Here is a 224,645-nt window from a genome sequence, read left to right on the forward strand (position 1 = left end):
AGCTGACACCAATATCATCGGGAAACTTTCGAAACCCTAACTGGCTAGACATACAAACAGTCCATTGTCGCATCGACAACCAAACCGCCCGCATATCCCTTCAATATACTTTCAATTTTTAAAGAGCACCGCCGTCCTAAGTCTCTGTTTCCAGTGGCCTATTTGGCGCCCCGGTCAGTGTGGAGTGTGTCTCCCCGCTGCCGGTGAAAGGGCTTATGAGGGATTCTCCGGGGGGCTGCAACAGCCTTTTTCAGCTTTTTTGCATTTTTTTGACGAAAGCCAATTCCTGTCTCAAATGACCGTTCAAACGACACATTCGCTTGCGTGACGTGGCCGTCATCCGCAAGAAATGTACCGACCCCAGATCAGGAGACCTGAAGGTGCCCATCGTCCGCTCTGCCCGCAAACGTATCCTTAGAAAATTCGGCAAATCTCGGGTGGAAACCCGCTTCGGACTGCAATGGGAACTGGACCCTACGGATTGGATCGACCTTCGTATGATCGTGGGGCAGCCATTTGAGGTGGACCAATATGCCTTTATGTCCGCACTCATTGCCAAACAGGGCTGCAGTCGGTTTCTGGATTGCGGCTGTAATATAGGATTCTATTCCGTCCGGCTCGGCGACCAGTTTCCAGATCTTCAGATTGACGCTTTCGAGCCTGTGGGCACCACCCGTGCGAAGCTGACGAGGAATGTCGAACTCAATGGGTTCGAAGACCGGATCACGGTGCATGGGATCGCCCTGTCAGACAGTGAAGGAGTGGCGGAGATCGCGATTGATCCAGAATCCTCTGGCCTGTCGACCCTCGCCGCTGATGAACCAGATCAAGCACGGAGGGATTTCAAGCGCGTCGAGCAGGTGCCCACGCGACGGCTCGACGATCTGGTTTCCTTTGAAGGCGAGAACATCGCGCTCAAAATCGACGTCGAAGGCTTCGAATTGACGGCCCTCGCCGGGATGGAGCAGACCTTGAAGAACAATAAAGCCGTGCTTCAGATCGAAACACGGCCCTCAAATGTCGCGGCGCTGGATGTTTTGATGGCATCCTATGGCTATCGCGGTTTTCACATCATCGGCGAAGACCACTACTATATGCGCGCCGAATGATGCCGTGATCAGCCTTTCAAGCTGGCCTCAAATTCCCGCCACTCCCCTTTTGACATGCCAGAGCTTTCCTGGGTGACGGTTTCGCCTGCCAGCATCTTGCGAAGCGCATCCATTCCGCGCGCAGAAAACTGTGCGCCGCCCATGCGATAGTCTTCAAAGGCGGCATAGGCCGCCGGAACCCAATCTTTGACGACCTCACAGATCGCATCCGCATAGACTCGAATTTCGTATTGCGCGTGACTGTCCGCGCGCAAACGCAGGAAGTGAAACAGGTTGTGCAGATCAACCTTCCAGTACCACTGGGTATAGACATTTGCCGGCAGGTTCATACGCGCAAGCTCTCGCGCCAAACCGTCCTGGCCATCCTGGCTGAGCATTGCTTCGTAATGGTCGTAGGCCCGCATCGAGTCGCCGCGCAACATATCGAGGACACGCGCCGCTTCCTCACCTTGCAGGACGGCCCCCCTGCCCTGATTGTTCACGGTGGACTGGGCCGCCAAATGCTCTGCCTGCGGAATATAAAACTCGCGATCGAGGATCGAATATCGCGCGGAGTACTCGTTCACATTTGCAGTCCGGTGCCTGATCCACTGTCGGGCGACGAAAACCGGTAGTTTTACATGCAGCTTGATCTCGCACATTTCGAATGGCGTCGAGTGCCAATGCCGCATCAGATATCGGATCAGGCCTTCATCATTCTGAACGGCCTTGGTGCCCTTGCCATAAGAAACACGCGCTGCCTGCGTGATAGCACTGTCGTCACCCATGTAGTCGATAACCCGGACGAACCCATGATCCAGCACCTCATGTGCCTTGTAGAGATGTGCTTCCATCCCCGGAACGGTCGCGCGCAAGGTTTGCTGGCTCTCTCCACGTGCGGCATCAATCTCGGCCTGCTGGTCAGGGGTGAGCGGCATCGTGGTCTCCTCTTAGATTCGCGGAATACCTTATCTGGTGTCGCCTCCCGATTGAACCGCTAGGACAGCGGCTTCCTGGCAATTTTGCATCGACTTTCAGCTGGCGAAGGCTTCACACCCGCCTATCTTGCTCGCAAGGTGTCGACGACAGGTCGGCTTGACCCGGAAATAGTGAGGAGTCCCAATGGGCATCGAATATCTGCACGTCATGGTCCGCGTGCGCGACATTGAGGAAAGCAAGAAATTCTACTGCGACCTGCTCGGCCTGAAAGAGCGGCGGCGGTATGACAGTGAGGGCGGGCGGTTCACGCTGGTATACCTCTGTCCCGAAGGGCAGGAGGATGGCCGTGCGGACCTGGAACTGACCTATAATTGGGATGGCGATGATGCCCTGCCCGATGACAGCCGCCACTTCGGACATCTGGCCTACCGTGTCGACAATATCTACGACACTTGTCAGAAACTGATGGATGCTGGCGTCACGATCAATCGACCGCCTCGCGACGGCCACATGGCTTTCGTCCGCTCTCCCGACAATATCTCTGTCGAGCTTTTGCAGCGCGGCGATGCACTTCCAAAGCAAGAACCGTGGGCATCCATGGAAAACATCGGCCACTGGTAGGATGTGGTTGGTTCTGATCCTTTGCGTGGCCGGGATTGCGGGAACTCTCGCAAATTCGGCCGTGCAGCATTTGGCCGGTGGAAAACCCTTTACCGACACGGCTCGCAACTGGGGCAGATATGGCGTTGCTATTGCATGCGCCGTCTTCATCCCGGTTTCGTACGCAAGCTATCCTCAGCCCGCAGCCGACATCGTTGCGTTACTCGCCCTCACCATCACACCCTCGGTGCTGTCAAAGAAGGTGTTTCATGTCGAGGCACCGTGGCACCTCGTCCTTGCGCTCAATCTCGTCTACGCTCTCGTGACATGGTCCGTCTTTACGCTCTTACTCTAACGGCTTTGCTTGCACTTCCCGCGCAGGCGCAGTCCTGCCGTTTGGCACTGCAACTCGCACTGGACGTCAGTTCCTCCGTCGATGCAGATGAATATCGCCTTCAGATGCTCGGGAATGTGGCGGCGCTGCGCGATCCAGATGTGCGCGCGGCATTCCTTGCCCCCGGAATTGGCACTGTGGCCTTGAGCATATTTGAATGGTCGGGCCGCTGGGATCAGCAGCAAATCGCACCATGGCGGATGATTAAAAGTGAAGATGACCTCGACGCGGTCATCGCCATGATTGAGGCGAACTCCCGCTCAACAAATGAGGCGCCAACGTCGCTGGGACATGCCCTCAGCTACGCGGCGAGACAATTTCTGGAAGGCCCCCAATGTGCGCAGCGCACTGTGGATGTCTCTGCCGACGGACCGAACAATGACGGTTTTCCAGCGTCCTCTGCCTATATCGCGTATGATTGGCGCGGGATAACTGTAAATGCACTTGTCGTCGGCGGCGACCGGCAGCCGGAACTAACCGCATATTACCTGTCGGATGTGATCCGCGGACCGGGAGCATTCGTTGAAGTGGCCTCGGACTATGCTGACTACACCCGTGCCCTCCGCCGGAAGCTCTTGAGAGAATTGCAGCCCGTCCTGCTATTGGGAGAGCTTCGATGAAAGCTGCGATTATCGCCTTGTGCCTCGCCGCCGCGCCGGCATCCGCAAGCTGTCGTCTGGCTCTCGCGCTCGGGATGGATATCTCGTCATCCGTCAACGCTGCGGAGTATGAGCTGCAACTGCGCGGCATGGCCCGCGCTTTTCGCGAACCGGACATCATTGACGCTGTTCTTGCGATCCCGGACCAATATGTCCTCGTCCTTCCCTATGAGTGGAGCGGCCGCCTGCAGCAGGAAGCCATTGGCGAGTGGGCGCGGCTTGAAACCGCCGCGGATGTTGTGGCGCTTGCGGATCGGCTCGATGCACACACCCGCCGATACGAGAACTTCTCAACAGGTATCGGACAATCCCTTATCTGGGTTCAGCAGCAGTTTGACGCGCTGCCCGTGTCGTGCGACCGCCTGGTCGTGGATCTATCCGGCGACGGTATCACCAATGACGGTCCTGATGCGATCGACCAGTGGCCAGACCTGGCCGCCCGCGGCATCACCGTGAACGCCTTGGCAATCGTCGAGCCGACACAGATTGATCACGCCGACCAAGACGTTGCCACGCATTACCGAAATGAGGTGATTACGGGTCCGGGTGCCTTCATGCTCGTCGCCCGTATTGGGTTTGAAGATTATCCGGAGTTGATACGGGGCAAGCTGCTTCGCGAACTCGCCCCGCAAATGCTGATTGGAGCCGTTGAACCGTGAGCTCGGCCTCATGTTCGTCTTGGGCGGCCCGGCGGGTACTTGCCGACAGCGCCCAGAAACACTACTTACGACATGTTCCTTTGGGGACTATGGCGATAAACGCGCATGTAATAAGCGGCTCGGACCCGGGGGCGGTACCCGGCGGCTCCACCAATCACGGCTATGCTGTGATCACCCCGGTCATTTGGCGGGCGGATGGGGCCGAAACAGGATCGACGGACGTCTAAAGATGTTGCTTTCGCTCGGTGAGATACCACCGTTATCGGTTCAAACAGTATAGTTGCAAATGACAACCATGCTCCGGTCGCAGTCGCCGCGTAAGCGGTGCCTAAGATCGAAACTTAAGTCTTAGCGCCTAGCAGCGTTAAGCGGGGTTCGCAGGCACCTGGCAACAGAAGCCTGCACTTCCCTTCCGTTAAATTGGTCTTGGATCAGGGCGGCATGCCCCCTGTTCACCCGGTAAGAATCGGGTAAGGTTGAGCCGTTCCAGACGGGAGATCGGACGAAAATGCCTCAGACCATCGACTACGCTCAGATGATGCAGACCGCCCTGCGCGGACTTCTGCGCGATGTTTTGGAGCGTGTGGCCGTTGACGGTCTGCCTGGTGAGCATCACTTCTTCATCACCTTCGACACATCTCATCCCGGCGTCGACCTCGCGGATTGGTTGCGAGAGCGCTATCCCGACGAAATGACGATTGTGATGCAAGAATGGTTCGACAATCTGTCTGTGATGGAAGATCGGTTCGCGATCACCTTGAATTTCGGGAATTCGCCCGAACCGATGGTCATCCCATTCGCAGCGGTTCAAACCTTTGTCGATCCTTCTGTAGAGTTCGGCCTGCGTTTTGAGAGCGTCGAGGCGGAAGACACCCCGGACGAGGCGGATCCGATTGCCGCGTTGAAAGAGGCTGCCGCCCAGCCCGACGAGGCAGAGGCGGAACCGGAACAGTCCGGCTCAGCTGATGTCGTCAGCCTGGATGCATTCCGCAAGTCCTGACCCCTGCAATCATTGCCTGTACGTGCACCGCTCGTTAAGAGGTGGGGCGAGTTTGTAGCAGAGCAGGGATTGCACCCACATGACGACCACTCGCACCGAGACCGACAGCTTCGGCCCGCTTGAAGTTCCTTCAGATAAGTATTGGGGCGCGCAAACCCAGCGCAGCCTGATGAACTTCCCGATCGGATGGGAAAAGCAGCCCGTAGCATTGGTGCGCGCACTTGGCACCATCAAACAGGCGGCAGCGCAGGCCAATATGGCGCTCGACAATCTTGAACCGGAAATCGGCAACGCGATCGTTCAAGCGGCCAACGAAGTGGTGACCGGTAAGCTGGACGACCACTTCCCTCTCGTAGTTTGGCAGACCGGCTCGGGCACCCAGTCGAACATGAATGCCAATGAGGTTATCGCCAACCGCGCGATTGAAATCCTCGGCGGTGAGATCGGCTCGAAAACCCCAGTTCACCCCAACGATCACTGCAATCGTTCACAGAGTTCCAACGATACATTCCCAACCGCAATGCACATCGCATCCGCTCGCGTGGCGCATGATGTTTTGCTGCCGGGGCTGGAAAAAATGCATGCAGCACTGGCGGCGAAGGCCGAGGCGTTCAAGGACATCATCAAGATCGGGCGCACCCATACGCAGGACGCGACCCCGCTGACGCTGGGCCAGGAATTCGGCGGCTATGCTTATCAGGTCGAGCAAGGCATCGCGCGTGTTCGCCACGCGCTCACCAATATCTACCCGCTTGCACAGGGCGGCACCGCGGTGGGGACCGGCCTCAACGCCAAGATCGGCTTTGCCGAGAAGGTCGCAGAGAACATTGCTGAAATCGAAGGCCTGCCCTTCATCACAGCACCAAACAAGTTTGAGGCTCTGGCTGCTCACGACGCCATCGTTGAGATGTCCGGCGCGCTCAAGACCGTCGCGGCCTCCCTCTTCAAGATCGCCAACGACATCCGCCTGCTCGGTTCCGGTCCGCGCTGCGGTCTGGGTGAGTTGATGCTGCCAGAGAACGAGCCGGGCTCCTCCATCATGCCGGGCAAGGTGAACCCGACGCAGTGTGAGGCGCTGACGCAGGTTTGTGCGCATGTCATGGGCAACGATGCGGCCATCGGTTTTGCCGGCTCTCAGGGCCATTTCGAGCTCAACGTCTACAAACCAATGATGGTCTATAACCTTTTGCAGTCCATGCAGCTCTTGGGCGATGCGGCCTCCGCCTTCACCGATAACTGTGTCGACGGGATCGAGGCAGATGAGGAGCGTATCTCGAAGCTGATGTGGGAGAGCCTGATGCTCGTCACCGCGCTCGCGCCTGAGATCGGCTACGACAATGCGACGAAGGTGGCAAAGACCGCACACAAGAACCGCACGACGTTGAAGGAAGAAGCAATCGCACTCGGCTTTGTCGATGCAGAGACCTTCGACCGCGTTGTCCAGCCAAAGGACATGCTCGGACCCAAGTGAACCGTGCATCTGAACCAATCGAAAGCCCCGGACTTGATCCGGGGCTTTTTTCGTTGAAGATCATCGCCATGACCCAACCCATCAGCCTCTCAAAGGCCCGCAAGGCCCGACAGCGCGCCGAGAAAAAGGCGCAAGCGGACCGGAACGCCGCATTCCATGGGCTGACCAAGGCCCAGAAAGCTGTCGCGCGGTCCGAAGAAGCCCGGCGCCAGCACGATCTCGACGGCAAAAAGACGTGAGCAGACCGGAAAAACACTCCGTCACGCTGAAGGGCCATCGCACTTCGATCAGCCTTGAGCCGGAGTTCTGGTCAGCGTTCCGCGCCATCGCGCGACGTCGCGGCGTACCCCTTAACGCTTTGGTCAGTGAGATTGACGAGGCCCGCGAAACGGAAATCGGGCTTGCATCTGCAATTCGTGTTTTTGTTTTGCGGGATGCTCAGGCCGCAACTGCGCCCGAAGACTCAAACCCTCTCTGAAAAGCGAAGCCAAATCCCGTCATCTGCCCGCACTGTGAGATGGGCAACCGGGCGCGGAAGGCGGTCTTCGACCGGCCGCAATTCGAACTGCCGCAGGATCGCAGCCAGCATCAGCACGCCTTCGGTTGTGGCAAATCCGGCACCCGGGCAAATGCGCGGTCCAGCTGAGTAGGGATAGTAGGCGCCTTGCGGAACCTCCCCCCTCCACCGATCGGGGTCAAAAACATGTGCTCGCTCCCAAAGCCGTTCATGGCGACCCGAATGCCAGGGCGACAGGATGAGCGGCGATCCGGCTGGCAGACGACGCTTGCGGAACGTAACGCCATCACGTGTCTCGCGGGGCAGCATCGGCACAGGGGGATAGAGGCGCAGCACCTCTCGCCAGATGTCGCGAAGAAAGGGCATTTCGCGAAGGCCAGCAAACCCTTCAGGGGCGTCTCTCACCTCCGCAACCGCGCGGTCCTGCACTTCGGGATCGAGAGCTAGGCATAGCAACGCCCAACTCAGCGCGGAGGCAGATGTCTCATGCCCCGCGAGCAAAAACATAACGGCCTGATCAAGCAGTTCGTCGTCGGAAAACCCTGTCGTTCCATCAGAGTGCTGCATTTCGCGAAGCCGTCCGATCAGATGGTTCCCCTCGCCGCTTTGCGCAACAAGCCGCGCAACCAATGCCCGAAGGCTCTGTGCCGCCGCGCGTGACCGACGGCGGCCAAGGCGCGGGATCCATCGGGGAAGACGCATCAAGTCAGCCGGTGAGGCAAGCGGTTGAGCACGTTGGTACGCGCGAAAGGCATGGAAGACTGCATCTGCTTCCGCGTCCTCGATCGGGCGATCAAACATGACCCGCAAGATGACGTCTGCGGTTGCGCGTGCTGTGACCTCCTCCACTTCCACCGTGCCGGGTGAAAGCCGTGCGCACATCGTCTGCGATGCAGCCTCGATTTGGGGGGCCATCTCTCGCACCCTGCCGCCGGAAAAGGCCGGATCGATCAACGTGCGTGCCCGCTTCCAAGCTGCGCCGTTCGCAACGAAAACCGAAGCTCCAAGCAAATCACCCAATGTTTGTCCGAGCACACGGCTTTTCGGGAAGGCGTCCGCATCGCCCAGCACGATCTGGGCAAGCTCCGGCTGCAGGACGGTCGCGGAGCGATAGAACGGTGTCCGCAACTCGGCCATCCAAGCGCGGTAGAGCCGTTCGGGCTGGGACGAGAATATGTCCGTGCGAAACGCAAGCCACGTTCGCACCGGGCCATAGCCGCGCGGTCGGGATGCCGGACGCGGGGGCTCTACGGGCATGGATCCATGTCCTGATGCGGTGACAATGGGGTCGCAATCCGGCTGGCTGTTGATCCACGTCCACCAAACCGCGCCCGCAAACTCTGCGAACCCGCTGTGATCTGAAAATAATCGTAGATGCCCGGTCGTCCAAAAGCGCAGAGATACTGAACGTGCTTGCGGAAATAGCGCCGCTTGTGCTGACGCACCTGTTCCTTGGACATGTGCCGCAGAAACGTTCCTGAAATCACAACGGGATTGGCGGCATCCTCAACTGCCACGCCAGACACAGCAACGGGATCGGCCAACGCGAAGCAGGCACCATCACTGGGCGCGGTAACGTCCAGCCAATACACATCCTCACGCTGTGACAGGGCATGAAGATCGCGCCGCAAGTCGCCGGCCGTCGGCAGGAAGCTGACCATCGGCACCACATGGCCCAGTGTCAGCACCGAGAGTGGACGCCACCCTTTCAGGGCGACTGCCAAATGAACCGCAAGGGCCGCCCCGGACGAATGCCCAACAATCAGGACTTCATCCGCAGATGCACCGCGTTCGCGCACCAGCGCAGCCCATGCGTTCACCCTTTCAGCCAAGGCCACAGGCATGCGCCCCCTCTCGCGCGCAGCAAAGGCATAGTCGCTCATCAAGTAGAAAGCATAGAGATTGCGCTGGTCGAACCTGTGCAACAGCCGGATTGCCAGCAGGAATGTCGCCGTCCCCGTCACATAGTCGATGATCGGTGGGCTCCACCAATGCACCAAGACACCTGCCCAAAAAGCGATGTTGAAATAGAGCGATAGCATGAAAATCGGGTAAAGCGCGATGATCATGGGAATAGGGCGCAGCCGGATAAGCCGGGTCAGTGCACCGCTGCTGAGATAGATCCATGCCGTGCGCAGCATCTGCCCATAGGCCAACAGGATCGAGTCGGTCATCGCAGCGCGGATCAGATCGGTCCACCCAAGAAAAAAGATGTCTGCCCGGCTCTCTTCCACTCCGTCAGTCAGGCTCGCCCGCCAATGGTACGGGCCGTCCCCTGCGCGGCACCCTTTCACATCAAGCGAATAGCCGGAGATATCGGCCTGCTCAGCCCCTTGCGTGCGGTATAGTTCGCGATAGCGCCGGGCCCCGATCGGATCGAAGCCGGGGATGAAAAAGACGGCGCGATGCCGGACGGGTTCAGGCGCTTCCATGCAGACGTTGATAGCCGCTGGAACACCCGCCCGCACCTACGAACTTCTGTTTGGAAGTGTCAGGAGAGTTAAACGCGCCTATCCAATGGCGCCGAGTGCCGGAAATTGTTCAAGGAGCCAGAAGCTGAGATCTGTAAAGGCCCCCGTCAACATCATAACGCCAACGATGATGAGCAGGACACCCATCACCTTCTCAATGGTGCCCATCCAGGGGCGGATGCGCACCATCGCGCCCATGAAACGCTGCAGGAAAAAGGCCGCGATCAGGAACGGAATGCCCAGACCTGCGGCATAGATCGCCATCAGCGCAATGCCGCGTCCGATGCTGGCCTCCTGCGCTGCGAGGCTGAGGATCGCGCCAAGAATGGGGCCGATGCAGGGAGTCCAGCCAAACGCGAAGGCAAGGCCCAGGATGTAGGCCCCCACAGAACTTCCTCCACGGTCGCCAGCATCGATGCGTGCCTCACGGTACAAAAAGCCAATGCGGAAGATGCCCAAAAAGTGCAGGCCAAAAATTGTCACGACAGCACCAGCCAGCATTGCGAATTCGCGCTGATAGGTCAGGAAGAGCCGCCCGATAGAGCTGGCTGCCGCCCCCATGATCAGAAACACAGTCGAGAGGCCAAGAACGAAGAACAGCGCCGCGATCACCACCTTGCGGCGCGCCTCTGGCGTCGGCGTATCGGATAGATCATCCATCGACGCCCCGGCCATATAGGCAAGATAGGGGGGCACAATTGGCAGCACGCAGGGGCTGAGGAAGCTTAGCATGCCTGCCGTCAGTGATATGCCAAGCGCCGCCAACAACGACGCATCCATGATGTCGAGTCCGAACATGGCTTTCCCCTTCTCTCCTCGTTACCTAGCCAATGCATCGTCGCAGCGCCATTCAGAGATTTTCACGATTCCGTTGCCCGCCCCATCCAGCAGGGATAAATCATTGCCATGACACAGATTGATGCCGAACTCGACGCGACAGGGCTGCTTTGCCCACTTCCCGTGCTCAAAGCCCGAAAGAGACTGCAGCCCTTGCGGCCCGGCGCGATTCTAAGGGTTCTGACGGACGACCCTGCAGCGTTGGTGGACATTCCGCATTTCTGCACTGAACAGGGGCACATTTGCCACGACGATGGCGCCAATGGCAGCGCCCACATTTGGCGCATCGAAAAAGGTCCGCGCTGATGCCGTCCATGCTGATTACAGGGGCGAGCGCCGGGATCGGCGCAGAGATCGCAATCTACGCCGCGCGTGCAGGTTACGATATCGGTGTCGGCTTTCGGTCGGACGATGACGGCGCAGAGGCGACCGCAGAGCAAATTCGCAAGGCTGGCCAGCGGGCAGAACTGCTGCGCGGCGATTGCGCGATAGCCGCCGATGTGGCGGGCATCTTTGCCGCTCACATCTCGGCATTCGGTCTACCGGATGTCGTCGTCAACAATGCCGGCATCGTGCCACCACGCGGACGATCTCTGGTCGATGCGACGGTCGAGGAAATTGACAGGGTTCTCGCTGTCAACACGAACGGCGCCGTCTATGTTGCGCGGGAAGCCGCACGTCATATGTCGACCTCCCGCGGGGGCAAAGGCGGCGTGATCGTGAATATTTCATCTGCTGCGGCGCGTCTCGGCAGTGCTGGCGAATATGTCGACTATGCGGCCTCAAAGGCAGCGGTCGATACTCTGACAATTGGGTTGGGGCATGAATTGGCCACTGAAGGGGTGCGTGTGGTCGGGGTCCGACCGGGAATCATCGAGACCGGTATTCACGCCAAGGGCGGACGACCAGACCGTATTGAGGCCATCGCGCCGCGCGTCCCACTACGTCGGGCAGGCACGACATCCGAAATTGCAGCAACGGTCCTGTTCCTCGCATCCGAAGCTGGAAGCTATATCACAGCCACCAGCATCGACGTGTCGGGCGGTCGCTAGCCAACATCCTCTTGCCGCCCCTGCCCGGCCCGCGTAGAACCGCGTGCGATAGGCATTTGAGCGGATTGACGAGACATGAGCGAGCTGAGCTACGAAACCCCGAAGCCAAAAGTCATTGCAGGCGCAACGGGTGATTGGGAACTCGTGATCGGGATGGAAGTGCACGCCCAGGTCAAATCCAACTCAAAGCTGTTCTCGGGCGCATCGACAGAGTTCGGTGCCGAGCCTAACTCAAACGTTGCCCTCGTTGATGCGGCGATGCCGGGCATGTTGCCCGTGATCAACCAGTATTGTGTTGAGCAGGCGATCCGCACCGGTCTTGGGTTGAAGGCAGACATCAACCTGTTCAGCCAGTTTGACCGCAAAAACTATTTCTATCCTGATCTGCCTCAGGGTTATCAGATCAGCCAGCTCTACCACCCGATCGTGGGTGAAGGTGAGATCCTTGTGGACATGGCGCCGGGCATCGCGCGCAACGTGCGCGTTGAACGCATTCACCTTGAGCAAGATGCTGGCAAGTCGATCCACGACATGGATCCGACCATGTCCTTCGTCGATTTCAACCGGACCGGTGTCGCGCTGATGGAAATCGTCTCTCGCCCCGACATTCGCGGGCCTGAGGAGGCGGCGGAATATGTGCGCAAGTTGCGCCAGATCCTGCGCTATCTCGGCACATGCGATGGCAATATGCAGAACGGCAATCTGCGGGCCGATGTGAACGTTTCCGTCTGCCGTCCGGGGCAGTATGAGAAATATCAGGAAACGCAGGACTTCTCCCATCTTGGCACTCGCTGTGAGATCAAGAACATGAACTCCATGCGCTTCATTCAGCAAGCGATTGAGGTTGAGGCAAAACGCCAGATCGCAATCCTTGAGGATGGCGGAGAGGTTGATCAGGAAACCCGCCTATACGATCCCAACAAGGGCGAAACGCGGTCCATGCGCTCCAAGGAAGAGGCGCATGACTACCGCTATTTTCCCGATCCCGACCTGCTGCCGCTGATCGTGGAGCAGAGCCTGATTGACGAAATCGCAGCCTCACTGCCCGAATTGCCGGATGAAAAGCGTACACGTTTCGTAACCGAATTCGGCATGACGGAGTATGATGCGAGCGTGTTGACCGCAGACACCGAAAACGCGGCCTTCTTCGAGGAAGTCGCGGCCGGGAATGACGGCAAGCTGGCGGCAAACTGGGTGATCAACGAACTGTTCGGTCGTCTGAACAAGGAAGATACGGCGCTGGCCGACAGCCCGGTCTCGGCAAAACAGCTCGGCGGTATCGTCGGTCTGATCACGAAGGGCGACATCTCGGGCAAGATCGCAAAGGATCTCTTCGAGATTGTTTGGACAGAAGGCGGCGACCCGGCGGAAATAGTTGAGTCGCGCGGTATGAAGCAAGTTACCGACACCGGAGCGATCGAAGCCGCTGTGGATGAGGTCATTGCTGCAAACCCTGCGCAGGTTGAGAAGGCACAAGCCAATCCAAAACTTGCAGGATGGTTTGTCGGTCAGGTAATGAAAGCAACGGGTGGCAAGGCTGCCCCGCAGGCCGTCCAGGCCATCGTACGCGCAAAGCTGGGACTGGAGTAAGGCATGGCCGAGTTCGAATATAAGACAATCGTCGCGCCGACAGCGCCCCGGAAATATAAGGGTGTGAAGTCAGCCGATGAACGCTTTGCCCGGACAGTTGCTGATGCCATGAACGAAGCCGCAGCGGGTGGCTGGCAATTCGTGCGAACAGAAACGCTGAGCGTTCTGGTAAAAAAAGGCGCGCTGCGCGGCAAGGACTACGAAGACCGTACAGTCATGGTGTTCTCCCGCGAAAAAACGATGCGTTCACCCGCACTGGCCGGGTACGCGACTGACCGGGCTGAGCCGACGCTCTGATCTTTCGCACCTTCATTCTGACGTTCCAACACCCGGCCTTCGCGCCGGGTGTTCGTCTAATTGGGAACCGCTGCGGCCCATGCCTCGTTTCTTCTCCATTAGATCAATGGATTTGAAAGGAGAGCTATTATGGACGGCAAGACCCCGGCCAATGCCCCCGAAAGCAAGGGTGAGCGCGAACGGCGCCGCGATCTTGAAACCGAGCTGACTGCGAAGGGCGCTGTGAGCCAAGGCGGACGCGATGGCGGGCGCCTGGCCCGCGAGATCGGCACCGAGGACGAGCTGAAACGTGCTAAGGAACGCCCCGCCAGCGCCACGCGCGTCACGAAAGCGAATGAGCAGGAGGACGCATGATGAAAGACCTCAAGCTTAAACCGCAAACCTGGGTCGTTGTCGCAGACGGCGAAAAGGCACTCTTTCTGATCAATCGCGGCGATGCGGAGTACCCGAACCTCGACGTGTTTCGGGAAGAAGAACACGATAATCCGCCCGCCCGCGAGTGGGCCGCGAACCGGCCCGGACGCTTCAATGACGGGCCGAGCGTCCATCGATCCGCAGTTCAGGACACGGATTGGCATCAATTGGAAAAGGAACGCTTTGCCAAAGACCTCGCCGATATCCTCTATAAAAAAGCCCATGCCGGTGCATTTGATCGTCTCGTCATTGCGGCAGATCCCTCAACCTTGGGCGAGCTTCGCAAAGAACTTCATCAGGAAGTTACTGCGCGCATCGTGGCCGAGTTGGACAAAGATCTGACCAACCATCCGGTCGATGAAATCGAGAAAATGCTCACGTGGCAAAAGCCCGATACATTCGACAAGGACCTTTGACATGGCTGATCTGAAACTCGCTAAGACTGACCCGGAAAAGCAGTTCTGGGATCAGCTTGATGGCCATACGGCAGGTATGCTGGGTGTCAGCGATAGCGGCCAGCACATGCAGCCGATGTCCCATTTCATCGACCGTGATGAGAAGCGTCTTTATTTCTTTACCAGCAGGGACACCGATTTGGTGCGGGCGCTGCGTCCCGGTGCCACTGCGCATTACACCTTCGTCAATGATGGTCATGACTATCATTGCTGCATGAAAGGTGCGCTTACCATCTCGAACGATCGCGCCAAGATCGACGAGTATTGGAGCGCCGTGGTCGATGCCTGGTTCGACGGGCCAAGGGATCCACAATTGACGCTGTTGGCGCTTGATCTGCACGACGCAGCGATCTGGGCTTCAACAGGCTCAGCTGTGAAGTTCGGATGGGAAATCGCCAAGGCGAATTACAAGGACGGTCACACGCCCGATCTGGGCGAGACCAACCATATCGACTTCCTGAGGGCTGCTTAAGAGCGGCGGGGGCGATGGCCTGCAGTCATCGCCCCCTCTTTATGCGACAGGACGTCCCGCAGCCTCTGAAACCCGCTGTTTCGCTCGTTCAAGATCGCTCAGGAAAAGCTTCCACTCCTCGATTTTTTGCGACCTATCCTGCAATCGCAGCAGGTAAGACGGGTGAACTGTGACATGCACCAAGGTCTTATCATCCAAAACAAATTCCTGCCCACGGGCGGTACCAATGCGAACGGAGTGTCCCATCACGGCCCTTGCAGCACTTGCACCCAATGCAAGGATAAGGCGCGGTCGCACTAACCCGCGTTCGTTATCAAGCCACCATCGACAAGCTTCAATCTCAGACACAGACGGCGATTTATGAATGCGCCGCTTTCCCCGAACCTCGAATTTGAAATGTTTGACAGCATTGGTCAGGTAGACTGCATCCCGCTGGATGCCGACACGCGCAAAGGCCTGATCAAGCAATTGTCCCGCAGGTCCGACAAATGGTCGGCCGTCCAGATCCTCCTGATCACCGGGTTGCTCACCCACAATCATCATTGCGGCCTCTAGCGGACCGTCGCCGGCAACCGCCTGAGTTGCGTGACAATGCAACGAACACCGGTCGCATGTGCTCAACGCGCGGATCAGCCCGTCTCGCGAGGTCAGATCATCGATCCCATCGCCCCGGCCTGCGATGCGTTTACTGAGCGCAGTCGGCGCGGTCGGTGCGGCCACTTGCATGTCCTTGGCCCGACGTTCCGCACCGGCGATCATCTCGGGGATTAGCGCAGCCTCTGGCAGGTTCTTCCAATATTTCTTCGGCATCTCAGCTTGCATTGCCTTCGGCATGAGCCGGGCAGGATTGAAGATTGCTTGAAAGTAACTCTTCCATTGTTCTTCGATCACGTCTTCTTCCGGCACTTCAGAGCGCGTCCCGCCCGGCCCAAAACTCAGTTGACCATCCTCCCAGACGATCCGGGCCTCTGGCGTCACAATCGCCCAATCCATGCCCGTGAAACGATCTACAAAAAACTGCGCGGTGCGCTGTTCGATGCGATGGTAGGGTTCGAACCAAGCCGCGAAAACCTCGCGCGAACCCCGGTCCCCCAATTTTCGAAAGCGCACGAAGGCATGCATCTTGTGAAGATCGCGGCGGATCTCCTTGTCGACTTTCTTCAGCCACCGCACCTCGTCATCGACATCATTGGCCAAAAGATCCGCTTTCGTCTGTAGCCGGAACAGCAGCGCATAAAGGCGCGAGAACCTTTGCGGATCACGATGACAGACAGCGTTTCTGGCCAGATTGACGAAGCCGCGCGGCACGCGGATTTCGCCGCGCGGTGGTGGAAGCGGGTCGGACAAAGTGTCGAACAGCCCCCCCTCCCCGATCTGCCAGTTTACATCCGATGGTGCGATCGCATTGGACGCAAGCGCGCGCGCCGCCTCGCGCCATCCTGCAAAATCGACCTCGGAGCCGAGCGAAACGCGGATCAAAACAGGCTCAACTGCTGAGGTTTGGGCGCGAGTTGTGCGCGAAGGTGAAGGCTGTCCGTCAGGCCGCGCGGCTGCCAGTCCGTACAGGTAATGAATGGCTGAATCTTTCGAACGCTCTGCACAATCTTTCCCAGATCACCGAGCCTAAGCGCGCCGTGACGGCGCGCGCGGATGATCCGGTCGACGCCCCTGCTGCCCAATCCCGGAACTCGCAAAAGCATCTCACGATCTGCGCGATTGATGTCGACCGGAAACTTCTCACGCCGCTGCAACGCCCAGGCCAGCTTAGGGTCTACATCCAGATCGAGCATTCCGTTCCGCGCGCCCTCCATGATCTCCGACCGCTCGAAGCCATAGAAGCGCAACAACCAATCGGCCTGATAGAGCCGGTGTTCCCGCATCAAAGGAGGCCGGATCAACGGCAAATCCTTTGAGGCATCCGGGATAGGTGAAAAGGCGGAGTAATAGACCCGTTTCAACTTATAGCCAGAATAGAGGGTCGTCGACGTCTTGAGGATCGCACCGTCATCCGTATCGTCAGCGCCCACAATCATCTGAGTGGACTGACCGCCCGGTGCGAAACGCGGGGGACGCTTGCGATTGCGCCGCACATCCTGGCGGCTGGGTCGGGCGGCCTCCAAATGTCCTTTGACATCCGCCATCGCCTTGCGAATGCGATTTCCCGATTTTTCGGGGGCGTAGTCTTCAATCGACCGGTCTGTCGGCAACTCGATATTGATGCTCATTCGGTCGGCATAGCGTCCGGCGGCCTCGATCAATTCAGGAGAAGCCTCAGGGATGGTCTTCAGGTGGATATAGCCGCCAAAGCGATGCTCAACACGCAATCTGCGCGCAATCTCTACCATCTGTTCCATCGTGTAGTCGGAATTGCGGATAATGCCGGACGACAGAAACAAACCTTCGATATAGTTCCGCTTATAGAAGTCGAGCGTCAGCTTCACGACCTCATCCACACTGAACCGCGCACGCGCAACATTGGAACTGACGCGGTTCACGCAATACCGACAATCATAGATGCAGAAATTCGTCATCAGGATCTTCAACAGGCTGATACAGCGCCCGTCCGGCGCGTAGCTGTGACAAATTCCCGACCCTGTGGTCGATCCAATCCCGCCGGTTGCGCGTGAGTTTCGCTTGACCGAGCCCGAGGACGCGCACGATGCGTCGTATTTCGCCGCATCCGCAAGAATCTCCAGTTTTTCAATCGTATCTCGCTTAGCCATGATTGGAACATTAATAGAACATTCTGATGTATGCCAGTGGTGAGAGTGCGACAAACCGACGGGCACGGTGTAGTTTGCAACTGTCAATCAAACAGTCACTTTGACGTCGTCCCATCGATAGGCCACTGTGAAAGAAACAAAATCGGGGAAGATCATGAAGCTGGCGACGCTGCGCGACGGAACACGGGATGGGCGTCTGGTCGTCGTCTCAAATGATCTGACCCGCTGCACGGACGCAACACGAATTGCGCCCTCGCTGCAAGCGGCGCTGGACGAGTGGGATCGGATAGCACCCGATCTTGCCGCCTTGGGCAGATCCGTCGAAACAGGATCTGTCCCGGTTGAGCGTTTTCATGAGCGGAGTGCGATGGCACCCCTACCCCGCGCCTATCAATGGCTTGATGGGTCAGCTTATCTCAATCATGTCGAATTGGTGCGCAAGGCCCGTGGGGCAGAGATGCCGCAAAGCTTCTACACTGATCCTCTGATGTATCAGGGTATGTCTGATGGCTTCCTTGGCGCCCGTGATGCGCTGACCGGGCATGAAGACTGGGGCATTGACTTCGAGGGGGAAGTCGCCGTCATCACCGGTGACGTGCCCATGGGCTGCTCGCAGGCGGATGCATTGCGCCACATTCGCCTCGTGGTTCTCATCAATGATGTCAGCCTGCGCAATCTGATCCCAGCTGAATTGGGCAAGGGCTTCGGCTTTGTTCAGTCAAAGCCAGCATGCGCCGTCAGCCCGGTTGCGGTAACGCCAGAGGCACTCGGTGACGCCTGGACCGATGGGAAACTTTCAGGACCATTGCTCTGTGACCTGAATGGGGAACCGTTCGGCCGTGCCGATGCCGGGCAAGAAATGAGTTTCCACTTCGGTGAATTGATTGCCCATGCGGCAAAGACACGCAGTCTGTCTGCCGGGACGATCATCGGGTCCGGCACTGTCTCCAACAAACTCAACGGCGGACCGGGAAAGCCAGTTGCACAGGGCGGCGCAGGCTATTCCTGCATCGCTGAAATGCGCATGATCGAACAAATCGCTGATGGCAAAGCTGCCACACCCTTTCTCAGCGATGGTGACATCGTGCGCATCGAAATGAAGGATGACGAAGGCCATTCCATCTTCGGTGCCATCGAGCAGGTCGTGGAAGCCGAAAGCAGCGAAGACTAAAGGCGCAGCACTCCGCTCATCAGGACGTGTGCCTGACCTGCCACGCGAACACCCTTTATCACATCTCTCGTTCCGATCAGGCCGACCTTCGCACGCCCCGGGCGTCCCATATCGTCGCCCTGTGCCGCAACATAATCTGGGCCGTCAAGATGCCCGCGCGCCCACAGATAGGATGCGGCGCATCCTGTCGCGGACCCGGTGAACGCATCCGCAGGCGGGCCCGGCGGCGGTAGGAGCAGCCGAGCCATCGTGCCCTCGGTCGTCAAGGAAACGAGGTATGGTTCAATCATATTACCCGCTTCGCCCAGCTTTTCTTGCCATGCACGAAGCTTGCGCACATCGAGTTCAGCCTGTCCGAGAGCGTCTTGCGAAACCAGCGTGATACAAAAGCTGGACCCTGTTGAGACCATCTGAGGCTCATCCAGCAGATCAGAGGCTCTCAGCCCAAAGATCGCTGCGATCTCAGCCCTATCATGCTCTTCCATAAATGAAGGCGCGGCTTGAACCATTTCGATCCACCCAGCCTCATCAATGCTGATCGGCAATACGCCTGAGCCGACTTCGAGCGTGAACTCACAGGCTCCTTCAGGAATCATACCTCGATGCCGCAAGGATGCCACTGTGGCCACGGTCGGATGGCCTGCCATCAAGATTTCGCGATGATGCAGATAATAACGGGCCCCGAAATCCGCCTGTGTCGACGGGACAACGAAGGCGCATTCGGTCAGGCCGGTTTCTTTGGTGAAGGCCAATCGCGTTTCAACGTCGAGGGCAGCTGCATCATGCACGACAGCACAACCATTCCCGCTCAATGGACGATCGGTAAACGCATCAACCCAATCACACCGATGTTCGGACATTTCACCCTCCTCAAACTGTGTCCAAGATGACGAAGAATGCGAGCCGGGCACAACAGCTCCATTGTGCCCGGATCAATTTCAGCGGGACTGACGCCACTCCGCGATCACCGCATTTGGTTCAATGATCCCGGTCGCGTCTGGGGGGTCTGCTGCCTGTGGTTGGCTCATCGCGCGCACGCTGGCTGCAACCTGGGCAACCGCTGCGGCGCTTGGCGGCGCGGCGCGGCGGTGATGCAACTCCCGCGCCCCAAAATAGAAGCCCACCACAGCACCCATCAACCACCATAGCTGTTCAGGGATCAGGGCCAGCCCCTGCATCCGTGCCGCAAACGCCACCGGCTGCCACATCGCAAAGCCAAACAGACCCATCGTTGCGAATGCCATCGCCGGTCGCGGAATCCTGTTAATGGCATCAACAATCGCATCAAACCGGGTTCGGTTCGATTGACCAAACTCGCTCTGATATTGGGCAAGAGCAGCTACATGTTCTGCGTGCTGATGAGCCGCCTCTGCGGTGCTGTTGGCGCGAAACACTTCCGCGACACCTGCAACGGCGGTGCCAATTCCACGGGCGGCAGACCCAACTCCGATCAGCCCCATGCCGCCACCCGCGCCCTGTGTTGTGCGTCAGAAAGGTGCCAACGCGGTGCAATGAACTCCTCAGCACGGCGGATCCACCCGCCCTTGGAGCCATCGCGTGCGCGCGCAAATCGGCGACTGGCCGGCCTGCGATCCGCGAGGCGGTAATAGTAATTGCGACGCTCGACCCCATAGGCGTCAACGAGGCGAGCAACACCAACGTCATCGGCAATGCGATGTGTCGCAGCAAGGGTTAGGGGACCGAGCGCACCATCTACCGCGAGATCAGCACCAAACCCATTCAGCACCCGTTGAAGCAGCCGTATCGACTGCCCGCCCGCATTCACGTTCATATCAAAAACAGTCGGTTGCAGGGGCGTTGGTAAGCGCCCCAAACCGGATCGTTCAAAATATTCAGCCCGGAAGATGGCGCTGGCCCGCTCCATGCTGAGCGCGCGCACGTCCTCCTCATCCACATGGCCATCCGCATTCAAATCAAGGCCGAGGCGGCGCATCGTGTGTATGGTGACACCGTAATTGGTTGCGCCGCCTGGATCAGCAGGGTCGTTCACAAACCCACCTTCGCGGCGCAAAACATCCACAATCATTTCGTCGATTCTGTCCATGAATCGCCCTTCCATTAACTTTATTGAAAGGGCTCAGAATCGGCCGATCATATTGAGATGTCGTTAACTATTGGTCAGTTTGTCAGCTCGATCCCGCGTTCCGCGAATGCATCCGTAAGTTCCGCGGGCCGATACTCTTCGTCATGCTTTGCCAAAACCTCATCTGCGACGAACAGATCGCCCTCCAGATGGCCTGTCACGATTGTATCAGCGCCCTCATCGAACAGATCGGGGACGATTCCGGTGTAGGTCACGCGGATATCGTGCTGGGTGTCTGTAACGGTAAAGAAATGAACGTCGCCACGCTCCCACGACCCTTCCTTGACCAAACCACCCAATCGGATTGTCTGGCCCGCGCGTGGAGGTGTTTCGACAATCTCTGATGGCAGCCGGAAGAACTGTCCACCCTGGCCAATGCCGATAATGATGAAGACCGTTGATGCGGCGAGCAGCACCAGCCCCAAGATGACGAGGCGAACTCTGCGCGCCTTGCGCGGTGTCATGCTCATGGGAACATCGGAGCCATCATCAAGCCCTCCGTCTCTGGCAGTCCAAGCATCAGGTTGGCGTTTTGCAATGCTTGCCCCGACGATCCCTTGTTCAGATTGTCGAGTGCCGAGAACACGCGCACGCGTCCGGGCTTGCGATCAGCCACAACGCCCAGATGCACGAAGTTGGACCCCCTGACGTGACGCGTTGCAGGTGCCTCGCCCATTGGCAGGACCACGCAGAACGGCTCGTCTGCATAGCGTTCAACCAACGCGGCATGGATTGCATCTGCATCACCGCGCACATGACCTGTGCACAGGATTCCGCGATTGGCGGGCATAAGATGCGGGGTGAAGACGACCTCTACCTTTTGCCCGGCCGCCTTCGAGAATTCCTGATCAAATTCCGATGTGTGCCGGTGCACCGGCAATCCGTATGGGTGCGTCCCCTCGCTTACTTCTGAGTGCAGCATCGCTTCCTTCGCCGCACGCCCGGCACCAGAAACACCGCAAACCATGTCGAGAATGATCTCATCAGGATCAATGACGCCGGCGCTCAACAAAGGCAGCATTCCGAACATACCCGTCGCGGCGTTGCAGCCAGTTCCGGCAACCAGCCGCGCGTTCTTGATCTCATCTCGATAAAACTCGCTCAGCCCGTAGACCGCCTCATCTTGCAGATGCAGAGCGCGATGCGCATCGCCGTACCATTTTTCATAGACAGCGGGATCGCGCAGCCGAAACCCGGCGGACAGGTCGATCACCTTCACATGGTCGGGCAGCGCCGCCACAACTTCCTGCGAGGTGCCGTGCGGCAGAGCCGCAAAGGCGAGGTCGATCCCGCTCCAATCTACCTCGTCGACCTTAACCAGCGTCGGCAGGTCGAGGTGGCGCAGATGCGGGAAAACAGAAGCAATCGTTTGACCGGCCTTTCGGTCTGCGCAAAGCGCACCAATTCGGAGGCCCGGATGCGTCGCGATCAGGCGGATCAATTCCGCTCCCGTATATCCGCTTGCACCGATAATGGCGACCGAATGGGTCATTGCTCCATCTCCTTTGATCAATGGGGTTGATCTAGGCGATGAAACGGCTCGTTGCAATCAGCGCTTATGCTGTTCTTCGAACTCGTATCCGTAAGCGTAGGGATCAATCGGATCCGGGGAGAGCGAATAGGTTTGGGCGCGCAACCACTCCATCAGCACCGTGGGATCGTTCGCATAGGGTCTGATCTGGTCAGGCAGGATCGGTTGGCCAAGTGCGATCGGAACTTTTCGACCAACCCGCGCCTTGAACTCAGAGATCAGCAGCGCCATTCGCAAGGTATAGTGCAGCCTGCTCGCCCGCTGAAAGCGCCGTGAATTGGCCCCATGAAAATAAAGCGGCACAACCGTGGCCCCACTCTTCACAATCATCTTTGCCGTGAAGTTTCGCCAACGCGGATCAAGCGGCATCGCATCATCGTCGGTCGATGTTGAGACCGTGCCCCCCGGGAAAATCCCGATACATCCGCCCTGCTTGAGGTAGGAAATCGCCGCCTTGCGCGTGTCCATATTGAGCCGCTGCGCTTCTTTTGTGGGATCAAAGCTGATGGGCAATATGATGCGATTAATCTCTTCTGCTTTGTTGAAAACCTTGTGAGCCACGATGCGGAAATCCTGCCGCGTTTCACGCAGAACATGACCCAGGACCAATCCGTCCAAAATGCCGAACGGATGGTTCGAGACCACGACCAGTGGCCCGTCGCGGGGAATATCGGCCAGATCACCTGCCAAAATGTCGAGGTCCAACCCATAGCGCTGCAACATCACCGCCCAGAAGTCATGACCCTGGGCGACTTGTTGTTCATAGTCACGGGCAAGCCGGATCAGGCGCGGACGACCGGTCAGATTCTCTACTGTTCGAATGACCGCGCGACCCGCGCGCGTCTGCGCTGAGTGAGCATAGGTGATTTCGCGTGCAACCTGCCTGGCTTGGCGTCTTGCGCCCATGTCCCGAACCCTCCCGATCCACGTTGCAGATATAGACTGACGAAATTCGCCTGCTCAAGCTACCAGTTGCCGCTGCGGCAACTCTGTACATCTCTGTGGCATCTTGGGCCCGCCGCCACCGTTGAACAAAAAAAGAGCCGCACCCAGTAGGGTACGGCTCTTCCCGAAAATCTGTAAGACTGCGATCAGCGCTTGGAGAACTGGAAGCTCCGGCGTGCCTTGCGCTTACCGTATTTCTTACGCTCAACAACACGGCTGTCACGTGTCAGGAAGCCTGCCGCTTTCAGCGCGGGGCGCAGGGACGGCTCGTAAAGCGACAGCGCCTTGGAGACACCGTGGCGCACAGCACCGGCCTGACCTGAGAGACCACCGCCTTTGACAGTTGCCATCACGTCAAACTCACCTTCGACGCCCGCAACGGAGAAAGGCTGACCCAGCAGCATTTGCAGCACGGGGCGCGCGAAATACTCGTTCATCGGCTTGCCGTTGACGACGACGTTGCCTTTGCCCGGCTTCACCCAGACGCGTGCGATCGCGTCTTTACGCTTACCCGTCGCGTAGGAGCGGCCATGCTCATCACGCACAGGCTCTTTCGGGGTTGCGGATTCGGTGATCGCGTCCTGCTCGGATGCGTCCAGACCCAGCGCGGTGGTCTCACCGGCGACGGCGTCTTTCAGGCCGTCGAGCGATTTGATTTCATCAGCCATCTTCATGCGCTCCGGGTGTTTTTCTTGTTCATGGACTTCACATCCAAAACAGTCGGGTTCTGTGCTTCATGTGGGTGCTCGGCACCAGCATAGACGCGAAGGTTTGTCATCTGCTGGCGGGACAGCGGACCGCCGGGCAGCATGCGCTGCACTGCTTTGGTCACAACACGCTCAGGGAACTGACCCTCGAGCAGCTGCTCAGCCGTGCGGGACTTGATGCCGCCCGGATGGCCGGTGTGCCAGTAATAGGTCTTGTCCGCGCGCTTGTTGCCGGTCAACTGAACCTTGTCCGCATTGATGATGATGACATTGTCACCCATGTCCATGTGCGGTGTGAAAGACGCCTTGTGCTTGCCGCGCAGACGCATGGCCACGAGAGAGGCAAGACGGCCCAGAACAACGCCTTCAGCGTCGATCAGGATCCAGCTCTTCTCGATATCGGCCGGTTTGGCAGAGTAGGTTTTCATCTCTTGCAATCCGTATATCGGTTACCGTTGCCCCCAAAACGCAGGGCGCTCGGGTGGATGGCGTGGTTATACGGATAATTACGACCACTTCAATCGCATTTCATCCCAATTTACCACATTATAACAGCAGCTTAGAATTAAGGTATTATAATACCTCATCTATGACGCCTGTTTTGGAGGGATAGAATAGGTCAGCGATGCGCGCGCGACCGGTGCATCCATGCCGTCCGAGTAAAGCAACACGTCCCCAACCGCGAGCACACGACCAAGCTTATGGATCGTGACTTCAGCGATCAGATCTCCGGGCAAAGGTTTGCGCATAAAATCTATGGAGCAGTTCGTGGTGACAGTCAGCGCCTCGGGACCGATCATACCCAAAACACCAACATAAAAGGCACAGTCCACAGCGGTAAACATGGACGGCCCCGACACTGTACCACCGGGCCGTAAGTTATGCTCACCAATAAGCATCCGCACCCGCGCTCCCATCGGTCGCATCTCCTCAACCTGAAAGGCGCCATCAATCTGTGGAAAGACTTTGGCGAGAAAGCCGGAGACCTCTTCCACATCCATCTTGAGTTCCATGCGCCCTCCCGTGCAGTGTTGATCGCGAGACTGACAAAGGACCGGCCGCATGTCGATATTGATCCGCGAAGATGAACGTGGCGTCGCGACCCTGACGCTCAATCATCCTGAAAAGCTCAATCCGCTCAGCGATGCAATGCTCGCAGCGCTGCAGTCGGAATTCGACAGTTTGCAGGAAGACCGCAGCATTCGCGCGATCATTCTCAAAGGCGCCGGCAAGGCATTTTGCGCAGGTCATGACCTGAGAGAAATGACAGCCGCGCGGCAAAGCGAAGACGGCGGAGCGGCGGCTTTTCGGGACCTGTTTGATCGCTGTGCGCGCATGATGACCACCATCTCGCGCCTTCCCCAACCTGTGATTGCCCAAGTCCACGGCATCGCAACAGCAGCAGGGTGCCAACTCGTCGCATCCTGCGATATGGCACTTGCAGCAGATGGAACAAAGTTCGGTGTGAACGGCGTGAATATTGGCTTGTTCTGTTCGACCCCGATGGTTGCCCTCAGCCGGAACATTCCGCGCAAGCAGGCCTTTGAAATGCTGACAACCGGTCAGTTCATCGACGCAGGCCGGGCGGTCGAGCTTGGCTTGATCAACAGGTCTGTACCAGCTGACCAACTGACCGATGCAACCAGAGAACTCGCCGACACCGTCGCCGCCAAACTCTCCAGCGCGGTCCGAGTTGGAAAGCGCGCATTTTACGATCAGATCGACCTACCCTTGGATCAGGCCTATGCCCTGACCGGTGAAGTGATGGCACTGAACATGGCGGATCGCGATACCGAGGAAGGCATTGCAGCCTTCCTCGAAAAACGTGAGCCGGGGTGGAAAAACCCTTAAACTTCTCGCACGCTTTGAGCCTGAGGATATGCGCTTGAAAACCGCGCCCGGATGACGGCCACCCATAGCAGCACAGCGACGAACTGATGCGCGATGGCCAGTTGCCACGGCGCTGCATAGAGCACCGTGATGATGCCGAGCACGACCTGAACTGCCAATGCCAGCATCATCCAGCCATGGGCCAGCCGAACCCGGCCCAGCGCAGACTTGCGCGCGCGCAACCACAGCACGACACCAAATATCAGCACGATATAGGCAAGGATGCGGTGGTTGAACTGAACCAATCCTGCGTTCTCGAAAAAGTTCGAAAGGAAAGGCTCCATAACAAAGGAGTTGTCAGGAATGATCTGCCCGGCCATCAGCGGCCAATCCGTGAACGAGCGTCCAGCATCGATACCGGCAACCAAAGCTCCCATCAGAATTTGCAGGAACACCAAAGCAATCATGATCGCGCCAAGCCGGGCAAGGCCATGTTCGCGCACGCGGCGCGCTTGCAGCAGATCAACCTCGCTGCGCCCAAGGCGCATGACATACCATGCGATGAGGCCGAGTATCACAAAGGCCAGCCCCAGATGCGTGGCAAGTCGGTAAGAGGCAACATCCAGCATTGTGCCCTCAAGACCGCTCGACACCATCCACCAGCCGATGGCCCCCTGAAGACCGCCGAGCGCACCCAGACCCAGCAAACGGGGTGTCCAACCGGCTGGGATCTGACGGCGAAGGGCGAACCAGACGAAACCTATCGCCCAGACGAGGCCAATAAACCGTCCAAGCTGCCTGTGACCCCATTCCCACCAATAGATGAACTTGAATTCCTCCAGGCTCATTCCCCGGTTCTGCAACTGGTACTCGGGAATTTGACGGTAGAGTTCGAATTCCGCCTGCCATTGTTCCGCGTTCAGTGGCGGCACCGCCCCCGTCACCAAGTCCCACTCCGTGATGGACAGCCCGCTATCGGTCAGCCGGGTCAATCCACCAACAGCGATCATAACAACGACAAGTGCAAAGAGGATCTTTAGCCAGGCTGCAATCGCGCTGCGCGCTGCGGCCGATGCCCGCTCAGCGGCGCCGGGCTTCGCGCGCGCCGGGGTTGCAGCCTCCTGCTGGCTGACATCTTCAAAGATCGAACGGGGTTTGGTGGCCATGCGGCGCCTCCGACTTTCATGTTGGGCATGAGATAGCGGTGTGTCGGTCCCGCTGCAAGAAACTGCGCCCGCGCCCGGTTGCCGCGTCTAGTGCGGCGCAAGCAGCCAACGATGGAGATGCTGAGCCGCCGGTGACGTGACACCTTCCCGCCGGTAGCCCAGATAGTACCCGAAACCGGACGTCTCTATGCGCAAGCCGAGCGGCACCAAATGACCCGCGCGGATCTGCGGCTGCAAAAGATCCAAAGATCCCAGTAACACACCCTCTCCCGCCAAAGCGGCCTCAACCGCCAAGACATAGCTCGTGAAGACACGCTGCATTTGCGGCACATCCCGAAGCCCTGCCCGGCGAAGCCAGGCAGAAAGCGTAATCCACTGCGGCCGAACCTGACGGTAGTCGAGCAATGGCAGGCGTGCGATGTCCTCAAGTGTCATTGCTTCTCGATCTGGCCTAGCCAGTGTTGGAGCTGCCACGGGGATCAATCGCTCTTCAAACAATGGTGTCAGCACCCAATCGGGATGCTCGCCCTGCGAGTAGATAATCGTAAGGTCGTTGTTGGTGTGCGCCACCTCCGCCAGACTGTCCGTGCTCAGCACATGAACCGGCCCTGCGCCCTCTTCTTGCGCAAAGCTGCGCAGACGCGGCGCCAACCAGAGATGAGACACCGAAACACTGGCGGCTATACTGACCGGAGCAGCCCTCGTTACACCGCGCAGCTCAGAAAGGTCTGCCTCAAGGTAATCCAGCGCCGCCCCCACCTGAAGCGAGAGCCGCCGCCCTGCCCCCGTCAGCGACACACGACGACCAGCGCGCTCGAACAGCGCCATGCCCAGATCATGCTCAAGCGCCTGTATGCGCCTGGACACGGCAGCCTGTGTCACAAGCAGTTCGCGTGCTGCGTCTGAGAAGCTGCCATGCCGTGCCGCCGCCTCAAACACGCGAAGCGCATCCAGTGACTTGGGAAGGGAGGGTCGGAATTGCATGAGAAAAACGTATGATTAAGCCGAAGAATTTGTGGAGTTTATCGTCCCTGCGCCACACTGCAATGTTCTGATGTCATAAGCAGGAGCGCGATATGAGTTACGATATGGGCTTTGTTCCCCCTGCGCTGTTCGGGCCCGGACGTCTGGTCGAAGTGCCGTCGCGGGCAAAAACGCTCGGAGCACGTACCGCACTCATAATCGCCGATCCGTTTTTGGCCGATGCCGGATTGCTGGATCCACTGACCGCGGGGCTCAAAGCCGAGGGGCTCGACGTTGACCTGTTCACCGAGTTCAGTGGAGAGCCCAAGACAACCCACGTCACAGCGGCCGCCCGCCGCGCGGATTCGGTCGATCTGGTGATCGGCATAGGGGGCGGATCAGCTCTAGATATCGCGAAGTCGGCAGCCTCAATCGCTGCGCCAGATGCGGACGCCCTCGACTACGCGGTTGGAGGCAAGCCATTGGCAGCCCGCCGTCCACGACTGGCAATCATGATCCCAACGACAGCGGGAACTGGATCGGAGAGCTCTGCCACCAACATACTCAGCGATCCGGACGGGAATAAGCGCTGGATCTGGGGGCACGTCACAAAACCCGATCTTATCGTGCTGGATCCCGAATTGACGGTCAGCCTGCCGCCCGCGCTGACGGCATGGACAGGGATGGACGCGCTGGTCCATGCCTTCGAGGCCTCGACAAATCGTCGTACAAATCCCGGCGGACAGCTACATGGTCATCACGCGCTGCAATTGGTTGCCCGCGCGCTTCCACAAGCTGTCGCAACGCCGACGGATATCGAGGCGCGCGGCGCACTGATGCTCGGATCTTTCCACGCCGGAATTGCCATCGACAACTGCAACTGCGCCATTGCTCACAATATCAGCCATGCGATGGCAAGTTTTGGCCCAGTCCACCATGGCCTCGCGACAGCGCTGGCGTTTGAGGCCACGTTGCCCTGGCTGGTCACGCAGGACACGGCTGAGCTTCGTGCAGCCGCTACAGCGCTGGATTGTTCGCTGACGAATCTTCCTCAGCGCATCACCGCGCTGATGGATGCCTGCAATATTGTTCGGGCGCTGCCCGAGACCTGTCAGATCCCTGGGTCGCAGGCCCTCGCGGCTGCCATGACACGCGAACCCAATCTGGGCATCCTCGAGGTCACGGTTGGAGCCCCGGATGCGCAGGCAATGGCCCGCGCCGTGTTCGAGCTTTTGGGCGAAACCGCCTAAACCGGGATCTGCACCATCTCGTCAAAGGACCGCCGCAGGGCGGCAGACCATGCATCCGAAAGGGCCGCGAAATTCTCGTCCCCCTCTTCGATGCGTCGCAGTTGATCGAAGCTCACATCATCCGTGCGCATCACTGCAAGATCGAGCGGCATGCCCACAGACAGGTTAGAGCGCAGGGTGGAATCCATCGACAGGAAGCATGCCGTCAGCCCCATCTGAAGTGGGGTCGAAGGATCGATCACCCGGTCTAGGATCGGCTTGCCGTATTTATGCTCCCCAATCTGGAAATACGGCGTGTCTGCGGTCGCCTCGATAAAGTTGCCCGCGGAATAGACCATGAACAGGCGCATATCACCGCCCGCCCGCTGCCCCGCCACAACGATTGAGCTTGCCGAGCTTTCACCCGCGGCGGTCAATCCGGGACCATAACGACCCATCACGATGCGCATTGCATCACCGACGATCTCTGCCACGCGGAACATCGTCGGCGCGGTGAACAACGTTTCGATTCCATCCTCGGGATGTTCGATGTTCTCTTCGAGTAGACTTACAACGGCCTGTGTGATCGCAAGGTTGCCCGCCGTCATCAATGTGATGACCCGATCGCCCGGTGCCTGCCACGTAAACATCTTCTTGTATTTAGAGATTGAGTCGATGCCCGCATTTGTGCGGGTGTCCGACAGGCAGATAATGCCCTCATTCAATTTCAGGGCGACGCAGTAAGTCACAGCAAAAGCTCCATTTCAGGCTTGGCTGGACCTGATGTGTTTTTCGTCGAGATCGCAAGGCCAATTTGCGCAGATCACGAACTCCGCGCGGTCCCGCACAGTTCCGCTGCAGAACGGACAACGCAGCCCAACGTTGTGGCGCATGGAAAACGGGCGCGTGTTACTGGGCCTGCATTTCCTGCATCATCGGTTCAGGACCGTTAAAGCCGTAAGCGTCGCCAATTTGCATGCCCAGCGCATTGGTTTGCTCGATCATCATGGTGAGCCATTCGTGCAAGCCATGGGCGATGATCGTCTCAACCGTGGCGTTTTCCAGTTGTGTTCCCAGGTGCTCCGCCTGACGCCGCGCGTCATCCTGAAGTGCCGTCTGACCACCAATATCATGCAAGCTCGCCACAATCTGCTGATAGCAACACATAAGTGAACGCGGGCTTGCTGCATTGAGGACGAGGAAGTGGACAACAGCCTGAGGCGTCACGGTCTCACGATAGGTCCATCGGAAGGCCCGCAGGGAATTGGCCGCCCGCAGCAACTGCACCCATTGCATGTGGTCGAGACCGCCGCCCACATCCTGTGCCGAGGGCAGCAAGACGTGGAACTTCACATCGACAAGACGGGCGGTCGCATCGGCCCGCTCAATGTTCTGTCCCAACTGGATGAAACTGTAGCCGCAATCGCGAAGCATTGAGGCCTCGACTGCTCCGGTAAACAGAAAGCCCTGCTCCTTCACCCACTCCAGAAAGGCCGCAAGCTTGCCACCGGTTACCATGCGCATGTCTTTTCGCTTCATTTCGGACCATGCACCATTCAGCACGTCCCAGACCTCACGCGTGATCGCGATACGCATGGCACGGGCATTTTCCCGCGCGGCTTTAAGGCAGCAGTGGATCGACGATGGATTCTCGGGATCGAAGATCAGGTGTTCGGCCACCTGCTCCATTGTCGCGGATTGCAGGTCATGCGGAAATGTCTCCCGACAGCCGCTTGCGATGACGATGCTTTCCCATTCCGACGCGCGCCCCTGATCCGAGTTCGGGATGGAGTCCATCCTGCGACCTGCATCCAGAAGACGGGCGATATTTCCAGCGCGTTCGATATAGCGCGACATCCAGAACAGGCCATTTGCGGTTCTACTCAGCATCTTACACGCCCCCCGCATTCAGGACCCAGGTGTCCTTTACCCCACCACCCTGAGAGGAGTTCACGACGAGCGATCCCTCCTTCAGCGCAACACGGGTCAACCCGCCCGGGATCAGCCTGGTCTCGGTCCCCGAAATCACAAAGGGCCGCAAATCGACGTGCCGCGGCGCCAGCCCCTGCTCCACAAGAACGGGCGATGTTGACAGGGCAAGCGTGGGCTGCGCGATGAAACCTGCCGGATCAGCCTCGATCCGCTTGCGATAATCCTCAATCTCCTGCGCGGTGGCTTTCGGACCGATCAACATCCCATAGCCGCCCGATCCGTGAACTTCCTTGGCGACCAGATCACCCAGATTTTCAAGGACATATTTCAGCTCATCCTCCCGACCGCAGCGCCAGGTGGGCACATTTGGCAGGATCGCTTTCTCGCCCAGATAGAATTCCACCATCTCGGGCACATAGGTATAAATCGCCTTGTCATCCGCCACGCCCGACCCCGGCGCATTCACAATCGTGACGCCACCCGCCTTGTAGGCATCAATGATCCCCGGCACCCCCAGCATGGATTCCGGATTGAAGACCTTGGGATCGAGGAAAGCATCATCAATGCGGCGATAAAGCACGTCGATCCGCTTCGGCCCGTACACCGTCCGCATGTAGAGCCGATCGCCCTCAACAAACAAATCCTGCCCCTCGACGAGTTCGACACCCATAAGGTCGGCGAGGAACGTGTGTTCGTAGTAGGCAGAGTTGAAATGGCCCGGCGTCATGATCGCCATTGTCGGCTCATCTTCGCACATAGGTGGCGCGACACTGGCCATCGCCTCGGCCAGCATATCCCCATAGTGATCGACGGGGCGGACCCGGCCCGACCGGAACAACTCCGGGAACATGCGGCTCATCACCTCCCGGTTCTCAAGAACGTAAGAGATGCCGGAGGGCGTACGGCAATTATCTTCAAGCACGAAGGCCTCATCCGGCGCGGTCCGCACAAGATCAACGCCGCAAATGTGAGAGAATATGCCCCCGGGCGGTGTGAAGCCCTTCATTACGGGCTCATAGGCCTCGTTCTGATCGACCATTTCGGCAGGAACGATGCCGGCCTTGATGATTTCCCGATCATTGTAGACGTCTGTCAGAAAAGCGTTGAGCGCGCGCGTGCGCTGGATTGATCCGGCCTCTATCCGCTCCCACTCATCCGCCCCGAAGATGCGGGGCACCATGTCGAAGGGGATCAGGCGCTCTGGATCGCCCCCCTCGCCATAAACGGCAAAGGTGATTCCAATCCGCTTGAACAGCGCCTCGGCTTCTTCGCGTTTTTCATTCAGAGCATCAGGTCCGTTCGCCGCAAGCCAGTCAGCGACGATGCGATATTCTGGTCGCACCTCGTCGCCATCATACATTTCGTTGAACATGATACCCTTTCCGGTGGATTTTTCCGTCGGTTGCGTCAGCATTGGGTTTCAAGACTGATACATTTTGTCCAAATGTGAAGGGCAATTGCCGAAAAAACTGCCCATTGGGCAGAATTGGAGAAAAAATGAGCATCAAGATCGCACTGACCCACCGGACGAGCTATCGCTATGACCGGCCGATCCAGCTCAACCCGCATGTGGTCCGGCTTCGACCCGCACCGCACGCCAGAACGCCGGTGCTGAGCTACAGCTTGAAGATCACTCCGGAAGATCACTTTCTGAACTGGCAGCAGGACGCGTTTTCCAATTGGCAGGCCCGGCTCGTTTTCCCCGAAAAGACACGTGAATTCACGGTAGAGGTGCAGGTCATCGCGGACATGATCGCGATCAACCCGTTCGACTTCTTCCTCGAAGAATACGCCAGCGATGTGCCGTTCACCTATCCCGCAACTTTGCGCAAGGAATTGTCGATCTTCCGGCGCCAGCCACGCCAAACCAAGACGTTCCACCGCTATCTTGAAGCCGCCCCACAACCCGTGGACATGGCCACCAATGATTGGCTGGTCGCGCTCAACCAATACGTTCAGGAAACCATCGACTATACCGTCCGGATGGAGCCGGGAGTTCAGGATCCCAAGACCACAATCGTGAAAGCGCTGGGGTCCTGCCGGGACAGCGCCTGGCTGCTGGTCAACATGCTGCGTGAGTTCGGGTACGCGGCGCGATTTGTCTCTGGCTACCTCGTCCAGCTCAAATCGGATCAAAAGGCGATTGATGGCCCAAGTGGACCGGAAGAGGATTTCACCGATCTGCACGCATGGTGTGAGGTTTATCTGCCCGGGGCTGGCTGGGTTGGCCTAGATCCGACCTCTGGCCTCTTTGCGGGAGAAGGCCATATCCCGCTGGCCTGCACGCCGCTGCCCTCTTCTGCCGCACCCATCTCTGGCAGTCTGGAGAAAGCCGAGGTCGACTTTGACTTTGACATGCGCGTCGACCGGATTGAAGAACCCCCACGCGTCACCGCCCCGATCGCAGATCCGCAATGGGCCGCGCTCAATCGCGCGGGTCAGGCTGTAGATGCGAAGATGAAGGCCGCGGATATGCGTCTGACGATGGGAGGTGAGCCCACCTTTGTCAGCGCTTACGACCGCGACGCAGATGAATGGACGACAGGGGCGGTCGGTCCGACCAAGCGGGCAAAGGCCGATGAGCTGATCCGCCGTTTCCGCGACCGCTTCGCTCCGGGCGGTATGCTGCACTACGGTCAGGGCAAATGGTATCCGGGTGAGCAGCTCCCCCGCTGGGCCTTCTCGCTCTATTGGCGGGGTGATGGTGCACCGCTGTGGAAAAACGAAGCGCTGGTCGCGAAAGAAGGCGCGCAAGGGGCCTCCATCGAAGACGCCGAAGCCTTCATGTCGACCCTCTGTGACACTTTAGAGGTGGAACAAGACCTCGCCGCACCAACATTCGAAGATCCCGTCGCCTTCGCAATGCGAGAACAAGACCTGCCCGACAACGTGACGGCAGTTGAGAACAAGCTCGACGATCCGCAGGAACGACAGCGCCTTGCCAAAGTGTTCGAGCGTGGCTTGAACAAGCCAACAGCCTACGTGCTGCCGCTGCAATTGGCGCAAGCAGGCGACCGCCGGCGCTTCCGCTGGCGCTCCGAGAAGTGGAAAACCCGGCGTGGCAAGCTGTTCCTCGCCCCCGGCGACAGCCCGGCGGGGTTCCGTCTGCCCCTTGGTGCGTTAGAGCATATCGACAAGGCTCAACGTGTCATGCAGACGCCCTTCCAGCGCGATCCTATGGCCCGGCCCGGACCGCTTCCGCAAACAGCGGGCGGGCGGGCTGTGAGCGCGGCATCAGAAGAGCCGTCGGATGATTGGATGGCCGCCCATGTCTGGTTCACCGAAAATGACCAACCGGTTCGCACGGCTCTGACCGTTGAGCCGCGCGACGGAAAAATCTGTGTCTTCCTGCCGCCAACCGGGTCGGCAGATGAATATATCGACCTGATCACTGCGGTTGAGGAAGCCGCAGAGGCGCTGGAACAACCTGTCCATATCGAAGGGTACGAGCCACCCCGAGACCCGCGGGTCAACATGATCGGTGTCACACCCGATCCCGGCGTGATCGAGATCAACATACACCCCACCACCGACTGGGACACGCAAACCGCCGTGTTCGACACGCTCTATGAAGAGGCACGGGCCATTGGTCTCGATGCGTCTTCCTTCATGGTCGATGGACGACCGACCGGATCAGGTGGCGGAAATCATATCGTTGTGGGCGGCGCATCGCCTTCTGACAGTCCATTCCTGCGCAGGCCCGATCTGCTCGGATCAGTGGTGCGGTACTGGCAGCGGCATCCGTCGCTCAGTTATCTGTTCTCCGGCATGTTCATCGGGCCGACCTCGCAGGCACCACGTCTGGATGAAGCGCGTCACGACAGCCTTTACGAGATGGAGATTGCCCTTAAGGAGGTCGAACGGGCCGGGCAGCATGTGCCCCCATGGCTGGTAGACAGGATTTTCCGCCACCTCCTCACCGACCTTACCGGCAACACCCACCGGGCCGAGATCTGCATTGATAAGCTCTTCTCCCCGGACGGACCGACGGGGCGGCTGGGCCTTGTAGAGTTTCGGGGCTTCGAAATGCCGCCTCATCAGCGGATGGCATCGGCACAGGCCCTGATTATTCGCGCATTGCTCGCCTGGTTCTGGGAGACGCCCTACAAGCAACCTTTGAAACCATGGGGGACCCATCTGCATGATAGGTTCCTATTGCCGCACCATTGCGCGGCGGATTTCCACAAAGTGCTTGAAGATCTTTCCCAAGCGCACGGCCAATTCTTTGATCCCGCCTGGTTTGCGGCACAGATCGACTTCCGTTTTCCCATCGCGGGCGTGACCCGGATCGAAGGGCAAACCCTCGAACTACGCTCCGCCATCGAACCCTGGAATGTCCTGGGTGAGGAAAGCACTGGCGGCGGCACGGCACGTTTTGTCGACAGCTCCGTCGAGCGGCTTCAGGTCAAAGTCACCGATGCGGACCCGCGCTACACCCTGACCTGCAACGGCTATGCGCTGCCGATGGAGCAGGTTGAGGATGGTGTACAGGTGGCAGGCGTCCGCTTCCGCTCCTGGCAACCGTGGAGCGCGCTGCACCCGACCATTCCAGCCCATGGGCCGCTGGTGTTCGATATGTGGGATGCGGTCGCAGGTCGTTCTGTTGGGGGCTGTACCTATCACGTGCACCATCCGGGGGGTCGTGCCCACGAAACCCGTCCGATCAACGCGTTGGAGGCCGAAGGGCGCCGCATTGCCCGCTTCGAGGCTGGTGGTCATTCCCAAAATCTGACTGCGCCGAAATATCTGGGCGTGCATCCAGCCTTTCCGCGCACTCTGGATTTCAGGCGCATTTAAGCCGCGATCCTACCCGAAGGTGAAATATGCCCTCTGACCAGACGTTCTGCCCAGCACCTCGCCGTAAGTTCGTCTTGTTCAGCGCCATTCTGGCGAGCGCAATGGGGTTCATTGACGGCTCTGTCGTGTCCATCGCCATCCCGGCGATCCGAACGGACCTCTCAGCCAGCCTGGTCGAGGTCCAGTGGATCAACAATGCTTATATGCTGGCGCTCTCCGCGCTGATCCTCGTCGGAGGCGCTGCGGGCGACCGGTTTGGCGTCGTTCGGGTGTTCATCTGGGGAATAGGCTTGTTTGTCGCCGCATCGCTGCTCTGCGCTGTTGCTCCCGGTGCAGACAGTCTGATCATAGCGCGCGGTCTTCAGGGGATAGGTGCGGCCATTATGGTGCCCGGCAGTCTCGCCCTGATTTCCAAAAGCTACCCACGGGCGGAACGCGGCAAGGCGATCGGAATTTGGGCGGCAGCCTCTGCCATCACGACAGCGGCCGGTCCGATCATCGGAGGCATCCTTCTGAGCATCGGCGATGCGAGCATCTGGCGCGTGATCTTCTTCATCAACCTGCCATTGGGCGCACTATGCCTTTGGATGCTGATCACCCGAGTGCCGCGTGACACGCCGCGCGCAGGCGGCAGGCTGGATTGGCCGGGCGCGATTCTGGCAACGCTGGCGCTTGGTGCGGTCGCATGGGGCTTCACCGGTGCAGGGGGTGAGCATGGCGGCGGCGCGACGTTCGCGCACATCGCACTCTGGGCGGGCGGCGGGCTCGCCATCCTGCTGGCATTCATCTGGTGGGAAACACGTGCACCCCACCCCATGATGCCACTCCATCTCTTTGCGATGCCGGGATTTGGAGCAGCCAATCTGGTGACGTTCGCGGTCTATTTTGCCCTCGCCGCGACCATGTTCTACGTCCCAATGATCCTGATCGCGGTTTGGGAAATCCCGGAATGGCAGGTCACGTTGCTGTTCGTTCCACTGACACTCTTCATCGCTCCGCTATCAGGACCAGTTGGCGCGCTCGCCGACCGAATTGGAACAGCTCCGCCCATCGGACTTGGATGTTTTTGTGTCGCGTGCGCCTATGCCAGCCTCGCCCTAGGTCTGGATTGGATGCAGTTCTGGGGCCACGTGCTTCCATCCATGGGACTGATGGGCTTTGGGATGGCGCTGATTGTGGCGCCCCTTTCCGCTGCGGTCATGGGCGCTGTGGAAGATCAGGACAGTGGCGCTGCATCTGGCGTTAACAATGCGATCAGCCGCGTGGCAGGGCTGATCGCTGTGGCTGCGATGGGCGGTGTTGGCGCCACACTCTTCGTGAACGCAGGCGGTACGCAGGGGGCCTTTGGCGAAGCAGGCGCAAATCTTGCTGCAAGCAACGCCGGATTGGCTGGCATTGTATGGGTTACCGCCGCCCTCAGTGCTATTGCAGCAGCGATCGCACTCACCCGCCTGCGTTGGGGACCTGCCGCACCATAGGCTCTGGTCCTTGCCCTCGGCCCCCGCTATATCGCCCCACATGTTAGATCGCGCTCACAACAAAATGGATTTGCCTGCCGAGATTGCCCGGCGGCGCACATTCGCCATCATCTCGCACCCCGATGCGGGCAAGACGACACTGACCGAGAAATTCCTCCTCTATGGTGGTGCGATCCAGATGGCGGGACAGGTGCGCGCCAAAGGGGAGGCGCGGCGCACACGCTCGGACTTCATGCAGATGGAAAAAGATCGCGGCATCTCTGTCTCGGCCTCTGCCATGTCGTTCGAGTTCGCGGACTACTGGTTCAATCTGGTGGACACGCCGGGCCACTCCGATTTCTCCGAAGATACCTATCGCACGCTGACGGCCGTTGATGCAGCTGTGATGGTGATTGATGGTGCCAAGGGTGTGGAAAGCCAGACACAGAAGCTCTTTGAAGTCTGCCGGATGCGCGACCTGCCGATCCTGACCTTCTGTAACAAGATGGACCGCGAAAGCCGTGACACGTTCGAGATCATCGACGAAATCCAGGAAAACCTTGCCATCGACGTGACGCCAGCAAGCTGGCCCATCGGTGTTGGGCGCGACTTCTTGGGCTGTTACGACATGCTCAACGATCGGCTCGAACTGATGGACCGTGCAGACCGGAACACTGTTGCCGAAAGCGTTTCCATCAACGGTCTCGACGATCCCAAATTGGCCGAGCACATTCCCGCCGACCTGCTGGAGAAGCTCGTGGAAGAGGTCGAGATGGTGCGAGAGCTCATGCCCGCCTTCGACCAGCAGGCCTTCCTTGACGGCACCCTGACGCCAATCTGGTTCGGCTCGGCCATCAACTCCTTCGGCGTTCAGGAACTGATGCGCGGCATTGGCGATTTCGGACCTGAGCCGCAGGTGCGTCCGGCGGAACCGCGCCAGGTCTCCCCGGATGAAAAGAAGGTCGCAGGCTTCGTGTTCAAGGTGCAGGCCAATATGGACCCAAAGCACCGCGACCGCGTGGCTTTCGTGCGGCTCTGCTCGGGTCACTTCAAGCGCGGCATGAAGGTTCATCATGTCCGTACAAAAAAACCGATGGCGGTCAGCAACCCGGTACTCTTCCTCGCCTCCGACCGTGAGTTGGCAGAGGAGGCATGGGCCGGTGATATCATCGGTATCCCAAACCACGGGCAATTGCGCATCGGCGACGCCCTGACAGAAGGCGAAGATCTGCGCTTCACCGGCATCCCGTCCTTCGCGCCAGAGCTATTGCAATCCGTACGCGCTGGCGACCCGATGAAGGCCAAGCATCTCGACAAGGCCCTTCAGCAATTTGCCGAAGAGGGTGCAGCGAAGATCTTCAAGCCGATGATCGGCTCAGGTGCGATTGTTGGCGTCGTCGGTCAGTTGCAATTCGAGGTATTGGCCAGCCGGATCGAGATGGAATATGGCCTGCCGGTTCGTTTCGAGCCGACACAGTTTACATCTGCTCGCTGGGTCTCAGGCCCGCAAGGTGAGATTGATCGGTTCGCAAACACCAACAAGGGACACATGGCCACCGATCATGATGGTGACCATGTGTTCTTGACCCGTTTGCAGTGGGACATCGACCGCGTGGCGCGGGATTGGCCGGAGCTGAAACTCACCTCTACCAAAGAAATGCTGTCCTGATCAACTTCCGTGGCGACCTTGTGCAACTTGCGAGACAAGGTCGCTGCGCGCCATCTCCATACGGCGTAAGGAACGCCACTTGAGGAAGGCAATAAGGATCGCACCCAACATAATGCCGACGCCGCCCCCGGGGCTGAGCAGAAGCAGCAAAAACTCCCGCATCAACGTCGGTTCTTGGTCCAGGCCGAGCCATTCGACATAGCCGGACGTGCCTGCCAATCCGTTTGCTTCACCGCTCATGCTGCACCCCCGCTGCTGCGATCCCGGCGTTGAGCACGCACCGCGCGCAGCTCTGCCGCTGAGAGTTTCACTCGCTTGGACGACGCGGATCCCTTTCGAGTCCCTCGTTCCTTAGGTTTGTTCGATTTCGGCAACGCCAAGAGCCCGAATATCACCAGTGATACGACCAGCCCCGTCACAAATTGGAACGGGAATGTGTCGGGCACCGCAATCGCAAATTCAAGCGCGCGCTCGCCAAATGTGAGGGGGACTTCGTCTTCCATGTGTCAGCCTGTCAATCTTCTACCATCGGTAGAATTGCTTGAGATCAAGGCGACATTACGTCGAAGCTGCGCCAAAACTTTGTGCGGATTAATCCACAAATGCCTTTTCAATGACAAAATCACCGGGGGCGGAGTTGGATCCCTCCTCCATGCCCGCATCCTCGCAAATCTGCTTATGCTCCTGAAGCATCGCCATGGATCCGCAAATCATCACCCGGTCATCTTCTGGGGTAAGCGCGCGCCCGGTTGCGTCCGCAAACCGGCCGTCACGAAGCCAATCGGTCATACGGCCCATCTGCTCGGACGTTTCGCGGGTGGTGGTTCCGATAAAACGCAACTTGCCGTTGACCACTTCGGACAGCATCTCATCCGCCTCAATCTCGGCCACCAACGCCTTGCCGTAGTCCAATTCATGCAAATCGCGGCATGTCTGCGTCAAAATGACTTCATCATATTTTTCATAGGTCTCCGGATCCCGGATCACACTTGCGAATGGTGCGATGCCGGTGCCCGTCGAAAATAGGATCAAGCGCTTGCCAGGGGTCAGCGCATCATGGACGAGCGTCCCAACGGGCTTTGCCCGCATGACAATCTCATCACCGACCGCAATATGCTGCAGGCGCGATGTCAGCGGGCCATCATCGACCTTGATCGAATAGAATTCGAGCTCTTCCGCCCAATTCGGGCTTGCAATGGAATAGGCCCGCAAGAGTGGCCGCTCCCCGTCCACCCGTCCAATCATCGCAAATTCACCGGACCGAAAGCGCAGACTCGCCGGTCTTTCACACGTGAAAGAGAACGTCCGGTCCGTCCAGTGACGTACGCCGGTAACTTTCAAAAACGCAACGCCACGCAGACCCTTTGGCAATTCATCGAGGGGCGTTTGGGAACTGAAGGTCATCTGATGCGTCTCTCTTCTATATCGATGTGATGCATATACGGCCCAAGTCAGCCGGCTAACAGGGGCAAACGTATAGGGTCCAGGCCCGTTTAATTGACTCAGAGCCATAATACGGGCATAGGCACAGCAGTCATGAAACGCGACCATTTCGGGTCGCGTCGGTCGCTGAGGATGAGAGCGGCCCACACCGCAGATACTCCCAGAAGACAAAGGGTCACTATGACGAAATTTGCCGATCTCGAACTAGACGAGAAGGTTCTCAAGGCCGTAACCGAGGCCGGGTATGAAAGCCCGACGCCAATTCAGGAACAGGCCATCCCGCACGCCCTCATGGGCAAGGACGTTCTGGGCATCGCGCAGACGGGAACCGGCAAAACGGCGAGCTTTACGCTCCCCATGATTTCAATTCTTGCCCAAGGCCGCGCGCGCGCACGGATGCCCCGGTCGCTGATCCTGTGCCCCACGCGCGAACTCGCCGCACAGGTGGCTGAGAATTTCGAGATCTATGGCAAATACCACAAACTCTCGATGGCCCTGCTGATCGGTGGCGTAAGCTTCAAGGATCAGGACAAGCTGATTGATCGTGGCGTCGACGTGCTGATCGCAACGCCGGGTCGTCTGCTCGACCATTTCGAGCGTGGCAAACTGATGCTGACCGGCGTGCAGGTGATGGTGGTCGACGAGGCTGACCGCATGCTGGATATGGGATTCATCCCCGATATCGAACGCATTTTCGGACTTACGCCATTCACCCGGCAAACCTTGTTCTTCTCGGCCACTATGGCGCCAGAGATTACGCGGATCACCGAGACGTTCCTGCACAATCCGGTTCGGGTCGAGGTTGCCCGACAGGCTACGACGTCCGAGACGATCACGCAGTCGGTCGTTTTGCATCGCCCCTCCGGCAAGAAGGGCGCGGATGGAGAGAAGCGCGAGGTTTTGCGTCGCCTGGTCGAAGCGGAAGACAATTTGACCAACGGCATCATCTTCTGCAATCGCAAGCGCGACGTGGATATCGTCGCGAAATCGCTTAAAAAGCACGGTCTGGATGCCGCCGCGATCCACGGGGATCTTGATCAGTCGCTTCGAATGAAAACGCTGGACGGGTTCCGGAACGGTGATCTTAAACTTCTGATTGCATCCGATGTCGCCGCGCGCGGCCTGGATGTGCCGAATGTAAGCCACGTCTTCAACTATGACGTTCCAATCCACTCCGAGGATTATGTACACCGCATTGGCCGGACCGGTCGCGCGGGGCGGGACGGTAAGGCGATCATGATCTGCTTCCCGCATGAGGAGAAGTATCTCGACAAGATCGAAGAGCTGGTGAAGAAGGCGATCCCGCGTCAGGACAGTCCGCTGGACAGCGCACCTGCGGCAGACGCCAAATCCGATGCTCCGGCGGAAGAGGATGCGAAACCGCGCCGCTCCCGCTCACGCAGCCGCAAGCAGGATAAACCTGCCGAGGCCGAGGCACAGTCGAACGATCAGTCAGAAACGCCGGCGGTTGATGCAAAGACCAAAGCGCGTGAGGAAAAACCGCAGGCCGAGCGCAATCGCGATGACAGCCGCTCTGGCAACAATCGCAATCGCGGGCGCGGCGGCCGTGGCAACCGGAACGACGACAATCGCGTTGTTGGAATGGGCGATCATGTCCCCGCCTTCATGTTGCGGGAAATCAAGATCCCAAAGGCGACGCGCCGCAAAAAGGCAGAGCCAGAGGCAGACGCACCGACTGCTGATGATGGGCAAGACGGCTCCACCGGCGCCGCAGCCTAAAACTTCAACTCCCCGGCCAATGTGCCGGGGTTTTTCGTTGGACGAACAGCATGCGCCTACGCCCTCAATATCACTTCCGGCCGGGTCCGAATGGTTTACGCGCCTGGGACGTGCGAAAGCTGATCACGCTGGCAGAGGCGCTGCCCATTGAAGCGGTTAACATTGAGGAAATCACCGAGCTCGACGCGCCATATTGGTACGCGCATGGAGAACAGCCGACGACGCGCTCAATCGTCGGCCATATGCGACTTATGAACGATGCGGACACCGCTTTTCCGATCCTGCTGTGCGAAGATGGGCACATCATGGACGGAATGCACCGCGTCGCGAAGCGCGTGCTTGATGGACACAAAGATGTTCTCGCCCGCCGTTTCCTGAAGACGCCGCCTCCCGATTTTGAGGGCGTGTCGCCGGGCGAGCTGCCTTACGACACCTAGTCACAAAATGAGAAGGCCCCGCGCAAGCGCCGGGGCCTTTTCCGCATTCAGATAGGGTGCGCGATGTCGCCCTTAATCCTCTAGGCGATTGATCATCACCGTGACTTCCGGCTTTTTACCGATCAGACGGTTCGCCTTGTTGATTGCCGTCTGTTTGACAAGTTTCTCAACCGCTTCATCATCTGCCCGGACCTTGGCTTTCGCCTTGGCCAGATCGCGGGTGATCACCTCTTCCAGCTCGGATTGTAGCCCGGCTTCGACGCCGCCTACTTCTGTAAACAGGCCACGCGCCTCAACCCAGGCATCGCCAACAAGACGGTTCTTTTCGTCGAGAACGATGTTCACGACGAGGAAGCCACGGATTGCCATCCGAATTCTGTCCCGCACGATACCATCCATAGCGCCATAGATGACCGAGCCATCGACGTAGCGACGGCCTGTATCAATCATTTCAGCCACTTTTGGCTGATTGCCGCTCAGGTCGATCATCGTACCATTGGGAGCCACAACAGCCGAGAACCCGCCTTGCTCGGCAAGTTTCGCGTGTTCGCGCAAATGGCGGTATTCACCATGCATCGGAATAACAAATTGCGGTTTGGTAAGCCGGTGCATTTCTTCCAGGTCAGGCCGGTTTGCATGGCCGGACACGTGGTAAAGGCCGCCCTCCTCACCCACAACGTCGACACCCTGCATTGCCAGGGCATTTTCGATGCGGGCAACTGCGACTTCGTTGCCGGGAATGACTTTAGAGGAGAACAGGAACGTATCGCCGTCCTTCAGGCTCAGCTTGCCATATCCCCCCCGCGACAGTTGGGCCGATGCTGCGCGTCCCTCCCCCTGACTGCCGGACGCGAGGACGAGCACGTTTTCAGCAGGCAATTGGGCCGCATCATTGATGTCGATCATGTCAGGGAAATCGGTCAGCAATCCGGTTTTCCGCGCTGTGCCGATCATCTTGTGCATGGCACGACCGATGACTGCAATCGAACGGCCAGCCGCCTGCCCTGCAAGCGCCAGCGTGCGCAGTCGCGCCACATTGGACGCGAAGGTTGTTGCCACGACGAGGCCCGGCTGATTCTTCAACAACTCCGTAACCGGCCCGACCAGCTCGGCCTCCGAACGACCGGGGTTCTTAGAGAACACGTTCGTTGAATCGCAAACGAGCGCCAGGATGCCGTCCTTGGACACCTCGGCAATCGCATCGGGATCAAAAGGCTCACCAACTTGCGGATCGGGATCACGTTTCCAATCTCCGGTGTGGAAGACGCGACCGGCCGGGCTGTCGATGATCATGGCGGAGCTTTCGGGAACCGAATGGCTGATCGGCAGGAAGCCGACCTTGAAAGGGCCCACTTCGACCTGCTCGGGCCACGCGCCGACCGTTACAACCTCGGACGGGTCCTGCCCCGCCTCCTCCATCTTACCGCGCGCAATTTCGGCGGTGAATTCGCGCGCATAGATCGGTGCCTTGAGCTGTGGGAAGAGCCGGCCAATGGCGCCCACGTGGTCCTCATGCGCATGGGTGATGAAAATCGCGTCGAGCGCATGCGCCTTCGACGTGATGAATTCCGGGTCGGCAGTGATCAGATCCACACCTGGGGAGCTGTCCATATCCGGAAAGGCAACACCGGCATCCACCATGATCCAGCGCCGCTTCTTCTCTGCGCCATATCCATAGAGATACATGTTCATGCCGATCTCGCCTGCGCCACCCAATGCGACGTAGACGAGGCTTTCAGTCTTACTCATGTGTTAAACTTGCTTTCTATTATACTCGTGTATGAGGACGAGCCCGTGCATCGTCAGCTCGGTATCGATCGTGTCGATCTCATCCGTCCCCTGATTGAAAAGGGTCGAAAGACCCCCGGTCGCGATCACTTTCATGGGCCGGTCGCGTTCAGCCTTAATCTGTTTGCAGATCCCCTCGATGAGGCCGACATAGCCCCAGAAGACACCTGATTGCATGCAGGCCACCGTATTCGTGCCAACCACCTGCTGAGGTTTGGTGACGTCGATATTCGGCAATGCCGCTGCCGCTTCATGTAGGGCCTTCACGCTGAGATTCACCCCCGGCGCAATGACACCCCCAATATAGGCACCGTCGCTATCCACGACGTCAAAAGTGGTTGCCGTCCCAAAGTCCAGCACGATCAAATCCCCACCGAACCGGTCAAAGCCAGCGACTGTGTTCACCAGGCGATCTGCACCGACGAGCGTGCCCTCATCCACCCGAACCGCCACAGGCAGTGCACAATCCGGTTTGCCAACGACCAACGGACGGCAATCGAAATAGCGATCCGACAGCAGGCGAAGGTTGAACACGACCTGCGGCACAACCGACGAGATAACCACCTGATCGACGTCAAAGGGCAGTTCATTGAACTCAACCAGTTGACGAAGCCAGACATAGTATTGGTCCGCCGTGCGCTGAGCATAAGTAGAGCATCGCCATTCCCCGATGAATTTCGATCCATCATGAAGGGCAAAAACCGTATTCGTGTTGCCTACGTCAATGGCCAGCAGCATGGGCCGCCTCCCTACTCGAAATACACGTCAGCCGCATGCAGGCGCGTAATGCCCTTTGGCGTCGAAAGCAACAGCGCGCCCTCGGAATCAATTCCGTCAAAGCGGCCTGTTGTTACAGTCTCGCCAGCCCTCGCATATATCGTCTCGCCCAGTCGCGCGGCATGGGCCAGCCAGTCCTGTCGCAACCGGTCAAAGCCCTCGGTCGTGAACCGTTCCTCGCGACGCGCGAAATGCAGTGCGAGACTCTCAAGAAACGCCTCCGGTAGAACGTGCTGACCACTGGCTGACTTTAGGTCAACCGGCGGCAGAGCACGATCCTCAAGCAACTCGACCGGCGGGGTCGCGACTAGGTTGACCCCAACCCCAATCAGCAAAGTGTCGCCACGGCTTTCAAGCAGAATACCCGCCAGCTTTTGCCCTCGGCACAGAACGTCATTGGGCCACTTGAGCGAAAAAAGCGCGGGCTTTGCTGTCATCTCCACCAGGGCATCGTGCAGGGCCATGGCCATGACGAAAGAGCGAAGCGCCCAGCGAGCCTGCGATCCGGATGGTTTCAGCGCGAGCGTTGCCGCGAAATTGCCCAGTGGCATCTGCCAGGCCCGTCCTCGGCGGCCGGTGCCCGCCGATTGACGCTTCGCCAAGACCCAGATCGGGGCATCAGATGCGCGGGAGGCGGCTTCCACCATCGTGGTCGCCGCCTCCTCCAATATGATGCGTCCGTAGTCGGACGGCCAATTCATCATCAATTAAACAGCGTCGCCGCAGCATCCAGCGCGATCACATCGACACCGAACAGGTTGATGCCGGGCAGCCAGGCCAGAACCATGACGAGCGCGGCGAAGGCGAGCGCCACACCATGCGTGACCGGCATGGACCCCGTCAGCGGGTCTACCTCTTCACCGAAATACATCAGATAGATGATGCGAAGGTAATAATAGGCCCCGATCACCGACGCCACGACACCCAACACCGCGAGCGGCACCAGACCCGCGGCAACCGCTGCGGTGAAGACATAGTACTTCGCAAAGAAGCCCACCAATGGCGGAATACCTGCGAGTGAGAACATCAGGATCGCAACAGCCATCGCCTTTGCAGGTGCCACAACGGAATACCCGCCCAAAGCGTAGATATCCGTCACGGGGCGGCCATCACGCTCCATATTCAGAATGAATGCGAAAGTCCCGATATTCATCACGACATAGACAGCCATGTAGAGCAACAGCGCGCCCACACCCTCTTCCGTGCCCGCTGCAAGACCAACAAGCGCAAAGCCCATGTGGCCGATAGAGGAGTAAGCCATCAGGCGCTTGATATTCGTCTGCCCAATCGCCGCGATTGAACCAATGAACATCGAAAGGATCGCAAGGAATGTCAGGATTTGCTGCCAGTCCGCGGTGGCATTGCCGAACCCGTCAATCATCACCCGGGCAAACAGGCCCGCAGCAGCGACCTTCGGTGCAGTGGCGAAGAATGCCGTAACGGGGGTTGGAGAGCCCTCATAAACATCCGGCGTCCACATATGGAACGGTGCGGCGCTGATCTTGAAGGCAAGGCCCGTGGTCAGGAAGACAAGACCGAACAGCAGGCCAAGACCCATACCCTCATCCGCAATCACGGCGGCGATGCCCTCGAAATCTGTCGTGCCCGTGTAACCGTAGACGAGGCTGGCACCATAGAGGAGCAGACCTGACGACAGCGCACCCAGAACGAAATATTTCAGGCCGGCCTCGGTCGAGCGCAGGCTATCGCGGCGGAACGACGCCACGACGTAGAGCGACAGCGACTGCAATTCAAGGCCCATATAGAGCGCCATCAGGTCACCGGCACTCACCATCATCATCATGCCGACAACGGCCAGAGCGATCAGGACCGGAAACTCGAACTTCATCATATCGGTGCGCCGCAAATATTCGCGGCTCAGCAGCAGCATGACGGCAGCACCAAGCAACAAGGTGACCTTTGCGAAGCGCGCGAACCCATCATTGATGAATGCGCCTTCGAAAGCGACGCGTGTACCAGGCTCTTGCGTGGCAACCATGATGGCCACGACGCCCAATACAGCAACGGTCGCAAGCAGGATGACTTCAGCCTGCTTGTCCTTGCCCATGTAGACGCCAAACATCAGCGCCGCCATGGCAAAGCCTGCAAGGATCAGTTCGGGAAGAACGATGGAGAGGTCTTGAGCCAGCATCTCAGTGTCCCGTTTCGGTATCGTGGGCCTCAGCCATCAGCGTCTCCGCCTCGGCCAATGCCAGTTCATAATTGCCAAGCAGCGCCTCAACAGCCGGACCTGTGATGTCAGTCACGAGGCTGGGATAAACGCCAAGCAGCAGGGTCATCGCAACGAAGGGCGCAAACAGCCACTTCTCACGCGCATTCATGTCCTGAATGGTCTTGAGGCCGTCCTTGACCAGTTCACCAAACACAACACGGCGATAGAGCCAAAGCGCATAGCCTGCTGAGAGGATCACGCCGGTGGTCGCAAAAATCGCAACCCAGGCATTCGCCTTGAACGCACCCGACAGCGTCAGGAATTCGCCCACAAACCCGGACGTGCCCGGCAGACCGACATTGCCCATGGTGAACAGCATGAACACCAGCGCGAAGGCAGGCATGCGGTTCACAAGCCCGCCATAGGCCGCGATCTCACGCGTGTGCATCCTGTCATAGATCACACCGACAGCGAGGAAGAGCGCGCCGGAGATGAAGCCGTGGCTAATCATCTGGAACACAGCACCATCTACGCCTTGCTGGTTCGCCGCAAAGATCCCCATGGTGACAAAGCCCATATGCGCCACAGACGAATAGGCGATCAGCTTCTTCATATCTTCCTGCATCAGTGCCACCAGCGACGTGTAGATGATCGCGATGACGGACAGGGTGAATACGAAGTTCGCCATCAGGTCAGAGGCCACAGGGAACATCGGAAGGGAGAAGCGCAGGAAGCCATAGCCCCCCATCTTCAGCAGGATCGCCGCCAGAACAATCGAGCCCGCCGTGGGCGCCTGCACGTGTGCGTCGGGCAGCCACGTGTGGACCGGCCACATCGGCATCTTAACCGCGAAGGACGCGAAGAACGCGAGCCAGAGCAGCGTCTGCACTCCGCCCACGATCTGAATGCCCGCAACCGAGAATGTGCCATAGGCAAACTCGTGCCGCAGCAGATTCGCAATATCCGTCGTGCCCGCATCTGCGATCATGTACATCATCGCGATCAGCATGAGCACCGATCCGAGCAGCGTGTAGAGGAAGAACTTGAACGCTGCATAGATGCGGTTCGCCCCACCCCAGATCCCTACGATGATGAACATCGGGATCAGGCCTGCCTCGAAGAATAGGTAGAACAAAATGATGTCGAGGGCGCAGAACACGCCGATCATCAGCGTTTCCAGCAGCAAGAAGGCGATCATGTATTCCTTGACGCGGTGGGTCACGCCCCAGCTCGCGCCGATCACCAGCGGCATAAGGAATGTCGTGAGCATGACGAACAGCACGCTCAACCCGTCGACACCCATCTTGTAGGTCAGGCCACCGATCCACTCCGCCTCTTCCACAAACTGGAAGTCGGTATTCTCTGGATCGAATCCAGTCAGGATGAACAATGACAGCAGGAACGTTGCCACTGTGACAACCAGGGCCACCCGCTTTGCGTTGAGCTGCGCCGCCTCATCATCGCCGCGCAGCAGCACAGCCAGAACGACAGCACCGATCAGCGGCAGGAAGGTGACGATGGAAAGAAGATATCCGTCCATGACTTAGGCAGCCCCTCGAATGGCAAACCAGGTGATGATCGCGGCCAGGCCAAGGATCATCGCAAAGGCGTAGTGGAAGACGTAGCCGGACTGTGCCCGGCCCGCGAGGCGGGTAAGGAAAGGCACGATGCCCATCGCCAGCCCGTTGATCCCGCCATCAATCGTGGCGCCGTCGCCCTTTTTCCAAAGGAACGAGCCCAGCCACATCGTGGGTCGCACGAAGAGGACGTTATAGACCTCATCAATGTACCACTTGTTGAGCAGGAAGTTATAGGCACTCGGGAATGCCGCAGCCATGTTCGCGGGCATCTCAGGCCGACGAATATACATGATCCATGCGCCAAGCAGACCGAAGAGCATCGCGAAGAACGGCGCCAGCTTCACCCAACCAGGCACGTAGGTGTAGTTGTCGGCTACATCAGGGCCATGGCCAAACGGCTCGTACTCTTCTTTGGCGTATTCATCGCCATGGGCGTCGTCCGAATGATCATCGGAATGATCGTCTCCGTGATCATCGCCGTAAGCGGACTCACCGTAAGACGTCTCTTGCTGAGCAATGGAAGACGCCCAGAAGGCATCAGCGCCATAGCTCACGAACGGCTTGTAGTAGACCATGCCCGCGAAGATCGCGCCCACCATCAATACCATCAGTGGGATGGTCATGACCTTCGGGCTCTCATGCGCATGCTCATGTGTGTGATGGTCGCCGCGCGCCTCGCCATAGAAGGTGAGGAACATCAGTCGCCACGAATAGAAGCTGGTGAACAGTGCCGCGATCACCAGCGCCCAGAAGGCAAAGTAAGCTTCACCCGCGAACGCACCCTCGATGATCGCATCCTTGGATACAAAGCCAGCAAGGCCGAGCGGAATGCCGACAGCATCATAGTACAGGAAGGTCGGAATGCCGACACCAGTGATGGCCAACGTTCCGATCATCATCGCCCAGAATGTCACAGGCAGTTTGTTCTTAAGCCCGCCATAGTTCCGCATGTCCTGCTCATGATGCATCCCGTGGATCACGGACCCTGCACCAAGGAACAGCATCGCCTTGAAGGCAGCATGTGTGAACAGGTGGAACATCGCGGCCTGATAGAAACCGGTACCCGCAGCCACGAACATATAGCCGAGTTGCGAGCAGGTCGAATAGGCAATCACACGCTTGATGTCGTTCTGGACCAGACCCACGGTCGCCGCGAAGAACGCCGTCACCGCGCCGAGGCCGATGATGAACGCATTCACCGCATCGGTCATCTCATAGAGCGGCGACATCCGGCAGACGAGGAATACACCCGCCGTCACCATGGTCGCAGCGTGGATCAATGCAGAAACCGGCGTCGGGCCTTCCATCGCGTCGGGCAACCAAGTGTGCAGGATGAACTGTGCCGATTTGCCCATCGCGCCGATGAACAACAGGAACCCGATGGTCTCCAGCGCGGGCAGATCCATGCCCAGGAACCAGATCGTCTGGCCCTCAAGCGCGGGCAGCGCATCGAAGACTGCGTCAAAGGTGACGCTGTCTGTAACCATGAAGAGCGCAAAGATCCCCAGGGCAAACCCGAAATCCCCGACCCTGTTGACGATGAATGCTTTCATCGCCGCAGCACCGGCGGATTGCTTGCGATAATAGAACCCGATCAGAAGGTAGGAGGCGACACCTACACCTTCCCAACCAAAGAACATCTGGACGAGGTTATCCGCCGTCACCAGCATCAGCATCGCAAAGGTGAAGAAGCTCAGATAGGCAAAGAAGCGGGGGCGATAGCTCTCACCCTCGTTGAAATGCTCATCATGGGCCATGTAGCCAAAGCTGTAGAGATGCACGAGGGCAGAGACCGTCGTGACAACGACGAGCATCACACGCGTCAGCGTGTCAACGCGGATCGCCCAATCTGCCTCCATCAAACCGACGTCCAGCCAGCGTGCGATGGTAACGATCTGCGTGCCTTCGCCTGTCAGGAAGACAATCCAGCTCAGCGCCGCCGACAGGAACAATGCACCTGTCGTGACGTATTGCGCACCCGTCTCTGAGATGTAGCGCCAACCAAAACCGGCGATCAGCGCGGCAATGAGCGGAGCAAATAGGATGATTTGATAGATCATTGGCCTTCATCCCCTTCGGAATTCGCCGATTGGAACGTAAAAACGCCAGTCGCAAACAGGACGCCGACAGTGCCAGCGATCAATGATGTCGCAACGCCGATCATGCCGAGAACACTCATCAGATCAGCCCTTCATCACGTTGACATCTTCGACAGCGATAGTTCCGCGGTTGCGGAAGAAGCAGACGAGAATTGCGAGACCGATGGCCGCTTCTGCAGCGGCGACCGTCAGGATGAACAGGGTAAAGACCTGCCCCACCAAATCACCCATATGCGTCGAGAACGCGACCATGTTGATATTCACGGCCAGCAACATCAGTTCGATGGACATCAGGATGACGATGATGTTCTTGCGGTTGATGAAGATCCCGAAGATCCCCGTCACGAACAGCAGCGCAGCGACGGTGAGATAATGCTCCAACCCGATCACTTGTCTTCTCCTTGGCTGCTCTTGCGGCCGATTGCATAGCCAACCACGAGGGCGGCAACGATCAGAGCGTAGTAGATGTACGGTTCCATGATCAGATCCCCTGTCCCGGCTTGACGTCTTTCATGACGACGGCCTGAGCCGGGTCACGATGCATTTGAGTGATCACGTTCTGGCGCTTCACGTCGACCCGGTGGCGCAGGGTCAGCACAATCGCGCCAACCATTGCGACAAACAGGATCAGACCCGACGCCTGGAACAGATAGATGTAGCGGGTGTAGATGATCTGTCCCAGGGCGACAGTGTTCTCAACACCTTCCGGCGTCGGGGACAAACCCTCGCGGACAACCTCCGTCTGACCCGCCCAAAGCCCTGAACCGATGATCAGCATCAGCTCCATAACGAGGACCACACCAACAAGCAGCGCGATCGGCATGTGCTTGGCAATGCCCTGTTTCAGCTCAGCGAAATCAACATCGAGCATCATGACGACGAACAGGAACAGAACCGCGACGGCCCCCACATAGACGATGACCAGAAGCAGTGCGACGAACTCTGCCCCCATCATGATGAACAGTCCTGCAGACGTGAAGAATGTCAGGATCAGCCACAAGACGGAGTGAACAGGATTGCGGGCCAGAACAACCAGCAGGCCAGAAGCCACTGCCGTACAGGCGAAGAGGTAGAAAATAACGGCTGCTACGGTCATGGCAGTCCCTTGGTGTTGCGCCGGTGCGGCGTCTCTCTATCGGTTGGGTTGCCCCGGCTCAAGCCCGGGCACCATGTCTTTCGGGCTCAGCGATACGGTGCGTCGAGTTCCAGGTTGCGGGCGATCTCCGCTTCCCAACGCTCCCCATTATCCAGAAGCTTTTCCTTGGTGTAGAAGAGTTCCTCACGGCTCTCGGTCGAGAACTCGAAATTCGGCCCTTCCACGATGGCATCCACAGGGCAGGCTTCCTGACAGAAGCCGCAATAGATGCACTTGGTCATATCAATGTCATAGCGCGTCGTGCGGCGAGAGCCGTCTTCGCGGGGTTCAGCCTCGATGGTGATCGCCTGCGCGGGGCAAACGGCCTCACACAATTTGCAAGCGATGCAACGCTCCTCACCATTGGCGTAGCGGCGCAGCGCGTGCTCCCCCCGGAAACGGGGCGATAGCGGCCCCTTCTCGTGGGGATAGTTGATCGTCACCTTCGGCGCGAAGAAGTAGCGCAGACCCAGCTTGAAGCTGCCGAAAAAGTCAGCCAGCAGAAAATACCGCCCGGCGCGTGCGTAATCGAATGCCATCTACTCAGCCTCCCACGGCCCAGCGGGCATAGGCGCCGCCAAACCAACCATATTGCGCGAACAATGCCACCAGCACGACCCAGCCCAGCGACAGCGGGAGGAAGACTTTCCAACCGATGCGCATCAGCTGATCGTAGCGGTAGCGCGGCACCAATGCCTTCACCATGGCGAACATGAAGAAGCACATCAGGACCTTGATGATGAACCAGTGAATGCCGTCTGGCAGGAACGGGATCGGTGACAGCCAGCCTCCGAAGAAAAGGATGGTGATCAAGGCGCACATCAGCACCACCGCCATCAATTCACCGATCATGAACAGAAGGAACGGGGTAGAGGAGTACTCAACCTGATAGCCTGCAACCAGCTCGGCCTCCGCCTCGGGCAAGTCGAACGGCGGACGGTTCGTTTCTGCCAAAGCGGAAATGAAGAACAGCACAACCATCGGCAGATGCGGCAACCAATACCAGCTCAGCAGCCCCCAATCGCCGTCCTGCGCCATGACGATCGCCGTCAGGTTCAACGAACCGGTCGAAATCAGGACCCCCACGATAATGAACCCGATGGACACTTCGTAAGAGATCATCTGAGCCGCAGACCGCAGCGAGCCAAGGAACGGGTATTTCGAGTTGGACGCCCACCCCCCCATGATCACGCCATAGACCTCAAGCGACGAGATCGCGAAGATGTAGAGGATACCGATATTCAGATTTGCGACGACCCAGCCATTGTCAAACGGGATCACGGCCCAGGAGATCACGGCCAGCACAAAGGCGATCATCGGCGCGATGAAAAAGACCGGTTTGTCTGCCCCTGCCGGGACCACCACCTCTTTCACGATGTATTTCAGGAAGTCTGCAAAGCTCTGCATCAGGCCGAACACGCCGACCACGTTGGGTCCGCGGCGCATCATCACGGCAGCCCAGACCTTCCGATCCGCGTACATCAGGAAGGCGAGCGAGATAAGCACGCCGACCGTCACCGCGAGACATTTCGCGAGGATGATCAGGAAGATGCCGAAATTGCTGTCCCAAAATTCCATAGTCTTGTCTTTCTCGCTTCGTCAGACGCAGCTGCGCCCGGCTTCATCGACACTCTCGACGACGAAGGTATCTCCGGCACGGCGGCCAAAGAGGGTGTAAGTGCAGGTTCCCGTGCTCACGGTATCCCGGCCTAGATTGACGCCGACCCCAACCCCACTTGAGGTGGATGCGGTCAGCGTGGTGTTTTGAATGCGCGTCGGGCCGACTTGGGCAAACTGCTCAATCTCCCACGAGAATGAGCGGGTGCCATCGGGCAAATCCCGAATGGTTTCCGGCCGCCCCAGATCGCGTGCCGCCCGCTCAATCGGCTCACCCACATAGTCACGCGATTGCGGACCATTGCAGGCCGCAAGTGCGAGGGTCAGCATGATGATTGCGGTCACACGCATCCGGTTCACTCTGCCGCGACGGGCAGCTCCCTGTCCTGTGCTAGCTTGGTCAGATCAGCCATCACCTCGGACGCCCGCAAAATGGGGTTCGTGCGATAGTGATCGCTCACCGAGCTGGTGAAGTCCGCGTCACCCATAGACCCGGCAGGCTCGGCTTTCCAGTCGTTTTCGGGCACCATGTCGATCGTCGCCAGATGCGGCACCGCCTCGAACAGCGCCGAGCGCAAACCACCAAGATCATCATAGCCAAGCGTCTGACCCAAATGCGCAGACGCTGCACGGATGATCGCCCAGTTATCCTTGGCCTCACCCGGCGCAAAACCGGCACGCATGGCCAATTGCGGGCGACCTTCAGTGTTGACGAAAATCCCGTTCTCTTCAGTCCACGCAGCAGCGGGCAGGATCACATCAGCGCGGTGCGCACCGCGGTCGCCGTGGCTGCCCTGATAGATCACGAACGGACCCGCTTCGACATCGACTTCATCTGCACCCAAGTTCCAGATCACGTCCGCTTCGTTCAGTGCGCCCAATCCATTCGGGTTGGTAAAGTCAATGTCCATCGCGCCGACACGGCTGGCAGCATTGTGAAGAACCAGCAACTTAGAGCCGGACACCTCACACATCCGCATCGCCTCAGCCAACACAGCAGGGCCATCCTCACGCATCAGCGCGCCGGTCCCCAGCACCACGACCGTCGGCTTCTCGCGCGTTTCATCCGAAACACCCTTGTCCGCCATGGCGGTCAGCGCTGCCGGACCAGTTCCGGCATGATAGTAGTCATAGGTCAGGTCAGCATTCTCGCCGATCACGGCGACTTCAGCGCCGCGCAACCACGCCTTGCGGATCCGCGCGTTCAGCACGGGCGCTTCCGCACGCGGGTTTGATCCCACAATCAGGATCATCTCCGCGGTATCGAGGTCCTCGATGCTGGCCGTACCGGCATAGGCTGAGCGATTCCCGGCCGGCAACATTGCCCCATCAGTCCGGCACTCAACCGCGCCGCCAAGACCCTCAACCAGTTGCTTAAGTGCGAACATCGCTTCAACAGGCGCCAGATCACCGGCGATGCCCGCGATTTTCTTGCCTTCCGCTGCGGCTTTGATCGCGGCAAATGCCTCATTCCAGCTGGCGGGCTTCAGCTTGCCATCCACGCGCACATAGGGTCGGTCAAGCCGTTGGCGACGCAGGCCATCCCACATGAAGCGTGACTTATCAGCCAGCCATTCCTCATTCACACCATCATGATTGCGCGGCATGACGCGCATGACTTCGCGTCCGCGTGTATCAATGCGAATGTTGGAGCCGAGCGCATCCATCACGTCGATGCTCTCAGTTTTCTTCAGCTCCCAGGGTCGCGCGGTGAAGGCATAAGGCTTCGACGTCAGCGCGCCCACCGGGCAAAGGTCAATCACGTTGCCCTGCAATTCTGAGGTCAGCATCTGACCCAGATAGGACGTGATCTCACTGTCCTCTCCACGCCCCGTCTGTCCCATCTCGGACACGCCAGCCACTTCGGTCGTGAAGCGCACACAGCGCGTGCAGGAGATACAGCGCGTCATCTTCGTGCCCACGAGCGGACCCAGATCGGGATCGACCGCCGCGCGCTTTTCCTCGCGGAAGCGGGAGAAGTCGACGCCATACGCCATCGCCTGATCCTGAAGGTCGCATTCGCCGCCTTGGTCGCAGATCGGGCAGTCGAGCGGGTGATTGATGAGCAGGAACTCCATCACCCCCTCGCGGGCCTTCTTGACCATCGGGCTCTTGGTCTTGACCTCCGGCGGCTCCCCGTTCGGGCCACCGCGCAGGTCGCGCACCTGCATTGCGCAGGACGCCGCAGGCTTCGGCGGGCCGCCGACGACCTCCACCAAACACATCCGGCAATTGCCCGCGATGCTCAGCCGCTCATGATAGCAGAAGCGCGGCACTTCCACGCCCGCCTGCTCACAGGCCTGAAGAATGGTCAGCGCCGGATCAACTTCGATCTCGGCCCCGTCAATGATCATCTTGCGAAGGTCAGACATCGTGCCCCTACCCCGTTATTTCGAGCGCGGAACTGCCCGCGCGCAGTCACTTTCGTGACAAATTACTCCGCCGCCATCGCGCCCATGCGCCCGGTGCGCTTGGCTTTGATGCGGTCCTCAATCTCTTCGCGGTAATGCTGGATCAGGCCCTGGATTGGCCAGGCCGCCGCGTCGCCAAGGGCGCATATCGTGTGGCCCTCGACCTGCTTGGTCACGTCGAGCAGCATGTCGATCTCTTCGGGTTCCGCATCGCCCGTCACCAGACGGTCCATCACGCGCATCATCCAGCCCGTACCCTCACGGCACGGCGTACACTGGCCGCAGCTCTCGTGCTTGTAGAACTTCGAGAGGCGCCAGATCGCCTTGATGATGTCAGTGGACTGATCCATCACGATCACGGCTGCCGTGCCAAGGCCAGATCCCTGCCCGCGCAGCCAGTCGAAATCCATGATCGCATCATCACAAACCGTATGCGGCAGACAGCGGACGGAGGAGCCACCTGGGATGACGGTCTTGAGGTTCTTCCAGCCGCCGCGCACGCCGCCGCAATGCTTCTCAAGCAGCTCCTGCAGCGGGATCGACATGGCCTCTTCAACCACGCAGGGGTTTTCGACGTGACCGGAAATTGCGAAAAGCTTCGTGCCCGCATTGTTTTCCCGCCCGAAGGAGGAGAACCAGCCCGCACCGCGGCGCAGGATCGTCGGTACGACTGCAATGGACTCAACATTGTTCACCGTTGTCGGTGCACCATAGAGACCCGTATTCGCCGGGAAGGGCGGCTTTAGGCGCGGCATACCCTTGCGGCCCTCAAGGCTTTCGAGCAGCGCGGTCTCCTCACCGCAGATATAGGCCCCTGCCCCGTGATGCAGATAGAGATCGAAATCCCAGCCGGAGCCTGCCGCGTTTTTGCCGAGCAGCCCGGCATCGTAAGCTTCGTCAATCGCAACCTGAAGCGCCTCACGCTCGCGGATATACTCGCCACGAATGTAGATGTAGCAGGCATGTGCATTCATCGCGAAAGACGCGACGAGGCATCCTTCGATGAAGAGATGCGGATCGTGCCGCATGATCTCACGATCTTTACAGGTGCCCGGCTCGGACTCGTCCGCGTTCACCACCAGATACGATGGTCGCCCGTCGCTTTCCTTGGGCATGAAGGACCACTTGAGACCGGTGGGGAAGCCTGCACCACCGCGGCCCCGCAGACCGGAACCCTTGACCTCGTCAATGATCCAGTCCCGGCCCTTTTTGATAAGGTCCGCCGTGCCATCCCACGCACCACGCGCCTGCGCGCCTTTCAGCGAGCGGTCGGCCATGCCGTAGATATTGGTGAAGATACGATCCTGATCGGTCAGCATCTCAGTCCCCTTCTCCCCGGCGGCGCGCCCGCCGGATGTTAATCAGTACGAACAGCGCCCAGCCCAAACAGGCCAGCGCCGCCAGATCAATCAGGATCGCGAAGCGCGTGGGCCATCCGAAGTAGCCCCCCGCAGCAGCAAGGCCCATCCACGTGATGAACCCCGCCACGATCGCGATAGTTGCCTGCCGCGTCTGCCGCCGCAGCGATGCCGCGCGATCCTGCGATCCTTGTGTCACCCCGCGTTGTCCTCCGCGGCGAATTGTTTGGCCTGCGCGACCCACTCGTCGCGGGTCACGCGGCCCTTGAACCCTTCCAGATTATCATCAACCCACGCGACCTCACGGTCGGTCCAGGCTGCGATCTGATCGAAATGATAGAAGCCCATGGAGTTCAGAAGCGCCTCCATCTTTGGCCCAACACCTTTGATGCGCTTAAGATCATCCGCACCACCCTCACGTGCCTCAGTCAGCGCCTCCGGGCGGTCCGCGTCAGACATCTCGGCAACGGTTTCAGCGTCGACGGCCGGTGCAGGCTCTTCCACAACCGGTGCAGGCGCAGCCTCAGCCACCGGCGCGACCTCTTCCTCGGCGGCGCGGGGCGCGGGCGCCTCTACAGGCGCAGGCTTCTCAACGGCCGACGCGGGAGCAGCGGGAGCAGCAGCCGCGACCGCGGCGCCCGAAGTTGGCGCCTGCCCGGCCCGGTTCGCCTCGGCCCGCTTCGCGTCCACATCCACCGGCAGGTTGCCGGCGCCGCGCATTTCACCGCTGGCAAGGGTCGGCAACAGCAAACACAGCACCACGAGCGAAACGAGCAGCACAGCAGCGCCAAAAACCGCGCCAACTAGGCTGCCAACGCCCCCTACAACCCAGAAGGCTACGGTCGCGACCGCACCTGCGGCAACGGCCAGCGTGCCTGCCAGGAAGTACATATCTGATGAGGTGTTCTGCTGAGACATGGGGTGTCCTCCGAATTATCCGTCTGTAATCCGCGCGACTGTATCACCTTTTTCCGTCGCAAGCGTCACTGATGCATTTGTCTCATGCGCAGTGCCGTTGTGAGCGGTCAGTGAGGTCAGCCCGGATAGCGGCTCAGAGGCGAAACGACCGGTTTGAGAGCCGGGTTGCGGAACCTTCCCAGCGGCTAGATCGTCGAGGATTTTGCCGAAGCTCTCCTCGGTCAGATCCTCGTAATAATCCTTTCCAATCTGAGCCATAGGGGCATTCGAGCACGCGCCGAGGCACTCAACTTCTTCCCAGCTCAGCTTGCCATCCTCAGACGTGGCGAAAGGCTTTGCGTTGATCTTGTCCTTACAGACTGCGATCAGGTCTTCAGCACCGCAAATCATGCACGATGTCGTGCCACAAACCTGTACATGTGCCACCGATCCGACCGGATGCAGTTGAAACATGAAGTAGAAGGTGGCCACTTCGATTCCCCGGATATGCGCCATGTCGAGCATGTCGCACACATATTCAATCGCAAGACGGGAGAGCCAACCCTCCTGCTCCTGCGCACGCCAGAGCAGCGGAATAATGGCCGACGCCTGACGGCCCTCAGGATATTTCGCGATCTGCTTCTGCGCCCACTCAAGATTGGCGGGCGTAAACTCAAAGCTCTCGGGCTGTTCTTTGTGAAGTCTGCGGAGCATATCTTTTCCTTATCAGCCTTAGCGGTCGACTTCGCCGAACACGATATCGAGCGAGCCGAGAATGGCTGAAACATCAGCAAGTTGGTGGCCGCGGCAGAGGTGGTCCATGGCTTCGAGGTGGGCAAAGCCGGGGGCACGCAGTTTCGCGCGGTAAGGCTTGTTGGTGCCATCGGCCACAAGGTAGACGCCGAACTCGCCCTTGGGCGCCTCAACGGCGGCGTAGATCTCGCCTGCGGGCACGTGGAAGCCCTCGGTGTAGAGTTTGAAGTGGTGGATCAGCGCTTCCATGGAGGTCTTCATCTCGCCCCGGTTCGGCGGCGCGATCTTGCCCTTGGTCTGCACCGGCGTGCCCTTGCACTGCTCCAGCTTTTCCAGACACTGGCGGATAATCTTGGTGCTTTCGCGCATTTCGATCATGCGGATCAGATAGCGATCATAACAATCACCGTTCTGTCCCACCGGGATCTGGAAGTCCATTTCATCATAACATTCATAGGGTTGCGAGCGCCGCAGATCCCACGCCATGCCAGAGCCGCGCACCATCACACCGGAGAAGCCGAGGTCAAAACACTCCTGCTGGCTTACGATGGCGATATCGACGTTGCGCTGCTTGAAGATCCGGCTCTCGGTCAGCAAGCCCTCGATATCATCGAGTACGGCTGGGAATGTCTCGGTCCACGCCCAGATATCGTCGAGCAGTGCTTGCGGCAGATCCTGATGCACGCCGCCGGGCCGGAAATACGCCGCGTGAAGCCGTGCCCCACAGGCCCGCTCGTAAAAGATCATCAGCTTCTCACGCTCTTCGAAGCCAAAGGCGAGAGGAGTGAGCGCGCCGACATCCATCGCCTGCGTTGTGACGTTGAGCAAATGATTGAGAACACGGCCAATTTCGCAATAAAGCACCCGGATCAGCTGCCCGCGACGCGGCACTTCAGTGCCGGTCATCTTCTCAATGGCCAGACACCACGCATGTTCCTGGTTCATCGGCGCGACGTAATCAAGCCGATCAAAATAGGGCAGGTTTTGCAGATAGGTGCGGCTCTCCATCAGCTTTTCAGTGCCGCGATGCAGCAGGCCGATATGCGGGTCACAGCGCTCAACGATCTCACCGTCGAGTTCCAGAACCATCCGCAACACGCCGTGCGCCGCAGGGTGCTGCGGACCAAAGTTGATGTTGAAATTGCGGATCTGCTGCTCACCGGTGAGCGCATCGTCGAATTTCGATCCGTCCATCATTCAGACCTCCTCAGCCCGAAAACTGCGTGTGCACAATGCGTGCACAACCTGTACACAACCCGTGCACCAAATTTGCACGGGCCAGACGCGATTATTTGGCCGCGTCGGGCGCTTTCTCATCCCCGGGAAGGATGTAATCAGCCCCTTCCCACGGGCTCATCAGATCAAAGGTGCGATAGTCTTGAACGAGGCTGACGGGCTCATAGACCACGCGCTTCACCTCTTCATCATACCGCACTTCGGTATACCCGGTCGTCGGGAAATCCTTGCGCAGCGGATGGCCACGGAACCCGTAATCGGTGAGGATTCGGCGCAGATCCGGGTGGCCCGAGAACATGATGCCGAACATGTCGAACACCTCACGCTCGAACCAATCGGCGTTCTGGAACTCACCCGTCACGCTGGGCACGATTTCCTTTTCGCGCACACCCGCCTTCACCCGAATGCGCATGTTCTGGCGCATGGATAGGAAGTGGTAGACGAGATCAAACCGCTTTTCGCGACCCGGATAGTCAACGGCGGTGATGTCCACCAGCGTCTGGAACTGAAGGGTCGGATCGTCGCGCAGGAATGCCACGAACTTCGCGACGGAGGACGGAACGACCGTGATGGTCAGTTCCGCCTGATCCGAATGGGTCACGACCTCAGTGGCCAGGACGGCTTCATCCTGCCGCGTGGCGATCAGTTCAGCAACTTCGCGCAGAGCCTCAGACATATCGAACCTTCTTATCGCGTGATCGTGCCGGTGCGGCGCATCTTACGCTGCAACTGCAAGATACCGTAGAGCAGCGCCTCTGCCGTCGGCGGGCAGCCGGGTACGTAGACATCGACCGGGACAATCCGATCGCAGCCGCGCACGACGGAATAGCTGTAGTGATAGTAGCCACCGCCATTCGCGCAGGATCCCATGGAGATCACATAGCGCGGCTCTGGCATCTGATCGTAAACCTTCCGGAGCGCGGGGGCCATCTTGTTGGTCAACGTGCCTGCCACGATCATCAGATCGGATTGACGCGGTGAGGCGCGCGGCGCTGTGCCGAACCGCTCCAGATCATAGCGCGGCATGGACGTGTGCATCATCTCAACGGCACAGCAAGCCAAGCCAAACGTCATCCAGTGCAAGCTGCCGGTGCGCGCCCAGTTGATGATGTCATCGGTGGAGGTCAGCAGAAATCCCTTATCCGCCAACTCGTTGGACAGAAGCTTCGTCGCATGCTCGCGATCGCCGCCTGCGGTGTTGACTGCGGTGCTCACTCCCATTCGAGGGCCCCTTTCTTCCACTCATAGATAAACCCGACGGTCAGAACGCCGAGGAAGACCATCATCGACCAGAACCCAAGCTCACCCTGATATTGGAAGCTTGCCGCCCATGGGAACAGGAATGCCACCTCAAGGTCGAAGATGATGAACAGGATCGAGACGAGATAGAAGCGCACGTCGAACTTCATGCGCGCATCGTCAAAGGCGTTGAAGCCACATTCGTAGGCCGAGACCTTTTCCGCATCCGGGTTGCGGACGGCGACGATCAGCGCCGCAAAAATCAGAATCAAGCCAAGAACGATTGCCAGACCCAAAAACACAAGGATCGGCAGGTATTCGGTCAGCATATTGTCCACCGGCGGAACTCCCCTTCGGCCGAACGGCCCGGCAGAGAGTGCGCGGGGCCGCGTCACTTGTGCGTTGTGTAGACCCGTGCATGCGGTTGGTCAACGCTGGCCGGGCGGAATCTCGCCGGTTCGGGCGGTTCTGTCGCGCCGGGCGTCAGGCTGGCCTGTCAGCCGCGAGAGACACGCAACAAGATTGCGCCCGCAAGCGTGACAAAGGCCGAAATCACCCTGCGAATGTTGAGTTTTTCGTTCAGGATAAGCACCCCGATGGCCAGCGCGAAGAGAATCGATGTTTCGCGCAGGGCGGTGACCAAGGCGATGGGGGCTTGAGTGAATGCCCATGTCACGATTGCATAAGCCACGAACGAGGCCCCGCCCCCGATGAGCAGCAGGCCGCGCCGCGGCCCGACCAGTTGGCCCAGCAGATGTCGGCGGGTCAGCGCGGTGAACACGACAAAGACCATCGCGTTCAGGAATCCCAACCAGCCATAGTAGCCGAGTGCCGTACCAGCCGCCCGCGCGCCGATCCCATCCGACAGGCTGTAGGAAGCGATGAAGCACGCGGTGATCAGCGCATAGACCGCAGAGATGCGATCCGGGCTCGCCTTGCCGCCGATGGCCACACTCGCCACGCCGCAGCCGATCAGCATGACGCCGATCTGCTGACCGAGGCTCAGCGTCTCACCCAATGCGGCGACAGAGACGAGCGCCACGATCAGCGGGGCCGCCCCGCGCGCAATCGGATAGACCTGCGTGAGATCGCCGGTGCGATAAGAGCGCAGGAGGAAGAGCTGATAGCCCAGATGAAGCACTGTGCTCAGCGCGATCCAGCCCCAACTCTCCAACGCCGGCATCGGAGAAATCGCCATCGCGATCAGTGCAAAGGGCGCATGGCCGATCACGACAGCGGCCATGGTCAAATCCTTGTCCGCCGCCCCCTTCACCATCGCGTTCCAGGAGGCATGCAGCGCTGCCGCCAGGATCACGGCCAGAAATACGGTGAGTGTCATGAGGGCCTCCGGGTGTGATTGATGAGAGGCTAGACGAGGTCTTGCCCCGTGGAAACCGTCACCTTGACGAAGGGGCCATGGAATAGATGAGCAGATTATCGGCAGAAGCCAGGCAGCCGATAACACTATAATGCGTAGGGATCACTTGAGCTTAGGCACCTTCGACGCAGGAACGGGACAGCAGGGTAGCGCCAGCGGTGTTGAGGCGGAGCAGGCCGCCGGCGCTGCGCAGGTCAGCGGTACAGCTTTGGCCCATCGCGTCGAAGGGAAGCGTTTGCGGGGTGCATCTGTTAGCCGCGCGGCCTTGTGCGATTTGTGCTGCGGCGAGAGTTATGGCAACGCGGTGTGCTTCGGCGCGGGTGGTGGTGTGGGTGTGTGTGGCGAGGCGGAGGGCGGTCAGTATGGTGGTTTGGGTTTGCAGCAGGGCAATGGTGAGTAGGATCGATAGGCCCAAGAGGGTTGAGAGGAGGGTGAAACCGTCTTTTGTTGTCTTTGAGCGCAATGAAAATTCAACACAAAAATAGAATGACAAAATTCGCAATTTCACCCACGTAATGAGTCAACTATTACACCCTACCAAAAAATAAACAATAAAAATACAAATAAAAAAAACACTATGATTAATATAAGGTGAAATATAAAATCAATTATAAATTGCTTAATGAACTTCACGCACCCAAATCCTCAATTCAGTTCGAGAAATGCTCTAGGCATTCGCATGCTAGCTCTGGAGCTACTATACCGCCTAGCAAAATCGCCTGCGCCATCTCAGATGGCGTTGGATCACCACGATTCTCTATAGTGTAGCTAAGGTCTCCGAACGCCGCCGCAGTAGAACTCGCTGGGCCGACTGTTACTGCCGAACCTCTAGTAACCCATTTGCTACCTGTCCTTCTGCTTGCTGCCGTCACCACAGCGCTGGTAGCAGCAGAGGCACTGAGTCTTCCGGCTAGTGTCGCGGCATTTTCTTGAGCAGCATCTATCACTAGTTGCCGAAGACATTGCTGAAGTGCCGGATTGTCTTCTAGCTCGTTTGCTAAGCCTGAAAATGCTTGAGCAACTCGTTGGTCCCTGCATCCCCCCATCATACAGCGTGCGAGCCCTCTATAGTACGAACTCACGCCAGCTGAAAACTCGCCAACTCCGGAATCGTTCAATTCAGATGTCCACCCTACAAGTTGGCTGCCAAAATTACTGAAAGACATCGCCTCCAGTCCATGAAAGTCGGTATAGCTCATTGGGTTTTGTAGTGCGTATCCGTAGACGCTTGCACCATCGACGAGTCCAAGCGGATCTGCCTGCAAGTAGCGCCCGGTAACGGGGTCGTAGTCCCGCATCCAGTTCTGGTGCAGCCCGTGTTCGGATTGGAACCACTGGCCGGGGAAACGGATGTCGGTCTGGGTGTTTGCGCCGGTAGTGATCTCCACACCGCCGAAGGACAGATAGCGGGCTTGCCATACGACATGGACCGTGCCGCCGATGCTCTCGGTCGCCATGACCGGGCGACCGATATGGTCCGTGCGGATGAAGAACACACAGCCGTTCTCGAAGATCGCCACGGGCCTGTTGCCGCTCAGCGGGCCAAGATATCATCATGAGAAGAAAGTGGCGCGGTTGACGGGGCTCGAACCCGCGACCTCCGGCGTGACAGGCCGGCACTCTAACCAACTGAGCTACAACCGCGCAGACCCTTTCGGGCGGTGCCCTGCCCGGGCCGGGAGAAGCGGTGGCGCGGTTGACGGGGCTCGAACCCGCGACCTCCGGCGTGACAGGCCGGCACTCTAACCAACTGAGCTACAACCGCAGCCGCTTCGTGACCCGGCGAACCGGGCGTGAAGGGTGTTTATGAATCGCCGCGCAGGAGGTCAAGCGGATAACGCGACTTGGCGCGTCGAATTGCCGACTTTCTCTCATCTCGTCCCGGCGAGACATGTCATGCGCGCGCACCGATACGAGCAAGGGCACATTTGGTGCAACGCTGAAGGAAAATGGTGGGACGTACTGGATTCGAACCAGTGACCCCAGCGATGTGAACACTGTGCTCTACCAACTGAGCTAACGTCCCGGGTCGGACGCGGGTATCGCGTCTTGCCCGCAGATCGTCAAGCGCAAATCGTCAGGGCAGCAGACGCTCCAGCAGCGCGGGCAGATCATCGTAGTGATCGAGGATCGCATCCGGCGCAAGCTCTGCAATATCGGGGCCGAGCGGGCCGAAGCCGACCAGCACGCAAGGCGCCTTTGCATTCGCGGCGGTCTTGCGATCCGTGATCGTGTCGCCCATCAGCACACAACGAGCGGGATCACCGCCTGCACGTCGCACCGTCTCGAAAAGGTGTTCAGGATCGGGCTTTCGGACCGGCAGCGTGTCCGCCCCCAGCATGGAGGCAAAGCGATCCCGAATGCCCAGACGCCCCAGCAACGTTTCGGCCAGCCCTTCAGGCTTGTTGGTGCACACCGCGAGGATCCAGCCCTGCGCAGTGAGACGGTCGAGGCAGGCCTCCACGCCGGGATAGAGGACCGTTTGGTCATCGATGCAACCAGCATAGTGAGTGAGCAGCGTCTGGTATTCCTCATCAATGAGGACGTCATCGACGCCCAACCGCTCCACGCCGAGACGCAGCATCGCGCGCCCTCCCGCGAAAGCGGTCAGCGCATCGGCCACCGGATCAAGGGGCTTGCCCAGGCCCCTCCCCTCGAAACAGGCATTCGCCGCCGCAATCAGATCGGCGGACGTGTCGGCGAGAGTTCCGTCGAGATCGAAGACGGCGGTGCGCATGGGCAGGCTCCTGAAATTGAACCGGCTCTGTCACCGATTGAAGGAATTGCTGATCGCCCGGTGGTTCCGGCCCCCGCGCAAGGTTGATATAAGGCCCGCGTCGAACAGGAGCCAATAAAAATGAACACAGCTCTCATCGTGCTGGCCGCCGGTCAGGGATCGCGCATGAAATCGGACCTGCCCAAGGTTCTGCATGAGGTGGCAGGCGCCTCACTTCTTGTCCACGCGTTGCGATCGGGCGACGGGATCGACCCGGCCCGGATCGTCGTGGTCACGGGTCATGGGGGCGCGCAGGTCGCTGCGGCGGCACGCGATTGGCGCGAGGAAATCTCCATTGCCACTCAGGAAGAGCAGTTGGGCACTGCGCACGCGGTTGCACAGGCCAGCGCGGCGCTTGCGGAGTTCGAGGGCGATGCCGTCGTCCTCTATGGTGATACGCCGTTTATTGCGCCGGACACGTTGCGCGCGATGCTCGACGAACGGCGCGCTGGCGCAGACGTTGTGGTGCTGGGCTTTGAGGCGGCCGATCCGGGCAGCTATGGCAGGCTCAAGACCGGACCGGACGGGTTAGAGGCCATCGTGGAGGCAAAGGAGGCAACGCCCGAGGAACTCGCCATCACCTTGTGCAATTCGGGTGTGATCTGCGCGGATCGGGCGACGCTTTTTGAGCTGATCGAGGCGGTCGACAACAAGAATGCAAAGGGTGAGTACTACCTCACCGATATTGTCGAGATTGCGCGGGGACGTGCGCTGCGCTGTGCCGCTGTGACCTGCGACGAGGCGGAGACGCTGGGCGTGAACTCCCGCCGTGATATGGCCGCGGCGGAGACCGTGTTTCAGTCTGGCATGCGTGCGGCGATGATGGACAATGGCGTCACGCTGCAATCGCCCGACACGACCTATTTCAGTTTTGATACCCATATTGGGCCAGACACAGTTGTCGGCCCGCATGTGGTGTTCGGACCGGGGGTGACGGTGGAAAACGGTGCGGAGATCCGGGCCTTTTCCCATCTGGAGGATTGCCACGTCGCGCGGGGCGCTCAGATCGGCCCCTATGCGCGTCTGCGTCCGGGTGCCGAGTTGCAGGAGGGCGCGCGTGTCGGCAACTTCTGTGAGATCAAGAACGCCGTCGTCGAACCCGGCGCGAAGGTCAATCACCTGACCTATATCGGCGACGCACGGGTGGGTGAGAAGGCCAATATCGGCGCGGGTACAATTACCTGCAATTACGACGGTGTGTTCAAGCATCACACGGATATTGGCGCGGGTGCCTTTATCGGCTCGAACTCGGCCCTCGTGGCACCCGTTTCGATTGCCCAGGGCGGTTATGTCGCCTCCGGCTCTGTCGTGACAAGCGATGTCGGCCCCGGCGATCTGGCGATTGCGCGTGCGCGGCAAGTGAACAAGACCGGCCTTGGCGCGCGCATGGTCGCGCGGCTCAAGGCGATGAAGGAGAAACGCTGATGTGTGGTATTATCGGCATTCTTGGCAATCACGCCGCCGCTCCGCTGATGGTCGAGGCGCTGCGCCGTCTTGAATATCGCGGTTATGACAGTGCGGGGATCGCGACGGTGCATGAAGGCAAGCTCGACCGTCGACGCGCTGTCGGCAAGTTGGGCGCCCTGGCTGACCTGCTGGTCGATAACCCGATCAAGGGACGGATCGGCATAGGTCACACGCGTTGGGCCACCCATGGCAAGCCGACCGTGAACAATGCACACCCGCATCAATCCGGCCCCGTCGCAGTGGTGCACAACGGGATCATCGAGAACTTCAAAGAACTGCGCGCGGAACTTGCGGATGCGGGCAAGACCTTCGTGACCGAGACGGATACCGAGACGGTCGCGATGATCTGCGCCTACCAGATGGAACAGGGACTGTCCCCGGTTGAGGCGGCACGGGCGACGCTGGCAAAACTCGACGGCGCATTTGCACTGTGCTTCCTCTTCGAAGGGGAAGAAGACTTGATGGTTGCCGCACGCAAAGGTTCCCCCTTGGCTGTTGGCCGTGGGGATGGAGAGATGTTCGTCGGCTCGGACGCGATGGCACTGGGCCCGCTGACGCGCAACATCACCTATCTGGATGATGGCGACCATGTTGTTGTCACGCGGGACGGTGCCGAGATCTTCGACACGTCGGGTGCTGCGGTTCAACGGCCTGAAAAGGTTGTGCAGCTCGACAACGTGGTGGCTGAGCGCGGTCGCCATAAGCATTTCATGGCCAAGGAAATCCATGAACAGGCGGAGATTCTGTCGGATCTTGTCCTGCGCTCGACCAATGCGGACCGGACCAGGGTTGAGGGTCCGGCCAGCGAAGTGGACTTCAGCGCCACGACCCGGTTGGTGATGGTTGCCTGCGGCACCGCCTTTTATGCCTGCCATGTCGCCAAATACTGGTTCGAGCAATTGGCGCGCATTCCAGTGGAAATCGATGTCGCCTCGGAGTTTCGCTATCGCGAGCCGCCGGTGCAGGCGGGGGATGCGGCGCTCTTCGTCTCTCAATCGGGGGAGACGGCGGATACGCTGGCCGCACTTGAATACTGCAAGGGCAAGGCCGGGCAGATCATTGGGGTTTTGAACACGACCGAAAGCTCCATCGGGCGCGCCTCGGATGTGATCCTGCCAATCCATGCCGGTCCGGAGATCGGCGTTGCCTCGACCAAGGCCTTTACGTGCCAGCTGCTGACCCTGTTGAAACTGGCGGTCAGCGCCGGACGCCAGCGCGGCACGCTCAGTGCCGAGGACGAAGCACGGATCGTGCGGCAGCTCTACTCCCTGCCGCGGCTCATTCAGGACGCGATGACTGCCGAGGACGAGGTGCGCGACATTGCGCATTGGCTTTCGTCTGCGCGGGACATTCTGTTCCTGGGCCGAGGCCCGATGTATCCGCTGGCCCTGGAGGGCGCGCTGAAGCTGAAGGAGATCAGCTATATCCACGCCGAAGGCTATGCGTCAGGGGAGCTGAAACACGGCCCCATCGCCCTGATCGACGAGCACGTACCTGTCATCGTTTTCGCACCGCGCGATGCACTGTTCGAAAAGCTGGTCAGCAACATGCAGGAGGTGATGGCCCGTGGCGGTCAGGTACTGTTGGTCACCGACGAGGAAGGCGCGCGAATCGCGCAAGATGGCACGGCACGCGTGCTGAAAATGCCGACGCTCGACCCACTGTTGGCCCCCATCGTCTATGCCATTCCGGCGCAGTTGATCGCCTATCATACCGCTGTGACAAAAGGGACGGATGTCGATCAGCCACGCAATCTCGCCAAGTCGGTTACGGTGGAGTAAGCTCTCCAAAATAGAGACCCGGAAAACGGGCATATTGTTGAGGTATTTGGGAAGGAACCCGGGCATGAGATTGAAAATTGCTGCAGCCGTGGCGCTGCTGGGTGTGGTTGCCGGTTGTGCGCCGCAAGTGTCGTTGTTGCCGGCAGGCTCGTTGGTGCGGAACGGCTGCTATACCGTTGACATCTATGACGATGCCTATGGCCGCAATGAGGTCCAGGCACCTAAAGAGGGTCTGCCTGCGAACTGGAATGCCTATCTGGGCGTTTGGGGCGACAGCGCGTGGAACGGCGGCCAGTGTCACGAATTGTGGGTGACGGAGGTGTTTCAGGACGGCTCTGCCGTGATCATCGACACGACGGCACCGTTTGGCGATCTGCGTGCGGTAAGCCATCGTGGCCCGGCGCGGATCAATAGTGCCGGTGATCTCGTCGTCGCCCATCGCAGCGGGCGCAGTGTCGTCTATAGTTTTGAGGGCAGCCGCCTGCGCGGTCTGCGCTATAATGAAGACGGTTCAGTGGATCAGGTGCTGTTGTCGCGCCAACCGCAGTGACGACCTCTGCAACAGCGATCGAAGAACTGCGCGCGGCGGGAGATTCCGCCCGTGCAGAAGAAATGGCTGCCTATCACAAGGCCGACCGGCCCTATCTGGGCTTGGCCAATGGTGATGTGGAGGCGATGTGCCGTCGTTGGCGCGAGGGCCTGGACCGTGATGGCCGCGTCGCATTGGCAATCGGGCTTTGGGACAGCAATATATTCGAGGCCCGCATCGCGGCAGGAAAGGTCTTGGTGCAGGCGCGGATCAAGCCTGATGACGCCCCCGTCTGGGATGCTATCAAACAGTTTGCGCTGGAGTTCGACAGCTGGGCCATTGCCGATGCCGTCGCCAAGGCGGCCGAACGGCGGATCGCGGCGGATCTGACCCGATTTGACGAACTGGCAGACTGGGCCGAGGCAGAGAATATGTGGATGCGGCGCGCCACGCTCGTCTTCACGCTGCCTTGGGCAAAGGGACGCAACCCGTCACCAGAGGAAGCTGCACGGCGCGAGCAGGCGCTCGGCTGGGCCGCGCATTACACCACAGACCCCGAATGGTTCATGCAAAAAGCAGTTTCGTGGTGGTTGCGGACACTCTCACGCCACGATCCAGAGCGGGTGCACGCCTTTGTCGCGGCGCATGGCGAGGCGATGAAGCCCTTTGCACAGAAAGATGCGTTGCGCCTGATCACCTGATCGCAGCGCGTCGAACCTTGCCGGGTCAGGCGACCGACTCTGCCGCGCCCTCCCCCCGATCGGACTTGTGTGACAGGACGAGCAGACGTGTCCCCTCGGGCAGGGTGTCCGGCACCGCATCGCCCAGAAGCGTCAGCCCGCCATCCCCCAGATGTCCGAAGATGATCGCATCCGGGTGTTGGGCACGATAGTCCGACAGATCATAGGCCTCTGTCAGTCGCGTCAGGCGGAAGGACGCCCCTTGTGTTACTGCTTCGGACAGATCGGAATAGGATGTTCCGGGTCCGAAAGGCCGACCGCCCAGCGTGACGGGCAATGCGGTCTTACCCTCCATCTCGTCATGACGGCCGACCTGAAACACCTGATTGCGCCCGAATTCCGGCCCCAGATCCGTGCCGATCAGCGCATTGTAAGCGTCGTTGTCGGTCGCTGCGAGGATCAGGCCGAATTTGTTGAGATCCAGCGTATGCTCTGCCACCTCTGACAGGATTTCCCCATGAAAAACGTCGATCCCTGAACTGCGCGCTGTGCGCAGGCGGAACCAGTTGCGATCAGCAATCAGGACGGGAACCTCTGCCTTTTCGAGCACGGCGGCTAGGTTGGTTGCCCAGCGCGAGCCGCCAACGATCAAAAGACCCGGCGTGTTGGCGGAGGTCAGGCCCAAAAGCTTGGCCAATGGCGCCATTGAGAACCCGTGCAGGATCACCGTGCCCGCCACCAAGGCAAACGAAATTGCGGTCAGCCCCTGCCCGTCTTCAATGCCAAGCTCAGCAAGCTGGGTGCCAAACAGTCCCGACACCGCGACCAGCACGATACCGCGCGGGCCAATCCAGGCCACCATCAGCTTTTCGCGGAAAGGAAGGCCCGTCCCGATCAACGCGATGAAGACCGTCAGCGGGCGCGCCAGCAGCACGACTGACAAAACGAAGAAGACGGTGCGCCAACTGAGATTCGCGAAATCAGCCATCGTCAGGGACGCTGCAAGAAGCACAAACACACCCGAAACCAGAATGACGGTCGCGTGCTCCTTAAACCGCCGAATCTCTGTCAGAGAGGGCAGGTGCGCGTTGGCCAGGTAGATCCCCATCACCGTCACAGCCAGAAGACCGCTTTCGTGCAGAACATAGTCGGAGGCGGCATAGATCAGCAGGACCGAGCCGAAGAGGACCGGAACTTTCATATATTCCGGAACCTTACCCCGCGCGAAAGCCCAGGCGATGGCAGCACCGCCAACATAGCCCAGCACAGATGCGACCGCGAGGCCGGACCCGAAATGCCAGGCGGCCTGTGCGAAGGTCGTCGTGGTGTTGAGCGCCACGATCAGCTCGTAGGCCAGCACAGCGGCCAAAGCCCCTATAGGGTCGTTGACGATGCTTTCCCATTTCAGGATCGACGCAGGGCGTGCAGCCAATCGCGCCTGCCGCAGCAGGGGCGCGATGACCGTGGGACCGGTCACGATCATGATCCCACCAAAGACGAGCGAGGTCTCCCAGCTCAACCCGGCCCCAAAATGCACGGCAAGCGTTGAGGCGATCCACCCCAGCGGTGCACCCACAACGACAAGGCGCATCACCGCCGGACCCGCATCCCGCAGGGAGCGGAAGTTGAGCGTCAGCCCCCCCTCAAACAGGATCACCGCCACTGCGACCGCGACAATGGGTTTGAACAGATCTCCGAACGTGGCCTTGGGATCGAGAATGCCCAGTGCAGGCCCGGCAATCAGGCCGGCGGCCAGCATCAAGACGATCGCAGGCAGCTGAAAGCGCCATGCAAGCCATTGGGATCCAATGCCAAGCAGCCCGATGAGGGCAAATACCAAAACCGGATCCATAAGCCTGTCCTGCCTTTGTCATTGCCGACCTTGAATTTAGGTCAGCCACTTTATTCTTTGAGCGCGCGATGCGCCGATGAGCGCGGCACCGTGCCAGAGCAGCATCCGCGCGAGGTTGAGCCACAAGGATAGTGCTTCGCGCATGATCTGCCACAGATGCGCGACCGGTTCACTGCGATGCGCGCTGGGGGCAAAGCCGACAATCTGAAACCCGGCCCAGCGAAACAGGATTGCAGCACGGGCAAGGTGAAATCTGTCCGAGGCCAGGATGATCGGACCACCGCCCAAGGCATCGAATGTGAACAGTGCATTTTGCAGGGTCGTGCGGCTGTGGCCTTCCGTTTTGATCCGATCCGGTAGCAGGCCGAGTTCAACTGCGAAAGGCGCCATCACCTCTGCCTCGGCCCGGCTGTCGCTCAATCCGCCAGTGAACAGGATATTTCGGTCTGCGCCGGCTGCTCTAACGCCGGCCTGCACACGCGCGCGTCCCAGGGGGGTCAACCGGCCAGAGCGCACACCACCGCCCAGAACAACCACGGTGGCGGGTGTCGCGGTCGCAGCCGATGGCAACACCGATCCGATCCAGTAGAGGCAAGAGGCCGTCAACGCAAAGGTGACGAACAATGCAGCGAATGCGATCAGGAGCGTAAACAGCACCTACCCGTCCTCATGAGCCTTCTGGCGCAGATCGCGGCGCAAGATCTTCCCCGTCGCCGTCATTGGGAGGTCATCGACAAAGACAATATCGCGCGGCGCGACATGGGGGCTGATACGCTCACGCACACGGGATTTCAGGCTGTCCGCCTTCCCCGCCGCCTCTGCCCCGTCGCGCAGAACAACGTAGGCGCGCACAGCCTCGGTCCGCACGGCATCGGGCACACCGATCACGCCGGCCATGGTGACGTCCGGATCCCCGTTCAGGCAGTCCTCAATCTCTGACGGACCGATGCGATACCCGCTCGACGTGATCACGTCATCGGTGCGGGCGGAGAAAAAGACGAACCCATCCTCATCCATGCGCGCGATATCGCCGGTTAGCATCCACTCTCCGACAAATTTCTCATCTGTCTTGGCCGGGTTTTGCCAATATTCAAGGAACATCGCGCGATCACCACGGCGCACCGCAATCTCTCCCTCGTCACCGCGCGGAACCTCCTGCCCTTGTGCATCTACAATGGCGACATCGCTGCCGGGCACCGCACGACCGGTCGAGCCGGGACGGGGCGCGTCAAGCGACGCCATATTGCCGAGCACTAGGTTGCACTCGGTCTGGCCATAGAACTCATTGATGGTCGTCCCCAGACGGGCACGACCCCAATCTAGCAGATCGGCGCCCAGCGCCTCGCCACCGCTGCCGACGGAACGGAGGTCCGCCCAGCCGCTGCTCTGACGCATCAGCTTGAGTGCTGTGGGCGGCAGGAAGACATTGCGCACGCTCATTTGCTGCATAAGCCAGAAGGCGTGATCGGGATCAAACTTCGCCATGCGGTGTGCCAGCAGCGGCACGCCATAGGCCAACGCAGGCAACATCACATTGGTCAGCCCGCCCATCCATGCCCAATCCGCCGGTGTCCAGAGGGTATCGCCGGGCTGCGGCAGGCCCTCGTGATGGGTTTCGACGCCGGGCAGATGCCCCATCAGGACGCGGTGCGCATGGAGCGCGCCCTTGGGCGGACCAGTCGTGCCGGAAGTGTAGGAGATAAAGGCCGGATCATCCGGCCCGGTCGCTGCCACCGTGCAAGCATCCGCCGCCTTGCCAAGCTCCTGCCAGAACCCATAGGAGCCTGCCTCCCGCTCATCAATCGAATAGATGAAATCAAGCTCTGGCAGCTTGTCACGGATCGCCGCGATCTTGGGCAAGTTCGCGCGGTCCGTTACGACGACCTTTGCCCCTGCATTGCCCAACCGATAGGCGAGCCCGTCCTCCCCGAACAGGGTGAAGAGCGGCACGACAATCGCTCCCAGCTTGTAGGCGGCGAGGTGGGTCAGGATCGTCTCCGGCGTTTGGGGCAGAAGAACCGCCACTCGGTCCCCCCGCCGGACACCGCGCGCGGCAAATGCGTTCGCCAGGCGTGAGGATGCCCGGCTGAGCTGAATATAGCTGTAGGCGCGCACTTCGTTGTCGGGACGCAGATAGGTCAGCGCGATCCGATCCGGCGCGACCCGCGCCCAGCGCTCGCATGTCTCCTCGGCGATATTATAGCGCTCAGGTTCCGGCCACCGAAACGCGGCCCGTCGCTCTTGCCATGTACCGGTGCGCTGGACGAGCGGCTTAACAAGAGTGTCTGCAAGGCTCATGTCCGGCTTCTCCGAATAGTGACGCGATCTGAACATATGTTCAGATGCGTGGCGGCGTCCATTCTAATCCGCGCGCCGTGGGCGGGTCAGGATGTCGATCGTTACACCTTGCGCCGTGGCGACATGGGAAAACGTGAAGCCGACCGACCGCGCCAGTTTTTGCGAGGGTTCATTGTCAGCGAGGATCATCGCGCTGAACATCTCACGCGGGATGTTGTGATCTGCCCAGCCGAGCGCAGCAGAGACCGCCTCATACGCGATCCCGTTGCCCCTGCCCGCCGGGGCCATGACCCAGCCCATCTCCGCCCCATTGTCCATGCGCGGTTCGATGTCGCGATAGCCGTTCAGGAACCCGACCTCGCCCAGATAGGTGCCGGAGTTTCGGTCGCGAACCGCGAAAAAGCCCCATCCGTCGAGCGCCCATTGCCCGGCATAGCGCAGCAAACGCGCCCGTGCCTCGCTCAGCGTGCATGGCTTGAGGGAGATATTCTCAACCACCAGCGGATCGCACCAGGTGGCATGAATATGCTCCAGATCGTCGGAGCCGTGCCGGTCGAGGATCAGGCGTTGCGTTTCGATCATTCTGAGAGCGCCTGCTCGACCAGTGATAGAGCCGTTGAGCGCCTTAGGTCACGGATACTGTCAAAATCCGGCCCTTCACAATAGAGCGCAAAGACCAGCGGGGCGGGTCGTGCGCCAGCCCAGCCAACATACCAGCCCCCGGCCCCGCCGCCGCGAAACCGCTCGCCAAGACCGGTTTTGCCGTGCAACGGTCGCCCTGCGACCTGTCCATCCACGCTGATCTCATCAAGGATCGCCAGATGTTCTTCCGGCACGTCGAGATAGCCCGCCGTCAGCCGCGCGAGAAAGGCGAGCTGTTCGGTCAGCGACAATTGCAACGTTCCGTCGATCCAGAACCGATTGTTGGCAAAGCCCGCATCGGCATTTCCATAGTCGAAATCACGCATCGCGCGGCGATAGGCGCTGCGCGGCACTTCCCGGCTGATTTGGGTGAAATACCATATGACGGAGTTCTGAAACGCGCTGGCAAGATCGTGATCCTCCAGCCAACTCTCGGGCCAGCCGGGGCGCGCGCGGTCGTGATCTGGATTGCGGCTGCGCATGTGATCAAGTCCGGTGATCGCGCCTTCGCGCAGTCCGATCAACGTGTGCGGGATCTTGAAGGTCGAATAAGGCGCGACGCGGCGGTCGGTACGACTGCCCTCCAACTGCCAGCGCTGGCCGTCAGCCAGCGACAGCGCCAGAAAATCGCACTCTACGCCGTCGGGCAACGGCTCGGGCAAGGTCAGCGTTGTCAGGCCCTGCGCGCGCAGCAGTGTCGGGGTGGCCAAGGCCGCCGCCGCCGCCAACCCGCCAAAGCGGCGGCGGGTCAGCACACCCGTCACGGATTGGGCCGTGTTTCAGGAAAGCACGCAATCGCCTGAGCCGCGATCGTCAGGCGCATCAGACCTGGCAGCGGTCCTGCATCGAGATCAGGGAAGACGATGGCCGCCATCTCGAACGCGCAGATGGTCGCGATGTCCGCGCCACCGGGCCCGTCCTGCCCACTCATCCATCCCTCAGCGGGCACACGGCCGTCCATCTCTACCAGGCCAGAGATGATCTGCCCTTCCAGACGCTCGATCCACGCGGGATAGTGGTAGCTTTCGGGCCGGCGCACCTTGTCATAGACGAGGGCCACAATCTTCTCAGCCGTTGCTGTCGCGTAGGCCATATCCTGCAGCGCCTTGCGGCGTTCCAGCCCCGCAGCGGGGATCAGGTTCTTGCCCTCGGGTGCTGTCTCTTCGAGATAGTCGAAGATGGCCGATGTCTCGACCAGCACATCGCCGTCGTCGAGCACCAGCGCGGGCACGCGGCCCATCGGGTTCACTTTCTTGATTTCGTCCCACTCCGGACCCGACACCAACAGCTGCCGTCGTTCAATGGGGCGGTCCTGCAAGGCACACCAGATTGCCACACGGCGGGCAAAAGGTGACATATCGCGGCCATAGAGAATCATGCGTTTGTCCCAAGATATTTCTGTCACACGTCGGATAGGGCTCTCCAACGCGGTGCAGATCATCTCTGTCCTGACGCACAGGTAAAGCCCTGAGCGCGCAACAATGGCCAAATAGTACGGAAATCAGCCACACTGAGCGATCAATCATGGCAGATCGGCAACATGTTCCCGATCGGAGGTGCCCTCAGAGGCTCGACAAATCATAGTAGACGTCGAGCACCACGAGCCGGGCCTGATCGATCCCCAATGCGCGAAGTGCGTCGAGTGAGATCAGGTCAATCGCACCTTGTTCGAGCGGGCGCAGTTCTACCTGCGCGCTGCGTCCGGTTTCCTGATCGGTGATCCAACCCTGCACCGGACGGCCAATATCAGCCATGGCGACCCAGCGACCGGTCTCCCCCGTAGCGGGCTCCACCAATGTCGATCCAACCGTTCGCCCGGTGACAGGCGAAGGCGCCTCGACAACGGGGGCGCTGGCTGCATTTTGCAAGGACGCCGGAACCGGTGCGACGTTCTGGCCCTCACAGGCTGCGAGCGCAAAAATGCTGATCATAGCTAACCAAAGGCGCATATCGGCTCCCCATTCCACATCTGGATCAAACAGCTTTGATCCGCAGAGCGCAACAGCGGCTTGAAACCCGTTTTCCCCGCCCATACTCTCCGCCCCATGGACCAGAGCATCGCCCCCCTCATAGACCCGTTTGCACGCGCAATTTCGTATTTGCGGGTCAGCGTGACGGATCGGTGCGACTTCCGCTGCACCTATTGCATGTCAGAGAACATGACGTTCCTGCCCAAGGCAGAACTGTTGAGCCTGGAAGAGCTTGATCGCCTGTGCTCTGCCTTTGTTGACCTGGGCGTGAAGAAACTGCGCGTGACAGGTGGGGAGCCGCTGGTGCGTCGCGGGATCATGACCTTTTTCGAAGGAATGGGTCGCCATCTTGCAAGCGGCGCGCTGGATGAACTGACGCTGACCACCAATGGCAGTCAGCTGCGACGCTTTGCCCAACCGCTGGCAGATGCGGGTGTGAAGCGCGTCAATGTCTCGCTCGATACGCTGGATGAAAAGCGCTTTGCCGAAGTGACGCGTTGGGGCCGGTTTGCGCAGGTGATGGACGGTATTGATGCCGCCCTCGACGCGGGCTTGAAGGTCAAGATCAACGCCGTGGCGCTGAAAGGCGTGAATGATGATGAGGCGATCCGCATGGTCGAATGGTGCCATGCCCGCGGCATGGACCTGACCTTTATCGAGGTCATGCCAATGGGCGACGACATCGACCGGCTCGATCAATATTGGTCGCTCAAGGACGTGCGTGCCCATCTGGCCGAACAATTCACGCTGACAGACATCCCGCTCAACACCGGCGGCCCGGCGCGTTATGTCCGGGCGGAAGAGACGGGCGGAAGGATCGGGTTTATCACCCCGCTCAGCCACAATTTTTGCGAAAGCTGCAACCGGGTGCGCCTGACCTGCACGGGCCAGCTCTATATGTGTCTGGGGCAGGACGACGATGCCGATCTGCGCCGGGTGCTGCGCGCAGATCCGTCGGATGCAGGTTTGCACGAGGCGATCCGCGCGGCCATCGCGCGTAAGCCGAAAGGCCACGATTTCGACTATTCCCGCCAGACGGTGAACGGTGAGATGCTGCGCCATATGAGCCATACGGGCGGATGATCCTGAAGCGCCGACGAAAGCAGGCCGCGCTGCGCCACGAAGTGCTGGAGATGTGGCCCGAAGCCGGGCCGTTCGACCAGTTCCAGTTGATGCGGGATCGCGAAGACCGGCAGATGTTTGCAGCAGACGGCCCGCTGGGCCCGGTCATCGGCAATGTGTTCCGCACCCTCAACCCGTCCCAATCCGTGATCAACCATGCCGCGGGCTATCAAAACGTCTTTGACAAGCTCGGCCCGATGCGGGTGCCTGCGATCGTGCATTCAGCGCCTGACCATGGCCTTCTGGTCGTAGCGCGACCTGACGGTACAGATGTGGGCAAGCTGATTGCGCGGCCACAAAAGGACGGGCCTGAGCCCGACGAGGCGATCCGGCTTGCCGCGGGCTGGCTGCGCAAGCTGCACGACTCCGTCCAGAAAAGCCCTGCGCGGATCGGGATGGAGAACCTGCTGCGCCGCCACGCCGCGTGGACCAACGAGGGGCCGCTAAAGGCGGAAATCTATCGCCTCGGCGCGGATCTGGCGGATCTGTTCTTTCATCAGACCAAGTTTCACAAGGATTACTCGGCCCGCAACGTGATCGTCGGCCCGCATGGCGTCATGGCCATCGACCTGCGCCCAACCCTGATCCGGCCACCGCAATTCGACGTCGCGCGATTCCTGCGCACGGCAAGCGGACACCGTCTGTCTCGCCCCTATGAGGGGGAACTGACCCGGATCGGCGTACCGCTCGACGTGTGCAAGGCATTTGACGACGGCTACCGGCGCAACATCGCGCAGGATTCGTTGAGCGAACTGCAACTGCTGATCGAGATGGCGCAGTTTGCCCACGAGATCGAACCAATGAGCCGACTGGAACTCGCCCGACGGTCGCGCCGCAATCCTATGTTCAAAGGTCAGTTGGTTCTGTTGCGCCAGATCGAGGCGGCGCTCAGCCGCTAAAGACGCGCATTCAGAAAGGCGATTTCGCGCTCCTGATACGCCCGCGCAATCTCCAGCTCGAAGGCATCAAAGGCGTGGATGCCGCCGGGATAGACCGCCAGTTCGGTCCGGTTGCCGGCACCGACCCAGCGGGCCGCCATCATCAGCGTATCGTCGAGAAGCGGATCGAGTGTGCCGATCTGAAACAGGGCTGGTGGCATGTCGGAGAGATCCGCATGAAGTGGGGACGCCGCACGACGCGCCTCGGCTCCCATCTGCATATTCGCGACAAACCACTTTATGGTTGGCGTCGACAGGACTAGCTGACGGCCCCCCCACAGCGCAGCACTTGGCGTAAGGTCAAGATCGAAGCACCCGTAGTTCAGGATGACCCCGTCGACCTTGATGCCACGATCCCGCAGGGCAAGCGCGGTGAGCGCCGAAAGGTGCCCGCCTGCACTTTCTCCACCGATGAACAAGGGGCCGGGACGCTCTGCCGCCCAAAGGGCCGCAGCAAGGCAATCATCAAAACAGGCAGGCCATGGATTCTCAGGCGCGAGGCGGTATTCGACCGCTGCAACCTCCAGACCCGTTGCCTCGGCCAAGGCATGATTGCGGGTGTCGTAGTGCCACGGGCGCCCGAGTGTCCAGCCGCCGCCGTGAATGTGCAAATAGGTCCCGCGGCCACGCCCCTCGGCCAGACGCACACGGCCGTTTGGGATGTCTTCCCACCGACAGTCCTCATGCGGTCCTTGCAGCGGGAAAATGCCACGTCCCTCGTCACGCGCCTTGCGCGTCAGCACCGGGTCAACCTTGTGTGCCGGGGGCAGGTTTGCCGTCTCTTCCTCAAACCGGTCGATGAAGGCGCGGGTTTCCTGAGAGATGGCATCCGCACGAAACAGGGCCGGGTCGAGGGTGAAGGACATCGGGACATCTCCAATTCTGGTCGACGCCACGCTAGCGCGCCGACCTATTGGGCGGAAGCCCTCAACAGCCGGGCCCGTGCGGGGGGAATGCCTTTGATCTCAAGCCCCGTGAAAACGTGCATCGTGTTCAGGTCCCGATCCACCACCGCGTGATCCGAAACCCACCCCCCCATCACCAGATAGGTGCGCAAGAGCGGCGGCATCCCTGTCATCGCAGCCTTCAAGTCGGGTTTGCGCGCGCCCAGCCGCCGGGCAAAATCGAAGATCGCGGGCGCTTTAACCCGTGGCAGCCAGCGTTTGGGCGCAAGATGTTTTTGATTGAGCAGTGCGAACGCATCCATATAGCTGTCCGCCTCGGTGCCGTGGAAGGACGAGCAGCCAAAGAGCATCTCCACATCATTCGCATCGACATAGCGGACCATGGCCCCCCACGCGATGCGCAGAATGTCCGGGTCGCGGTAATCGGGGTGAATGCAAAAGCGCCCCATCTCAACCATCGCACCGGGATAATCCGCAAGGGCCGAAAGCTCGTAATATTGGGCCGAATAGCTCTGAGCGATCGCTGCGCCATTCTCAAGCGGAAGCATTCGATAGCAGCAGACGAGCGTGCCATCGCGCGTGTCTTCCACCAGAACATGGGTGCAGCGCGCGTCGAAATCATCTGCATCAACACCGGCCGCATCGCCGCGAAAGGTGAGCGCGCGCAGGCTTTGTGCGCGGGCGACATCTTCTGCGCTCACGCCAACTCGCGCGGCATATCGACCTCGTGAAAACAGTGGCATGGCGACCTCCCGGTGCTGACCCTATATCTGTTATCAAAAGGGGCACGCGCCCGATAATTTCAAGCAGAAGGATCGTCATGCACGAAAAATTCACAAAATCCGAAGCGGAGTGGAAAGAGCAACTCGACGCCCTGGAATTCAAGGTGCTGCGCAAAAAGGGGACGGAGCGTGCGGGCACGCATGACAACTTCCCCAAAGAGCCAGGCACATTCATGTGCAAGGGCTGCGGGGCACCGCTCTTCGAGCAATCCGCAAAGTTTGAAAGCGGAACAGGCTGGCCGAGCTTTTTCCAACCCATCGAACCGGAAGCCGTGGAAGAACATGACGACCGCTCGTTTTTCATGCGGCGCACGGAAGTGGTCTGCGCTCGCTGCGACGGCCATCTGGGGCATGTCTTCCCGGACGGGCCACAGCCAACAGGCCTGCGCTATTGCATGAACGGTGTCGCACTCAGCTTCGAGCCTGAAAGCGACTGAACCCGAACTGAGTGAAATCGAAAGGCCGGGCGGATCAGGCCCGGCCTTTTTTGCGATCAGTTGCCGACCAGCCCTGCGGGGTTGAACAGGCCACCCAGGATCTGGTCGATGACGGTGAGTTCGTCGCCGAAGGTCTCTGTCACGCGGGTGACCAGCGGCACCGCGCGGCCATCCTGAAGGCCGTAGACAGTCACATCCCGCACGACATCATTCTCATCGAATTGCACGGCCACCACGCGACGGTCGACCAGCTCGGGCGCTTCGTAAAGATAGGTCGAGGTGGTGGAGGACACGTAGTACCACGCATCATCTTCCAGAACGCCCAGATCGCTGGGGCGACCCAACGCGCCGCCGACCGTCTGCTTTGTGGACTGGCCGACGACAATATCATCCAACTCGCTGTCGGGCGGGGCATAGCCATGGGACTGGAGCGTCGGCGCACAGGCTGCAAGCCCGGTGGCGATCATCAGAGCTGGAATGGCCTTGCGTGTCATCGTTTGCGTCCCCGTCGGCGTTTCGCACTTGTCACGGTTTGGTAGCCCGCCCATCTTGTCATGACAAGGAATGACCGCACGGTTCGTGCAATGACGGAGGGTTTCATGGCTGGCAAGGGTGATGGTGGGGCGAAGACGGCGCTTGAATTCTCACGCCCCCGCATGAGCCATATCCTGATCCGTGAGCGCGACCACAAATTCGATGAAAGTGCGGATGCGCAAGAACAGGCCGCGCTTGCCGATCTTTTCGGTGCGATTTCCGTCGACAAATTCCGCTTTGCAGGCACCGTGACCGTCACGCCGGAAGAGGGTCTGATCCTGAACGCGCGTGTGCAGGCCACGGTGATCCAGCGCTGTGTTGTGTCTCTCCAACCCGTTCCGGCCAAAATTGATGAGCGGGTCCGACGCTATTATGACCCCGCACTCGACCCGGAGCAGGTCGATTTTTCCGCGGATGAGGATGAAGAGGTGGAGGCCCTGCCCCGCACGCTCGACCTTGGCCTTGTCGCGATTGAGGCGGCTGCGCTGGCCCTGCCCCCCTACCCGCGCGCAGAAGGGGCAGAAATTGCGCAGGCCGACGACGAGGTGCCAGAGGACGACGCGGAAGAGCGCAAACCTTTTGCCGCCCTCGCCGCGCTGCGCCAAAAGATGGGTGACGGTGAAAGCTGATCCGTACTTTCGGGCACTAGCTGAGCGTTCTGAGTGAGATCGAATGCCGAAGCGCCTCAAGCGCCAGAACGATATTGGGCTTGTGGCTTTGCCGGATATGCACCGCCGAAAAGACCGGCTGCGTGATGACCGGCGCGTCTTCGACCAGTTTCAAGTCGGTTCGGCTCAAAGCCATCCGCCGTGGCAAATAGGTCGTGCCCCCTGAGCGGGCCAGAAAATCGAGCGCCAGTTCCTCGTTCCCCGCCCAGATCGTACCGTTGGACAGGTCCGGCAGCAGGGCGGCGTGCTGGCGGATGAAGCTCTTGGTATATCCATTGTTGATGTAACTTTGCTGGCGCACATCTGCCAGTTGCGGCCCATGGGTTGAGACCATTACAAAGGCGGCCTCCCCCTCCTGCTTGATCTGAAGATCCGGCAGATAGCGCGGCGCAAATAGAAGTGCTACATCCACCAATCCGACGGCGAGATCGCGCGTAATCTGTTCGGAATAATCTGCCTGAATGTCGATGGCGAGTTCGGGCTTGCGCGCGCGCAGCGCCAACACCCAATCAACCAGCACAAGCTTGCTGAGGCTGAACTGGCCCGAAAGGTTCAGGATCTCCTCGTAATCCGTGCCAGAGGCGACCGACCGGCGCGCCTGATCCCACGATGTCTTGATCTGACGGGCATGTTCCTCAAAGCGCAGCCCCGTCGACGTTGGCGTGGCACCCGATTGCCCACGCTCGAACAATGTCGCGCCAAGATCCGATTCCAGCTTGCGGATCCGCCCGCTGACACTCGATTGCGAAATGTCGAGCCGGGCCGCGGTCTGGTTGAAATTCCGCGTCTCAAGCACATCGAGAAATGTTTCGAGAAGAACGATATCCATATGCGCAGCTTTACCGATTGTACTCCCCCATACAATCGATTGTTACAGGGTCAGCCGTCAGCTACGCATTTTGCATAAGATTGCAAAACCGCACCAAGAGGCCCGCCATGAACGACGAAACGCCAGCCCGACGGCCACGACGCGGCGGGGGCCGCAATGCGCGGGTCGCCCTTCGTAGCGCACCGTTGGAAGATGCCGCCCGCCCGGTCCGCGCCGGCCTGTCCGGTGGTAAATACCGTGCGTTGACCGACGCTGAGGTTCTGAGGATTCACGAAGCGGCGCTGACCCTGCTGGAAGAGGTCGGAATGGCCTTGGCACCCGACAGTGGTGTCGCGTTGATGACCGCCTATGGCGCAATCTACAGTGAAGAGGACAAGCGCCTGCGCTATCCCCGCGAGGTCGTTGAGCGCGCGCTGAAGCAAGCGCAGAAACAGGTGACACTGTTCGCACGGGATCCCAAACACGATCTCGACCTGTCGGGCACGCGCGTCCACTACGGAACGGCGGGTGCGGCGGTCCACCTCGCGGATGCGGAGATAGGTGAATATCCCGAAAGCACGCTGGCCGACCTTTATAATGCCGCGAAGATCACCGATCAGCTCGACAACGTGCATTTCTTCCAGCGCTGCATGGTCGCGCGCGACGTGCTCGACAATCGGGAAATGGATCTCAACACGCTCTATGCCTGTGTTTCGGGCACCAGCAAGCATATCGGCACATCTTTCACCGAGCCTGCCTTTGCCGCAGACGGTTTAGAGATGCTGCACATCATTGCCGGTGGCGAAGACGCGTGGCGCGCGCGCCCCTTCGTGCTGAACACCAATTGTTTTGTCGTGCCACCGATGAAATTCGCAACCGAGTCCTGCGAAGTCATGGAGGTTTGCGTGCGCGGTGGGATGCCGGTCTTGCTGCTCTCGGCCGGGATGGCCGGGGCAACAGCGCCCGCGCCACTCGCCGCAGTCATCGCACAGGCGGTTGCGGAGTGTTTGGCAGGCCTTGTCTATGTTCAGGCGATCAAGCCGGGTGCGCCCGCGGTCATGGGCACATGGCCCTTCGTCGTGGACCTGCGCACCGGTGCGATGAGCTCAGGCTCTGCCGAGCAAGCCCTGCTGTCGGCGGCTTGTGCCCAGATGGGGCAGTTCTATGACCTGCCGACGGGCGCACCGGGCGGGATGAGTGATGCCAAGTTCCCCGATGCACAATCGGGCGCAGAGCACGCGATGGCCAGCACCATGGCCGGGCTGGCCGGGCTGAACATGGTCTATGAGGCGGCGGGGATGTATTCGTCGCTGCTCGGGTTCTCCCTCGAAGGGCTGATTCTTGATGATGATGTGCTGGGGCAATGTATGCGCTGCGTGCGCGGCATCGAAGTCACGGAGGACAACCTGAACCTCGACCTGATCAAGTCCGTCTGCCTCGACGGTCCGGGGCACTATCTGGGGGCAGATCAGACGCTTGGTATGATGCAGACTGAATATTTCTATCCACAGCACAGCGATCGCATGTCCCCAAAGGAATGGGACGAAAAGAACCGTCCGCAACTGCTGCAAAAGGCAATCGACCGCAAACACGACATCCTGTCGAAACCCGGCTGGTCGCGCCTCTCACCTGAGATTGATGCGGCGGTCCGTGCCCGCTTCAACATCCATCTCAACGAAATCTGATCGCAACCACTTGCGGCGAGCGTTACCGCGCGTGCCGCAAGTGTCAGTCCTGGCGGGCCTCATAAGCAGCCAGCAGATCGGTTACGAGGATGCCGTCGATCCGCATCCCCGACAGATTCGCATCCGTAATCGTGGCGTTAGTGAAATTGATATTGTTGAACCGGGCGCCCGACAGGTTGACGTTCTCGTAAGTGGCTTCCGCCAGATTGACGTCGTCAAAGCGGCAGCCCTGAAGATTGCTTTCCTCAACCGATGCATTGCGCATCAGCGTCCACAAACGCGCATCATCCAGCTTCACCCCGTCGAAATGCGCACCGGTCATATCGGCACGCTCGAAATGCGTACCCTGCAGCTGTTTTCCATTGAAAGGATTGGCATTTTCGGTCATGTGCTCTCTCACCTGAGGATGGGTGCGGGATTGCTCCCGCATCTGCCGTGAGACTAGCACAGAATCCCCTTGCACAACGCCGTGCAATGCGTATTTTGCCGCTCTCATTCAGATACGGTGTTCGGACCGCACGTCGACGTGCGTTTTCGCCTGCCGGACACGAGATAGCGAAGCCGGGGGAGAGACCTCCGAAGAACCGAGGTTGAGACATGGCAGTCCCAAAGAGCAAGATCACCCCGTCCAAGCGCGGTATGCGTCGTGCACATGACGCCCTGGTGGCAGCGAACCCGAACGAGTGCTCCAACTGTGGCGAACTGCGCCGCCCGCACCACGTTTGCCCGTCCTGCGGCCACTATGCCGATAAAGAAATCGTGGCGATGGTCGATGATATCGACCTAGACGAAGACGCAGCGTAACGTTAGCTCATAGACCTACCCAAACAGGGTGCGCCAAAGCAGCGCGCCTGGCAGGAGGCAGAGCAAGACATGTCACGCGACATCGTCATATCAATAGACGCGATGGGCGGGGATACCGGCCCATCTGCTGTTGTTGGCGGCATGGTGAAGTCCGCCCGCAAGAACAATGAAATCCGCTATATCGTCCATGGGGACGAGGCGGTGCTTCGCCCTCTCATCGAAAAACGCCGTGAACTGATCGACATTACCGAGATTAGACACGCTGATGATGTCATCCCGATGACGGAAAAGCCGTCACATGCGATGCGCCATGGCAAGAACAGCTCCATGTGGGCCACGCTGCAAACGGTTGAAAAAGGCGATGCCGCCGCAGCCGTGTCCTGCGGGAACACGGGCGCACTGATGGCGATCTCTATGCTGCGCTTGCGCAAGGCACCGGGCGTGGATCGCCCCGCAATCGCGGTCCTTTGGCCAAACAAGGGCGGGGATGCCCCCCATAACATCGTTCTCGACGTCGGCGCGGACATTAAGGCTGAGGCCAAGGACCTCGTCCAATATGCCATCATGGGCGCTGTCTATGCCCGGCAGGGGCTAGAGCTTGCCCGGCCCAAGGTCGGCCTGCTCAATGTCGGCACAGAAGATCACAAGGGCCGCGCCGCCTTGCAAGAGGCCGCCCGCGCGCTCGAAGAGCTCGCCAAGGATCCCGAAGCTAAGATTGAGTTTGTGGGCTTTGTCGAGGGCAGCGACATGGCCTCGGAAGATGTCGACGTCATCGTGACCGATGGGTTCACAGGCAATGTCGCGCTCAAAACTGCCGAAGGCACAGCACAGCAGATTCGCGGCTTCCTGAGGGAAGCGATGGAGCATACGATCTTCAGCAGGATCGGCGCGCTGTTTGCGTTGACCTCCCTGCGCCGCCTGCAAAAACGCCTCGACCCCCGCCGGGTCAACGGAGGGGTCTTTTTGGGGCTGAATGGCGCAGTTGTGAAATCTCACGGCTCTGCCGATGCCACCGGCGTGTCCGCCGCAATCAAACTGGCCTTCCGGCTGGCCAAGTCGGGATTCACCGAATCCGTGACCAAGCGCGTCGCAGAGCACGCGACCAAAGCACAATCCGAATCTGAAAGCTGAACCATGACTGTCATACGCGCTGTCCCCATCGGAACCGGTCACTATCTGCCGGAACGCGTTGTAGAGAATGCATGGTTCACCGAAAGGCTCGAAACCACGGATGAGTGGATTCGCACCCGGTCAGGCATCGAACGACGTCATTTCGCGGCAGAGGGTCAGAAGACATCTGATCTTGCCATAGAGGCCGCGCGCGCCGCCCTCGCCGATACCGGCCTGCAAGGCTCAGATATTGATGCGATTGTGCTGGCGACAGCGACACCGGATCAGACCTTTCCCTCCACCGCGACCCGGGTTCAGCATGCGATTGGCATGACTTCGGGCTATGCCTTTGACCTGCAGGCGGTCTGCGCCGGTTTCATCTTTGCGCTGGCCAATGCCAATGCATTGATCGTGTCTGGTCAGGCGCGGCGCGTGATGGTGATTGGGGCAGAGACCTTCTCGCGCATTCTCGACTGGGAAGATCGCGCGACCTGCGTCCTGTTCGGCGACGGCGCCGGGGCACTGATTCTCGAAGCGCGCGAAGGTGAGGGCACCTCGACCGATCAGGGGATTCTCTCAACGGACCTGCATTCGGACGGACAGTTCAATGACCTGCTCTATGTCGATGGCGGGGTCTCCTCGACCGGGACAGTCGGCGTTCTGAAGATGCAGGGCCGAGAGGTCTTCAAGCATGCCGTCAGCAAGTTGACCGCAGCAGGTCACGCCGCAATGGAAAAGGCTGGCGTCACCTCCGACGAGGTATCGGCGGTTGTCCCACATCAGGCGAATCTTCGTATTATCAAGGCAGTGGCCCAGAAGATGAACCTGACAGATGACCGTATCGTCATCACCGTACAGGACCATGGCAACACGTCTGCCGCCTCTATCCCGCTCGCCATGTCCGTCGCACGCACATCGGGCCGGGTGAAGGCAGGCGATCTGGTCTTGATGGAAGCGATCGGCGGTGGTCTGGCCTGGGGGGCCGCCTTGATGCGTTGGTGACAAACCGCACCAAAATCGCCTGCCAAGTCGTTGTTATTGACTCTCTTTCGCGAGTCCCGATACGGTCCTGAGAGTGTCTAACACCGGACAGGATTGGAATCGACATGGGCGAAAAGACCCTGACACGAATGGACCTGAGTGAAGCGGTTTATCGTGAAGTCGGACTCAGCCGGAATGAAAGCGCAGAGCTGGTTGAAGATGTGCTAAAGCATATCTCTGACGCGCTCGTCGCTGGGGAAAGCGTGAAAATTTCCTCCTTCGGTACCTTCTCTGTCCGGGACAAGAATGCCCGTGTCGGGCGCAATCCCAAGACTGGTGAGGAAGTCCCGATTGAGCCGCGCCGCGTGCTGACATTCCGCCCGTCCCACCTGATGAAAGACCGCGTGGACGCTGGCAACAAGTCCTGAGTCTGACCAATGGAAAAGTCACCACAGGCCTTTCGTACGATTTCGGAAGTTTCCGAGGTCGTCGGTGTCCCAGCGCATGTTCTGCGGTTCTGGGAAGGCAAGTTTGCGCAGATCAAACCGGTCAAACGGGGTGGCGGACGACGCTATTACCGTCCCCAGGATGTCGAACTGATCACCGCGATCCGTGAACTGCTCTACACTGACGGACTGACGATCCGCGGCGTGCAAAAGCTGTTCAAGGAGCATGGCGTGAAGCACGTCGTTGCGCGCCACGGCATTGCCCCTGCCCCAATGGCTCCTACCGACGATGATGATCAGACCGACGCGGCCCAGCTGGACGCAGGGGCCGCGGAAGAGGATGACGACCTGTGGAACGACGTGCCCGATGCCGGGCTGATCGCCCCAATGGAAGAGGCTGCACCGATGGCAGAGCAGAACACGACACCCGCGCCAACGGCGAAACCTGACCCGGCCCGCGCCGCCGCGATGCGGTCGGTCCTGACCCGGTTAGAGAGCCTGCGCGCACGCATGGCCGCGCACCCGACGCCAGACCTTGCGGATTGAGTGAAATGGCTCTTGAAGCGCCCCGCCAATTCGGGCAAACACCCGCTCACGGTCGGGCTATAGCGCAGCCTGGTAGCGCGTTCGTCTGGGGGACGAAAGGTCGTAGGTTCGAATCCTGCTAGCCCGACCAAGTGATATTCCACGCCGGTGCCCCCAGCACCGGCGTTTTTCATATGAGGCTGTTGGCCCATGACCGATCCAGTTGGCGTTCTGCCCTCTCAGACCCTTTCTGCCATGATTGCGCAGGGCCAGATTCGCGCCGACCGGCCCATCCCGGAGGAGCAGATACAGCCTGCCAGCCTCGATTTGCGTCTGGGGCAAAAGGCCTGGCGCGTCCGGGCCAGCTTCCTGCCCGGTGACGCGACCGTGGCCGAGCGGCTGGACAGCTTCGCCATGCACGACTTTACCCTTGAGGATGGTGCGGTGTTGGAAAAGGGATGCGTCTACCTCGTCCCGCTGATGGAAAGCCTCGACCTGCCAGACACGGTCGATGCAGTCGCCAACGCCAAAAGCTCGACCGGCAGGCTCGATCTCTTCACCCGGCTGATCACCGACCATGGTGAAGAATTCGACCGCATTCCCGCAGGCTATTCCGGCCCCCTCTATGCAGAGATCAGCCCCCGCTCGTTCAGCGTGCTGCTGCGCCCGGGCATGCGCCTCAATCAGGTTCGGTTCCGACGTGGCAAGGCGGAACTGGACGACACCGCCCTAGCAGCACTGCATGGGCAAAGCAGACTGGTCGACGGGGATGCGCATGTCGACGGCGGATTGGGCTTCTCTGTCGATCTCCGCCCCGCTGAGGGCACATTGGTGGGCTATCGCGCCAAGCCCCACACCGCTCTCATCGACCTCGATCAGATCGGCGCCTACCCGGTTGCAGAGTTCTGGGAAGAAGTGCACAGCGACGAAGGCCGCATCATCCTCGATCCCGGTGCATTTTATATTCTGGTAAGCCGTGAAGCCGTTCACGTCCCCCCGGATCACGCCGCGGAAATGGCGCCCTATATCGCGATGGTCGGGGAATTCCGTGTCCACTATGCGGGCTTCTTCGATCCCGGCTTCGGCAATGCAGAGGCTGGCGGCGCCGGATCACGCGGTGTGTTGGAGGTGCGCTGTCACGAGGCCCCATTCGCCCTTGAACACGGCCAGATCGTGGGGCGCCTGGTCTATGAGAAAATGACCGAAACCCCGGAAAAGCTCTACGGGGCGGCAATGGGGTCCAACTATCAGGGACAGGGGCTGAAGCTCTCTAAGCACTTCAAAGCGCCCTAGCCTTCATCTTTAGGCAAATCCCGTCAGCAGCCAAACAGGGCCACCGGCGGGATCAAGTTCAGACTGTTTGTGCGTGCGTCAAGCGTCGCGATCGTTGCGCAACTGTGCCTCGCGCGCGGCAAGCTCACGCTCCCGCTGTTCGAGGGCCAGTTCCCGCTCACGCCGCGCCAGGGCCTCTTCCCGCTCAGCAAGCGGATCGCGCTGCGGTCCGGCCTGCCCGCGCTGGCTCATCATATCCGTGCCTTTGCGCATGGCAGAGTTGATGCCCTGGTTGACGAGTCGGCGCATCACCATGTTCACGATGGAATTCAAGTTCATCTGGCCGTTCCCCTCTTACTCGAACATATCATCTGTATCGTTCTCGACCGGTTCACGCTCATCCGGTGTTCCCGGCAGGGGCCGGTTGTCGAGCAGACCGGCGGCGCGTAGTTCTTTCAAATCGGGCAGGTCGCGTGCGGTTTCAAGCCCGAAATGCGCGAGAAAGGCCTGCGTGGTCGTGAATGTCACAGGCCGGCCCGGGGTCTGGCGACGGCGTCCCAGACGGATCCATTCCAGCTCCATCAACAGATCTATCGTCCCACGGCTGACGGAAACGCCACGAATCTCTTCAATTTCGGCCCGCGTCACCGGCTGGTGATAGGCGATGATCGCCAGTGTCTCGATGGCCGCCCGCGACAATTTCCGGGTCTCCACCGTTTCCTTCTGCATCAGAAATGACAAATCCGCCGCCGTGCGAAACGCCCATTCATCGCCAGAGCGCAGCAAATGAACACCGCGGCCCTGATAACGTTTCTGCAAGCTGGCCAGCGCATGCATCACATCGCACCCATGCGGCAGCCGCGCGGCCAGCGCCGTCGCCTTCAAAGGCTCGGAAGTGGCAAAAAGGATCGCCTCAACCATACGTTCCTGCTCCGCAATCGGCGGTGCTTCGAATAGTGTGTCGAGATCTTCGCGGCTCATGAAAGCGGGTCCGATGTTGTCCTGCGCTTGACCTCAATACGTCCAAACGTGTCGGCCTGCCGCAATTCAAGCGCCCCTTCCTTCACCAGTTCCAACGAGGCCGCAAATGTCGCCGCCGTCGCCGACCGACGCTTCTTGGGATCAAGCCGCCAGGCCTCGGGCAAGTAATCTTCCAGATCTGACCACTCCAGCACGGTCCCGATCAGGCCCTTCATCCGCTCCAGCGCCTGCTCCATTGTATAGAAGGCACCACGCTTCAAATGCAGTGGCTCGAAATCATCCTTCGTCTTTACCCCGGCATAGGCGCGCATCAAGTCGACAAGACTGGCGTCATAAACCACACGCCGCTTGAGGCTCACATCCTCCGGCTCACCCCGGCCAAAAAACTCCCGCCCCAGCTGGTCGCGGGCCATCAGCTTGGCCGCCGCTTTGCGCATCCCCTCAAGCCGTTCCAGCTGAAAGGCCAAATGTGCGGCCAGTTCCTCACCGCTGGGCCCCTCTTCTTCAGGGTCGGGTGGCAACAACAGCCGGGACTTCAGGAAGGCCAGCCACGCCGCCATGACGAGGTAATCCGCCGCGAGTTCGATGCGCAGCCGCTTGGCCGCCTCCACGAAATGCAAGTATTGCTCGGCCAGTTGCAGGATCGAAATCCGACGCAAATCGACCTTCTGCGTCCGGCTGAGCGTGAGAAGGACATCAAGTGGTCCCTCATACCCATCAACATCGACAACCAATGCCTCGGCAGCAATCCGCTCCTGCCGGTCCCGGATCAGAAAATCATCAGGCATGCGCCGTCACTCCTTCCAATCGGTCAAGCTCTGCGCGGGCGGCTTCCATGTCAAACGGCTCGGGCGCGCGTCGGGCGCCAAGTGCCGCATCTGCACGTTCGGCTGCTTTGCCCGAAAGCGCGGGCGTAGCCGAGGCGATGGCCGTCATTTCATCCATGTCGCCATTGCAATGCAGGATCATATCGCAACCTGCCTCAAGGCTTTGCGTCACCCGCGTCTCGAACGCGCCGCCAAGCGCCTTCATCGACAGATCATCTGTCATCAGAAGGCCGTCAAAACCGATCTCCCCCCGGATCAGGTCGATCATCGGGCGCGAAAGAGTTGCGCAGCGATCAGCGTCAATCGCTGAATAGGTCACATGCGCCGTCATCGCCATGGGGCAGTCGGCAAGGGCTGCAAACGGTGCAAAGTCGGTCGCGAGTTCCGTACGACTTGCATCGACGACCGGCAGTTCTTCGTGGCTGTCTGCCAGACCCAATCCATGTCCGGGAATGTGTTTCATGATCGGCAGGACACCGCCCGTCAGGTGGCCGCGCAGGACGGCCCGACCGATTGGAGCCACGGCCTGTAGATCCATGCCATAGCAGCGATTGCGCAGGAAGGCGTGCGTATCGTCCCGCGCCACATCAACCATCGGCGCACAATTCACATCGATCCCCAGATCGAGAAGTTCCGCCGCAATATAGCGATACCGCAGCTCCATCGCGGCAGCCGCCTGGTCCACACCGAGGCCTGCCACGAAATCCAAAGGCGGCAGCCACTCCCGCCAGGGCGCGCGCAGCCGTTGCACCCGCCCGCCCTCCTGATCAATCAGGATCGGGACATTGCGGCCGGTCAGCGCCCGCAACTCTTCTGTCAGTGCACGAATATCCTGCGCATCGCCAAGGTTGCGGTCGAACAGGATGAAGCCCCATGGCTGCACGTCCTGAAAGAAGGCCCGCTCTCGCGCCGTTGGCATGCGGCCCTCAAGGCCAAATATCGCCGCCGATACGCTCATCGCGTCACCGGAATGCAGTCCTGACCCCGGGCAACAAAGGCCGCGCAGGCCGCCCGCGTTTCGGTCAGTCCGTCATATCCAACCGCCCGCAAGCGATAGCGCGTGGTCCCGCCAGAGACGACCGTCTCGATATAACGCTGCTTGCCCGCCATCAGTGAGGGCTGACGACGCACGAGGCCGTTCCACTGCTCGATCGCAATCTCTTCGCTGAGAAACGCGCCAAGCTGGACCATATGGGTGCCCGCCGGGATCGCATTGCCGTCCACCGCGACGGGGGCCTGCGGCTCTCGCACGGCGGTTGTGGTGCGGGAGGCCAGATCAGAGGGCCGCGACCGTGGGATCAGGCTTGCAACAGGGGCATATGGATCCGCCTCGGGATCGGGTTCTGCCGCGACCCCTGTATCCTCACCCCCGTCGCCCAGCGCCTCGGCCAGCAGATCCTCGATCTCCTGCGCCGGATCGGGGGCGATGACGACATCTTCCTGATCGGGGACCATCGGTGCTGGCGCGAGGGCAACGTCCTCCTCCGTCACGACATCCGGCGTGCCTTCAATCAAGGTGTTCACGCTGCGACCCTGATGGGGCACCTGCAATCCGCCCGGCTCTTCAGGCTCTTCGCGGGCCGGACCCGACTGGGCCACGATGACGGGAATCTCGCTGGTGTCCTGCGTACCGGTCTGCCACGTCCACATGGCAAGGCCTATCAGCACGGCCAGGGACGCCAACGCCCCAACAACCCGGCCCACTTTCGTAAGCAAGGAGACCGATTCCACCTGTTCGCTCGCCGTATCCCGCATCGCACATACCCTCTGCCCACACCTTATATGGTGTGTGACGCTGCTCCAACTCCGAAATATCGGCCCTTTGCAGGAGGTTGGCCTGCGGCCCGGTGCGTTATCGCATCTCGTTCAACGGAGTGACGCCAAGGATACCAAGTCCTGCCGCAATCACAAGCTGACAGGCCCGTACAAGGGCCAGCCGTGTGCGGGTTTCCTCAGCATCTTCCTGAATGAAGCGGATGCCCGGCTCATCATTGCCCCGGTTCCACAAGGCGTGGAATTCCGCCGCCAGATCATAGAGGAAAAACGCAATCCGGTGCGGCTCATTCGTGCGGGCCGCCGTCTCCATCGCCCGCGGCCATTCCGCAATTTTCGCCAGCAGCGCCAGCTCCGCAGGATGGGTCAGCTTCGACAGGTCAGCGCCAGACAGGGCCGCATCGTCACACGCGATTTCAGCCTTGCCCAGAACGCTCGCAACCCGCGCATGCGCATATTGCACGTAAAAGACCGGGTTTTCCTTCGACTGCTCCATCGCCTTGTCAAAATCAAAATCCAGCGGCGCGTCATTCTTCCGCGTGAGCATGATGAACCGGGTCACGTCGGGCCCGACCTCATCGACGACGTCACGCAGGGTGATGAACGTCCCTGCCCGCTTCGACATCTTGAACGGCTCACCATTCTTGTAGAGCTTCACCAGCTGGCACAGCTTCACGTCGAGCGGAACCTTGCCGTCCGACAGGGCCGAAACAGCCGCCTTCATCCGCTTCACATAGCCGCCATGATCGGCGCCGAACACGTCGATCAATTGATCAAAGCCACGCTCGATCTTGTCATAGTGATAGGCGATGTCGGGGGCGAAATAGGTCCACGCACCGTCCGATTTCTTCACCGGGCGGTCCACATCATCACCATGATCGGTCGAGCGGAACAGCGTCTGTTCGCGCGCCTCCCAATCCTCAGGCAGCTTGCCCTTGGGCGGCTCCAACGTGCCCTGATAGATCAGACCCTTGTCTTCAAGGGATTGCAGCGCACCCTCGATCCGGCCTGTGCCATAGAGCGACTTTTCGCTGAACCATTTGTCCATCGTCACGCCCAGCGCGCCGAGATCGTCCTTGATCAGATCGAGCATCGCGTCGGTCGCGAATTCCCGCACCTGCAACAGCCACTCGGATTCAGGCCGGTCCACAAGGCTATCGCCGAATTGCGCCTTCAGCGTCTCACCCAGCGGGACAAGGTAATCGCCCGGATAGGTGCCTTCGGGAAATTCGACCTTGTGTCCGTGCGCCTCAAGATAGCGCAGATAGACAGAGCGGGCGAGCACATCGACCTGCGCGCCCCCATCGTTGATGTAATATTCCCGCATGACATCATAGCCCGCAAAGTCGAGCAACCCGGCCAGCGCATCGCCGAACACCGCGCCCCGCGTGTGCCCAACATGCAGCGGCCCGGTCGGGTTGGCGGAGACATATTCCACATTCACCTTGATGCCCGCGCCCATATCCGACCGCCCGAAATCGGTTCCCGCGCTCAGCACGGCTGGCACGATCCGCTGCCACTGCCCCTCGGCCAGCCGCAGGTTGAGAAAGCCGGGACCCGCAACCGTGGCTTCCGCGACGCGCGGATCATCTGCCAGCTTCGCGGCCAGCACATCTGCGATATCGCGGGGCTTCGACTTTGCAGCCTTTGCCAGCACCATTGCGGCATTCGTGGCCATATCCCCATGCGCGGCATCCCGCGGCGGCTCCACCGCCACGTTTCGCATGTCGAGACCGTCGGGCAGGCTGCCCTCTGCCACCATCGCCTCCAGCGAAGTCAGCACCAGCGTCTTGATCTCGGCAAACAGGTTCATCGTCACTCTCCATTGAATGGCGCGGGTTTAGCATCGCGGCGCGAGAGGTCAACGCAGATTGAGAATCATGTGCCTCTGCCCTCGGAGTGTCGGGTGGCGGATTGGCAAGCTGAGTGATCTTCATACCGCCAGCCTAAGATTGGTTCGGACAAGCATGTTGCAAAGCAACGTGCGGGTAGCAATGCAGTTCTACTGCGCTCCGTCATATCGCTAAGCTTTAGCACATCTTGGAAGTGGGGAGCTCAATCTTTGCTCCGATGGACCAAAACGACGTCAAGCACCCAATTTTCATCAAAAAAAGGGTTGGAAAGCGAAGTTATCCCCATCCTTCACAGGCCGGGGATCACTGATCGCCATGCTACAAGATGTACAATTGAGCACAATATGTAGAGGAAAATGATGGACAAGACATACGTCATTACCATCGTACTCATCTTGCTTACACTGATCGTTGTAGGTGCGATATTCGGTAGTGAGTTCCTAATGCTTTTTGGCGCTGCTGCCGCAGCAGCAATTGCTGTGGTCAAGCGGCAGAATTCAGAAGACGACTAACCCCGCTTCATCTCGCCCCTCAGCGCACGGTGCTCCTCAATCGCGAACCGGTCCGTCATCCCGGCGATGTAATCCGCGACGATCCGCGCGCGCAGGGTCTCGCTTTTCGCAGCGCCTGCCGCCTCGCTCCATTCCGGGGGAAGCATGCCGGGATCGGCCATGAAGTCCTCGAACAACTGCTCCACGATCCGCGCCGCTTTCCGGCGCATGCGGCGCACGGACCAATGACGATACATCCGTGCAAACAGGAACGCCCGGATCACTTTCAGATCGGCCCACATGGCAGGGGAAAACCGCACCACCGGCGCGCCCAACGCCCGCACCTCTGCCGCTGAACCCGGCGATGCCTCGCGCAACAACCGCTCGCTTTCGCGCAGCACATCCTCAACCATGACGCCAAAGACCCTGCGCAGCGCCTCATGCTGCCGCCGATCTTCGTCGAGCGAGGGCCATTTCCGGTCTACCTCGGCAAAACAGCGCCCCACGATGGGCAGGTCGCAAATGTCATCCACAGCAAACAATCCCGCCCGCAAACCGTCATGCAGGTCGTGATTGTTATAGGCGATATCGTCCGAGATTGCGGCCACCTGCGCCTCTGCTCCGGCATGGCTCTCAAGCTCCAGATCGTGCCGCGCGTCGTAGTCGGCCAGCGCGAAGGGCAACTCCCCCGTCACCGGGCCATTGTGCTTTGCGATGCCTTCCAGCGTCTCCCAAGTCAGGTTCAGCCCGTCCCACTCGGCATAATGTCGCTCCAGATCCGTGACGATCTTCAGCGCCTGAGCATTGTGATCGAACCCGCCATAGGGCGCCATGCAGTCCGCCAGCGCGTCCTCCCCCGTATGCCCAAAGGGCGTGTGGCCCAGATCATGGGCCAGCGCGACAGCCTCCGCCAGATCCTCGTTCAGCCCAAGCGTGCGCGAGATCGTGCGCGCCACCTGTGCCACCTCGATCGAATGGGTCAGCCGGGTGCGAAAATAATCCCCCTCATGCTCCACAAACACCTGCGTCTTATGCTTGAGCCTGCGAAACGCGCTGCAATGGATGATCCGGTCGCGGTCGCGCTGAAAGGCAGAGCGGTGGGCGCTGCCCCCCTCCCGATGCAAGCGCCCCCGGCTCTCCTCGGGCGATGTGGCATATGGCGCGAGCATGCGGGCCCTCCCTTGCACGGCGCAAAGCAGCGCCCTATTTCTTGAGTGAATCGCACAGATACTGGAGAGGGGCAATCATGGACCTCGACCTGCCACCCAAAGTCTCGGACCGCGCCTTTGCGCGTCTCGCTGAAATCAACGCCGCCACCGGAGAGGCGAAGGCCCTGCGCGTCGCGGTCGAGGGCGGCGGGTGCTCCGGCTTTCAATATGAAATCGAGCTGGCAGACGCCCCGGGCGACGATGATCTCGTCCTCGAAAAGGACGGGCAGAAGGTGCTGGTCGACAGCGTCTCCCTCCCCTTCCTGTCCAATGCGGTGATCGACTTCACAGAAGAGCTGATCGGCGCGCGGTTTGTGATCAACAACCCAAACGCCACCTCCAGCTGTGGCTGCGGTACGTCCTTCTCCATGTGAGGGCGACTTGCCCCGGCCCGGCCTGCCCGATAGACCGAACCCAGACCGGCAGCGGAGGCCCGAATGATCATCGCCAGCTTCAATATCAACGGGATCAAGGCGCGCCTGCCCGCCCTTTTGCAATGGCTGGAAGAGGCAAAGCCCGATGTGGCCCTGCTGCAAGAGATCAAGTCGGTGGACGAGGCCTTCCCCCGCGAACCGATTGAAGATCTCGGCTACAATGTCGAAACACACGGTCAGAAGGGTTTTAACGGGGTCGCGATCCTCTCGCGCCGCCCGCTCGAGGACGTAACCCGCCGTCTGCCGGGCGACGACAGCGACGAGCAGGCCCGATATATCGAGGCAACGGTGGACGGTGTGCGGCTGTGCGGGCTGTACCTGCCCAATGGCAACCCGACACCGGGGCCGAAATACGATTACAAACTGGCTTGGATGGACCGCCTGCACGCCCGCGCAGAAGAGCTTCTGGCAACAGAGCAACCCTTCGTCATGGCGGGCGATTACAACATCATCCCGCAGGCCGAAGACGCCGCCCGCCCCGATGCATGGCGCGACGATGCGCTCTTCCGTCTTGAAAGCCGCGAGAAGTTTCGCCGCCTGCTCAATCTGGGCCTGACCGACGCCCTGCGTGCAACGACGCGCGCGTCCGAAACCTATACGTTCTGGGATTATCAGGCGGGTGCACGGCAGCGGAATGACGGCATTCGTATCGATCACCTGCTGCTCAGCCCGCAAGCGGCGGACCGCCTGCTCTCCTGCGAGATCGACGCCCATGTGCGCGACAGGGAAAAGCCTTCGGATCACGTGCCGATCAAGATTGAGCTGGCGGAGTAGAGCGGTCGCTACTCGTCCAATTCTCAAAATACAAAATCTGACGCAAAGGCGCCGTTCCGAGGGGTGGCGCAATCGCGCCGCCCCGTGGGGGCGGAACGGCGCGGCGCAACGGGGCCCGTTGCGCGGGCGCTTTGTCGCGAGCAATCTCTCTCAGATTCAACTTTGGGTGTTCTAGTCGATCTTATTACTACCGAAGGCGATCGCAGCCTCCGCCACCGGATCATGCCCGTAAATCCAGTCCATACGCCGTTGACCAAACCGTGGGAAAAGCCGATCGGTGACGGCCATCCCGGCAAGCAATGCGGGGCGCAGTGGCAAACCGGTATGATTGATCCGGCCCTGCGTCACAGCAGCCGCCTGCATCCGCGTAGCACGCGCCTTGCGATGCGCCTCAAACCGCGCCAGATCAGCCCCCTGTGACAGACAGTGGGCGAGCGCCCAGCCATCCTCCAACCCCATGGCCGCACCCTGCGCCAGAAAGGGCAACATCGGGTGGGCGGCATCACCGATCACGACCAGTTTGCCCTTGTGCCAATGGGGCAGCTCCGGGTGCGAGAGCAGCCCCCAGAGAAACGTATCCCTTACATCCGCCAACGCGTCTTGCGCATGATGGGACCAGCCGTCAAAGGCGCGCCGCAGGTTGTCGGGGTCATCAACCTCTGACCAACCCTCCGCCCGCCAATCAATCCGTTTCGTCACCGCCACGATATTGGTCAAACGCCCCCCGCGGAGCGGATAAGTGACGATGTGCCGATCCGGCCCGATGGTGAGTTCTGTCCGATTGGGCGCATCCGGGGCACGGGGGGTGAGCGCCCGCCATGCCGCAAAGCCGGTGAAATCAGCCTTGGGCATCTCGCCCAGCGCCGCGCGCAATCCCGATTTAACGCCATCGGCCCCGATCACCACGTCAAAGCGGTCGCCGCCCACGTCTCCATCAACGGCCCCCTCCGGCGCGACAGCCGTTCCCAGGCGAAACGTCACGCCCTCCGCCTCAACCGCATTTGCCAGCAATCCGATCAGATCAGCCCGATGAAAGGCCAGCAGCGGTCGCTTCCAGCGCGCCTCCGCCGCGTCACCCATCGCGACCTGCATCAGGCGCGCTCCGGTCCAGTGATCGCGGATCACCACGGCATCGGGCCGCGTGGCGAGGGCCCGCGCCTCCTCGCCCAGTCCCAGCGCGTCGAGCACTGCAACGGCATTTGGCCCCAGTTGCAGCCCAGCGCCGACCTCCCCCAACGCGGCTGCCTGCTCGAAGATGGTGACCGTCAGGCCCCTCTGCGCGCAGGCGAGCGCGGCAGACAACCCCGCAATGCCCGCCCCGACAATGGCAACGCGCACAGTGCCCTACCTGCGACCGCGCTTGTTCCGACGGCGATAGGCCACCTCAGTCGGGATCAGGAATAAGGCACCGGCAGATGCAATCAGCGCGTTCACGCCCGGTGGGCCGAAGCTGATCCCGAACATACGACCGACAAAAAAGAACAGGATCGTGCCGCCCATCGCGATGATGATCGACGGCACATAGCCATTATGTGTGAAGCCCAGCCGTTCGGAGGCGTAGCCGAATATGCCACCCAGAACCATGCTGAAGAAAAAGGACATCATAGCGTTACTCTCCCAGAAGCGTTCCCTTGGATATGGGGCTTCCCCGCTGAAATACATCAGCATCCTGCACGCTTGACCCTGCACGCTGCAAGCGTTCCAGCGTCAGGGCACCCGTGCCGCACGCCACACGAAGGGCATCGTCGAGCACTTCGCCAGGTTGCCCCTCACCTGCATCGGGTCGCGCCATCAGCACCTTGATCCGCGCACCGTCCTGTAAGGTCCATGCCCCCGGAAACGGAGCGAGCCCGCGAATGATACGATCCAGCTCGACCGCAGGGCGGGTCCAGTCAATGCGGGCCTCTGCCTTGTCGATCTTGTGGGCGTAGGTGACACCAGCCTCAGGCTGCGGCGTCGGCTTCAGGGCGTCTATGCGGTCGAGCGCCGTTACGATCAACGATGCGCCCAGCGCGCTCAATCGGTCATGCAGCTCTGCCGTTGTTTCCCGCGCTGCGATCGGCAGTGCCTCCTGCAACAGAACTGGCCCGGTATCCAGACCGGCCTCCATCTGCATGATGCACACGCCAGTTTCCTGATCTCCAGCCATGATCGCACGGTGGATCGGCGCCGCCCCCCGCCAGCGTGGCAGCAGCGAGGCATGGATGTTGATACAGCCGCGCGCAGGCGCGTCCAGAATGGCCTGCGGCAAGAGCAACCCATACGCAACGACAACCGCCGCCTCAGCCTCTAATGCTGCAAAGGCGGCCTGTTCTTCCGCTCCCTTCAGCGATGTCGGGTGGCGAACCACAAGGCCCAGCGCCTTTGCCCGCGCTTGAACCGGGGAGGGTCGCAATTTCTTGCCCCGCCCCGCCGGACGCGGCGGCTGGGTATAGACGGCGGCAATCTCGTGCCCGGCCTCGACCAAAGCCTCCAGCACCGGGACCGAAAACTCCGGTGTGCCCATGAAGATCAATCGCATCCTCGGCCCTCTCTTCCACTTTACAGACGCAGAACTGGCCCGAATGCCTCAAAAGCGCAAGGGAGGCTGACGCAGCACCGCAAGATCGCTATCCTTTCCCCGCTCGCAGAACAGGGAGGTCGCAACATGGCAGACCCATTTCAGAACGTTGATGCTGCCGGTGAAGACTTCATCGCCGCTTTCGCTGACTCAATGGATGCCCGGCAAGACGACCCGACGATGGAGGCCATCGTTGCCGACTATCTGGGACGCGCGCATTTCGCTGCGGATGGCCTGACCGTAGAGGTCGGATGCGGCGCGGGCGCGATCACACGGCGCATCGCAGATCACGCCAACCCGGCAAAGGTGGTCGGCCTCGACCCCTCAAACGGGTTCATTCGCGAAGCCGCGCGGCGTGCAGGCGACCGGGCCAACCTCTCCTTCGCGGTGGCAGACGGCGCAGACCTGCCCTTTGACGATCAATCCGCAGATAACGTGGTGCTGCACACGGTCCTAACCCACGTCACAGCACCCGACACTATACTGACCGAGGCCACCCGCATCCTGAAACCTGGCGGCACCATGATGATCTGCGACGCCGACTTCTCGAAAGCCTCGCTCGGCAGCTTCGAGGATGATCCACTACAAGTTTGCGCGCGGTACTTCGTGCGGGAATTTGTGACCGATCCGCACCTTGTGTCCAAGCTGCGCGATTTGATCAGCGCATGCGGATTGACGCTCAGCCATTTCGACCTGCGCAGCCGACCGGTGCTCGACAATGAACAAATGTTGCCCTGGGTCGCAGAGACCGCGCGGCTCATGCTCGAACGGGGTGAAATCGGGGAAACACTCCACCAGGGTCTGATCGAAGAGTATCACCGCCGGATGCAACGCGGCACGCTTTACGGCTATCAGGTCTTCGCGACGGCGGTCGCCAAGAAGAGCTAAGCCGCTAGCCGCGCCGCCGCAGCTTTTCATATTTCGCCAGCAGCATCCGTCGCTTCACCGGCTTCAACCGATCCACAAAAACCTTGCCGTTGAGGTGATCGATCTGATGCTGAACGCTCGTGGCCCAGAGGCCGACGAAGTCGCGCTCTTCCTCTTCCCCGCGCTCATTCAGAAACGCCACGGTCACAGCCCGAGGCCGTTCGATCATCGCCGATATGCCCGGCAAATTGGGGGAGGCTTCCTCATGCGCGCGCAATTTGACGGAGGCATGAAGCACACGCGGGTTGGCCATGCGCACAGGCTCATCGCCCTTGGTTGAGCAATCGACAACGGCCAGCTGCCGCATCTCGCCAATCTGTGGGCCAGCCAGCCCGACGCCGGGCATCGTATACATCGCCGCCAGCATCTCATCCCAAACCGCGCGCACGCCATCATCCACGATCTCAACCTCGGGGACAGCACGGCGCAGACGAGTATCCGGCCACGGCAGAAAGGGCCGCGTCATGCCCGGCTCTTCTTCAACTTCTTCATCTTGTTGGTGATGGTCATGCGCTTGACCGACCCAAGATAATCGATGAACAACTTGCCGTTCAGGTGGTCCAACTCATGCTGGGCACAGGTTGCCGCCAGCCCGTCAAACTTGCCCTCGCGCATCGCGCCATCGCGATCTGTCCAGCGCATCTCGATCTCGGCCGGGCGTGTGACCTCGGCGTAAATATCGGGAATGGACAGGCAACCTTCCTCGTAGACGTCCTCTTCCTCGGACGACCACAGGATCTCTGGATTGATCAGAACCATCGGCTCCGGCTCTGCATCCTTCTCAGCCACGTCCATGACGAACATGCGCTTCATCGCGCCGATCTGTGGGCCGGCCAAACCAATGCCCGGCGCGTCATACATCGTCTCAAGCATGTCGTCGGCCAGCTTGCGCACGGCGTCATCGACCTCAGCGACGGGATCGACGACCTTTTTCAGGCGGGGATCGGGATGGATCAGGATCGGGCGTATCATGGCCGCGTGACATAAGCCGCCACGCGCGCCCTTGCAACGATACAATGACGCCCTTGCCCCTGCCCGCCTGCGCGTTACGCTCCCCCTGACAGTAAAGGAGCGCCCACATGCCCGTGAATTTTGATGAAGTCATCGACCGCCGCAACACCCACTCGGTCAAGTGGGACGCGTGCGAGGCGCTTTATGGAGTCTCTCCTGATGATGGTATCGCGATGTGGGTCGCGGATATGGATTTCAAGCCACCCACCGCCGTGCAAACCGCGATGCGCGAGGCGGTGGAGCACGGTGTCTTCGGCTATTTTGGCAATGACAAACCGTACAAAGACTCGATCACCGGCTGGATGAGCCGCCGCCACGGGTGGGACGTTGATCCGGCCACGATCTCCACCACGCACGGTCTTGTCTCCGGTGTCGGCCTCTGCCTGCAGGCCTTCACGGAAAAGGGCGACGGTGTGGCCCTGTTCACGCCCGTCTATCACGCCTTTGCCAAGATGATTCACGCCAATGAGCGCCGTCTTGTCGAATGCGAGATGGATGTTGTCGATGGCCGCTTCCAGATGAATCTGGAGCGGTTGGAGGGCATGCTGGACGGCCTGCGCATGGTCATCCTCTGCTCCCCCCACAATCCCGGTGGCACGGTCTGGACGGCAGAAGAGCTGACAGCGCTGGCTGATTTTTGTGAGGCGCATAACCTCATCCTGATCTCCGACGAGATTCACCATGATCTGGTCTTTGGCGGCGCAAAGCACCACGTGCTCGCAACATTGCGCCCCCAGATGAAGACCCTCATCACGCTGACCGCCGCGTCAAAAACCTTCAACCTGGCAGGCGGCATGACCGGCAATGTCACGATCGCTGATGTAGAAATGCGCGCGAAGTTTCAGAAGATCCATCTGGCCTCCGGCGCCTCGCCCAACCGGTTCGGCATGCTGATGACGACGGCGGCCTATTCCGAAGGTGACGCGTGGCTGGAAGCCTGCATTGCCTATCTGGATGAGAACCGGCGCATTTTTGAGGATGGCGTAGCCGCCATTCCGGGCGTCAACCCGATGCGCCTTAATTCCACCTATCTCGAATGGGTCGACTTCAACGGCACCGGCATGGACGAGGCGGAGATTCAGCGCCGCGTTCAGGCAGAGGCCAAGATCGCCCCGAACCACGGCCCCACCTTCGGCAAGGGCGGCGACAACTGGCTGCGCTTCAACATCGCCACCCGCCGCGCCTTGGTCGTGGAAGCTGTGGACCGGCTGCAAAACGCCTTCGCCGATCTTCAGTGATGCTCGCTGCGCCCCGGCCTTGATCCGGGGCCATCCAGCGAAACGCGCCGCTTACCCTTTGCCGCGCCAACTCAAACTGGCGCGGTTCATCGCGGGCAAGTCGGCTTCTCCGCGCAGTGCGGCCTCACCGGTCTCGACCGCTGCACGCAGGATGGCCTCAGGCGCATGGGCGTAGGCAGGGCGCTGCGCAATCGTGTCATACCAAACGCCTCCGCAAGCATGGTCGAGGAGGACGCGCTGAAAGCAGTGGTCGAGATGAACCGGCCAGCCGCGCGCCCGCGCAACTTCGGGCAACACCTCTCGCGTCAACTGGAGCCAGCGTTGCTCCAGCATTTCCCGGTCTGACATCTCGAATAGCCGCTCCTGCATGGCAGGCGAGGTGGTGTGATTGGGTGTCAAGGCAAACGACTTCGCACACGCACAGCGGAATGCGCGGTGTACGGGCTGTGTACGCTTTGTGCACAGGTTGTGTATCGTAAAATTGAGCAATTCTGGTGGATCGGGATGAATTTCGCTGCGGCGCACAAATCGTCGCTTGACGATGCTTGCGCAACGAAATACCCCTCAGCTAAATCAGATTGAAACATCCTTTCGCGATGGAGATTCCGAATGTCATTCAAGGTGCAGCCACAAGCCCCCTCAATGCCGAACCGTTGCCAGCTTTTCGGCCCCGGATCCCGGCCTGCGATTTTTGAAAAGATGGCCGCCTCCGCCGCCGATGTAATCAACCTGGATCTCGAAGATTCTGTCGCCCCCGACGATAAACCGCAGGCGCGCGCCAATATCATCGAGGCGCTCAATGATGTCGATTGGGGCACCAAGACGGTCAGCGTCCGTATCAACGGTCTCGATACGCCCTACTGGTATCGGGATGTTGTGGAAGTCCTTGAAAAAGCTGGCGATCGCATCGACCGCTTCATGATCCCGAAAGTTGGCAATGCGGGCGACATATATGCAGTCGACGCGCTTGCCAGCGCCGTTGAGGCCGCGATGGGCCGCACCAAACCCGTACGTTTTGAAGTGATTATCGAGACGGCGGCAGGCCTTGCCCATGTCGAAGAAATCGCAGCAGCCTCGCCCCGGATGGAAGCGATGAGCCTGGGTGCCGCGGACTATGCCGCCTCCATGGGCATGCAGACCACGGGCATCGGCGGGACGCAGGAAAACTACTACATGGTTGCCCCCGATGGCTCGCACCACTGGGGGGATCCGTGGGTCGCACCGATCACCGCCATTGTCGCCGCCTGCCGCACCCACGGTCTTTTGCCCGTTGACGGACCATTCGGAGATTTCTCGGATGATCAAGGGTTTACGGCGCAGGCACGCCGCTCCGCGACGCTTGGCATGGTCGGCAAGTGGGCAATCCACCCAAAGCAGGTTGCCCTTGCCAATGAGGTCTTCACACCGTCCGAGGCCCAGATAACGGAAGCCCGTGAAATCCTGGCCGCGATGGAACAGGCCACGAAAGACGGCTCCGGCGCGGCTGTCTACAAGGGCCGTCTGGTCGATCTTGCCTCGATCCGTCAGGCCGAGGTGATCGTGAAACAGGCCGAACTGATCACCGGCTGATTGCATTTCCCCGCCCCTCGCGCCTATATCCGTTCCACGCGGAACGTTGCGGCAAGAGGGGCGACATGCAGAACTATCTCGACTTCGAGAAGGGACTGGCTGAAATCGAGGGCAAGGCGGAGGAGCTGCGCGCCCTCGCACGTCAGGACCCCGATATGAAGGTGGAGGATGAGGCGAAGGCCCTCGACCAGAAAGCCACCGACATGCTCGCCGAGCTCTATGGCGATCTGACAGCCTACCGCAAAACGCTGGTCGCCCGTCATCCGGAGCGGCCGCATTGCAAAGATTATATCGACGCGCTTTTCACCGAATACACACCGCTCGCCGGTGATCGGAACTTTGCCGACGATCACGCGATCATGGGCGGGCTGGCACGGTTCAATGACCAACCCGTTGTCGTGCTGGGTCAGGAAAAAGGCCACGACACCGCCTCCCGCCTGATGCGCAATTTCGGCATGGCGCGGCCCGAAGGCTATCGCAAGGCCGTACGGCTGTTGGACCTGGCTGACCGATTTGGCTTGCCCGTTATCGCACTCGTAGACACGCCCGGCGCCTATCCGGGCAAGGGTGCGGAAGAGCGCGGCCAATCCGAAGCCATTGCCCGCGCAACGGAAAAATGCCTGAGCCTCGGCGTGCCCATGGTCTCTGTCATTATTGGCGAGGGCGGGTCGGGCGGCGCCGTCGCACTCGCCACCGGTGACCGCGTCGCAATGCTGGAGCATTCGATCTACTCCGTCATCAGCCCAGAGGGGTGCGCCTCGATCCTGTGGAAAGATGCAGAGAAAATGCGCGAGGCGGCAGAGGCACTGCGCCTGACCGCACAAGACCTGCAGAAACTCGGCGTGATCGAGCGGATCATTCCCGAGCCAGTCGGCGGCGCACAGCGCGACAAGGGCGCGACAATCGAAGCTGTGTCAAAGGCGATTTCCGCAATGCTCACCGAACTGGGCGACGCGACGCCCGACGAGCGCCGCAAGTCCCGCCGCCAGCGCTATCTCGATCTTGGCTCCAAAGGGCTTTGACATTCTGCACACCGGCACGGGTCACTCTGCCGGTGTGCATTGAACACACTCAGTGCCGCTGTCGACGGCCCCGCAGGATCGATTGAAAGAAACCGGCACGCGGCTGAACATTGTTGTCAACACCAGACGGCGGCGGGTTGGCGGCCTTCGGCTCCACAAATTTGTGCAGATCTTCCGCTTTGTGCTCTGGGTGCAGTATCAGCCACGTGTCGCAAGACGCGCCCTCCTTTCCTTTTGGAATGAGCCTGAGCCTGTTTGCCTTGCCAGAGACTGCATCCGCTTCACTGCCAATGGTGTCACCGTCGTTGAACGGATTGCCCGAGACGAGCTTGAGCCAAATGAAGGCATGCATCGCGGTTACTGACGTCGGTATGTCAACCGGTGCGGGCGCGTAGCTGACCTCGCAATCCGCGAAAGCGCGCATCCCAATAGAGAGACCTTTCACGGATCCATCCTGTGTAAATCCCGCATCGAAACCGACCCATTGCAGGATCGGCCACTCGTCTCGCAGGGCCTCATCGGCCATTTGGATTGTCTTTTCAGGTGACAGGAAGTGGTCTGCTGGTTCCCAGTAGACCGCAAGCGCCACAGGCAGTTTTGCAAAGACCGCCGCCAGCGCGCTGCACAGCCGTGCTGCGGTAAATTTCTCGACCAGTCCACGTCCAGTTGCCGGAACGGAAATGGCAAGATAGGAACGATTGCGCGCCAGTCGCTCTTCGAGATCCGGACAGTTGACCCGGGCCATGGGACGCAGCGCCTTGAAGTCCCATTGCCCGTATCCCGGCAGGCGCACCAGCTGGACAGGGCCAGCGGCATCTTCCCCGTCCAAACCGATAATTCCTTCGGTAATGAACTGGTTGGTGTCACACAGGGTATCCCTAATAAATGTGCCGGTCGTGCGGCGCACATCCAGATCCGGGTAATCCTCGGTCAGCGCATCAAAGATTTCAGCAGCCTCGAACTGCACGCCTTCGCTGAACAGCACATAGGCACTGAACAGCGGAAGCTTGTCTTCCTTCGGATCCATTGCAGCTGCGTCAGGCATTTGCCGGACGTTGCAAGATGACAACCACATCGAGAATCTTGTTAAGAACGTCCCGGTTCACTTCGAGAACTGCCGCCGTTGCCGCAAGCGTCGCCTCCTCCGCCCGGTCGATCGTGCCATCTGCCAGAGAAATGCGCGCGGCAAAGCAAAACGCAGTTTCGCGCAACGCCGGGCTGAGCACCCCTGCGGCCTCACGCAAGACCTGCTCGCTGCCTTTTGCCCTCACATCAGAAATGATCTGGTTGATGAGGTCGCTGATCACCTTGCCCTCGATCCCAAAGAATATCGGGCTGAATCCACATAAATTGGCAAGCTGGGCGATCTCGCTGTTGTCGATCCGGCCATCGGCGGCCATCGTCAAAACAGAAGGCGCAATCACGGCTTTTGCTATCGTAGTGTCGGGGCCTTTTGAACCACGGAGGCGAGAAAACAGGGCCACAGGGAATCTCCATCAATCCAGAAAATACGTTCTGAATTCTCTAGCACTTTGGGCCGTGCCGGAATGTGATGATTGCTACTCTGAAGACGGTTTCAGTCGGAAATTTCAGTCCGGCAACAACTTGTTGGAGGCCATCTCGACCTCCATCTCAAGGCGCTGCATGAACTCGGCATCTTGCAAGCCCACCGGGATGGTTGGCAGGAACTCGATCACCGCCGTGCCCGGCTTGCGCAGCAGGGAGTTGCGTCCCCAGAAAAGCCCCGCATTCGTGGCCGCAGGGACACATGGCAGGTTGAACGTCTGGTACAGGATCGCCGTGCCGCGCTTATAGCGGGCGGGCAACCCGGGCGCGACGCGTGTGCCCTGCGGGTAGATCACGATCTGGCCGGGGTCCTGCTGTTCCTCGGCCACGTCCTCCACCATCTCGGCGGTCGCGCCGTGCTTGCCGCGATCAACCGGGGCGCAGCCGATCTGCATGGCGTAAAAGCCAACGATGGGCGTCCACTTGACCGATTTCTTCATGATGAATTTCGGGCGCGGCAGCGTGCCCATCAGCATGATAATGTCGAGGAAAGACTGATGCTTTGCCGCGACGATGCATTCGCCCTGCGGCACGTCGCCCCGGATCTCAACCTTGATACCGACGATCACGCGGAGCAGCCAGAACACGATGTGGCAGTATTTGGCCATGATCCAATAGGCCCAATCGCGACGGATCAGCGCCGGAATGGCCCAAAGGATCCCCAGCACGGCCATCACCACATACATCGCAAGGCTGAAGATCAGGGATCGTAGCAACAGCATCTATATGTCTCGTTCGTTAAGTCTCAGCCGCATTTGCCAGCATGCGCGCGGCAGCAATTCTGGTGCTGATATAGGCCACAGCCCCCGCAATCAACGGCACAAGCCCGATCCAGAGCCATTCCAGGCCTGAGGGACGCAATTGGGCCGCAAACGCTGCGTCACGTGCGACGTCTGGGCTGAGCGCGATCAGTGCGCCCGCCAGCACACTGCCCATAGCGGCCCCCACCAGTGCACGCCATGCGAAGCGCTGCACGAAGGCCGAGGCGATATAGCTATCCCGTGCTCCGATCAGGCGTAGGGTCTCCACCACCTGACGATTGGCCGAGAGCGCCGCGCGGGCGGCCAGCGTGACCATCGCTGCAACACATAAGGTGATCAGACCCAGCGCCCCGTAGCCCACCAGTCGCAGCCGTTCGGCGACGGCCATCATCGGCCGGCGCCAGCGGGTGTGATCGTCGTAGAGCGCATCTGGCGCTTCCCCCGCCAGCCGCAGGCGCAGACCCATCGTGTCCGGCCCATCCAGCGTTTCCTCCATCACGATCACATTGGGGACCGGCAACAGATCCAGCGCCAAATCAGTGCCCAGCCACGGGGCCAGCAGGCCCTGCTGCTCCTGTTCGCTCAGCACACGGGCGAGCAGGACGCCGGGCGTCGTCTGCGCGGCCTGCAGGGCGGCCGCCGTCTGCTGCTGCATGGTCTCGGGCGGAGCAAGAATTGTAATGGTCGATGACCGGGCAAGCTCTGAGGACCAGCGCGCCGAAAGGCGGTGTGCGGCAAGCGTGGCTGCGATCGCGACAACGGCCAACACGGCCATGGCAAACGCCGTTGCGGTGACCAGATGCGCCGTCGCACCGCTGGGCGGAACCACCTGAATGGGCGGACCGTCGGCCTTGCGAAAGGGGATATTCACAGTTCAGCCCCCGCGATTTGCAGCCTTCCCTGCGCCAGCCGCAGGTTGCGCGCGTTCACATCGCTTTTGGCAGCACGGATCAGATTAAGGTCATGGGTCGCGATCAAAACGGCCTTCCCAAGCTTGTTCAGCTCCACCAGAAGTCTCAGGACCCGCTCGCCCATTTCCCAATCCAGATTGCCGGTCGGTTCATCGGCCAGAATAATATCCGGGGATCCGATGACGGCGCGGGCGAGAGCGACACGCTGACGCTCACCGCCCGAGAGTTCTGCGGGCTTCGCATCTGCGCGTGCGGTCAGCCCGACCCATTCGAGCAGGTCCTCACAATCCTGAAGCGTCTCCTCTGTCCGCCGGTCACTGACGCTGAGCGGCAGCATCACATTCTCCCGCACGCTCAGGTGATCAAGGAACTCGCAATTCTGGTGCATGACGCCGATGCGCCGCCGCAAATGCGAGACACCATCACGGTCCATGCTCACAGCGTCGGAGCCGAAGACCGACAGGCGACCGTCGGTGGGCTTTAGCGCGAGGTAGCACATCTTTAGAAATGTGGTTTTGCCCGCGCCGGATGGTCCGGTCAAAAAGTGAAAGGACCCCGGCGCAATCGACAGCGCAATGTCGGACAAGACCCGGTCCTGACCGTAGCTGAAACCCGCATCTTCAAACTCGATCAAACCGACACCCCTGCCCGCCCCACGCGGTTGCTGCGCAGTTTTGCAGAACAGTTGGCAAGGAACAACGGCTTACGCTCTATGCACCCGCAAAATTGCACGCTAGGCTGACCTTCCGAATGTGGGGGCCATCGCTGTCGGGGGACAGTTGGCAGATCGACAAGACGAGAGACGATATGCGACTGATTTGTCCGAATTGCGCCGAACAATATGAAGTACCTGAGTCGGCGATCCCGGCCCATGGGCGGACCGTGCGGTGCAATACCTGTTCGAACAGTTGGGTCGCCTATCTGCCCGAGGCTGCGCCGGAGCCCGAACCCGTCACGCTTCCCGATCCTGTCGAGGCACCGGTTGCAGAAGCTGACCAGGATGCAGCGCCGACACGGGACGAAGCAGATCGTGGATTTGATGCAGACGCGTTGCGTGCCTTGATGGCCGCTCCGGTTGCGGGTGCCGCCATCAACGAGGCGCTTTCGCCAGAGCCAGAGCCAGAGCCAGAGCCAGAGCCAGAGCCAGAGCCAGAGCCAGAGCCAGAGCCAGAGCCAGAGCCAGAGCCAGAGCCAGAGCCAGAGCCAGACACCGCGATTGTTGAAGACGCGCAACCCCTAATCGAAGGGGCGGAACAAACGGATGCACCGGAAGAACCAGCGGAGGACGACTGGCGCTCTCTGATATCGGAAGAGTTTGAGCAGCAGACCGACGCTGCTGATGCTGATGCTAATACTGATGAGGCGGAGCCACAGGTAGACGCGCCATTCAAGCCTGAGGCGCAAGCGTCGGAAGATACGTCATCTGCGATTGCGGCTGCACTCGGCCTCGACAGCTCGGAAGTGCCTCAGACCCCTGCCAATGATGATGTGGCAGAGCCGGATGACGCGCCGGTGATCGAGCCTGAAGCTGAAGCTGAGCCTGAAGTTGCACCGGAACCGGAGCAGGATGAAAATTTCGCCATCCCGCCGGTACCGGAAGCCCGCGAAACCAAGACAGATGCGGAAGCGGCCTTTGAAGCCATGCGGGCGAAGCGCGCGGAGCGACGCGCGGCGCGCGAAGCGGCCAGACAGGCGGCGACGCAAGCGGCAGCTGAAACCACGACTCCGGACGCTCCGTCCGAGCAGGCCACGGCTGACGCAGCCGACCCGGTCGAACCGGATGCAGCGCCTGAGCCGCAGGATGAGACGGCATCTGTGGTGCCGTTCTCCATCTTCTCTCAGGAGCGCTCGGACCCTGAGCCGGAAGAGGATATCAGCGCCGATCTTGAACGTCTGCTAGACGAGGGCAGCCCCGAGCCGGTGACGGAAGAGCCGGCGGATCAGGCGGAGGGTGCAACCCCGATCCCGCTCGCTCCACGCCGCGCGCGGCCAACGCGCCCCGGACGGCCCGGTCGACCCGGCCAGACCGAAGACGCGAGCGCCGCCGCAGCGGAGGACACCGATGTTGTCGATTTGCCCCGTGATGAACCACAAGCGGACGATGCGGCCAAAGGATCGGGTCGTGCACGCTCGCTAGGCTTTTTCACTGCTGTGCTGATTGCTGCATTGGGTACAGCGCTCTATGTCGCTGCCCCGCAGCTTTCCACCATCGTCCCCGCACTTGAGCCCGTCTTGACGAACTATTCCGGGGCGATCAACGGCGTGCGGGGGACATTGCAGGACCTTGTGAGCGGCATGATTGGCGGCGCATTCGGATAATCAGCTGCAATCAAAGTATGAAACGAGACGGCACTTCCCGAATGGGCAGTGCCGTTTCTGTTTCTAGAAGCGGTCCAGAAGGTCGCGAAGGTAGTTTCGCTCTTCTGCCGTGCGATCCATCTCGCCCGATCGACGACGGATTTCATCGAGCAAATCCTGCATGGATCCCAGCGGCCCCGCCTCTGGCACCACATCGGAGCCGCCTTCGAGCGCCTGACCGTTCCCAACCGGGCGGCCGAGGGGATCGCGAGCGTCTGCACGCTCACTCTCCGAATCCGGGGCATCGCCCTGTCGCTCGGCATCAGAGGCTTCACCGGAATTGGCGCCCTCTTCAATCTGGCGGAGACCTTCACGCAGGTTTTCCATAGCCTCAGCCTGTTCATCCAAGGCCCGGCGTCCATCATCCTGACGCAGGGCTTCCGCCGCGTCGGCCATATTGCGTTCCGCTTCCTCAAGCGCTTCGCTGCCCAAACCATCTTCCAGACTGTCGAGAAGGTCGCGCAACGCGTCCTGTGTTTCGGCGAGACCCTCTAGCCCTTCCCCGGGTTCCTGCCCGAGCAGCGGTGCGCCGCCTTGGCGTTCACGGAATTGGCGCTGCAACTCTTCGAAGGTGCGGTCCGCGAGATCCTGCTGCTCACGCATGGAGTCTTCGACCTGACCTTGGCGGCCTTGCCCCTCTCCATCGCCTTCGCCGTCGCCTTCCTGCGGCTCACCTTGGCCTTGACCCTGCTGGTTCAGGGTCATCTGCATGTTTTCCATCATCTGCTGCAGCTGTTCGAGCAGGCGTTGCGCTTCTTCTGTCCGGCCTTCACGGCTGAGTTCCTCAATACGGTCAAGCATGTCCTGAATGTCCTGCTGGGACATTTGCATACCTTCGCCCGACTGCTCCCCATCTTGCGGCTGCGCGTTTGGATCGTTGCGCAAAGCTTCGGCCATCTGTTCCATGTAGTCGCGCATCGCCTCGCGCAGCTCTTCCATCAACTCGGCGATTTCCTCATCCGATGCGCCATCCTCCAATGCCTGCTGAAGCCGTTCTTGCGCGCGGCGCAGACGGGCGGCAGCATCGGCCAATTCACCATCCTCAATCGCAAGGGCGAGGGTCCAAAGCTCCTCCGCGATCTCCTCCAGTTCCTCTTCAGAAAGACCATCTGCGGCCGAAGTCTCAAGCATCTCAACGATGTCACGCAGGGTCAGGAACGTGTCTGGTGGCGCGGTCAGGTCAGCTGGCTGATGCGAAATCGCGCGCAGTAGTTGACCCACGCGGCGGGCATTGGCATTCGGGTTCCAGAACAGATCTCGCCGCTGCTCGACAATGGCGCGGGCGAGCGGATCAAAAAAGCTGCGGCGCGGCAGATCAATGTCGAGCACATCACTGCGCCCGGACTGGCCCGCCCCATCCACCGCTTCGAGGCGCAATGAGACCGGAAGAGCCGCAAAGGGGTGCTGGGACAGGTCTTGAACCAACATGTCCGAGATTTCTGCACCGGCGCGCGGTGGCAATGGCAGGTCGAGTACGATCGCGTCACGAGCGACCGGATCGACGGTCAGGCCATGGCGCCGATCAGCAGCCTCTGGGCGCAGCGTGATCGTGACCGCACCGGCAACAACCTCAAAATCATCGCGCGCCTCGAATGGAACTTCCAAAACGCCACCGGTGCCGCGTCCAACGTCCTCACCAAAGCTGATGGTCGGGGCCGCGTCCTCACCCACCGTGAAGCGCCAGCGGACAAGTTCGGCGCCGCCGCGCTCTAGCGATACCTCACCGGCCTGGGCGACGGGGAAGGTCGCGTCGTAGAGGCCGGGTGCCGCAAGCTGCAAATCAATCTCTGCCGACTGAACGGATTGGCTGAGGGAGAAACCCTCACCATATGTGCGCAAGGTGATGATTGACCCCTCTGGCAAGGGAATCGTGAAGGCGTCGTCCTGACGTTCTGTCAGATAGATCGTCGGCGTGCCGGTATAGCCCGGAGGGGTTGCCCATGCCTCGTAGACCGGCCCTGCCGCCACTGCCGAACTCCCATCCGGGGGAAATCCACCATCCAGAACATCGCCTCGCGCAAAGAACAGTGCCGCGATGAAGGCCACAGCTGCAATCAGGCGGAGGGCCCAAGGGTCACGGCGCGCGACACGTAAATCCGGCGCCGGTGGGCGCAGCCGGTCAGCGCGCATGCGGGTGCGACGCAAATGCGCCTCCCAGATACCGGTGCTGCCGGTGGCTGGCGTGTCAGTCAGTGTGGCGAGCGCCTGCCCGACACCCTGAGTGTCGAGACGCGATACCGCCTCTTCCATAGTGGGAATGCGGACGCGCCATATGCCCCAGATCAGGGCAACAAACGCGGCAAGACCCAATGCAGGAAGCAAGAATACGCCCCCCGCAAAGAGGGCCTGCACGCCGAAGGACAGCAGCGCGAAGCCCGTCATCAATACAGTGAGCAGAGGCCAAAAACAGCGCACAAACCGCTCCAGCCCCATCACGACACGGGTCAGCTGCAATCGCCCACGATAGCGGGCGAGGATGTCGGTCTGCTCTGATCTGGTCGGTTCGCTCATGACCCCTTCCACCCTCAACTGCCGAGGGCCTTCTGAACGTAAGCCTAGTGCGCCCACATCAGAAGGAAAAGGCCATGTGCGCTGCCCCACAGCGACGTGATGCCACGGGCAAGGCGTTTGTCATTCGGCCAGCCACTCCGGCACGACGTCCCGGTCAATCATCTCCTGCACGCTGGGTCGGGGACGAATGACGGCAAACCGGTCCCCATCCACAAGAACTTCGGGGATGAGTGGACGCGAGTTATATTCCGAAGACATGACCGCGCCATAGGCCCCTGCAGATCGGAAGGCGACCAGATCCCCCTCGCCCATCGCGGGGAGCGGCCGCTGCTTTGCGAAGGTGTCGCCGCTCTCACAGACCGGGCCGACAATGTCATAGGGGCGCTGCTCTGCCGCGACATCTGGTTCGATCACCGGAATGATGTCGTGCCACGCTTCGTACATGGCGGGACGGATCAGATCGTTCATCGCCGCATCCAGGATCAGGAAATCGCGGCCCTCTCCTTCCTTGAGGTAGATAACCTCTGAGACGAGCAGACCGGCATTGCCAGCGATCAGGCGACCGGGCTCAATTTCGATCTCGCATCCCAGATGGCCGACGGTGCGCCGCACCACTTCGCCATAGTCAAATGGCAGAGGCGGTGCCTCGTTCGCGCGGCGATAGGGAATGCCAAGGCCGCCGCCAAGATCCAGACGCTTGATCGTATGTCCGTCTGCGCGCAGGGTCTCTGTTAGTTCTGCGACCTTCTTGAAGGCCATCTCGTAAGGGTCGAGATCAGTCAGTTGCGAGCCGATATGCACGTCGATGCCGACGACCTGAAGGCTAGGCAATTCGGCGGCACGGGCATAGACTTCTCGTGCGCGGGAGATCGGGATGCCGAACTTGTTCTCGGACTTTCCGGTCGCAATTTTCGCGTGGGTTTTTGCGTCGACATCCGGGTTCACGCGGACCGTGATCGGGGCAATCTTGCCCAATTCTGTCGCAACGCGGGAAAGCCGCTCCATCTCCGGCTCACTTTCAACGTTGAACTGGCGGATGCCCCCTTCAAGGGCGATCCGCATCTCCTCAGCCGTCTTGCCGACGCCGGAAAAGACGATCTTTTCCCCCGGCACACCGGCCAGGCGGGCCCGCTGATATTCACCGATGCTGACAACATCCATGCCCGCCCCCAGACGGGCCATAACCCGCAGAACGGCCATGTTCGAATTGGCCTTCATCGCATAGCAGATCAAGTGATCCATGCCCGCCAGCGCCTCATCAAACACCTGAAAATGACGCGCGAATGTGGCTGTCGAATAGATGTAGACGGGCGTGCCCACGGCGCGCGCGATCTCTGCCACCGGTACATCTTCGGCAAAGAGCTGACCATCGCGGTAGTTGAAGTGATCCATTGTCGTCGTCTTTCAGGTCAGGCGCGTTGCGGGCGGGAACGCAGGAAAAGGTAGAGAGGCAGACCACAACTGACCCCGATGCAATAGATCGCAGGGATCGCGATCAAGCTTGACCAGTCGCGCCGCACGCGGACTTCTGCGATGATCCAAACGGTCAGGGCCACCGCTGCGATTGTTAGATCATAGACCAAGCCAGAGGTTGCGTCCGACACGTGCCAGGCCTGCCCCATCGCCACAAGCGACCAATCATTTTCAGCCAGCCACGGCAAAAAATAGGACATGGGCCAGACAGTGCCGACAATGGCGAGGACCAGCCAGAAAATGCGGATGGGTGACATGGGCGCGCCCCTTTGCAGGATGGGTTTCGTCGCGCTTAGCGAAGGGCCGGGCTGCGCGCAACCCTCCCGATTGCCGCAACGTCGCGCGAGGATTGCGTTGCCAGCCCGGCGAGCAGCACTCAGGCTGTTGCGAAAAACATGCGGGGACCGCCATGACACGTCCGGAAGCTGCCATCGCCATCTTGGCGTGGGTCATCATTGCGGCCCAGACAGGGCTGAACATTTCACGCGATGGCGCACCGCTGGATGTGATCTGGAGCCAGCTGCGCTTTTTTACCTTCCTGACAAATATCACCGTCGCCATCGTCATGACCCGCGCGGCCCTGACCGGACAGCGTCCGGGGGCCTCGCTTTCAACCGCTATCACCGTCTGGATCACGGTTGTGATGCTGGTCTATCACGCCCTGCTCAATCAGGGTTTCACCCCCGACATGATCGACTTTTACACCGATCATGGACTGCATACCGTCGTACCGGTGGTGACGATTGGGTGGTGGGTGATGCGTGCGCACAAGGGAAGCCTTGGCGCGCGAGATGCGGCACTCTGGTGCCTGTTTCCGATTGCGTATCTGCTCTACGCGCTGGTGCGCGGATTGATCGGCGGGACGTATCCCTATTTCTTCATTGATCCCACACGGGACGGTTGGGCGACGGTCGGTGCCTGGGTCGCGGCGATGACGGTCCTATTCTTTCTGGTCGGTTGCCTCTACGCCTATTCAGCACGATTGCTGACGCGCAAGCGCTAGATCGCAAGCGCATCGAGGATCGCCGGGATCTGCTTTTTCAATGCGAAGAAACCCTTCCGTGCATGCGGCCAAACAGCGTCGTCATAGGATCGCCGCACACGGATCAATGTCACATCTTGGTCGCCAAGTGCCCTCTCAAGCTTAAGAAAACGATCATTTTGTGGACCCTGCGGCACCTGATAGACTGCCAACTCTTGCAAACTATTTTGCGACATCCAATCGCGCACCGCCTCAACCGACCAGTCCGTTGTTTTGACAGCACTGTAGCGTTCAGCCGCATCCGCAAGCGCGGCCTGCTCGAACTGAGTGGCGACCTTGCCAGTCGCACCGTGACCGCGCTCGGACAGCGGCGGAAGTGCCAGCACAGGCCCATCCCCATATCCGCCCGCAAGGTCCTCTGTCAGCATCAGCCATCCGACTTTGTCACGCCGAACCGGCTCGTGCTTTGGCAGGGGAAGAGCTGGTCCTGTCTCGGGCTCATCGGGCATTTGTGCGACATCCGAGAGCTGGCCGGCCGGGTGAAACTGTCCCTTCGTGAACCGTCGGATATTATCAGGATCGGCCAGATATGTTTTGCCCCTCGTATGTAGCCCCGCCACCCAGCGCCAACTCAGGGTGTTCGAGGCCGGATCGCCATCCACTAGATGTCTGAGAAACCAATCCGCGCCCAAGGCCCAAGGCAGGTTCAGCGTAAAAATCCAGATCGACGCCATCCACATGCGCGCATGATTGTGGAGCCAACCGCCCTGTTCGAGTTCTTGAGCCCAATGATCGAAACACTCGATCCCGGTACGTCCTTCCACCGCGGCTGTATATCGATGGCGCAACGTGCGGTCCTTGCTCAACTCGATCTGCGCGCTGTCCAGAGCGTCCAGGTAGCGCTGCCAGATGAAAGGTCGTTGCTCAAGCCAACCCTTGAAATAGCCGCGCCAGAACACCTCCTGCACGAATTTCTCGCACGCCTCATACCCGCCCTGCATGGCCGCGACGCGTAGAACCTCCTCCTCTGTGACGAGGCGGTGGCGCAGCCACGGCGACAGGCGGGAGGTCGTTTGATCCTGCCAGCCCAGATCGAAATTTCGACCATCGGCGTAGGCGCGCCCCATTTGGCCGGAATAATGCTCAAGCGCATCAAGGCCTGCCTTGCGGGTGGGTGTCCAGGGGTGCGGCATGTCCGGGTCCTCCATTGGGAGGGGAAATGGCCTGAGCCCGCCGACTTGCCAATGCGACAACTGACCCATGCCCCAAAACGAAACGGCCCCCCGCGCTGCGGAGGGCCGTTCGAAAAAACGTAGCTCAGATCAGTTTGAGGCGACCTGATCGGGGAAGCGATAGAATTTATGCGCATCGATCCAAGCCGTCCGCACCAGACGGGACGCCCAACGTGGGTTTACCCAGTCCGCGTGATAGTGAGTCGCACCATCCGTCAGGATGCGGGGACGACCATCCATCATCAAACGGGCCAAAACACCAAGACGCCGCTCTGACGTGCTGTCGTTCATCGCGTCAGACAATCCATCGCACATGAAGGAAAACTGGCAGGCGTTCCGGCGGTGCTGCCCCTGCCCCACCACGCCACAGATCGTGTTCGGATAGCGCGGGTGATCCACACGGTTCAGGATAACCTCAGCCACAGCGATCTGGCCTGCAATGGGCTCACCGCGGGCTTCATGGTAGAGCGCCATGGTCAAACACTGCCATTGCGGGCCACCCTCTGCGGCTGGTGCACTGGCCAGAAGCGTCTCATCAATCGGAAGGGCCGCACTCAGCGTTTGCTGTTCGAACCGCACGTCCTGCAGGTCCATCGTCAGCTCTGCGCGGTCGGCGTCCGTTAAGGATGCGTTCATGATAGTCGCACCGCTGGCGTCGCCCAGCAGCGTCGCGTCACCGCCGAGTTCGCGCAACCGATCAACGGTTGTCGCGTTAAGAACAGTACGCTCCTGCTGGAGCATCGCGCTGATCTGATCGGTCACCTGACGTTCGAGGTCAGACTGGGCCTGTGCAACAGATGCAACCGTGGCCGCTGCGGCGACGACAGCGCCGCGCAAGAAGGTCTTGAATGTCATAGCTGTTCCCCAAAAACATATGCAAAGCGCGTATTCGCTATTGCAGAGGGCTTCGATTTGCCTTTAGCATTCGCTCGATGGTGTTTTAGACCTCAAAAACTCAAAGTCCACCCTTGCATCACAAAATCAACGCATTTCCGAAATGCGGCTATGGCATAGCTGATTCTGTGGAAAACTGCCGTCAGGCCCCATCATCTTGTGGCAAATCAGTATGTTCGCGGCTTAACAGCGTGGCCTGCGCCGCAGCAAGGCGCGCAATCGGTGCGCGGTAGGGTGAGCAGGAAACATAATCGAAGCCGGCCAACTTACAGAAATGGATCGAGTTGGGGTCCCCACCATGTTCGCCGCACAGGCCCAGCATGAGATCAGGATTGATCTGACGTCCGCGCCGGGCGGCGATCAGCAAAAGCTCCCCCACCCCTTCGACGTCGAGCGAGTGGAACGGATCCTCGGCGAAGACCCCCTGATTCACATAGTCGCGCATGAACCGGCCAGCATCATCGCGGCTGAGACCATAAGTCATCTGCGTAAGGTCATTGGTGCCGAATGAGAAGAAGTGAGAACCCTCGGCCAGATCACGCGCCCGCAAGGCGGCCCGTGGTGTCTCGACCATAATGCCAAGACGGTAGGTCAGCCGCACCTCCCGCTCTGCCATGACCTGTGCCGCAATCTCATCAACGCGGGCCTTGACCACATCAACCTCCCGCGCGGCAGAGACCAGTGGGATCATGATTTCCGGCTCCACCTGCTCTAGGTTGCGGGTGTTGACGATGGCAGCCGCCTCGAAAATCGCGCGGGCCTGCATGTCGTAGATTTCGGGCATGGTAATGCCCAGCCTGACGCCGCGCTTGCCCAGCATCGGATTGAACTCACTCAACGACTTGGCCCGCTCGATAATCGTGGTGACGGGCACGTCCATCGCCTCTGCGAGATCATGCATCTCATCGCGCCCATGCGGCAGGAATTCATGGAGCGGAGGATCGAGCAGGCGGATCGTGACAGGCAATCCGCGCATGATCGAAAACAGCTCAACAAAATCGTCCCGCTGCATGGGTAGGAGCCGGTCCAGAGCCGAGCGACGATCCCCAACGGTGTCTGCAAGGATCATCTCACGCATCGTGTTGATCCGATCCTCGTGAAAGAACATATGTTCGGTACGGCAAAGGCCGATCCCATCCACCGCGAACCCACGGGCCACGCGCGCATCCTGCGGCGTATCAGCGTTCGCCCGCACACCAATCTCTCGCACTTGATCTGCCCAGCTCATCAGCAGTTCGAACGCACCATCCAGTTCCGGCGCAATCATGTCAGGCGCACCGGCGAGCACTTCGCCCCGCGTGCCATCGACCGTAATGATCGCACCTTCAGAAAAGCTGCGCCCATCCTGTGTCACGATCGCACGAGCTTTCTGATCAAGCCGCAGATCGCCTGCTCCGACAACGCAAGGCAGGCCAAGGCCACGTGCGATAACGGCTGCGTGGCTGGTCATGCCGCCACGCACGGTCAAAACGCCGCTGGCCGAATGCATGCCGCGAATATCCTCTGGCGAGGTTTCAATTCGCACGAGGATCGCGGCCTCGCCCTGCGCGTCGAGCTGAATGGCCTCCTCTGGCGAGAAGGTCACACGGCCGGTCGCGGCGCCGGGCGATGCGGGCAGCCCGTGGCCGCAGACATCGCGTGGCGCGGACGGATCGATCTGACGGTGCAGATTTTCGATCAAGGCACGCGGCTCAACCCGCAACAGCGCCTGCTCCCGCGTGATCGCGCCGATGCGGACAAGGTCTGTCGCAATGCGGACCGTCGCGCGGGCAGAGCGCGGCGACAACACCGCATCGAGCACCCAGAGTGCGCCATTCTCAACGGTAAACTCCACACCGTAAGCATCACCCAGACCGTGCGAAATGGTGGCGTAATGCGCCTCAAGCGCGCGGGGCGCGTCGGGCAGCAACTCCTCAAGTGACAGGCCAGACTGGCGTGCACTCTCCCGCGCTGCTGCAGTGATCAGATGAGGCGTGCGCAACCCCATCAAAGCGTCATATCCCTGAGCCTGCGGCAGGAAGCGACCGCTCAGGCCCGGGGCACCGCTGCGCTCATCTACCATATGGGCCAGACCGGCGCCGCAGACCCCCTGCCCGACACCGAGCGCCATGCGCTGGACGATCAGGGCGAGACCGGCATCCTCAGGCGCGCCATAGCTTTGCCGGAGGATGCGGGCAGACACACCGTTCCAGCTGCGCACCAACGCGTCCATCGCGTGGATCAGCTGCTCACGCTGACTTTGTGGAAAGGGATCGCCCGCCTCATCGGCGTATAGCGCCAGGGCCTCTTCCACGAGCGTCTTGTGCGCCTCAAGCGGCAGATCGCCCTCGGATTTCACGGCATGGTATTTGACCTGATCGGCCACCAACGTCTCGAAATCATCGGGGTCGAGCCCTTCGACGGCCGCGCCATACCCCTCGATCAGACGGAAATAGAGCGTGTAGGCCCCGGCCTCGCCCACCCGCTCAATCAAGGCGGGCAGTCGTTCATTCGTGATGCCGATATTCAGCAGCGCCTCTGGCCCACCCCACTCGCCCTTTTCAGGTGCTGCGCGCAGGCTGAGCAGGACCTCATCGCCCAGACCCGCCAGAATGTCGTCAAGTTCGGTGGCAAAATGGGCTGCGGCCCCGTCCCGCGCGATCTTGTCGCAAAAGCTGCGCGCAAGCAGCAGACCGCGTGGCACCGGCAGACCGAGTGCGGCCATCCGCGCCAGCCGCACGCCCCGCGCGCCGTAAGTCGCGGCGTCCGGGTCGATCACGTCATGAATGCGGATGAAATCGGCTGTCATCATGACGTTACATTAGGGGCATGCTGCACTGCGGGAAAGTGCTGGATTGCACGGTTACGCTTAAAAGCGGTTGCAAGGCGGAGGCACATGGGGCGGACCATGCCCCGGACCCGATCCGGGGCCGCGCTATGCCACTCGTCTAAACCGAAACCGAGATACGCCATACGATGCAGAACCGCCGTTCCGAGGGGTGGCGCAATCGCGCCGCGTTTTGCCGCAGGCACACCTCCGGTTTGACCGGGCGGAACGGCGCGGCGCAACAGTGCCTGTTGCGCGGGCGTTTTTGGAGAAGCGGTGCCTTGTGGGGCGTTGCCAGAAACGGGGGCATCGCCAAGACCGTGCACAAGCAGGCTTGTTTGCGCGTGAATCCGGCGGACGCCCCACTGGAGCGTCCTCGGCCCTTGCCGGCGGGACCTTGGGACGGTCCCGCGTGATTTCGGGAAACGCTCCACTGGAGCGTTTCTTTTCACGATTGGTCCGGCGCAAACAGGCTTGTTTGCGCGTGAAACAGGCAGACGCCCCACTGGGGCGTCCTCGGCCCTGTTTCACCCCTCAATCTTCCCGAAATCGGCGATGCGGGCGAAGAGCGCTTTGATGCGGTTGAGCAGGCACAGGCGGTTGCGGCGCACGATCTGGTTGTCAGAGTTGATGAGCGTCTCTTCAAAGAACGCATCCAGAGGCTCGCGCAACCCAGCCAACGCAGTCATCGCATCCTCGAATTTCTCTGCACCCAGAGCGGCCGCCAGCTTCGGCTCCACCGCGTCAAGGACGGCGAAGAGCGCGGTCTCGCTGGCGTTCTCCGCCAAGTCAGGGTTCGGATCGAGCGTGTATTCCACACCATCCTTGCCCTCTTCCGCCCGCACGATGTTGGAGGCGCGGGTATAGGCGGCGGTCAGGTTCGCCCCGTCCTCGGTATCGAGGAAGGCCTGCAGCGCCCGCACCCGGTTGACGAGCAGCAGGATGTCGCCATCCCACTCCTCCGGCAGAGCCGCGTCGATCACATCATGCCGGATGCCCTCCGAGCGGAGGTGAACCTTGAGGCGGTCCGCGAAGAAGGAGAGAAGTGTAGGGATGTATTTCTCTGGTCCAGGTCCACTGATCCCATCGGGGTTCATACAAACCAGAATATCTGCTTTCTTCACCATAGGCGGCAGGGGTAAACGAACCCCATTCTCCAACACCAACCGAATAATCCCAAGCGCCGCACGCCGCAGCGCAAACGGATCCTTCGAACCCGTCGGCTTCTCATCAATCGCCCAGAAGCCCGTCAGCGTGTCGAGCTTGTCGGCCAGCGCCACGGCCACGCTTACCGGCTCGGTCGGCACGTCGTCCGACGGCCCGAGCGGCGAGTAGTGCGCTTCGCAGGCGTTCGCGATGCTCTGGTCCAGCCCGGCGGCCTCGGCATAGTAGCGGCCCATCAGGCCCTGCAATTCGGGGAATTCATAGACCATCTCGGAGGGGAGGTCGGCCTTGGCAACCTTCGCCGCCTGCTCGGCCAGATCGGCATCCGCGCCAACCAGCGGCGCGATTTCGCGGGCAAGTGCCGCGATGCGCTCGATCCGCTCCGCCTGCGTGCCCAGCTTGTTGTGGAAGGTGACGTTGGCGAGCGGTTCGGCCATGCCCTCCAGCCCCACACGCTCCACCGTGCGCAGGTCATTCTCCCAGAAGAACTTCGCGTCCGCCAGACGGGCCGCGAGCACCTTGCCGTTGCCCGCCAGGATCGTCGCACCATCGTCCGCAGTCGTTCGGTTGGCGACCGTCACATATTTCACGATCTTGCCCGTGCCCGGATCGCGGACGGAAAAGAACTTCTGATGCTCTTTCATGGAGGTCTGGAGCACCTCGGGCGGTAGCTCCAGAAAATCTTCGCCAATCGCGCCCATCAGCGGCACCGGCCATTCGACGAGGCCCGCAACCTCAGCCAACAGGCCCTTATCCTCGACCACTTCAAGCCCTTGGGCGAAGGCCATATTCGTCGCCTCGGCCCAGATCATGTCCGCCCGCTCGGCAGCATCCAACACCACATGGGCGCGCTTGAGCTTGGCGGCGTAATCCTCGAACCCGGTGACGGCGAAGCGGCCCGGCGAGAGGAAGCGGTGCCCTTCCGTCGTGTCCCCCGACACGATCCCGTCCACGTCGAGCGGCACGACCTGCGCGCCTTCCTCCGTCGAGAGGATGGCGAGGATCGAATGCAGCGGACGCACCCAGCGCAGGCTGCCCGCGCCCCAGCGCATGGACTTCGGCCAAGGGAAATTGCGAACCGTCTTTTCCAGCACCTCCGCCACGATGTCAGCGGCGGGGCGCCCGGCCTTCTCGACCACGGCAAAATAGACCTGACCTTTCTTGTCGTCGCGCACCTCAAGCTGGTCTTTGGTCAACCCGGTGGAGCGTAAGAAACCCTCCAGCGCCGTTTCCGGCGCATCGACGCGGGGGCCCTTACGCTCTTCCCGCAGGGTTGGGCTTTCGGCCAACAGATCTTCAACGGCGAGGGTCAGGCGGCGCGGCGTCGCGAAGGCAGCGGCCCCGGCATAGGTCAGCCCAGCCTCCACCATGCCATCGGTCATCAGACGGCGCAGATCATCTGCGGCCTTCGCCTGCATGCGGGCGGGGATCTCTTCGGAGAACAGCTCAATCAGAAGGTCAGGCATCAGCTTTCCCTGTAGTGGCGCCACAGATAGGCGCGGCCATCGGGGTAGACGGCGATGAATCTCAGAATTTCGTACTCAAACGCGCCCTCGGGCGTCTCGTCGCCTGCAAGGTAGGCGGTGGCGAGACCCGCTTCGAGGTCGCTGGCAATCTGCTCTGCCTCGAAACAGTCAAACCAACCGGGCGCGACCAGAGGGTCAGGGTTCGGAGCGGGCGGCAGATCGGTGAAGTCAGCCGGGTCGACGGTGAAGCACGCGCGCAGCTTGTTCGGAGAGGTATCCGCATCAATGCCGCGCCAGTCCGTCACGGGGATCTCGACACCACCGGCCATCACGCTGTCGGCCTCCGTCTCCTCATAGAAGGCGTAGACCTGAAAATACCAAAGCGCCACACCAAAGATCAGCGCGAAGCCCACGAAAAGCGACATGAAGAGCTTGCCGTTCATGTGTCCACTCCGAAACAGAGAACGTTTCCATCCGGGTCCGCGACTTCAATCTCGGTCATGCCGTATTCGGTGGCCGTCGGCCCGCTGAAGGATGTGCCCGCGGCGCGCAAGCGCCCGGCCACTTCGCCAATATCCGTCGTGTGGAAATAGGCGCGCCAGCGGTCATAGGGTGCCTCGGCCCCTTGCCATGCTTCTAGGAAGACGCGTGCTGGCCCATGGCGGAAGATGCCAAAGCCGACGACCGGATCACCCGCCTCCTCCATCACCGAAAACCCCAGAACGTCCACGTAGAACGCCTTCGCCCGCGGATAGTCACTGACCCGCAGCACCGGTATGCCAGACGTGAGGTTCACGCCGCATACCCCCCCGCCTCGGTCTGCACGAACGCATCGGCACATTGCTTGGCGAGTGCGCGGACGCGGCCGATATAGGCCTGCCGCTCGGTCACGGAGATCACGCCGCGCGCGTCGAGCAGGTTGAAGATGTGGCTGGCCTTGATGCACTGGTCATAGGCGGGGTGCGCCATGACGATGCGCTTGCCGGTCTTCGGGTCCTCATGCGGAGCGGCGAGAATGCGGGCGCATTCCGCCTCCGCCTCCACGAAATGGTCTAGCAGGGTCGCGGTGTCGGCGACGTCGAAATTCCAGCGGGAATATTCCTGCTCGGTCTGCCGGAAAACGTCACCATAGCTGAGCGCAATCGGCGCGTCGGGGTCGTTGAACGGCATGTCCATGACGTGATCAACGCCGAGGATATACATCGCCAGACGCTCCAACCCGTAGGTCAACTCACCCGAGACCGGCTTGCAATCATGGCCGCCGACCTGCTGGAAATAGGTGAACTGGGAGACCTCCATCCCGTCGCACCAGACCTCCCATCCGAGGCCCCAGGCGCCCAGCGTCGGGCTCTCCCAATCATCCTCGACAAAGCGGATGTCGTGCAGGTCCATGTCGATGCCGATGGCGCGCAAGCTGCCCAGATAGAGCTCCTGCAAATTCGGCGGGCTCGGTTTGATGAGCACCTGATACTGGTAGTAATGCTGGAGCCGGTTGGGGTTTTCCCCATAACGCCCATCGGTTGGACGGCGGGACGGCTGCACATAGGCCGCGGCCCAAGCGTTGGAGCCGAGGCTGCGCAAGGTCGTTGCAGGATGGAACGTCCCCGCGCCGACCTCCATGTCGTAGGGCTGCATGATCGCACAGCCCTTGCCCGCCCAATAGGACTGTAGGCGCAGGATGATCTCCTGAAAGGAACGGGGGCGATCGGCCATGGCAAGTCTCCGCATGAAATCGCCGCCCTTATGCCATAGCCCGGCGCAGGGTCAATGCGTCAGGGTATGTGGGCGGGACGCACCCCGGACCGCCCAAGGCCGTCTCGCCCTCCGCTGGGAGAGAGAGTGCGATAGGAAAGGAGAACGCCCCGGACCTGATCCGGGGTCCCTGCCTGCTGAAAGCGGTCCGGCTCAAGGCCGGGAAGTGCGCATGGACATGAGCCCGATACGATCAATTCGAATAGCGCCGTTCAGAGGGGTGGCGCAGTCGCGCCGCCCCGTGGGGGCGGAACGGCGCGGCGCAACAGTTCCTGTTGCGCGGGTGAGTTGTTCTGAGCGGTGCGGTCATCGGGTAAAGAGAACGGCTGACCGACAACCCTCAGCCCTGCTTAGTCCCCAATCTCGGGCGTCACGCGGATCAGCGTCGGACCATTGGCCCGCAATGCCTCTGAAATCGTTCCGGGCAATTCAGCCAAAGTATCAGGCTGCTTGAAATCAATGCCATAGGCCCGCGCCAGAAGCCCGAATTTGGGGTTCTTTGCGATCACATTATTGGGCGCGATCTGCGCCTCGATCATGCATTCCTCAATCTCGGCCAGTTTGCCGTTGTCCCAGAGCAGAACAGCCAAAGGCAGCTTGCGCTCGGCGAGCGTACCCAGTTCCTGAATGGTGTATTGCAGCCCGCTATCGCCAACTATCGCGAGCACCGGACGATCGGGCATCGCGACCTTCGCCCCGATCGCGGCAGGCAGACCATAGCCCAGCGTGCCATAGCCGACCGGATGAAACCAACGCCCGCCCTTGCGCAGGCCCACAACCTCTTTGGCGAGGTAGGCAAGCTGCGTCATATCCGACAGCACCATCACATTGGAGGGCAGCGCCTCCACAAGTGCCGGAATGATCCGCGCCGGGCCTGGGCGCTCTGCCAAGGCAGTTGAGACGAGCCATTCGCGCGTTTGTGTCACTTCAGAATGCGACCAGCGCGAGAATGGCGATTTCAGCTTACCAATCAACGCATTGGCAAAGGCCGCAGCATCCGAGACGATGGGCAGCGCGACGCTGTGTAAATCGTCAAAACGTGTCGGGTCTATATCGACACGGATCAGAGGGCAATCATGGCCCAATGTGTCGCGCCAAAGATCCGTCTCCGCCAACTCCGTGCCAATCGCCAGCACCAGATCGGCAGTCGCAAAAACCTCTTTGCTGCCGGGCCGCGCAAGCGTCGCGCCTAACGAGAGCGGATGATCCTCGCCCAGCAGACCCCGCGCAGCATAGGTCGGGAAGAAAGGGACGCGGGCCTTTTCCACAAGCTCGGTCAGAGGGGCCACCGCATCACGGCATCCGCCCCCGATCACCAGAACCGGGCGCTTTGCCGCGCTCAACATCTCGGCCACATCGGAGATCTGTCCGGGCTGTGCCATCGGGCGTCGCGGCAGCGCACGCGGGGTCGGGGCCGGATCTGCGGGCGCCCCGATGACATCGAGCGGCACCTGAATATGAACCGGGCGGGGTCGGCCCGCCGCAAACATTGCAAAGGCGCGGTCAAGCAATTGCCACATGCGTTCCGGCGTATCGGCGGTTTGCGACCAGGCGCAAACGGCGCGCGCAGCCCCTTCCTGATCGCGCAACTCGTGCAAGCGGCCCAGCCCACGTCCCTTCTCGGCACTGGGGAGCACAATCGAGATCACGATCATCGGCACGCTGTCGGAATAGGCCTGTCCCATTGGTGTCATGATGTTCGTCAGGCCCGGGCCGGAGATCACAAAGGCAACACCGGGCTTGCCGCTGGCGCGCGCATATCCATCGGCCATGAAGCCCGCGCCCTGCTCGTGCCGCGCAAGGACGTGACGCAGACCAGCCTGATGCAGACCGCGATACAGCTCAATATTATGAACGCCGGGGATGCCAAACACATCGGTGATGCCGCGCGCCTTCAGCGCGTGGGCGATCTGAACGCCAAGGGGTCTTTGCATCAGCCTCTCCAGAAAGCGACGGTGAACAGGACATAGACGCTCATCAACTCGAGTCGTCCAATCAACATGGCAAAGGCCAGAACCCATTTTGCCTGATCTGGCAACCCACTGAAATTGCCCGCAGGTCCGATTTCAGGGCCAAGACCGGGGCCGATATTTGCGATTGCCGTTGCGGCACCCGAAACTGCGGTGACCGTATCAAGCCCCATTAGTCCAAGAATGATGGCAATCGCGCCGAGCGTCAGGATGAACATGACGAAAAAGGCCATGACCGAGGACATCACATCCTCACTGACCGGCCGCCCTTCATATCGTGGCGGAAAGATGCCTGAGGGTGAATGCAGACGGCGCACTTGCGAGCCGACCGCCGCCACGAGCAACTGGAACCGGAACACCTTCACCGAACAACACGTGGATCCCGCGCATCCCCCAATCAGGCCGATCAGGAAGATGATTGTGACAGGGAATGCGCCCCAAAGCCAATAATCGTCGCTGGCATAGCCTGTGCCAGTCATGATGGACGTCGCATTGAACAAGGCCTTGCGGAATGCAGGCTCGCTTGCTTGTCCATTTTCAAAGATCTGCCACAGCGCCAACAGGGCCACGGCCCCGGTCAGCAGGCCCAGGAACGCATGTATCTGCGTGTCGCGAAAGAGCGGCTGAGCCGTGCCGGCCACCAGCTGAACATACCGCGCGAAAGGCAGGCTCGCGAGGATCATGAAGACAACGGCGATGTATTCAGCGCCCCCCTCGAATGCGCCGAAGGAGGCATTTTCCGAAGAAAAGCCACCCGTGCTGACTGTGGTCATAGCATGGGTGATGGCCTCAAACAGGCCCATCCCCGCCCAGCCATAGGTCAAAGCACAAACGATTGTGAGCGACAGGTAGATCCAGAAGATCGAGCCCGCGATCTCTGCGGCGCGGGGCAGGATCTTTCCGAATGTATCGAAAGCCTCGGACCTGAAGATCTGCATGCCACCGACTTTCAACATCGGCAGGAAAGCGAGCGCGAACACAATGATCCCAACGCCCCCCAGCCATTGCATCATCGCGCGCCACAGGTGAATGCCGTCAGAGAGCGGGTCGAGATCGGCGTAGATGGTGGAACCTGTCGTGGTCAGCCCACTCATCGCCTCAAAGAACGCGTCGGTATAGCTGACCGGATTCGGGCCGATCCACATCGGGATCGCACCAAAGATCGGAAGCGTAAGCCAACATGCGACCGTCAAAAGAAAGGTTTGCTGGATGCTAAGCCCGCGCGTCCGGCTGTCCTGACAGGTCAGGACCAAACCAACGCCCATCAGAACGGTCACAAAGGCCGAGATTGCAAAACTATCTGCAGCCGGATCGCCATGCCACCAATCCACCATGAAGGGGAGCAGCATGGCCACGCCCAGCGCGAGGATCAACAGGCCAACGACATAGCCAATGGGACGCAAGGAAATCATGGGTCCGAGCCTTCGCCCCCCCTGCGTCCAGTGTCAAGCGAGGGCTGCAACCGCAGATCCAGCGAGAGTTCGTGCGAAAAAAGTAGAAACGCCGCACAAAAACCGTGCGGCGTTCATGGGTCTTGCAAACACTCGACTACAGGTGTGCTCAGCTCAACTCATCCGGTTGGTCGGGTTGCCAATGACGGACAGGAATTCTTTGCGTGTCGCGGGATCATCGCGGAATGCGCCAAGCATTGTCGACGTCACCATAGAAACGCCCGGCTTGTGAACGCCGCGGGTCGACATGCAGTGATGCTCGCCTTCCAGAACCACGGCGACACCATGCGGCTGGAGCGTTTCCATCAGCACCTGCGCCACCTGCGCATTCATCTTTTCCTGCACCTGCAAACGCTTTGCGAAGGCGTCGACAACGCGGGCCAGCTTCGAAATGCCGACAACGCGCCCATTGGGGATGTAGCCGACATGGGCCTTGCCGATGATCGGAGCCATGTGATGCTCGCAGTAGCTCTCAAACCGGATATCGCGCAGCACAACCATTTCGTCATAGCCCTCAACCTCCTCGAAGGTGCGTTGGAGCATTTCAACCGGATCCTCGTCATAACCGCGGAACCAGTCGCCATAGGCCTTTGTCACCCGCTTGGGTGTGTCGAGAAGGCCCTCCCGCTCGGGATCATCGCCCGCCCATCGAAGCAGCGTGCGCACGGCCTCTTCAGCCTGCTCGCGCGTTGGACGGGCCACCGGGGCGTCATCGCGTTCCGTGTTGAATTCGGGATCATGGGCGTTCATGTGGTCTCTCCTGAGACGACTGGCCCCGTGCCAGTCTTGTGTAGTGTGCTTACGATAGCCTTTTCGCTTTGGATCAGGTGTTCCGTATTTGCGTAATTACCACCAAGCGGCGGAAAAAACTGCATCAAATAACGCTCAATACTGCGTGATTAGCGCCATTTGCACAGCATCGGGAAACAAGCGCTCCAATACCGCGACAATCTGCCCCCGCTCAAATCAGACGGCACTCAGCGCCTGAGAAAGGTCACTGATCAGGTCATCTGCATCTTCTAGGCCGATAGAAATGCGGACAGTCCCTGGCGTAATGCCAAGGGCCAGACGCTGATCCTCGGTCAGGCGTTGGTGGGTTGTGGTGGATGGGTGCGTCAGGATCGTGCGCGCATCGCCAAGATTGTTGGAAATCACACCGACCTTCGCCGCATTCAGGAACCGGAACGCCTCCTCCTTGCCCGCGAGCTGAACCGCCAGCATCGTGCCGCCGGTCTCCATCTGTCGGGCGCTTACCTCATGTTGAGGGTGATCGGTCCGTCCGGGATAGAGAACTTGCGCAACCGCATCATGTTCAGCCAGGGCATCTGCAACCTTAGCCGCCGTTGCGGCCTGCGCGCGCACCCGCAAGTCGAGCGTTGTGAGACCGTTGAGCATCACCCATGCATTGAAAGGCGATAGCGCGCCGCCAGTATGCTTCAGATAGGGTTCTAGGGTGCCGCGAATATAGTCTTCGGTCCCCAGAACCACGCCCCCCAGACAGCGGCCCTGCCCGTCAATATGCTTGGTTGCAGAATAGATGACGACATCAACACCAAGATCAAAGGCGCGCATGAAGACCGGCGTCGCGAACACATTGTCGGCGACAACCAGAGCACCTTTCGCATGGGCAATCTCGGCCACCGCAGCAACGTCAATGACCTCTAGCACCGGATTGGACATGGTCTCAAAGAATACCAGCGTCGTATCATCGCGGACAGCCGCACGCCATTGATCAAGATCGGTCCCGTCCACAAAGGTGACCTCGACACCAAACCGGGGGAGCAGGTTCTCAACAATATGCAGGCAGGAGCCGAACAGCGCTTTGGAACTGACGACATGATCGCCCGCCTTCAGCATCGAGAACAGAGCCCCGTTCACCGCAGCCATCCCGCTGGCGGTCGCGAAAGCGGCCTCTGCCCCTTCGAGCGCTGCAATCCGATCCTCAAACGCGGCGACGGTCGGATTTCCGTAGCGGGCATAGATGAATTCATCGTCGCCCAGCTCGATGAAGCGCGCCTCAGCGGCCTCGGCCGAAGGGTAGACAAAGCCCTGGGTCAGATAGATCGCCTCAGCCACCTCGCCATATTGCGAACGGCGAGCCCCCGAATGCACCAGTTTGGTGCGCGTGTTCCAGTCAGTCATGGGATATCCTTTTCCCCTAGCGCGAATGATCGGCCCCGCGCGGGGTCCGACCTCTTTAGCGGCTTGTTTTACGTGGCCCGCAATCCGGTTCTACAAATCGCCACGGCGTGACTGATAGGCCCCTGCGTCCCAGCGGTCAATGCGCCGATTGTGCCCTAACGCAAATGTGCAAGGGTCAAGTCCACGGCAGGGGCTTGCAACTGCTGACCCATAGGGCAAATTACCTGCAATCATGTCGGGAGGGACATTATGAGCGCTGCAATAGAACTCTTTTTCTGGCCGACGCCAAATGGCTGGAAGGTGTCCATTGCGCTCGAAGAGATGGGTCTGCCCTACAATCTCAATCTGGTGAATATCGGTGCAGGGGATCAGTTCAAACCTGACTTCCTCAAGATTGCACCGAACAATCGGATGCCTGCGATCATTGATCCTGATGGGCCAGATGGCGCACCGATTTCGATCTTCGAAAGTGGGGCGATCCTGCAATATCTGGCCCGCAAGACCGGGACATTCTGTGGCAGCACCCAGCGTGAACGGATCGAAGTCGATCAATGGCTGATGTGGCAGATGGGCGGACTGGGCCCGATGGCCGGACAGGCGCATCACTTCCTTAAATATGCCCCCGCAATGGATCCGCCAAATGACCTGGCCTACGCGAAGGATCGCTACCGCAGCGAGACAGCCAGGCTCTATGGCGTGCTGGACCGACGGCTTGCAGATCGCGAGTTCGTAGCAGGCGATTTTTTCTCAATCGCGGATATGTCGATCTGGGGATGGGCCTCGTTGTGGGAGGGGCAGCAGCAAACCCTCGAAGACAAACCAAACATGAAGCGCTGGCTTGAAGCGGTGGGCGCCCGTCCGGGTGTCATTGCAGGCCGCGCCCTTGCCGCAGAAAAACGCGGTGATTTCAGAAAAGAGAAGGACGCCCAGAACGTCCTCTTCAAAGGAGGCAAATCATGAAAAGCGGACAGCACATCCTCGCCCTAGATCAAGGAACGACGTCTAGCAGGGCGATTGTCTTCGATGACAAATTATCACCCGTCGCGACCGGACAGTACGAGTTCACCCAGCATTTTCCGCAATCGGGTTGGGTCGAGCATGATGCGGATGAGATCTGGGCGACCACCCAGCGTGCGGTGAAAACGGCGCTGACGGATGCGGATCTGACCGCCAGCCATATTGCCGCGATCGGAATTACGAACCAGCGGGAAACCGTTGTGCTGTGGAACCGCGAAACCGGCGCACCTGTACATAAGGCCATCGTCTGGCAGGATCGCCGCACGGCAGAGACCACTGCCCGGCTGAAAGAGGAAGGGCACGAGGCCACCGTGACTGAGCGAACTGGCCTGTTGCTCGATCCCTACTTTTCCTCGTCCAAGCTGTCTTGGCTGCTCGATCACGTCGAGGGCGCGCGCGCCGATGCGGAGGCAGGCAAGCTCGCCTTCGGAACCATCGACACCTGGCTGATCTGGAAGCTCACAGGCGGCGCGCGTCACGTCACGGACGCCACGAACGCCGCCCGCACCATGCTCTACAACATCCATGAGGGCCGTTGGGACGCTGAGATGCTGGCCATGTGGAACATCCCTGAAGCGATCATGCCCGAGGTGCTCGACAGCGCGGCCGAGTTCGGCATGACCACAGGCGAGACCATCGGTGCACCGGTCCCGATCCGTGGCGTGGCGGGTGACCAGCAGGCCGCCACGGTGGGGCAGGCCTGTTTCGAGCCGGGGATGCTCAAATCCACCTACGGCACGGGCTGCTTTGCTTTGCTCAACACCGGCGACACAGCGGTACGCTCGCAAAACCGGCTGCTGACCACCATCGGGTATCAAATCGGCGGCAAGCCGACCTATGCCGTGGAGGGCTCGATCTTCGTTGCGGGTGCAGCGGTGCAATGGCTGCGCGACGGGATGAAAATGATCGAAAGCGCTGGTCAGACGGGCAATCTGGCCGATGAGGCTGACCCACATCAAAACGTATATCTAGTTCCGGCATTCGTAGGACTTGGTGCGCCCTACTGGGATGCGGAAGCCCGCGGCGCGCTCTATGGCATGACGCGCAACACTGGCCCGGCAGAGATTGCCAAGGCAACGCTCGAATCCGTGGCCTATCAGACACGCGACCTGTTTGAAGCGATGAAGAAGGATGGAGCAGCCACCGGCCAGACAGTCCTGCGCGTCGATGGTGGCATGACGGCGAGTGACTGGACGATGCAAGCCCTTGCCGATCAGCTTCAGGCCCCTGTGGACCGCCCGGTTGTGCGCGAAACGACCGCACTCGGTGCTGCTTATCTAGCTGCAATGCAGTCGGGTATCGCCGGTCGGCCAGATGAATTCGCGAAAGGTTGGCAGCAAGAGCGGCAATTCGCGCCTAAGATGGCCAAAGCAGACGCGGACGCGAAATATGCAGGCTGGCTGGACGCTGTGCGCCGAACCCTGTCGTCCACATGAGTAAAGGCGCCTCCCATACGTTGAGGGAGGCGCGCTCCACCCACCTTTCGGGCATCGGTCTGCGCCTGTTGGCCGCATTCCTGATCACGGCCATGTCGGCGGCGATCCATGCGGTCGCCGATAGACTGCCGGTTGGGCAAATCATGTTCTGGCGGGCCCTGCTGGCCCTTCCACCCATCCTGATCTACATGCTGTGGCGCAACGAGAGTTTGCGCACCGCCCACCCACGACTGCACATCACGCGCGGGGCGTTGGGGGCGATCTCAATGGCTTTGTCATTCCTTTCCCTTGCCTATCTTCCCGTCGCGAATGCGCAGGCGCTGGCGTACCTCGCGCCAGTGCTTGCCCTGCCGCTCGCCGCACTCCTCTTGGGGGAGCGCCTGACCCTGACCGTCATCTTGGCGGCTGCTCTTGGCTTTGGCGGTGTCCTGGCGATGTTGTGGCAGGCGCTCGCCCTGCCCGGCGATGGCGCGGCGATCGGAGTGGCGGCGGGCTTGGCCTATGCCTTCACCATGGCATTTGTCCGCGTCCACACAAAACGCATGACCGTTACGGAAGGCAGTTCAACCATCGCCTTCTACTTCGCAATCGTCGCCGCGGCGTCGGGCCTAGTGACGCTTCCTTTTGGCTGGCAGCCGTTGAGCCTTACGAGCTTTACATGGCTCACCCTTGCAGGCCTGCTGGGCGGCGTCGGGCATATCATATCAAATGAAGCGACCGCACGGGCACCTGTCAGCACGCTTGCCCCGTTCGACTTTACAGGACTGATCTGGGCGCTCGGTTTTGACCTGATCTTGTTCGCGACACTGCCGTCAGGGCTGGGCTGGCTTGGCATCGCTCTGATCACCGGTGCCGCCTTGCTGATAACATTTCGTCCACCAAAGCAAGGTGGGTGACCGGATGTGAGTTTAAAACTGCGCCCTCAATTGTCTGAACACAGGGATCGAATATGCAATTTCAAATCCACACCATCGCAGCAAGCCCCGGCGCAATCGGCATTTCTGCCCTGCCGGGTGCTGCGGATGTCGGCACGATCGCAAAGTGGGGCGCAACCCTTGTTCTAACCATGACCACAACGGCAGAGATGCGAGCACCACTCGCTGGAGCACTCTCGGAGCACAAGATCACGTGGGAGCACTTGCCGATACGCGACTTCGGCGCACCCGGTGTTGATGTGGAAGCGCTCTGGAGCAATGACGTTTCAGCAAAGGCACATTCCGTGCTTGATGCAGGAGGACGTGTCCTGTGCCATTGCCGCGGCGGATGTGGCCGCTCTGGCATGTTCGCCCTGCGCCTTTTGATCGAACGTGGGGAAGAGCCTCTTGCCGCACTTGCGCGCATCAGAACCGTGCGGCCCTGTGCGGTAGAGACAGAGGCCCAGTTCGACTGGGCCTCTAAATTACTGACTTAGCGCGCAAGCGTCGGTCCTGCCGGATCATCGTTCGAGCGGACCCGGTAGAGGCTCGCCTCGCCCGTCATAGACGGCTCCACCGAATGAGCGACGCCAGCGGGGAACAGGCAGGTATCGCCGGGATTCAGAACATCGTGGCCGCCATCCCAGGTGACTTTCCAATGGCCCCGCATCGGCATCAGCACCTCGTTCTGATCAACGGTGTACTGCCCGGCAGGCGCAGAGCTGCGGGACAGGAAATCCACATCAAAACCCGGCTTATCGCGCAACAAAGCATCCGCGCCGATCACGCTCGCCGGTTGTTTGTCGCTGAGCGCCATAAGGTCCCAGTAGCGCGCAACGTAATGCGGTACGACGTCCAGCGTCGTGGGTTCGGGGAATGCGCGCAGTTCGTCATCACTCAGCACTGGCATCGGGCCGATGCCATCTGGCAAAATAGCCCCCTTCTTTGTGTCATAGAGCGAGCCATTCTCACCCAAGACGAGCCCATGCGCTTGCGCATCTTCGATGACCTGCGGCGCCCAGATCACGCCACCTCCGGCATCGTCGCCACCAAGGATGGCCATGATCATCCCGTAATCTGTGCCGATATTCTCGAACCCACGGAAGATCCCCGTTGGAATATTGAAGATATCACCTTCTTCGAGCACGACCTCTCCCGCATCGCCCCAGCGGCCCCAGAAAAAGCGCCAGCGTCCTTTCAGGACAAAGAACACTTCGGCTGTGCGGTGCGAATGGAGCGAATTACGACATTTCGGCGGCTGACCGGCCGCGCCGATGTTGAAGCCGGGCGTGTCACGAATATGGACATGCTGATCCGGGCTTTCTGACACACCGCCACCAATGATCGTAAAGTTCTCTTTCTGGTCCGACCCGGGCGTGTGGGCGTCGATAAATGCAGTCTTGCATGGCACCAACTCACCGTAGCGAACAATGCGGGGCGCGGCGGATTGTGTCTCTGTCATGGGATCCTCCAACGGGACTCGGCCCGGTTTCGCACCATGCTAGAGCAGCTGTGCATACCTATGCAAACAAATTTGGAGCTGCGACACTTTCTTCTCAAAAACACTTGGGGCGCGGAAGATATGTCCCGCGCCCCAAAACCAATAGAATGCCCCGCGACCTAGACTGTGCCGCCAAGGGATCCTTCCAACGTGGCGAGCTCTTGCCCGCCAGCCATCAGATCCTGCAACTCCTCGGGCGTCACGTCCCCGCGTGTCGCGGTTCCGTAAGTTGAGCCGCGATTGAGAACGGTGAAACGGTCGCCCACGGCCAGCGCGTGGCGAACATTGTGGGTAATGAATACGACCGCGATGCCCTGCTTGCGCACCTTATCGATCGTGGCGAGAACGTTCGACGTCTGGCGCACGCCAAGGGCGGAGGTCGGCTCATCCAGGATCAGAACCTTCGCGCCGAAATGCACCGCACGGGCAATCGCAACCGTCTGACGTTCGCCGCCTGAAAGGGTGCCGACCGCCTGATCGGGACCACGCAGGTTGATCCCCATTTTCCGCATCTCTGCCATTGTGACTTCATTGGCATATTCATGGTCAAAGAACGGGATACCCGCGATCTTTTTCACCGGCTCGTTACCCATGAAGAAGTTGCGGCTGACGCTCATCAGCGGGATCATGGCGAGGTGCTGGTGCACTGTCGCAATCCCGGCATTCATCGCATCCCTTGGCACGGCGAAATTCATCGGCTGGCCTTCAAACAGGATCTCGCCCTTGGTCGGTTTGTGCACGCCGGACATGGTCTTGATGAATGTAGATTTACCAGCCCCGTTGTCGCCCAGCAGACAATGACATTCCCCCGGATAGATATCGACGGAAACTCCGGCCAAGGCGATTACGGCGCCAAAGTGCTTCTCGATACTCTTCATCTGAATAATCGGTTGAGACATCTTACTTCTCCCCGGTGATGAGGCGGCGGATATAGGTGTTGAGGATCACAGCCATCAGCAGGATCACACCCAGGAAGACCCGGAAGAGGGAGCTTTCGACCCCCGCAAAAAACAGGCCCTGCTGCACCACGCCAAAGATCAAGGCTCCAAGAGCAGCGCCAATGACAGAGCCATATCCCCCGGTCAGCAACGCGCCCCCGATCACGACCGCAATAATCGCCTCGAACTCTTTCAGAAGCCCCCGATCCGCGCCGGCAGAGCCGAATTCCATCACCTGACAGGTGGCAAAGACGGTGGCGCAGAAAGCCGTAAACATGAACATCAGGATTTTGACCCGATCAACCGGCACACCAGAATTGCGCGCAGCCTCGGCATCGCCGCCCGCGGCAAAGATCCAGTTTCCGAACCGTGTCCGCGTCAACAGAATATGTCCGAAGATGATCAGCAGGAGTGCCCAGATCACCAGCATTGGCACGCCGTCGACCACAGGTTGACCCTGCCGGGAACCGCGGCTGAACGTCTCGATCAACCCCGCATCACCCAACCAGACAAACAAACCGTTCAGAACTTTGCCGCCGAACAGAGGTGCGAGCCAATCCCCCTCTGCCGCATCCGAAATTCCGCCGATGATGGTTTTGCGCTCGATCAGCTGCGGCAGGAAAATTGTGAAGCCGCGCAGGATAAACAGGAAAGCGAGAGTCACAATGAAACTGGGAAGACCGGTTTTGACGACGATATAACCGCTCAAACCGCCGATCAGCGTACAAAGCACGAAGGTTATGACGATGGCGAGCCAGATGGGCAATCCAAACGTCACGCCGAGAATGGCAATCGACATGCCCGCGAAGCCGATCATGGATCCGACGGAAAGATCGAACTCACCGGCAATCATCAGCAGGCAGGCCCCAACCGCAATGATCGCGAACTGCGCAGAGACTGTGCCCCAGTTCAGAAAGCCGGTCGGGCTGAACATGCCGCTATCCGCAGCAGTGAGAAGAAAGAAGGTAAAGACAAGAACGGTTCCGCAAATCCCGCCCAGCTCAGGGCGGACCAATGCGTTGCGCAGGCGGGAGCGTTCTTTGATCCGCTCATCACCGGCTGCGGATGGCGTCGACGTCGACATGGTTCAACTCGCGATTCTTTTAGGAATAAAGGTCCCGTTGTCGGTACGGAACGGCAGGACAGGGGCCAATCAAAGCCCCTGTCCTTTTTGGAACAAGCCTAAGGCTTAGCGGTACTCGCCCGCAAACTCTTCAACGAGAGTCAGACCGTCAGCGGTGACGAAGCCCGGACCGGAGTTGATGTTATTGCCGGGCAGAACGCCATAGCGGTGATAGTTCGTGAGAACGACAACCGGCAGGTAGGCCTGCAGGAACGGCTGCTGGTCAATGCCCCACTGGATCGTGCCCGCCTTGATACCCTCGACAATCTGCTCACCCAGATCGAACGTGCCGAAATAGATGTCGCCTGCCATGCCGTTTTCATCAAGCGCGAGAAGGGTCGGATCAGCAGAGGTCGGGCCAAGCGTCAGAATGGCGTCCGTGTCCGGGTTCGCATTGAGATAGGCAAGAACACGGTTTTTGATCTCTGCCGGATCCTGACCGGAATCGATCATCTGATCACCCAGATCGATGCCCAGACCATCTGCGAAGCCCTGGCAACGCTCGGTCGAGGACGGGGAGGAGATGTAGTGGTTCACGCAGAGGAAGGAGCCAACGCCATCGCCTGCTGCGCGCAGACCAGCCGCATAGCCCGCATCATATTCCGGCTGACCGACATACATCAGGGCACCAACTTCGCGCGCCTGCTCTGGCGTGCCAGAGTTCATGATGATCACGTCGATGCCCTGGTCGACGGCGGCCTGGATCGGGCCGGACAGAACATCATAATCGGACAGCGTGGTGATGATGCCATCGGGGCCGGAGGCGGCTGCCTGCTCGATGATCCGTGCCATGTCTGCAAGATCGCCGGTCGGCGGGTTGCGATACTCAACCTCAACGTCCATCTGCTCACCGGCGAGCGCGATGCCGTTTTTGATCGTGTTCCACCAGCTATCGCTATCGGGGGCGTGGCTGACGAGAACGTAGCGCTCACCTTCTGCGGATGCTGCAGATGCGGAGACCAGCGCAGCTGCGGCAACGGTCATCGCAAGCGTTACGTTCTTGCTAAACTTTTTCATGTGTAACCTCCCAGGTCTGTTCGTGGGCATGCCGAGGGCAACGCACCACAAAGCGCAGATTCTCTGCTGCTTCGACTCGAATAGAGCACAAGATTCGCCACACTGCAACCGGTTGCAAAATTAACTTTCACCTACCTCACCATCGAACCAATCAACACTTCCGAGGGCCAGGAAACCGGCTTACCAAACGCCTGAAGAACTTCTGTAAATAAATTAATACAGATACTTAATCGACCACTAGCTGCCACTCACAACCTTGCGGGGCCGCGCTGCTCGACGCCAAGAGCCACACGAACAACCGTGACCAAACAGAAAATCTCGCCGCAATGCAGCGAGATTTTGCGGTGCAAAACCAGTCAATGAAGCTGACCAATGCAACCGATGCTCAAATTTGGACTGGCCGCACGATATGCGGCCAAGCTGGGGCCTATCGGAACATCGGCGGGCGGGCATCGACCCAGGCGCCATCAGCCTTTGCCGAAGCAACGGCCTGATGAACCGCAGCCATCGACCGCAGGCCGTCTGCGGCGACAGGGAAATCACCATGCGCCTCACCCCGGATTTTAGCTGCGAGGTCCACATAGATATTCGCCACGGCGAGTGGGAAACCCTCAGGATGCGCGATCGCGACGCGGCTCAGCCGCTGCGCTTCGTCCGAAAGGCCGCCTTCCCCCTTTTCCATGATCTGCGTTCGACCGCCGACCGGTGTGTAGAAAACCTGGTTGGGCTGTTCGGACGCCCAGCGCAGGCCGCCGGTTTCTCCAAACACCTGAATGTCGAAACCATGCTGACGTCCGATCGCCACAGATGACGTCCAAAGCCGCCCGACAGTCCCACCCTCCATGCGGAAATTCACCATGGCGTCATCTTCCAGCTCGCGGCTTGAAATGGTTGAGGCGAAGTCCGCTGAGAGCGTGCGAACCTCATCCCCCGCAATAAAACTAGCCATATGAAGGGCGTGGATTCCGCAATCCGCAAACTGGCCAGAGACCCCAGCCATCGCTGGATCATAGCGCCAGCGCACGCGCGGATTGTCAGCATCGCCCGCATCGCCATGATGCCCATGGGAGAAGTTGGCAACGATGGTGCGGACCTTGCCGATCTGCCCCGTCGCAACCATGTGGCGCATTTCACGCACCATGGGATAGGCCGAGTAGCAGTAGTTCACCGCGCAAATTTTCCCCGAGGCCTCGGCAACGCGAACGATCTCTTCACCTTCCTCGACGGTCATCGTCATGGGTTTCTCACACAAGACGTTAAACCCTGCTTCGAGAAAGGCCTTCGTAATTTCGAAATGCGTTGCATTCGGCGTTGCAACGGTCACCAGATCAACGCGATCCTCGCGGGTCCGCTCCCCTTCCAGCATGTCCTGCCAATTGGCGTAAGCTCGGTCAGAGGCGATGCCGAGCGTGTCGGCAAACGCGCGGCCACGCTCTGCATCAACGTCCAGCGCGCCTGCAGCCATGACGAAATTGCCGTCCGCCTGCGCGCCCATGCGATGTGCCGGCCCAATCTGGCTGCCCTTGCCGCCGCCGATCATGCCCCAGTTCAGTTTTGTCATGATCCGACCCTCAGAAGCCAATGGATTTCAGATAGTTGCTGTTCGCTTTCGCGTCGCCAAGCGGATCCGGATCCAATAGCGGGTCGCAATCCTGCTCAACCGTGCACCAGCCCTCAAATCCATTGTCGAGAAGGACCTGACGCACCGCCGGAAAGTCCACATCACCCTGCCCCAGATTGCAGAAGATCTGCTGACCACAGGCCGTGTAGAAATCGGTCCGATTTGCCACGACCTTCGCCTTCACGACCGGATCAATATCCTTGAAATGCATATACGAAATTCGGTCGATGTGACGCTTCATGAAGGCAACAGGATCGTACCCGGCATAGGAATGATGGCCGGTATCAAAGCATATTTTCAGGATGCTCTCTGGCACTTCGTCGAGCAGACGCTCTAGCTCTGGCTCGAAATCGAGGAAACCGGCCGCATGGGCATGAATGCCGACGGTCAGGCCGAATTCATCGGAGCCTATCCGCGCAATGGTCGCAATGCGATCGCGGAACGCAGCCCACTCTGCCTGATCCATTTGCTCCGCTTCGTCTGCGCGCCCGGCAGTCGGTGCACGGCGCGGCGAAATACTGTCGATCAGCACCAAATGCTGGGCGCCATGGGCCGTCAGGGATTTGCAGGTCCGCTGCGCGGCATCGAGAACCTCATCCCATTTCGCTGCATCATGAAAGGGTTGAAATACAACGCCGCCGATCAGTTCAAGCTCATGCTTTGAAAGGGCTTCCGCCAGCTGAACAGGGTCTTCGGGCATAAAGCCGATAGGCCCTAACTCGATGCCGCGGTAACCTGCGGCCGCATTCTGTTCAAGCACGGTTTCCCATGCCGGGTTGCGCGGATCGTTCGGGAACTCAACACCCCACGAACAGGGCGCATTTCCAATTCGTATTGTCATCTCCGATGAGCCTTTCAGGATTTGAAGTCGGCGACGTTGCGCCATGTCTTGCTGTTGGAGGAGGCGATGGTGGCGGCGACGATCTCGTTCACCTCCATCCCGTCGCGGAATGTCGGCCAATGGGAGTCCCCCGACGCAATCGCTGTCAGGAAATCCTTCGCCTCGATAATGATCTGATCCTGATACCCTGTGCCGTGGCCCGGCCCCTGGCAAAACGGAAGGTAATCCGGGTGAGATGGGCCAGTTAGGATCTTGCGGAAACCGCGCTGCGCGTCATCTCCGTCCGAAGTGTAGAGCCAGATGGCGTTCTGGTCTTCCTGATCGAAGCGGATAGCCCCTTTTGTGCCAGTAATTTCATATATATAGCCCATCTTTCGACCCGTCGCGATGCGGCTGAAGAAGAGATGACCCATCGCCCCGTTCGCAAATCGGCACATGACTTGGGCGTGGTCATCATTCGTGACCTCAGCCAGACCGCCCTGCCCGTCAGGCCGCTGTGCGTGAACCGTCTCCACATCACCCAGAACGCTTGCGACAGGTCCCATCATTGCCAGTGCACAATTGATCATATGTGGGGCCAGATCACCCATCGTGCCATTCGCCATTCCGCGCGTGCGCCATGTCGCAGACGCATCCGGGTCAGCGTAAAAATCTTCAGTATGCTCACCCCGGAAATAGGTGATGTCTCCAATCACGCCATCCGCAAGCAACTGGCGTACATACTGGCTGGCCGGCGTTCGGATATAGTTGAAGCCGACCATATTTACCGCACCCGATGCCTCGGCCGCCGCGACCATCGCCCGGCTGTCATCCACGTTAGCGCCGAGCGGCTTTTCACACAGTACTGGCTTACCCAGCGCGAAGGCCGCCTCCGCGATTTCGCGATGCGTTTCCTGTGGGGACGCGATCACAATCGCCTCGACCCGCGGGTCGTTGACCAAAACGCGCCAATCATCGGTGCCCTGCTCAAATCCATAGGCGGCGCGATACCGATCCGCGGAGGCCATGGAAGTCGCACAGACCATGACCAATCGAGGCCGCAATTCTGTCTGAAACACTGCTCCGACGCAGGACATGGCAACGGCATGGACCTTGCCCATATAGCCGCCTCCGACAATGCCGATGCCGATCTCTCTCATCCACCCTGACCTTTTTCGTTTTTCGGTTTGCAACCGGTTGCAAATTATGTAGCTTGAGAATCAACACACCGTCAACACGCAAAAATGCGGACCAAGACGGACGGACCTAGGGTTGAGGAATATGACTGCACCTGACAACACTCTGCGCCTGACCACGGCGCAGGCCATCATCCGGTATCTCGACAATCAGTTCATAGAAATCGACGGGCAAGAGCAGCGCCTGTTCGGCGGGGGCTTTGGGATCTTTGGCCATGGCAACGTTACCTGCTTGGGCGAAGCTCTTTATAATCATCGTGAAACACTGCCTCTCTATCGCGGACAGAACGAGCAGAGCATGGGTTTTGCAGCGGCGGCTTATGCCAAGTATCATAAACGCCAGCGCATGATGTTTTGCACCGCAAGTGCCGGACCGGGCACCGCCAACCTGCTGACCTCAGCCGCGCTTGCCCATGCGAACCGTCTGCCAATGCTGATGCTGTGTGGTGACACGTTCATAACCCGTTTGCCTGACCCGGTTTTGCAACAGCTTGAGCATTTTCAGGACCCGACATTCGGGGTGAACGATGCGTTCAAAGCCGTGACGCGTTACTGGGACCGGATCACACATCCGGCCCAGGTCATTCAGTCCCTTCCCGCAGCTGTGAACACAATGCTCGACCCGGCGGATTGCGGCCCTGCCTTTATCGGTTTGCCTCAAGACGTGCAGGGTTGGACATATGACTACCCGACCCGCTTCTTTGAAGAGACGGTTCACCGCATCCGTCGGCAGGCTCCGGATCAGGCAGAGATTGCGGATGCGATCGCAATGCTCAGATCGGCAGAGAGGCCGGTCATCATCGCTGGCGGCGGCGTGCAATATTCCGGCGCCGTGGCCGAGCTGACGGCCTTCGCGGAGGCGCACGGAATTCCGGTGGTCGAGACCATTGCAGGCCGGGCCAACATGGTGGAGACACATAATCTGAACTGTGGTCCCATCGGTGTCACCGGGTCAGACAGCGCGAACACTATCGCCGAACGCGCGGATGTCGTGCTCGCCATTGGCACCCGGTTGCAGGATTTCACGACGGGCTCATGGACGGCGTTTGCCCATGATGCCAAGCTCATCTGCCTGAATGTCGGACGCCATGACGCCAGCAAACACATGTCCCTTGCCGTTGTGGGAGATGCAAAGCTCGGCCTGCAATCCCTCGCCGCTGGGATGACAGATTTCGCTGCACCGGAAAGCTGGTGCGCTTTCGCGGCCGACGAAAAGGCAAAATGGGCCAACTACGTCGCGGACAACGTGAAACCGGGCAACCGCCCGAACTCTTACGCGCAAGCCATTGGGGTGGTGAACGCGCTATGCGATCCGCGCGACCGTGTCGTCGCCGCTGCGGGCGGCCTTCCGGCCGAGGTGACCGCCAACTGGCGCACGCTCGACATTGGGACGGTGGATGTAGAGTTTGGGTTCTCGTGCATGGGGTATGAGATCGCGGGCGGTTGGGGCGCACGTATCGCCCAGGCCGAGCAAGAGTCAGATCAAGATACGATCGTGTTCACCGGCGACGGCTCTTACATGCTGATGAACTCGGACCTTTATTCCAGCGTGCTGAGCGACAAGAAGATGATCGTCCTGGTGCTGGACAATGGCGGCTTCGCAGTCATCAACAAATTGCAGAACAACACCGGCAATGAGAGCTTCAACAACCTGATTGCGGACGCACCCACGATTTCCCGCCCCTTCGCGGTGGATTTTGAAAGCCACGCGCGGTCGATGGGGGCCGAGGCGGAAACCGTCGCCAATCCGGCAGAACTGGCCGAGGCGTTCAAGCGGGCCAAGGCCGCCGACAAATCCTATGTGATCTGTATGAAAGTCGATGCCTATGAGGGCTGGACGACCGAGGGCCACGCCTGGTGGGAGGTTGGCACCCCGCACATCACCGAAAGCGAAACGGTGCGCGAGGCGCATATTGATTGGGAAAGCAGCCGTCCCAAACAGCGGAAGGGCGTCTGATGGACCATCTTCTGCAAGGCATCGCCCGCAACCATTTCGTTGTGGTGGGTCGGGCCGGGATCGACTTCTTCACCGATCCCGGTGTCGCCGCTGAGGATGCGGAAAGCGTGACTGTCGGGCTTGGCGGCTCATCAGCGAACATCGCGGCCGGGATCTGCAAGCTTGGCGGACGGTCTGCTTTGGTCACACGGGTGTCAGATGACAGCGTCGGCAGCTACTGCGTCGGCCAGCTGAAGCGCTACGGCGTTGACACCACCCATGTGCGTTCGGTTGGTGGTGAATACCGCAACTCCCTTGCCTTTTACGAAAGCCGGGTCGAGGGGCACCGCAATGTGATCTACCGCAACGGCGCGGCAGATTTTCAGATGGATGACACGGATGTCGACGCGGTGGATTATGCAGCCTTCGGCGCTCTGATCACCGCAGGCACTGTATTTGCCGCTGAGCCGTCGCGCGGTGCTGCGTTTCGCGCATTTGAATTGGCAAAAGCAGCGGGCCTGCCGATCATCTTTGATGTGGATTACCGCCCCTATTCGTGGCCCTCGGCCAAGGTCGCGGAAGAGGTATTGTCTCGCGCGGCAGCACTGTCAGACATGATCGTCGGCAATGACGAGGAATTCGGCTTCATGGCCGGCGATCACGGAAAAGGGCTCGACAAAGCGCGTTCGTTGGGCGCGGACGGACGGCTCGTCATTTACAAGATGGGCGAAAAGGGCGCGCTGACTTTTGCGAATGGTCAGGAACTTCGCACCGGGATCTATCCTGTCGAAGCGCTCAAACCGACCGGCGCGGGCGACAGCTTTATGGCGGGTTTTGTGACATCGCTTGCGGACGGGCATGATCTGCACGGTGCGCTGCTGCGCGGATCGGCCTGCGCCTCCATCACCGTTTCGCGCCCGGGCTGCGCACCGGCCATGGCGGACCGGGACGAACTTGACCAATTCCTGGCCAGCCATCCTGGCCCAACCAATTCATAAGGGAACACCAATGCATATTCCTCCGTTCGACAATCAGAACAAACCCATCGTGGACGTGGATGACGCGCTGGTGCCGCTCAACTACTTCAACATCGTGAAGCTCAAGCGCGGAGAGGCGTTCGCGTATCAGGTGCCCGGATATGAGACCTGCATCGTCCCTGCGACCGGCACGGTGGATGTAGAGATCGAGGGCGAGACCTATGCGAACCTTGGCAATAGAACGGTTGATGTCTGGGACGGCGAACCCGAGGGCGTTTATGTCCCAACCGGTGCAAAGGCCCTATTCAACTGTGTCTCAGACGAGGCTGAGGTGTTTGTTTGCGGGGCACGATACGACAAGGTGTTGACCCCATTTGACGTGCGTGCCGACGAGATCGATCTGGTGCAATACGGGTCGGACGACACCAAGACCCACCGAAAGATCAAGCATATTCTCGGCACGAAGTACCATGACCGCGTCGGGCGCTTGCTGGTGTCCGAATTGTTCACTGTCGGCCAAGGTGGATGGTCGGGGTTCCCGTCGCACAAGCACGACACGGATCGCCTGCCCGATGAGACGCGGCATGACGAGACCTACAATTTCCGCTTCAAGCCGAATTACGGCTCCGGCGTGCAGATGCTTCAGCGCGAGGATGGCAAACCGGGGGATGCGTATCACATCGTCGATGGCTCCACGATCTGCCTGGACAAGGGCTATCACCCCTGCGCGGTACTGCCGGGCTACGAGATGTATTATTTCACGATCCTTGGCGGGTTGAGCCAGCGGTCGCTGGTCCAGTATTTCCAGCCGACCCATGCGGCACAGCTAGAGACCATCCCCGGCATCAAGGACATGATCGCCAAGTTCAAATAACCCACACCTTGGCCCGGCACAGCTGGGCCGTGCCCGACCTCCCAACTTGAGCGCGCTTCGCACCCGCGGGAGGTCGAGCGTGTGGCCTGTATCGACTGGATCGCCAGATGCCCCTCGTCACCTTATCCGAAGTTCTGCAACCTGCCCTGCGCGGCAACTATGCTGTGGCTGGTCTCGTCACCCTTGGCTGGGAGGAGATGCGCGCCTATGTCGCCGCCGCAGAGGCTGAGAACACGCCCGTCATCCTACAAGCCGGGCCAAGCTGCCGGGCGCACACCCCCTTGCCAATTCTGGGCAAGATGTTCTGTCATTTGGCCGAGCAAGCCAGCGTTCCCGTCGTTGCTCATCTCGATCATGGATATACATTTGAGGAATGCCAGGAGGCGCTGGACAGCGGCTTCACATCACTGATGTTCGACGGCTCCCGCAAGCCGCTCGCGCAGAATATCGAAGAAACGGCGCGGATCGCAGAGCTGGCACATGATGCGGGCATATCCTGCGAGGGAGAGATCGGATTTGTTGGCTATTCGGGCGGTGAAACCTCGGCAGGCACCGATCCGGCCGAAGCCGCCCGTTTCGCGCGCGAAACCTCCGTCGATGCCATGGCAATTTCGGTCGGGAACGTCCACCTGCAACAGGACAAGGAAGGTGGCCTCGATGAGCCACGTATCCGTGCCATTGAGGCCGTCACAGAAATTCCGCTCGTCATCCACGGAGGCTCGGGCGTGCCAATTGCGCAGCGAATTGCACTCTCGCAAGGATCGTCGATCTGCAAATTCAACATCGGAACGGAGTTGCGCATGGCTTTTGGCACTTCTTTGCGCGCGGCTGTCAATTCTGACGCCGACAGGTTCGACCGCGTCTCGATCCTGAAGGAGACCCACGACCCCGTTGTCGATGCGACGCGACGCGTCCTGCGCAACTTCAAACCGGCGGAGACTGTCTGATGGTAAATTTCGCACTTTTCGGCTGCGGGCGGATTGGGAAGGTCCATGCAATGACGCTTGCCCCTTTGAAGGGGGCAAATCTGGTCGCGGTGAACGACTATTTCGAGCAGGCCGCCCTTGATCTGGCCGCCGAATACGGTGCGCGTGCGGCAAGTGTCGCGGATATTCTGGCCGACGAGACGGTTCATGCCGTCATCATCGCAACGCCAACCGATACGCATTTTGACCTGATCCGTGCGAGTATCGCCGCGGGGAAGGCCATCTTCTGCGAGAAGCCCGTCGATATGTCTGCCGACAACATCCGCACACTGAAATCAGAGGTCGAAGCGGCGCGGATCCCGTTCATGACCGCATTCAATCGGCGCTTCGATCCAAACTTTGCGTTGGTGGCGGACCGCATCCAGCGTGGTGAGATCGGCGAGGTGGAGATGGTCACGATCCTGTCGCGGGACCCTTCCCCACCCCCGGTGAGCTATATCAAATCCTCAGGCGGAATTTTTCGCGACATGATGATCCACGATCTGGATATGGCTCGTTTCCTCTTGGGCGAAGAGCCGGTGGAAATCTACGCGACCGGCTCTGCCCTCGTCGATCCAGCGATTGGCGACGCGGGTGACGTGGACACCGCTGTCGCAGTGCTAAAGACCGCATCGGGTAAGGTTTGCCAGATTTCCAACTCCCGCCGTGCCACCTATGGCTACGATCAGCGGGTGGAAGTCCACGGAGCAAAGGGCATGTTGCGCGCGGACAACCATCTTGAGAACACGGTCGAAATCGCGACCGCGCAGGGCTTTGGCCGGGCCGTGGCACAGAACTTCTTTCTGGAACGCTACGCCGAAGCCTATCGCCAGGAAGTTCTGCATTTCGTTGACGCGCTCTCGAATGGCGAGGCTCCCTCACCGGGTATCAACGATGGGCTGGCCGCTCAAAAACTGGCTGACGCCGCGACCCTGTCGCTTGAGACCGGGCAGCCACAAAGGATCGTGCCGGAGTGACACGGCACGTGAGCGCATGGGCATGATGCACGTCCGGGGTTTCCTCGGACAGGGGAGGGCCAGCCCCGCATCGCGCCCATGCGCCCCTGATTTCACTTGCGCATCTGACGCGGCCTTGGGACATCTTGCTGCAACAGATGGAAGGTATGGACATGGCGCGACGATTATTGACCGAATTTGGCATGGGCACCTCCCTGCGGCGCGGGGACTACACGCAAGCAGCCAAGCGGGCCGTGCAAGACGCGCTCTGGCATAATTCGATCAATCTCGCGGAACTCTTCGGCTTCGAAAAAACGGACATGCTGATCACGGTCGATGTCGGCGTGCAGAAGCCAGACGAGGTGGATGTCGCTGAAATCGCCGCCGTCTTTCCTTATGGCCAGCCCACCATTCAGGTTCATGAAGGCGGCCTCGACATTCCGCGGCCCGAAGGAACCGGAAATCCGACGATCATCGCCAATGTGGCCCTGTCCGTCGCCTTTGACATGGAGAAAGCCGATGTCTGAGCAGCGGATCATCATCGAGATGGGCATGGGCAACGATCTTCATGGGATGGACTATACCAAGGCCGCGGCACGCGCGATCGAAGACGCCATCCGGCACTCTACCCTGCCAATTCTCGGCGCCCTTGACCTTGATCATCAGGAGATGGAAGTGCGCGTCACCATCGGGGTTCAGGCCCCGATTGCCGTTGATAAAGAGGCGCTTGTGGCCAAACTTCCAAGGGGAAAGGTGAGCATTGATGTGCAGAAAGGTGGACTGAATGTCACCGACCCCGATACCGGTGAAACGCTGGTGATCGCATCAGCGGCGGTCGAGGCCTTTCTTCCGCGACAGGCGGGCTGGCGCATCAAGGAACGCTGAGGCACGATTGCGAAAAAGCTGGCCTGATTGGTATCGCTCAGGCTAGTGCGGTGTCCACCACCGCGTTTCGGGAGCGTGAATTTGGCCCATTCTGTCTTTGTGATCGACGATGATCGGGAGTTGCGCGACTCTGCCGCTCACCTTTTGACGCGCTCCGGCTGGCAGGTCACCACTTTCGCCGAGGCCGAGCCCGCATTGCTGCGTCTTGAGGGCCTGGCACCGGATGTCATCCTCTCTGACGTCAGAATGCCGGGGCTAAGCGGGCTGGAGCTGCTCGACAGGCTCAAGGGCACCGACGCGCCGCCAATCGTCCTGATTTCCGCCCATGGAGATATTCCGATGGCGGTGGAGGCGATCCAAAATGGTGCATACTCCTTTCTGGAAAAGCCGTTCGAGCCAAGACGGCTTCTGCGCATCCTGCAACACGCAGCAGAAGCGCACCGGCTGGCGCAGATGGCTGGTCGGATGCGGGCAGAGTTGTTGCGGCTCTCTGGACTGGATCGGGTCTTGCTGGGCAATGATGCCCGGATCGTTGGGTTGCGTCAGGAAATCCTCGATCTTGCGGAAACGCGTGCCTCTGTCCTGATTCAGGGAGAGACGGGGACCGGTAAGGAGTTGGTCGCGCGCGCTTTGCACCGTCTCGGACCGCGGCAGGATGCTGGTTTCGAGTCGATCAACTGCGCGACGCTGGGCCCGGCCCATTTCGAAGAGATCGTATTCGGTGTGGATGGCCGGGCCAAAGGCGCCTTGCGCGGCGCGGATGGCGGCACATTGTTCTTGGATGAGATCGCCGCCTGCCCGCTCGATGCACAGTCCAAGCTGCTGCGCGCCATCGAAACCGGCGTCGTCCGCCCTGTCGGTGCGGACACAGAAGTGACGACGGACACCCGGATCATTGCCGCGACGAATGAGGATCTGGGCGCGCTGGTTGCGGCGGGAAAGTTCCGCGCCGACCTGCTTTATCGGCTCAATACGTTCGAATTGCATTTGCCGCCCTTGCGTGAACGCCGTGAGGACATCGTATTGTTGTTCGAGCATTTCCTTGGCGATGTCGCAGAGACTTACGAGGTTGCTGCACCGTCATTGAGTGCAGAGGATACCGCCGCCCTTCTGGCCCATGACTGGCCGGGCAATGTACGAGAGCTGCGGCATATCGCGGAGCGCCGTCTGCTGGCCGCACGGCGCGGCACGGGATCTGTTGGCTCTGCCCTGACCCAGTCTGAAGCCGGGGAGGATATGCCGGGCACCTTGCGTGAGGCCGTTGCGCGGTTCGAGCGATCGTTGATCGCGCAGGCCATCCGTACCCATCAGGGGCGCATGGACGCTGTGGCAGAGGCGCTGGGCATCGGGCGACGGACCCTTAACGACAAGATCGTGAAACTGGGATTGGATAAGGCCAATATCCTTGGCTGAACGCCGTCGCATCTGGGGCGCGGCAATCGCCGCGCTGCTGCTCGCAACTGGCCTGTATCTCGGGCTGATCGCTGTTTTCACTCAAAGTGAGTTGCGCGATACACCCAATCGGGCGGCCTTCTTTGCCAGCACGCTGCAAGCCGAACTTGATCGGCTGGAACATCTTCCGGGTGTGATCGCACATGATCCGCTGACGCTGCGCACCCTGATCGATCAGGTGCCTGCGCCGCTTGAAGACTACCTCGCAGGTGTTCAGGAAACAGCACGGGCCGAAGCCATCTTCGTTCTCGACATCAATGGACTGACACTCGCAGCCGCAGGACGCGAAATCGACGAATATCACACGTTTCGCCCCTATTTCCGCGAAGCTGTTGCGGGAGGGTCAGGACGCTTTTACGAGGTCGGGTTAGAGGCCCGCGCGCCGGGGTATTACATTGCCGAGCCTGTGCGTGACGCAGCTGGAACCGTATTCGGTGCGGTTGTCGTAAAGGTTTCACTGGCGGCAGTCGGACGCAGCTGGGCGGATAGCGGCGCACTTCTATTGGCGACCGACGCGTCCGGCGTTGTTCTCGTATCGTCGCGCAGCGCATTGCTGCTCGGGATGACCCGAGAGTTGTCTGCATATGACAGACGACAACTCACCCGCAGCCGTCCGGCGGGCGACACCGTTTTGCACAGGCTGGATTGGCAGGAACAGTCGGGCGATCGGCTTGCCCTTGATGGGGTCAGCTATCTGTGGACCCAGGCTGACATCGGATATGAGGCGTGGACGCTGCATCTGCTGTCGGACGAGCGGGCCTTACGCACGCGCGCGCAGCTTTGGGTCGCGTCAGCGCTCGCCGTGCTGCTGATCCTTTTGATCCTCGCGGCCTCATTGCGCGCGCGCCGGCTGCGAGAGACCCTTGCCGCCTCCGTTGCAGAACAGGCGCGCCTGCAAGCCGTTCTGGATGAAAAGGACAGGGCGCAGCGGTTGCTGAGCGAAGCGGAGGAAGCCCTGGCCCGACAGCGGCGTCTTGCTGCACTCGGCCAATTGTCTGCCTCGATCACCCATGAACTGGGCCAGCCGATTGCCGCAATGCGCAACTATCTGGCGGCAGAAGAAATCGCACAGGGTACCCTTCCAGGGGAATTGGCCCCGCCGCTTACGCGGATCGTGGAGCGCATGCAGCGGATCGTAGACCAACTGCGTTCCTTCGGACGATCCCCGCAGATCGAACAGACCACATTTGATCTGGCCGAAAGCATCCGCCGCGCACTCGCGCTGGTGGAGCATGATTTGGACCGGGATAACATCGCTCTGTCTGTCCGGCTGGCGGAGGATGTGTTTGTGATGGGCGAAGCCGAGCGGTTTGAGCAGGTCATCATCAACTTAGTTCGGAACGCGCGTGATGCGGTTGCGCAATCAACCGCCAAACAAATTTCGGTCGAGATGTCCGCTGAAGGCGAGCAGGCAATAATCCGCGTGCATGACACGGGGCCGGGGCTTGGCGGCGCAGATCTTGCAAAACTGCAGGAGCCGTTCTTCACGACCAAGCCGTCTGGGGAAGGAATGGGACTTGGCCTTGCGATCTCAGAGCAGATCATCAGCGATCTGAAAGGGTCGATGACAGCGCAAACCGGCGCGGATGGCGGTGCAATCTTCGAAGTGCGTCTGCCCTTGGCCTGATTGGCGAAAACCCGCGCGGCTTTTTGCGGGCCCCTGCGGTTTCGTTCATAGGAGCGGCCGTTTCCAATTTCTAACGTCGCCCCCAAGGCCCCTATGCGAGGGGTCAAACCTTGGGAGGACACCATGAAATCCATGTTCACCGCTGCCGTTGCAGCGTCCATCGCGCTGAGCGCGCCGGCTTTTGCAGAGGAAGCCGATTACATTCTCGCAACGGCCTCAACCGGCGGCACCTACTATCCGGTCGGCGTCGCGCTCGCCACGCTGGTGAAAGTGAAGCTTGAACCCGGCGAGGGAATTGGCATGTCGGCCATCTCCTCTGCCGGTTCGGGTGAGAACGTCCGCCTGCTGCGCGAAGGTGAGGCACAGTTTGGCATCATGCAGGGCCTTTACGGCTACTACGCCGCGACTGGCACAGGGCCGCTTGAAGGAGAAGGTCCGCAGGACAACCTGCGCTCCGTCTCGATGCTTTGGCAAAACGTTGAGCACTTCGTGGTCGCCAGCGAAAATGCGGCAACAGGCACGATGGAAGACTTCGTTGCCCTGACAGGCGAAGCCATGGCGCTGGGTCGTCAGAATTCCGGCACGATCGGGTCCAACCGGACGATCATGGGCGGCTTCGGTGTCGATATCGACACGGATTACGAGCTGGTCTTTGGGGGCTATGGCCCATCCGCAGAGGCGCTTCAAAACGGTCAGGTGGAAGGGATCTCGACCCCAGCCGGTGCACCGGTTGGCGCGATCACTCAGCTGATGGCCGCCGCGGGTGACGGCGTCACGCTGCTCAACTTCACAGAAGAGCAGATGGCGACCGCTGACGGGGATCGCGGCCTCTGGACACCTTACACCATCGAGGCGGGAACCTATCCCGGCCAGGAAGAGGATGTGCAGACCATCGCGCAGCCGAACTTCCTTGCCACCTCCGCCGATCTGCCTGAGGAAAACGTGTATCTGATCACCAAGGCGATCTACGAAAACCTGCCCTTCCTTCAAGCCATTCACCCCGCAACCCGGGCCATGGCGATCGAGCGGGCCATTGCTGGCCTGCCGCTGCCGCTCCACCCCGGTGCAGCGCGCTATTATGAAGAAGTGGGCATCGAGATCCCCGAGCGCCTGATCGCGAACTAACTCTCCCCTGACTGACCGGCCCATGCGACTGCGTGGGCCGGTTTTTTATGCATTTTACGATACTCACGAAGGCTGCATCATGAGCACCACTGACCGGGACGAAGACAATTCCCCGATCCGCCACTTTTCTGGACCTGTCGGGCTGGTGCTGACAGGTCTTTGCGTCGCCATTGCCGTTCTGCACATTTACGTCGCTTTCGACCCGGTTCTCAGCGAATTAGAGCGGAATGCGCTTCATTTTGGCGGCTTCGCCTTTCTCGCAGCCATCTTCTACCCCTCGCTGCGCGGCAGCCGCATTGCCCTGGTTCTAGATATCGCGCTGGGCGTTCTGGTCGCGTTGTCCGCAGCACATCTGGCGCTGGCGGAAACCGCGATCTACGAGCGCGGCGTGAAGCTTGCTCCGCTGGACTGGATTGCGACGGCTTTTTGCGTCTTTGGCGCAGTTGAGCTGACGCGTCGCCTGACCGGTTGGGTCATCCCCATTCTGATCATTCTGGCCCTTGGCTATGTCTCCTACTGGGGCCAGTGGATCGGCGGAATCTTTGCATTTCCCGGTTTGTCGGTTGAGAGCGTCGCATTCCGCTCAATCTACGGAGACGACGCAATGTTCGGCAGCATCGCGCGCATTTCCTCAACATATGTTTTCTTGTTCATCATCTTCGGCGCATTCCTCATCCGCTCTGGCGCAGGGGAGTTCGTTATCAATCTGGCCCGAGCCGTTGCCGGGCGCATGGTTGGCGGGCCTGGCATTGTCGCAGTCATCGCAAGCGGGCTGACCGGCACGATTTCAGGCAGCGCGGTCGCAAACACCGCCTCAACGGGCGTCATTACCATCCCACTGATGAAACGGGCTGGCTTCAATCCGAAATTCGCCGGAGGCGTCGAAGCCGCGGCCTCAACCGGTGGGCAACTCATGCCACCGATCATGGGTGCGGGCGCCTTCGTGATGGCAAGCTTCACCCAAATCCCCTACGAGACCATCGTTGCGGTCGCAGCGCTTCCCGCGCTGCTCTACTTTCTGTCCGTCGCATTCTTTGTGCGGATCGAGGCGCGGCGCCAGAACCTGCCGCCGATGCCGTCAGAGGGTCAGACACTGAAGACGGCCTTCATCGAAGGCGGGGCGTCATTCCTGATCCCGATCGCAACGCTGATTGGCCTATTGGTCTCGGGCTTCACACCGACCTATGCCGCCGTCTTTGGCATCATCGCGGTCATTGCGTCCAGTTGGTTGACGCGCAATCCGATGGGCCCCAAGGCCGTGCTGGAGGCGTTGGCCATGGGCACCAAGTCCATGATCCTGACGGCCGTCTTGCTGTGCGCTGTTGGCCTTGTGGTCAATGTGATTGCGACAGCTGGTGTCGGAAATACGTTTTCGCTGATGGTCGCCAGTTGGTCGGGCGGCAACATCCTGATCGCACTCGCATTGGTCGCGCTTGCCAGCCTCGTCCTGGGGATGGGCCTGCCCGTGACGGCAGCGTATATCGTGCTTGCAACGCTTTCCGCCCCTGCCATTGCAGGGATGATTGCAGACAACTTCGTGATTGCTCAGATGACTGCGGGGAATCTGGATGCGTCCGCGAAGGCGATCCTGATGTTTGGTGTGCCAGAGGTCGCGGGCACGCTGGACGGGGCGATGCCACGGGCGGACGCCTCCGCAATCGTGCGCACACTGCCACTGGAGGTTGCTGCACCTCTGCGCGAACTGGTCGTGCCACAAGATGTCGCGATGGTCGCGCTTTTGTCCGCGCATATGATCATCTTCTGGCTCAGCCAGGACAGCAACGTCACCCCACCTGTCGCGCTGGCAGCCTTCACCGCTGCCGCGATTGCGAAAGCACCAGCAATGGGAACAGGCGTCGCGAGCTGGAAGCTGGCCAAGGGGCTCTATATCGTGCCAATCCTTTTCGCCTATACGCCGCTGCTGTCGGGTGATTGGCCGGCAATGCTGCAAGTGTTCGGATTTGCCGTTGTCGGCGTGTATGCGATCGCAGCAGCCCTGCAGGGTTGTATGGAAAAGCCCTTCGGTGTGGCGATGCGCAAGCTGAGCCTGATCGCCGGTGTGGCCTGCCTGTGGCCTGGCCTGCTCGCCCTGAACATTGCGGGGGCTGTCGCAGTCGCGGCACTGCTCGCCTGGAACGTCCGGTCAGCCCCTTCTCAAGTGCCCGTCCCGTCTGACGTCTGACCGGGCCTGCGCCAAAGCACGGCCAGCCCTTGTGAGGCTGGCCGTGTTCGCGTAACGTTCCCTCACCAACGGAGGGAACGAAATGCCGATGGGATCGAAGCTCAACGGAACGTTGAGAGCCTTCATTGAGCGGCAAAAGCTGTTCTTCGTCGCAACAGCGGCTGCAGATGGGCGCGTCAATCTTTCACCAAAGGGCGCAGATGCTCTGCGGATCCTCGCTGATGATCGGCTGCGCTGGCTGAACCTGTCCGGCAGCGGGAACGAAACGGCAGGTCATATTGCACAACTAAACCGCATGACCCTGATGTTTTGCGCCTTTGAGGGAGACGCCTTGATCCTGCGGCTTTATGGCCAGGCGCGTGTTCTGCACCCGCGCGACGCGGATTGGGAGCATGCTGCGGCTGATTTTCCCGCAATGGCGGGCAGTCGCCAGATCTTCGACATGACGATTGAAGCCGTGCAGACGTCCTGCGGCACTGGGGTTCCAATCATGGCGTTTCAGCAGGATCGGGTGGACACAGAGCTGGTGCCCTATTTCGATGATATGGGACCAGCCGGCGTAGAAGCCTATTGGCGAAAAAAGAACACCCGCACGATTGATGGCTTTGACACAGGCCTTTTGTCTGATGCCTGAATATGCAAACCGCCCGAAGTCCCACAACTTCGGGCGGCTGCCCCTCCACCATCCGCATTTCCCACAAATGACGGATAGGAATTGAGAACATTTGTTAGTCGACAGATTGGCGATGGGCCTCAAGTGCGGCGGTAATCGTCGCCACCAGTTCGTCGGCAGGCAGACCAGCCTGCGTCACTTCTTCGGCCCAGATCGCGTGCAGATCCGCACTTCCTGCCCTGAGGTTCGCCAGTTCCTCATCCGAGAATGTGACCGGTGTTATCCCAAAAACTTCAAGCACTTCAGACCATTTCAGGATCAGGTCTTCATAGTTGCGCAAGTAGTGGTCAAGGGCACGCTCGACCCCCACATCCAAAGCCGCCCGATGCGCATCGCTGAGTGCATCAAGCGCGTCAATATTTACGACGACCGGACAATTGACCGATCCCGGATCGAGATTGGTCGTCCACCACCGTGCCAGAGAGATCGTATCGAAGGAAAAATGGGCGTGCTGGGCAAAGGCAACGGCGTCGAGCGTCGCTCCTTCAAGCGCATCATAGGTTTCCGTAGCGGTGAGCGACAGCGTCTCGGCCCCAAACTGCCCGAGCGCCCGGGCGATCCCACCGGTTGCCCGCACCGCACGACCCTCCAGCCAGTTCAGATCCTGTGGTGGTGTCCCGCCGCCGACGAGATTGTACTGGGGCAATGGCGTGGGCATCAGCAAATGAGCGTTCCACCCGGCCATTTCCGCAACAACTGCCTCATGCGCATAAAGGGCGCGCGAAGCCGCCAGTTCCTCACCCAGTGTGCGCACGCCGAGGAAGGGTAGTTCCAGCGCGGTGATCGCGCGGTTCTTTTCGGGATGATATCCCGCACAAAACTGCGCCATCTCGAAGCGACCGGCCTGAATTCCATCAAGATTTTCCCGGTTCGGAGATAGCTCTCCATAAGACAGGTTCAGGACAAACTCACCGCCCGTGGCACGTTCGACATAGCGGGCGAGATGCTCCACATGTTCGGTGAAGGCACGCCGCTGCCCCCAGAGAGACACATCCCATTCGACAGATTGTGCAACGGCGGGCACGGCGAAAGACAGACAGGCAGAGACGAAAAGCGCCGCACGGACGCCCTTAACACATATGGTTCGCATCGGTTCCCCCCGGAACTCTGGTTTGTTTGAACCTTATGTACCAATCCGCACATGCCGAAACCTTGAAGAAACCTGCGCGAAGCCCGGCGAAATCGAGCAGTTTTCCGCGCAATCGAGGATAGGAGTCGCGCGCTGCGAACAAGACGGGCGAACCAAGCCAGCCGTGCGGCCTGCCCCAGGGCAATGCGAATGAGTTGAGAAATGGTGCCCCCACACGGAGCCGACTTAGCAAATTTATCTCTTTTTATTCAGATATTAAGTGGGAAAATAAAGATGCCAGACCACCTTTTAGGCCACCCTAGTCTGCATCACACCATGTAGCCTCATGCGGCTTCAAGCGTCTTCGATCTCTCTGACGAGCTCCGTTGCAGGTACGCCGAGTGCGCCTGATATCTTTACGATAGTGACGATGGTGGCGTTCTTTTCGCCTCGTTCGACCATGCCAATATAGGTGCGGTGTACGCCTGCGCGGTCAGCGAGCTCTTCCTGTGAGAGCTCATTTTGCTGGCGGATGAGGCGGACGCGCTGTCCAAATCTCCGCACATATTTGACGGTTTCAGGCGTGGTCTTCATGCCGCCTAGCTAAGGTGGCTGCATACCATTGAGCTACAGACCATAATTAGCATTGCCGAACTCAGAGCACTGGATGGATCATATTTATAGTATGCATATCGCTTTGCGTTAGATAACTATGGTATGCGCGCGATTATGCGCAGAGTTATCGAAAGGACGCTTCATGAAGGGTATCGCACTTATAGCCAACATTCTCGCGCCAGGCGTAGGCTCGATGTTGATTGGACGCATCGGGCAAGGGTTGGGCCAGATCACGATCTGGGGTCTAGGGCTTCTGATTACTTTGGGGACATTGGGCATCGGCATCGTGATCGGCGCACCCATGATGATTGGTGCTTGGATCTGGGCCATTGTGACCGCTGCAGGTGGGCCGGATCAGACCATCAACGTTCATGTGAATGGATCAGATGGGGGCGCAAAATGAGGGCTGCACTTGTGAGCGGCACCGCTGCGCTGGCTGGTGTCATTGCGCTCTCCGGATGCGCTGCGCCGCTGATGATCGCAGGGACGCTTGCTGCGACAGAAGGGATGGGCACCGCTATGGCGGGTCGCACAGAATTCCGGGGGAGCGACCTCGTACGCATGGCCGACTGGGATAATCGGTACGATCGCAACGTGACCAACCTGTTTGGACACGATGATTGGGTTTGCGCGTATGGTGGCCCCGGCAGCGTGATTTGCGTCCCCGAGGGACAGGACACGATTGAGAATACGGGAAGCGATGTGCGCTTCATGTGTCGGCAAGGATCTGGTGGCTTGATCACTATGACGATGATCAATCAAGATGTCGGTACAAGCTACTGCACGAAGGTCTGATCCATCGACGCCGGTAGGCTTTATGTTCTCATCATCTTTCCATGAGGGTCATGTGCTAGGGTTGGACTGGATGTGATATTATCAATCCGACCTAACCCGCTGGTGACTGCATCTCGGTATGGTCGGTAAATCCGAGAACGTTAATCAATACCCGTTATCAGCGCGCGTTCTTGTTGCGTGGGGAAACCCGCGTAGGGGCCTCGGCTCTGCTGGTAGCGGGTTTTGCTATTCACATGATCCCTTTGAACTCTGAGCTGCAGGCCCGCGCGTTTGTCGATCAGCATTTGCCGCAGAAGGATGCATTGGCCACGCTCGCTACGATTGTCGACATCGCGATGGTCAGGCTGCGCAAGCCGAACATCAAACGAGACGACGTGATCGAAGATGAGCTCATGCTGTGCTTCAACATCCTTGTCGAGATGAACAAGCGCTGCGATCTCATCGACAAGACGGACACCCCATAGAGAAAGCCCCGCATTGCGGGGCTTTTGAATGTTCATCCTCTCCAGTGGCATCAGTACTCGCTGGCCAGCATGATCGTCAGCACGCGGTGCGTCCGCTGGGGATCCGTTGGATCTGGCGTGAACGCATCGAGGGTCTGGTTGTATAGATCAATCTTCCAAAAGCACTTTTGGCCAAATGCCTCGAAGGCTCCGAAGTCATGCTCGCCGTGCGGATCATTTTCTTCGGTGAATGTGTCGAACGTTTGGACGGTGCGGATGATCGTCAGCGGATCTGATCCGTGCTGCTCCAGCAAAGCAGCGATACCGCTGGTGATGGTGATCATGCCTTGGATGCTGCCGTGTCCCTGACGGAACTGATCGTTGTGGGTTCGGATAATATCGGTTGTGTTGGTCATGCGCTCTCCTTCGCGGCATCGACCCAACAGGAATGGTGGGCCGATGGACGAAGGGGAGCGAGCTAGTATCCGATCTTGAGACTAGCGCTTTCACGATGCTTTTGGGCGGTGTGGTTGTATCCCTCAGTCGTGGTGATCGAAGAATGTCCTACAGTGCATTGGATAGCCTCGCCAGTCGCACCAGCCTCATAGGCCGAGGTGATCATCGTGGCCCGCGCCATATGCGGAAAGACATGCTGGCCGATCCCGGCGAGCCGCGCATAGCGCTCGACCAGATTGTAGCATTGTTGGCGACTGAGCGGACGGCCCGGGTGCCCGTTGCGAATGGGTTGCAGCAGAAACGCGTCGGGCTGGTGTCTGTGAGGCGCTTGATCCAGATAGGCACGGATCGCAGCCGCACACTCGAGGTTGATCGCCACCGTGTTGAGCTTGTTGCCTTTGATGGTCAGATGCAGGACAGGGAACTCGGCATCGTAGGTGAAGTCACGCACCCTCAAGAGAGTCGGTTCTGAACAGCGTGCGCCCACGTAAAACAGGATGTGGAGCAACGCGCGATCTCGAAGCCCCTGCAACGTTTTGCCATCGGGCGCGTCCAGTATAGCCCGCACCTGCCGCTTCGAGAGGGTGGGGGACTTGCCAGCCCCAATCCCAGCGTTGCCAGTTTTAGGGCGCTTGATCCCAGCGACCGGGTTCGAGGCCGTCAGGTTCTGATCCGTCAGATGCTTGAATAGGGAAGAAAGCGCCGCCAGTCGGCTCGCCACCGTGGCGCGCGATAGCCCCGCCTCTTCCATCGCAGATCGCCAGGCAATCACATGCGCCTGTTTGACAGCATAGAGATCCTGTGGCGCGGTGATCCCAATGGTTGCGATGAATGATGCGACCGCGAGATGATACGCCGCGCGCGTGTTCTCGGACGAAAAGTTTGCGAGCCAAACTTGCTCTGCTGCAACGTGCGTAAGAAGCTCGAAAGCCGAATGCTCTGCCAACCCGCCAGCCGTGAACTGGATCAGTGCTTGTGATGGGTCATGAGGCGTGTTGTTCATACCCCCCAATCATACCATAACCTATTGACATAAAATAGGTTATGACAAGATATTATAGAAGTCTGGGAACGGAATAATTAGTCGAAGTTCTAAGGATAAGTACTTGAAGTCGACAAATCCAGCTTGCTTATGCTTGACACGGAATTCTACATTCCACCTAACACGCCTTGGCTGAACCGATCTCAATTAGTGATCTGAACCGAAGGGCTGCGAACTCGATCGCGGGCGGCGGACAGGGCTCGATGCCCGTGAGCATAGTGTATTTGAAGAAGATTAGACCCTGGTTTGGCTCGCAGAAACCTTCCGACATCATCTGGAAAGACAGTGTTTCTAAGATCGCGTGAGATCTGTTTAGCATCACCAAAAGGAGCAACAAAATCAATCAGCCAGATCCGCTCCCCTGATTTCCAGTTGTCCGGTGTAAGACTGCCGGGGTTGCGGACATAGGCCTCTTCCACCTTGGCGGATAGCCGTGCCCAAGTCACAAAGCCAATCGGCTTTCCTCGCTTGTGGTAGATCCTGTACTGCCGCGCCTTCAAAGCCGGTGTCAGCCATTGATGTACGCTGTTGATAGGCCAGTTCTTGTGAATCTCTGATCTGCTATAGAGCCAGACCATCTCTCCAAATACTGCGCTGGCTGATGGGTGACTCATCGAAATTTGTCTTTCTTACCCTGTGGCCTGCGGATCACCGAGCTGGCTAAAGTTCACTCAAACGAACTGGAAATCGTCCTCGGACAGCGCGCTCGCCAGAACCCCTGTCAAGATTACTGAACCGGCACCATAGTCGATGTCGGCATGTCCGCTGCTATCCGTTCCAATGACAAGATCATCGAAAGTGATCCCAGTGAAGCTGAGTTGATCTGTACCAATGGCAAAGTCTGTGACCCGGTCGGTGCCGCTCGTGAACTCGAACGAATCCGCGCCCGCACCACCGGTCAGCACATCATCGCCGCTGCCGCCCGAGAGCCTGTCATTGGAACTGCTCGCAATGATTGTATCATCACCCGCTGCGCCAAAGAAGTTGTCATCCAAGTAGCTCGATGAGCTTATGTAGTCGTTCCCATCGGTGCCATTGACCCAGGTATTGGCGGTGATATCGGCTTCGCTCCAAATCTCACCATCGGCAAACTCAATGCTTTCCAACCCGAAGCCATGGGTCGTGCTGTACCAGTACTGGTAGTCGACCTTGATCTTCTCCCCGCTTGTCAGGATCTCGATATCCATGTGGTGCTTGAAGCTGCCTGTGATGTCGCGGCTCAAGGCAACCTCATCGGCTGTCACATTGGTGAAGATCAGATGATCCAGCTCAGAGAGTGAAGCGCCACCATCATAGAGAATGTCATCACCGTCCCCGATACCCCAGATATAGGTATCTGATCCGGTGCTGCCGCTCAGGCTGTCTGATCCTGCGCCACCCCTCAAATGGTCATCAGATGTGCTTGCGATGATGGTGTCGTCACCAGCACCGCCGAAGAAGTTATCATCGAGATAGCTGGCAGAATTTATGTAGTCGTTCCCGTCAGTGCCATTCACCCAGGTATTCGCGGTGATATCGGCTTCGGTCCATACTTCACCATCGGCAAACTCAATGCTTTCCAACCCGAAGCCATGGGTCGTGCTGTACCAGTACTGGTATTCTATCGTCAGCTCTTCGCCAGTCGGTTCAATCAGAAGCTGCATGTGATGCTTGAAGGTCGCCGTCACGTCCCGGCTCAGGCTGATCTGATCGGATGTTACATCCGTCAGGACAAGTCGGTCCTGCTCCAAGAGGGACTCGCCGCCATCATAGATGACATCGTCTGCATCGCCCGTGCTCCACACAAATGTATCGTTCCCTGCATAACCTGTAAGCTTGTCCAGTCCTCTGCCGCCCGCCAGGACATCGTCACCATTTGCGCCTGTTATGTGGTCGCCAGCGTCCCCTGACACTACGATCTGGGTCTTGTTGATGCCTTCGACCAAACCGGCCGGGTCTTCGAGAAGATCGAAATATTGCTCCAAGCCGTTCTCGAGGTCTCCCTTGAGGATCAGGTCGCTGAACTCGAGTCGTTCGAACTTATCAAGCTGGAACTGCACGGCACCGCTTACCCAATCAAGCCGGGTATAGCCTGCGACCTCTGATCGAGCCGCGTCAGAGCTCCTCGCGGTCGCCAGTACCAGATGCTTTCGTTCCAGGCCATCTGTGACTGAGTAGTCTCCGTGCCCGATTGATGCATCTGCAACGACATTGATCGTTCCATCCCGTATGTCGACGAGGCGGGCGCCATCGAAGGCAAGCAGTCCGTTTATCTCCGCTGCGGTATAGAGGCGTCCTTCAACCTGAATACCTTCGACAACAACGCCACTCGCCCAGTCAGTAAAGGTTATTCCGTCGGTCGTGCCCGCCAGTTCCAGTCGCAGGTCGTCACCGATCATCCTGAACTTTACGGCTTCGGCCGATATGGACTGCCCGAAGGCGACTACATCATCTGCAGCATTTAGAACGCTGCCCTGATAGATGTCGGACCCATCCCAGCGGTCGAAGCGGATCTCATCCGCACCCTCGCTCGCTGTGATTGTGTCTTGCCCCCGGCCACCAATGAGAATGTCTACACCTGCGCCCCCATCGAGTAAGTCATCGCCGGCGCCGGCCATCACCATATCGTTCCCTGCGCCCCCGATGAGCTGATCATCTCCGGCTCCGGCGGACAGAATGTCGTCATCGGCACCGCCATCGATCGTATCGTTGCCATCACCGCCACTGATTGCGTCATTACCCGCACCAGAAGCGATCGAGTCGTCGCCCTGACGCCCAAACACGAAGTCAGCCCCGCCAAAAGCGATGATGACGTCATCGCCTGCGAAACCGTCATACCACTCAGCAGCATCCGTGCCGGAAAGTGTATCATCGGACTGATCAGAAAGAGCCGTGGCGCCAAGCGCATCGGCACCGAGATGGGTAGCCTCGATCTGGCTTATGTCGAAATCCAATCCATCAGAGAATTGCATGACGTCGATACGTTGCGTTGCGAGCGCCCAATCCTGCACAGTCAGCCGATCGGTTATGTCTGCAAGGATGGGATTCGCGTCCCCTCGCGATGTGATGAAAATTTCCATATCGTCACCAACGCGGCGGAAGACTACATCCTCGATGTCGATGCCAAAATCGAGCACGAGCTTGTCACCGCCCGGTGCCGACTGGTCGAGGCCAACGGTGCTGCTGCCAGCATCGACAATCAGGTCATGTCCGTCGCCACGCGAGTAAACGTAGTAGTCATCCCCGAGACCGCCTTCGAGGGTATCTGCGCCGGAGCCGCCGAGAAGAATATCTGTCTCATCACTGCCCAGCATGACGTCATCGCCTTCTAGACCAGACAACCAACCGGTCCCATCAAGCGTGTTCGCATTTCCGTCGCCGGTCTGGGCACCCTTGATCTGACTGAGGTCGATGGAGAACCCGTTGTTGAACACGAGCGTTTCCACACGCATCTCGAGATTGTTCCAGCCAAGCACAGTTAGGCTATCGGTGGGGTCAATATCTGCTTCAGTGGGTTCAAGCTCGACGATCAGAGAAAGTTCCCCGTTCTCTGCGGAATATTCGGTGGACACGATGAGATCACTCAACTCGATCGCCTGGCCGAGCTGGATCGTGTCACTTCCACCATCGACGATGGTGAAGGTCGCACCGGAACGCATTTCGTTGACCCAAGTCAGGGCACCTGAGCCATTCTCACCTTTATAGCCACTTGAAGAGCTCGAATAGTCTTCGCTGTCTCCGCTGTGATAGTATGCGCCTGTCTGGCCTGGCGCGTTGTCAAAGAGGAAGATGCCTTCATCAATGACATCATGACCGTCGCCACGATTGAAGAGGTAGATGTCATTACCGCGTCCCCCCATGAGGCTGTCATCCCCGGCGCCACCACTCATAATGTCGGCTCCGGCATGTCCGCGCATGCTGTCATTGCCCAGACCGCCTATCAGCCGGTCATCGCCGTCTCCGCCGTTCAGCGTATCATCGCCAACGCCACCAAGCAGTTGGTCGTCGCCAACCCAGCCTATGAGGTTATCTGCGCCGTCGCCTCCGATCAGGACATCTTCGCCACCGTAGCCAATCAACATGTCGCCACCGCCGCTCCCGATCAGGACATCGCGTCCATCGCTGCCGCTCAGCGTATCGTCAGAACTGTAGCCAGATTGAACTCCAGGCGCGTCAGAGAGGTTGATCGCGAAGCCGTCACTGAAGCGCAGAACTTCAACTCGGGTCTGCAAGCTCGTCCAAGATTGAACGTCCAGTCGATCCGAGAACAACGCAACATCGTCGACGGCGACGTCATCTACCATCTCGTGCAAGCCGATTGTCAGCGTTCCAGATGGATCGACGCCTAGCCAGACGTCAGAGGAGGTGATGCCATGACCAAGTTCGATGGTGTCCCAACCGGACTCAGTGACGGTGAAGGTCTGATATGCCGTGTGATAGACCGTACGTGGCACGTAGTGGTAGTCCTTGCCTTCTGGATCTGCGTCACCTTCGACGAGGTCCCATTCGGTGCTTTGATAGGTATAAGCCTGTGAGTAGCTGTAGGAATTGCCTTCCTCGATAATCAGATCATGGCCATCACCGCGCCCGAAATGATAAGTATCGTCTCCGACGCCGCCTTCCAGAGTGTCACTCCCGCTTCCGCCGTAAAGAGTATCGTTGCCAAGCCCGCCTTGCAGACGGTCAGCGCCTTGACCGCCGATGAGCTGGTCGTGCCCGTCGGCACCGATGAGCGTGTCGTCACCCTCACCCCCAGACACTGTATCATTGCCATCTTCTGCACGGACGAGGTCATTGCCCACCCCTGCGCTCACATAGTCCCTGCCGGCACCGGCGGAGGCCACGTCGTCTCCTGCACCCAGCAGCAAGATGTCATCGCCGGCACCTGCAAGCACGGTGTCGTCCCCTGCACCTGAGTTCAGCCAGTCAAACTCACCCGTGCCAAGGAGGAGATCGTCACCTCCAAAACCCGTCGCGGCATAGGCGATATCCGAGATGTCGAGCCGCATCCAACCGCCGGCAAGCGACAGTGTCTCGATACGGTTCTGAGCGTTGTCCCATTCTTGAATGCGGAGAGTGCCATCGAGAAGCTCAACACTTTCATCAACATCCGTCGTCTCGTCATCGTCAAGCGCCCGTACCCCGAGGATGGCATCTACACCCTCGATGGTGAGCGTCACATCGTCCAGCGAAACCCCAAAGCCAAGATCAAGCTCATCGAGCCCACCACGATTAGCCTCGATATCGGCGACAAGCGTGTCGTCACCCTGACCTCGACCAAAGGCCAGATAGTCATTGCCGGCGCCTAGGCTGATCAAATCACCGCCACTGCCACCACTGAGATAATCGTCGCCCGAACCTGCTGTCAGCGTGTCAGCACCCGAACCGCCAAACAGACGGTCAGCACCAGATCCTGCATCCAGATCATCATCACCATCGTCGCCAGTCAGGATATCATTGCCGCCAGCTGTCTGGAGCGTATCAGCCCCGCCGTTGCCGTAAAGCACGTAGTCTGTGTCATTGGACAAACCGGCGAGCTGATCCGCTTCATCACCAGCCGTTACAGCCTCAAACCCCAGCGCTGAAACATCGGACAGGATTAGCGAGGCGCCAGCTGACATGATCAAGCGGTCATAGCCGTCGCCACCCGTGACGTTACCTGCGGCTACATCATCAGCAGAATCCGCAAACACAACATCATTGCCTGCACCAGCGTGAAGTTGATCAGCCCCCTCCCCACCGGAGAGCAGATCATCGCCATCGCCACCGGTCAGAACATCATCGCCTCCCGCTCCATCCAAAATGACGGCCTTCGTCATCCCAGCAGCGTCCAGCGTATTGGTGCGATCATCGCCGTAGGCTGCTATCAGATCACCGCCTGCCTCACCGCCTCCAAGCAGGATGATCTGCGCCGCGCCTGCATTATCGAGGCCCTCGGCTTCCCAGATTTCGGCAAACTCGCCACGTTCAAGTTCAATCTTGTAGCCGGTTTCGGTCTCCACCTGACGCCAACCATGTACGTTGTAGGACAGCGTGACGTCGCCAACACCGCCTTCGACGACCACACCGTCGCGAACATAGGACGCGAAACCGTGCACGGTATTGCCCAGCACAGAGACGTCATCATCATCTTCAGCGTAGGCACTGCCGTCATCGTAGGTCAGGTTGATTTGGGTAATGTTCCAGTCATTCTCGGCATTGGCATCATCATCCGCGAGCCGCTTGAGCTCGCCGTTATCGACTTCACCGTCCTGATCCAGGTCCTGCCAAACCTTCATGGACCCCCAGACAGCATCATTGCTGTCGAGTACGCCGTTGCCATCAGTGTCGAAAATCTTCGCGCCGGTGTCGTCTTCAGCTTCCGCGAGCGCTTGAAGGTCGGTTACGTCGCCAGAAACCCACTCTGTGAAAGCCAGCTCCTTGGCCTGATCGATAACACCATCACCGCCATCTGCAGTGATATCTCCATTCGCATCAAGGTCGATGACCAAAAAGCCATCGTCTGCCGCTGCCCAAGAAGTCAGCTCGCGATAGCCATCCCCGTCGTAGTCAAATGCTACGTCAGAGTTGAAGTTGACGTTGACGCCATCTTGATCAAGATCGATGATCACTGGCCCAGCAGTTGCCGATACAAGATAATTTTCTTGCTCTCGAGTTAGACTGCCTCCCATTGCCTCTCGCGCTTCATCAATAACGAAGTTAGCATCGCGATGATCCCGCTCACTCTCACCAGAAACACCGGAATGATTAGGAAACAAATTTGGGTTTGAATTAAATCCGAGGCTCAGCTCGGGTTGAGGTTCAGGGCCAGCAATTTCAACAGTTCTAATCCCTTCAATTTCGGGTGGCGGCCCCAAAACATCATCATGGCCTCCATTATCAATTTGGCGGATTGCGTCGACTATCTGTGCCAATCCGCTAGCGGCTTCTGCTCGCGCACGCTGACTGTCCATGAACTCATCATACTGCGATTGTGGAACCGTAAGCCGAAACGTTTCGCGCCCTAGACTTCTGCCGTCGATGCCATAATCGCGATACTCGAATTGAACAATTAATGCGCCTTCACCGTTAAAGAAATCAGTACCGATGGTGTTAACTTGGACGGTCGCCGCCGATCCGTCGTCGTAAAAATCTGTATAGGAGACAGGCGCGTGTCGATCAACATACGGAGTAATAACATTATCGATGTAGGCTTCTACTCCGCGATCGACGGCCATACCGGCCACAAACCCCACACCAAATGAGGTCGCACCTATCCCGACCGCCCCTGCCGACGCACCCAGCCGCATCGCACCTGACAAGGCAGTCGCCCCAACGCCAGCTCCGTAACCAGCGACTTCTGAGACTTCAATACCTCCTTCTGCCATAAACGCGATGCCAATAGCGTGCCCCTTGGCCAATTGGCTCACACGAAAACCAGCCGGCACCTCGAACTCAGACCCATCTACTAAAATATCTTGAACGGTAAAGACCACAGATGCAAAAATGTCCGCATCACTCACAACTCCACCGTTGTGGCCTTCAGGATCAAAATCTTGAGGCATCTATTTTTTTATCCAGTTCAGAATTATCACAAGAACTACGATTGACGAAGATACAAATGCCGGTATTGATAAGTAACTCTCCCTAGGGAAGAATCCGTTCGCAAAGCCAATAGAAGTAACTATAAATATAGAAAATACGAATATTCTTACTGGCAGCGATGCGCCATTTATATCATTTAAGAATTTTATAGATAAAATTTTTTCGATAATTTTCATACTTCTTTATTCCTCTGATATCGAAAATGCGTGCACTACCCTCTCTTTAAAAATCGATATACCATACAAAGAATACTATTTCGTGATTTTTGACACGATTGAGGAAATATATTTTTCAGTTAGAAATATTTAATTGCTGAGGATCCACATTCGCCGATCGCCTTGGGCTGACTTTCATGATTCTGCGGCTTTGTCATTTTAGGGATGGATGCCATGGGTCTGCGGAGCCTTTTCGGTCTTTCGCAGCATCGAGAGCGGCTGTCGAATGTTCGCGATCCGCTTGAAGCGCTGGAAGCGGCGGTTGAATTCGAGTATTTTCGGCCGTGGCTGCTGGCCTGAGCCGCGGCTTTCCTCCAATCTTTGGGGAGATTCGTCGGTTCATATCTGCCCTCATGCGGCCTTGGTTTCCAGTTTCGATTTCAGTGCAAATTCCTGTGGCGTGAGATTGCCGAGGGCCGAGTTGGGTCTGTTGCGGCTTTAGTCAATCTTCCAGGCTGTGATCTTCTCGCGGGCCTCGGCTAGCGACGAGAACAGAGTTTCGTTCGAAAACTCGCCCTAGAAGCTGCCGCTGAAACTCTCGACAAAGGCGTTCTGGATCGGCTTGCCGGGCGCGATGTAATGCCAGTCAATCCGTGTATCTTGGCTTCATCTGAGCACCGCCATGCTGGTCAGTCCCATGCCGTTGTCGCTGACAATGGTTCTGGGCCGTCCGCACCGCGCCATGATCGCCGTGAGTTCGTGGGTGACACGCAGCCCGGAGAGCGATGTGTCCGCGGCCAGCTCCAAGCATTCCCGGCTAAAGTCATCTACGGTGACCAACACCCACAACCTGCGCCCGTCGGCAAAGGCATCAAAGACAAAATCCAGACTCCAGCGTCCATTGGGCCTTTCCGACACCAGCATCGGTCAGCGCGTCCCGAGGGCCCGTTTCCGGCTGCCGCGCTTTCTCGCTTGCTGCTTTTCTTCGCCGTACAGCCGACGGATCTTCATCTGGCTCACTCACCATCCCTGCCGTTCCAGCATCACATGCACCCACCTGTAGCCGAACCGGCGGCGCTCTGCCGCCACGGCCTTCATTGCCTTGCGCAGATTTGCATCGTCCGGACGCATCTTTTGATACCGCACACTCGACCGATCGACGGCCAGAACAGAGCAAGCCCGCCGCCGTCACACTTTACTTCTCCCCACCCCACGATTAAACTCAAAAAAAATATAAACAAATATAAAAATAATATGCCTGCAAACTGAAAATAAATATGCGAAAAAATTTCTCAAAAAAACCACGTATTAATCAATCCCATAGGAAACCCCAAAATTAATTATTTTATCTCGATTTTCTATAATTGGGATTTATAATAATTTATCATATAATATAGAATATTGATAATTAAATTCGGTACAAAAAGCTCTCGCATATATGATTTTATTATAATATTAATTATTCATCTATTTTAGACAATTCCCATACATTTCTCATTTTTCAATATTCATTTTCTACAACATAAGCTTATTCGTGATTAGATTCACTTAGATACTGACACGGATGGCGCCCAAGCCACGTTAATATCACTCGGCCACTTCTTGCGAGAAGGGATGTGGATCTGGGCGGAACAGTATCCCCTCATAAGGGTTGAAATTTCTTTTCAGAAGCGAGCTACCCCTCGAAATTCGGACACTGACGTAAGCTGCTATTTGTTGTCTGCTGATCTTCAACACGAAGGAGATCAGAGATGTCGAAACGGTAGCAACATCATCCAGATTATAAGGCCAAGATCGCGCTGGAAGCGCTGAAAGGCGAAGAGACGGTCAGTGAGTTGGCCAGTCGGTTTGGCGTGCATACAACGATGATCCATTAGTGGAAGCGCTCATTACTTGAAGGCGCATCGGGCGTATTTGAGCGTAGCGGACGGAAGGCACCAGAAGTCGATGAGGAGCAGGTCGAAGACCTGCACGCCAAGATTGGGGAGTTGGCCGTCGCCAACGATTTTTGGGCCAGAAAGCTCAAACATTGGATCGGCAAGTGAGGCGCAAGATGATTGAGCCGAAGGGCGAAAGTGAGATGAACCTCGATCTGATACGCCTGATCGACAAGCAGTTCCTGGAAATGCCGTTTTTCGGCGTGCGTCAATTGACATGGCACCTGCGCAATGGAGATCATCTTGTGAATGAAAAGCGCATTCGTCGCCTTATGCGGCTGATGGGCCTTATGCCGATCTACCAGAAGCCCAACACCAGCAAGGCTGCGAAAGGCTACAAGATTTACCCCTATTTGCTGCTTGGCCTGCGGGTGGACCGACCCAATCAGGTCTGGTGCGCTGACATCACCTATCTGCCAATGCGACGTGGCTTTCTATATCTCGTCGCGATCATGGACTGGCATAGGCGCAAGGTGTTGGCGTGGCGTATCTCAAACACACTGGAAGCCGAGTTCTGCGTGGATGCGCTGAATGAAGCGATCCACAAGTTCGGTTCACCCGAGATCATGCATACGGATCAGGGCAGCCAGTTCACGTCATTTGCTTGGACCGACCGCCTGCGTCGATCCGGCATCCGCATCTCAATGGACGGCAAATGCCGGTTCCTCGACAATATCTTTGTCGAACGACTGTGGAGGTCGCTGAAATACGAATGCGTTTATCTACACGCATGGAAGACCAGATCAGAGGCCAAAGCCGGCATAAAAAAGTGGATCGACTTCTACAACCACGAGCGCCATCATTCCGCCCTTGGCGGCCAACCACCCGCCGTGGTTTACTGCCTATAGAACGAAGATATGCAACCCGATCAGCAGGAGCAAAGAGTAGCTTAAATTACGCGGAAAACTGTCCAAACTTCGGGGAGCAGCTCACTACGCTTCATCTAAATGGCCTGCGCACAACCATTGCTTTAGAATTCAACCAAATTATGACAGAGGAGCCCATGGTAGTTGGGGGCCACGGGATCCGGGTATCCAAGTGTGGGGGCAATAGCCGGATCCCTATGACCTGCAGGGTGATGTAGGGGGGGAAGTTCCCACCCTGCGACAGATCGACAACGACCTACCCAAAAGTGTAGTCAGCCCATGTGATGTAAAAACGTCCTAAACGTGTCTTTTTACAGTCTACCGCTCACCCCATTTCTTTTCCCAACTCTTGCGGCCTTTGCGCGGTTGGTGGTGCAGGTCGACACCGGTGAGTTCTTTCAGGGCATAGAGACCGACGAGGGTGAGTTCTTTGCCGACGCCGGTGGCAACATCGCGACGGTCTTTTTTGATCTGCGCGCGGGTTTTGCCGCCACGGTTGATGCTGCCCAGGCCCATCAGGATGCCTTCCCCTGCTGCAGTGTGGTGCCGGTCGCTTGACCAAGCCGAGCGTGTGCGTTCGAGATACCAACGCCCTTCTCATTGGCCTTCTTGCCAAGAGCCGGGAAGCCGATGATGGCTTTCCGCTGTTTGGCGCAGATTCCACATTCCGCACAGGTGATTTTGTGCTCCGGCAGGCTCGCCGGGCAGATGATGACAGCATCCCGCTCGCAATGGTTTCTCATTGTGCAAGCATCTGCAGGCAGGATCGTGGTCACCGGCGCGATGTTTAGTCGAGCCAGTTCCCAGGCATGAGCTTCATCATTTGCACTGAGATTGACGGTGAAGCCTGCCTGGTTAGCCTCCCGCACAAGCCGACGGTTTTCGAGGTTATCGAGCACATCATAGTGCGTGTATGTGAAGCCGCGCCGCCCGGTGTTCGCCTCCGTGATCAATGCAAGCGAACGCTCATCAATCGTCTCTTGATCGGTGCTGTAGAGATCACCGGCTTGGTTATGCCGCCACAGTGTCCCTTCTGGCAGGTCACGGATGACCTGCAGCAGCGTCTCGAGACTATGAACCTTGATCTGACCCTTCTTGAAGTCGTCACCGACATTGAGGCGATCCAGCTTGCTCCAGATGAAGCCGCCTAGAAAGCCATGCTCCGCGTAGCAACCACTGGAACGGTCGTCCCGCGCTGTCTTGCGCAACGGGCATGCGGTCGGGCAGGTCATGCGCGGACTGGTCGTAACCATGATCGGCCCGGTCTTGCGGTTGTAGGACTTTCTGGTGATGAGGAATTTCTGCATTTTTGAGTGCCTTCTGGTTGTTGAAGACACCCAATTGAACGGAGATTTTGCGCCCGTCACCGAGCGCGATTTGGGCTCATGGCGCGGGCTGAGCGGCCATGTTTCGCTATGAGGAGAGGCAAAAAACACCGGGTCTTCTGCAGCTTGATCATGAACGTGGCGGATCTGCAACGAATGTGCAGTCGCGCTATGACAGAAGTCTCATGCGGACGCTCGCGGGCAAGATAAATGGCCCCGCATTGGGGGCCAATTTGCTTCGACGTTTTGTTCGCCTCGGATTGCCTACATCACCCATTTCGGGGGCAGCTTTGCCTCTGTGATACCGATGTAGCCTGCGAGCGTTCCATCCATTGTTCGGATCGGGACGGCGACCGTCCCGCGCATTGTACCGCGCGGAGCATAGCCGATGCCGAGCGCCTCGGCGTCAGCGGCGTCCAGGCCCAAGGCTTCGACGGCCATGTGATCCGTCTCAAGATATGTGAGGGGAGCGAAGCCGCCACGGGCTTCCCTCCCCTCTTCTGGCGAGGGCGTTGCAGCCTTCTCCAGTGGCACGGTGCCTGACAGGAACTGTGCGGCATCTTTGAGGGTGCATTCGTTCACGAGCTGCACCAGCGCGAGGACATCACCGCCCTTCTGCAGGGCGAAGGAATACCAAACGCCCTTCACGGGCGTGATGACCAGCGCGCGCTCCCCTCCCCCACCGGACGGGCATGGCCCGCGCAATGCGTTGCCAGCGCGCTTGAGCTCAAGGCCCAATCGCTCGGCCACCTGTTCAATAGGGTTGTCGGCTTTCACAGCCTCGAAGTCGATGAATGTAGACACCACGGTCTCCTCTTAAAGGTCGTCCGCGCGTCATTGTACCATGGGAGCCAGGATGCCTCGGGCCTCAGCGCCTCTTGAGCGTGACCCGATTGATCTGCTCCGGCGGCAAGCCGATGCGCAGCCAAGGCGCATCGAAGATCTCAGGCATGGTCGGCACATCTTGCGTGCCCACGACGGGCACTGCTTGGCCAAGGAACAAGTGGCTTTGTTTGACCACGCTGCGGGCCACGGCGAACTTGCCTTTGATCTGCTTGGCTGTTGGCGCAACCATCATGACCCGCAGATTGCCGATCCCCAGATTGGCATAGACCTGCTGCCAATCCACGTCGCGATACTGCTTGATCTTCTTGCGACTAGAACTCTGCGTCGAAGCGGGATCGTCATCGTCGAACCGGCTGTGCGGTTTGTTGTGCTCCGCCTCAATGGCGAAGTAGGCCCGCTTACCGTTTGGGTATTCCACGCCCGCAAATCCGTCGGGCACCAAGGTATAGGGCACGACCTTGCGGGACTTGCGATCCGTGTATTCGGCATGGCGCGGGAAGATGAACGGTGTGGCGCTTGTCGCCGTCGCCAGCATCTCTTCTGCCGCAATAAGGCGGCAGCCAGCGGCCTCGGCTCCGATCTTGAGATTGGACAGCAGGTCGATGGTCATCATGCCGTGCTCCCATTCGGTGCTCAGCTTGATGTCGAGCCCACCTTCGAGGAACAGATAGCGCGGCGGCAAATCCCGGCCCGCCAACAGGGCGAGCCCCCGCTTCGTAAGCAGGTATGTATCACACTCGTAGAGTCCACAGAGACGCTTATCGAGCAGCCCGTGATCGAACAGCAAGCGAAGGCTGTGTGAGAGGCCCCGCTGGTGACGATGTGGCAGGTGCATGGCGATGTGGTGCGAGCGCAGCGCCCGGAACTGATAGACCAACTCCAAGACCTCAAAGAGGGTTGGAGCCATGGTCAGCGCCGTTTTGGGCGGGACGCGTTTGAAGCGAGGTCTGCGCATGCTCTCGGTTTGGCTCGCGTTTTGCGGCGCGTCAAAGGATGGCATGGGCAGCATGGCGCAAGCTGATCGAAGTGCGCATGCATGCAGTATAGCAAATAGTTAGTCTAAATTTTGCGGGGCGTCTGGATCGACACTCCGATCAGACAGATCGTCGCCTTTTGAGCTGGACTGCGACCGGTGATCGGCAGTGGTAGGCCTAAACTCATGCCGCGCAGGAACATCATCACGAGAAGTTTCGTCCTGCAGCCCGTCAGCACTTCCCTGCGCTGGCGCATCACCATCCGCCCCTACGGACGCGTCAGCCCAATAGCTGTCATAGTCCGATACTGTGTCAGAGGCAGCGTCCACTTCTGGCCCTTCGGTATCCTCAGCAGCTTCGTCTTCTCGATATGGGGTGTAGTGGTACTCTGCCAGCATGTGGAATTTGAGGGTCTGAACATAGTCAGGATCTTCCTTCATCTGCCCTTCCAGCAAACCCGGCGTGACCTTGTATGTGCCCGTTCCATTGTGCTTCAGCCACGCCGCGAAGGTGAGTTCCGGCACGCCGCGCAGCATATCGGCGTCCATGTCCATTTCCTTGGCGAGCTTGCCCGCATCCCCAGCACTCACCCCACCCGCGAACTTGATTGAGGTCAGACCGTTGATCATCTTGTCGATCCCGGCCCGTTCAAGCTGGTCGAGCTCCTGGCAGGCCGTCACCATGCACAGACCCCGCTTGCGGCCCTGCTCATAGAGGCGGCGGATGATTGGGCTGTCGGAGAGATATTCGTGGGCCTCGTCTAAGTAGAGATAGACGCGCTCCTTGGTCTCGGGCCGCGCGAGCACTTCCATCGCAATCTGGGCAAAGCAGTATTTGCCAAAGAGCTGTGCGCCCTCGTCCCCAAGCACCGCTTGGGCGGTGTTGATCAGAATGATCTTCTTGTTGCGGATGGCTGCGGGAATATCGACCCGACTCTCAGGCGCGTTGAACATCCCCTTGAGCGTCCGACTTTCCATCAAGGTGAACAGGCGGCGCGCCACCTCTTGCCGTGTCGTGCGGTAGCTGTTGCTGGCGCGCTTGTCGTTCGGATCGCAGAGGTAGCTGGTCACAAAGGTTCGGGACGTGTCGTCCAGCTTGTCGACATGCTCGGCATAGGGCTCATAGCCCTGCTGCAAGATGGACAGGGCTGTGTCGAAGTTTGCATTCGGAATGACCATCAGAAAGCGCGACAGGAAACGGTAGAGCGTCGATTGGGTGGTCGTCAGCGCGGTGTCGCGGGCCGCGAACATGTGCTCGTAGAGCGCTACCGCCATGCGCACCTTCTGCTCATCCTCGGGCCGATCCGTCCGACCAATCGAGAACGCGCTCAGCGCCAGAGGCTGCGCGATGTTGCCGCCATCCAGATACATGCAGCGGCCCCAGTCCACTACATGAAGCAGCTTCTCTAGCATCGAGCCCTGGCTGTCGATAACGATCACGCAACTGGTTTCATCCTCGAAGTCCTGCAGCAGCATTTGCTGCAGGCACTGAGTCTTGCCATGACCTGTGCCCGCGATGATCGAATGGTGCTGGGTGCGCAAGCCATGCGGGATCTCGATGCTCTCGTCATGCTGCATCTCCGCCATACGCACGAGCGGCGTGCCGCGCAGATAGGCTTGGATAATGTCGTCACCCTTATAGTCGCGCGGGGCGGTCTGTTTCTGGGCATTGTAATTGTCGTCGAGCTGCTTGGTGGTGTTCGGCAAGAAGGGCCTTCCATCCCCCAATGTCTCCACGGCGGTGTAGATGAGATTGGCCACATTGTCCGTTGTCGGCGGCTCCGCGCAGAGCGTCACCACGCGGCAGATATGCGCTAGCCGCTGCGAGTAGTCATCAGGTGAGACTTGATTGAGGAAGTCGCGATACCGCCCGCCTTCAATCGTGTCGCATAGGGTTGGCGGCTCTGGCGGATAGCTGTCGAGTTGCTCCACCTCAACCAGCGCCTTGGCGATCTCAAGCTGCAAGTAGCCATTCTCATCGTCCTCCTCCGGCACGCCAAGGTGATCCAGTAGGAACGCAGCGATGTCGATGGAAGTGAACTTGCGCTTCACCTCGCGATACAGCGTCCAGGTGCGCTCTTGCGCCTGCCGCTCACGCGCGGCGGGCGATTTGGTCTGATGCCAGTAGATTGTGTAGCCGATACCAGCAGGAACGGCAGCCACGGCGACGACGGATCCCATAGCAACGATTGCAACGGCTATGACTACAAAAATAGCGGCGACGATTACCCAACCGAGAGCATCCTCGATCAAAGTTCGAACTCTTCCTCGCCTTCGCTCATTTTGGCCTCAAGAACGTTCTTGAGGCGGATCAGCATTTCCTTCACCTGATTGGTGAACCCGGACGCGTCGATAAAGTCGACAAAATAGGCTTTCATGTCGAAGCCTTTTGCGAGGTCTGCAACGGTAATTGTGACGGCCGTGTCTGCGTGGTGAGTAAACGGAACATCGAAGAGCTCCTGCTTCATAAATCCTGCTGCCTGTGCCGCAGCGATCTCCTCTTCGCTCATTTGAACCGTGACACGTACGACATGCACTTCCTTCTTAAAGATCAACCCAGACTTCTCGGTGCTCGGCTTAAAGGATACCTTCATCTTCTTTCTCCCGTGGAACAGTCACGCCATCTGGCGCCATCCGATCCTGCGGAATGGATCGGTATCGGAAGGACGTTAACTCATCTAAACGCGCCTTCGATGACATTGGCGCTAAAAATTGAGACAAATCAGCAGCATCTTGCTGCGAGACGCGAAAGACAAAGCGCGCACTGCAATTGCCCATCATCGCCGACAACAGCTTTGGATCGAACTGATCCAAGTATTGATGCGACAGCGTCAATGAGATCGACCCTGTGGTCAGCATCTTAATTAGCGTGCCGCGCGCAAAGAGGTTTGCGTCCTCTACGTAGATTGAGAACGGCGCGTCGATGATCTGCGCCAGATAGCTGAGCAGAAGCGATCCGATCAGCGCCACCGTATCCGTGCCGTACTCTGAGATGGGCAAACGTACCAGTGTTGTCTTGTCGGCCAGCGCGCTCAAGCGCAGGCCTTTGCGGTTGACCGACAGAAGCCGGTGCACGCGACCATCCAGCAATAGACCGATGAACTTATTCAGCGTGCTCGCTGTCTCGCCCCGACGGTCGCGCTCCCCCATCGCCTCAAAACTTTGCCAGAACTGTTGCACCAGTGGTGTCTTGTACTGAAGCCGGTCTCGGAACCCGGCATCTGTCAGCAGCTTCGGCGCATCGGTCAGGTTGAAGCCATTGTCAATCAGCGCCGCTGCCGTGAAGGTCAGATACATCGACATCACCGGCGTGGTCATGTCGTCGTACCCGAACGCGTCCTTGATCGCTTGCGCGAAGAAGCCCGGCGCGAGCTCTGCTGCAATCGGTTCCGCCAGCGGGTTCCAGCGCGTCACCTTCGGGTCGAACAGGAAGTCATGGTCGATCTCCAAGTCACCCTTCGTGTCGATGACCAATCGTCCCGGCGTGGTGTCGCGCTGGAACAGCTCAAAGAGCAACGAGGTCTTCCCCGTCCCTGGCTGTCCGATGATGTGCCGATGCTGCGCCATAGCGGTAGCGGACCAGTCCCCCACCCCATGTGCGGTGACCAGTTGGGGGCTGCAAGATCCCCTACCGTTAAGGAACATCCCGCCCAAAAGTGTACCAGCCTGGGCCCTCGCAAAGATGATGGGAATATGAAGAACCGTTGAGGAACCGTGTCCGCAGCAACTGTGTCGTCTGGTGCGATAGCGCCATGACCCAATAGCCTTCATCCGGCTAAGGACTTCGGGGTATTTTAGACCCTGAAGGGTATTGGGTCATGGCGATAGCCTGACGACCAGTTGCTGCGGAATGGTGCGCTATGCAGCCCTATGTTCGGCTTAGCCGACATGGAAACAGGCATGGAAACAGAAGGCATGTCTGATTGCATGCCTCATTGAGTGCCGTGAGGCGTTCCGATCAATTGCATTGTCGGCACTTTCTTAAGCGACATCGCTTCAGAATGATCTGCCGTGGCAATAGCCTGGCGCTCAGCAGTAACCGCTGAACCTGCCTTAGGAGCAATGTGACCAGATGGAAATGATAGTCCTAGTCGGCCTTGGGTTGCTCATCGCCATCGGCCTCGGCTATCTCGGCTCGCCGACCTTCAAAGGTAAGGTAGGTGAGGCTCGCGTTTCATCGGCAATCTCACGTGGGTTGGATCCTGACATTTACAGATCCTATCACGACATCACCTTGCCCTCTGGTGACGGGACAACTCAGATCGACCATCTCATCGTAGCGCGGTTCGGCCTGTTTGTGATTGAGACCAAAAATATGCAGGGCTGGATATTCGGATCTGAGAAGCAGTCGAGTTGGACGCAGGTGATCTACGGCAAGAAGACCAAGTTCCAAAACCCGCTGCGCCAGAACTTCAAGCACGTAAAGGCCATCGAGGCCCATCTGGGGATTCCAATCAGCACAATCCACAACGTCGTCGTATTCTCGGGCTCCGCCCAACCCAAGACAGATATGCCCAGCAGCGTATTGTGGAACCACCGCTCGCTGCCTCGCTACGTGCTCTCAAAGCAGGACGTGGTATTCACCGGCGAACAACTCGCAGGCATGCACGCAGCGCTCGAAAGCGCTGCCCTTCCGGCCAGCAAAGCGACACACAAGGCACATGTCGCGCATGTCAAAATCGAGATCACGCGTCGTAAGAACGATCCAAACGCATGCCCTAAGTGCAGTGCCAGAATGGTTGAGCGGACGAACAAGAAAACAGGGCAGAAGTTCCTAGGCTGCTCCCGTTTCCCGAAATGTCGAGGGGTACGTCAGGTGGCTTCAGCATGATGTTGCGGAGCACATCAACCACTGGCGAGCCGAGTATTATAAGTCGCTGTGATGCAAACTCAGGTGGAATCGGCCCAAAGCTGCCATTAATCGTACCCGGCTGGGCGGCCGCGCAGCATTTCTAAAAGCAGCCATTCGTGGAGTTTTGTCGGTTAGGGGGCAGGATCTTCAATGCTCCGGAGCAAGCGCACACATTCAGTCGACTTCCCATCCAACCTTCGTAGGCGGATTCTCAAAGTACTCTTCCTTCAACCGAGTAACGGCTGCTGAATTTTCTGATGCCATGTCTCTATGAGGATAAAATGCTTGAAGCATCTCACTATGAATTGTTGAAACCAATTTCGAGAGGGCATCAACTTCTTCGCGCAGGACGTGCATGCGCCACAATAAATGCAGGATCGATTCATTCGAGTGCATTTTGTCATTCTCCGCACGGAAGAAGTGATGCGCAAAGTAGTCTCGGCGCTTCTTCAGGATACGGAGTTGCTCCATATGCGGCTCGAGTTTGTCAAATCCATCCACCAATTTCAGTAGAGTTCCAAACGTAGCTTTGACCGCTTTCGCTTCTAGCCCGTCATATCGTTCGACCCACTTCTGCTCAGTTTTAATTAGGTCGTTGCTAAGCTCGTTGCGGAGCTGCCAAAACGTTTAACACTGCTGGATACCCGTTTCCAGATCGGTAAAAACTGAAAAAAGAAGTCCAAAATGCGCAAGGACTTCTTTGGCAAAAATCACGTCGGATTCAGCAAGTTCGGGGAACACCTCAAAGAGCTCAGCATAGTCATGAACTTCGGACATAAGCACTCATACTCTCTTTTGACGACTTCCATTTTTGAGGTGTCGCGCCAAGATTTCAAGTGTCGGTAGAGAGTTGCTCATTAGTACGTGCCTGAGCCGAATCTTTGCTCAGGCAAGCGTCGCTTCGCCACAGCCTGCTGAAGGTGACGACCCATATCCTTGCTGGACTATACTTCTTGATCCCCGTCCTCCCCACGAAGAGACTGATGCTGCTAGAAGTGCGTAGTCTCGTTGCAGAAAGCACAGCAGGTCACATAGATTTTGACTTACTCAGAATATCAATCAGCGGCTGCGGAACGGATGTGCGCAGATATGCTCTAAGAACCAAAGAACGAGATTTATGACACGGATTATCGATTTAGACGCTACTGCAGCAAAGACTTACCTACAGAGACCAGAATGCTACTTTCGATCCGATTTTCCACCTTACATTAGTTTTGGGACGCTCCTGAAAGACGTGGCTAAAGTAATGGGAGGTCAAGCATACACCGCTTTCCAAAAACCCAAGCCCGAACGCGCTGTTGATATGGCCGGTGTCAATTATGAATTGCTCAGTACGAAGGATGGTCGCTTTGCCTGGCGACCGTTTGAGCTCATTCATCCAGCGATTTACATGACTCTGGTGCAGACAATCTGCGAGGAAGCGAACTGGAAGCTATTGCAGGATCGTTTAACAGAACTATACGGGGGTGCAGTGGAGTGCACTAGCTTTCCGATGGCCTCTGATGGTTCAGAGAAACATGATGCGGTTCAAGTTAAGAACTGGTGGCTACGCTACGAGCAACGATCTCTAGAACTCTCCCTTGAATACACGCACCTTCTGAAAACCGACGTAACGAACTGCTATGGCTCGCTTTACACCCACAGCATTCCTTGGGCGCTACACGGGTACGAAACGGCCAAAGAAAAACAGACCGACAAAAGCCTGTTTGGAAACCAAGTCGACTTTCACATCAGAAACAGCCGTTTTGGGCAAACAAACGGAATAACACAAGGTTCCGTTTTGATGGATATCGTTGCTGAGCTGGTATTGGCGTACGTAGATCACCTGATCACCAATCAACTGCCTGGCAACAAAGACTTTCACATACTACGTTACCGCGATGACTACAGCGTTTTTACGCTGAACGATCAGCGTGCAACCGAGGTCGTTAGAACAATTAGTGACTGCCTACGCAAGGTTGGGATGCAACTCGGAGCAGCGAAGACCCTGACGAGCACAAATGTCGTTGAGGGCGCGATCAAACCTGAAAAGTTGGCTGGCATTCAACTTGAAGATATGGACATCACGCAAGCTAAGACTATCCAAAAGCAACTTCTGCGTTTGCACGCTTTCGCTCGCCGACACCCGAACACTGGAGCCATAAAAAGGCTGGCCGATAACGCATTCCAGAAGATATCAAAAATCTCTGATGTTCCTGACGATCTACACGTGCAGGTAGCGATTGTTTGCGACATCGCGGCGGTTTCGCCCGGCGCCTTTCCTGCTTTGTCTGGTGTGCTCGCCAAACTGATTTCAATGGCTCCTGAACAGGATCGACGGGGAATGTGGGAAAAGGTGGCCAACAAGATGAGGCAGATACCAAACAATGGTCACCTCGAGGTTTGGCTCCAGCGCGTGACAAAGGCAAAAGGGGTTGGTTTGACGTTTGAGAGTTCTGAGCCAATTTGCCAGATCGTTAGTGGTCAGGCAGCCCAATTGTGGAACAATGATTGGATAAGCAATCCGGCTTTGGTCGATGCGCTAGATGTGACGAAGCTTGTAGTTAGCCAGCCAGAAGAGCTCGATCCTGTCCCAAAAATTGAAGAGCTTTCACTCTTTCGAGAATACGCCGAGTTTTCCTGAAAGTGGGCGCTGCCAATTTCAAAGAGCTCATACAGCGACAGAAGGGGTTTGCGTTAGCGACGCGTCGGCTCTTCACCTACTATTGAACGTAGTAGTTCAAGCAACTCCACACGGTTTGAGCTAGCTGATGCGGAATGCAAAACCTCGTCAAAATTGAAGAGCAGTCCTGAGTTGCGTCTCGGATTCAGCAGGAGGCAAGCGGTCCAAACGTCTTCGCTTCGTTCAATTGATGCAGAGTACTTCAGGAGCCAATACATAAGTACTTGCCTGAAATCTCTCGCCGTAAAGTTTCGATCCGTATGTTTTACTTCAATTAGAATATGCCCCAGCGCAAAGTCACCAAAGCCAGACGAGATCCAACCCAACCCGGCAATCAACGGGGAAATCAATAAATCAGAACCCGTTTGCTGATCTTGAGTGCGTCGGAGCATCTGGACCAGATTGCTCGCCGCATGCTCTGACAGATCTAAGTCGACCTGCTCAAGTTTGTCGGGCACTTTAGCATCGAAATGCCGCCTCTGTCGTTTTACAGCTACTGCAAGAACTTCTTCCCAATTTGGTGCAGGCTCACCTTGTAAAATCCGCTCGGCTCGAGCCACAGAAAGTTCAAATAACATGGCTTTGTGAAGTTCGCTCGCAGCCAATTTTTCGTTGGAAACAGCCGAAATACCATCGAAGGTGAACACTGTACGGTTAAGAGCCGCAACGAGGCCTCCAGTCAGTCTTGGAAACAAGATATCAAGTACGCCGGGAATGTCCCGTGCGACAGTTCTCGGGTCTCGAAATGGCAGTCTTTTAGCCATTTTCTTGCACCCAAGCTTGAAAAATTCCTGCAAAGCTTCCGGCGTTGTTTGCTTCAAAGCCAAGCCGCCAGGCATCTTCTAAAGTTGCCCTTAGCTGTGTCCGGGCATAGGCACCATCATCACCGAATTCTCCAGCGGCCAACCAGAACATTCTCTGCTCATCAGTGCTCAAGTTTTGCCATTGGTTTCGCAGTCGCATGAAGCTGGCACGATCTCGCCAATGTTTCCAACAATCTATGCAGGCACGTCTAACCGAAGTCGAAGAAGATTGATCATATGTTTGCCTTACGTACCGTCCGCGGGCTTCTGTCTTTCTGAAGCGCACGGCCCTAAGAAAATGCAACGTGTTCGCTTCGGGCATCAGAAGATGGGGAGCCGATGAGGGGATTACGTCGAGCAAATCATCAATTTTCTCAAAGACGGCTTCGAATTCCTCATTCGAGCGGACTGCGTATACTCCCCGGAGAATTTTTGACCACGATGCCCTGAATGCATCCAAATTACCTGGGTCAAGCAACGTCGCGCATAGTTGGGCCGCAACATCCGGTTCTTGGAATTTGAGTGCCCGACCGATCTGAGCCATCACGAATGCATCGGGCTGAGATTTCTCCTTCTCCAAATCCAAAAGAAATTGGATATCGATTGCTTCGAACGACTTCTTGAGTTGCTCATACTGGGTCTGAGCTGCATCGGAATAGGGATCAAAATGTAGATCAAGCTCACGTAACGCTACAGTCGTGTCATCGCCTTGCCCGAGCTGAACCGCGACATATTCCTTGTAGTGCTTGGCGCTTAGAGTCGTGGTCTTTGTTCGATTTAGAGATAACCCGTAATCTGCCAGTGAATTTGAGAGTACTGAAAGCGCAGCATAGGCGTCTTGTTGAGAATTGCAGACCAGAGTGAAGTCATCAACGAAGCGGTGCCATGTGATACCCGCGTCCGACAAAGATGCATCGATCGGTGTCATCAGAACTTCTGCTAGCACGCGCGCGCATTGACCACCGACTGGCAACCCAAAAGACCTCCCCGAGGATAGTTTGCTAAGCACTCGGTCTATTTGAGTTGCTATGGTTGAGCCGTGAGGAGCGAGTTCATGAACAACATTTTCTAACCTGTGGTGATAAACGTGTTCATAGAAGCTTGAGATATCTGTTTGAACGACAACGCAGCCCACATTCTCGAGCGCTGCCTCTTCCAGTGTGGCTTCTTTGTAGGTTCTCCACGACCTTGTTCTTTCAAACAAGTCGTTGTCGTCAGTGCTTAGACGGTAGGAATGTACTCTATGGCTACGATTGCCTTCATTGGCTTCCGCTATCGCGAAGCCTAGGCCATTAAGGTATAAATTCCAAAATGCGTTTATCTTTGTGGTGATACGAAATCCGTGTGCGCCAGTAGGGACCAGCAACCGTTCTGAACCAACCGTTAGTCCGTTTACGAAACGCGCTGCATTTTGAGGCGACATGGCGTCGATTCTCTGAAAGAGCCGGAAACAAACATCGGATAACTCGTCAGCCTTATCGCGGATGAAACTCGCATCGATGTCGTATGGTAGTGTATCATTCTCGCCGCTACGGCCAATCTCCAATGCGGCTTTCCGAAAGTGATCCTGCTGTACAACCAACATTTTTTTTCTACTAGTCTAGCCCCAAAAACTTGCGACTTCACGATGGCATGTCCGAGCGCACTGTGAAAGTTGCCATGCGCTCTTGCCAACTACAAACCTTTTCACCAACGTCTGCTTTTTTTTGACAAAATGGGGGCTTGTTGCACCAGCAGCGAATGACGGCTTTCCGCCCTCCCCATCCTCAAAAAGGGGGACGGTTGGACCCGTCCCCCCTGCCCCGCTAGGAGGCGTCGCGCTTAGAGACCTGCAAGGCGACCCAAGCGTGGATTTCCTCTTCCACCCAGAAGACGCGGAACCCGATCTGAACGCGCTTTGGAAAATCCAAATGCGCATATTCAGGCTCGCGCTCCATGCGGTCTATATGGGCAAAGCTGAACCCCACAATCTCCCGGACCTGTTTCTTGCTCAGCAGTCTAGTCATCACGAATTGCTCCTTAATAGGAGGCAATCGCGATCACCTCGGCTTGCGAAGGCCTAGGCGTGGTCAGTGTTCGCGCACATGCTTGATCGGTCAAGTTGAGGAAGCATCCGGTTCGAACTGAATGACGGGCAGTTGCGGTGGCACTTCCCCGTTCAAAAGCACCATACCGATCTCGCGCTGCTTGTTTTGTGGGAGCTGCGCGATCTGGCTGACCGCTTCCGCGAGAATGAAGTCCATAGAGTTTTAACTAAGAAGGTTCTGCAAGGTGACGATAACGGCAGCGTGGGCCAGCAGGGCTGTCGCGCCCCAGACCTTGAAGTCCGCCCGCAGTTCCGCCAGCGCTATTTGCAGATCTTGTTTCGTGACCAACTCACTTTCCGTCAGCAAATTGACGATGCTTTCGGCCTGGGATGTGCTGAAGCCGTTGGCTTGCAAGTTTAGGATCGTTTTGTGGGTGTCCAATGTAACTGTGTTCATATGTACCTGAAGCATAACATAAATCATCGGATTTGTCGCGCGGGCTTGGCGACTTTGAGGATCAAGATCAGCCGTATATCTGGTGAGGCCGTGGAAGCGCCTCTGCGCGTCTCTTTCAGCAAAGGTGGGGGTTTGCTCAAGTTTAGCGGTTCAATGCCTTACAGCGCCATTTTTGGGCTCTGAGAGCCTACTTTAAGGCGGCCCTACCGTCTCGAACTGAGCAGCGTGATATAGTCTACACGTCCCTTCCCGTTTGATCCTTTCGGATTTTTATCCGGTCTATTTGATTATCTGTCTTTGGCTTTAGTCTCTGCGTGTAGTCTTTGCTTATAGTAGTGGGTAAACCTTACCGCTCTAGACCGGTAAAGTTTACCGTTCTGGGCATCCCAGATTTACCGTCCTAGACCGGTAAGTCTTACCGGTCTTGTTCAGTACGATTGCGCTTCATCCCCTTTCGTCCATCTCGCGCTCCAATTCCTTCTGCACCTCTTTGAGCACCGGAGCCGTGTCATTCAGGATGTAGACGTTGTGCAACCCACGCCCCTGTTTCTTGACCTCGATCATCTCAAGCGCCTGCAACTCAGCGAGATATTTGCGTACGGACTTCTCATTCGTCCCGATGTCGCGCGCCAACCGTTCTTGCGCCGGGAAGCAGAACCCATCCTGCCACGCATAGTCGAGCAGCGTTGCGAATGTGATCTTCGCCATCGGCGAGATCCGCCTGCCCGCTCGGGTCACGACGCGGGGCAATTGCGCAAAGCCACCTGCAAGCAGCGGGCTGGCCTTTCGGAAGCGTACCGTCCGCTCCCCCATCAGTTGTTCCAGCGATTTCATATGCTGGAATTATACCTCATCACTCTCGCGATCTTGATGTTGATAACGCGTAGCTGCCACGGGGACCTGAGAGGCTGGTCTCTCCAGTCGCCCTCCGATGGCCATAGTCTCAAGCGTCTCCAGAAGCCGGTGCGAGTTCTGCGCCAAGTCCGTTTTGAGAGAGCGATTGAAAGTCACTTCATCACGTAGGAAGGCAATCTCATCCCGATCACGTTTTTGCTGCGCGCGCAGCTCACGGTTCTCAGCACGAAGTGTGGCGAGATCCATCTGCGCGGCATCCTCGGTAACCTCGCCGTTCGAACCCGTTCGCACCTGTGCGGTTGAGTTCGCGGCAGATGCGTTCAAGCTGCGATTGGGTTTCTCGGACAGTGACACGGTGTGTGTGTTCGCGCTGGTGCGCACCGGTTCGGACGGGTGCGATGAAGGCATCTCGGCTTCCTTTGATCGAACCTCGTCACTTTGGTGCGCACTGGTTTGAACAGGTGCGCCCTGGTTCTGACGTTCGCGCCCCAGCTCTTCGGCGACCTTCCGCTCCAAAGAGCTGCGCTCGATCTTCCAGCGATATCGGCCCCAGATCGTGTCTTCACGATCCGAGACCACCTCTCCTTCGGGGATCTTATAAGAGCGCTCGGCCCATTTGCGCAGTGTCTTCGCCGTCCGCGACAATCCCTGTTCGGAGCAATAGGCAAGCGCATCCTCAACCGTCAGCCAGACCTCGGCAATCTCCACTGGTTCCGAACCGGTGCGCACCGGTTCGGACGGGTTCGCACCTGGTTCGTCGTTGGTTTCTGGGGGTAGTTGAGCGATGTCCGTAGAGGGTTGGGGTGAATGGATTGGAACAGTTCGTCTGCGTTCGAACAGCGTCGATGCGCTCTCATGATGTGGTTCGTTCATATGAACGCAGTCTACCATATGCAATTCGCACCGCTCAGGGCGTGGGCGCTGTAGTCAGGAACGTGGCCCATTGACCGAGAAGCACTCGTCGCTTCTCCAGCAAATCGCTGCGCTGGTACGCCCGCTCAACTTCGCTGCCGACTTGGTGGCCGAGCGCGGTTTCCTTCACTTCGAAGGGCGTGTCCGTCGTCTCTTCCACCCAGGTTCGGAAGGTCGCACGGAAGCCATGCGGGCGGGCCGTCATCTTCTCCCGCTCCATCAACCGGCTCATCGTCGCATCCGACATCGCTTTGCCCCGTGGGGAAGGGAAGAGGTAGTCCGATCCCACGACCACCGGGCGCGTCTCAATGACCCGCTGCGCTTCCTCCGACAGAGGAACGCGATGCACGGTGGCCGTCTTCGTCCGGTTGGCCTCCAACGTCCACAAATCTTCCGCAATCTCACTTGGTACGGCAAAGCGCACCTCACTGGTGCGGGCCACGGTCAGCATCAGGAACCGCAGCGCAAAGGCCGATGAGAAATTCTGTGCGCAAAGCCAGCGGTAAAACTTGGGAGCCTGCTGGTAGGGGAGAGACGGGATGTGCTTCGTCTCGTGCCGTCGTTTGCCCAGCAGCGCCTGTGCCTTCATCACCGCCTGCAAGTCGATATCAAGCCCGAGCGCAGCTGCGTGCTTCAGCGTCAGGTTCATGCGATTCATTGCCTTGCGTGCTGTGTCCGCCTTCTCATGCCAGATCGGTTCGAGCGTCTTCTTGAGTACATGCTGATCGACATCCTCGACCGCCATCGCCCCGATCTTGGGCACAACATGGACCGAAAGGGGAGAGAGCCAGCGCCCCGCCCGCCCGTCATTCTTGAGCTCCGCTTGTCGAGCAGTAAAGCACTGGTCAATCGCATCCTTGACCGTCAGGCGTTTGGACTTGCGCCTATCAGCTGCGCGCTGCGCGACCGGATCAACGCCCTCCCGCACCTTCCTGCGCGCCTCGGCAGCATGCTCTCGCGCCTCCGCGATCGACACATCTGGCCAGCGCCCAAGCCCCATCTCCCGGCGCTTGCCGTCTATCACCAACCGCACGATCCACTTCCCAGCGTCCTTCCGCTGCTTGATCAGCATCAATCCCTGACCGTCAAAGTGCTTTCCCGGCCCCAGATTCTTCGCCTTCATCTGAGTCAACGCATGCGAGATCATCATCAGAACCTCCAATCACGGAGATTCTAGACCACCTTTTAGACCACCTTCAAGCGTGAGAAACAGTGGGCAAAGTGAGTACGTATGAGCACCTGCCAATATTTTTAATTCGCAAAAACAAGAATTTAGGAAGATTATGCACATATCTGGAGCGAGGAAATGGTGCCCCCACACGGACTCGAACCGCGGACCTACTGATTACAAATCAGTTGCTCTACCAGCTGAGCTATAGGGGCACTGCGCGTGCGGATACCTTGATGCGCCCGCGGTTGCAAGTGCTATCGGAAGATGCTGCCCAAACCTTCGCGTAGCCGGTTTTCGAGCCCGTCGCGCAGCTGGTCTTCCACCGATCCTTCGCCTGTCGATCCGAGCTCCTCTTGCAGCCGTTCTTCAACGCGGTCGCGCGCGTCATCGACGGCATTGTCGATGGCCTCGTCCACCTCTGCCTTCACCTCTTCGCGAGCCAGATCCTCGAGCGCCGACAGGTCCGGGCGGAAACTCAGATCGCTCCACGGTCCGGTCACAAGCACCGGCAGAGTGATGCCGCCGGCATCAAGTGAACCGCCCTGCCCCTGCAAATCGCCCACGATGCGTGGGCGCAGCGTCAGATCCAGTGACTGCGCGCCGATGGCGACGATCCCTTCCCCAGCGAGACGGATAAGCGGGCCAAGCGCGCTGAGCGTGGAGACCTGAGCCGTACCGTTCGTAATATCGAGTGCGACCGCCGCCTCTGTGAAATCCGTGCGCAGGGTGCTGCCACCCGGGTCCGTAAAGTTGCGCGCCAGGGCCGCAAGGTTCACACCCTTCAGAGCACCATCTGCCATATCAGACCGGATCTGGCCTGTGAGGCTCTGCATGATCGCATTGATCGAGCTGCCGCGTGCCGTCAAATCCGCCGCAAGGGCCGCTTGCCCCTCTAGCCTGTCCGTCCCGGCGACGAAGCCAAGAACGCGCTCCAGGCGGACGCCACCAAGGCTCAGATCAATATCTATGCTTTGAGACGGGCCGTTTACGCCGATCGCTCCGGTCAGAACACCGCCAAACCCATTGGCCTCCTGAATATCCAGTCGCAGATCGCCAGCATTCAGTCGAACGCCCACGCGGGTCCGACCGAGTTCAAGATTGCCTTGGCGCAACACGCCCACATCCAGCGATAGGTCAGCATCAGCCAGATCGAGCAGATCATATGGAAGCGGATCAGTGGGCCAGCCTTCGCCACGTGAGGAAGGGGCGCTTTCGGCGCCGTCGCCGGACGTGAAGCGATCGAGGTCAAGCACGGCAAGCGTAAGGTCCCCATCTAGGCGCGGGCGTCCTGCCAGCGATGCTGCGACGCGGCCCGACGCGTCAAGATCACCGACGGCAATGCGAGCGTCTGACAGCGCCGCGCGTGTTGGGTTCGCATCCAGGAAACCGGCGATCTGGACGGGACCGGACAGCCCAGGCGGCAACGCCACCTCTCCGCCTGCGCCCCATGCCGCGGCCTCAACCGCCGAGGGTGCCGTGATCCTCAAGGGTCCCGACACACCCAGCGTCGCCGTATCCACGAGGCCGCTAAAGGAGATATCGGCCAGTTCGCCCGCGCTGACCCGGCTGTCAACGGAGATCGGGCCATCTGGAAGCGCGCCGCTGCCGTTCAGAAACAGTGCGACCTCGACACCATCCCGCGTGACCCCACCGGTCCCCTCAATCACCGTATCGCCACCTTCGGCAACGACGGCTGCATCAAGTGTCAGGTTGCTGATGTTTCCGGCCGCCGCTGGTAAAGGGGCGAGCCCGGCAAGCGCCATCGCTGCATTTGGATTGGGAAGACTGATTTGGAGGATTCCGTCAAACTGCGCGATATCGGTGAAATCACCGACATAGCTCAGTGTTCCAAGATCGGTTTCAACGGCCATATCCAGAGTTACGGCGCCCATGGCGAGTGCTTCGGCGAAGCGCGCCGTGCCGACAACTGAGGACGCGATCCCGTCAATTGATGCGGCGCCGTCCAAAGCGACCATCCGGCCCGTATCGGTGATATCGGCGCTGACATTGAGCGCCTGTACGTCGCGCACCGTGCCAGAAACGCCATCGACGAAGCGGATACGTCCGTCCAAAACCTGTGCACTAAGTTCGGTGATCGCGGGGGCGCTCGCCCCTCCCGGCTCTTGCGTGCCAGTGGTTTCGGCGGTCTCGAAGGTCCAGTTCGTGCGGCCATCGGCGGCCCGCTCCAACTGAATCACTGGTTGATCCAGCGTGAGGTCGACAATTCGGACATCGCCGCCGATCAAGGCCATCAGATCCACCGCCACCGATGCACCCTGCGCAGAAACGAACACAGGTTCTTCGGCCCATTCGGCATTTGAAATCGCGAGCGGGCCGGTTGTCACACCGATATTAGGCCACAAACTGGGTGTGAACTCACCTGAGAGTGTCAGCGTCCGCCCGGTAGCGGCCTCAAGGCGGTCAGAAGCGATGCGTCCGATCCGGTCTGTCGGCAAGGCAAACCAGAGCAGCCCCGCGCCCACGACCAGAAGGACAAGGAGGATCACGATCAGGCGAAACAGGATCTTCATGGGACTGAGCCTTCGTTAACTTAAATCTTAACGAAAGACTAAGAACACTCCTGCCCACATGCACCGATTCTCTGGTGCGCCCGCAGCGCTCACATATCCAGCGCCTCGCGGTAGAGCTGAAGCACCGCTTCTTCTTCAGAGATCTCCTGCGGGTCCTTCTTGCGTAGGGCAATCAGCTTGCGCAGGGCTTTCACATCATATCCGCGCCCTTTTGCCTCAGCCATGACTTCCTTTTGCTGATCAGCAATCGCTGTCTTCTCTGCATCGAGCCGTTCATATCGTTCGACGAAAGAGCGCAGCTCACCCACCGTGATGCGATATTGGGAGGTCGGTGCGTCGTCTTCGGTCACGTCCATGGCGGAGATCCTTCACGTTGAAGCAGGTGGAGTCTGAAAATCGGCGCGACCATATCCATGCCGCATCAGGGCGGCAAGCGGGCCTTGCACCAATAGGGTCAGTCGACCTAGAAGCGCGCAGGAAAACGCAAAGGTATTGCAATGACCCTGATCTTGATCCTCGGTGCCATCACGACGCTTCTGGGTGTAGGCGGGCTGGCCTACTGCATTCGTGAGGCTGCGGCAGTGCGCAAAGGCGGCATGGCCCCCGAGCAGGCGCAAGCAAAATTGCGCGCGCTGGTCGCGGTCAACCTTGGGTCTGTCGCGGTTGCGACATTGGGACTCGCCCTCGTGATTGTGGGGCTGATCCTCTGAGCGACTAGAGGCTTTCGGCCCATTCGATCAGAATTTCTGCGGTCAGCGCAGTTTGTCCCGGAGACATGATGTCTCCTGAAATCACATGGCTGAGCGGATCGTCCTGCGGCCCCATCACCGGATTGACCACGTCGACCGGACCGCCCCACGCGTCAACAATGCGCTGTGTTGCTTCGGGATCTACAACCTGGTCCTCGCGAGAGAATATGAAAAGCGCGGGCGTCGTTGCCTGTTCCACCGGAAGGGAAGATGCCGCGACCGTCGATGCGGCCATGGGCAGCAAGGATACGGTCGCATAGCTCGTCGTCCAGTATGTTCCATGCGCCTCGTTGCTCGGCTCGAAGGACCGTTCAGCGCCAGCCACCGTCGGCACCCAGTAACGTGCCAGTGGGAGGGTCAACAGGCCGGCAGCCGGGTTGTTGACCCGGAAGTTTGGCGACAGCATCGCAAGTCCAACAGGTTTCACGTCGATGCGATCATCGAATAGTCCCAAAACAGCCACCGTGCCCCCGGTCGAGGTGGCGATGACGATCACTTCGTCGCCTATGCGCTGCCCGATCTCCATTGCCTCGGCATAATCGTTGATCCAGCCGGGCACGGTGCCGTCCTCCATCGCAGCGGAACCGCGACCATGTCCCTCAAGGCGCGTGTAAAAGATGTTGGCGTCCAGCGCGTCCGCGACCAGATCCGTGACTGGCCGGATTTCCTCGGAGGTGGCGGAGAAGCCGTGGATGTAGACGATCGAGCGCGCGGTTCGCGCCCCGGGCTCGCCCGCCCATACGACCCGCTTCTCAACACCGGGGGTTATGTCGTCAAATCGGGCTTCCTGTTCGGCAAGATAGACGTTGGGATCGTCGCTGACGGCGGCACTTGCAAAGGTGATCGGGCCTTCGACGGGTTCGCGCGGCCCGAAAAGCAGGATGAGCGTCAGCAGCCCGCAAAATATTGCGATGAAATAGGCAAGATAGCGCAGCATGATCCGTCCCCGATCTTTGTCTTATGGTTGCCGCCGACGTTAGCGAAGCCATATCGAAACGCAAACAGAACGCAGCGGAGAATGATCTATGGCCACCGTACTTATCACCGGCGCAAGCCGTGGCATTGGCGCCGAACTTGCGCGCAGGTATCACGCGCGCGGCGACCGCGTGATCGCAACGATGCGCAGCCCTGCGACAGCAGATTTGCCCGATGGGATCGAAAAAGTGGCGCTGGATGTCAGATCCGAGGCCGGACAGCTTGCCGCATCCGAACGGATCGGCCCCATACCAATCGATTTGCTGATCTGCAACGCGGGGGTCTTGCACGGTCGCGGCGGGCTTACGTCGGACGGCTATTCAGAGGATGAATGGGCGCAAACACTGATGACGAATGTTGCTGGGGTCTTCTTCACCATACGCAGCTTCCAACAACACCTGGAGGCCACAAAGGGTAAGATTGCCGTCATTTCATCGCAGATGGGATCGAGCACACAGGCAAAAGGCTCGGCTTACAGCTATCGCGCCTCAAAGGCAGCTGCGACCAATCTTGCGCTCAGCCTCTCGGACGAATTGCGCGAACGGGGCATCGCCATCGCAGCCTATCACCCCGGTTGGGTCCAGACCGACATGGGCGGGGCGAGCGCCGCAATCAGTGTCGAGGACAGCGCCGTGGGCCTGATGGCGGAGTTCGACGCCCTCTCACTCTCCACAACCGGAAGCTTCCGGCAATGGAACGGCGCAGAAATGCCGATCTGATCCGATTTCAGCCCTCCGAACCCAGGCCGCAGCGCATCAAGAGATCTGGTCGACCATCTCACCGATCAATTGCAGGCAAGGCTCGCTAGAGAACCGGTGATCGGCGTCCTTGACCAATACGACCCGAAAATCGGGGCAGTCAGCGTGATGCAATGTGTCCATTGCCCTTGTGTAAGGCACATCGGTATCTGCCGTGCCGTGCAGGAACCGCACCGGAAATGGCAGCGAAAGCGGACTGCGCAGAACAAGGTTGTTCCGCCCCTCCTCAATAAAGTGCTTGGTCACGATATATGGTTCAGGGTCATAGTCGCTTTCCAGCGCGATCTGGCCGTCACGCTCCAACATTTCGCGTTGGTCTTCTGTGAAGTCGGCATACATCCCGTCCTCTGTGAAATCAGGGGCGGCTGCGATCCCGACGATTCCTGCAACGCGATCCGGCAATTTCCTCGCCGTCAGCAACGACATCCATCCGCCCATTGATGACCCAACCAGAATTTGCGGACCCTCTGTCATTGCCGCGATGATATCGAAGGCATCTTGGGACCAGGCACCGATCGAGCCGTCGGCCCAGTCACCTGAACTGGCACCATGAGCCTGATAGTCAAAACGCAGGAAGGCTCTCCCCCGTGCACGAGCCCACTCTTCCAACCAGACCGCCTTGGTTCCGGTCATGTCAGAGCTATACCCGCCCAGAAAAACTATTCCCGGCTTGCCGACCCCCTCGCCCTCGGCCATTGTCCGATGGTAAGCGATTTTCCGCTGCCCATCCGGCTCGAAAACACTGTGGTCCTGCATGTCCGATACTCCTTCCCATTCCGGTATTGCCGGCGATCCTGCCCGACCGTTGACGGTCCTGCAACTGGTCCCTGCGCTTGAGTCCGGGGGGGTCGAGCGTGGCGCGATCGAGATTGCGCAAGCGCTGACCGCGCAGGGCCACCGGGCGCTTGTCGCCAGTAAGGGCGGACGGCTGGAGCCGCAACTGCGCCGCGCAGGCGGCGAGTTGATCCAGATCGACATAGGCTCCAAAAGTCCTTTCGCGATCCGCCGGAATGCGCGGGAGCTTGAGCGCATCATCGTTGAGGAAAAGGTCGATATCGTGCATGCACGATCCCGCGCCCCGGCTTGGGCAGGCTTCCGGGCCTGCCGCGCGACAAACACGAGGTTCGTCACGACGTATCATGGCGTTTACGGTGAAAAGAGCTGGCTGAAGAAGCGGTACAACAGTGTAATGGCGAAAGGCGATCCGGTCATCGCTCCGTCTGAATTCGTCGCCGAAATCGTGCGCGAGCGATACGGCCTCTCCGAGGCCCAGGTGGTAACGATCCCGCGCGGCGCCGACATAAATTCTTTTGCTGAAGAAGCTGTCAGCACCGAGCGTACCATCTCACTCGCGCAATCCTGGGGCGTGATCGAGGACGCCCGACCGATCATTTTGCTGCCCGGCCGTCTGACATCGATAAAGGGGCAGGAAGACCTCATTGCTGCCGGTCGGGTGCTGCGCGCGCGCGGAGAGCCAAGTGACTGGCAAATCGTCCTCGTCGGCGACGACGGCGGATCAGGCTACGGTGCAAAGCTTGAAGCAATGGCGCGCGAGGCAGGTCTGGTCGGCCACCTGCGCATGGTGGGGCACTGCGCTGATATGGAAGCCGCCTACAAGCTGTCAGCGGTCGTTGTAACCCCCTCCCGCGTTCCCGAATCCTTCGGACGGACCGCGGTTGAGGCGCAGGCCATGGGCCGCCCGGTTATCGCAACAGCCCTTGGTGGAGCGCTCGAAACCGTGGATCACGGGAAAACAGGCTGGCTGGTGGCACCTGGCGATATTGAAGCCTTGGCCGATGCCATTGCGGCAGCTCTAACGCTCGACGACAGCACGCGTGCCCATATGAGCGTCGCTGCCCGCGGCCGCATTCGCTCGATGTTCACCATCACCGAAATGCAGCGCAGGACGTTGGAGGTTTATGAGGGCGGCGGACGCTGACTCTCATTTACTCGGCCGCGCAGACGCTCCTGGTTTTTGAGTCGACGCCATCTATCAGCCCGCCAGGACACCAGGTGTTGACAGGATGGACGAGCGGCGTGCGTCCCGCCGCCTCCGCAATGTTCTCAATCCTCTCGAAGGCCTCTGCCCGGTCGTCGTAGAATGCGACCGTTGCGATCCAGTCCCTGCGTTGGACGTTTTCCGCATCGATGCCAATGCTCTGCAGTTTTCCAAGTTCGGTGCGCGCCTCGCGCTCCGTCGCAGAGGACGCTGAAATCACAGCCCAACGGGTCGATGCGTCAGCGGTGCTGCTGCCCGCTTGGAGAGACCTGTCATTGGCAGAACTGATGACAGTATCGAGTGTATCGACGATGGAGCGCGTGCCTTCCTGCGAACCGGCGGAGCGAGCGTTCGCCTCCGCCAGAACCCGTGCGATCTCCCGCCGCCCTTCAGGACTGCACGACCCCTTATCCAGACAACCAAGGAGAACGAGAAGCTGATTGCTGCGTTGCGAAAGACGCTCGATCTCGCCACGCGCGTCGAGCACGACGTCCGCACTGGCGGAGACCCGCGCAGTCAGGCCGAGGAATTCTAGGCTTTCAAGCTCGATCTCTGCTGCCTCCAGAAATCTCTGGAAAGACTCCCTGCGGTCCTTCACCCGGTCCAGCAGTGAGCGATCATCGGTCAACTCGTTGTAGAGGAAACCTGCTAAAATAGCGAGTAAAGCAACGCGAAGGGTCAATCGAATGCCAATTTCGAAGGCCTCAAGCCGATCCTTGCTGAAGATGCCGAAAAATCTCTGCATCCAATCAAACTATAATCATGGAACGGCATTGTCGGTATTAATTGTCACCTTGAAGATATATCCGCCGGCCGCGCGACCGCTTGACCCCTTCCCTTCCCTCCCCCATACCTCGCCTCACATAACCGCAACCGGGCGCACTCGTAGGCGCCGAACCGTAGGAGGCCCCTAATGGCCCAGATCACGATCACTCTGCCCGATGGCGCGCAACGCTCATATGAGGCCGGAATCACGGGGGGTGAGGTTGCAGCGGACATCTCTAAATCCCTCGGCAAGGCAGCACTTGCGTGCACCATTAACGGCGAGTTCCGCGACCTCAGCCGCCCGATTGAGGCGGATGCAGATCTCGCGATTCACACCATCAAGGACGAGGCGCAGGCACTCGAACTGATCCGGCACGACGCGGCGCACATCATGGCGCGTGCGGTGCAGGAGATCTGGCCCGACGTGAAGGTCACCATCGGCCCGGTCATCGCGAATGGTTGGTATTACGATTTCGACCGGGAGGAGCCGTTCACCCCCGACGACCTTGCACAGATCGAAAAGAGGATGCGCGACATCATCGCCGCGCGCGATCCCGTGCGTACCGAAGTGTGGTCGCGCGCCGACGCCATCGCCCACTACGAAGCGGCAGACGAGCCGTTCAAAGTCGCTCTGGTCAACCGCATCCCCGAAGGCGAAGACATCCGCATGTACTGGCACGGGGACTGGCAGGATCTCTGCCGCGGCCCCCATCTCGTCCATACCGGTCAGGTGCCCGCCGATGCCTTCAAGCTGACCCGCGTGTCCGGCGCCTATTGGGAGGGGGACGCAAAGAACAAGCAGCTTCAGCGTATCTACGGCGTCGCCTTCCGCAACCGGCAGGAACTCAAGGACTACCTCCACATGGTCGAGGAGGCGGAGAAGCGCGATCACCGCAGGCTCGCCAAGGAAATGGACCTCTTCCACCTGCAGGAAGAGGCGCCGGGCATGGTGTTCTGGCATCCCAATGGCTGGACGGTTTACCGCGCGCTCGAGGATTACATGCGCCGTCGCCAGATCGAGGACGGCTACCGCGAGATCCGCACCCCGCAGGTCGTGGACCGCAAGCTGTGGGAGGCGTCGGGCCACTGGGACAAGTATCGCGAGAACATGTTCATCACCGAGATCGATGAGGAGCACGCGAACGAGAAGCGCACCAATGCGCTCAAGCCGATGAACTGCCCCTGCCATGTGCAGGTCTACAATCAGGGCCTCAAATCCTATCGCGACTTGCCGCTGCGCCTAGCCGAGTTCGGCTCCTGCCACCGCTATGAGGCGTCCGGGGCCATGCACGGCCTGATGCGCGTGCGCGGCTTCGTGCAGGACGACGCACATATCTTCTGCACACAGGAGCAGATTGAGGCGGAATGCGCGAAGTTCATCCAGCTCCTCAGCCGCGTCTACAAAGATCTGGGCTTTGACAGCTTCAAGATCATGTTCTCCACCCGCCCCGAAAAGCGGATCGGCACTGACGCAGAGTGGGACATCACCGAAGGCGCGCTGGAAGCGGCGATCAAGTCCATCGGCATGGACTATGAGGTCGATCCCGGCGAAGGCGCGTTCTATGGCCCGAAGCTCGATTTCAAGCTGACGGACGCCATCGGGCGCGAGTGGCAGTGCGGCACCTTCCAGGTGGACAGCCAGCTTCCCGACCGGCTCGAGGCGGAATATGTCGGCGAGGACGGGGAGAAGCACCGTCCCTTCATGCTGCACCGCGCAGTGCTGGGTTCTTTCGAGCGGTTCCTCGGCATTTTGATCGAGAACTATGCAGGTAAGTTGCCCTTCTGGTTGGCGCCCCGTCAGGTTGTTGTCGCTTCCATCGTGTCGGACGCGGATGAGTATGTGACAGAGGTTGTGGAAAATCTGCGTGCGCAAGGCATCCGGGCGGAGGCTGATACGCGGAACGAGAAGATCAACTACAAGGTCCGCGAACATTCCCTCGGCAAAGTGCCGGTAATCCTCGCCATCGGACGGCAGGAGGTCGAGAACAAGACTGTCTCCATGCGCCGTCTGGGTGAGAAACAGTCATCGGTTTTGCCGACTGGGGAAGTCGTTGCGGCGCTGAAAGGTGAAGCAACCCCTCCTGACCTCGTCTAACTCTTGGGGCTGGGCGCTGACAAAGGTCAGCGCCCAGCCCCGCGCTAGTTTAGCGAAAAGGGGGAAAAGGCAAGAACAACGCAAATCTGCGCTGCAAAATAGGTTCCGTAGACGATTGGCCCGGTCCACTTCAATTCAGGTGACTCCGGCCCAAGCATCGCCAACTCGGCCCCCAGAATATGACCAGAAACCAGGAAGAGAATTCCGGCATAGGCCAGCAACACGCTTGCATCCGTGAACATCTGGGTCAGCACGAATTGAATGAGAATGACCACCAAATGCAGAACGCCAGCGGTGCGGGCTGCGTGGATCGACGTGCCATATAGAAAATAGGCTGAAGCCGTCGTGATCAGCCCCAGCAGCAGGACGGGCCCGATGGTCGCATCGAGTTGCAGCTCGAAGCGGGAATAGGCGACCATGTAGAAAATCTGGGTCACCAGGAACGCGAACCCGGCACGGGTCAGCCAAACCGTGCCGCGACGGCTCATCGCAAAGTCACCGAAGATCGAACAGGCAAGGCCTAACAGAACTGGCTCCGGCACTCGCTGAGCGGCCGCCCAAATCAGCAAGGCCACTGTCGCGGTCGTCTTGGTCGCACTACGCTCGGCGCTCGGCAGGCGCCAGCTATGACGGAACGCATAATCAAGCGCGGCGAGCACCGCGATGATGAGAAATACCGCGTTGAAGCCGGACTCAACCATTTACCGGAAATGTTCCCAATACGACGAGGACAAGACCGAAGTAATAACTCAGCCAGATCACCGGGCCGAGCATTCGTAGGATCATATAGGATCGATTGAACATCATCATTTCGATCCCGAGCAAGCCATTGCAAATAACGATCAGGACGGCACCCACTTTGAGCATCGCCGCATCCATTGATGATCCCATGGCGAGGATGAAAATCAATAGGACGGAGACGGTGTAGGGCAGGACGATCTTTCGGTGTGCGCCCAGATAGGGCCAAATCAGGATGGTATACCCAGCGCAAATACCGACGAGGGCTGCGACCTGCACAAAAATCGCCTGAAAGCCCACCCAATGATAAACGTAGATATCTAGGGCGATAAGCAAGTTCACGAACAGAAAGATGCCCATCGAGCCAACATAGCCATGCTCACTGCGGCTTGCCTTCATTGCGTCAGCCACGGTGGCAAGCGCCAATGCCGTTACAAGAATGAAAGATGAGCCGATGGTGAAGGCAAAGATCGCCAGACAAGCCGTAGCACCGGTCTTGGTTGCAAGGCGGGCACGGGAAACAGGGGCCATCTGAAAATAGCCGACATAAGCCGCCGAACATGCGACCGACAGGATCGCAAACAGATACGAGATCGCAGTCATCGCCTTCCCAGACCAAATCGCGGGCTACGAGGCATATTTGACACCGGATCAGGCGGCAAGATCGCGCCGTAACGATTTTGCAGGTTGTCAGACTATTGACGGCGCGTCCAATTCAATCCACTTAAACAAGCCTAATGTTGGGCGCATGCTGTGCGCCCGCTTGTCTTGAACAATCAAAGGATCCGTTGCCATAGCCCGTCGTCCGCATAACGCCCCTCCGACCCGTGATACCGGCCCAAGAGTGAATGATCGCATCCGTGCCCCCGAAATCCGCCTTATTGGCGCGGATGGGGAGCAGGTTGGCGTCGTCACACCCCGTCAGGGGGTTGAAATGGCCCTCGATGCAGGTCTCGACCTCGTCGAAATCTCTCCGAACGCCACCCCGCCCGTGTGCAAGATCATGGATTTCGGGAAGTTCAAATACGAACAGCAAAAGCGCGAATCGGAAGCTCGTAAGAAGCAGAAGACCATCGAGGTGAAGGAGGTGAAATTCCGCCCCAACACCGACACGCATGACTATGACGTCAAGATGCGCAATGTGGTCAAGTTTCTCGAGAATGGTGACAAGGTTAAGGTGACGCTCCGCTTCCGCGGTCGTGAAATGGCGCACCAGGAGCTTGGCCGCGAACTACTGAACCGCGTGGCTGCCGATGTCGAAGGGCTGGGCAAGATTGATAACATGCCCAAAGTCGAAGGCCGACAAATGGTCATGATGATCTCCGCCGTGAAGAACTGACGCGCACACCGATATCCCGTTCAGGGGCGGTGCCGCAGGTCGCGGCACCGCCCCTTTCTTTTGATCAAGCGCAAGGATTCCCCGATGCCGACTGCCCCCCTGTCAGAGCCAGCGAACGGCCACAAGAATGGAACGACCGGGCATCGCAAGGGCATCCTGTTGATCCTCGCGTCGATCTTCTTTTTCACGATCATGGACGCAACAGCGAACAGTCTGACTGCGCGACATGATCCGATCATGGTCGTCTGGGCACGATATATCAGTCAGGTCCTTTGGACAGTCATGCTACTGGCCCCTCGCCTTCCCGCGATCCTGCCGACGCCCCACTGGAAGTTGCAAATGCTCCGCTCGATGCTGGTGTTTGGCGCAACGATCAGCTTTTACTTTGCCCTATCCGGTCTCGATCTGGCAGAGGCCACCGCGATCTTCGAGGTCAATCCATTGATCGTGACGCTGCTTGCGATCTTCGTTCTGGGGGAAAGCGTCGGACCGCGCCGCTGGTTTGCACTCGCCGCCGGCCTGATCGGCGCGCTTATAATCATTCGCCCCGGTCTTGATGTCTTTACACCCTATGCCTTGCTGCCAGTGCTCGCTGCGTTTTTCTATGCGTCCTACGCGATCGCCACACGGTTTCTCAGCGCCGATGAAAATCCGCTCACAAGCTTTGTCTATACCGGTTTGTTCGGAACATTGGTCGCGAGCGTCCTCGTCATCCCGGTATTCGAGGTACCGGGGGGCGGCGACATTGTGTTGATGCTTGGCATCGGCCTGGCCGGAGGGGCGGGTCAGTATCTGCTGATCCTCGCTTTGCGCGCAGCACCTGCGTCGGTTTTGGCACCGATGACCTATTTTGGGCTTGCACTTAATGCACTCTGGGGCCTGCTCTTCTTTGCGGAGTGGCCGGATTTCTGGACCTGGATCGGAGCGATCATCATCGTGGGTGCCGGTCTCTATGTCTGGCATCGAGAGCGGGTGACCCATGATTGACACTGGACGGCTGAGGCGCAGCTGGGCGGAGCTGATCCCGCTTGCCTGGCCCGTTATGCTGTCACGCTTTGGCATCCTCTTCATGGCAATCGTCGACGTGGCGATGTTGGGGCGCCAAGCTGGCACCGAGCAATTGGCGTTCTTCGCGCTCGGCATGACCGTTGCGCTCCCGGTGATGATCACCGGGATCGGTGCTACAACTGGCATCCTTGCGCGCGCGGCACAGGCGCATGGGCGGGCTGACACGGCTGCATTGCGGCAGGTTTTTCGGGATGGTCTGATGTGGGCGGCCACCATCGGTGCGCTCGCACTGGCGGTGATCCTGTCAATTGGACCATTGCTGCATTTTGTCGGTCATCGGCCCGAGATGATTGCCGGGACTCTCCCCGTGGCAAGGGCATTGGCACCGGGCGCCTTCATCCAAATCCTGTTCGTGGCCTGCGCCTTCTGGTTAGAGGCCACCGGGCGAACGCGACCTGCGCTCTATGGCATGATCGTCGCGAACATTGTCAACATTGCGCTGAACACGATCCTGATTGGCGAAATGGGTGCCGTCGGTGCGGCATGGGCCACCAATGCGGCGCGGCTAAGCGTCCTGCTGATCCTGCTGTCAGTGGTTCTGACCCGTCCTGAAATACGCGCAAAGGCGGGGGCAGCAATGTCGGAACTTGGCCCGATCGCCAAGATCGGGGCGGCCGGGGGTGTTGCATATTTCTTTGAAACCATGGCCTTTGCTGCTCTGGGCCAGTTTGCCGGGCTCTTGGGGACCAGCGAACTGGCCGCCTATTCGATTGCCCACAATCTGGAGGCCGCACTGTTCATGGTCGCACTTGGCCTTTCCGTTGCCGCAGCTGTGCGGGTCGGAGCCGCCGCCGGGCGCGGGAACCTGCCACAAGCACGCTTTGACGCCTTCGCTGCGCTGGCATTGGCCCTGATGGTGATCGCAGCGCTCGGCGCAATTCTGGTGCTGTTTGCCCAGCCCGTTGCATCCCTCTTCTCAGCCGAGGCCGCCTTGCTGGCCCGAGTTACCCCACTCTTCGCGGTCCTGGCGTTTTCCCTGCTATTTGATGCAGGACAGGTCGTTATGGGGCAATGCGCACGTGCACTGGGCGACACTTGGCTTTTGACGGGATGTTATTTTGTCGGGTTCTGGTGCGTCATGGTTCCGGCGGGCTATATCCTGTCCATGATGACACCTCTCGCAGAAATGGGACTGTTCGTTGCAACAGGATTAGGGTGTGCGGTGACATTCTTGATGCTCTTGGTACGCATAGTGAGGTTGACCCAAGTATGAGCAAGCTGACCGATCTGGGACATCGGCTCTCGAATGGAGTTCTGCGCGTTGGCAAGCAGATGTTGCGACCGCTGCGCTTTTCCACGCGGCTGCGCGTGGGCAGTTGGGTCGGGCGCAAATTGCTCGTCCGCCTGCCCGCGGCCCGCAAACGCTTCGACCGCAACATTGAACTGATCTTTCCCAAGATGTCGATGCAGGCGCGTCGGACGTTTCTTGAAAAGGTCGGAGACAATACAGGACGTGTGCTGATCGAAGAGATGTTCATGGATGAGGTCGTTCACCACCATGAGCGCTTTCGGTCGTCTGGTCCGGGTTGGGATGCCTACAGGGCAGCGTTGCAAGACGGCAAGGGCGCCTTGATGGTCTCAGCCCATTTCGGCAATTGGGAAGGGATGCGGATCATCAGCCGCTTCAATTTCGATGCGGAGGTTGCAGGCGTCTATCGCCCTCACAATAACCCCTACTACAACGACGATTTCGTCTCCGCGCTCAACACGATCAGCCCCCAAAATTTCCCTAAGGGCCGCCACGGAACGCGCGACTTGGTGCGCCATTTGCGGGGCGGAGGTGTTGCGGCAATTCTGATCGACCAAAAACAGAGCGGATCCCCCCTGATCCCCTTTCTCGGGCAACCGGCCGAGACGACCCTCACGGCTGCAAAGCTAGCGAAGAGCCAGGGTATCCCCGTCTATCCGGCACTGACCTATCGGAACGAGGATGGCGTCACCTTCGACTGTTGGCTGGGTGACGCGATCCTACACGACGAAGATGAAGTGATGATGCGCGCCATGAATGACGCGCTCTCAGCCAAGATCCTCGAGAGACCGGAACAATGGTTCTGGTTTCACCGTCGCTGGCGCTAGGCTCAGCGTTCCAGCTGGGCGGCAGCCAGGATCGGTCCGCTGGCCCCGTCCTGAACGATCACGGCTACGCCTTTGCCCATCGTGGGCATCGGTACCGAAAGCTCCATCGGCTCGCCATTCCAGACGCCCAGTTGCATCCATGCGGTCACGACGTTGTGGTATGTGATCGTATGTCCGCCATTTTCACCGCCGCGGATCGTCTCGGATCGCGGCACATCATAAGCAAACATGTGCACAACGCCCGTGGATGCAGCACCAACCGGCAGGATTTCGACCTGCACCTGGCCACCATCCCGCATCAGTTGAAGGCTGACTGACGTGGGCAAAGCCCGCTGCGCCGCGATTGCGGCGGCGACTTCGTTACGCCGATGTCCGATCACCGCCTCTCGGCCCTGAATGACCATCTGTGGTGTGAAGATCGAACGGGCCTGATGGGCCTCCTGATAGTCGCGCTGCCGCTGCGTCATGGCCGGGGAGGCATAGCGATCGCGCCAACCCAGATAGTCCCAATAGTCGACATGCATGCTAAGCGCGATGATCCCGGGCTGCTCCGCCAATTCACCCAGCAGGGCATCCGCAGGTGGGCATGATGAACACCCCTGAGAGGTGAAAAGCTCAACCACCACCGTGTTGGATTGCGCCGTCGCCGGCACAGCACCCAACATCAAAGACAAACCAACAAGAATCGCGCGCATACTCCGCATCGCTTTCTACTCCATTTGCGTGTTGCCTTGAGACTTATGAGCAAAAAACCGCCGGGTCCAATCAAGGAATCGTGGGGCGCGACCTTTCTTCTCTTGCGTTGCACCATCGCGAATTTGCAAAATGCGAGTGCAATGGATGCAAGCCATATAAATAGCGACAGAAATGCCGAGGCAAGGCTGCTCGACCTGATCGATGCGGCTTACGCCATGGGTGAAGATCCCGACTGGATCGAGCGTTTCTTCGACGAGGCGCACACTTACATTTTCAATGCCTCCGACGGATGGCGTCTTGCGTCGGACCTTCCCGCCTATGGGCCTCCGGATCCCGCAATCGCCCGGCATGAGGCCCGCATCTTGCGTCTAAGCGGCCGGGGCGGCAGCGCCGAGGATATGCACAGCTCACTCCACGTCCGTGCAACGAACGATGCGCTGGCCCGAATTATGATTGACGCGCGCGGGAACGTCCGATGGATGAACAAGGCGGCTTCTGAATGGCTCGGGATCACCGCGGCCACCCGCATCTCTGACCTTCCACTAGATCCGATATCGCTGGGTCACATACGTGAGGCGCTTGCCAAGATGCGGGAGGGGATTGCCCCACAGGGCAGCCTGCACCCGATGATGCGCGACCATGACGGTCACTCGACCCTGGGCGTCTTGCGCATGGTTCTGACCGATGATGAGCCGACATTGGCGTTGTCGCTAACGGACGTCGTCTGGACAGATGAACGGGTTGCACGCATCGCGCGGGCACTGTCGCTTACACCGCGCGAGGGTGATGTCTTGCGAGGCATGCTCGAAGGGTTGAGCCAGCGCGAAATTGCAGAGCGTTCGGGCAAATCGGTGGATACGATCAAAGCGCAGGCCAAGGCTCTTCTTGCGCGCACCGGCCTCTCACGCATGTCTGATCTGGTCTTACTTGCCACATCCGTCACATTGCTGGACGACGGCGCACAGACTGTGACAGACAAGCCTGACCTATCCGAACTCGAAAACAGCCCCGCCCGGCTCGGTCCCGGGGCTTTGATGGCGATGCCCGATGGGCGTGAACTGGAGTACCGCACATTTGGTGCGCCAAAAGGGCGACCAATTGTGTTCTTTCACGCCCTTCAGTTGGGCCCGTTCTTTCCACCGTCGTTCGAGCGTGCCCTGATCAAGGCAAACCTCAAGATTATTGCTCCATCGCGGCCCAGCTTCGGACGCACGAGTGCGGCTTTGAAGGACGAGAATTATAATCGCACCGTTGTGGACGACACATTGCGGCTGATCGAGCGGCTGGATTTGCGCAACCCGCTGTTCATGGTGCATCAGGGCGGAGTATCGCACGCCTACCGCGTCGCGGCACACATGCAGGGAAACCTGCGTGGCATGGTCATGATCGGTGCGGGCATCCCGATTGAGGAAGACTACATTCGTGAGATGAACAAGATGACGCGGCTGGCGGCAATTGCGGTGCTGCACACGCCATCGGTGTTTGACTTGATCAGCAAACTGGGGATCCGCCATTGGCGCAGTACGCCACAGGGCCCCCGGAAGTATCTGGAAAACTTCTACAAAGATCACCCTATCGATCTTGCAGAGCTCGATGATCCAGAGATTTTCCCACTGCTGAAGGCCGGGCTGTTTCATTTGACCGATCAGGGCACGAAAGCGCTGCGACTGGACGGTGTTGCCGCGATGGAGGATTGGTCCGCGGATTACCACGCCGTAACCACGCGCACCGAATGGCTGCATCCTGCCGAATGCCCTGTGATGGCGGTAAAATTTGTTGATGCGTTTCTCCGCAAGACGAGCAACACGCCGCTAACGGTGCTCGAAGGCACAGGATACCACGTCCTCTACGATCGTCAGGATGAGGTTCTGGATCTGATCAAACGGGCCGCCGATTGGCCAATGGGCGATTAGACCCAGCGTCGCGTGCGCGCGATATAGTCGTCAGCCTCCGCGCCGAATGTCTCGCGCAATGCATCCTCTTCCTTCAAAACGAAGCGGCTGTGGATGATGAGGATGAACGCGGGAATGGTGAAAAGCCCTGAAATCGCGCCCCAGCCTGCTGTAACTCCAATCAGGATCATCGTCAGACCAACATAGATCGGATTGCGGCTGAACCGGAACGGCCCCTCAACCAACAGAACTTTCGGAGTGTGGTGTGGTTCCACGGGTGTCTTGCGGCGAAAGAACCACCAAACAGCCCATGCAATGACGGCCAAACCTGCCCAGAAGACGACGTTCGCCAATAGGCCAACATCAAAGCGGAGCATCGGCGCGTAGGTGGCAAGAATCCAGCTCACGCCAAGTGCGGCGGCAAGCCATATCGGCGGAAGATCGGGGAAGCCTTTCATGGCTTCACGATGGGCAACTCCGGGCCCACCGTCAATTCACATCGACGCAAAACCGGCGAACCGGGCGGGAGCGCTCAGTGCGACCCGCCCGACGAAAGGCTCAACGATCAGGCCGCCTTGGCCAGATTGCGCAGGACGTAGTGCAGCACGCCGCCATTGCGCACGTAGTCGATCTCGACTTCCGTATCGATCCGGCATTTCAGCGTGATCTCCTTCACCGTGCCGTCGGCAAAGGTGATGGAGCATGGAACCTCCGACAACGGTTTGATGTCCCCTGCAAGTCCGTTGATCGAAACAGTCTCCTGTCCGGTTAGGCCAAGTGATTTGCGGGTATCCCCGTTGGTGAACTCAAACGGGATCACGCCCATGCCGACAAGGTTTGAGCGATGGATCCGTTCGAAGTTCTCTGCGATCACAGCTTTGACGCCGAGAAGGTTCGTTCCCTTGGCCGCCCAATCCCGTGATGACCCAGCTCCGTATTGCTCACCACCGAAAATGACGAGCGGGACGCCCTTGTCCTGCCAGGCCATCGCGGCTTCGAAAATGGAGGTCTGCTCTCCGTCCGGGCCAAGGGTATATCCCCCCTCCACATCATCAAGCATCTCATTTCGGATGCGGATGTTGGCAAAGGTCCCGCGCATCATGACCTCATGATTGCCGCGCCGTGATCCGTATGAATTGAACTCTCGCGGTTGCACCTGCCGGTCGGTCAAATAGCGCCCTGCGGGCGTCGTCTCCTTGAAGGACCCGGCGGGAGAGATGTGATCCGTCGTCACCATATCTCCCAAAACTGCAAGCACGCGCGCACCTTCGATATCCTCAATCACGCCGGCTTCATGAGACATGTTCTGAAAATAGGGCGGGTTTTGAACATAGGTCGACGCCGCAGGCCAATCATAGGTCTCACTGTCCGTTGTCTCGACCGCGCGCCACTTGTCATCGCCCTTGAACACATCGGCATATTTCGACTGGAACGCTTCGCGCGTCACTGTCTTTTCGACCAACTCTGCAATCTCGGACTGGGACGGCCAGATATCCTTTAGGAAGACATCATTGCCGTTCTTGTCTTTGCCAAGCGGTTCCTTCGTGATGTCCACATTCATGTCACCGACGAGCGCATAGGCCACAACAAGCGGCGGGGAGGCGAGGTAGTTCGCGCGCACGTCCGGCGAAATCCGGCCCTCGAAGTTTCGGTTGCCCGACAGCACTGAAACACCGATCAGATCATTGTCGTTGATGCATTTGGAAATCTCTGGCTCCAGTGGGCCTGAATTGCCGATGCAAGTTGTGCAGCCATAGCCAACGAGGTTGAAGCCGATCGCATCCAGATCGTCCTGAAGGCCCGCAGCCTCAAGATAGGCGCTCACGACCTGCGATCCCGGCGCGAGGGATGTCTTCACCCAAGGCTTTCGGTCAAGTCCAAGCTCACGGGCCTTTCGCGCCACAAGGCCCGCGCCGATCATCACGTAAGGGTTCGACGTGTTCGTGCACGACGTGATTGAGGCGATGACAATCGAGCCATCATGCATTTGATACGCACCCGTCTCGCCATCCACATAGCCCTTGGCGTGGTGTCCCATGTCACCGGGGATCTCTACCGGCTCGGGCTGGCCACCTTCGGCTTCCCAGCGCGCCTCAGCCCGCTCACTGCTCTTGCCCGCGCGCTGGCCTTCGACATAGGCGTGGAACGCCGTCGCCGCTTCTGTCAGCGCGATGTGGTCCTGCGGGCGCTTCGGGCCAGAGATTGCGGGCACAACCGTGCCCATGTCGAGTTCCAGTGTGTCGGTATAGACCGGCTCATAACCCGGCTTCCGCCACATTCCGTTGGCCTTAGCATAGGCCTCGACCAAAGCCAGCGTTTCCTCATCGCGGCCAGTCTGACGAAGGTAGCGGATCGTCTCTCCGTCAATCGGGAAGAAACCGCATGTCGCGCCGTACTCGGGTGCCATGTTGCCAATGGTCGCACGGTCGGCGAGCGGCACATTGTCCAGGCCATCGCCGTAGAATTCCACGAACTTGGATACCACACCCTTTTCGCGCAGCATCTCCACGACCTTCAAAACAAGATCGGTCGCAGTTGTCCCCTCAGGCATTGCACCTGTCAGCTTGAAGCCGACGACTTCGGGGATCAGCATGGAAATTGGTTGGCCGAGCATCGCCGCCTCGGCCTCGATACCGCCGACGCCCCAGCCGAGTACAGCTGCGCCATTTACCATCGTGGTATGGCTGTCGGTGCCGACCAGCGTGTCGGGATAGGCCACGACGTCACCATTCTGGTCCTTGTCCGACCACACGGTCTTAGCGAGATATTCCAGGTTCACCTGATGGCAGATGCCGGTGCCCGGCGGCACGACGCGGAAATTGTTGAATGCGCCCTGCCCCCACTTGAGGAACTGGTAACGCTCCATGTTCCGTTCATACTCACGGTCCACATTCATCTGGAAGGCGCGCGGGTTGCCGAACTCGTCAATCATGACCGAGTGGTCGATGACGAGGTCGACAGGGTTGAGCGGGTTGATCTTCTGCGCGTCACCTCCCAGCGCCACGATCCCGTCGCGCATGGCTGCAAGGTCGACGACCGCCGGAACACCGGTAAAGTCCTGCATCAACACCCGTGCGGGCCGATAGGCGATCTCGCGCGGGTTTTTGCCGCCTTTTGCAGCCCAATCCGCAAAGGCTTTGATGTCATCGGAGTTGACGGTCTTGCCATCCTCGAACCGCAACATGTTCTCCAACACGACCTTGAGCACAATGGGAAGGCGAGAGAAGTCGCCCAGCCCAGCCTCGGTCGCCGCGTCGATAGAGTAGTAGGCAAAGGATGATCCACCCGCCTCCAGCGTCCGGCGGGTCTGATTTGTGTCGGTGCCAACGGTAACGGTCATGCGAAGAACTCCCCTTCTTAGATGCGCCGGTAATCCAGTGACAGGTGGCTGCCACCAAGTACCTCAATAGCTTGCTAAGGATTTGGCCGCGCGTGGCCACATTTCAAGCGAGCATGCGATAGCATACAGCAAAATGAGCCTAGCGCCCCTGCCCCCGATGTCCTACGCCTTGGGCCATGAGCCTGACACTTGACGCCTTTCAGACACTTCGCGGTGGGCTACCTGTTTCCGCGCCCATCACGCTGAGCCTCGCACCCGGACAGGGCGCTGCGCTCCGCGGGGCAAATGGCGCAGGTAAATCGACTTTACTGCGCGGTCTGATCGGACTGGCACCCAGCCGAGGTTCGGCGCAGCTGAACGGCGTTTCCCATCAGGAGCCAGATCGCTGGCTCGAACAGATCGCGCACACGGCCCATGCGGATGCGATCAAGGGAGCGCTGACGGTCCATGAAAACCTCGCCTTCTGGTCGAGGCTTTACGGTGGTGATCCTGATCGCGCTCTACACGCCTTCGATCTTGAAAGCTTGGCAGACCGCCCAGCAGCCGCTTGCTCGGCCGGGCAGAAGCGCAGGCTGGGGCTGGCACGTCTTGCCCTTGCGCCGCGCGCTCTCTGGCTTCTGGACGAACCGACTGTGTCACTCGATGTGGCGCACACTGCGCTATTTGCAGAGGTACTCAAATCCCACCTGACAAATGGCGGGATGGCCCTGATCGCGACCCATATCGATCTGGGGCTTCCGCTTCCCCCTGTTGAAGTCGCGGCCCCGGCACCTGAGGCGCGCGAAGATGATCCATTCCTTAGCGGAGATTGGGCATGAGCCCCGCGCTTGCCCTGCTTGGCCGCGAAGTCCGACTGGCAACCCGCGCGGGCGGTGGTGCGGGCTTAGGCCTCGCCTTTTTCCTGATTGTCGTGCTCATGGCCCCTCTTGGCATCGGGCCGGATCAAGCGCTACTCGGCCGCGTCGCCCCCGGTATCGTCTGGACCGCGGCCTTGCTCGCCTGCCTTTTGTCGCTCGACCGCATGTTTCAGGCGGATCTAGAGGATGGGACCCTCGACATCCTGGCCCTGTCTCCATTGCCGCTGGAGCTGGTTGTGGCGCTCAAGACCCTCGCCCACTGGCTGACCACGGGCCTTCCTTTGGTGGTTGCCGCACCCGTTCTGGCATTGACACTGAACTTACCTGATCAGGCCCTGGGCCTGCTGACGCTGTCTCTTCTGGTCGGAACACCAGCATTGTCAGCACTGGGGGCCATCGGCGCCGGGCTCACCGTCGGGCTTAGACGCGGAGGTTTGTTACTTTCACTGCTGGTCCTGCCGCTCTACGTCCCCACACTGATCTTTGGCGCACAAGTTACGGGATATGCGGCGCGCGGCCTTGAAAGTGGCCCCCCCATGCTTCTGCTGGCGGGCACCACCTTGTTGACGTTGGCAATTTTTCCCTGGGTGACGGCTGCGGCGCTGCGCATCAATCTGCGATAGTCGCAGCGTGGGCTAGGTCACGCGGGCCACTTCGTCTGCGATGCTGTCGACCACCTTGTGCAACAGCGTCTTGTCCTCACACTCGCCCATGACCCGGATCAGAGGCTCGGTCCCGCTGGCACGGATCACCAAGCGCCCGCGATCCGCAAAAGCCGCCTCACCGTCGGCAATCGCCTCCTTGACCTTGGCCGCCGAAAGAGGCGCTGTTCCGGCCTTGAACCGCACATTCTTGAGCGTTTGCGGCACCGGCTCAAACACATGAAGCAGTTCGGACGCCTTCTTGCCGCTCTCGATCAGGGCTGCCAGAACCTGAAGCCCGGCAATCAGCCCGTCACCCGTCGTGACAAAATCCGTCAGAACGATATGGCCTGATTGCTCTCCGCCGACGCGGTAGCCGCCGCGGCGCATCTCTTCCACGACATAGCGATCACCAACTTTGGTCCGCTTCAGCCCTATGCCGCGCGTTTCCAGATGCCGCTCAAGACCCAGATTGGACATCACGGTCGCAACCATATGATCGCCTTTGTCCAGAACGCGTCCCGCGATCAGGGCCATGATCTGATCGCCGTCAGCTTGCCGTCCGGTTTCATCCAAGACGATGATGCGATCCGCATCGCCGTCGAGGGTCAGCCCAATATCGGCGCGATACTCAACCACCGCGCGTGCCGCCGCATCGGTCGACGTCGAACCGCAGTCTTTGTTGATGTTGTAGCCATTCGGCGAAACCCCTATCGGGATCACATCCGCGCCAAGTTCCCAAAGGACCTGCGGCGCCACCTTGTAGGCGGCACCATTCGCGCAATCCAGAACGACCCTCAGGCCTTTCAGCCGCAGTCGGCGTGGGATCGTCGTCTTGACGAATTCGGCATAGCGCCCGATGCCATCCTCCACCCGGCGGGAGCGGCCAATCGCCTCTGGATCAACCAATTCGGGCGGATTGGCGATCAGATCCTCAATCCCGGCCTGAGCGTCATCGGAAAGCTTGAAGCCGTCCGGCCCAAAGAATTTGATACCGTTGTCGTGGTGGGGATTGTGACTGGCAGAAATCATCACACCCAGATCTGCCCGCATAGAACGTGTGAGCATCCCCACCGCCGGTGTCGGTAGAGGTCCCAGCATCAGTGTGGACATGCCCACAGCCGCGAAACCTGCCGTCATCGCTGTTTCCAACATATAGCCCGAGCGTCGCGTGTCTTTTCCGATCACGACCTGTCGCGCACCTTCCTTCGTGCGGAACCATGTCCCGGCAGCCATGCCCAGTCGCATCGCTGTTTCTGCGGTCATATTGCCACTGTTGGCACGCCCGCGGACGCCATCGGTTCCGAACATAGAGCTGCTCATCGGCTGCCTCCTGCATGAATGGCTTGCCAGATGCGCAGCACCTGCAAAGCCCCGTCCGTATCATGGACGCGAATGATCTGTGCGCCTGCATCGAGCGCCATTTGCAAAACCGCATGGCTGCCGGGATCGCGTGATTGCGCTTCATCAACCCCGGTCAGCGTTCCGATAAAACGTTTGCGCGACGCACCGAAGAGAATGGGGCAACCAAGCCCATGGAACAGGGCCAGCCCGCGGATCAAGGCGAGGTTGTGCTCCAGCGTCTTTCCAAAGCCGATGCCAGGATCAACAATCAACCTCTCCCGGCGAATGCCCGCAGCCTCCGCCGCGGCGATCCGCTGGGCCAGGGCGTCGTAGATATCGAGCAGGACATCTGAATAATGCGGATCATCCTGCATGGTGGCGGGCGTCTTGATGGAATGCATCAGGCAGACAGCAACATCACTTTCGGCCGCAACGCGGGCGCTGGCAGGATCAAATGTGAGTGCTGTTACATCGTTGAAGATCGCAGCACCGGCCGCGATGGCTTGCCGCGCGACCTCGGCCTTGCGCGTGTCGATGGACAGGACGCCCGAGCCAGCAATGCCATTCAGAACCGGCAGCACACGGGCAAGTTCCTCTTCCACGTCAACATAGTCCGCACCGGGTCGCGTACTCTCCCCCCCGATGTCGAGGATGCTGACACCTGTTTCGGCCATATGAAGCGCCTGTGTGATCCCCGCCGCACCCTGATGGATCCCACCGTCAGAAAAGCTGTCCGGGGTAACGTTCACAATGCCCATGATATGCGGCCGGTCCATTGAAAGACCGGCAATGGCTGGGCGCGCGGTCGTATAGGCGGCAAGCGCATCTGGCGACAGGTCGAGCACAGAAACGATTTCGGCATCCCCATCCCGTCGCAGAACCTCAACCTCGCGAAACCATAAGGTGCTGCCTGCAAGGCACAAAGCATCAGCCGGTTGGGGGCCGGAGTGCAGAATAGGTTTCAAATATGAAGGCTGGGGCATGGCATCATCTATCAGAACTTCGCTGTGCTATAGGCCTCACGCACAGGCGGGGCAACTGAACCTTTGTTGCGGGCTGTTACGGGCTTGCCTCACAGGGACCCAGCGCGCACGATCAAGCGTCGATGGAGGCGCAATGGATCACCTTGAACGCGATTTTAAAGGCGCCGAGCGTACTATACGCCTTTATCCATGGTTCAAGTTCGGCCAAAGCCTGCTGTTCTGGCAGGCAACGTGGTTTCTCTACTTTCAACAGGAGTTGTCGGGGGCAGAGGCTATCCTGCTCTACGCTGTCTATGACGTGGCAACGACCGTTCTCGAAGTGCCTTCTGGATATATGAGCGATCGGATCGGGCGCAGGCTTACATTGATCCTGTCGGTTGTAAGTGGCTTTGGCGCGATGCTCCTAATTGCCACAGGCGACAGCTTTCTGGCCTTCGCAATGGGACAGATCCTGCTGGGCGCGTCCATGGCGCTGATGTCTGGCACTGATACCTCGCTGCTATATGAGAGCCTGCGCAGCCTTGGGCGCGAGGCGGACACCGAGGTCCAAGAGCTTCGTGCATGGCGTTTTGGTTTTGCGGCCCTGGCCCTCTCAGCCGTCACGGGTGGTGCGCTGGCGCAGTTCGGTGGCAGCATCCCATTCATCGCAACCGCGTTAGCCTTTGCGGCGATTCTGCCGGTTTGCTGGACGTTTCAGGAGCCGGGCAGAGCTTCAATCCGCGCAACACCGTCCCAATCCCGCACGGCGTTGTTGGCGGCCATTCGGGATCCGATCCTTGCTTGGCTCTTCGTCTTGAGCATCCTGATGTACGGCTTCAGCCACCTTCCATTCGTCTTTGGGCAGCCATTCATTCTGGAAGTGCTTCATCCACTGGGATTGGAGCAGGATGCACCGCTTGTGAGTGGTGGAATAACGACAGCAATGATGGTCGTCTCGCTCGCCGCATCACTGATCGCACCCGCACTGCGCCGGAAATTGGGGCTGGCCGCCATTCTGTTATGCGCCTTCGGACTTCAAGTAGCGATTTCCTATGCGATGACGCTTGGGGGCAGCTTGGGCCTTATCTTTATTCTTCTGCTGCGCATGGTGCCTGATTCATTTTCAAGACCGTTCATTCTGGCGCGCACGCAGCCACTCTTAAACTCCAATATCCGCGCAACGTACTTGTCGATCCTGAGCCTCGCCTCTCGGATCGTTTTCGCAATCAGTTTGGCCATTGCAGCAGGCAGCGCGACTGGCGCGGCGGCACTACCTCTCGCAGAGATTCAAGGCATTCTGACCATCTACAGCGCGATTGGCCTCGCCAGCCTGGCGGCGCTGGCGCTCTGGGCGCGCAAGTTGCGGATGGAGCCTCAGGGGATCAGCGAGGGCAGTTGAGACCAATCGGCGAACCGCGTCTCTGCGGTGACGTCGCCATTGCGATATCCGCCTTCGAAAAATAAGAACGGCACACCCGCATTTTCAGCAGTTTTTTCGTCTACCGTACTGTCCCCAACATAGACGATCGGGCCAGTTCCGATCTGATCCGCCGCGTGGAACAGCATCGCAGGATCAGGCTTCAGAACGTCAAGCGTGCCGCCACCTGTCAGGCCGGTAATCGGCGGCATCAACCCCAACGCTTCCAGCAGCTGACGCGCCTGCGCCTCGGGCTTTTGGGTGCAGACGGCAAGACCATACCCCCGCGCGGCGAGCTGGTTGATCGCATCCGTAACACCCTCGAAGCGAACTGAACCATGCACTGGATCAGCGGAATAAATCTCCATCATCCGGGCGAGATAGGGTTTCAGCCCATCCTCAGGAACGCCACCCGTGGCGATCAGGCATTGTTTGATCTGTTGGCGCATCCCCCAACCGCAAAACGCCGCATAGTCTGTCGCCGTGACCGGGTCGCGCCCGATCTCGGCCAGCATCTGGTTGGCTGAGGCTGCGAGGCCCGGGACGCTGTCGACCAGCGTTCCGTCAAGATCGAAAACGACCCGATGTCTTACCGCCACTTGATCGAGCATCCGATCGATGGGTGCTGAACCTCGGGGCCGACATTGTGAGACCCGATGTGGATCATCGCGTTCAGCAACTCTGGTTCGGTATCGGCCGTGGCTGCCGCACGCCCGGCAGAATCGAGGCGTCCGCGGTATTGCAATTCAAGCATCGAGTTGAAGCCGAATATATCGGGTGTGCAAACCGCCCCCAGTGCGCGTGCGACCTCTTGTGTCTCATCATAGAGGTACGGAAACGGAAAACGGTATCTCTCGGCAAAATGTGCCATGTTTTCGAAACTGTCCGCGGGATAGGCATCTGCATCGTTCGACGAAATTGCCGCCACGCCAAAGCCGCGCTGGATCAGCTCTGCTCCGGTTTCGACCAGACGGTCCGCAACTCCGATCACATAGGGACAATGGTTGCAGATGACCATCAGGACGAGACCGCGCACGCCGCGCAGATCGCCGGGCGACCAGATCTGACCATCTGTCGCCTTCAGTCCGAACTCAGGGCAATCCATGCCCATCTGTCCTGCGGGTGTCTCTGTCGCTGCCATCGGGCCCTCCACAACTTTGCAACAGGTATAGGGACGTCGATGGGGTGCTGCAATCAGCGAACCGGGTGAAGCGCCCGCTTGGCATCCTCATCGCGCCCCACCGCCTTAAGCATCAGCGCGCCTTGCACGCGGGCCAAGACTTGCAACGCCACATCGACGCGCTGCGCCTCTGGCAGATCCAACTGCGCGGTGCCCCACTCCAACAACTTGTCAGTGATCCGCTGACCGACGGCGATGCAGAGCGCGTCGCCCAAGGCTGCAAGGGCGCTCAACTCCACCCAAAGCCGCCCATAGGGCCAGAGCTGATCTGTCATCATGGCCGTACCAACACGCTGCACCAATTGATCAGCAAGGACGGAATCGCCCTGCCCGCTCGCGTCGAGGATACGGACAAGTTGGTCACTGATATGCGTCAGCGTTGCTGTCAGGATGTCGGACTTGTCTTTGAAATAGTAGAGCAGCATCCGGTCACTGACCCCGGCCCCTTTAGCCAGGGCGCGCAGGCTGGACCCATTGAGTCCATAGGTAAGCACGTGGGCAGCGAGACGATCCAGCAGGTCTTCACGCTTCAGATCAGAGCGCGGCACAGCTCACTCCAGCGGTCTGCGCGAAATAAGGCTTCAAAACTCCGACGCGCCAATCGTCGCAGCCAACCAACGCGCCAATGCCGATGTGCTCAGATCCGATGGTGGATCGCCGGCATCGAGAACAAGGCGCGACGGCGCCCAAATGCAAAGCAGACCCTGCTTCAACGCCCAATCGAGCTCCGTAAAACTGTCAAAAACGGTTACGCCATCCTGTCCGCTCGCCAGAAGCCATGCTGCCTGCTCCATCTGCAGCAGAACGATGTTCCGGTGTGCAATCTCATCGAGGCCATCTGGCATGTCGCCTATCGGCGGAACGCAAAGGATAGTCGGCGCACCTGGTGCACGGGCCGCCGCAATGGCCTGTGTCGGGTCCTGCAGCGCGGCTGCTTCAAGCACAACGATACGGGGCTGCAAATCAGCATCCGGCGACGTGGTGGCTGGCGCGCGCCCGATCTGCGGGGTTTGCGCATCCGGGCGTACGCGGACAATCTCCACACCCAAAGCACCTGGAATGCGGTCCAGCTTCTCAATTCGGACAAAAATACGGATCGCGCGGCGATCGGCCAGCACCCGCTCGGCAACGCGTTCAGCAAGCGTTTCCAGAAGCTTGATCCGTTCAGCCGAAAGCTCTGCTGCAATCGCGTCGGTGATGGTGTCGTAGCTGATGACCTTATCGACATCGTCATCCTGTGCCGCGACATGAGCCGCCACTTCCAGCACCACATTGAAGCGGATGCGCTGGTTCACGCCCCTTTCAGAGTGAAAGGCCCCAATCTCCACCTCTTGCACATAGTCGCGCACGGAAATTCGGTCGAGCGGCAGAGGGCCGGACGTGGCCGCCGCGCGGACGTGCGGCAATTCGAAGGCGATGGCGGTCTCGTCTGTCATGGGCGCTCCTCGGCTCTAGGCCGCTTAGCCTTTCGGGCGCGGCCTCACAAGTCTGCGGGCGTCGCGGCAGTCGCCATCTGCGACTTGATGAGCGTTTCGACATGATCTGCGTCACGAAGCGCAATCATTTCCTTGGGCCGGTCAAACCGTATCCGATAGGAACCATCGGCCTCTTGAAGCGGGATCAGCCGCAGAGTTGAGCCATGACGCGAAAATGACATATCAGTATAGCGATATTTGACAGGCGTATACGGCACTGGCCCCATCCGCACGAGGATCGTGACCCCTTTATCCGTGACAAGGTAGTCCGTTTTGCTGCGCGCATAGATGTCTACGGCCGTCGGCCCGACAACAAAGGCTCCACCGACCAGATAGGCAAACGCGCGAAAGCCCATCCCCGCAACCACATCGCCCTGTTCAATGATCTGTCCGCCAGCCCATCCAAACACGACGATGACAATCAGACCGACCACCGCGAACATGAATAGTGCAGGCCGGAAGACAAAGCCCTGCCCCGGCCTTCCATGCCAGATCAGTCGTTCATCTGACGCCAGAAAAGCGCGCATATGCGGGGGTATCTGCACGGTATGCTCCTGCCAGTCTTTCTTGACATCACGATGACACAAGCGCAGTTTGCAGCCAACGGCGCACCTTGCGCCTTTTTTGAAGCGCACTATATGCTCAGAGTGAGCACAAAAGAGAAAAGGGGCCAAGCCCATGTTTCTGAATGCTAATATGCAGGCCGACGCGGCCCGTGCTGAGCTTGAAGCGCACTATGACCTGGAGCCATCCGACGCGGCGATGAAAGCCACGGCAGAGATTTACGAGCCGCTTCGCGCCACCATTCCAGAACCGGACTGGATGCGCTTTGCCCCATTCATTCGCGAAATCAATCGCGTGAAGGTCGAAAAAGATGCGGTCATCCTGGCCCACAATTACATGACGCCAGAGATTTTCCATGGTGTATCTGACGTGGCGGGGGACAGCCTGCAACTCGCCATTGAGGCGACGAAAGTCGCTCAGCAGACAATCATTCAATGTGGCGTCCACTTCATGGCCGAGACGTCGAAGATCCTCAATCCGGCAAAGACCGTGCTGATCCCGGACAGCCGCGCAGGATGCTCGCTCGCCTCCTCGATCACCGCAGCGGATATCGCGAAGATGCGGGCGGAATACCCCGGCGCGCAGGTCGTCAGCTATGTGAATACGACCGCCGAGGTGAAAGCCGCCTCCGACATTTGCTGCACCTCCTCGAATGCGCTGGCTATTGTAGAGGCGCAACCGGGTGATACGGTCATCATGACCCCCGATGGCTATCTCGCGCAGAATATTGCGGCGCAATCGACCAAGCGTGTGGCCTATTGGCAGGGCGCTTGTATCGTTCATGAACAGTTCACGGCGGAAGAGCTGCGCGCCTATCGGGAGAGCTATCCTGGCATAGCAGTCATCGCCCACCCCGAATGCCCACCTTCCGTGGTGGCCGAAGCTGACTTTACCGGGTCTACTGCCGGGATGATCCAATGGGTTAAGACGAACCGGCCGCCAAAGGTCGTTATGGTAACCGAATGCTCGATGGCGTCCAACGTAGCCGCAGAGGTGCCGGAGACCGATTTCGTTCAGCCCTGCAATATCTGCCCGCACATGAAGCGCATCAGCCTTGAAAACATCCTGTGGGCACTGCACAGCGGAACAGAGGAAGTCACGGTTGCGGATGAGTATATGGAGCCCGCCCGCCGCGCGGTGGAGCGGATGATCGAAGTCACCAACTCCTGATCCGAACACCCCTCGCGGGGACACGGAGCCCGCGGCAAGACGGGCTCCTGCCGCACCTGATCAATGGTCCGGTCCGCCAGCCTGAAAGGCAACTTCCATGTCTGATAACCTGCATGACATTGCCGGCACCCTTATCATCGGCGCAGGTCTTGCGGGCCTGTTCACGGCACTCAAGCTTGCGCCGCGGCCTTGTACGGTCCTCTCTCCCGAGGTGGTCGGCACCGGAGCATCGAGCGCTTGGGCACAAGGTGGGATCGCGGCGGCGGTTGGGCTGGGAGACACGGCAGAGGCTCATGCGGCTGACACAGTCGCAGCAGGTGCGGGGCTCGTAGATGCCGACGTTGCGCTGAGTGTGACAGCCGAAGGCGCAGATCGGATCTTCGATCTTCTGGCCTATGGTGCACCTTTCGACAAGGACAGCGAAGGCAAACTCATTCAATCCAAAGAAGCGGCCCATTCCACCAACCGCGTGGTTCGCGTTTCGGGCGATCAGGCTGGGCGCGCGATTATGGACGCTTTGGTGCGCACGGCCCGCGATACGCCGTCGATCACGATACTGGAGCGGATCGTCGTTGACGATCTGGCAATCGCGGACGGCCGCGTCGTCGGCGCATTTGCCCGTCGCACCGATGATCCGATGGCAGATCCCGTGTTGATCCGCGCCTCCGAAACGGTTCTCGCAACCGGTGGCGTGGGCGGGCTTTACGCTGTCACAACAAATCCGGCGCGTGTCCGGGGCCAGGGTCTCGGCATGGCCGCGCGCGCGGGCGCAAAGCTTGCCGACACGGAATTCGTTCAGTTCCACCCCACGGGCATTGCGGTTGATAGAGACCCCTGCCCGCTCGCCACGGAGGCGCTGCGCGGTCACGGTGCCGCCTTGATCGATGGCGACAATCACCGCTTTGTTTTCGACACTCATCCTGATGGCGAACTCGCACCGCGTGATATCGTTGCCCGTGCGATCCATGCCAAAAATCTGTCGGGCGGACAGGCCTATCTCGACACACGGGAGGTTCTGGGCGCCCAAATCTACGAGGAATTTCCAACCGTCGCGGAATATTGCCGGGAAGCGGGCATTGACCCGGTCAAAAACCCGATCCCGGTCCGGCCAGCTCAGCATTACCACATGGGCGGACTTCTGACGGATCAGCACGGGCGCACGACGCTAGACGGCCTCTGGTGCGCGGGAGAGGTCAGCTCAACAGGTCTGCATGGCGCAAACCGACTGGCCTCAAACTCATTGCTGGAGGCGGTGGTGTACGCGAACCGCATCGCACAAGATATTCTGACGCGGCCTGCCGTTTCACAAGTGGGGCGGCTGGCGCTGGCCCCCTCCCTTCACGGTCCGACGCCGTTTGAACTGCCAATGGATGCGATTGCGGCGCTCAGAACAACAATGGACCGAGACGTAGGCGTCGTCCGCACGCCCGAGGGGCTGCGGCGCGCTCTACAATCCATCGCACGGCTAGAGGCCCAGCACGCACCGGCTTCGCGGGCCTTCCTGAACATGACAACGGCCGCAACGGTCATAACCGCGGCAGCCTGGCTGAGAACCGAAAGTCGCGGCGGCCAGTTTCGAACCGACTTCCCCGACCCGGACCCTGCTCAAGCACACCGCAGAACAATAACACTGCGAGAAGCTCTCGCGGTGCGGGCCGAAGCCTAAGATAGAAAAGTTGTCCATGACGGCGGACTTCGCAAGAATGGTTACTATATCCTGATTTAGGCGTATCCTACGCCTTCGATAGAGCGGGCCATAAGATCCGCCGATCTCAAATCAGGGAGTCCCACTATGGGTTATAATGCGAAATCTTTCGTAATGGCCGCCTGTGCGGCAACACTCGGCTTGGGCGCGATGCCTGCCGCCGCTGAAGAAGCTGACTACATTCTGGCAACCGCTTCGACCGGTGGCACCTACTACCCGGTTGGCGTCGCACTCGCCACACTGGTGAAGGTCCGCCTGCAACCTGGCGAAGGCATCGGGATGAGCGCCATCTCCTCGGCCGGATCGGGTGAGAACGTGCGTCTTCTGCGCGAAGACGAGGCACAGTTCGGCATCATGCAGGGCCTCTACGGCTACTATGCAGCAACCGGAACCGGCCCGCTGGAAAGCGAAGGCGTGCAGGAAAATCTGCGCTCGGTCACGATGCTGTGGCAGAACGTAGAGCATTTCGTCATCGACAGCGACCGGGTCGACACGGGTGACATGGCGGATTTCGCGGCTCTCGCGGGCGAATCCGTGGCACTGGGACGCCGCAACTCAGGTACGATCGGATCGAATGCTGCAATCCTGGGTGGCTTCGGCTTCGATATTTACGAGGACTTCGAGCTGGTAGAAGGCGGTTATGGCCCCTCTGCCGAAGCCCTGCAAAATGGTCAGGTGGCTGGCATTTCCACCCCAGCCGGTGTCCCGGTTGGCGCGATCAGTCAGCTCTTTGCCGCAGCCGGTGACGGTGTCACCCTGCTCAACATGACTGACGAGCAGATGACGACCGCCGATGGCGGGCGCAACCTCTGGACACCATACACCATCGAGGCGGGCACCTATCCCGGTCAGGACGAAGCTGTGCAGACCATTGCACAGCCCAACTTCCTCGCCACGCAAGCCGATCTTCCCGAAGAGAACGTCTACATGATTACGAAGGCGATCTATGAAAACCTCGGCTTCCTGCAAGCGATCCACCCGGCAACCAACGCGATGAGCATCGAGGCCGCGATTGCCGGTCTGCCTCTGCCGCTGCATCCGGGCGCGATCCGCTATTACGAGGAAGTCGGCATCGAAATCCCGGATCGCCTACGTCCGTAACTGACTGCTTGGTGTAATGTTCGCCGGACCTGATCCGGGGTGCCCCATACTGTGATGGGGCCGCGTGAACCCATGCGGCCCCACTTCTAGTCCGAAGCGTTATGCTTCGTTGAGACTTCGGGACAGGCCATGACTGACGAGATCGAAACCGAAAGCCCGACCCGGGATCCAAAAGGGCTGCTGGCACATATGGTGACGGGATTGTGTCTGGTGCTGAGCGTCGGGCATCTCTACCTCGCGCTGTTCCCTGTCATTTCTGAATTCGAGCGAAACGTCTTTCACTTTGCGGGTTTCGCGCTTCTTGCAGCGCTCCTTTATCCCGTCCTGCCGCGAGCGGGGCTGAAAAAGAGCCGCACGGCACTCGCTTTCGACATCGCTCTTGGCGTGATCGCAGTCTCGGGCGCCACTTGGATGGCACTTGCGGAAAACGCGATCTACGACCGCGGTGTCCGACTGTCCACACTCGACTACGTGGCCGCGATTGCAACAATCCTCGCCGGGATCGAGTTGACCCGCCGGGTGTCGGGCATGGTTATCCCGGTCCTGATTGTCCTGTCGCTAACCTATGTGGGATGGTGGGGCAGCCTGATTGACGGTGTGTTCTCGTTCCGCGGATTGAGTTGGGAAACGGTGCTCTTCCGGTCAATGTATGGCGACGACGCCATGTTCGGGACAATTGCACGCATTTCGTCGACCTATGTATTTCTCTTCATAATCTTTGGAGCGTTCCTGATCCGGTCCGGTGCGGGCGAATTCGTGATCGACCTGGCGCGCGCCATTGCGGGTAAACTTGTTGGTGGGCCCGGCCTGGTCGCCGTCATAGCAAGCGGCCTGACTGGCACGATCTCAGGCTCAGCGATTGCCAACACCGCCTCAACGGGCGTGATCACCATTCCGCTGATGAAACGCGCCGGTTTCCCGTCGAAATTCGCAGGTGGGGTTGAAGCAGCGTCTTCCACCGGAGGGCAGTTGATGCCGCCTATCATGGGGGCAGGAGCCTTCGTGATGGCGAGCTTCACGCAAATTTCCTACGAAACGATCGTCGCTGTCGCGGCCCTGCCTGCCCTTTTGTACTTCCTGACCGTCGCGTTCTTCGTGCGGATCGAGGCGAAGCGCCAAAACCTCAAACCGATGGAGAGCGACGGAACGACATTGTGGATGGCCGTCAAACGCGGCGGAGCCTCCTTCATCATCCCAATCGCTGTGCTGATCTTCCTCCTCGTTTCAGGCTTCACACCAACCTATGCAGCCGTCATCGGGATTGGTGCGGTTATCGTGTCGAGTTGGTTGACCCAGAATCCAATGGGGCCCCGCGCGATCTTTGAGGCGCTGGTGATGGGCGCGCGCAACATGGTCATGACGGCCGTTCTGCTCTGTGCCGTGGGTCTCGTCGTCAACGTCATAACCACCGCCGGTATCGGTAACACCTTCAGCCTGATGATTGCGAACTGGGCGAATGGGAACCTGCTGCTCGCCATCTTCCTGATTGCGATTGCAAGCCTCGTTCTGGGCATGGGACTCCCGGTGACGGCGGCCTATATCGTTCTGGCGACCCTCTCTGCCCCCGCACTGGCGGGCATGATTGCAGACCGGGTCGTGGTGGATGCGGTCGCGAGCGGCACATTGCCAATGGGGGCGCAAGCGCTCTTCATGCTCTCAGCACCCGAGGCGGTCCCCCTTCTGGCAGAGCCGATGGCGGTCACCGATGCACGCGCGCTAGTCGGCGGACTGCCGCTGGAGGTCGCTGCCCCCCTGCGCGACATGGTCGTACCGCCTGAAGCCGCTCTCGCAGCCCTTCTATCCGCCCACATGATCATTTTCTGGCTGAGCC

225 protein-coding genes, 5 tRNA genes, 1 other RNA gene, 2 pseudogenes and 1 riboswitch (1 of these 234 running past the window's edge) are annotated in these 224,645 nt (G+C 59.3%); of the genes and pseudogenes, 90 read left to right on the forward strand and 143 right to left on the reverse strand.

From position 1 onward, the window contains the following. Positions 1–380: 380 nt before the first annotated feature. Positions 381–1,109 (forward strand): FkbM family methyltransferase, encoded by a 729-nt coding sequence (locus POI8812_RS10440; protein WP_146186156.1) that lies wholly within the window; start codon positions 381–383, stop codon positions 1,107–1,109. Between the two features lie 8 nt (positions 1,110–1,117). Here the strand turns inward: POI8812_RS10440 and thyX are convergent, their stop codons facing one another. Next, positions 1,118–2,026 carry an FAD-dependent thymidylate synthase gene (thyX, locus tag POI8812_RS10445; protein WP_108782551.1) on the reverse strand — a complete coding sequence of 303 codons (909 nt, stop codon included), beginning with the start codon at positions 2,024–2,026 and terminating at the stop codon, positions 1,118–1,120. Between the two features lie 184 nt (positions 2,027–2,210). On the opposite strand from thyX, the gene POI8812_RS10450 reads away from it, so the two are divergent. The 9 genes from POI8812_RS10450 (at position 2,211) to POI8812_RS10490 (ending at position 7,288) form a co-directional block, all read left to right on the forward strand. Continuing rightward, positions 2,211–2,648, forward strand: a complete 438-nt coding sequence (locus tag POI8812_RS10450) for a VOC family protein (protein WP_108782552.1) — start codon at positions 2,211–2,213, stop codon at positions 2,646–2,648. A 7-nt stretch (positions 2,649–2,655) separates the two neighbouring features. Next, positions 2,656–2,982 (forward strand): hypothetical protein, encoded by a 327-nt coding sequence (locus POI8812_RS10455; protein WP_146186157.1) that lies wholly within the window; start codon positions 2,656–2,658, stop codon positions 2,980–2,982. Then, entirely contained in the window at positions 2,955–3,641 is a 687-nt protein-coding gene (locus tag POI8812_RS10460; RefSeq protein WP_108782554.1) for a DUF1194 domain-containing protein, read from the forward strand. Before POI8812_RS10455 ends, POI8812_RS10460 begins: the two co-directional genes overlap by 28 nt. Then, positions 3,638–4,339 (forward strand): DUF1194 domain-containing protein, encoded by a 702-nt coding sequence (locus POI8812_RS10465; protein ID WP_108782555.1) that lies wholly within the window; start codon positions 3,638–3,640, stop codon positions 4,337–4,339. The genes POI8812_RS10460 and POI8812_RS10465 overlap by 4 nt, the downstream gene beginning before the upstream one ends. Positions 4,340–4,374: 35 nt before the next feature. Beyond that, positions 4,375–4,745, forward strand: a transfer-messenger RNA (tmRNA) gene (ssrA, locus tag POI8812_RS10470). Positions 4,746–4,847: 102 nt separating this feature from the next. After that, a complete protein-coding gene (locus tag POI8812_RS10475; RefSeq protein ID WP_108782556.1) occupies positions 4,848–5,339 on the forward strand; it encodes an SspB family protein in 492 nt (163 codons plus the stop codon). 79 nt (positions 5,340–5,418) lie between these two features. Beyond that, positions 5,419–6,810, forward strand: a complete 1,392-nt coding sequence (gene fumC / locus POI8812_RS10480) for a class II fumarate hydratase (protein ID WP_108782557.1) — start codon at positions 5,419–5,421, stop codon at positions 6,808–6,810. A 68-nt stretch (positions 6,811–6,878) separates the two neighbouring features. After that, positions 6,879–7,049: a DUF4169 family protein gene (locus POI8812_RS10485; RefSeq protein WP_108783201.1), complete on the forward strand. Its 171-nt coding sequence runs from the start codon at positions 6,879–6,881 to the stop codon at positions 7,047–7,049. Next, the gene (locus tag POI8812_RS10490; RefSeq protein WP_108782558.1) at positions 7,046–7,288 is read left to right on the forward strand and encodes a ribbon-helix-helix domain-containing protein; all 243 of its coding nucleotides are present in this window, start codon (positions 7,046–7,048) and stop codon (positions 7,286–7,288) included. Before POI8812_RS10485 ends, POI8812_RS10490 begins: the two co-directional genes overlap by 4 nt. Here the strand turns inward: POI8812_RS10490 and POI8812_RS10495 are convergent. From POI8812_RS10495 to POI8812_RS10505, 3 genes are all read right to left on the reverse strand, one after another. Then, on the reverse strand, positions 7,274–8,584 hold the full coding sequence (locus POI8812_RS10495) for a cytochrome P450 (RefSeq protein ID WP_108782559.1): 1,311 nt from the start codon (positions 8,582–8,584) through the stop codon (positions 7,274–7,276). The genes POI8812_RS10490 and POI8812_RS10495 overlap by 15 nt on opposite strands. Then, positions 8,575–9,759, reverse strand: coding sequence for a hypothetical protein (locus POI8812_RS10500; protein WP_108782560.1), 1,185 nt, complete (start codon positions 9,757–9,759; stop codon positions 8,575–8,577). Before POI8812_RS10500 ends, POI8812_RS10495 begins: the two co-directional genes overlap by 10 nt. Positions 9,760–9,837: 78 nt before the next feature. After that, a complete protein-coding gene (locus POI8812_RS10505; protein ID WP_108782561.1) occupies positions 9,838–10,596 on the reverse strand; it encodes a cytochrome c biogenesis CcdA family protein in 759 nt (252 codons plus the stop codon). Between the two features lie 108 nt (positions 10,597–10,704). Between POI8812_RS10505 and POI8812_RS10510 the strand changes: the two genes are divergently transcribed. The 7 genes from POI8812_RS10510 (at position 10,705) to POI8812_RS10540 (ending at position 14,915) form a co-directional block, all read left to right on the forward strand. Next, positions 10,705–10,941, forward strand: coding sequence for a sulfurtransferase TusA family protein (locus POI8812_RS10510; protein ID WP_108782562.1), 237 nt, complete (start codon positions 10,705–10,707; stop codon positions 10,939–10,941). Beyond that, positions 10,941–11,687: an SDR family oxidoreductase gene (locus POI8812_RS10515; RefSeq protein ID WP_108782563.1), complete on the forward strand. Its 747-nt coding sequence runs from the start codon at positions 10,941–10,943 to the stop codon at positions 11,685–11,687. Before POI8812_RS10510 ends, POI8812_RS10515 begins: the two co-directional genes overlap by 1 nt. A 75-nt stretch (positions 11,688–11,762) precedes the next feature. After that, complete coding sequence (gatB, locus tag POI8812_RS10520) at positions 11,763–13,277, forward strand: Asp-tRNA(Asn)/Glu-tRNA(Gln) amidotransferase subunit GatB (protein ID WP_108782564.1); 1,515 nt, start codon at positions 11,763–11,765, stop codon at positions 13,275–13,277. A 3-nt stretch (positions 13,278–13,280) separates the two neighbouring features. Next, positions 13,281–13,574 (forward strand): hypothetical protein, encoded by a 294-nt coding sequence (locus tag POI8812_RS10525; RefSeq protein ID WP_108782565.1) that lies wholly within the window; start codon positions 13,281–13,283, stop codon positions 13,572–13,574. A gap of 129 nt (positions 13,575–13,703) precedes the next feature. Then, positions 13,704–13,928, forward strand: a complete 225-nt coding sequence (locus tag POI8812_RS10530) for a hypothetical protein (protein ID WP_108782566.1) — start codon at positions 13,704–13,706, stop codon at positions 13,926–13,928. Next, positions 13,928–14,404 carry a host attachment family protein gene (locus POI8812_RS10535; protein ID WP_108782567.1) on the forward strand — a complete coding sequence of 159 codons (477 nt, stop codon included), beginning with the start codon at positions 13,928–13,930 and terminating at the stop codon, positions 14,402–14,404. The genes POI8812_RS10530 and POI8812_RS10535 overlap by 1 nt, the downstream gene beginning before the upstream one ends. Position 14,405: 1 nt before the next feature. Continuing rightward, a complete protein-coding gene (locus POI8812_RS10540; RefSeq protein ID WP_108782568.1) occupies positions 14,406–14,915 on the forward strand; it encodes a pyridoxamine 5'-phosphate oxidase family protein in 510 nt (169 codons plus the stop codon). A gap of 39 nt (positions 14,916–14,954) precedes the next feature. On the opposite strand, the gene POI8812_RS10545 is transcribed toward POI8812_RS10540, so the two are convergent. Both POI8812_RS10545 and POI8812_RS10550 read right to left on the reverse strand, forming a co-directional pair. After that, on the reverse strand, positions 14,955–16,394 hold the full coding sequence (locus POI8812_RS10545) for a UdgX family uracil-DNA binding protein (protein WP_108782569.1): 1,440 nt from the start codon (positions 16,392–16,394) through the stop codon (positions 14,955–14,957). After that, entirely contained in the window at positions 16,391–17,638 is a 1,248-nt protein-coding gene (locus POI8812_RS10550; protein ID WP_108782570.1) for a putative DNA modification/repair radical SAM protein, read from the reverse strand. Before POI8812_RS10550 ends, POI8812_RS10545 begins: the two co-directional genes overlap by 4 nt. Positions 17,639–17,792: 154 nt before the next feature. On the opposite strand from POI8812_RS10550, the gene POI8812_RS10555 reads away from it, so the two are divergent. Beyond that, positions 17,793–18,809 carry a fumarylacetoacetate hydrolase family protein gene (locus POI8812_RS10555; protein WP_108782571.1) on the forward strand — a complete coding sequence of 339 codons (1,017 nt, stop codon included), beginning with the start codon at positions 17,793–17,795 and terminating at the stop codon, positions 18,807–18,809. Here POI8812_RS10555 and POI8812_RS10560 read toward each other — a convergent pair. The 9 genes from POI8812_RS10560 to POI8812_RS10600 all read right to left on the reverse strand — a co-directional run bounded on the left by POI8812_RS10560 (position 18,806) and on the right by POI8812_RS10600 (position 25,109). Beyond that, on the reverse strand, positions 18,806–19,669 hold the full coding sequence (locus POI8812_RS10560) for a PhzF family phenazine biosynthesis protein (RefSeq protein ID WP_108782572.1): 864 nt from the start codon (positions 19,667–19,669) through the stop codon (positions 18,806–18,808). The genes POI8812_RS10555 and POI8812_RS10560 overlap by 4 nt on opposite strands. Before the next feature lie 78 nt (positions 19,670–19,747). Further along, positions 19,748–20,269, reverse strand: coding sequence for a holin family protein (locus POI8812_RS10565; RefSeq protein ID WP_108782573.1), 522 nt, complete (start codon positions 20,267–20,269; stop codon positions 19,748–19,750). Next, positions 20,260–20,874 carry a holin-associated N-acetylmuramidase gene (locus tag POI8812_RS10570; RefSeq protein WP_108782574.1) on the reverse strand — a complete coding sequence of 205 codons (615 nt, stop codon included), beginning with the start codon at positions 20,872–20,874 and terminating at the stop codon, positions 20,260–20,262. The genes POI8812_RS10565 and POI8812_RS10570 overlap by 10 nt, the downstream gene beginning before the upstream one ends. A 74-nt stretch (positions 20,875–20,948) precedes the next feature. Further along, positions 20,949–21,383 (reverse strand): cytochrome c maturation protein CcmE, encoded by a 435-nt coding sequence (locus tag POI8812_RS10575; protein ID WP_108782575.1) that lies wholly within the window; start codon positions 21,381–21,383, stop codon positions 20,949–20,951. Continuing rightward, positions 21,380–22,405 carry an N-acetyl-gamma-glutamyl-phosphate reductase gene (gene argC, locus POI8812_RS10580; RefSeq protein ID WP_108782576.1) on the reverse strand — a complete coding sequence of 342 codons (1,026 nt, stop codon included), beginning with the start codon at positions 22,403–22,405 and terminating at the stop codon, positions 21,380–21,382. Before argC ends, POI8812_RS10575 begins: the two co-directional genes overlap by 4 nt. Before the next feature lie 57 nt (positions 22,406–22,462). Beyond that, a complete protein-coding gene (locus POI8812_RS10585) occupies positions 22,463–23,350 on the reverse strand; it encodes a lysophospholipid acyltransferase family protein (RefSeq protein WP_108782577.1) in 888 nt (295 codons plus the stop codon). 185 nt (positions 23,351–23,535) lie between these two features. Next, on the reverse strand, positions 23,536–24,057 hold the full coding sequence (gene rpsI, locus POI8812_RS10590; RefSeq protein WP_108782578.1) for a 30S ribosomal protein S9: 522 nt from the start codon (positions 24,055–24,057) through the stop codon (positions 23,536–23,538). A 2-nt stretch (positions 24,058–24,059) separates the two neighbouring features. Continuing rightward, on the reverse strand, positions 24,060–24,524 hold the full coding sequence (gene rplM, locus POI8812_RS10595) for a 50S ribosomal protein L13 (protein WP_108782579.1): 465 nt from the start codon (positions 24,522–24,524) through the stop codon (positions 24,060–24,062). Positions 24,525–24,683: 159 nt separating this feature from the next. Beyond that, entirely contained in the window at positions 24,684–25,109 is a 426-nt protein-coding gene (locus POI8812_RS10600) for a PaaI family thioesterase (RefSeq protein WP_108782580.1), read from the reverse strand. Positions 25,110–25,158: 49 nt separating this feature from the next. Between POI8812_RS10600 and POI8812_RS10605 the strand changes: the two genes are divergently transcribed. Further along, on the forward strand, positions 25,159–25,947 hold the full coding sequence (locus tag POI8812_RS10605) for an enoyl-CoA hydratase (protein WP_108782581.1): 789 nt from the start codon (positions 25,159–25,161) through the stop codon (positions 25,945–25,947). Here POI8812_RS10605 and ctaA read toward each other — a convergent pair. Both ctaA and POI8812_RS10615 read right to left on the reverse strand, forming a co-directional pair. Continuing rightward, a complete protein-coding gene (gene ctaA, locus POI8812_RS10610) occupies positions 25,944–27,092 on the reverse strand; it encodes a heme A synthase (protein ID WP_108782582.1) in 1,149 nt (382 codons plus the stop codon). The two genes, POI8812_RS10605 and ctaA, sit on opposite strands and share 4 nt — an antisense overlap. Before the next feature lie 87 nt (positions 27,093–27,179). After that, positions 27,180–28,076, reverse strand: coding sequence for a LysR substrate-binding domain-containing protein (locus tag POI8812_RS10615; RefSeq protein ID WP_108782583.1), 897 nt, complete (start codon positions 28,074–28,076; stop codon positions 27,180–27,182). Between the two features lie 92 nt (positions 28,077–28,168). Here POI8812_RS10615 and POI8812_RS10620 point away from each other — a divergent pair, with 92 nt between their 5' ends. After that, the gene (locus POI8812_RS10620; protein WP_108782584.1) at positions 28,169–29,305 is read left to right on the forward strand and encodes an iron-containing alcohol dehydrogenase; all 1,137 of its coding nucleotides are present in this window, start codon (positions 28,169–28,171) and stop codon (positions 29,303–29,305) included. Here the strand turns inward: POI8812_RS10620 and POI8812_RS10625 are convergent. The 3 genes from POI8812_RS10625 to POI8812_RS10635 all read right to left on the reverse strand — a co-directional run bounded on the left by POI8812_RS10625 (position 29,302) and on the right by POI8812_RS10635 (position 32,588). Beyond that, the gene (locus POI8812_RS10625) at positions 29,302–30,033 is read right to left on the reverse strand and encodes a proteasome-type protease (RefSeq protein ID WP_108782585.1); all 732 of its coding nucleotides are present in this window, start codon (positions 30,031–30,033) and stop codon (positions 29,302–29,304) included. The genes POI8812_RS10620 and POI8812_RS10625 overlap by 4 nt on opposite strands. A gap of 160 nt (positions 30,034–30,193) precedes the next feature. Beyond that, positions 30,194–31,174, reverse strand: coding sequence for an alpha-E domain-containing protein (locus tag POI8812_RS10630; protein WP_162844890.1), 981 nt, complete (start codon positions 31,172–31,174; stop codon positions 30,194–30,196). Between the two features lies 1 nt (position 31,175). After that, positions 31,176–32,588 carry a circularly permuted type 2 ATP-grasp protein gene (locus tag POI8812_RS10635; protein ID WP_108783202.1) on the reverse strand — a complete coding sequence of 471 codons (1,413 nt, stop codon included), beginning with the start codon at positions 32,586–32,588 and terminating at the stop codon, positions 31,176–31,178. 125 nt (positions 32,589–32,713) lie between these two features. Between POI8812_RS10635 and POI8812_RS10640 the strand changes: the two genes are divergently transcribed. Genes POI8812_RS10640 through POI8812_RS10650 form a run of 3 tightly spaced genes read left to right on the forward strand, consistent with a single transcriptional unit; the run spans position 32,714 to position 39,139 of the window. Next, positions 32,714–36,013 carry a transglutaminase family protein gene (locus POI8812_RS10640; protein WP_108782587.1) on the forward strand — a complete coding sequence of 1,100 codons (3,300 nt, stop codon included), beginning with the start codon at positions 32,714–32,716 and terminating at the stop codon, positions 36,011–36,013. A 26-nt stretch (positions 36,014–36,039) separates the two neighbouring features. Beyond that, positions 36,040–37,491, forward strand: a complete 1,452-nt coding sequence (locus POI8812_RS10645) for an MFS transporter (RefSeq protein WP_108782588.1) — start codon at positions 36,040–36,042, stop codon at positions 37,489–37,491. A gap of 40 nt (positions 37,492–37,531) precedes the next feature. Then, positions 37,532–39,139, forward strand: a complete 1,608-nt coding sequence (locus POI8812_RS10650) for a peptide chain release factor 3 (RefSeq protein ID WP_108782589.1) — start codon at positions 37,532–37,534, stop codon at positions 39,137–39,139. Here the strand turns inward: POI8812_RS10650 and POI8812_RS10655 are convergent, their stop codons facing one another. Together POI8812_RS10655 and POI8812_RS10665 are read right to left on the reverse strand one after the other, a co-directional pair. After that, on the reverse strand, positions 39,140–39,379 hold the full coding sequence (locus POI8812_RS10655) for a hypothetical protein (protein ID WP_108782590.1): 240 nt from the start codon (positions 39,377–39,379) through the stop codon (positions 39,140–39,142). Between the two features lie 351 nt (positions 39,380–39,730). Continuing rightward, complete coding sequence (locus POI8812_RS10665; RefSeq protein ID WP_108782592.1) at positions 39,731–40,543, reverse strand: ferredoxin--NADP reductase; 813 nt, start codon at positions 40,541–40,543, stop codon at positions 39,731–39,733. A 219-nt stretch (positions 40,544–40,762) separates the two neighbouring features. On the opposite strand from POI8812_RS10665, the gene POI8812_RS10670 reads away from it, so the two are divergent. Next, positions 40,763–42,322 carry a DEAD/DEAH box helicase gene (locus POI8812_RS10670; RefSeq protein ID WP_108782593.1) on the forward strand — a complete coding sequence of 520 codons (1,560 nt, stop codon included), beginning with the start codon at positions 40,763–40,765 and terminating at the stop codon, positions 42,320–42,322. 50 nt (positions 42,323–42,372) lie between these two features. Beyond that, positions 42,373–42,759 carry a hypothetical protein gene (locus tag POI8812_RS10675; protein ID WP_108782594.1) on the forward strand — a complete coding sequence of 129 codons (387 nt, stop codon included), beginning with the start codon at positions 42,373–42,375 and terminating at the stop codon, positions 42,757–42,759. A 72-nt stretch (positions 42,760–42,831) separates the two neighbouring features. Here POI8812_RS10675 and POI8812_RS10680 read toward each other — a convergent pair whose 3' ends face one another. From POI8812_RS10680 to POI8812_RS10775, 22 genes and pseudogenes are all read right to left on the reverse strand, one after another. After that, positions 42,832–44,508: a ribonuclease J gene (locus tag POI8812_RS10680; RefSeq protein WP_108782595.1), complete on the reverse strand. Its 1,677-nt coding sequence runs from the start codon at positions 44,506–44,508 to the stop codon at positions 42,832–42,834. A 3-nt stretch (positions 44,509–44,511) separates the two neighbouring features. Next, the gene (locus tag POI8812_RS10685; RefSeq protein WP_108782596.1) at positions 44,512–45,285 is read right to left on the reverse strand and encodes a type III pantothenate kinase; all 774 of its coding nucleotides are present in this window, start codon (positions 45,283–45,285) and stop codon (positions 44,512–44,514) included. 11 nt (positions 45,286–45,296) lie between these two features. After that, positions 45,297–46,028 (reverse strand): biotin--[acetyl-CoA-carboxylase] ligase, encoded by a 732-nt coding sequence (locus tag POI8812_RS10690; RefSeq protein ID WP_108782597.1) that lies wholly within the window; start codon positions 46,026–46,028, stop codon positions 45,297–45,299. Beyond that, positions 46,028–47,476, reverse strand: a complete 1,449-nt coding sequence (gene nuoN / locus POI8812_RS10695; protein WP_108782598.1) for an NADH-quinone oxidoreductase subunit NuoN — start codon at positions 47,474–47,476, stop codon at positions 46,028–46,030. The genes POI8812_RS10690 and nuoN overlap by 1 nt, the downstream gene beginning before the upstream one ends. 1 nt (position 47,477) lies before the next feature. Then, a complete protein-coding gene (locus tag POI8812_RS17695) occupies positions 47,478–49,037 on the reverse strand; it encodes an NADH-quinone oxidoreductase subunit M (RefSeq protein ID WP_181377198.1) in 1,560 nt (519 codons plus the stop codon). Positions 49,038–49,040: 3 nt separating this feature from the next. After that, the gene (gene nuoL / locus POI8812_RS17700) at positions 49,041–51,134 is read right to left on the reverse strand and encodes an NADH-quinone oxidoreductase subunit L (RefSeq protein WP_181377205.1); all 2,094 of its coding nucleotides are present in this window, start codon (positions 51,132–51,134) and stop codon (positions 49,041–49,043) included. Continuing rightward, complete coding sequence (locus tag POI8812_RS17870) at positions 51,134–51,256, reverse strand: hypothetical protein (protein ID WP_281258565.1); 123 nt, start codon at positions 51,254–51,256, stop codon at positions 51,134–51,136. Before POI8812_RS17870 ends, nuoL begins: the two co-directional genes overlap by 1 nt. A 4-nt stretch (positions 51,257–51,260) precedes the next feature. Further along, a complete protein-coding gene (nuoK, locus tag POI8812_RS10705) occupies positions 51,261–51,566 on the reverse strand; it encodes an NADH-quinone oxidoreductase subunit NuoK (RefSeq protein ID WP_108782599.1) in 306 nt (101 codons plus the stop codon). A 91-nt stretch (positions 51,567–51,657) separates the two neighbouring features. Then, entirely contained in the window at positions 51,658–52,272 is a 615-nt protein-coding gene (locus tag POI8812_RS10710) for an NADH-quinone oxidoreductase subunit J (RefSeq protein WP_108782600.1), read from the reverse strand. An 86-nt stretch (positions 52,273–52,358) separates the two neighbouring features. Next, a complete protein-coding gene (gene nuoI / locus POI8812_RS10715) occupies positions 52,359–52,850 on the reverse strand; it encodes an NADH-quinone oxidoreductase subunit NuoI (protein WP_108782601.1) in 492 nt (163 codons plus the stop codon). A 4-nt stretch (positions 52,851–52,854) separates the two neighbouring features. Continuing rightward, on the reverse strand, positions 52,855–53,889 hold the full coding sequence (gene nuoH / locus POI8812_RS10720; RefSeq protein WP_108782602.1) for an NADH-quinone oxidoreductase subunit NuoH: 1,035 nt from the start codon (positions 53,887–53,889) through the stop codon (positions 52,855–52,857). A 21-nt stretch (positions 53,890–53,910) separates the two neighbouring features. Continuing rightward, a complete protein-coding gene (locus POI8812_RS10725) occupies positions 53,911–54,279 on the reverse strand; it encodes a hypothetical protein (protein ID WP_108782603.1) in 369 nt (122 codons plus the stop codon). Between the two features lie 5 nt (positions 54,280–54,284). Further along, the gene (nuoG, locus tag POI8812_RS10730; protein ID WP_108782604.1) at positions 54,285–56,300 is read right to left on the reverse strand and encodes an NADH-quinone oxidoreductase subunit NuoG; all 2,016 of its coding nucleotides are present in this window, start codon (positions 56,298–56,300) and stop codon (positions 54,285–54,287) included. 62 nt (positions 56,301–56,362) lie between these two features. Beyond that, positions 56,363–57,658 (reverse strand): NADH-quinone oxidoreductase subunit NuoF, encoded by a 1,296-nt coding sequence (gene nuoF, locus POI8812_RS10735; protein WP_108782605.1) that lies wholly within the window; start codon positions 57,656–57,658, stop codon positions 56,363–56,365. Position 57,659: 1 nt separating this feature from the next. Then, the gene (locus POI8812_RS10740) at positions 57,660–57,896 is read right to left on the reverse strand and encodes a DUF5337 family protein (protein ID WP_108782606.1); all 237 of its coding nucleotides are present in this window, start codon (positions 57,894–57,896) and stop codon (positions 57,660–57,662) included. Further along, a complete protein-coding gene (locus POI8812_RS17895) occupies positions 57,893–58,615 on the reverse strand; it encodes a helix-hairpin-helix domain-containing protein (protein ID WP_306438847.1) in 723 nt (240 codons plus the stop codon). Before POI8812_RS17895 ends, POI8812_RS10740 begins: the two co-directional genes overlap by 4 nt. A gap of 27 nt (positions 58,616–58,642) precedes the next feature. Further along, positions 58,643–59,308 (reverse strand): annotated as a pseudogene (nuoE, locus tag POI8812_RS10750) (NADH-quinone oxidoreductase subunit NuoE); the annotation flags it as partial. An 18-nt stretch (positions 59,309–59,326) separates the two neighbouring features. Next, positions 59,327–60,541 (reverse strand): NADH-quinone oxidoreductase subunit D, encoded by a 1,215-nt coding sequence (locus POI8812_RS10755; protein WP_181377206.1) that lies wholly within the window; start codon positions 60,539–60,541, stop codon positions 59,327–59,329. A gap of 94 nt (positions 60,542–60,635) precedes the next feature. Then, positions 60,636–61,259, reverse strand: a complete 624-nt coding sequence (locus POI8812_RS10760; RefSeq protein ID WP_108782609.1) for an NADH-quinone oxidoreductase subunit C — start codon at positions 61,257–61,259, stop codon at positions 60,636–60,638. Between the two features lie 11 nt (positions 61,260–61,270). Next, the gene (locus tag POI8812_RS10765; protein ID WP_108782610.1) at positions 61,271–61,804 is read right to left on the reverse strand and encodes a NuoB/complex I 20 kDa subunit family protein; all 534 of its coding nucleotides are present in this window, start codon (positions 61,802–61,804) and stop codon (positions 61,271–61,273) included. Continuing rightward, positions 61,795–62,160: an NADH-quinone oxidoreductase subunit A gene (locus POI8812_RS10770; RefSeq protein WP_108782611.1), complete on the reverse strand. Its 366-nt coding sequence runs from the start codon at positions 62,158–62,160 to the stop codon at positions 61,795–61,797. Before POI8812_RS10770 ends, POI8812_RS10765 begins: the two co-directional genes overlap by 10 nt. A gap of 158 nt (positions 62,161–62,318) precedes the next feature. After that, entirely contained in the window at positions 62,319–63,161 is an 843-nt protein-coding gene (locus POI8812_RS10775) for an EamA family transporter (protein ID WP_108782612.1), read from the reverse strand. Positions 63,162–63,306: 145 nt separating this feature from the next. Between POI8812_RS10775 and POI8812_RS10780 the strand changes: the two genes are divergently transcribed. Continuing rightward, on the forward strand, positions 63,307–63,600 hold the full coding sequence (locus tag POI8812_RS10780) for a hypothetical protein (RefSeq protein WP_146186158.1): 294 nt from the start codon (positions 63,307–63,309) through the stop codon (positions 63,598–63,600). A 250-nt stretch (positions 63,601–63,850) separates the two neighbouring features. Here POI8812_RS10780 and POI8812_RS10785 read toward each other — a convergent pair whose 3' ends face one another. From POI8812_RS10785 to POI8812_RS10805, 5 genes are all read right to left on the reverse strand, one after another. Beyond that, the gene (locus POI8812_RS10785; protein ID WP_108782614.1) at positions 63,851–64,720 is read right to left on the reverse strand and encodes an RHS repeat domain-containing protein; all 870 of its coding nucleotides are present in this window, start codon (positions 64,718–64,720) and stop codon (positions 63,851–63,853) included. Positions 64,721–64,767: 47 nt separating this feature from the next. Continuing rightward, a tRNA-Asp gene (locus POI8812_RS10790) sits at positions 64,768–64,844 on the reverse strand. Between the two features lie 44 nt (positions 64,845–64,888). Then, a tRNA-Asp gene (locus POI8812_RS10795) sits at positions 64,889–64,965 on the reverse strand. A gap of 185 nt (positions 64,966–65,150) precedes the next feature. Beyond that, positions 65,151–65,226: transfer RNA gene (locus tag POI8812_RS10800), tRNA-Val, on the reverse strand. Between the two features lie 51 nt (positions 65,227–65,277). Continuing rightward, entirely contained in the window at positions 65,278–65,937 is a 660-nt protein-coding gene (locus tag POI8812_RS10805) for an HAD-IA family hydrolase (RefSeq protein ID WP_108782615.1), read from the reverse strand. A gap of 120 nt (positions 65,938–66,057) precedes the next feature. On the opposite strand from POI8812_RS10805, the gene glmU reads away from it, so the two are divergent. The 4 genes from glmU to POI8812_RS10825 all read left to right on the forward strand — a co-directional run bounded on the left by glmU (position 66,058) and on the right by POI8812_RS10825 (position 70,454). Beyond that, positions 66,058–67,401, forward strand: a complete 1,344-nt coding sequence (gene glmU, locus POI8812_RS10810) for a bifunctional UDP-N-acetylglucosamine diphosphorylase/glucosamine-1-phosphate N-acetyltransferase GlmU (protein WP_108782616.1) — start codon at positions 66,058–66,060, stop codon at positions 67,399–67,401. Continuing rightward, entirely contained in the window at positions 67,401–69,224 is a 1,824-nt protein-coding gene (gene glmS / locus POI8812_RS10815) for a glutamine--fructose-6-phosphate transaminase (isomerizing) (RefSeq protein ID WP_108782617.1), read from the forward strand. The genes glmU and glmS overlap by 1 nt, the downstream gene beginning before the upstream one ends. 64 nt (positions 69,225–69,288) lie before the next feature. Next, positions 69,289–69,774 (forward strand): hypothetical protein, encoded by a 486-nt coding sequence (locus POI8812_RS10820; protein WP_108782618.1) that lies wholly within the window; start codon positions 69,289–69,291, stop codon positions 69,772–69,774. Then, positions 69,771–70,454, forward strand: a complete 684-nt coding sequence (locus POI8812_RS10825; RefSeq protein WP_245895371.1) for a DNA alkylation repair protein — start codon at positions 69,771–69,773, stop codon at positions 70,452–70,454. The genes POI8812_RS10820 and POI8812_RS10825 overlap by 4 nt, the downstream gene beginning before the upstream one ends. Before the next feature lie 25 nt (positions 70,455–70,479). Here POI8812_RS10825 and POI8812_RS10830 read toward each other — a convergent pair whose 3' ends face one another. The 7 genes from POI8812_RS10830 to POI8812_RS10860 form a co-directional block, all read right to left on the reverse strand. After that, positions 70,480–72,285 (reverse strand): cation:proton antiporter, encoded by a 1,806-nt coding sequence (locus tag POI8812_RS10830; protein ID WP_108782619.1) that lies wholly within the window; start codon positions 72,283–72,285, stop codon positions 70,480–70,482. A 36-nt stretch (positions 72,286–72,321) separates the two neighbouring features. Then, complete coding sequence (locus POI8812_RS10835; RefSeq protein ID WP_108782620.1) at positions 72,322–72,942, reverse strand: YdcF family protein; 621 nt, start codon at positions 72,940–72,942, stop codon at positions 72,322–72,324. After that, positions 72,943–74,583, reverse strand: coding sequence for an AMP-binding protein (locus tag POI8812_RS10840; protein WP_108782621.1), 1,641 nt, complete (start codon positions 74,581–74,583; stop codon positions 72,943–72,945). It lies immediately after the preceding gene. A gap of 63 nt (positions 74,584–74,646) precedes the next feature. Beyond that, complete coding sequence (locus POI8812_RS10845) at positions 74,647–75,165, reverse strand: GNAT family N-acetyltransferase (RefSeq protein ID WP_108782622.1); 519 nt, start codon at positions 75,163–75,165, stop codon at positions 74,647–74,649. Next, the gene (locus POI8812_RS10850; protein ID WP_108782623.1) at positions 75,162–75,989 is read right to left on the reverse strand and encodes a penicillin-binding transpeptidase domain-containing protein; all 828 of its coding nucleotides are present in this window, start codon (positions 75,987–75,989) and stop codon (positions 75,162–75,164) included. The genes POI8812_RS10845 and POI8812_RS10850 overlap by 4 nt, the downstream gene beginning before the upstream one ends. Further along, a complete protein-coding gene (locus POI8812_RS10855) occupies positions 75,986–76,603 on the reverse strand; it encodes a glutathione S-transferase family protein (protein ID WP_162844891.1) in 618 nt (205 codons plus the stop codon). The genes POI8812_RS10850 and POI8812_RS10855 overlap by 4 nt, the downstream gene beginning before the upstream one ends. Positions 76,604–76,787: 184 nt before the next feature. After that, the gene (locus tag POI8812_RS10860) at positions 76,788–77,174 is read right to left on the reverse strand and encodes a hypothetical protein (protein ID WP_146186159.1); all 387 of its coding nucleotides are present in this window, start codon (positions 77,172–77,174) and stop codon (positions 76,788–76,790) included. A 96-nt stretch (positions 77,175–77,270) separates the two neighbouring features. On the opposite strand from POI8812_RS10860, the gene moaA reads away from it, so the two are divergent. Then, positions 77,271–78,278 (forward strand): GTP 3',8-cyclase MoaA, encoded by a 1,008-nt coding sequence (moaA, locus tag POI8812_RS10865; RefSeq protein ID WP_108782626.1) that lies wholly within the window; start codon positions 77,271–77,273, stop codon positions 78,276–78,278. Next, a complete protein-coding gene (locus POI8812_RS10870; protein WP_108782627.1) occupies positions 78,275–79,216 on the forward strand; it encodes a phosphotransferase in 942 nt (313 codons plus the stop codon). The genes moaA and POI8812_RS10870 overlap by 4 nt, the downstream gene beginning before the upstream one ends. On the opposite strand, the gene POI8812_RS10875 is transcribed toward POI8812_RS10870, so the two are convergent. Together POI8812_RS10875 and POI8812_RS10880 are read right to left on the reverse strand one after the other, a co-directional pair. Beyond that, complete coding sequence (locus POI8812_RS10875; RefSeq protein WP_108782628.1) at positions 79,213–80,121, reverse strand: alpha/beta hydrolase; 909 nt, start codon at positions 80,119–80,121, stop codon at positions 79,213–79,215. The genes POI8812_RS10870 and POI8812_RS10875 overlap by 4 nt on opposite strands. 44 nt (positions 80,122–80,165) lie before the next feature. After that, positions 80,166–80,903: a GNAT family N-acetyltransferase gene (locus POI8812_RS10880; protein ID WP_108782629.1), complete on the reverse strand. Its 738-nt coding sequence runs from the start codon at positions 80,901–80,903 to the stop codon at positions 80,166–80,168. Between the two features lie 77 nt (positions 80,904–80,980). Between POI8812_RS10880 and msrB the strand changes: the two genes are divergently transcribed. Further along, a complete protein-coding gene (gene msrB / locus POI8812_RS10885) occupies positions 80,981–81,379 on the forward strand; it encodes a peptide-methionine (R)-S-oxide reductase MsrB (RefSeq protein ID WP_108782630.1) in 399 nt (132 codons plus the stop codon). Positions 81,380–81,435: 56 nt separating this feature from the next. Here the strand turns inward: msrB and POI8812_RS10890 are convergent, their stop codons facing one another. Continuing rightward, positions 81,436–81,873: an outer membrane protein assembly factor BamE gene (locus POI8812_RS10890; protein ID WP_162844892.1), complete on the reverse strand. Its 438-nt coding sequence runs from the start codon at positions 81,871–81,873 to the stop codon at positions 81,436–81,438. A gap of 105 nt (positions 81,874–81,978) precedes the next feature. Here POI8812_RS10890 and POI8812_RS10895 point away from each other — a divergent pair, with 105 nt between their 5' ends. Continuing rightward, positions 81,979–82,542 (forward strand): YceD family protein, encoded by a 564-nt coding sequence (locus tag POI8812_RS10895; protein WP_162844893.1) that lies wholly within the window; start codon positions 81,979–81,981, stop codon positions 82,540–82,542. A 16-nt stretch (positions 82,543–82,558) separates the two neighbouring features. Here POI8812_RS10895 and POI8812_RS10900 read toward each other — a convergent pair whose 3' ends face one another. Then, positions 82,559–83,410, reverse strand: a complete 852-nt coding sequence (locus tag POI8812_RS10900) for a LysR family transcriptional regulator (RefSeq protein WP_108782633.1) — start codon at positions 83,408–83,410, stop codon at positions 82,559–82,561. A 107-nt stretch (positions 83,411–83,517) separates the two neighbouring features. Here POI8812_RS10900 and POI8812_RS10905 point away from each other — a divergent pair, with 107 nt between their 5' ends. After that, entirely contained in the window at positions 83,518–85,074 is a 1,557-nt protein-coding gene (locus POI8812_RS10905) for a trimethylamine methyltransferase family protein (RefSeq protein ID WP_108782634.1), read from the forward strand. A gap of 43 nt (positions 85,075–85,117) precedes the next feature. On the opposite strand, the gene POI8812_RS10910 is transcribed toward POI8812_RS10905, so the two are convergent. Beyond that, positions 85,118–85,462, reverse strand: coding sequence for a pentapeptide repeat-containing protein (locus tag POI8812_RS10910; RefSeq protein WP_108782635.1), 345 nt, complete (start codon positions 85,460–85,462; stop codon positions 85,118–85,120). Positions 85,463–85,671: 209 nt separating this feature from the next. Here POI8812_RS10910 and rpmF point away from each other — a divergent pair, with 209 nt between their 5' ends. The 7 genes from rpmF to POI8812_RS10945 all read left to right on the forward strand — a co-directional run bounded on the left by rpmF (position 85,672) and on the right by POI8812_RS10945 (position 90,233). Beyond that, positions 85,672–85,878 (forward strand): 50S ribosomal protein L32, encoded by a 207-nt coding sequence (gene rpmF / locus POI8812_RS10915; RefSeq protein WP_108782636.1) that lies wholly within the window; start codon positions 85,672–85,674, stop codon positions 85,876–85,878. 69 nt (positions 85,879–85,947) lie between these two features. After that, entirely contained in the window at positions 85,948–87,009 is a 1,062-nt protein-coding gene (gene plsX, locus POI8812_RS10920) for a phosphate acyltransferase PlsX (RefSeq protein WP_108782637.1), read from the forward strand. A 3-nt stretch (positions 87,010–87,012) separates the two neighbouring features. Further along, entirely contained in the window at positions 87,013–87,990 is a 978-nt protein-coding gene (locus POI8812_RS10925; RefSeq protein ID WP_108782638.1) for a beta-ketoacyl-ACP synthase III, read from the forward strand. 104 nt (positions 87,991–88,094) lie between these two features. Beyond that, entirely contained in the window at positions 88,095–88,397 is a 303-nt protein-coding gene (gene ihfA, locus POI8812_RS10930) for an integration host factor subunit alpha (protein WP_108782639.1), read from the forward strand. Positions 88,398–88,406: 9 nt separating this feature from the next. Beyond that, on the forward strand, positions 88,407–88,961 hold the full coding sequence (locus POI8812_RS10935) for a MerR family transcriptional regulator (protein WP_108782640.1): 555 nt from the start codon (positions 88,407–88,409) through the stop codon (positions 88,959–88,961). Positions 88,962–89,014: 53 nt separating this feature from the next. Next, a tRNA-Pro gene (locus tag POI8812_RS10940) sits at positions 89,015–89,091 on the forward strand. A gap of 59 nt (positions 89,092–89,150) precedes the next feature. Beyond that, positions 89,151–90,233, forward strand: coding sequence for a 2'-deoxycytidine 5'-triphosphate deaminase (locus tag POI8812_RS10945; RefSeq protein ID WP_108782641.1), 1,083 nt, complete (start codon positions 89,151–89,153; stop codon positions 90,231–90,233). Between the two features lie 78 nt (positions 90,234–90,311). On the opposite strand, the gene POI8812_RS10950 is transcribed toward POI8812_RS10945, so the two are convergent. The 6 genes from POI8812_RS10950 to argS all read right to left on the reverse strand — a co-directional run bounded on the left by POI8812_RS10950 (position 90,312) and on the right by argS (position 95,606). Continuing rightward, positions 90,312–90,551, reverse strand: a complete 240-nt coding sequence (locus POI8812_RS10950) for a hypothetical protein (protein WP_108782642.1) — start codon at positions 90,549–90,551, stop codon at positions 90,312–90,314. A 15-nt stretch (positions 90,552–90,566) separates the two neighbouring features. Continuing rightward, the gene (gene scpB / locus POI8812_RS10955) at positions 90,567–91,193 is read right to left on the reverse strand and encodes an SMC-Scp complex subunit ScpB (protein ID WP_108782643.1); all 627 of its coding nucleotides are present in this window, start codon (positions 91,191–91,193) and stop codon (positions 90,567–90,569) included. After that, a complete protein-coding gene (locus POI8812_RS10960; protein WP_108782644.1) occupies positions 91,190–91,981 on the reverse strand; it encodes a segregation and condensation protein A in 792 nt (263 codons plus the stop codon). The genes scpB and POI8812_RS10960 overlap by 4 nt, the downstream gene beginning before the upstream one ends. Further along, positions 91,974–92,978, reverse strand: coding sequence for a glycoside hydrolase family 3 N-terminal domain-containing protein (locus tag POI8812_RS10965; RefSeq protein ID WP_108782645.1), 1,005 nt, complete (start codon positions 92,976–92,978; stop codon positions 91,974–91,976). Before POI8812_RS10965 ends, POI8812_RS10960 begins: the two co-directional genes overlap by 8 nt. Then, entirely contained in the window at positions 92,975–93,775 is an 801-nt protein-coding gene (locus tag POI8812_RS10970; RefSeq protein WP_108782646.1) for an SPOR domain-containing protein, read from the reverse strand. The genes POI8812_RS10965 and POI8812_RS10970 overlap by 4 nt, the downstream gene beginning before the upstream one ends. Positions 93,776–93,872: 97 nt before the next feature. Continuing rightward, positions 93,873–95,606, reverse strand: coding sequence for an arginine--tRNA ligase (argS, locus tag POI8812_RS10975; protein ID WP_108782647.1), 1,734 nt, complete (start codon positions 95,604–95,606; stop codon positions 93,873–93,875). A 399-nt stretch (positions 95,607–96,005) separates the two neighbouring features. Between argS and POI8812_RS17705 the strand changes: the two genes are divergently transcribed. Next, on the forward strand, positions 96,006–96,158 hold the full coding sequence (locus POI8812_RS17705) for a hypothetical protein (RefSeq protein ID WP_162844894.1): 153 nt from the start codon (positions 96,006–96,008) through the stop codon (positions 96,156–96,158). On the opposite strand, the gene POI8812_RS10980 is transcribed toward POI8812_RS17705, so the two are convergent. Beyond that, the gene (locus POI8812_RS10980; protein ID WP_108782648.1) at positions 96,155–97,306 is read right to left on the reverse strand and encodes a deoxyguanosinetriphosphate triphosphohydrolase; all 1,152 of its coding nucleotides are present in this window, start codon (positions 97,304–97,306) and stop codon (positions 96,155–96,157) included. The genes POI8812_RS17705 and POI8812_RS10980 overlap by 4 nt on opposite strands. A 77-nt stretch (positions 97,307–97,383) precedes the next feature. Between POI8812_RS10980 and POI8812_RS10985 the strand changes: the two genes are divergently transcribed. Further along, on the forward strand, positions 97,384–97,719 hold the full coding sequence (locus POI8812_RS10985; protein ID WP_108782649.1) for a HesB/IscA family protein: 336 nt from the start codon (positions 97,384–97,386) through the stop codon (positions 97,717–97,719). A gap of 63 nt (positions 97,720–97,782) precedes the next feature. After that, on the forward strand, positions 97,783–98,553 hold the full coding sequence (xth, locus tag POI8812_RS10990; RefSeq protein ID WP_108782650.1) for an exodeoxyribonuclease III: 771 nt from the start codon (positions 97,783–97,785) through the stop codon (positions 98,551–98,553). 171 nt (positions 98,554–98,724) lie between these two features. Here xth and POI8812_RS10995 read toward each other — a convergent pair whose 3' ends face one another. The 3 genes from POI8812_RS10995 to fmt are packed head-to-tail and all read right to left on the reverse strand — an operon-like array spanning position 98,725 to position 101,074. Then, entirely contained in the window at positions 98,725–99,891 is a 1,167-nt protein-coding gene (locus POI8812_RS10995; protein ID WP_108782651.1) for an FAD-dependent oxidoreductase, read from the reverse strand. A gap of 6 nt (positions 99,892–99,897) precedes the next feature. Beyond that, on the reverse strand, positions 99,898–100,158 hold the full coding sequence (locus tag POI8812_RS11000) for a hypothetical protein (protein ID WP_108782652.1): 261 nt from the start codon (positions 100,156–100,158) through the stop codon (positions 99,898–99,900). A 4-nt stretch (positions 100,159–100,162) separates the two neighbouring features. Further along, a complete protein-coding gene (gene fmt / locus POI8812_RS11005; RefSeq protein ID WP_108782653.1) occupies positions 100,163–101,074 on the reverse strand; it encodes a methionyl-tRNA formyltransferase in 912 nt (303 codons plus the stop codon). 126 nt (positions 101,075–101,200) lie between these two features. Between fmt and POI8812_RS11010 the strand changes: the two genes are divergently transcribed. After that, positions 101,201–102,001 carry a class I SAM-dependent methyltransferase gene (locus tag POI8812_RS11010; RefSeq protein ID WP_108782654.1) on the forward strand — a complete coding sequence of 267 codons (801 nt, stop codon included), beginning with the start codon at positions 101,201–101,203 and terminating at the stop codon, positions 101,999–102,001. A 4-nt stretch (positions 102,002–102,005) separates the two neighbouring features. Here the strand turns inward: POI8812_RS11010 and def (POI8812_RS11015) are convergent, their stop codons facing one another. Then, positions 102,006–102,506 carry a peptide deformylase gene (gene def, locus POI8812_RS11015; RefSeq protein ID WP_108782655.1) on the reverse strand — a complete coding sequence of 167 codons (501 nt, stop codon included), beginning with the start codon at positions 102,504–102,506 and terminating at the stop codon, positions 102,006–102,008. Beyond that, positions 102,503–103,012: a peptide deformylase gene (gene def / locus POI8812_RS11020; RefSeq protein ID WP_108782656.1), complete on the reverse strand. Its 510-nt coding sequence runs from the start codon at positions 103,010–103,012 to the stop codon at positions 102,503–102,505. Before def (POI8812_RS11020) ends, def (POI8812_RS11015) begins: the two co-directional genes overlap by 4 nt. A 107-nt stretch (positions 103,013–103,119) precedes the next feature. On the opposite strand from def (POI8812_RS11020), the gene POI8812_RS11025 reads away from it, so the two are divergent. Next, entirely contained in the window at positions 103,120–104,289 is a 1,170-nt protein-coding gene (locus POI8812_RS11025; RefSeq protein ID WP_245895373.1) for a MalY/PatB family protein, read from the forward strand. A 51-nt stretch (positions 104,290–104,340) separates the two neighbouring features. On the opposite strand, the gene POI8812_RS11030 is transcribed toward POI8812_RS11025, so the two are convergent. Then, on the reverse strand, positions 104,341–104,637 hold the full coding sequence (locus tag POI8812_RS11030) for a GCN5-related N-acetyltransferase (protein WP_108783205.1): 297 nt from the start codon (positions 104,635–104,637) through the stop codon (positions 104,341–104,343). Between the two features lie 261 nt (positions 104,638–104,898). On the opposite strand from POI8812_RS11030, the gene POI8812_RS11035 reads away from it, so the two are divergent. Together POI8812_RS11035 and POI8812_RS11040 are read left to right on the forward strand one after the other, a co-directional pair. After that, complete coding sequence (locus POI8812_RS11035) at positions 104,899–105,858, forward strand: HpcH/HpaI aldolase/citrate lyase family protein (protein ID WP_108782657.1); 960 nt, start codon at positions 104,899–104,901, stop codon at positions 105,856–105,858. A 65-nt stretch (positions 105,859–105,923) separates the two neighbouring features. Then, positions 105,924–106,880, forward strand: coding sequence for an acetyl-CoA carboxylase carboxyltransferase subunit alpha (locus tag POI8812_RS11040; protein WP_108782658.1), 957 nt, complete (start codon positions 105,924–105,926; stop codon positions 106,878–106,880). Positions 106,881–106,929: 49 nt separating this feature from the next. Here POI8812_RS11040 and POI8812_RS11045 read toward each other — a convergent pair whose 3' ends face one another. From POI8812_RS11045 to POI8812_RS11065, 5 genes are all read right to left on the reverse strand, one after another. Continuing rightward, on the reverse strand, positions 106,930–107,925 hold the full coding sequence (locus POI8812_RS11045) for a hypothetical protein (protein ID WP_108782659.1): 996 nt from the start codon (positions 107,923–107,925) through the stop codon (positions 106,930–106,932). Further along, positions 107,918–108,364, reverse strand: coding sequence for a tellurite resistance TerB family protein (locus POI8812_RS11050; RefSeq protein WP_146186160.1), 447 nt, complete (start codon positions 108,362–108,364; stop codon positions 107,918–107,920). The genes POI8812_RS11045 and POI8812_RS11050 overlap by 8 nt, the downstream gene beginning before the upstream one ends. Positions 108,365–108,469: 105 nt before the next feature. Further along, entirely contained in the window at positions 108,470–109,168 is a 699-nt protein-coding gene (locus tag POI8812_RS11055; RefSeq protein WP_108782661.1) for a lysophospholipid acyltransferase family protein, read from the reverse strand. Positions 109,169–109,184: 16 nt separating this feature from the next. After that, positions 109,185–110,078 carry a cell division protein FtsX gene (locus POI8812_RS11060; protein ID WP_108782662.1) on the reverse strand — a complete coding sequence of 298 codons (894 nt, stop codon included), beginning with the start codon at positions 110,076–110,078 and terminating at the stop codon, positions 109,185–109,187. Then, complete coding sequence (locus tag POI8812_RS11065) at positions 110,075–110,752, reverse strand: cell division ATP-binding protein FtsE (protein ID WP_108782663.1); 678 nt, start codon at positions 110,750–110,752, stop codon at positions 110,075–110,077. The genes POI8812_RS11060 and POI8812_RS11065 overlap by 4 nt, the downstream gene beginning before the upstream one ends. Positions 110,753–110,925: 173 nt before the next feature. Between POI8812_RS11065 and POI8812_RS11070 the strand changes: the two genes are divergently transcribed. After that, the gene (locus tag POI8812_RS11070; RefSeq protein ID WP_181377199.1) at positions 110,926–112,437 is read left to right on the forward strand and encodes a zinc-ribbon domain-containing protein; all 1,512 of its coding nucleotides are present in this window, start codon (positions 110,926–110,928) and stop codon (positions 112,435–112,437) included. 63 nt (positions 112,438–112,500) lie between these two features. Here the strand turns inward: POI8812_RS11070 and POI8812_RS11075 are convergent, their stop codons facing one another. The 3 genes from POI8812_RS11075 to POI8812_RS11085 all read right to left on the reverse strand — a co-directional run bounded on the left by POI8812_RS11075 (position 112,501) and on the right by POI8812_RS11085 (position 116,717). After that, positions 112,501–114,987: a DUF4175 domain-containing protein gene (locus POI8812_RS11075; RefSeq protein WP_108782665.1), complete on the reverse strand. Its 2,487-nt coding sequence runs from the start codon at positions 114,985–114,987 to the stop codon at positions 112,501–112,503. A gap of 120 nt (positions 114,988–115,107) precedes the next feature. After that, positions 115,108–116,379, reverse strand: a complete 1,272-nt coding sequence (lysA, locus tag POI8812_RS11080; RefSeq protein WP_108782666.1) for a diaminopimelate decarboxylase — start codon at positions 116,377–116,379, stop codon at positions 115,108–115,110. Between the two features lie 17 nt (positions 116,380–116,396). Beyond that, positions 116,397–116,717 (reverse strand): DUF2834 domain-containing protein, encoded by a 321-nt coding sequence (locus POI8812_RS11085; RefSeq protein WP_108782667.1) that lies wholly within the window; start codon positions 116,715–116,717, stop codon positions 116,397–116,399. 152 nt (positions 116,718–116,869) lie between these two features. Here POI8812_RS11085 and POI8812_RS11090 point away from each other — a divergent pair, with 152 nt between their 5' ends. Next, entirely contained in the window at positions 116,870–117,463 is a 594-nt protein-coding gene (locus POI8812_RS11090) for a Pr6Pr family membrane protein (protein WP_108782668.1), read from the forward strand. On the opposite strand, the gene POI8812_RS11095 is transcribed toward POI8812_RS11090, so the two are convergent. The 11 genes from POI8812_RS11095 to metZ all read right to left on the reverse strand — a co-directional run bounded on the left by POI8812_RS11095 (position 117,460) and on the right by metZ (position 132,319). Next, on the reverse strand, positions 117,460–118,635 hold the full coding sequence (locus POI8812_RS11095; protein WP_245895376.1) for an FAD-binding domain-containing protein: 1,176 nt from the start codon (positions 118,633–118,635) through the stop codon (positions 117,460–117,462). The two genes, POI8812_RS11090 and POI8812_RS11095, sit on opposite strands and share 4 nt — an antisense overlap. Before the next feature lie 129 nt (positions 118,636–118,764). Continuing rightward, positions 118,765–119,529 (reverse strand): cell wall hydrolase, encoded by a 765-nt coding sequence (locus tag POI8812_RS11100; RefSeq protein WP_245895377.1) that lies wholly within the window; start codon positions 119,527–119,529, stop codon positions 118,765–118,767. Positions 119,530–119,710: 181 nt separating this feature from the next. Further along, entirely contained in the window at positions 119,711–122,359 is a 2,649-nt protein-coding gene (ppdK, locus tag POI8812_RS11105; protein ID WP_108782670.1) for a pyruvate, phosphate dikinase, read from the reverse strand. Positions 122,360–122,901: 542 nt separating this feature from the next. Then, on the reverse strand, positions 122,902–125,004 hold the full coding sequence (glyS, locus tag POI8812_RS11110; protein ID WP_108782671.1) for a glycine--tRNA ligase subunit beta: 2,103 nt from the start codon (positions 125,002–125,004) through the stop codon (positions 122,902–122,904). After that, positions 125,004–125,447 carry a DUF6446 family protein gene (locus POI8812_RS11115; protein WP_108782672.1) on the reverse strand — a complete coding sequence of 148 codons (444 nt, stop codon included), beginning with the start codon at positions 125,445–125,447 and terminating at the stop codon, positions 125,004–125,006. Before POI8812_RS11115 ends, glyS begins: the two co-directional genes overlap by 1 nt. Beyond that, positions 125,444–125,800, reverse strand: a complete 357-nt coding sequence (locus POI8812_RS11120) for a VOC family protein (protein ID WP_162844897.1) — start codon at positions 125,798–125,800, stop codon at positions 125,444–125,446. The genes POI8812_RS11115 and POI8812_RS11120 overlap by 4 nt, the downstream gene beginning before the upstream one ends. Next, entirely contained in the window at positions 125,797–126,717 is a 921-nt protein-coding gene (locus tag POI8812_RS11125) for a glycine--tRNA ligase subunit alpha (RefSeq protein ID WP_108782674.1), read from the reverse strand. Before POI8812_RS11125 ends, POI8812_RS11120 begins: the two co-directional genes overlap by 4 nt. 389 nt (positions 126,718–127,106) lie before the next feature. Continuing rightward, positions 127,107–128,690 carry a 5-guanidino-2-oxopentanoate decarboxylase gene (locus tag POI8812_RS11130; RefSeq protein WP_108782675.1) on the reverse strand — a complete coding sequence of 528 codons (1,584 nt, stop codon included), beginning with the start codon at positions 128,688–128,690 and terminating at the stop codon, positions 127,107–127,109. Beyond that, complete coding sequence (locus POI8812_RS11135) at positions 128,690–130,138, reverse strand: TrkH family potassium uptake protein (RefSeq protein ID WP_108782676.1); 1,449 nt, start codon at positions 130,136–130,138, stop codon at positions 128,690–128,692. The genes POI8812_RS11130 and POI8812_RS11135 overlap by 1 nt, the downstream gene beginning before the upstream one ends. Positions 130,139–130,291: 153 nt before the next feature. Beyond that, positions 130,292–130,927, reverse strand: coding sequence for a GTP cyclohydrolase I FolE (folE, locus tag POI8812_RS11140; protein WP_108782677.1), 636 nt, complete (start codon positions 130,925–130,927; stop codon positions 130,292–130,294). Between the two features lie 216 nt (positions 130,928–131,143). After that, a complete protein-coding gene (gene metZ, locus POI8812_RS11145) occupies positions 131,144–132,319 on the reverse strand; it encodes an O-succinylhomoserine sulfhydrylase (protein ID WP_108782678.1) in 1,176 nt (391 codons plus the stop codon). A 34-nt stretch (positions 132,320–132,353) separates the two neighbouring features. Next, a riboswitch (SAM riboswitch) is annotated at positions 132,354–132,433 on the reverse strand. A 135-nt stretch (positions 132,434–132,568) separates the two neighbouring features. Between metZ and POI8812_RS11150 the strand changes: the two genes are divergently transcribed. The 4 genes from POI8812_RS11150 to POI8812_RS11165 are packed head-to-tail and all read left to right on the forward strand — an operon-like array spanning position 132,569 to position 136,183. Beyond that, positions 132,569–133,279, forward strand: coding sequence for a glutathione S-transferase N-terminal domain-containing protein (locus POI8812_RS11150; RefSeq protein WP_108782679.1), 711 nt, complete (start codon positions 132,569–132,571; stop codon positions 133,277–133,279). Beyond that, complete coding sequence (glpK, locus tag POI8812_RS11155) at positions 133,276–134,772, forward strand: glycerol kinase GlpK (RefSeq protein ID WP_108782680.1); 1,497 nt, start codon at positions 133,276–133,278, stop codon at positions 134,770–134,772. The genes POI8812_RS11150 and glpK overlap by 4 nt, the downstream gene beginning before the upstream one ends. After that, a complete protein-coding gene (locus tag POI8812_RS11160) occupies positions 134,769–135,668 on the forward strand; it encodes a DMT family transporter (RefSeq protein ID WP_108782681.1) in 900 nt (299 codons plus the stop codon). The genes glpK and POI8812_RS11160 overlap by 4 nt, the downstream gene beginning before the upstream one ends. 53 nt (positions 135,669–135,721) lie before the next feature. Further along, entirely contained in the window at positions 135,722–136,183 is a 462-nt protein-coding gene (locus tag POI8812_RS11165) for a protein-tyrosine phosphatase family protein (RefSeq protein WP_108782682.1), read from the forward strand. Here the strand turns inward: POI8812_RS11165 and POI8812_RS11170 are convergent. The 7 genes from POI8812_RS11170 to POI8812_RS11200 form a co-directional block, all read right to left on the reverse strand. Then, positions 136,180–137,148: a cupin domain-containing protein gene (locus tag POI8812_RS11170; protein ID WP_108782683.1), complete on the reverse strand. Its 969-nt coding sequence runs from the start codon at positions 137,146–137,148 to the stop codon at positions 136,180–136,182. The genes POI8812_RS11165 and POI8812_RS11170 overlap by 4 nt on opposite strands. A 158-nt stretch (positions 137,149–137,306) precedes the next feature. Continuing rightward, a complete protein-coding gene (locus POI8812_RS11175) occupies positions 137,307–138,086 on the reverse strand; it encodes an ATP-binding cassette domain-containing protein (protein WP_108782684.1) in 780 nt (259 codons plus the stop codon). A gap of 1 nt (position 138,087) precedes the next feature. Beyond that, positions 138,088–139,209: an ABC transporter permease gene (locus tag POI8812_RS11180; protein ID WP_108782685.1), complete on the reverse strand. Its 1,122-nt coding sequence runs from the start codon at positions 139,207–139,209 to the stop codon at positions 138,088–138,090. 105 nt (positions 139,210–139,314) lie between these two features. Beyond that, positions 139,315–140,265 carry a sugar ABC transporter substrate-binding protein gene (locus POI8812_RS11185; protein WP_108782686.1) on the reverse strand — a complete coding sequence of 317 codons (951 nt, stop codon included), beginning with the start codon at positions 140,263–140,265 and terminating at the stop codon, positions 139,315–139,317. Positions 140,266–140,692: 427 nt separating this feature from the next. Further along, the gene (locus POI8812_RS11190; protein ID WP_108782687.1) at positions 140,693–141,826 is read right to left on the reverse strand and encodes a Gfo/Idh/MocA family protein; all 1,134 of its coding nucleotides are present in this window, start codon (positions 141,824–141,826) and stop codon (positions 140,693–140,695) included. A gap of 10 nt (positions 141,827–141,836) precedes the next feature. After that, positions 141,837–142,727, reverse strand: coding sequence for a TIM barrel protein (locus POI8812_RS11195; RefSeq protein WP_108782688.1), 891 nt, complete (start codon positions 142,725–142,727; stop codon positions 141,837–141,839). A 14-nt stretch (positions 142,728–142,741) separates the two neighbouring features. Then, positions 142,742–143,866, reverse strand: a complete 1,125-nt coding sequence (locus POI8812_RS11200; RefSeq protein ID WP_108782689.1) for a Gfo/Idh/MocA family protein — start codon at positions 143,864–143,866, stop codon at positions 142,742–142,744. Between the two features lie 121 nt (positions 143,867–143,987). Here POI8812_RS11200 and iolD point away from each other — a divergent pair, with 121 nt between their 5' ends. The 12 genes from iolD to POI8812_RS11260 all read left to right on the forward strand — a co-directional run bounded on the left by iolD (position 143,988) and on the right by POI8812_RS11260 (position 157,515). Continuing rightward, the gene (gene iolD / locus POI8812_RS11205) at positions 143,988–145,859 is read left to right on the forward strand and encodes a 3D-(3,5/4)-trihydroxycyclohexane-1,2-dione acylhydrolase (decyclizing) (protein WP_108782690.1); all 1,872 of its coding nucleotides are present in this window, start codon (positions 143,988–143,990) and stop codon (positions 145,857–145,859) included. Next, positions 145,859–146,836: a PfkB family carbohydrate kinase gene (locus POI8812_RS11210; protein WP_108782691.1), complete on the forward strand. Its 978-nt coding sequence runs from the start codon at positions 145,859–145,861 to the stop codon at positions 146,834–146,836. The genes iolD and POI8812_RS11210 overlap by 1 nt, the downstream gene beginning before the upstream one ends. Positions 146,837–146,846: 10 nt before the next feature. After that, entirely contained in the window at positions 146,847–147,689 is an 843-nt protein-coding gene (locus POI8812_RS11215) for a 5-deoxy-glucuronate isomerase (protein WP_108782692.1), read from the forward strand. Between the two features lie 107 nt (positions 147,690–147,796). Beyond that, complete coding sequence (locus POI8812_RS11220; protein ID WP_108782693.1) at positions 147,797–148,636, forward strand: class II fructose-bisphosphate aldolase; 840 nt, start codon at positions 147,797–147,799, stop codon at positions 148,634–148,636. Continuing rightward, a complete protein-coding gene (gene iolG / locus POI8812_RS11225; protein ID WP_108782694.1) occupies positions 148,636–149,631 on the forward strand; it encodes an inositol 2-dehydrogenase in 996 nt (331 codons plus the stop codon). Before POI8812_RS11220 ends, iolG begins: the two co-directional genes overlap by 1 nt. A 152-nt stretch (positions 149,632–149,783) precedes the next feature. Beyond that, positions 149,784–150,137, forward strand: coding sequence for a Lin0512 family protein (locus POI8812_RS11230; RefSeq protein ID WP_108782695.1), 354 nt, complete (start codon positions 149,784–149,786; stop codon positions 150,135–150,137). Beyond that, positions 150,130–150,495, forward strand: coding sequence for a Lin0512 family protein (locus POI8812_RS11235; protein WP_108782696.1), 366 nt, complete (start codon positions 150,130–150,132; stop codon positions 150,493–150,495). Before POI8812_RS11230 ends, POI8812_RS11235 begins: the two co-directional genes overlap by 8 nt. A gap of 75 nt (positions 150,496–150,570) precedes the next feature. After that, the gene (locus POI8812_RS11240; protein WP_162844898.1) at positions 150,571–151,908 is read left to right on the forward strand and encodes a sigma-54-dependent transcriptional regulator; all 1,338 of its coding nucleotides are present in this window, start codon (positions 150,571–150,573) and stop codon (positions 151,906–151,908) included. Continuing rightward, the gene (locus POI8812_RS11245; protein ID WP_108782698.1) at positions 151,901–153,574 is read left to right on the forward strand and encodes a sensor histidine kinase; all 1,674 of its coding nucleotides are present in this window, start codon (positions 151,901–151,903) and stop codon (positions 153,572–153,574) included. The genes POI8812_RS11240 and POI8812_RS11245 overlap by 8 nt, the downstream gene beginning before the upstream one ends. Before the next feature lie 123 nt (positions 153,575–153,697). Then, positions 153,698–154,699, forward strand: a complete 1,002-nt coding sequence (locus tag POI8812_RS11250) for a TAXI family TRAP transporter solute-binding subunit (RefSeq protein WP_108782699.1) — start codon at positions 153,698–153,700, stop codon at positions 154,697–154,699. Positions 154,700–154,778: 79 nt separating this feature from the next. Next, the gene (locus POI8812_RS11255) at positions 154,779–156,881 is read left to right on the forward strand and encodes a TRAP transporter permease (RefSeq protein ID WP_108783207.1); all 2,103 of its coding nucleotides are present in this window, start codon (positions 154,779–154,781) and stop codon (positions 156,879–156,881) included. An 82-nt stretch (positions 156,882–156,963) separates the two neighbouring features. Further along, the gene (locus POI8812_RS11260) at positions 156,964–157,515 is read left to right on the forward strand and encodes a pyridoxamine 5'-phosphate oxidase family protein (RefSeq protein ID WP_108782700.1); all 552 of its coding nucleotides are present in this window, start codon (positions 156,964–156,966) and stop codon (positions 157,513–157,515) included. 94 nt (positions 157,516–157,609) lie between these two features. On the opposite strand, the gene POI8812_RS11265 is transcribed toward POI8812_RS11260, so the two are convergent. Then, positions 157,610–158,644 carry a type 2 periplasmic-binding domain-containing protein gene (locus tag POI8812_RS11265; protein WP_108782701.1) on the reverse strand — a complete coding sequence of 345 codons (1,035 nt, stop codon included), beginning with the start codon at positions 158,642–158,644 and terminating at the stop codon, positions 157,610–157,612. Between the two features lie 333 nt (positions 158,645–158,977). After that, positions 158,978–159,217 (reverse strand): helix-turn-helix domain-containing protein, encoded by a 240-nt coding sequence (locus POI8812_RS11270; RefSeq protein ID WP_108782702.1) that lies wholly within the window; start codon positions 159,215–159,217, stop codon positions 158,978–158,980. Between the two features lie 163 nt (positions 159,218–159,380). Here POI8812_RS11270 and POI8812_RS11275 point away from each other — a divergent pair, with 163 nt between their 5' ends. The 3 genes from POI8812_RS11275 (at position 159,381) to POI8812_RS11285 (ending at position 160,497) form a co-directional block, all read left to right on the forward strand. After that, positions 159,381–159,641 carry a hypothetical protein gene (locus POI8812_RS11275; protein WP_108782703.1) on the forward strand — a complete coding sequence of 87 codons (261 nt, stop codon included), beginning with the start codon at positions 159,381–159,383 and terminating at the stop codon, positions 159,639–159,641. Further along, entirely contained in the window at positions 159,638–160,033 is a 396-nt protein-coding gene (locus POI8812_RS11280) for a hypothetical protein (RefSeq protein ID WP_108782704.1), read from the forward strand. Before POI8812_RS11275 ends, POI8812_RS11280 begins: the two co-directional genes overlap by 4 nt. A 233-nt stretch (positions 160,034–160,266) precedes the next feature. After that, a complete protein-coding gene (locus POI8812_RS11285) occupies positions 160,267–160,497 on the forward strand; it encodes a hypothetical protein (RefSeq protein ID WP_108782705.1) in 231 nt (76 codons plus the stop codon). A 50-nt stretch (positions 160,498–160,547) separates the two neighbouring features. Here the strand turns inward: POI8812_RS11285 and POI8812_RS11290 are convergent, their stop codons facing one another. The 4 genes from POI8812_RS11290 to POI8812_RS11305 form a co-directional block, all read right to left on the reverse strand. After that, the gene (locus POI8812_RS11290; RefSeq protein ID WP_108782706.1) at positions 160,548–160,892 is read right to left on the reverse strand and encodes a DUF3768 domain-containing protein; all 345 of its coding nucleotides are present in this window, start codon (positions 160,890–160,892) and stop codon (positions 160,548–160,550) included. 62 nt (positions 160,893–160,954) lie between these two features. Beyond that, the gene (locus POI8812_RS11295; RefSeq protein WP_108782707.1) at positions 160,955–161,935 is read right to left on the reverse strand and encodes a tyrosine-type recombinase/integrase; all 981 of its coding nucleotides are present in this window, start codon (positions 161,933–161,935) and stop codon (positions 160,955–160,957) included. A gap of 182 nt (positions 161,936–162,117) precedes the next feature. Continuing rightward, positions 162,118–162,588 (reverse strand): toxin-activating lysine-acyltransferase, encoded by a 471-nt coding sequence (locus POI8812_RS11300; RefSeq protein WP_108782708.1) that lies wholly within the window; start codon positions 162,586–162,588, stop codon positions 162,118–162,120. A gap of 57 nt (positions 162,589–162,645) precedes the next feature. After that, positions 162,646–169,497, reverse strand: coding sequence for a calcium-binding protein (locus POI8812_RS11305; protein ID WP_108782709.1), 6,852 nt, complete (start codon positions 169,495–169,497; stop codon positions 162,646–162,648). A gap of 429 nt (positions 169,498–169,926) precedes the next feature. Here POI8812_RS11305 and POI8812_RS17875 point away from each other — a divergent pair, with 429 nt between their 5' ends. After that, the gene (locus POI8812_RS17875; protein ID WP_281258568.1) at positions 169,927–170,052 is read left to right on the forward strand and encodes a hypothetical protein; all 126 of its coding nucleotides are present in this window, start codon (positions 169,927–169,929) and stop codon (positions 170,050–170,052) included. Positions 170,053–170,268: 216 nt separating this feature from the next. On the opposite strand, the gene POI8812_RS17930 is transcribed toward POI8812_RS17875, so the two are convergent. Further along, positions 170,269–170,343 (reverse strand): integrase core domain-containing protein, encoded by a 75-nt coding sequence (locus tag POI8812_RS17930; RefSeq protein WP_108783208.1) that lies wholly within the window; start codon positions 170,341–170,343, stop codon positions 170,269–170,271. A gap of 15 nt (positions 170,344–170,358) precedes the next feature. Next, positions 170,359–170,616 (reverse strand): integrase catalytic domain-containing protein, encoded by a 258-nt coding sequence (locus POI8812_RS11315; protein WP_108782710.1) that lies wholly within the window; start codon positions 170,614–170,616, stop codon positions 170,359–170,361. 845 nt (positions 170,617–171,461) lie between these two features. On the opposite strand from POI8812_RS11315, the pseudogene POI8812_RS11320 reads away from it, so the two are divergent. Beyond that, positions 171,462–172,477: pseudogene (locus POI8812_RS11320) on the forward strand (IS3 family transposase); the annotation flags it as partial. Between the two features lie 336 nt (positions 172,478–172,813). On the opposite strand, the gene POI8812_RS11325 reads toward POI8812_RS11320, so the two are convergent. From POI8812_RS11325 to POI8812_RS11355, 7 genes are all read right to left on the reverse strand, one after another. Further along, the gene (locus POI8812_RS11325) at positions 172,814–173,011 is read right to left on the reverse strand and encodes a hypothetical protein (RefSeq protein ID WP_108782711.1); all 198 of its coding nucleotides are present in this window, start codon (positions 173,009–173,011) and stop codon (positions 172,814–172,816) included. Then, positions 173,011–173,802, reverse strand: coding sequence for a DUF7227 family protein (locus POI8812_RS11330; protein WP_108782712.1), 792 nt, complete (start codon positions 173,800–173,802; stop codon positions 173,011–173,013). Before POI8812_RS11330 ends, POI8812_RS11325 begins: the two co-directional genes overlap by 1 nt. Positions 173,803–174,084: 282 nt before the next feature. Further along, positions 174,085–174,624 carry a CHC2 zinc finger domain-containing protein gene (locus POI8812_RS11335; RefSeq protein ID WP_162844899.1) on the reverse strand — a complete coding sequence of 180 codons (540 nt, stop codon included), beginning with the start codon at positions 174,622–174,624 and terminating at the stop codon, positions 174,085–174,087. Between the two features lie 64 nt (positions 174,625–174,688). Then, positions 174,689–175,573, reverse strand: a complete 885-nt coding sequence (locus tag POI8812_RS11340; protein WP_146186161.1) for a hypothetical protein — start codon at positions 175,571–175,573, stop codon at positions 174,689–174,691. A gap of 147 nt (positions 175,574–175,720) precedes the next feature. After that, positions 175,721–177,892, reverse strand: a complete 2,172-nt coding sequence (locus tag POI8812_RS11345) for a type IV secretion system DNA-binding domain-containing protein (RefSeq protein ID WP_108782715.1) — start codon at positions 177,890–177,892, stop codon at positions 175,721–175,723. Next, positions 177,889–178,233 carry a hypothetical protein gene (locus POI8812_RS11350; RefSeq protein ID WP_108782716.1) on the reverse strand — a complete coding sequence of 115 codons (345 nt, stop codon included), beginning with the start codon at positions 178,231–178,233 and terminating at the stop codon, positions 177,889–177,891. The genes POI8812_RS11345 and POI8812_RS11350 overlap by 4 nt, the downstream gene beginning before the upstream one ends. Then, positions 178,217–179,155, reverse strand: a complete 939-nt coding sequence (locus POI8812_RS11355) for a type IV secretory system conjugative DNA transfer family protein (RefSeq protein ID WP_146186162.1) — start codon at positions 179,153–179,155, stop codon at positions 178,217–178,219. Before POI8812_RS11355 ends, POI8812_RS11350 begins: the two co-directional genes overlap by 17 nt. Positions 179,156–179,711: 556 nt before the next feature. On the opposite strand from POI8812_RS11355, the gene POI8812_RS11360 reads away from it, so the two are divergent. Further along, on the forward strand, positions 179,712–180,470 hold the full coding sequence (locus POI8812_RS11360) for a nuclease-related domain-containing protein (RefSeq protein ID WP_108782718.1): 759 nt from the start codon (positions 179,712–179,714) through the stop codon (positions 180,468–180,470). A gap of 195 nt (positions 180,471–180,665) precedes the next feature. Here POI8812_RS11360 and POI8812_RS11365 read toward each other — a convergent pair whose 3' ends face one another. Continuing rightward, positions 180,666–180,962: a hypothetical protein gene (locus POI8812_RS11365; protein WP_108782719.1), complete on the reverse strand. Its 297-nt coding sequence runs from the start codon at positions 180,960–180,962 to the stop codon at positions 180,666–180,668. Positions 180,963–181,118: 156 nt separating this feature from the next. Beyond that, on the reverse strand, positions 181,119–181,268 hold the full coding sequence (locus POI8812_RS17710) for a hypothetical protein (protein ID WP_162844900.1): 150 nt from the start codon (positions 181,266–181,268) through the stop codon (positions 181,119–181,121). A 340-nt stretch (positions 181,269–181,608) separates the two neighbouring features. Between POI8812_RS17710 and POI8812_RS11370 the strand changes: the two genes are divergently transcribed. Continuing rightward, positions 181,609–183,114 carry an RNA-directed DNA polymerase gene (locus tag POI8812_RS11370; protein ID WP_108782720.1) on the forward strand — a complete coding sequence of 502 codons (1,506 nt, stop codon included), beginning with the start codon at positions 181,609–181,611 and terminating at the stop codon, positions 183,112–183,114. Between the two features lie 53 nt (positions 183,115–183,167). Here POI8812_RS11370 and POI8812_RS11375 read toward each other — a convergent pair whose 3' ends face one another. From POI8812_RS11375 to POI8812_RS11420, 11 genes are all read right to left on the reverse strand, one after another. Continuing rightward, positions 183,168–183,917: a hypothetical protein gene (locus POI8812_RS11375; protein WP_162844901.1), complete on the reverse strand. Its 750-nt coding sequence runs from the start codon at positions 183,915–183,917 to the stop codon at positions 183,168–183,170. Continuing rightward, entirely contained in the window at positions 183,910–185,541 is a 1,632-nt protein-coding gene (locus POI8812_RS11380; protein WP_108782721.1) for an RNA-directed DNA polymerase, read from the reverse strand. Before POI8812_RS11380 ends, POI8812_RS11375 begins: the two co-directional genes overlap by 8 nt. Positions 185,542–185,761: 220 nt before the next feature. Next, positions 185,762–185,962 carry a helix-turn-helix transcriptional regulator gene (locus tag POI8812_RS11385; protein ID WP_108782722.1) on the reverse strand — a complete coding sequence of 67 codons (201 nt, stop codon included), beginning with the start codon at positions 185,960–185,962 and terminating at the stop codon, positions 185,762–185,764. A gap of 90 nt (positions 185,963–186,052) precedes the next feature. Continuing rightward, positions 186,053–186,199, reverse strand: coding sequence for a hypothetical protein (locus tag POI8812_RS17715; protein ID WP_162844902.1), 147 nt, complete (start codon positions 186,197–186,199; stop codon positions 186,053–186,055). Between the two features lie 6 nt (positions 186,200–186,205). Beyond that, positions 186,206–186,466 carry a CCDC90 family protein gene (locus tag POI8812_RS11390; protein WP_108782723.1) on the reverse strand — a complete coding sequence of 87 codons (261 nt, stop codon included), beginning with the start codon at positions 186,464–186,466 and terminating at the stop codon, positions 186,206–186,208. A gap of 417 nt (positions 186,467–186,883) precedes the next feature. Then, positions 186,884–187,273, reverse strand: a complete 390-nt coding sequence (locus POI8812_RS11395; protein ID WP_108782724.1) for a helix-turn-helix domain-containing protein — start codon at positions 187,271–187,273, stop codon at positions 186,884–186,886. Between the two features lie 9 nt (positions 187,274–187,282). After that, entirely contained in the window at positions 187,283–188,167 is an 885-nt protein-coding gene (locus POI8812_RS11400; protein WP_108782725.1) for a hypothetical protein, read from the reverse strand. A 34-nt stretch (positions 188,168–188,201) separates the two neighbouring features. Beyond that, positions 188,202–189,356: a tyrosine-type recombinase/integrase gene (locus tag POI8812_RS11405; RefSeq protein WP_108782726.1), complete on the reverse strand. Its 1,155-nt coding sequence runs from the start codon at positions 189,354–189,356 to the stop codon at positions 188,202–188,204. A gap of 157 nt (positions 189,357–189,513) precedes the next feature. Continuing rightward, a tRNA-Thr gene (locus POI8812_RS11410) sits at positions 189,514–189,589 on the reverse strand. 42 nt (positions 189,590–189,631) lie between these two features. Next, a complete protein-coding gene (locus POI8812_RS11415) occupies positions 189,632–191,908 on the reverse strand; it encodes an AsmA family protein (protein WP_108782727.1) in 2,277 nt (758 codons plus the stop codon). 89 nt (positions 191,909–191,997) lie between these two features. After that, on the reverse strand, positions 191,998–192,264 hold the full coding sequence (locus POI8812_RS11420; RefSeq protein WP_108782728.1) for a DUF2312 domain-containing protein: 267 nt from the start codon (positions 192,262–192,264) through the stop codon (positions 191,998–192,000). Positions 192,265–192,405: 141 nt separating this feature from the next. Between POI8812_RS11420 and POI8812_RS11425 the strand changes: the two genes are divergently transcribed. Then, positions 192,406–192,618: a hypothetical protein gene (locus POI8812_RS11425; RefSeq protein ID WP_108782729.1), complete on the forward strand. Its 213-nt coding sequence runs from the start codon at positions 192,406–192,408 to the stop codon at positions 192,616–192,618. A gap of 4 nt (positions 192,619–192,622) precedes the next feature. On the opposite strand, the gene POI8812_RS11430 is transcribed toward POI8812_RS11425, so the two are convergent. After that, positions 192,623–193,594, reverse strand: coding sequence for an alpha/beta hydrolase (locus tag POI8812_RS11430; protein WP_108782730.1), 972 nt, complete (start codon positions 193,592–193,594; stop codon positions 192,623–192,625). Positions 193,595–193,682: 88 nt separating this feature from the next. Between POI8812_RS11430 and POI8812_RS11435 the strand changes: the two genes are divergently transcribed. Beyond that, positions 193,683–194,351: an SDR family oxidoreductase gene (locus POI8812_RS11435; RefSeq protein WP_108782731.1), complete on the forward strand. Its 669-nt coding sequence runs from the start codon at positions 193,683–193,685 to the stop codon at positions 194,349–194,351. Positions 194,352–194,387: 36 nt separating this feature from the next. Here POI8812_RS11435 and POI8812_RS11440 read toward each other — a convergent pair whose 3' ends face one another. Then, positions 194,388–195,146 carry an alpha/beta fold hydrolase gene (locus tag POI8812_RS11440; protein WP_108782732.1) on the reverse strand — a complete coding sequence of 253 codons (759 nt, stop codon included), beginning with the start codon at positions 195,144–195,146 and terminating at the stop codon, positions 194,388–194,390. Between POI8812_RS11440 and POI8812_RS11445 the strand changes: the two genes are divergently transcribed. Then, positions 195,145–196,329, forward strand: coding sequence for a glycosyltransferase family 4 protein (locus POI8812_RS11445; protein WP_211310376.1), 1,185 nt, complete (start codon positions 195,145–195,147; stop codon positions 196,327–196,329). The two genes, POI8812_RS11440 and POI8812_RS11445, sit on opposite strands and share 2 nt — an antisense overlap. Positions 196,330–196,336: 7 nt before the next feature. On the opposite strand, the gene POI8812_RS11450 is transcribed toward POI8812_RS11445, so the two are convergent. Continuing rightward, on the reverse strand, positions 196,337–197,134 hold the full coding sequence (locus POI8812_RS11450) for an SPOR domain-containing protein (RefSeq protein ID WP_108782733.1): 798 nt from the start codon (positions 197,132–197,134) through the stop codon (positions 196,337–196,339). A gap of 168 nt (positions 197,135–197,302) precedes the next feature. On the opposite strand from POI8812_RS11450, the gene thrS reads away from it, so the two are divergent. Next, positions 197,303–199,249, forward strand: a complete 1,947-nt coding sequence (gene thrS, locus POI8812_RS11455; RefSeq protein WP_108782734.1) for a threonine--tRNA ligase — start codon at positions 197,303–197,305, stop codon at positions 199,247–199,249. A 44-nt stretch (positions 199,250–199,293) separates the two neighbouring features. On the opposite strand, the gene POI8812_RS11460 is transcribed toward thrS, so the two are convergent. Both POI8812_RS11460 and POI8812_RS11465 read right to left on the reverse strand, forming a co-directional pair. After that, positions 199,294–199,950, reverse strand: coding sequence for a lysoplasmalogenase family protein (locus tag POI8812_RS11460; protein ID WP_108782735.1), 657 nt, complete (start codon positions 199,948–199,950; stop codon positions 199,294–199,296). Further along, positions 199,943–200,590 carry a lysoplasmalogenase family protein gene (locus POI8812_RS11465; RefSeq protein ID WP_108782736.1) on the reverse strand — a complete coding sequence of 216 codons (648 nt, stop codon included), beginning with the start codon at positions 200,588–200,590 and terminating at the stop codon, positions 199,943–199,945. The genes POI8812_RS11460 and POI8812_RS11465 overlap by 8 nt, the downstream gene beginning before the upstream one ends. Positions 200,591–200,831: 241 nt before the next feature. Between POI8812_RS11465 and infC the strand changes: the two genes are divergently transcribed. From infC to POI8812_RS11485, 4 genes are all read left to right on the forward strand, one after another. Further along, positions 200,832–201,326 carry a translation initiation factor IF-3 gene (infC, locus tag POI8812_RS11470; protein WP_245895378.1) on the forward strand — a complete coding sequence of 165 codons (495 nt, stop codon included), beginning with the start codon at positions 200,832–200,834 and terminating at the stop codon, positions 201,324–201,326. A gap of 84 nt (positions 201,327–201,410) precedes the next feature. Further along, positions 201,411–202,313: a DMT family transporter gene (locus tag POI8812_RS11475; protein ID WP_108782738.1), complete on the forward strand. Its 903-nt coding sequence runs from the start codon at positions 201,411–201,413 to the stop codon at positions 202,311–202,313. Next, positions 202,306–203,607, forward strand: coding sequence for an MATE family efflux transporter (locus POI8812_RS11480; protein WP_108782739.1), 1,302 nt, complete (start codon positions 202,306–202,308; stop codon positions 203,605–203,607). The genes POI8812_RS11475 and POI8812_RS11480 overlap by 8 nt, the downstream gene beginning before the upstream one ends. Then, positions 203,604–204,470, forward strand: a complete 867-nt coding sequence (locus POI8812_RS11485) for a lysophospholipid acyltransferase family protein (RefSeq protein ID WP_162844903.1) — start codon at positions 203,604–203,606, stop codon at positions 204,468–204,470. The genes POI8812_RS11480 and POI8812_RS11485 overlap by 4 nt, the downstream gene beginning before the upstream one ends. Positions 204,471–204,472: 2 nt before the next feature. On the opposite strand, the gene POI8812_RS11490 is transcribed toward POI8812_RS11485, so the two are convergent. Continuing rightward, positions 204,473–205,165, reverse strand: a complete 693-nt coding sequence (locus POI8812_RS11490; protein WP_162844904.1) for a DUF1223 domain-containing protein — start codon at positions 205,163–205,165, stop codon at positions 204,473–204,475. 141 nt (positions 205,166–205,306) lie between these two features. Between POI8812_RS11490 and POI8812_RS11495 the strand changes: the two genes are divergently transcribed. Continuing rightward, positions 205,307–207,079, forward strand: coding sequence for a bifunctional helix-turn-helix transcriptional regulator/alpha/beta hydrolase (locus POI8812_RS11495; protein WP_162844905.1), 1,773 nt, complete (start codon positions 205,307–205,309; stop codon positions 207,077–207,079). Here the strand turns inward: POI8812_RS11495 and POI8812_RS11500 are convergent. Both POI8812_RS11500 and acnA read right to left on the reverse strand, forming a co-directional pair. Beyond that, positions 207,076–207,516 (reverse strand): methyltransferase family protein, encoded by a 441-nt coding sequence (locus tag POI8812_RS11500; protein WP_108782743.1) that lies wholly within the window; start codon positions 207,514–207,516, stop codon positions 207,076–207,078. The two genes, POI8812_RS11495 and POI8812_RS11500, sit on opposite strands and share 4 nt — an antisense overlap. 107 nt (positions 207,517–207,623) lie before the next feature. Then, entirely contained in the window at positions 207,624–210,398 is a 2,775-nt protein-coding gene (acnA, locus tag POI8812_RS11505; protein WP_108782744.1) for an aconitate hydratase AcnA, read from the reverse strand. Positions 210,399–210,574: 176 nt separating this feature from the next. Between acnA and ccmA the strand changes: the two genes are divergently transcribed. Continuing rightward, positions 210,575–211,216 carry a heme ABC exporter ATP-binding protein CcmA gene (gene ccmA / locus POI8812_RS11510; RefSeq protein WP_108782745.1) on the forward strand — a complete coding sequence of 214 codons (642 nt, stop codon included), beginning with the start codon at positions 210,575–210,577 and terminating at the stop codon, positions 211,214–211,216. Then, positions 211,213–211,878: a heme exporter protein CcmB gene (gene ccmB / locus POI8812_RS11515; protein ID WP_108782746.1), complete on the forward strand. Its 666-nt coding sequence runs from the start codon at positions 211,213–211,215 to the stop codon at positions 211,876–211,878. Before ccmA ends, ccmB begins: the two co-directional genes overlap by 4 nt. 12 nt (positions 211,879–211,890) lie before the next feature. On the opposite strand, the gene glmM is transcribed toward ccmB, so the two are convergent. Next, complete coding sequence (glmM, locus tag POI8812_RS11520) at positions 211,891–213,219, reverse strand: phosphoglucosamine mutase (RefSeq protein ID WP_108782747.1); 1,329 nt, start codon at positions 213,217–213,219, stop codon at positions 211,891–211,893. After that, a complete protein-coding gene (gene folP, locus POI8812_RS11525) occupies positions 213,216–214,223 on the reverse strand; it encodes a dihydropteroate synthase (RefSeq protein WP_108782748.1) in 1,008 nt (335 codons plus the stop codon). Before folP ends, glmM begins: the two co-directional genes overlap by 4 nt. Positions 214,224–214,356: 133 nt before the next feature. Here folP and POI8812_RS11530 point away from each other — a divergent pair, with 133 nt between their 5' ends. Further along, positions 214,357–215,601 carry an MFS transporter gene (locus tag POI8812_RS11530; protein ID WP_108782749.1) on the forward strand — a complete coding sequence of 415 codons (1,245 nt, stop codon included), beginning with the start codon at positions 214,357–214,359 and terminating at the stop codon, positions 215,599–215,601. On the opposite strand, the gene POI8812_RS11535 is transcribed toward POI8812_RS11530, so the two are convergent. The 5 genes from POI8812_RS11535 to POI8812_RS11555 are packed head-to-tail and all read right to left on the reverse strand — an operon-like array spanning position 215,577 to position 218,819. After that, positions 215,577–216,218, reverse strand: a complete 642-nt coding sequence (locus tag POI8812_RS11535; protein WP_162844906.1) for an HAD-IA family hydrolase — start codon at positions 216,216–216,218, stop codon at positions 215,577–215,579. The two genes, POI8812_RS11530 and POI8812_RS11535, sit on opposite strands and share 25 nt — an antisense overlap. Beyond that, the gene (locus tag POI8812_RS11540; protein WP_108782751.1) at positions 216,209–216,760 is read right to left on the reverse strand and encodes a thioredoxin family protein; all 552 of its coding nucleotides are present in this window, start codon (positions 216,758–216,760) and stop codon (positions 216,209–216,211) included. Before POI8812_RS11540 ends, POI8812_RS11535 begins: the two co-directional genes overlap by 10 nt. Before the next feature lie 53 nt (positions 216,761–216,813). Continuing rightward, a complete protein-coding gene (locus POI8812_RS11545) occupies positions 216,814–217,347 on the reverse strand; it encodes a TetR/AcrR family transcriptional regulator (RefSeq protein WP_108782752.1) in 534 nt (177 codons plus the stop codon). A 33-nt stretch (positions 217,348–217,380) separates the two neighbouring features. Then, a complete protein-coding gene (locus POI8812_RS11550) occupies positions 217,381–218,235 on the reverse strand; it encodes a dihydroneopterin aldolase (protein ID WP_108782753.1) in 855 nt (284 codons plus the stop codon). Positions 218,236–218,279: 44 nt separating this feature from the next. Continuing rightward, positions 218,280–218,819: a hypothetical protein gene (locus tag POI8812_RS11555; RefSeq protein ID WP_146186163.1), complete on the reverse strand. Its 540-nt coding sequence runs from the start codon at positions 218,817–218,819 to the stop codon at positions 218,280–218,282. 133 nt (positions 218,820–218,952) lie between these two features. Here POI8812_RS11555 and nadA point away from each other — a divergent pair, with 133 nt between their 5' ends. The 4 genes from nadA to POI8812_RS11575 form a co-directional block, all read left to right on the forward strand. Continuing rightward, positions 218,953–220,008, forward strand: coding sequence for a quinolinate synthase NadA (gene nadA, locus POI8812_RS11560; RefSeq protein WP_108782755.1), 1,056 nt, complete (start codon positions 218,953–218,955; stop codon positions 220,006–220,008). 97 nt (positions 220,009–220,105) lie between these two features. Next, complete coding sequence (locus tag POI8812_RS11565; RefSeq protein WP_108782756.1) at positions 220,106–221,674, forward strand: L-aspartate oxidase; 1,569 nt, start codon at positions 220,106–220,108, stop codon at positions 221,672–221,674. A 126-nt stretch (positions 221,675–221,800) separates the two neighbouring features. Beyond that, positions 221,801–222,814: a TAXI family TRAP transporter solute-binding subunit gene (locus POI8812_RS11570; RefSeq protein ID WP_108782757.1), complete on the forward strand. Its 1,014-nt coding sequence runs from the start codon at positions 221,801–221,803 to the stop codon at positions 222,812–222,814. Between the two features lie 129 nt (positions 222,815–222,943). Next, positions 222,944–224,645: the 5' portion of a TRAP transporter permease gene (locus tag POI8812_RS11575; RefSeq protein ID WP_108782758.1), read on the forward strand. Its footprint extends 419 nt past the window's final position; only the first 1,702 of its 2,121 coding nucleotides appear in the window; its start codon is at positions 222,944–222,946; its stop codon lies off the right edge, out of view.

Origin of the sequence: Pontivivens insulae (genome assembly GCF_900302495.1) — a bacterium.
Lineage (GTDB): Bacteria > Pseudomonadota > Alphaproteobacteria > Rhodobacterales > Rhodobacteraceae > Pontivivens > Pontivivens insulae.

Bases quoted from the DNA above. Each gene is read 5' to 3' on its own strand.
- thyX (WP_108782551.1), bottom strand. From the start codon at position 2,026: ATGCCGCTCACCCCTGACCAGCAGGCCGAGATTGATGCCGCACGTGGA.
- POI8812_RS10450 (WP_108782552.1), top strand. From the start codon at position 2,211: ATGGGCATCGAATATCTGCACGTCATGGTCCGCGTGCGCGACATTGAG.
- POI8812_RS10460 (WP_108782554.1), top strand. From the start codon at position 2,955: ATGGTCCGTCTTTACGCTCTTACTCTAACGGCTTTGCTTGCACTTCCC.
- POI8812_RS10465 (WP_108782555.1), top strand. From the start codon at position 3,638: ATGAAAGCTGCGATTATCGCCTTGTGCCTCGCCGCCGCGCCGGCATCC.
- POI8812_RS10475 (WP_108782556.1), top strand. From the start codon at position 4,848: ATGCCTCAGACCATCGACTACGCTCAGATGATGCAGACCGCCCTGCGC.
- fumC (WP_108782557.1), top strand. From the start codon at position 5,419: ATGACGACCACTCGCACCGAGACCGACAGCTTCGGCCCGCTTGAAGTT.
- POI8812_RS10485 (WP_108783201.1), top strand. From the start codon at position 6,879: ATGACCCAACCCATCAGCCTCTCAAAGGCCCGCAAGGCCCGACAGCGC.
- POI8812_RS10495 (WP_108782559.1), bottom strand. From the start codon at position 8,584: ATGCCCGTAGAGCCCCCGCGTCCGGCATCCCGACCGCGCGGCTATGGC.
- POI8812_RS10500 (WP_108782560.1), bottom strand. From the start codon at position 9,759: ATGGAAGCGCCTGAACCCGTCCGGCATCGCGCCGTCTTTTTCATCCCC.
- POI8812_RS10505 (WP_108782561.1), bottom strand. From the start codon at position 10,596: ATGTTCGGACTCGACATCATGGATGCGTCGTTGTTGGCGGCGCTTGGC.
- POI8812_RS10510 (WP_108782562.1), top strand. From the start codon at position 10,705: ATGACACAGATTGATGCCGAACTCGACGCGACAGGGCTGCTTTGCCCA.
- POI8812_RS10515 (WP_108782563.1), top strand. From the start codon at position 10,941: ATGCCGTCCATGCTGATTACAGGGGCGAGCGCCGGGATCGGCGCAGAG.
- gatB (WP_108782564.1), top strand. From the start codon at position 11,763: ATGAGCGAGCTGAGCTACGAAACCCCGAAGCCAAAAGTCATTGCAGGC.
- POI8812_RS10525 (WP_108782565.1), top strand. From the start codon at position 13,281: ATGGCCGAGTTCGAATATAAGACAATCGTCGCGCCGACAGCGCCCCGG.
- POI8812_RS10530 (WP_108782566.1), top strand. From the start codon at position 13,704: ATGGACGGCAAGACCCCGGCCAATGCCCCCGAAAGCAAGGGTGAGCGC.
- POI8812_RS10535 (WP_108782567.1), top strand. From the start codon at position 13,928: ATGAAAGACCTCAAGCTTAAACCGCAAACCTGGGTCGTTGTCGCAGAC.
- POI8812_RS10540 (WP_108782568.1), top strand. From the start codon at position 14,406: ATGGCTGATCTGAAACTCGCTAAGACTGACCCGGAAAAGCAGTTCTGG.
- POI8812_RS10550 (WP_108782570.1), bottom strand. From the start codon at position 17,638: ATGGCTAAGCGAGATACGATTGAAAAACTGGAGATTCTTGCGGATGCG.
- POI8812_RS10555 (WP_108782571.1), top strand. From the start codon at position 17,793: ATGAAGCTGGCGACGCTGCGCGACGGAACACGGGATGGGCGTCTGGTC.
- POI8812_RS10560 (WP_108782572.1), bottom strand. From the start codon at position 19,669: ATGTCCGAACATCGGTGTGATTGGGTTGATGCGTTTACCGATCGTCCA.
- POI8812_RS10565 (WP_108782573.1), bottom strand. From the start codon at position 20,269: ATGGGGCTGATCGGAGTTGGGTCTGCCGCCCGTGGAATTGGCACCGCC.
- POI8812_RS10570 (WP_108782574.1), bottom strand. From the start codon at position 20,874: ATGGACAGAATCGACGAAATGATTGTGGATGTTTTGCGCCGCGAAGGT.
- POI8812_RS10575 (WP_108782575.1), bottom strand. From the start codon at position 21,383: ATGAGCATGACACCGCGCAAGGCGCGCAGAGTTCGCCTCGTCATCTTG.
- argC (WP_108782576.1), bottom strand. From the start codon at position 22,405: ATGACCCATTCGGTCGCCATTATCGGTGCAAGCGGATATACGGGAGCG.
- POI8812_RS10585 (WP_108782577.1), bottom strand. From the start codon at position 23,350: ATGGGCGCAAGACGCCAAGCCAGGCAGGTTGCACGCGAAATCACCTAT.
- rpsI (WP_108782578.1), bottom strand. From the start codon at position 24,057: ATGGCTGATGAAATCAAATCGCTCGACGGCCTGAAAGACGCCGTCGCC.
- rplM (WP_108782579.1), bottom strand. From the start codon at position 24,524: ATGAAAACCTACTCTGCCAAACCGGCCGATATCGAGAAGAGCTGGATC.
- POI8812_RS10600 (WP_108782580.1), bottom strand. From the start codon at position 25,109: ATGGAACTCAAGATGGATGTGGAAGAGGTCTCCGGCTTTCTCGCCAAA.
- POI8812_RS10605 (WP_108782581.1), top strand. From the start codon at position 25,159: ATGTCGATATTGATCCGCGAAGATGAACGTGGCGTCGCGACCCTGACG.
- ctaA (WP_108782582.1), bottom strand. From the start codon at position 27,092: ATGGCCACCAAACCCCGTTCGATCTTTGAAGATGTCAGCCAGCAGGAG.
- POI8812_RS10615 (WP_108782583.1), bottom strand. From the start codon at position 28,076: ATGCAATTCCGACCCTCCCTTCCCAAGTCACTGGATGCGCTTCGCGTG.
- POI8812_RS10620 (WP_108782584.1), top strand. From the start codon at position 28,169: ATGAGTTACGATATGGGCTTTGTTCCCCCTGCGCTGTTCGGGCCCGGA.
- POI8812_RS10630 (WP_162844890.1), bottom strand. From the start codon at position 31,174: ATGCTGAGTAGAACCGCAAATGGCCTGTTCTGGATGTCGCGCTATATC.
- POI8812_RS10635 (WP_108783202.1), bottom strand. From the start codon at position 32,588: ATGTTCAACGAAATGTATGATGGCGACGAGGTGCGACCAGAATATCGC.
- POI8812_RS10640 (WP_108782587.1), top strand. From the start codon at position 32,714: ATGAGCATCAAGATCGCACTGACCCACCGGACGAGCTATCGCTATGAC.
- POI8812_RS10645 (WP_108782588.1), top strand. From the start codon at position 36,040: ATGCCCTCTGACCAGACGTTCTGCCCAGCACCTCGCCGTAAGTTCGTC.
- POI8812_RS10650 (WP_108782589.1), top strand. From the start codon at position 37,532: ATGTTAGATCGCGCTCACAACAAAATGGATTTGCCTGCCGAGATTGCC.
- POI8812_RS10655 (WP_108782590.1), bottom strand. From the start codon at position 39,379: ATGAGCGGTGAAGCAAACGGATTGGCAGGCACGTCCGGCTATGTCGAA.
- POI8812_RS10665 (WP_108782592.1), bottom strand. From the start codon at position 40,543: ATGACCTTCAGTTCCCAAACGCCCCTCGATGAATTGCCAAAGGGTCTG.
- POI8812_RS10670 (WP_108782593.1), top strand. From the start codon at position 40,763: ATGACGAAATTTGCCGATCTCGAACTAGACGAGAAGGTTCTCAAGGCC.
- POI8812_RS10675 (WP_108782594.1), top strand. From the start codon at position 42,373: ATGCGCCTACGCCCTCAATATCACTTCCGGCCGGGTCCGAATGGTTTA.
- POI8812_RS10680 (WP_108782595.1), bottom strand. From the start codon at position 44,508: ATGAGTAAGACTGAAAGCCTCGTCTACGTCGCATTGGGTGGCGCAGGC.
- POI8812_RS10685 (WP_108782596.1), bottom strand. From the start codon at position 45,285: ATGCTGCTGGCCATTGACGTAGGCAACACGAATACGGTTTTTGCCCTT.
- POI8812_RS10690 (WP_108782597.1), bottom strand. From the start codon at position 46,028: ATGATGAATTGGCCGTCCGACTACGGACGCATCATATTGGAGGAGGCG.
- nuoN (WP_108782598.1), bottom strand. From the start codon at position 47,476: ATGCTGGCTCAAGACCTCTCCATCGTTCTTCCCGAACTGATCCTTGCA.
- POI8812_RS17695 (WP_181377198.1), bottom strand. From the start codon at position 49,037: ATGGACGGATATCTTCTTTCCATCGTCACCTTCCTGCCGCTGATCGGT.
- POI8812_RS17870 (WP_281258565.1), bottom strand. From the start codon at position 51,256: ATGAGTGTTCTCGGCATGATCGGCGTTGCGACATCATTGATCGCTGGC.
- POI8812_RS10710 (WP_108782600.1), bottom strand. From the start codon at position 52,272: ATGACCGTAGCAGCCGTTATTTTCTACCTCTTCGCCTGTACGGCAGTG.
- nuoI (WP_108782601.1), bottom strand. From the start codon at position 52,850: ATGGCATTCGATTACGCACGCGCCGGGCGGTATTTTCTGCTGGCTGAC.
- nuoH (WP_108782602.1), bottom strand. From the start codon at position 53,889: ATGGAATTTTGGGACAGCAATTTCGGCATCTTCCTGATCATCCTCGCG.
- POI8812_RS10725 (WP_108782603.1), bottom strand. From the start codon at position 54,279: ATGCGTGTGACCGCAATCATCATGCTGACCCTCGCACTTGCGGCCTGC.
- nuoG (WP_108782604.1), bottom strand. From the start codon at position 56,300: ATGTCTGACCTTCGCAAGATGATCATTGACGGGGCCGAGATCGAAGTT.
- nuoF (WP_108782605.1), bottom strand. From the start codon at position 57,658: ATGCTGACCGATCAGGATCGTATCTTCACCAATATCTACGGCATGGCC.
- POI8812_RS17895 (WP_306438847.1), bottom strand. From the start codon at position 58,615: ATGTCTCAGCAGAACACCTCATCAGATATGTACTTCCTGGCAGGCACG.
- POI8812_RS10755 (WP_181377206.1), bottom strand. From the start codon at position 60,541: ATGGACGGATCGAAATTCGACGATGCGCTCACCGGTGAGCAGCAGATC.
- POI8812_RS10760 (WP_108782609.1), bottom strand. From the start codon at position 61,259: ATGTCTGAGGCTCTGCGCGAAGTTGCTGAACTGATCGCCACGCGGCAG.
- POI8812_RS10765 (WP_108782610.1), bottom strand. From the start codon at position 61,804: ATGGGAGTGAGCACCGCAGTCAACACCGCAGGCGGCGATCGCGAGCAT.
- POI8812_RS10775 (WP_108782612.1), bottom strand. From the start codon at position 63,161: ATGACACTCACCGTATTTCTGGCCGTGATCCTGGCGGCAGCGCTGCAT.
- POI8812_RS10805 (WP_108782615.1), bottom strand. From the start codon at position 65,937: ATGCGCACCGCCGTCTTCGATCTCGACGGAACTCTCGCCGACACGTCC.
- glmU (WP_108782616.1), top strand. From the start codon at position 66,058: ATGAACACAGCTCTCATCGTGCTGGCCGCCGGTCAGGGATCGCGCATG.
- glmS (WP_108782617.1), top strand. From the start codon at position 67,401: ATGTGTGGTATTATCGGCATTCTTGGCAATCACGCCGCCGCTCCGCTG.
- POI8812_RS10820 (WP_108782618.1), top strand. From the start codon at position 69,289: ATGAGATTGAAAATTGCTGCAGCCGTGGCGCTGCTGGGTGTGGTTGCC.
- POI8812_RS10830 (WP_108782619.1), bottom strand. From the start codon at position 72,285: ATGGATCCGGTTTTGGTATTTGCCCTCATCGGGCTGCTTGGCATTGGA.
- POI8812_RS10840 (WP_108782621.1), bottom strand. From the start codon at position 74,583: ATGAGCCTTGCAGACACTCTTGTTAAGCCGCTCGTCCAGCGCACCGGT.
- POI8812_RS10845 (WP_108782622.1), bottom strand. From the start codon at position 75,165: ATGATCGAAACGCAACGCCTGATCCTCGACCGGCACGGCTCCGACGAT.
- POI8812_RS10855 (WP_162844891.1), bottom strand. From the start codon at position 76,603: ATGATTCTCTATGGCCGCGATATGTCACCTTTTGCCCGCCGTGTGGCA.
- POI8812_RS10860 (WP_146186159.1), bottom strand. From the start codon at position 77,174: ATGCGCCTTTGGTTAGCTATGATCAGCATTTTTGCGCTCGCAGCCTGT.
- moaA (WP_108782626.1), top strand. From the start codon at position 77,271: ATGGACCAGAGCATCGCCCCCCTCATAGACCCGTTTGCACGCGCAATT.
- POI8812_RS10870 (WP_108782627.1), top strand. From the start codon at position 78,275: ATGATCCTGAAGCGCCGACGAAAGCAGGCCGCGCTGCGCCACGAAGTG.
- POI8812_RS10875 (WP_108782628.1), bottom strand. From the start codon at position 80,121: ATGTCCTTCACCCTCGACCCGGCCCTGTTTCGTGCGGATGCCATCTCT.
- POI8812_RS10880 (WP_108782629.1), bottom strand. From the start codon at position 80,903: ATGCCACTGTTTTCACGAGGTCGATATGCCGCGCGAGTTGGCGTGAGC.
- msrB (WP_108782630.1), top strand. From the start codon at position 80,981: ATGCACGAAAAATTCACAAAATCCGAAGCGGAGTGGAAAGAGCAACTC.
- POI8812_RS10890 (WP_162844892.1), bottom strand. From the start codon at position 81,873: ATGACACGCAAGGCCATTCCAGCTCTGATGATCGCCACCGGGCTTGCA.
- POI8812_RS10895 (WP_162844893.1), top strand. From the start codon at position 81,979: ATGGCTGGCAAGGGTGATGGTGGGGCGAAGACGGCGCTTGAATTCTCA.
- POI8812_RS10900 (WP_108782633.1), bottom strand. From the start codon at position 83,410: ATGGATATCGTTCTTCTCGAAACATTTCTCGATGTGCTTGAGACGCGG.
- POI8812_RS10905 (WP_108782634.1), top strand. From the start codon at position 83,518: ATGAACGACGAAACGCCAGCCCGACGGCCACGACGCGGCGGGGGCCGC.
- POI8812_RS10910 (WP_108782635.1), bottom strand. From the start codon at position 85,462: ATGACCGAAAATGCCAATCCTTTCAATGGAAAACAGCTGCAGGGTACG.
- rpmF (WP_108782636.1), top strand. From the start codon at position 85,672: ATGGCAGTCCCAAAGAGCAAGATCACCCCGTCCAAGCGCGGTATGCGT.
- plsX (WP_108782637.1), top strand. From the start codon at position 85,948: ATGTCACGCGACATCGTCATATCAATAGACGCGATGGGCGGGGATACC.
- POI8812_RS10925 (WP_108782638.1), top strand. From the start codon at position 87,013: ATGACTGTCATACGCGCTGTCCCCATCGGAACCGGTCACTATCTGCCG.
- ihfA (WP_108782639.1), top strand. From the start codon at position 88,095: ATGGGCGAAAAGACCCTGACACGAATGGACCTGAGTGAAGCGGTTTAT.
- POI8812_RS10935 (WP_108782640.1), top strand. From the start codon at position 88,407: ATGGAAAAGTCACCACAGGCCTTTCGTACGATTTCGGAAGTTTCCGAG.
- POI8812_RS10945 (WP_108782641.1), top strand. From the start codon at position 89,151: ATGACCGATCCAGTTGGCGTTCTGCCCTCTCAGACCCTTTCTGCCATG.
- POI8812_RS10950 (WP_108782642.1), bottom strand. From the start codon at position 90,551: ATGAACTTGAATTCCATCGTGAACATGGTGATGCGCCGACTCGTCAAC.
- scpB (WP_108782643.1), bottom strand. From the start codon at position 91,193: ATGAGCCGCGAAGATCTCGACACACTATTCGAAGCACCGCCGATTGCG.
- POI8812_RS10960 (WP_108782644.1), bottom strand. From the start codon at position 91,981: ATGCCTGATGATTTTCTGATCCGGGACCGGCAGGAGCGGATTGCTGCC.
- POI8812_RS10965 (WP_108782645.1), bottom strand. From the start codon at position 92,978: ATGAGCGTATCGGCGGCGATATTTGGCCTTGAGGGCCGCATGCCAACG.
- POI8812_RS10970 (WP_108782646.1), bottom strand. From the start codon at position 93,775: ATGCGGGATACGGCGAGCGAACAGGTGGAATCGGTCTCCTTGCTTACG.
- argS (WP_108782647.1), bottom strand. From the start codon at position 95,606: ATGAACCTGTTTGCCGAGATCAAGACGCTGGTGCTGACTTCGCTGGAG.
- POI8812_RS17705 (WP_162844894.1), top strand. From the start codon at position 96,006: ATGGACAAGACATACGTCATTACCATCGTACTCATCTTGCTTACACTG.
- POI8812_RS10980 (WP_108782648.1), bottom strand. From the start codon at position 97,306: ATGCTCGCGCCATATGCCACATCGCCCGAGGAGAGCCGGGGGCGCTTG.
- POI8812_RS10985 (WP_108782649.1), top strand. From the start codon at position 97,384: ATGGACCTCGACCTGCCACCCAAAGTCTCGGACCGCGCCTTTGCGCGT.
- xth (WP_108782650.1), top strand. From the start codon at position 97,783: ATGATCATCGCCAGCTTCAATATCAACGGGATCAAGGCGCGCCTGCCC.
- POI8812_RS11000 (WP_108782652.1), bottom strand. From the start codon at position 100,158: ATGATGTCCTTTTTCTTCAGCATGGTTCTGGGTGGCATATTCGGCTAC.
- fmt (WP_108782653.1), bottom strand. From the start codon at position 101,074: ATGCGATTGATCTTCATGGGCACACCGGAGTTTTCGGTCCCGGTGCTG.
- POI8812_RS11010 (WP_108782654.1), top strand. From the start codon at position 101,201: ATGGCAGACCCATTTCAGAACGTTGATGCTGCCGGTGAAGACTTCATC.
- def (WP_108782655.1), bottom strand. From the start codon at position 102,506: ATGACGCGGCCCTTTCTGCCGTGGCCGGATACTCGTCTGCGCCGTGCT.
- def (WP_108782656.1), bottom strand. From the start codon at position 103,012: ATGATACGCCCGATCCTGATCCATCCCGATCCCCGCCTGAAAAAGGTC.
- POI8812_RS11025 (WP_245895373.1), top strand. From the start codon at position 103,120: ATGCCCGTGAATTTTGATGAAGTCATCGACCGCCGCAACACCCACTCG.
- POI8812_RS11030 (WP_108783205.1), bottom strand. From the start codon at position 104,637: ATGTCAGACCGGGAAATGCTGGAGCAACGCTGGCTCCAGTTGACGCGA.
- POI8812_RS11035 (WP_108782657.1), top strand. From the start codon at position 104,899: ATGTCATTCAAGGTGCAGCCACAAGCCCCCTCAATGCCGAACCGTTGC.
- POI8812_RS11040 (WP_108782658.1), top strand. From the start codon at position 105,924: ATGCAGAACTATCTCGACTTCGAGAAGGGACTGGCTGAAATCGAGGGC.
- POI8812_RS11045 (WP_108782659.1), bottom strand. From the start codon at position 107,925: ATGCCTGACGCAGCTGCAATGGATCCGAAGGAAGACAAGCTTCCGCTG.
- POI8812_RS11055 (WP_108782661.1), bottom strand. From the start codon at position 109,168: ATGCTGTTGCTACGATCCCTGATCTTCAGCCTTGCGATGTATGTGGTG.
- POI8812_RS11070 (WP_181377199.1), top strand. From the start codon at position 110,926: ATGCGACTGATTTGTCCGAATTGCGCCGAACAATATGAAGTACCTGAG.
- POI8812_RS11075 (WP_108782665.1), bottom strand. From the start codon at position 114,987: ATGAGCGAACCGACCAGATCAGAGCAGACCGACATCCTCGCCCGCTAT.
- lysA (WP_108782666.1), bottom strand. From the start codon at position 116,379: ATGGATCACTTCAACTACCGCGATGGTCAGCTCTTTGCCGAAGATGTA.
- POI8812_RS11085 (WP_108782667.1), bottom strand. From the start codon at position 116,717: ATGTCACCCATCCGCATTTTCTGGCTGGTCCTCGCCATTGTCGGCACT.
- POI8812_RS11090 (WP_108782668.1), top strand. From the start codon at position 116,870: ATGACACGTCCGGAAGCTGCCATCGCCATCTTGGCGTGGGTCATCATT.
- POI8812_RS11095 (WP_245895376.1), bottom strand. From the start codon at position 118,635: ATGCCGCACCCCTGGACACCCACCCGCAAGGCAGGCCTTGATGCGCTT.
- POI8812_RS11100 (WP_245895377.1), bottom strand. From the start codon at position 119,529: ATGACATTCAAGACCTTCTTGCGCGGCGCTGTCGTCGCCGCAGCGGCC.
- ppdK (WP_108782670.1), bottom strand. From the start codon at position 122,359: ATGATGACAGCCGATTTCATCCGCATTCATGACGTGATCGACCCGGAC.
- glyS (WP_108782671.1), bottom strand. From the start codon at position 125,004: ATGCCTGACCTTCTGATTGAGCTGTTCTCCGAAGAGATCCCCGCCCGC.
- POI8812_RS11115 (WP_108782672.1), bottom strand. From the start codon at position 125,447: ATGAACGGCAAGCTCTTCATGTCGCTTTTCGTGGGCTTCGCGCTGATC.
- POI8812_RS11125 (WP_108782674.1), bottom strand. From the start codon at position 126,717: ATGGCCGATCGCCCCCGTTCCTTTCAGGAGATCATCCTGCGCCTACAG.
- POI8812_RS11130 (WP_108782675.1), bottom strand. From the start codon at position 128,690: ATGCAAAGACCCCTTGGCGTTCAGATCGCCCACGCGCTGAAGGCGCGC.
- POI8812_RS11135 (WP_108782676.1), bottom strand. From the start codon at position 130,138: ATGATTTCCTTGCGTCCCATTGGCTATGTCGTTGGCCTGTTGATCCTC.
- folE (WP_108782677.1), bottom strand. From the start codon at position 130,927: ATGAACGCCCATGATCCCGAATTCAACACGGAACGCGATGACGCCCCG.
- metZ (WP_108782678.1), bottom strand. From the start codon at position 132,319: ATGACTGACTGGAACACGCGCACCAAACTGGTGCATTCGGGGGCTCGC.
- POI8812_RS11150 (WP_108782679.1), top strand. From the start codon at position 132,569: ATGAGCGCTGCAATAGAACTCTTTTTCTGGCCGACGCCAAATGGCTGG.
- glpK (WP_108782680.1), top strand. From the start codon at position 133,276: ATGAAAAGCGGACAGCACATCCTCGCCCTAGATCAAGGAACGACGTCT.
- POI8812_RS11160 (WP_108782681.1), top strand. From the start codon at position 134,769: ATGAGTAAAGGCGCCTCCCATACGTTGAGGGAGGCGCGCTCCACCCAC.
- POI8812_RS11165 (WP_108782682.1), top strand. From the start codon at position 135,722: ATGCAATTTCAAATCCACACCATCGCAGCAAGCCCCGGCGCAATCGGC.
- POI8812_RS11170 (WP_108782683.1), bottom strand. From the start codon at position 137,148: ATGACAGAGACACAATCCGCCGCGCCCCGCATTGTTCGCTACGGTGAG.
- POI8812_RS11175 (WP_108782684.1), bottom strand. From the start codon at position 138,086: ATGTCTCAACCGATTATTCAGATGAAGAGTATCGAGAAGCACTTTGGC.
- POI8812_RS11180 (WP_108782685.1), bottom strand. From the start codon at position 139,209: ATGTCGACGTCGACGCCATCCGCAGCCGGTGATGAGCGGATCAAAGAA.
- POI8812_RS11185 (WP_108782686.1), bottom strand. From the start codon at position 140,265: ATGAAAAAGTTTAGCAAGAACGTAACGCTTGCGATGACCGTTGCCGCA.
- POI8812_RS11190 (WP_108782687.1), bottom strand. From the start codon at position 141,826: ATGACAAAACTGAACTGGGGCATGATCGGCGGCGGCAAGGGCAGCCAG.
- POI8812_RS11195 (WP_108782688.1), bottom strand. From the start codon at position 142,727: ATGACAATACGAATTGGAAATGCGCCCTGTTCGTGGGGTGTTGAGTTC.
- POI8812_RS11200 (WP_108782689.1), bottom strand. From the start codon at position 143,866: ATGAGAGAGATCGGCATCGGCATTGTCGGAGGCGGCTATATGGGCAAG.
- iolD (WP_108782690.1), top strand. From the start codon at position 143,988: ATGACTGCACCTGACAACACTCTGCGCCTGACCACGGCGCAGGCCATC.
- POI8812_RS11210 (WP_108782691.1), top strand. From the start codon at position 145,859: ATGGACCATCTTCTGCAAGGCATCGCCCGCAACCATTTCGTTGTGGTG.
- POI8812_RS11215 (WP_108782692.1), top strand. From the start codon at position 146,847: ATGCATATTCCTCCGTTCGACAATCAGAACAAACCCATCGTGGACGTG.
- POI8812_RS11220 (WP_108782693.1), top strand. From the start codon at position 147,797: ATGCCCCTCGTCACCTTATCCGAAGTTCTGCAACCTGCCCTGCGCGGC.
- iolG (WP_108782694.1), top strand. From the start codon at position 148,636: ATGGTAAATTTCGCACTTTTCGGCTGCGGGCGGATTGGGAAGGTCCAT.
- POI8812_RS11230 (WP_108782695.1), top strand. From the start codon at position 149,784: ATGGCGCGACGATTATTGACCGAATTTGGCATGGGCACCTCCCTGCGG.
- POI8812_RS11235 (WP_108782696.1), top strand. From the start codon at position 150,130: ATGTCTGAGCAGCGGATCATCATCGAGATGGGCATGGGCAACGATCTT.
- POI8812_RS11250 (WP_108782699.1), top strand. From the start codon at position 153,698: ATGAAATCCATGTTCACCGCTGCCGTTGCAGCGTCCATCGCGCTGAGC.
- POI8812_RS11255 (WP_108783207.1), top strand. From the start codon at position 154,779: ATGAGCACCACTGACCGGGACGAAGACAATTCCCCGATCCGCCACTTT.
- POI8812_RS11260 (WP_108782700.1), top strand. From the start codon at position 156,964: ATGCCGATGGGATCGAAGCTCAACGGAACGTTGAGAGCCTTCATTGAG.
- POI8812_RS11265 (WP_108782701.1), bottom strand. From the start codon at position 158,644: ATGCGAACCATATGTGTTAAGGGCGTCCGTGCGGCGCTTTTCGTCTCT.
- POI8812_RS11270 (WP_108782702.1), bottom strand. From the start codon at position 159,217: ATGAAGACCACGCCTGAAACCGTCAAATATGTGCGGAGATTTGGACAG.
- POI8812_RS11275 (WP_108782703.1), top strand. From the start codon at position 159,381: ATGAAGGGTATCGCACTTATAGCCAACATTCTCGCGCCAGGCGTAGGC.
- POI8812_RS11280 (WP_108782704.1), top strand. From the start codon at position 159,638: ATGAGGGCTGCACTTGTGAGCGGCACCGCTGCGCTGGCTGGTGTCATT.
- POI8812_RS11285 (WP_108782705.1), top strand. From the start codon at position 160,267: ATGATCCCTTTGAACTCTGAGCTGCAGGCCCGCGCGTTTGTCGATCAG.
- POI8812_RS11290 (WP_108782706.1), bottom strand. From the start codon at position 160,892: ATGACCAACACAACCGATATTATCCGAACCCACAACGATCAGTTCCGT.
- POI8812_RS11295 (WP_108782707.1), bottom strand. From the start codon at position 161,935: ATGAACAACACGCCTCATGACCCATCACAAGCACTGATCCAGTTCACG.
- POI8812_RS11300 (WP_108782708.1), bottom strand. From the start codon at position 162,588: ATGAGTCACCCATCAGCCAGCGCAGTATTTGGAGAGATGGTCTGGCTC.
- POI8812_RS11305 (WP_108782709.1), bottom strand. From the start codon at position 169,497: ATGCCTCAAGATTTTGATCCTGAAGGCCACAACGGTGGAGTTGTGAGT.
- POI8812_RS17875 (WP_281258568.1), top strand. From the start codon at position 169,927: ATGGGTCTGCGGAGCCTTTTCGGTCTTTCGCAGCATCGAGAGCGGCTG.
- POI8812_RS11315 (WP_108782710.1), bottom strand. From the start codon at position 170,616: ATGCTGGTGTCGGAAAGGCCCAATGGACGCTGGAGTCTGGATTTTGTC.
- POI8812_RS11325 (WP_108782711.1), bottom strand. From the start codon at position 173,011: ATGGGCCTGGGCAGCATCAACCGTGGCGGCAAAACCCGCGCGCAGATC.
- POI8812_RS11330 (WP_108782712.1), bottom strand. From the start codon at position 173,802: ATGCAGAAATTCCTCATCACCAGAAAGTCCTACAACCGCAAGACCGGG.
- POI8812_RS11340 (WP_146186161.1), bottom strand. From the start codon at position 175,573: ATGGCTCCAACCCTCTTTGAGGTCTTGGAGTTGGTCTATCAGTTCCGG.
- POI8812_RS11350 (WP_108782716.1), bottom strand. From the start codon at position 178,233: ATGAAGGTATCCTTTAAGCCGAGCACCGAGAAGTCTGGGTTGATCTTT.
- POI8812_RS11360 (WP_108782718.1), top strand. From the start codon at position 179,712: ATGGAAATGATAGTCCTAGTCGGCCTTGGGTTGCTCATCGCCATCGGC.
- POI8812_RS11365 (WP_108782719.1), bottom strand. From the start codon at position 180,962: ATGGAGCAACTCCGTATCCTGAAGAAGCGCCGAGACTACTTTGCGCAT.
- POI8812_RS17710 (WP_162844900.1), bottom strand. From the start codon at position 181,268: ATGTCCGAAGTTCATGACTATGCTGAGCTCTTTGAGGTGTTCCCCGAA.
- POI8812_RS11370 (WP_108782720.1), top strand. From the start codon at position 181,609: ATGACACGGATTATCGATTTAGACGCTACTGCAGCAAAGACTTACCTA.
- POI8812_RS11375 (WP_162844901.1), bottom strand. From the start codon at position 183,917: ATGGCTAAAAGACTGCCATTTCGAGACCCGAGAACTGTCGCACGGGAC.
- POI8812_RS11380 (WP_108782721.1), bottom strand. From the start codon at position 185,541: ATGTTGGTTGTACAGCAGGATCACTTTCGGAAAGCCGCATTGGAGATT.
- POI8812_RS11385 (WP_108782722.1), bottom strand. From the start codon at position 185,962: ATGACTAGACTGCTGAGCAAGAAACAGGTCCGGGAGATTGTGGGGTTC.
- POI8812_RS17715 (WP_162844902.1), bottom strand. From the start codon at position 186,199: ATGGACTTCATTCTCGCGGAAGCGGTCAGCCAGATCGCGCAGCTCCCA.
- POI8812_RS11390 (WP_108782723.1), bottom strand. From the start codon at position 186,466: ATGATTTATGTTATGCTTCAGGTACATATGAACACAGTTACATTGGAC.
- POI8812_RS11395 (WP_108782724.1), bottom strand. From the start codon at position 187,273: ATGAAATCGCTGGAACAACTGATGGGGGAGCGGACGGTACGCTTCCGA.
- POI8812_RS11400 (WP_108782725.1), bottom strand. From the start codon at position 188,167: ATGAACGAACCACATCATGAGAGCGCATCGACGCTGTTCGAACGCAGA.
- POI8812_RS11405 (WP_108782726.1), bottom strand. From the start codon at position 189,356: ATGATGATCTCGCATGCGTTGACTCAGATGAAGGCGAAGAATCTGGGG.
- POI8812_RS11415 (WP_108782727.1), bottom strand. From the start codon at position 191,908: ATGAAGATCCTGTTTCGCCTGATCGTGATCCTCCTTGTCCTTCTGGTC.
- POI8812_RS11420 (WP_108782728.1), bottom strand. From the start codon at position 192,264: ATGGACGTGACCGAAGACGACGCACCGACCTCCCAATATCGCATCACG.
- POI8812_RS11425 (WP_108782729.1), top strand. From the start codon at position 192,406: ATGACCCTGATCTTGATCCTCGGTGCCATCACGACGCTTCTGGGTGTA.
- POI8812_RS11430 (WP_108782730.1), bottom strand. From the start codon at position 193,594: ATGCTGCGCTATCTTGCCTATTTCATCGCAATATTTTGCGGGCTGCTG.
- POI8812_RS11435 (WP_108782731.1), top strand. From the start codon at position 193,683: ATGGCCACCGTACTTATCACCGGCGCAAGCCGTGGCATTGGCGCCGAA.
- POI8812_RS11445 (WP_211310376.1), top strand. From the start codon at position 195,145: ATGTCCGATACTCCTTCCCATTCCGGTATTGCCGGCGATCCTGCCCGA.
- POI8812_RS11440 (WP_108782732.1), bottom strand. From the start codon at position 195,146: ATGCAGGACCACAGTGTTTTCGAGCCGGATGGGCAGCGGAAAATCGCT.
- POI8812_RS11450 (WP_108782733.1), bottom strand. From the start codon at position 197,134: ATGCAGAGATTTTTCGGCATCTTCAGCAAGGATCGGCTTGAGGCCTTC.
- thrS (WP_108782734.1), top strand. From the start codon at position 197,303: ATGGCCCAGATCACGATCACTCTGCCCGATGGCGCGCAACGCTCATAT.
- POI8812_RS11460 (WP_108782735.1), bottom strand. From the start codon at position 199,950: ATGGTTGAGTCCGGCTTCAACGCGGTATTTCTCATCATCGCGGTGCTC.
- POI8812_RS11465 (WP_108782736.1), bottom strand. From the start codon at position 200,590: ATGACTGCGATCTCGTATCTGTTTGCGATCCTGTCGGTCGCATGTTCG.
- POI8812_RS11475 (WP_108782738.1), top strand. From the start codon at position 201,411: ATGCCGACTGCCCCCCTGTCAGAGCCAGCGAACGGCCACAAGAATGGA.
- POI8812_RS11480 (WP_108782739.1), top strand. From the start codon at position 202,306: ATGATTGACACTGGACGGCTGAGGCGCAGCTGGGCGGAGCTGATCCCG.
- POI8812_RS11485 (WP_162844903.1), top strand. From the start codon at position 203,604: ATGAGCAAGCTGACCGATCTGGGACATCGGCTCTCGAATGGAGTTCTG.
- POI8812_RS11490 (WP_162844904.1), bottom strand. From the start codon at position 205,165: ATGCGCGCGATTCTTGTTGGTTTGTCTTTGATGTTGGGTGCTGTGCCG.
- POI8812_RS11495 (WP_162844905.1), top strand. From the start codon at position 205,307: ATGGATGCAAGCCATATAAATAGCGACAGAAATGCCGAGGCAAGGCTG.
- POI8812_RS11500 (WP_108782743.1), bottom strand. From the start codon at position 207,516: ATGAAAGGCTTCCCCGATCTTCCGCCGATATGGCTTGCCGCCGCACTT.
- acnA (WP_108782744.1), bottom strand. From the start codon at position 210,398: ATGACCGTTACCGTTGGCACCGACACAAATCAGACCCGCCGGACGCTG.
- ccmA (WP_108782745.1), top strand. From the start codon at position 210,575: ATGAGCCTGACACTTGACGCCTTTCAGACACTTCGCGGTGGGCTACCT.
- ccmB (WP_108782746.1), top strand. From the start codon at position 211,213: ATGAGCCCCGCGCTTGCCCTGCTTGGCCGCGAAGTCCGACTGGCAACC.
- glmM (WP_108782747.1), bottom strand. From the start codon at position 213,219: ATGAGCAGCTCTATGTTCGGAACCGATGGCGTCCGCGGGCGTGCCAAC.
- folP (WP_108782748.1), bottom strand. From the start codon at position 214,223: ATGCCCCAGCCTTCATATTTGAAACCTATTCTGCACTCCGGCCCCCAA.
- POI8812_RS11530 (WP_108782749.1), top strand. From the start codon at position 214,357: ATGGATCACCTTGAACGCGATTTTAAAGGCGCCGAGCGTACTATACGC.
- POI8812_RS11540 (WP_108782751.1), bottom strand. From the start codon at position 216,760: ATGGCAGCGACAGAGACACCCGCAGGACAGATGGGCATGGATTGCCCT.
- POI8812_RS11550 (WP_108782753.1), bottom strand. From the start codon at position 218,235: ATGACAGACGAGACCGCCATCGCCTTCGAATTGCCGCACGTCCGCGCG.
- nadA (WP_108782755.1), top strand. From the start codon at position 218,953: ATGTTTCTGAATGCTAATATGCAGGCCGACGCGGCCCGTGCTGAGCTT.
- POI8812_RS11565 (WP_108782756.1), top strand. From the start codon at position 220,106: ATGTCTGATAACCTGCATGACATTGCCGGCACCCTTATCATCGGCGCA.
- POI8812_RS11570 (WP_108782757.1), top strand. From the start codon at position 221,801: ATGGGTTATAATGCGAAATCTTTCGTAATGGCCGCCTGTGCGGCAACA.